Origin of the sequence: Xenorhabdus budapestensis (genome assembly GCF_002632465.1) — a bacterium.
GTDB lineage: Bacteria > Pseudomonadota > Gammaproteobacteria > Enterobacterales > Enterobacteriaceae > Xenorhabdus > Xenorhabdus budapestensis.
This window is the reverse complement of sequence record NZ_NIBS01000002.1, coordinates 57,672-288,357: the sequence shown is the minus strand read 5'-3', so window position 1 is coordinate 288,357 and position 230,686 is coordinate 57,672. Positions and strand designations below refer to the sequence as shown.

197 protein-coding genes, 1 tRNA gene, 4 pseudogenes and 2 riboswitches (1 of these 204 running past the window's edge) are annotated in these 230,686 nt (G+C 41.7%); of the genes and pseudogenes, 110 read left to right on the top strand and 92 right to left on the bottom strand.

What is annotated here, in order from left to right; all coding sequences use genetic code 11:
- The first annotated feature begins 149 nt into the window (after positions 1-149).
- The 9 genes and pseudogenes from Xbud_RS03975 to Xbud_RS03935 form a co-directional block, all read left to right on the top strand.
- Positions 150-974 carry an ATP-grasp domain-containing protein gene (locus Xbud_RS03975; protein WP_145956610.1) on the top strand — a complete coding sequence of 275 codons (825 nt, stop codon included), beginning with the start codon at positions 150-152 and terminating at the stop codon, positions 972-974.
- A gap of 98 nt (positions 975-1,072) precedes the next feature.
- Complete coding sequence (locus tag Xbud_RS20350) at positions 1,073-1,231, top strand: hypothetical protein (RefSeq protein ID WP_244589844.1); 159 nt, start codon at positions 1,073-1,075, stop codon at positions 1,229-1,231.
- Positions 1,232-1,444: 213 nt separating this feature from the next.
- Positions 1,445-2,596 carry a flagellar biosynthesis protein FlhB gene (gene flhB / locus Xbud_RS03965; RefSeq protein WP_099134848.1) on the top strand — a complete coding sequence of 384 codons (1,152 nt, stop codon included), beginning with the start codon at positions 1,445-1,447 and terminating at the stop codon, positions 2,594-2,596.
- Positions 2,526-4,676, top strand: a pseudogene (gene flhA / locus Xbud_RS03960) (flagellar biosynthesis protein FlhA); the annotation flags it as partial. The gene flhB and the pseudogene flhA, both read left to right, overlap by 71 nt.
- A 651-nt stretch (positions 4,677-5,327) precedes the next feature.
- The gene (locus Xbud_RS03955) at positions 5,328-6,971 is read left to right on the top strand and encodes a glycosyl hydrolase family 18 protein (protein ID WP_099134846.1); all 1,644 of its coding nucleotides are present in this window, start codon (positions 5,328-5,330) and stop codon (positions 6,969-6,971) included.
- An 82-nt stretch (positions 6,972-7,053) separates the two neighbouring features.
- On the top strand, positions 7,054-10,650 hold the full coding sequence (locus Xbud_RS03950) for a Tc toxin subunit A (RefSeq protein ID WP_099134845.1): 3,597 nt from the start codon (positions 7,054-7,056) through the stop codon (positions 10,648-10,650).
- Positions 10,643-14,740: a Tc toxin subunit A-related protein gene (locus Xbud_RS03945; RefSeq protein ID WP_099134844.1), complete on the top strand. Its 4,098-nt coding sequence runs from the start codon at positions 10,643-10,645 to the stop codon at positions 14,738-14,740. The genes Xbud_RS03950 and Xbud_RS03945 overlap by 8 nt, the downstream gene beginning before the upstream one ends.
- Positions 14,741-14,830: 90 nt before the next feature.
- Complete coding sequence (locus Xbud_RS03940; protein WP_099134843.1) at positions 14,831-16,717, top strand: glycosyl hydrolase family 18 protein; 1,887 nt, start codon at positions 14,831-14,833, stop codon at positions 16,715-16,717.
- A 149-nt stretch (positions 16,718-16,866) separates the two neighbouring features.
- A pseudogene (locus tag Xbud_RS03935) lies at positions 16,867-17,128 on the top strand (IS1 family transposase); the annotation flags it as partial.
- Between the two features lie 116 nt (positions 17,129-17,244).
- Here the strand turns inward: Xbud_RS03935 and Xbud_RS03930 are convergent.
- From Xbud_RS03930 to flgA, 3 genes are all read right to left on the bottom strand, one after another.
- Entirely contained in the window at positions 17,245-17,685 is a 441-nt protein-coding gene (locus Xbud_RS03930; RefSeq protein ID WP_099134842.1) for a flagella synthesis protein FlgN, read from the bottom strand.
- Positions 17,686-17,755: 70 nt separating this feature from the next.
- Entirely contained in the window at positions 17,756-18,040 is a 285-nt protein-coding gene (gene flgM / locus Xbud_RS03925) for a flagellar biosynthesis anti-sigma factor FlgM (RefSeq protein ID WP_038259987.1), read from the bottom strand.
- A gap of 138 nt (positions 18,041-18,178) precedes the next feature.
- A complete protein-coding gene (gene flgA, locus Xbud_RS03920) occupies positions 18,179-18,859 on the bottom strand; it encodes a flagellar basal body P-ring formation chaperone FlgA (protein ID WP_244589843.1) in 681 nt (226 codons plus the stop codon).
- A gap of 276 nt (positions 18,860-19,135) precedes the next feature.
- On the opposite strand from flgA, the gene flgB reads away from it, so the two are divergent.
- The 12 genes from flgB to Xbud_RS03860 all read left to right on the top strand — a co-directional run bounded on the left by flgB (position 19,136) and on the right by Xbud_RS03860 (position 29,979).
- Positions 19,136-19,552, top strand: coding sequence for a flagellar basal body rod protein FlgB (flgB, locus tag Xbud_RS03915; RefSeq protein ID WP_099134841.1), 417 nt, complete (start codon positions 19,136-19,138; stop codon positions 19,550-19,552).
- 5 nt (positions 19,553-19,557) lie between these two features.
- Positions 19,558-19,962, top strand: a complete 405-nt coding sequence (gene flgC, locus Xbud_RS03910; RefSeq protein ID WP_099134840.1) for a flagellar basal body rod protein FlgC — start codon at positions 19,558-19,560, stop codon at positions 19,960-19,962.
- Between the two features lie 13 nt (positions 19,963-19,975).
- Positions 19,976-20,665 carry a flagellar hook assembly protein FlgD gene (flgD, locus tag Xbud_RS03905; protein WP_099134839.1) on the top strand — a complete coding sequence of 230 codons (690 nt, stop codon included), beginning with the start codon at positions 19,976-19,978 and terminating at the stop codon, positions 20,663-20,665.
- Positions 20,666-20,680: 15 nt separating this feature from the next.
- Entirely contained in the window at positions 20,681-21,892 is a 1,212-nt protein-coding gene (gene flgE / locus Xbud_RS03900) for a flagellar hook protein FlgE (protein ID WP_099134838.1), read from the top strand.
- Positions 21,893-21,913: 21 nt separating this feature from the next.
- Positions 21,914-22,669 (top strand): flagellar basal body rod protein FlgF, encoded by a 756-nt coding sequence (locus Xbud_RS03895; protein WP_099134837.1) that lies wholly within the window; start codon positions 21,914-21,916, stop codon positions 22,667-22,669.
- A gap of 16 nt (positions 22,670-22,685) precedes the next feature.
- Positions 22,686-23,468, top strand: a complete 783-nt coding sequence (gene flgG, locus Xbud_RS03890) for a flagellar basal-body rod protein FlgG (RefSeq protein ID WP_099134836.1) — start codon at positions 22,686-22,688, stop codon at positions 23,466-23,468.
- A gap of 66 nt (positions 23,469-23,534) precedes the next feature.
- Positions 23,535-24,314 (top strand): flagellar basal body L-ring protein FlgH, encoded by a 780-nt coding sequence (locus Xbud_RS03885; RefSeq protein ID WP_099134835.1) that lies wholly within the window; start codon positions 23,535-23,537, stop codon positions 24,312-24,314.
- 15 nt (positions 24,315-24,329) lie between these two features.
- On the top strand, positions 24,330-25,448 hold the full coding sequence (locus Xbud_RS03880) for a flagellar basal body P-ring protein FlgI (protein WP_099134834.1): 1,119 nt from the start codon (positions 24,330-24,332) through the stop codon (positions 25,446-25,448).
- Positions 25,448-26,431 (top strand): flagellar assembly peptidoglycan hydrolase FlgJ, encoded by a 984-nt coding sequence (gene flgJ, locus Xbud_RS03875; RefSeq protein ID WP_099134833.1) that lies wholly within the window; start codon positions 25,448-25,450, stop codon positions 26,429-26,431. Before Xbud_RS03880 ends, flgJ begins: the two co-directional genes overlap by 1 nt.
- 178 nt (positions 26,432-26,609) lie before the next feature.
- Entirely contained in the window at positions 26,610-28,250 is a 1,641-nt protein-coding gene (gene flgK / locus Xbud_RS03870; protein ID WP_099134832.1) for a flagellar hook-associated protein FlgK, read from the top strand.
- A gap of 67 nt (positions 28,251-28,317) precedes the next feature.
- Positions 28,318-29,280, top strand: a complete 963-nt coding sequence (flgL, locus tag Xbud_RS03865) for a flagellar hook-associated protein FlgL (protein WP_099134831.1) — start codon at positions 28,318-28,320, stop codon at positions 29,278-29,280.
- Between the two features lie 342 nt (positions 29,281-29,622).
- A complete protein-coding gene (locus Xbud_RS03860; RefSeq protein ID WP_099134830.1) occupies positions 29,623-29,979 on the top strand; it encodes a DUF2645 family protein in 357 nt (118 codons plus the stop codon).
- A gap of 285 nt (positions 29,980-30,264) precedes the next feature.
- On the opposite strand, the gene Xbud_RS03855 is transcribed toward Xbud_RS03860, so the two are convergent.
- Complete coding sequence (locus Xbud_RS03855) at positions 30,265-31,095, bottom strand: thioesterase domain-containing protein (RefSeq protein ID WP_099134829.1); 831 nt, start codon at positions 31,093-31,095, stop codon at positions 30,265-30,267.
- Positions 31,096-31,159: 64 nt separating this feature from the next.
- Positions 31,160-31,912, bottom strand: coding sequence for a 2OG-Fe dioxygenase family protein (locus tag Xbud_RS03850; RefSeq protein ID WP_169923021.1), 753 nt, complete (start codon positions 31,910-31,912; stop codon positions 31,160-31,162).
- A 219-nt stretch (positions 31,913-32,131) separates the two neighbouring features.
- Here Xbud_RS03850 and Xbud_RS03845 point away from each other — a divergent pair, with 219 nt between their 5' ends.
- Positions 32,132-32,374, top strand: a complete 243-nt coding sequence (locus Xbud_RS03845; RefSeq protein WP_099134827.1) for a hypothetical protein — start codon at positions 32,132-32,134, stop codon at positions 32,372-32,374.
- Positions 32,375-32,587: 213 nt separating this feature from the next.
- Here Xbud_RS03845 and Xbud_RS03840 read toward each other — a convergent pair whose 3' ends face one another.
- Both Xbud_RS03840 and Xbud_RS03835 read right to left on the bottom strand, forming a co-directional pair.
- A complete protein-coding gene (locus Xbud_RS03840; protein WP_099134909.1) occupies positions 32,588-33,127 on the bottom strand; it encodes a DUF5384 family protein in 540 nt (179 codons plus the stop codon).
- Between the two features lie 14 nt (positions 33,128-33,141).
- Positions 33,142-33,651, bottom strand: a complete 510-nt coding sequence (locus Xbud_RS03835; protein ID WP_099134908.1) for a hypothetical protein — start codon at positions 33,649-33,651, stop codon at positions 33,142-33,144.
- A gap of 619 nt (positions 33,652-34,270) precedes the next feature.
- Between Xbud_RS03835 and budC the strand changes: the two genes are divergently transcribed.
- Complete coding sequence (gene budC / locus Xbud_RS03830) at positions 34,271-35,029, top strand: meso-2,3-butanediol dehydrogenase (RefSeq protein WP_211283484.1); 759 nt, start codon at positions 34,271-34,273, stop codon at positions 35,027-35,029.
- Positions 35,030-35,096: 67 nt separating this feature from the next.
- Here the strand turns inward: budC and Xbud_RS03825 are convergent, their stop codons facing one another.
- A complete protein-coding gene (locus tag Xbud_RS03825) occupies positions 35,097-46,904 on the bottom strand; it encodes an amino acid adenylation domain-containing protein (protein ID WP_422645754.1) in 11,808 nt (3,935 codons plus the stop codon).
- Positions 46,905-47,097: 193 nt separating this feature from the next.
- Between Xbud_RS03825 and Xbud_RS19740 the strand changes: the two genes are divergently transcribed.
- A complete protein-coding gene (locus tag Xbud_RS19740) occupies positions 47,098-47,247 on the top strand; it encodes a hypothetical protein (RefSeq protein ID WP_169923020.1) in 150 nt (49 codons plus the stop codon).
- A 3-nt stretch (positions 47,248-47,250) separates the two neighbouring features.
- On the opposite strand, the gene fliR is transcribed toward Xbud_RS19740, so the two are convergent.
- From fliR to fliF, 13 genes are all read right to left on the bottom strand, one after another.
- Complete coding sequence (gene fliR / locus Xbud_RS03820) at positions 47,251-48,033, bottom strand: flagellar biosynthetic protein FliR (RefSeq protein WP_099134825.1); 783 nt, start codon at positions 48,031-48,033, stop codon at positions 47,251-47,253.
- 2 nt (positions 48,034-48,035) lie between these two features.
- Positions 48,036-48,305: a flagellar biosynthesis protein FliQ gene (gene fliQ / locus Xbud_RS03815; protein WP_099134824.1), complete on the bottom strand. Its 270-nt coding sequence runs from the start codon at positions 48,303-48,305 to the stop codon at positions 48,036-48,038.
- Between the two features lie 69 nt (positions 48,306-48,374).
- Complete coding sequence (fliP, locus tag Xbud_RS03810) at positions 48,375-49,091, bottom strand: flagellar type III secretion system pore protein FliP (RefSeq protein ID WP_099134906.1); 717 nt, start codon at positions 49,089-49,091, stop codon at positions 48,375-48,377.
- An 81-nt stretch (positions 49,092-49,172) separates the two neighbouring features.
- Positions 49,173-49,634: a flagellar biosynthetic protein FliO gene (gene fliO, locus Xbud_RS03805; protein ID WP_099134823.1), complete on the bottom strand. Its 462-nt coding sequence runs from the start codon at positions 49,632-49,634 to the stop codon at positions 49,173-49,175.
- Between the two features lie 2 nt (positions 49,635-49,636).
- Positions 49,637-50,044 carry a flagellar motor switch protein FliN gene (gene fliN, locus Xbud_RS03800; protein WP_099134822.1) on the bottom strand — a complete coding sequence of 136 codons (408 nt, stop codon included), beginning with the start codon at positions 50,042-50,044 and terminating at the stop codon, positions 49,637-49,639.
- Positions 50,037-51,047, bottom strand: a complete 1,011-nt coding sequence (gene fliM / locus Xbud_RS03795; RefSeq protein WP_099134821.1) for a flagellar motor switch protein FliM — start codon at positions 51,045-51,047, stop codon at positions 50,037-50,039. Before fliM ends, fliN begins: the two co-directional genes overlap by 8 nt.
- A 5-nt stretch (positions 51,048-51,052) precedes the next feature.
- Positions 51,053-51,529, bottom strand: a complete 477-nt coding sequence (gene fliL / locus Xbud_RS03790; protein WP_099134820.1) for a flagellar basal body-associated protein FliL — start codon at positions 51,527-51,529, stop codon at positions 51,053-51,055.
- Positions 51,530-51,744: 215 nt separating this feature from the next.
- Complete coding sequence (locus tag Xbud_RS03785; protein ID WP_099134819.1) at positions 51,745-53,163, bottom strand: flagellar hook-length control protein FliK; 1,419 nt, start codon at positions 53,161-53,163, stop codon at positions 51,745-51,747.
- A complete protein-coding gene (gene fliJ / locus Xbud_RS03780; RefSeq protein WP_099134818.1) occupies positions 53,160-53,606 on the bottom strand; it encodes a flagellar export protein FliJ in 447 nt (148 codons plus the stop codon). The genes Xbud_RS03785 and fliJ overlap by 4 nt, the downstream gene beginning before the upstream one ends.
- 16 nt (positions 53,607-53,622) lie before the next feature.
- A complete protein-coding gene (fliI, locus tag Xbud_RS03775) occupies positions 53,623-54,987 on the bottom strand; it encodes a flagellar protein export ATPase FliI (protein WP_099134817.1) in 1,365 nt (454 codons plus the stop codon).
- Positions 54,987-55,691, bottom strand: a complete 705-nt coding sequence (gene fliH, locus Xbud_RS03770) for a flagellar assembly protein FliH (RefSeq protein ID WP_099134816.1) — start codon at positions 55,689-55,691, stop codon at positions 54,987-54,989. The genes fliI and fliH overlap by 1 nt, the downstream gene beginning before the upstream one ends.
- Positions 55,684-56,676 (bottom strand): flagellar motor switch protein FliG, encoded by a 993-nt coding sequence (gene fliG, locus Xbud_RS03765; protein ID WP_099134815.1) that lies wholly within the window; start codon positions 56,674-56,676, stop codon positions 55,684-55,686. The genes fliH and fliG overlap by 8 nt, the downstream gene beginning before the upstream one ends.
- Positions 56,673-58,370: a flagellar basal-body MS-ring/collar protein FliF gene (gene fliF, locus Xbud_RS03760; RefSeq protein WP_099134814.1), complete on the bottom strand. Its 1,698-nt coding sequence runs from the start codon at positions 58,368-58,370 to the stop codon at positions 56,673-56,675. The genes fliG and fliF overlap by 4 nt, the downstream gene beginning before the upstream one ends.
- A 404-nt stretch (positions 58,371-58,774) precedes the next feature.
- Between fliF and fliE the strand changes: the two genes are divergently transcribed.
- A complete protein-coding gene (fliE, locus tag Xbud_RS03755; RefSeq protein WP_099134813.1) occupies positions 58,775-59,086 on the top strand; it encodes a flagellar hook-basal body complex protein FliE in 312 nt (103 codons plus the stop codon).
- A 354-nt stretch (positions 59,087-59,440) separates the two neighbouring features.
- On the opposite strand, the gene Xbud_RS03750 is transcribed toward fliE, so the two are convergent.
- From Xbud_RS03750 to Xbud_RS03740, 3 genes are all read right to left on the bottom strand, one after another.
- Positions 59,441-59,517: transfer RNA gene (locus Xbud_RS03750), tRNA-Pro, on the bottom strand.
- Between the two features lie 75 nt (positions 59,518-59,592).
- Positions 59,593-61,335 (bottom strand): LPS biosynthesis-modulating metalloenzyme YejM, encoded by a 1,743-nt coding sequence (gene yejM, locus Xbud_RS03745; RefSeq protein ID WP_099134812.1) that lies wholly within the window; start codon positions 61,333-61,335, stop codon positions 59,593-59,595.
- A gap of 31 nt (positions 61,336-61,366) precedes the next feature.
- Positions 61,367-61,594, bottom strand: a complete 228-nt coding sequence (locus tag Xbud_RS03740) for a YejL family protein (protein WP_099134811.1) — start codon at positions 61,592-61,594, stop codon at positions 61,367-61,369.
- 277 nt (positions 61,595-61,871) lie between these two features.
- Between Xbud_RS03740 and yejK the strand changes: the two genes are divergently transcribed.
- Positions 61,872-62,879, top strand: coding sequence for a nucleoid-associated protein YejK (gene yejK / locus Xbud_RS03735; RefSeq protein ID WP_099134810.1), 1,008 nt, complete (start codon positions 61,872-61,874; stop codon positions 62,877-62,879).
- 112 nt (positions 62,880-62,991) lie between these two features.
- Here the strand turns inward: yejK and rplY are convergent, their stop codons facing one another.
- Both rplY and radD read right to left on the bottom strand, forming a co-directional pair.
- Positions 62,992-63,273 carry a 50S ribosomal protein L25 gene (gene rplY, locus Xbud_RS03730; RefSeq protein ID WP_047679702.1) on the bottom strand — a complete coding sequence of 94 codons (282 nt, stop codon included), beginning with the start codon at positions 63,271-63,273 and terminating at the stop codon, positions 62,992-62,994.
- Positions 63,274-63,437: 164 nt separating this feature from the next.
- Positions 63,438-65,195 carry a DNA repair helicase RadD gene (gene radD / locus Xbud_RS03725; protein WP_099134809.1) on the bottom strand — a complete coding sequence of 586 codons (1,758 nt, stop codon included), beginning with the start codon at positions 65,193-65,195 and terminating at the stop codon, positions 63,438-63,440.
- A 266-nt stretch (positions 65,196-65,461) separates the two neighbouring features.
- Between radD and rsuA the strand changes: the two genes are divergently transcribed.
- The 3 genes from rsuA to Xbud_RS03710 all read left to right on the top strand — a co-directional run bounded on the left by rsuA (position 65,462) and on the right by Xbud_RS03710 (position 68,411).
- Complete coding sequence (gene rsuA, locus Xbud_RS03720) at positions 65,462-66,169, top strand: 16S rRNA pseudouridine(516) synthase RsuA (RefSeq protein ID WP_099134808.1); 708 nt, start codon at positions 65,462-65,464, stop codon at positions 66,167-66,169.
- A 44-nt stretch (positions 66,170-66,213) separates the two neighbouring features.
- Positions 66,214-67,401 (top strand): Bcr/CflA family multidrug efflux MFS transporter, encoded by a 1,188-nt coding sequence (locus Xbud_RS03715; protein WP_099134807.1) that lies wholly within the window; start codon positions 66,214-66,216, stop codon positions 67,399-67,401.
- A 659-nt stretch (positions 67,402-68,060) separates the two neighbouring features.
- The gene (locus tag Xbud_RS03710) at positions 68,061-68,411 is read left to right on the top strand and encodes a YejG family protein (protein WP_099134806.1); all 351 of its coding nucleotides are present in this window, start codon (positions 68,061-68,063) and stop codon (positions 68,409-68,411) included.
- An 88-nt stretch (positions 68,412-68,499) separates the two neighbouring features.
- On the opposite strand, the gene mepS is transcribed toward Xbud_RS03710, so the two are convergent.
- Together mepS and Xbud_RS03700 are read right to left on the bottom strand one after the other, a co-directional pair.
- Positions 68,500-69,096: a bifunctional murein DD-endopeptidase/murein LD-carboxypeptidase gene (gene mepS / locus Xbud_RS03705; protein ID WP_099134805.1), complete on the bottom strand. Its 597-nt coding sequence runs from the start codon at positions 69,094-69,096 to the stop codon at positions 68,500-68,502.
- Between the two features lie 341 nt (positions 69,097-69,437).
- Positions 69,438-70,142, bottom strand: a complete 705-nt coding sequence (locus Xbud_RS03700; RefSeq protein ID WP_099134804.1) for a phosphatase PAP2 family protein — start codon at positions 70,140-70,142, stop codon at positions 69,438-69,440.
- A gap of 926 nt (positions 70,143-71,068) precedes the next feature.
- Here Xbud_RS03700 and Xbud_RS03690 point away from each other — a divergent pair.
- Positions 71,069-71,386, top strand: coding sequence for a type 1 fimbrial protein (locus tag Xbud_RS03690; protein ID WP_099134802.1), 318 nt, complete (start codon positions 71,069-71,071; stop codon positions 71,384-71,386).
- 78 nt (positions 71,387-71,464) lie between these two features.
- Here Xbud_RS03690 and yeiP read toward each other — a convergent pair whose 3' ends face one another.
- The 3 genes from yeiP to Xbud_RS03675 form a co-directional block, all read right to left on the bottom strand.
- Positions 71,465-72,037, bottom strand: a complete 573-nt coding sequence (yeiP, locus tag Xbud_RS03685) for an elongation factor P-like protein YeiP (RefSeq protein WP_099134801.1) — start codon at positions 72,035-72,037, stop codon at positions 71,465-71,467.
- Between the two features lie 134 nt (positions 72,038-72,171).
- Complete coding sequence (gene mtr, locus Xbud_RS03680) at positions 72,172-73,416, bottom strand: tryptophan permease (protein ID WP_099134800.1); 1,245 nt, start codon at positions 73,414-73,416, stop codon at positions 72,172-72,174.
- 137 nt (positions 73,417-73,553) lie between these two features.
- Positions 73,554-73,973, bottom strand: coding sequence for a nucleotide triphosphate diphosphatase NUDT15 (locus Xbud_RS03675; protein ID WP_099134799.1), 420 nt, complete (start codon positions 73,971-73,973; stop codon positions 73,554-73,556).
- 242 nt (positions 73,974-74,215) lie between these two features.
- On the opposite strand from Xbud_RS03675, the gene fruK reads away from it, so the two are divergent.
- Positions 74,216-75,154, top strand: coding sequence for a 1-phosphofructokinase (gene fruK / locus Xbud_RS03670; RefSeq protein ID WP_099134798.1), 939 nt, complete (start codon positions 74,216-74,218; stop codon positions 75,152-75,154).
- Here the strand turns inward: fruK and nfo are convergent, their stop codons facing one another.
- Complete coding sequence (nfo, locus tag Xbud_RS03665; protein ID WP_099134797.1) at positions 75,155-75,997, bottom strand: deoxyribonuclease IV; 843 nt, start codon at positions 75,995-75,997, stop codon at positions 75,155-75,157. It abuts the gene before it with no gap.
- A gap of 125 nt (positions 75,998-76,122) precedes the next feature.
- A complete protein-coding gene (locus tag Xbud_RS03660; RefSeq protein ID WP_099134796.1) occupies positions 76,123-77,205 on the bottom strand; it encodes a YeiH family protein in 1,083 nt (360 codons plus the stop codon).
- Positions 77,206-77,396: 191 nt separating this feature from the next.
- On the opposite strand from Xbud_RS03660, the gene yieE reads away from it, so the two are divergent.
- The 9 genes from yieE to dld all read left to right on the top strand — a co-directional run bounded on the left by yieE (position 77,397) and on the right by dld (position 89,290).
- Entirely contained in the window at positions 77,397-78,260 is an 864-nt protein-coding gene (yieE, locus tag Xbud_RS03655) for a DNA-binding transcriptional regulator YeiE (protein WP_099134795.1), read from the top strand.
- Positions 78,261-78,418: 158 nt separating this feature from the next.
- A complete protein-coding gene (locus Xbud_RS03650; protein ID WP_099134794.1) occupies positions 78,419-79,906 on the top strand; it encodes an amino acid permease in 1,488 nt (495 codons plus the stop codon).
- A 229-nt stretch (positions 79,907-80,135) separates the two neighbouring features.
- Positions 80,136-81,269 carry an ABC transporter substrate-binding protein gene (locus tag Xbud_RS03645; RefSeq protein ID WP_099134793.1) on the top strand — a complete coding sequence of 378 codons (1,134 nt, stop codon included), beginning with the start codon at positions 80,136-80,138 and terminating at the stop codon, positions 81,267-81,269.
- 19 nt (positions 81,270-81,288) lie between these two features.
- The gene (locus Xbud_RS03640; RefSeq protein WP_099134792.1) at positions 81,289-82,371 is read left to right on the top strand and encodes a FecCD family ABC transporter permease; all 1,083 of its coding nucleotides are present in this window, start codon (positions 81,289-81,291) and stop codon (positions 82,369-82,371) included.
- Positions 82,368-83,156 (top strand): ABC transporter ATP-binding protein, encoded by a 789-nt coding sequence (locus Xbud_RS03635; protein ID WP_099134791.1) that lies wholly within the window; start codon positions 82,368-82,370, stop codon positions 83,154-83,156. The genes Xbud_RS03640 and Xbud_RS03635 overlap by 4 nt, the downstream gene beginning before the upstream one ends.
- A gap of 146 nt (positions 83,157-83,302) precedes the next feature.
- The gene (locus Xbud_RS03630) at positions 83,303-85,306 is read left to right on the top strand and encodes a ligand-gated channel protein (protein WP_099134790.1); all 2,004 of its coding nucleotides are present in this window, start codon (positions 83,303-83,305) and stop codon (positions 85,304-85,306) included.
- Between the two features lie 460 nt (positions 85,307-85,766).
- Positions 85,767-85,979 carry a hypothetical protein gene (locus Xbud_RS03625; protein ID WP_099134789.1) on the top strand — a complete coding sequence of 71 codons (213 nt, stop codon included), beginning with the start codon at positions 85,767-85,769 and terminating at the stop codon, positions 85,977-85,979.
- Positions 85,969-87,351 carry an APC family permease gene (locus Xbud_RS03620; protein WP_099134788.1) on the top strand — a complete coding sequence of 461 codons (1,383 nt, stop codon included), beginning with the start codon at positions 85,969-85,971 and terminating at the stop codon, positions 87,349-87,351. The genes Xbud_RS03625 and Xbud_RS03620 overlap by 11 nt, the downstream gene beginning before the upstream one ends.
- A 181-nt stretch (positions 87,352-87,532) precedes the next feature.
- A complete protein-coding gene (dld, locus tag Xbud_RS03615; protein ID WP_099134787.1) occupies positions 87,533-89,290 on the top strand; it encodes a D-lactate dehydrogenase in 1,758 nt (585 codons plus the stop codon).
- Positions 89,291-89,355: 65 nt separating this feature from the next.
- Here dld and sbcB read toward each other — a convergent pair whose 3' ends face one another.
- Positions 89,356-90,783: an exodeoxyribonuclease I gene (gene sbcB / locus Xbud_RS03610; protein ID WP_099134786.1), complete on the bottom strand. Its 1,428-nt coding sequence runs from the start codon at positions 90,781-90,783 to the stop codon at positions 89,356-89,358.
- 259 nt (positions 90,784-91,042) lie between these two features.
- Here sbcB and tmaR point away from each other — a divergent pair, with 259 nt between their 5' ends.
- A complete protein-coding gene (gene tmaR / locus Xbud_RS03605; protein ID WP_038260346.1) occupies positions 91,043-91,363 on the top strand; it encodes a PTS system regulator TmaR in 321 nt (106 codons plus the stop codon).
- A gap of 34 nt (positions 91,364-91,397) precedes the next feature.
- Here the strand turns inward: tmaR and Xbud_RS03600 are convergent, their stop codons facing one another.
- Positions 91,398-92,042 carry an SDR family oxidoreductase gene (locus Xbud_RS03600; RefSeq protein ID WP_099134785.1) on the bottom strand — a complete coding sequence of 215 codons (645 nt, stop codon included), beginning with the start codon at positions 92,040-92,042 and terminating at the stop codon, positions 91,398-91,400.
- Between the two features lie 148 nt (positions 92,043-92,190).
- Positions 92,191-95,307, bottom strand: a complete 3,117-nt coding sequence (gene rne / locus Xbud_RS03595) for a ribonuclease E (protein WP_099134784.1) — start codon at positions 95,305-95,307, stop codon at positions 92,191-92,193.
- A 569-nt stretch (positions 95,308-95,876) separates the two neighbouring features.
- On the opposite strand from rne, the gene rluC reads away from it, so the two are divergent.
- Complete coding sequence (gene rluC / locus Xbud_RS03590; RefSeq protein WP_099134783.1) at positions 95,877-96,827, top strand: 23S rRNA pseudouridine(955/2504/2580) synthase RluC; 951 nt, start codon at positions 95,877-95,879, stop codon at positions 96,825-96,827.
- Between the two features lie 19 nt (positions 96,828-96,846).
- On the opposite strand, the gene Xbud_RS03585 is transcribed toward rluC, so the two are convergent.
- Complete coding sequence (locus Xbud_RS03585; RefSeq protein ID WP_099134782.1) at positions 96,847-97,440, bottom strand: Maf family protein; 594 nt, start codon at positions 97,438-97,440, stop codon at positions 96,847-96,849.
- Between the two features lie 144 nt (positions 97,441-97,584).
- Between Xbud_RS03585 and yceD the strand changes: the two genes are divergently transcribed.
- From yceD to umoD, 19 genes are all read left to right on the top strand, one after another.
- Complete coding sequence (gene yceD / locus Xbud_RS03580) at positions 97,585-98,109, top strand: 23S rRNA accumulation protein YceD (RefSeq protein ID WP_099134781.1); 525 nt, start codon at positions 97,585-97,587, stop codon at positions 98,107-98,109.
- A 12-nt stretch (positions 98,110-98,121) separates the two neighbouring features.
- Complete coding sequence (rpmF, locus tag Xbud_RS03575) at positions 98,122-98,292, top strand: 50S ribosomal protein L32 (RefSeq protein ID WP_038260337.1); 171 nt, start codon at positions 98,122-98,124, stop codon at positions 98,290-98,292.
- Between the two features lie 29 nt (positions 98,293-98,321).
- Positions 98,322-99,359, top strand: coding sequence for a phosphate acyltransferase PlsX (plsX, locus tag Xbud_RS03570; RefSeq protein WP_099134780.1), 1,038 nt, complete (start codon positions 98,322-98,324; stop codon positions 99,357-99,359).
- Between the two features lie 6 nt (positions 99,360-99,365).
- Positions 99,366-100,319 (top strand): beta-ketoacyl-ACP synthase III, encoded by a 954-nt coding sequence (locus Xbud_RS03565; protein WP_099134779.1) that lies wholly within the window; start codon positions 99,366-99,368, stop codon positions 100,317-100,319.
- A gap of 18 nt (positions 100,320-100,337) precedes the next feature.
- The gene (gene fabD / locus Xbud_RS03560; RefSeq protein ID WP_099134778.1) at positions 100,338-101,267 is read left to right on the top strand and encodes an ACP S-malonyltransferase; all 930 of its coding nucleotides are present in this window, start codon (positions 100,338-100,340) and stop codon (positions 101,265-101,267) included.
- Positions 101,268-101,278: 11 nt separating this feature from the next.
- Positions 101,279-102,013 carry a 3-oxoacyl-ACP reductase FabG gene (gene fabG, locus Xbud_RS03555; protein WP_099134777.1) on the top strand — a complete coding sequence of 245 codons (735 nt, stop codon included), beginning with the start codon at positions 101,279-101,281 and terminating at the stop codon, positions 102,011-102,013.
- A gap of 150 nt (positions 102,014-102,163) precedes the next feature.
- On the top strand, positions 102,164-102,400 hold the full coding sequence (acpP, locus tag Xbud_RS03550) for an acyl carrier protein (RefSeq protein WP_012989255.1): 237 nt from the start codon (positions 102,164-102,166) through the stop codon (positions 102,398-102,400).
- A 74-nt stretch (positions 102,401-102,474) separates the two neighbouring features.
- Positions 102,475-103,716 (top strand): beta-ketoacyl-ACP synthase II, encoded by a 1,242-nt coding sequence (fabF, locus tag Xbud_RS03545; protein WP_099134776.1) that lies wholly within the window; start codon positions 102,475-102,477, stop codon positions 103,714-103,716.
- 173 nt (positions 103,717-103,889) lie between these two features.
- Positions 103,890-104,714 (top strand): aminodeoxychorismate lyase, encoded by an 825-nt coding sequence (pabC, locus tag Xbud_RS03540; protein ID WP_209028742.1) that lies wholly within the window; start codon positions 103,890-103,892, stop codon positions 104,712-104,714.
- A gap of 79 nt (positions 104,715-104,793) precedes the next feature.
- A complete protein-coding gene (gene mltG, locus Xbud_RS03535; protein WP_099134774.1) occupies positions 104,794-105,819 on the top strand; it encodes an endolytic transglycosylase MltG in 1,026 nt (341 codons plus the stop codon).
- Positions 105,816-106,457, top strand: a complete 642-nt coding sequence (tmk, locus tag Xbud_RS03530) for a dTMP kinase (RefSeq protein ID WP_099134773.1) — start codon at positions 105,816-105,818, stop codon at positions 106,455-106,457. The genes mltG and tmk overlap by 4 nt, the downstream gene beginning before the upstream one ends.
- A complete protein-coding gene (holB, locus tag Xbud_RS03525; protein ID WP_099134772.1) occupies positions 106,454-107,443 on the top strand; it encodes a DNA polymerase III subunit delta' in 990 nt (329 codons plus the stop codon). Before tmk ends, holB begins: the two co-directional genes overlap by 4 nt.
- Before the next feature lie 22 nt (positions 107,444-107,465).
- Positions 107,466-108,242, top strand: a complete 777-nt coding sequence (locus Xbud_RS03520) for a metal-dependent hydrolase (RefSeq protein WP_099134771.1) — start codon at positions 107,466-107,468, stop codon at positions 108,240-108,242.
- A gap of 31 nt (positions 108,243-108,273) precedes the next feature.
- On the top strand, positions 108,274-108,624 hold the full coding sequence (hinT, locus tag Xbud_RS03515; RefSeq protein WP_099134770.1) for a purine nucleoside phosphoramidase: 351 nt from the start codon (positions 108,274-108,276) through the stop codon (positions 108,622-108,624).
- A 130-nt stretch (positions 108,625-108,754) separates the two neighbouring features.
- Entirely contained in the window at positions 108,755-109,324 is a 570-nt protein-coding gene (gene lpoB / locus Xbud_RS03510; protein WP_099134769.1) for a penicillin-binding protein activator LpoB, read from the top strand.
- A complete protein-coding gene (locus tag Xbud_RS03505; RefSeq protein ID WP_099134768.1) occupies positions 109,311-110,174 on the top strand; it encodes a phosphotransferase in 864 nt (287 codons plus the stop codon). Before lpoB ends, Xbud_RS03505 begins: the two co-directional genes overlap by 14 nt.
- Positions 110,175-110,242: 68 nt before the next feature.
- Complete coding sequence (gene nagZ / locus Xbud_RS03500) at positions 110,243-111,262, top strand: beta-N-acetylhexosaminidase (RefSeq protein WP_099134767.1); 1,020 nt, start codon at positions 110,243-110,245, stop codon at positions 111,260-111,262.
- 409 nt (positions 111,263-111,671) lie between these two features.
- A complete protein-coding gene (locus tag Xbud_RS03495; protein WP_099134766.1) occupies positions 111,672-112,976 on the top strand; it encodes an NAD(P)/FAD-dependent oxidoreductase in 1,305 nt (434 codons plus the stop codon).
- 471 nt (positions 112,977-113,447) lie between these two features.
- Positions 113,448-113,915 (top strand): UmoD family flagellar biogenesis regulator, encoded by a 468-nt coding sequence (gene umoD, locus Xbud_RS03490; RefSeq protein ID WP_099134765.1) that lies wholly within the window; start codon positions 113,448-113,450, stop codon positions 113,913-113,915.
- A 114-nt stretch (positions 113,916-114,029) separates the two neighbouring features.
- Here the strand turns inward: umoD and mfd are convergent, their stop codons facing one another.
- Positions 114,030-117,470, bottom strand: coding sequence for a transcription-repair coupling factor (mfd, locus tag Xbud_RS03480; protein WP_099134763.1), 3,441 nt, complete (start codon positions 117,468-117,470; stop codon positions 114,030-114,032).
- 564 nt (positions 117,471-118,034) lie between these two features.
- On the opposite strand from mfd, the gene lolC reads away from it, so the two are divergent.
- The 4 genes from lolC to cobB all read left to right on the top strand — a co-directional run bounded on the left by lolC (position 118,035) and on the right by cobB (position 122,105).
- Positions 118,035-119,237, top strand: a complete 1,203-nt coding sequence (lolC, locus tag Xbud_RS03475; protein WP_099134762.1) for a lipoprotein-releasing ABC transporter permease subunit LolC — start codon at positions 118,035-118,037, stop codon at positions 119,235-119,237.
- Complete coding sequence (gene lolD, locus Xbud_RS03470) at positions 119,230-119,931, top strand: lipoprotein-releasing ABC transporter ATP-binding protein LolD (protein ID WP_099134761.1); 702 nt, start codon at positions 119,230-119,232, stop codon at positions 119,929-119,931. Before lolC ends, lolD begins: the two co-directional genes overlap by 8 nt.
- A complete protein-coding gene (gene lolE, locus Xbud_RS03465; protein WP_099134760.1) occupies positions 119,931-121,178 on the top strand; it encodes a lipoprotein-releasing ABC transporter permease subunit LolE in 1,248 nt (415 codons plus the stop codon). The genes lolD and lolE overlap by 1 nt, the downstream gene beginning before the upstream one ends.
- A 108-nt stretch (positions 121,179-121,286) precedes the next feature.
- A complete protein-coding gene (gene cobB / locus Xbud_RS03460; RefSeq protein WP_099134759.1) occupies positions 121,287-122,105 on the top strand; it encodes a Sir2 family NAD+-dependent deacetylase in 819 nt (272 codons plus the stop codon).
- 136 nt (positions 122,106-122,241) lie between these two features.
- On the opposite strand, the gene Xbud_RS03455 is transcribed toward cobB, so the two are convergent.
- The 8 genes from Xbud_RS03455 to rluE all read right to left on the bottom strand — a co-directional run bounded on the left by Xbud_RS03455 (position 122,242) and on the right by rluE (position 130,306).
- On the bottom strand, positions 122,242-123,363 hold the full coding sequence (locus Xbud_RS03455) for a ribosomal protein uL16 3-hydroxylase (RefSeq protein WP_099134758.1): 1,122 nt from the start codon (positions 123,361-123,363) through the stop codon (positions 122,242-122,244).
- A gap of 122 nt (positions 123,364-123,485) precedes the next feature.
- Complete coding sequence (gene phoQ, locus Xbud_RS03450; protein ID WP_099134757.1) at positions 123,486-125,015, bottom strand: two-component system sensor histidine kinase PhoQ; 1,530 nt, start codon at positions 125,013-125,015, stop codon at positions 123,486-123,488.
- Between the two features lie 4 nt (positions 125,016-125,019).
- Entirely contained in the window at positions 125,020-125,691 is a 672-nt protein-coding gene (gene phoP, locus Xbud_RS03445; RefSeq protein ID WP_047679600.1) for a two-component system response regulator PhoP, read from the bottom strand.
- 291 nt (positions 125,692-125,982) lie between these two features.
- Positions 125,983-127,353 (bottom strand): adenylosuccinate lyase, encoded by a 1,371-nt coding sequence (purB, locus tag Xbud_RS03440; RefSeq protein WP_099134756.1) that lies wholly within the window; start codon positions 127,351-127,353, stop codon positions 125,983-125,985.
- A gap of 35 nt (positions 127,354-127,388) precedes the next feature.
- Positions 127,389-128,015 carry a high frequency lysogenization protein HflD gene (gene hflD / locus Xbud_RS03435; protein ID WP_099134755.1) on the bottom strand — a complete coding sequence of 209 codons (627 nt, stop codon included), beginning with the start codon at positions 128,013-128,015 and terminating at the stop codon, positions 127,389-127,391.
- 2 nt (positions 128,016-128,017) lie between these two features.
- Complete coding sequence (gene mnmA, locus Xbud_RS03430; protein WP_099134754.1) at positions 128,018-129,121, bottom strand: tRNA 2-thiouridine(34) synthase MnmA; 1,104 nt, start codon at positions 129,119-129,121, stop codon at positions 128,018-128,020.
- Between the two features lie 110 nt (positions 129,122-129,231).
- Positions 129,232-129,684, bottom strand: coding sequence for an NUDIX domain-containing protein (locus Xbud_RS03425; protein ID WP_099134905.1), 453 nt, complete (start codon positions 129,682-129,684; stop codon positions 129,232-129,234).
- Positions 129,677-130,306, bottom strand: a complete 630-nt coding sequence (gene rluE / locus Xbud_RS03420) for a 23S rRNA pseudouridine(2457) synthase RluE (RefSeq protein WP_099134753.1) — start codon at positions 130,304-130,306, stop codon at positions 129,677-129,679. Before rluE ends, Xbud_RS03425 begins: the two co-directional genes overlap by 8 nt.
- 141 nt (positions 130,307-130,447) lie before the next feature.
- Between rluE and icd the strand changes: the two genes are divergently transcribed.
- Together icd and Xbud_RS03410 are read left to right on the top strand one after the other, a co-directional pair.
- Entirely contained in the window at positions 130,448-131,701 is a 1,254-nt protein-coding gene (gene icd / locus Xbud_RS03415) for an NADP-dependent isocitrate dehydrogenase (protein ID WP_099134752.1), read from the top strand.
- 308 nt (positions 131,702-132,009) lie between these two features.
- Complete coding sequence (locus tag Xbud_RS03410) at positions 132,010-132,408, top strand: glyoxalase (RefSeq protein WP_099134751.1); 399 nt, start codon at positions 132,010-132,012, stop codon at positions 132,406-132,408.
- Positions 132,409-132,527: 119 nt separating this feature from the next.
- Here Xbud_RS03410 and Xbud_RS03405 read toward each other — a convergent pair whose 3' ends face one another.
- From Xbud_RS03405 to Xbud_RS20100, 3 genes are all read right to left on the bottom strand, one after another.
- Entirely contained in the window at positions 132,528-132,905 is a 378-nt protein-coding gene (locus Xbud_RS03405) for a hypothetical protein (RefSeq protein WP_099134750.1), read from the bottom strand.
- Positions 132,906-133,018: 113 nt separating this feature from the next.
- Positions 133,019-133,498 (bottom strand): PliI family lysozyme inhibitor of I-type lysozyme, encoded by a 480-nt coding sequence (locus tag Xbud_RS03400; protein WP_099134749.1) that lies wholly within the window; start codon positions 133,496-133,498, stop codon positions 133,019-133,021.
- A gap of 408 nt (positions 133,499-133,906) precedes the next feature.
- A complete protein-coding gene (locus Xbud_RS20100; RefSeq protein WP_156115326.1) occupies positions 133,907-134,098 on the bottom strand; it encodes a hypothetical protein in 192 nt (63 codons plus the stop codon).
- A gap of 776 nt (positions 134,099-134,874) precedes the next feature.
- Between Xbud_RS20100 and Xbud_RS03390 the strand changes: the two genes are divergently transcribed.
- A complete protein-coding gene (locus tag Xbud_RS03390; protein WP_099134748.1) occupies positions 134,875-136,335 on the top strand; it encodes an alanine/glycine:cation symporter family protein in 1,461 nt (486 codons plus the stop codon).
- Positions 136,336-136,518: 183 nt separating this feature from the next.
- Positions 136,519-137,349, top strand: coding sequence for an N-acetylmuramoyl-L-alanine amidase (locus Xbud_RS03385; RefSeq protein WP_211283488.1), 831 nt, complete (start codon positions 136,519-136,521; stop codon positions 137,347-137,349).
- A 108-nt stretch (positions 137,350-137,457) separates the two neighbouring features.
- Here the strand turns inward: Xbud_RS03385 and Xbud_RS03380 are convergent, their stop codons facing one another.
- Positions 137,458-137,844, bottom strand: a complete 387-nt coding sequence (locus Xbud_RS03380; protein ID WP_099134904.1) for a helix-turn-helix domain-containing protein — start codon at positions 137,842-137,844, stop codon at positions 137,458-137,460.
- 464 nt (positions 137,845-138,308) lie between these two features.
- Here Xbud_RS03380 and Xbud_RS03375 point away from each other — a divergent pair, with 464 nt between their 5' ends.
- The 3 genes from Xbud_RS03375 to thiD all read left to right on the top strand — a co-directional run bounded on the left by Xbud_RS03375 (position 138,309) and on the right by thiD (position 141,730).
- Positions 138,309-139,670: an amino acid permease gene (locus Xbud_RS03375; protein ID WP_099134746.1), complete on the top strand. Its 1,362-nt coding sequence runs from the start codon at positions 138,309-138,311 to the stop codon at positions 139,668-139,670.
- Between the two features lie 782 nt (positions 139,671-140,452).
- The gene (gene cspE, locus Xbud_RS03370) at positions 140,453-140,662 is read left to right on the top strand and encodes a transcription antiterminator/RNA stability regulator CspE (protein ID WP_038269841.1); all 210 of its coding nucleotides are present in this window, start codon (positions 140,453-140,455) and stop codon (positions 140,660-140,662) included.
- Between the two features lie 134 nt (positions 140,663-140,796).
- Positions 140,797-140,889: riboswitch (TPP riboswitch) on the top strand.
- Between the two features lie 40 nt (positions 140,890-140,929).
- Positions 140,930-141,730 (top strand): bifunctional hydroxymethylpyrimidine kinase/phosphomethylpyrimidine kinase, encoded by an 801-nt coding sequence (gene thiD / locus Xbud_RS03365; protein ID WP_211283487.1) that lies wholly within the window; start codon positions 140,930-140,932, stop codon positions 141,728-141,730.
- Positions 141,731-141,843: 113 nt separating this feature from the next.
- Here the strand turns inward: thiD and fbaB are convergent, their stop codons facing one another.
- The 8 genes from fbaB to Xbud_RS03325 form a co-directional block, all read right to left on the bottom strand.
- Positions 141,844-142,893, bottom strand: a complete 1,050-nt coding sequence (fbaB, locus tag Xbud_RS03360; RefSeq protein WP_099134744.1) for a class I fructose-bisphosphate aldolase — start codon at positions 142,891-142,893, stop codon at positions 141,844-141,846.
- A 610-nt stretch (positions 142,894-143,503) separates the two neighbouring features.
- A complete protein-coding gene (gene trhP / locus Xbud_RS03355) occupies positions 143,504-144,895 on the bottom strand; it encodes a prephenate-dependent tRNA uridine(34) hydroxylase TrhP (RefSeq protein ID WP_099134743.1) in 1,392 nt (463 codons plus the stop codon).
- 183 nt (positions 144,896-145,078) lie between these two features.
- Positions 145,079-145,423: a YegP family protein gene (locus Xbud_RS03350; RefSeq protein ID WP_099134742.1), complete on the bottom strand. Its 345-nt coding sequence runs from the start codon at positions 145,421-145,423 to the stop codon at positions 145,079-145,081.
- Positions 145,424-145,507: 84 nt separating this feature from the next.
- Positions 145,508-146,206: an envelope stress response regulator BaeR gene (gene baeR / locus Xbud_RS03345; RefSeq protein ID WP_099134741.1), complete on the bottom strand. Its 699-nt coding sequence runs from the start codon at positions 146,204-146,206 to the stop codon at positions 145,508-145,510.
- Between the two features lie 11 nt (positions 146,207-146,217).
- The gene (gene baeS / locus Xbud_RS03340; protein ID WP_099134740.1) at positions 146,218-147,618 is read right to left on the bottom strand and encodes an envelope stress sensor histidine kinase BaeS; all 1,401 of its coding nucleotides are present in this window, start codon (positions 147,616-147,618) and stop codon (positions 146,218-146,220) included.
- Between the two features lie 8 nt (positions 147,619-147,626).
- On the bottom strand, positions 147,627-150,722 hold the full coding sequence (gene mdtC / locus Xbud_RS03335) for a multidrug efflux RND transporter permease subunit MdtC (protein WP_099134739.1): 3,096 nt from the start codon (positions 150,720-150,722) through the stop codon (positions 147,627-147,629).
- Positions 150,719-153,901, bottom strand: a complete 3,183-nt coding sequence (locus tag Xbud_RS03330; protein ID WP_099134738.1) for an MdtB/MuxB family multidrug efflux RND transporter permease subunit — start codon at positions 153,899-153,901, stop codon at positions 150,719-150,721. The genes mdtC and Xbud_RS03330 overlap by 4 nt, the downstream gene beginning before the upstream one ends.
- Complete coding sequence (locus Xbud_RS03325) at positions 153,901-155,136, bottom strand: MdtA/MuxA family multidrug efflux RND transporter periplasmic adaptor subunit (protein ID WP_099134737.1); 1,236 nt, start codon at positions 155,134-155,136, stop codon at positions 153,901-153,903. The genes Xbud_RS03330 and Xbud_RS03325 overlap by 1 nt, the downstream gene beginning before the upstream one ends.
- Positions 155,137-155,881: 745 nt before the next feature.
- On the opposite strand from Xbud_RS03325, the gene Xbud_RS03320 reads away from it, so the two are divergent.
- Entirely contained in the window at positions 155,882-156,361 is a 480-nt protein-coding gene (locus Xbud_RS03320; protein WP_099134736.1) for an Hcp family type VI secretion system effector, read from the top strand.
- A gap of 72 nt (positions 156,362-156,433) precedes the next feature.
- Here the strand turns inward: Xbud_RS03320 and mgtE are convergent, their stop codons facing one another.
- The 6 genes from mgtE to purM all read right to left on the bottom strand — a co-directional run bounded on the left by mgtE (position 156,434) and on the right by purM (position 164,283).
- Positions 156,434-157,897, bottom strand: a complete 1,464-nt coding sequence (gene mgtE / locus Xbud_RS03315; protein WP_099134735.1) for a magnesium transporter — start codon at positions 157,895-157,897, stop codon at positions 156,434-156,436.
- A gap of 73 nt (positions 157,898-157,970) precedes the next feature.
- Positions 157,971-159,575, bottom strand: a complete 1,605-nt coding sequence (ppx, locus tag Xbud_RS03310) for an exopolyphosphatase (RefSeq protein ID WP_099134734.1) — start codon at positions 159,573-159,575, stop codon at positions 157,971-157,973.
- 3 nt (positions 159,576-159,578) lie between these two features.
- Entirely contained in the window at positions 159,579-161,648 is a 2,070-nt protein-coding gene (ppk1, locus tag Xbud_RS03305; protein WP_099134733.1) for a polyphosphate kinase 1, read from the bottom strand.
- A 28-nt stretch (positions 161,649-161,676) separates the two neighbouring features.
- The gene (speG, locus tag Xbud_RS03300; RefSeq protein ID WP_099134732.1) at positions 161,677-162,240 is read right to left on the bottom strand and encodes a spermidine N1-acetyltransferase; all 564 of its coding nucleotides are present in this window, start codon (positions 162,238-162,240) and stop codon (positions 161,677-161,679) included.
- Between the two features lie 334 nt (positions 162,241-162,574).
- The gene (gene purN, locus Xbud_RS03295) at positions 162,575-163,213 is read right to left on the bottom strand and encodes a phosphoribosylglycinamide formyltransferase (protein ID WP_099134731.1); all 639 of its coding nucleotides are present in this window, start codon (positions 163,211-163,213) and stop codon (positions 162,575-162,577) included.
- Positions 163,214-163,242: 29 nt separating this feature from the next.
- On the bottom strand, positions 163,243-164,283 hold the full coding sequence (purM, locus tag Xbud_RS03290; RefSeq protein WP_099134730.1) for a phosphoribosylformylglycinamidine cyclo-ligase: 1,041 nt from the start codon (positions 164,281-164,283) through the stop codon (positions 163,243-163,245).
- A 231-nt stretch (positions 164,284-164,514) separates the two neighbouring features.
- On the opposite strand from purM, the gene upp reads away from it, so the two are divergent.
- From upp to hda, 3 genes are all read left to right on the top strand, one after another.
- The gene (upp, locus tag Xbud_RS03285; protein ID WP_038269806.1) at positions 164,515-165,141 is read left to right on the top strand and encodes a uracil phosphoribosyltransferase; all 627 of its coding nucleotides are present in this window, start codon (positions 164,515-164,517) and stop codon (positions 165,139-165,141) included.
- 162 nt (positions 165,142-165,303) lie between these two features.
- Positions 165,304-165,651, top strand: a complete 348-nt coding sequence (locus Xbud_RS03280; protein ID WP_099134729.1) for a hypothetical protein — start codon at positions 165,304-165,306, stop codon at positions 165,649-165,651.
- Between the two features lie 262 nt (positions 165,652-165,913).
- On the top strand, positions 165,914-166,621 hold the full coding sequence (gene hda, locus Xbud_RS03275; protein WP_169923019.1) for a DnaA inactivator Hda: 708 nt from the start codon (positions 165,914-165,916) through the stop codon (positions 166,619-166,621).
- Positions 166,622-166,698: 77 nt separating this feature from the next.
- On the opposite strand, the gene arsC is transcribed toward hda, so the two are convergent.
- The gene (arsC, locus tag Xbud_RS03270) at positions 166,699-167,058 is read right to left on the bottom strand and encodes an arsenate reductase (glutaredoxin) (RefSeq protein ID WP_099134727.1); all 360 of its coding nucleotides are present in this window, start codon (positions 167,056-167,058) and stop codon (positions 166,699-166,701) included.
- An 11-nt stretch (positions 167,059-167,069) separates the two neighbouring features.
- Positions 167,070-168,548 carry a beta-barrel assembly-enhancing protease gene (bepA, locus tag Xbud_RS03265; protein ID WP_099134726.1) on the bottom strand — a complete coding sequence of 493 codons (1,479 nt, stop codon included), beginning with the start codon at positions 168,546-168,548 and terminating at the stop codon, positions 167,070-167,072.
- Between the two features lie 160 nt (positions 168,549-168,708).
- Between bepA and Xbud_RS03260 the strand changes: the two genes are divergently transcribed.
- Positions 168,709-169,767, top strand: a complete 1,059-nt coding sequence (locus Xbud_RS03260; protein WP_099134725.1) for an AI-2E family transporter — start codon at positions 168,709-168,711, stop codon at positions 169,765-169,767.
- 78 nt (positions 169,768-169,845) lie between these two features.
- Here Xbud_RS03260 and bcp read toward each other — a convergent pair whose 3' ends face one another.
- The gene (bcp, locus tag Xbud_RS03255; protein WP_099134724.1) at positions 169,846-170,319 is read right to left on the bottom strand and encodes a thioredoxin-dependent thiol peroxidase; all 474 of its coding nucleotides are present in this window, start codon (positions 170,317-170,319) and stop codon (positions 169,846-169,848) included.
- Between the two features lie 284 nt (positions 170,320-170,603).
- On the bottom strand, positions 170,604-171,164 hold the full coding sequence (locus Xbud_RS03250; protein WP_099134723.1) for a glycine cleavage system transcriptional repressor: 561 nt from the start codon (positions 171,162-171,164) through the stop codon (positions 170,604-170,606).
- Between the two features lie 246 nt (positions 171,165-171,410).
- On the opposite strand from Xbud_RS03250, the gene dapA reads away from it, so the two are divergent.
- From dapA to purC, 3 genes are all read left to right on the top strand, one after another.
- On the top strand, positions 171,411-172,310 hold the full coding sequence (dapA, locus tag Xbud_RS03245) for a 4-hydroxy-tetrahydrodipicolinate synthase (RefSeq protein WP_099134722.1): 900 nt from the start codon (positions 171,411-171,413) through the stop codon (positions 172,308-172,310).
- A 16-nt stretch (positions 172,311-172,326) separates the two neighbouring features.
- Positions 172,327-173,373 (top strand): outer membrane protein assembly factor BamC, encoded by a 1,047-nt coding sequence (gene bamC, locus Xbud_RS03240; protein WP_099134721.1) that lies wholly within the window; start codon positions 172,327-172,329, stop codon positions 173,371-173,373.
- 104 nt (positions 173,374-173,477) lie between these two features.
- A complete protein-coding gene (gene purC, locus Xbud_RS03235; RefSeq protein ID WP_099134720.1) occupies positions 173,478-174,191 on the top strand; it encodes a phosphoribosylaminoimidazolesuccinocarboxamide synthase in 714 nt (237 codons plus the stop codon).
- Between the two features lie 134 nt (positions 174,192-174,325).
- On the opposite strand, the gene Xbud_RS03230 is transcribed toward purC, so the two are convergent.
- Positions 174,326-174,661 carry a hypothetical protein gene (locus tag Xbud_RS03230; protein WP_099134719.1) on the bottom strand — a complete coding sequence of 112 codons (336 nt, stop codon included), beginning with the start codon at positions 174,659-174,661 and terminating at the stop codon, positions 174,326-174,328.
- Between the two features lie 286 nt (positions 174,662-174,947).
- Between Xbud_RS03230 and Xbud_RS03225 the strand changes: the two genes are divergently transcribed.
- Positions 174,948-175,400: a DUF441 domain-containing protein gene (locus tag Xbud_RS03225; protein WP_099134718.1), complete on the top strand. Its 453-nt coding sequence runs from the start codon at positions 174,948-174,950 to the stop codon at positions 175,398-175,400.
- Entirely contained in the window at positions 175,397-177,643 is a 2,247-nt protein-coding gene (locus Xbud_RS03220) for a tRNA(Met) cytidine acetyltransferase TmcA (protein WP_099134717.1), read from the top strand. The genes Xbud_RS03225 and Xbud_RS03220 overlap by 4 nt, the downstream gene beginning before the upstream one ends.
- Here Xbud_RS03220 and Xbud_RS03215 read toward each other — a convergent pair.
- The 5 genes from Xbud_RS03215 to Xbud_RS03185 form a co-directional block, all read right to left on the bottom strand.
- Complete coding sequence (locus tag Xbud_RS03215; protein WP_099134716.1) at positions 177,573-177,782, bottom strand: YpfN family protein; 210 nt, start codon at positions 177,780-177,782, stop codon at positions 177,573-177,575. The genes Xbud_RS03220 and Xbud_RS03215 overlap by 71 nt on opposite strands.
- A 29-nt stretch (positions 177,783-177,811) precedes the next feature.
- Positions 177,812-178,489 carry a M15 family metallopeptidase gene (locus tag Xbud_RS03210; RefSeq protein WP_099134715.1) on the bottom strand — a complete coding sequence of 226 codons (678 nt, stop codon included), beginning with the start codon at positions 178,487-178,489 and terminating at the stop codon, positions 177,812-177,814.
- Positions 178,486-179,613: a succinyl-diaminopimelate desuccinylase gene (gene dapE, locus Xbud_RS03205; protein WP_099134714.1), complete on the bottom strand. Its 1,128-nt coding sequence runs from the start codon at positions 179,611-179,613 to the stop codon at positions 178,486-178,488. The genes Xbud_RS03210 and dapE overlap by 4 nt, the downstream gene beginning before the upstream one ends.
- Positions 179,614-179,624: 11 nt before the next feature.
- On the bottom strand, positions 179,625-180,068 hold the full coding sequence (locus tag Xbud_RS03200) for an ArsC family reductase (RefSeq protein ID WP_099134713.1): 444 nt from the start codon (positions 180,066-180,068) through the stop codon (positions 179,625-179,627).
- Between the two features lie 656 nt (positions 180,069-180,724).
- Positions 180,725-181,360, bottom strand: a complete 636-nt coding sequence (locus Xbud_RS03185; RefSeq protein ID WP_099134710.1) for a response regulator — start codon at positions 181,358-181,360, stop codon at positions 180,725-180,727.
- Positions 181,361-181,918: 558 nt separating this feature from the next.
- Between Xbud_RS03185 and maeB the strand changes: the two genes are divergently transcribed.
- The 4 genes and pseudogenes from maeB to Xbud_RS03165 all read left to right on the top strand — a co-directional run.
- A complete protein-coding gene (gene maeB, locus Xbud_RS03180; protein WP_099134709.1) occupies positions 181,919-184,198 on the top strand; it encodes an NADP-dependent oxaloacetate-decarboxylating malate dehydrogenase in 2,280 nt (759 codons plus the stop codon).
- A 153-nt stretch (positions 184,199-184,351) separates the two neighbouring features.
- Positions 184,352-185,242 carry a ChaN family lipoprotein gene (locus Xbud_RS03175; protein WP_099134708.1) on the top strand — a complete coding sequence of 297 codons (891 nt, stop codon included), beginning with the start codon at positions 184,352-184,354 and terminating at the stop codon, positions 185,240-185,242.
- 124 nt (positions 185,243-185,366) lie between these two features.
- Positions 185,367-186,170 (top strand): energy transducer TonB family protein, encoded by an 804-nt coding sequence (locus Xbud_RS03170; RefSeq protein ID WP_099134707.1) that lies wholly within the window; start codon positions 185,367-185,369, stop codon positions 186,168-186,170.
- A gap of 73 nt (positions 186,171-186,243) precedes the next feature.
- Positions 186,244-186,723 (top strand): annotated as a pseudogene (locus Xbud_RS03165) (prolyl oligopeptidase family serine peptidase); the annotation flags it as partial.
- Positions 186,724-186,752: 29 nt separating this feature from the next.
- Here the strand turns inward: Xbud_RS03165 and Xbud_RS03160 are convergent.
- Positions 186,753-186,914, bottom strand: a pseudogene (locus tag Xbud_RS03160) (IS1 family transposase); the annotation flags it as partial.
- A gap of 185 nt (positions 186,915-187,099) precedes the next feature.
- Positions 187,100-188,461 carry an exodeoxyribonuclease VII large subunit gene (gene xseA, locus Xbud_RS03155; protein ID WP_099134706.1) on the bottom strand — a complete coding sequence of 454 codons (1,362 nt, stop codon included), beginning with the start codon at positions 188,459-188,461 and terminating at the stop codon, positions 187,100-187,102.
- A 171-nt stretch (positions 188,462-188,632) separates the two neighbouring features.
- Between xseA and guaB the strand changes: the two genes are divergently transcribed.
- The 11 genes from guaB (at position 188,633) to Xbud_RS03095 (ending at position 202,582) form a co-directional block, all read left to right on the top strand.
- Positions 188,633-190,099, top strand: a complete 1,467-nt coding sequence (guaB, locus tag Xbud_RS03145; protein ID WP_099134705.1) for an IMP dehydrogenase — start codon at positions 188,633-188,635, stop codon at positions 190,097-190,099.
- 82 nt (positions 190,100-190,181) lie between these two features.
- The gene (guaA, locus tag Xbud_RS03140) at positions 190,182-191,759 is read left to right on the top strand and encodes a glutamine-hydrolyzing GMP synthase (RefSeq protein ID WP_099134704.1); all 1,578 of its coding nucleotides are present in this window, start codon (positions 190,182-190,184) and stop codon (positions 191,757-191,759) included.
- Positions 191,760-192,105: 346 nt separating this feature from the next.
- Positions 192,106-192,861: an OB-fold protein gene (locus tag Xbud_RS03135; RefSeq protein ID WP_099134703.1), complete on the top strand. Its 756-nt coding sequence runs from the start codon at positions 192,106-192,108 to the stop codon at positions 192,859-192,861.
- Between the two features lie 144 nt (positions 192,862-193,005).
- Positions 193,006-194,169, top strand: a complete 1,164-nt coding sequence (locus Xbud_RS03130; RefSeq protein ID WP_099134702.1) for an AAA family ATPase — start codon at positions 193,006-193,008, stop codon at positions 194,167-194,169.
- A gap of 275 nt (positions 194,170-194,444) precedes the next feature.
- Positions 194,445-195,821, top strand: coding sequence for a hexose-6-phosphate:phosphate antiporter (gene uhpT / locus Xbud_RS03125; protein WP_099134701.1), 1,377 nt, complete (start codon positions 194,445-194,447; stop codon positions 195,819-195,821).
- Positions 195,822-195,960: 139 nt separating this feature from the next.
- The gene (gene uhpA, locus Xbud_RS03120; protein ID WP_099134700.1) at positions 195,961-196,569 is read left to right on the top strand and encodes a response regulator transcription factor UhpA; all 609 of its coding nucleotides are present in this window, start codon (positions 195,961-195,963) and stop codon (positions 196,567-196,569) included.
- On the top strand, positions 196,569-198,092 hold the full coding sequence (uhpB, locus tag Xbud_RS03115; RefSeq protein ID WP_099134699.1) for a signal transduction histidine-protein kinase/phosphatase UhpB: 1,524 nt from the start codon (positions 196,569-196,571) through the stop codon (positions 198,090-198,092). The genes uhpA and uhpB overlap by 1 nt, the downstream gene beginning before the upstream one ends.
- 9 nt (positions 198,093-198,101) lie before the next feature.
- The gene (gene uhpC, locus Xbud_RS03110; RefSeq protein WP_099134698.1) at positions 198,102-199,430 is read left to right on the top strand and encodes an MFS transporter; all 1,329 of its coding nucleotides are present in this window, start codon (positions 198,102-198,104) and stop codon (positions 199,428-199,430) included.
- A 237-nt stretch (positions 199,431-199,667) separates the two neighbouring features.
- Positions 199,668-200,483 (top strand): 23S rRNA (guanine(745)-N(1))-methyltransferase, encoded by an 816-nt coding sequence (rlmA, locus tag Xbud_RS03105; protein ID WP_099134697.1) that lies wholly within the window; start codon positions 199,668-199,670, stop codon positions 200,481-200,483.
- Between the two features lie 98 nt (positions 200,484-200,581).
- A protein-coding gene (locus Xbud_RS03100) for an IS1 family transposase (RefSeq protein ID WP_099134696.1) occupies positions 200,582-201,276 on the top strand; the annotation gives its coding sequence in 2 pieces (ribosomal slippage) (positions 200,582-200,837 and positions 200,837-201,276; 696 coding nt in all).
- A gap of 568 nt (positions 201,277-201,844) precedes the next feature.
- Entirely contained in the window at positions 201,845-202,582 is a 738-nt protein-coding gene (locus tag Xbud_RS03095; RefSeq protein WP_099134695.1) for a class I SAM-dependent DNA methyltransferase, read from the top strand.
- A gap of 830 nt (positions 202,583-203,412) precedes the next feature.
- Here the strand turns inward: Xbud_RS03095 and mntP are convergent.
- From mntP to pabB, 8 genes are all read right to left on the bottom strand, one after another.
- Positions 203,413-204,000, bottom strand: coding sequence for a manganese efflux pump MntP (gene mntP, locus Xbud_RS03090; protein ID WP_145956609.1), 588 nt, complete (start codon positions 203,998-204,000; stop codon positions 203,413-203,415).
- 47 nt (positions 204,001-204,047) lie between these two features.
- Positions 204,048-204,181: riboswitch (yybP-ykoY riboswitch) on the bottom strand.
- A gap of 149 nt (positions 204,182-204,330) precedes the next feature.
- Positions 204,331-204,789 (bottom strand): DUF986 family protein, encoded by a 459-nt coding sequence (locus tag Xbud_RS03085; protein WP_099134693.1) that lies wholly within the window; start codon positions 204,787-204,789, stop codon positions 204,331-204,333.
- A 97-nt stretch (positions 204,790-204,886) separates the two neighbouring features.
- The gene (locus Xbud_RS03080) at positions 204,887-205,744 is read right to left on the bottom strand and encodes a PTS mannose transporter subunit IID (RefSeq protein WP_099134692.1); all 858 of its coding nucleotides are present in this window, start codon (positions 205,742-205,744) and stop codon (positions 204,887-204,889) included.
- A 13-nt stretch (positions 205,745-205,757) separates the two neighbouring features.
- A complete protein-coding gene (locus tag Xbud_RS03075; protein ID WP_099134691.1) occupies positions 205,758-206,555 on the bottom strand; it encodes a PTS mannose/fructose/sorbose transporter subunit IIC in 798 nt (265 codons plus the stop codon).
- Positions 206,556-206,638: 83 nt separating this feature from the next.
- Positions 206,639-207,589: a PTS mannose transporter subunit IIAB gene (manX, locus tag Xbud_RS03070; protein WP_416778690.1), complete on the bottom strand. Its 951-nt coding sequence runs from the start codon at positions 207,587-207,589 to the stop codon at positions 206,639-206,641.
- 615 nt (positions 207,590-208,204) lie between these two features.
- On the bottom strand, positions 208,205-209,569 hold the full coding sequence (locus Xbud_RS03065; protein WP_099134689.1) for an L-serine ammonia-lyase: 1,365 nt from the start codon (positions 209,567-209,569) through the stop codon (positions 208,205-208,207).
- Between the two features lie 172 nt (positions 209,570-209,741).
- The gene (locus Xbud_RS03060; RefSeq protein ID WP_099134688.1) at positions 209,742-210,311 is read right to left on the bottom strand and encodes a CoA pyrophosphatase; all 570 of its coding nucleotides are present in this window, start codon (positions 210,309-210,311) and stop codon (positions 209,742-209,744) included.
- Positions 210,308-211,678, bottom strand: a complete 1,371-nt coding sequence (gene pabB, locus Xbud_RS03055) for an aminodeoxychorismate synthase component 1 (protein ID WP_099134687.1) — start codon at positions 211,676-211,678, stop codon at positions 210,308-210,310. Before pabB ends, Xbud_RS03060 begins: the two co-directional genes overlap by 4 nt.
- Before the next feature lie 171 nt (positions 211,679-211,849).
- Here pabB and Xbud_RS03050 point away from each other — a divergent pair, with 171 nt between their 5' ends.
- From Xbud_RS03050 to pip, 3 genes are all read left to right on the top strand, one after another.
- Positions 211,850-212,032 carry a YoaH family protein gene (locus tag Xbud_RS03050; protein WP_099134686.1) on the top strand — a complete coding sequence of 61 codons (183 nt, stop codon included), beginning with the start codon at positions 211,850-211,852 and terminating at the stop codon, positions 212,030-212,032.
- A gap of 102 nt (positions 212,033-212,134) precedes the next feature.
- The gene (gene yebF / locus Xbud_RS03045) at positions 212,135-212,506 is read left to right on the top strand and encodes a protein YebF (protein ID WP_099134685.1); all 372 of its coding nucleotides are present in this window, start codon (positions 212,135-212,137) and stop codon (positions 212,504-212,506) included.
- A gap of 79 nt (positions 212,507-212,585) precedes the next feature.
- Positions 212,586-213,539 (top strand): prolyl aminopeptidase, encoded by a 954-nt coding sequence (pip, locus tag Xbud_RS03040; RefSeq protein ID WP_099134684.1) that lies wholly within the window; start codon positions 212,586-212,588, stop codon positions 213,537-213,539.
- 47 nt (positions 213,540-213,586) lie between these two features.
- On the opposite strand, the gene Xbud_RS03035 is transcribed toward pip, so the two are convergent.
- Positions 213,587-213,817, bottom strand: coding sequence for a DNA polymerase III subunit theta (locus Xbud_RS03035; protein WP_099134903.1), 231 nt, complete (start codon positions 213,815-213,817; stop codon positions 213,587-213,589).
- A 311-nt stretch (positions 213,818-214,128) separates the two neighbouring features.
- Between Xbud_RS03035 and ftnA the strand changes: the two genes are divergently transcribed.
- From ftnA to htpX, 8 genes are all read left to right on the top strand, one after another.
- Positions 214,129-214,632, top strand: coding sequence for a non-heme ferritin (gene ftnA, locus Xbud_RS03030; protein ID WP_099134683.1), 504 nt, complete (start codon positions 214,129-214,131; stop codon positions 214,630-214,632).
- 218 nt (positions 214,633-214,850) lie between these two features.
- A complete protein-coding gene (yobA, locus tag Xbud_RS03025; protein ID WP_047680240.1) occupies positions 214,851-215,237 on the top strand; it encodes a CopC domain-containing protein YobA in 387 nt (128 codons plus the stop codon).
- Positions 215,237-216,196: a copper homeostasis membrane protein CopD gene (gene copD / locus Xbud_RS03020; RefSeq protein WP_099134682.1), complete on the top strand. Its 960-nt coding sequence runs from the start codon at positions 215,237-215,239 to the stop codon at positions 216,194-216,196. Before yobA ends, copD begins: the two co-directional genes overlap by 1 nt.
- Positions 216,197-216,338: 142 nt before the next feature.
- Entirely contained in the window at positions 216,339-216,710 is a 372-nt protein-coding gene (locus Xbud_RS03015; RefSeq protein WP_099134681.1) for a YebY family protein, read from the top strand.
- Between the two features lie 625 nt (positions 216,711-217,335).
- Positions 217,336-217,833: a GAF domain-containing protein gene (locus Xbud_RS03010; RefSeq protein WP_099134680.1), complete on the top strand. Its 498-nt coding sequence runs from the start codon at positions 217,336-217,338 to the stop codon at positions 217,831-217,833.
- Between the two features lie 95 nt (positions 217,834-217,928).
- A complete protein-coding gene (proQ, locus tag Xbud_RS03005; RefSeq protein ID WP_099134679.1) occupies positions 217,929-218,642 on the top strand; it encodes an RNA chaperone ProQ in 714 nt (237 codons plus the stop codon).
- Between the two features lie 19 nt (positions 218,643-218,661).
- Entirely contained in the window at positions 218,662-220,773 is a 2,112-nt protein-coding gene (gene prc, locus Xbud_RS03000; RefSeq protein WP_099134678.1) for a carboxy terminal-processing peptidase, read from the top strand.
- Positions 220,774-220,969: 196 nt separating this feature from the next.
- Positions 220,970-221,854, top strand: a complete 885-nt coding sequence (gene htpX, locus Xbud_RS02995) for a protease HtpX (RefSeq protein WP_099134677.1) — start codon at positions 220,970-220,972, stop codon at positions 221,852-221,854.
- 218 nt (positions 221,855-222,072) lie between these two features.
- Here the strand turns inward: htpX and Xbud_RS02990 are convergent, their stop codons facing one another.
- Positions 222,073-223,461, bottom strand: coding sequence for an L-cystine transporter (locus Xbud_RS02990; protein WP_099134676.1), 1,389 nt, complete (start codon positions 223,459-223,461; stop codon positions 222,073-222,075).
- Positions 223,462-223,899: 438 nt separating this feature from the next.
- Entirely contained in the window at positions 223,900-224,493 is a 594-nt protein-coding gene (locus Xbud_RS02985) for a metal-dependent hydrolase (RefSeq protein ID WP_099134675.1), read from the bottom strand.
- 250 nt (positions 224,494-224,743) lie between these two features.
- On the opposite strand from Xbud_RS02985, the gene Xbud_RS02980 reads away from it, so the two are divergent.
- Positions 224,744-225,283 carry a YniB family protein gene (locus Xbud_RS02980; protein WP_099134674.1) on the top strand — a complete coding sequence of 180 codons (540 nt, stop codon included), beginning with the start codon at positions 224,744-224,746 and terminating at the stop codon, positions 225,281-225,283.
- 286 nt (positions 225,284-225,569) lie between these two features.
- On the opposite strand, the gene Xbud_RS02975 is transcribed toward Xbud_RS02980, so the two are convergent.
- The 5 genes from Xbud_RS02975 to Xbud_RS02955 all read right to left on the bottom strand — a co-directional run bounded on the left by Xbud_RS02975 (position 225,570) and on the right by Xbud_RS02955 (position 230,131).
- Positions 225,570-226,433: a fructosamine kinase family protein gene (locus Xbud_RS02975; protein ID WP_099134673.1), complete on the bottom strand. Its 864-nt coding sequence runs from the start codon at positions 226,431-226,433 to the stop codon at positions 225,570-225,572.
- 143 nt (positions 226,434-226,576) lie between these two features.
- Positions 226,577-227,452, bottom strand: coding sequence for a metal ABC transporter permease (locus Xbud_RS02970; protein WP_099134672.1), 876 nt, complete (start codon positions 227,450-227,452; stop codon positions 226,577-226,579).
- Positions 227,449-228,324 carry a metal ABC transporter permease gene (locus tag Xbud_RS02965; protein WP_099134671.1) on the bottom strand — a complete coding sequence of 292 codons (876 nt, stop codon included), beginning with the start codon at positions 228,322-228,324 and terminating at the stop codon, positions 227,449-227,451. Before Xbud_RS02965 ends, Xbud_RS02970 begins: the two co-directional genes overlap by 4 nt.
- Positions 228,321-229,220 (bottom strand): manganese/iron ABC transporter ATP-binding protein, encoded by a 900-nt coding sequence (locus tag Xbud_RS02960; protein WP_099134670.1) that lies wholly within the window; start codon positions 229,218-229,220, stop codon positions 228,321-228,323. The genes Xbud_RS02965 and Xbud_RS02960 overlap by 4 nt, the downstream gene beginning before the upstream one ends.
- Positions 229,217-230,131 (bottom strand): metal ABC transporter substrate-binding protein, encoded by a 915-nt coding sequence (locus tag Xbud_RS02955; protein WP_099134669.1) that lies wholly within the window; start codon positions 230,129-230,131, stop codon positions 229,217-229,219. Before Xbud_RS02955 ends, Xbud_RS02960 begins: the two co-directional genes overlap by 4 nt.
- A gap of 293 nt (positions 230,132-230,424) precedes the next feature.
- Between Xbud_RS02955 and Xbud_RS02950 the strand changes: the two genes are divergently transcribed.
- Positions 230,425-230,686 carry the start of a transglycosylase SLT domain-containing protein gene (locus Xbud_RS02950; RefSeq protein ID WP_244589842.1) on the top strand. 413 nt of this gene lie beyond the right edge of the window, so 262 of the gene's 675 nt are visible here — the first part of the coding sequence; it begins with the start codon at positions 230,425-230,427; the stop codon falls past the right edge of the window.

The window sequence follows — 230,686 nt, the reverse complement described above, 5'->3', positions numbered from 1 at the left end:
GGATTGGGATATGGGAACATGTTATTTATGAAGGGGTATATATTATTAGTAAAATAATAATTATGAGGAACGACAATGAATAATAGCGATGTAGTACCTCATTTACAGCAGATTCTGGTTGATTCTACTGAAAATTGGGTTGATTGGCGTTGGCAGCAAAAAAGATGGGATTTTTTTGTCTGACTGTAGCGCGTAAAAGACGCCAGAATACAGAACGACTTTTTACTGATAGTGATGAAGTTTTCTTATTGGAATCATTATCGTTTGAATCTTTGCAAGATTGCGTTACCGGTTTGCAGCAATCTTATAATTTGTGCGCTATTTTTTGTCACGCAGGGCATGCTTCTGCCAGCGGGCAAATGGGTTGTATTGTTGCCGAAATATGTCAAAAAATTGGATTGCCTTATACTTCTCCCGCCTCCATTGCTACCTGCAACAACAAATTCCTTATGCGTCAGGCAATACAAACGCATGGAATTAGAACAATACGCCATGCACTATGTAATAGTGAAAAGGAGTTATATAAGCAAGCCAATAGAATTGGTCATCCGGTGATGGCAAAACTGCCTTTTGGGGCATGCTCAGCTTTTATTAAAAAGTGTTATAACTGGTTTGAATTGCAAGCTCATTACCAAACATTCACAGCTCACTATAAGCACTCAGCCGTAGTGGATTTTCTTGGAAATATTCAAACATATTCTACTCCTGAAGGCACAGAATACCTGAACCAGCCGGGGCAACGTATGTTACTGGAAGAATATATCCAAAGTATTGAAGATACTGTCGAATGTCTAATTACCCAGGATACTGTCCATCCGGTATTAATAAATGAAAAACTTATTCTGACAGAAAAAGATAATACGGTATTAGAAAATCTGCTCATTGCTCCTCCGGTTTCATTATTCGGAGGAAACTTTTATTACTCATCTTATAATGCAACATATTATTGCTACAGATATTGCCATTTTAGGTGAACGTTTAATAAAAGTTTGCAGTATGGGCAGGAATTGGTGATGGAATTGCGGAAGTTAGTCTGATATCCCGTGCGCAAAGTGAACCGGAAAGTCTGCGATTGCCCATTTTCAGTTTGCTGACTCTATTACAGATGACCGGTTTTGGAATAGGAATGCTGTTGGTTGCCGCCGTCCAGCGTTATCATTTTTTTCCACGGCTTGCCGCTAACAGTATTGGTCATCATTCTGGTATGGGGGCGGCGTTATACTTCCAGTAAGGCATAAATCTCATATATCCGTTGTTTTTCAAGTTGCGGTATCTTGAAACCCATCGGGTATAATGCCGCAAATATCCCCGCAAATTTTGCAGTGTTCCTGCCATTGAATTTCCTGGCTTTTGTCATGCTTAGCACAATTTTATTTGTCCTTTGCTGAGGTTTGTTGAGGGCAAATTTCCTGCGTGTAATAACAAATGCTCACCAAGGAAAGCCGTGGCTGAAGATAGCGATCTCGAAAAAACTGAAGAACCCACGTCCCATAAACGGGAAAAAGCGCGTAAAGAGGGACAGATAGCGCGTTCAAAGGAACTCACCTCTATCCTGATGTTAACGGGAGGCGTCAGTCTACTTTGGATGAGCGGACAGTCGATCACTCACGAACTTTCATTGATGGTATTCGAAGGATTCAACTTTGACCATAACATGGTCAGTAATGATAAGCAGATAGTACAGCAGGTTGGCCGTTTATTAAAACAGGCAGTCTGGGCGTTGTTACCTGTGTTTATTGGCTTGGTTCTGATTGCCTTGAGTGCGCCGACATTGATGGGGGGGCTGATATTCAGCTCAAAATCCATCAAATTTGATCTGGCGAAACTGGATCCGGTTGCTGGCCTGAAGAAAATTTTCTCTATGAACGCATTGGCGGAACTGTTCAAGGCCATCTTGAAAGCATCAATGGTAGGAGGGGGAGCAGCCCTGTTTATCTGGGAGAATTGGCCTGCCATGCTAAACCTGACTACCCAAACACCCTTGGTGGCATTGAGTGATGCCATGCTGATGTTGATTTTTGCAGGCTACGTTGTCTTGTTTATGTTAATACCGATGGTGGCGTTTGATGTGTTTTATCAGATCCGCAGCCATCTGAAAAAATTGAAAATGACCCGTCAGGAGATCAAGGATGAATTTAAGGAACAAGAAGGAGATCCACATGTAAAGGCGCGAATTCGCCAACAACAGCGTGCGGCTGCACGTAAGCGGATGATAGCGGATGTGCCAAAAGCGGATGTTATTGTCACTAACCCGACCCACTATGCCGTTGCTTTACAGTATGACAGTAAAAAAATGAGTGCACCTAAAGTATTGGCGAAAGGAGCGGGACTCATTGCTTTACGTATTAAAGAAATTGGTGCGGAAAATCGCATTCCACTGTTGGAAGCCCCTCCATTAGCACGAGCGTTGTTTCGCCATGCTGAAGTGGGCGGCTTTATTCCGGCGGCACTTTATGCTGCCGTTGCTGAAGTGCTTGCCTGGGTTTACCAATTGAAACGTTGGAAACGGGAAGGTGGCCTGAAACCAAAATCACCTGAAAATCTGCCAGTGCCGCCAGCACTGGATTTTGCTGGAGAGAATAATCGTCATGGCTAATCTGGCCTCATTGTTCCGTTTACCGGGGAATATAAAAGGCTCCCAGTGGCAAATGCTTGCGGGGCCTGTACTCATCCTCATGATCTTGTCAATGATGGTACTGCCGTTACCACCATTCCTGCTTGATCTACTGTTCACTTTTAATATCGCACTTTCCATCATGGTTTTGCTGGTGGCGATGTTCACTCGTCGGACGCTGGATTTTGCGGCCTTTCCGACGATTTTGCTGTTTTCAACATTGCTGCGTCTGTCACTGAATGTCGCATCTACGCGTATCATTCTGATGGAAGGGCATACAGGAACGGCAGCGGCAGGACAAGTCGTAGAAGCTTTCGGTCACTTCCTTGTCGGTGGTAATTTTGCCATTGGTATCGTTGTCTTTGTTATCTTGATTCTGATTAACTTTATGGTGATCACCAAAGGTGCAGGACGTATCGCTGAAGTCGGCGCACGCTTTGTACTGGATGGGATGCCCGGTAAACAGATGGCAATTGATGCCGATTTGAATGCCGGATTGATAGGCGAAGATGAAGCCAAGAAACGGCGCGCTGAAGTCACACAAGAAGCAGACTTCTACGGTTCGATGGATGGGGCGAGTAAATTCGTGCGCGGCGATGCCATTGCCGGCTTGATGATCCTGGTGATCAACATCGTTGGAGGTTTGATTGTCGGTGTTGTCCAACATGGGTTGAGTTTGGATGATGCGGCAGAAGCCTATACATTGCTGACCATCGGTGATGGTTTGGTTGCTCAGTTACCGGCGTTGATTATCTCTACGGCAGCGGGTGTTATCGTAACCCGTGTCGCAACCGATGAAGATGTCGGCCAGCAAATGGTGACCCAGCTTTTTAACAACCCTAAGGTTATGATGTTGAGTGCTGGTGTATTGGGTCTGCTTGGTTTAGTGCCGGGAATGCCTAACTTTGTTTTTCTGTTGTTTACCGTGGCATTGGCGGGAGTAGGGTACTTCCTGCTTCGTAAGGATAAAGATCCATTTACGGTACAACACGAAGAGATGAAAGCGGTAGAAGAACAACAACAAACCGCAGAAGCTTCATGGTCTGATGTGCAACTGGAAGATCTATTGGGCATGGAAGTCGGTTATCGGTTAATCCCGATGGTAGATTTTCGTCAGAATGGCGAGCTGCTTGGGCGTATTAGCGGTATTCGTAAAAAATTCGCACAGGAAGTGGGCTATTTGCCACCCGTTGTTCATATCCGTGACAACCTTGAATTGGCACCAGCCAGCTACCGTATCATGATGAAAGGAGTAGAGATTGGCCGTGGTGAAGCTCATCCCGGACGTTGGCTGGCGATTAATCCGGGCGGTGCAGTAGGTGAATTGCAGGGTGATCTGACTCAAGATCCGGCTTTCGGACTGCCGGCTGTCTGGATTGATGACAGTTTAAGGGAACAGGCACAGGTACAGGGTTATACCGTTGTAGCGGCAAGTACTGTTGTGGCAACTCATCTGAACCATTTGTTGTCTCAGCACTCTAGTGAACTATTTGGCAGACAGGAAGCACAGCAACTGTTTGAGCGCGTCAGTCAGGAAATGCCGAAGCTGACAGAAGACTTTATTCCTGATGTCGTCAGCTTGACCACATTACATAAAGTTCTGCAAAGCCTGTTGGCGGAGCAAGTACCGATCCGTGACATGCGTACCATTATTGAAACACTGGCTGAACATGCACCGGTACAGACAGATCCTTATGAACTGACTGCCATTATCCGTATTGCTCTTGGTCGGGCGATTGCTCAACAATGGTTCCCCGGTGCGGATGAAATTAAAGTGATTGGTTTAGATGCGAACCTTGAACGTATTCTGCTTCAGGCATTGCAGGGTGGTGGTGGACTGGAGCCGGGACTGGCTGAAAGTCTGGAACGTCAGGCGGCAGAAGCACTGGAGCGTCAGGAAATGCTCGGTGCACCGCCAGTGCTGTTGGTCAACCACGCACTGCGTCCATTACTGTCTCGTTTTCTGCGCCGTGTGCTGCCCAGATTGGTTGTACTTTCTAATCTTGAAATTACCGATAACCGTCAGATAAGAATGACAGCGACGATTGGTGGTACAAGATAGTACTGGCAGTGAAGTTTTCTGCATAATAATAAATATAAGTGATCACTACGGTGATCACCTTATTATAGAAATAATCAATTCTCAGACTTTTTACATTAAAGCTGTTTTTTCATTTCATCTGGAACTAACTCAAAATCGCATTTTAATTCTCTCTTTATAAAATTGTTAATTCGGACATATCCTGTTATTGGTATCTTCTAAATAATATCTGACCTGGTTATTTAAAAAATATATCTCTTTCAATATTTATATAGTACATACAAAAATAGTAATTAATTTTGATATGAACTACCTCTGGATGGGGATATATTATTAAATATAATTTACTTCCTCTTATTAGATATATCCACAAACTTGCAATGCGGCAATTTTAAAATGAAGGATATCCTTGTATACCAATAATGCGATATTACATTAAGAAAATTAAGAACCTAATGAAATATACTGTAAATATTGCAAAAATAATTTAATATTAATAATGATATTAAATTTGAAAGCTAGACAGGCGTCTTTCATTTGTAGTACGGTTGATAAGTATATTTTTTAGCAAGAATATTCTTAATCTGGATTCAGGTTAATTATTTTTAATATTCAAATTACATAAAGGATCTTCTGTTTATTAGCAGCAATGTAATAATAATGAGGTATAAAATGGATAAAACTGAAAAGAATACAGAAAGTAATCTTGTGTATAGTGTTGATCCTGGATATCAACATGAAGGTGCTCTTAAAGGTTATGGCAAAGAGGCAACGCAAAAAACCTATGCCCTCAACAATTATGATCCCGCCGCGAGCACGGATATCTTGACCTACACTTCTACTCGTATGGCCAAGACCGTGTTTAATACTTATGAGGATAACGATGATTTCAGTATCGCGTGTTATTTTACTGATTGGGCGCAATACGATGCCAGAGCGGTAGAACCATTGCCTCCAGATGAGGTATTAAAAAATCAGGGCGGTCGTGGCGCTGATTTAACTCGCGTTAAAGGTGATGCAACCAATGGTAGCCCCTTTAAAAAACTGATATTCAGCTTTGTTGGCATCATTGGTGATAAAGGGCCAAAAAAGGATACTATTTTATCGGCTGCTGCAATTTGGGGATTTGGTTCAGATAAGGATAATATTCCCGAAAGTTACACGGGTTGGCCGATCCCAATCGACCCGTGGGCAGATGTCAGTTCATTTTTCAACTGTGGTTTTAAAGAAGGGGCCGGAGGCGTCGTCGCGAAGGATCTCTATGACCAGGAAAAAGCCAAAGGATTACTGGGTGGCTTCCGTGAACTGAAAAAAGCTGACCCTAATCTGGAGATTTCCGTCAGTATTGGTGGCTGGTCAATGAGTGGTGCTTTTTATGATATCTGCCGCGATGATATCCACCGTAAACAGTTTGTTGAGGGGCTGAAAGATCTATTCAATCGTTTCCCGATGTTCAATCATATCGATATTGACTGGGAATATCCCGGCTCTGCGGGAATGGGAAATCAGTTTGATAAAGATGATTATATTTATTATAAAAAACTAATTGAAGAAATAAAGGCTGCCAATATTTCTAATTTAAAAGGGATTAGTATTGCGGCTTCCGGCGATCCGGAAAAAATTGATGATGCCCATATTCCTGAATTAATAGCCGCAGGAGTCACTGGTATTAATTTGATGACTTATGACTTTTTTACTTTAGGTGATGGTCAACTTTCTCACCATACCAACCTGTATCGAAATAAAGATGATAAGTATTCCAAATATTCCGTTGATGATGCTGTCCAGCATTTAATTAAACTTGGTATTGATGAGGAAAAGATTTTTATCGGTTATTCGGGTTATACACGTAATGCGAAAGGTGCAACTATTAACAATCAAAGTCCACTGCAAGGCACTTATACCGGAAGCGGTAATGTTGTAGGCAGTTTCGAATCCGCAGTTATTGAGTGGACAGACGTTATTTATAACTATGTTGATTTCGAAAATGGCATAGGCCGTAATGGCTATGAAATTATCCACGATGAAATAGCACAGGCAGATTACCTTTATAACGAAAAGCTGCAAGTCTTTATGTCATTGGACACGCCCCGCTCTGTCAGAGAAAAAGCCCGTTATGTCAAAGAAAAAGGATTAGGTGGCTTATTTATTTGGTCTGGTGATCAGGATAATGGCTTATTAACCAACGCAGCTCACGAAGGTTTGGGACGTAAAGTTAAGCATCAGATTATTGATATGTCACCATTTTATTTTGATGACGATAATCTCCCTTCTTACGATAAACCCAAAGAGCCACAATGCAAGGATTGTGTTTAATTCTCAATATCATGTTCAGATGGTTATTTAATTGATAACTGTTTGCTGAGTATGACCGAATCACTGAAATGGGATAATAAAAATGAGTAAGAATCGTGATTATTCTGACGGGCCGCAGAATATGAAAAAAGTTTCACCATTATTAGCGGTGGCGGCAGAAATACCTTTATCTAATTCAGCACTAACAAAGAAGAGCACATTTCCACAAGAAGAATATTCATCCACGACATTTTCATTGGTTGATGCACTTAAAAATTTAGGCTATCACTCTATTTTCGATATTGTCAGTGTGTCAAAGCAGCGTTTTGTTAAACGACATAACCAGTCTTTGACCGGTCATGCTGAGATTATCTTTGACAAAGCGGTGAGTATGGCTAACCAATTGGTTCAGCATTATCGGCAAAATTCACTCAGGCAACATGATAGGGAAAAAGCATCATTCCGAATTTCAGGCGCAGAGTATCAGGATGCTGGCGGACAAGTTGGAAAACTACCAGACTATAGCAGCCTGTTCCCGGAACCGTGGGATAATTTTTGTCAGCCAGATGCTATTGAATCCCTTGATAGTCCAGCGAATTACTTACTTGATCTTTATAAATTTGTTCAGCAAATCGAAGTCGATGGCACTAATCAGGCAAGAGTACTGGCAACAAGACGGGAAGATATCTCGCAGTTGATGTTGGACAGTGAGGCACTTTATAAAGAGGTGCGCGCCCTGACTATCGTGAATAATGTGTTGTCTGAAAGTGCCAGAAAATATATTGACCAGACTGGAGAAGCCACTAAGCCCGTTAATCAGGTGTTGGGAGAAACCCGCTTCCCCTTTACGTTGCCCTATAATTTAGCCACTCAACAAATCAATAGAGGATTAGCAGAAAATAACACTGAATTAGGCGCCGTGATCCAGCAAGTAGACACACAATTTCCGTGGAGTACAGGAACTGCAAAAAACCATCAGACTTTGCTGGCCTATACACAATTGAGTAATGAACAAATTGAGATATTAACTGAACCTGCTAATTTTTCTGAAAATTTACTGTCACGTGACCAATTGATGAAGTCTTACTACAGTGGCAGTACTACAGAGCTGGTGCCTGAAAAAGATATTTCACGGCACGCTTATATTGTTGCTCAAGAGGAAGGTATAAACGGGCCAACGAAATTAGTTGAAAATTCTCCCAATGCTTATGACACCATTTCCATCACCTGCAAAAATCAGGCAGGTAAAACCATCACAATTAAACTGCGGGCAGAAAACGTTTTAACTTACTATCGCATCAAGGCAAGAATGGTGCCGTTTGATAACTCTCCACCTTTCAGCCGACAGTTAAAACTGACCTATCTGGAAAGTGATAACCCTGATATCGGTAATCTGGATGAAGGGCCATATTTTGCCAATATGACCATTTACGCAGCTATGCCAGCAGAAAATAATCAACGAATTGGACAAGTTGTCGATCAAATAGATGGCGTCGTATTTCGGGCTATGAGCTATCGGTTAGCGATTGCTAAGTCTGGTACACCATCTTCCGAATTATCACCACAATCCAATGATTTTTTTGAAAATAATTATGGCCTGTCGGAAGGGCAAAGTGTCCAGCTCAAGCAATTGACTGTTTTTGGTGATCAAACTAATACCAAAGTTACTGAACTTGAAAATCTGTTTAGCAGTGGCAAATATCGGCCAATTGTTTCCCCGCATGTTCACTTCTCTAATACGATTTTCAGTAGTGAACAAACTTCGGCGACTTTTCCCGCACCTTATCATTATGGTGGTGTTTATATCAATGCCGGGCAGCGTGATGCGCTGGAAATTATCCGAACAGATGATGGGCGAGAAATTAAGGCAGTATCACAATTCCGTTATGACAGGTTAAATCGTTTTATCCGTTTACAGCGTTGGTTTGACTTACCTTACCATCAGCTTGATCTCTTGCTGGCTTCTGGCATAAAAGCTGAAACCAATAATCTGGACATGAGAATTACGGATAATATATTGAAATCATTAGGACTATTCCGGCATCTGAACGTTCAATATAAAGTGACAGCGGAAATGTTTGCCAGTTGGCTATATCAGGTGACACCATTTTCAATCAGCGATAACGTGCCATTCTTTGACCAGCTCTTCAATCAGACAAAACTGTTTGATCAACCGTTAGTACTGGATAATACAGAATTCAATTATATGGCAACTCAAGGAGATGATGCCAAAACGATCAAACAACTTTGTGCAGGGTTGGGCATTTCTTCGGTGACGTTCCAACTGATTGCCCCGCTTGTTGAAAATGTGTATACGCCAATACAGTCTGCGATGCCTGGAAGATTAAAGCGTAATCTTGATGTTGTCTCAAGCCTCTACCGTTTAGTTAGTATTCCTCGCACCTTTGGTCTTTCCACAGAAGATGGGTTGATTCTTGCTGATATTCTGACGAATGACCACGGTTATCTGGCTAAGCCACCTGTTTTCCCTCTGACTAATACTTCTGCCAACAGTGCGGAACAGAACAATCTTCTTATCTTCATCATGAAAATGGAGATTATGAGTGCCTGGTTGGTGAAAAGCAAAATGACGGCGGCAAAACTTTCCCTGATGCTGGGTAAAACAGTATTGCCTGTTGTGCCTACTGATAGCATGGTCACTTTCTTTAAAGGTATTGCTGCCGGGTTATCTGAAAACGTACTTTTATCATCGTCAGATTTTATCCGTCCAGAGCTGGTTGGAATCGACTGGTGGACATTACTGACAGGGGAGCATGGACTACTTAATCAGCAAGGGTTGGTATTAGATATTCCACCAGAGTGGAACAAAACAGAGGAAAATCAAATCAGGGAAAAGGTCAAAGCATTGTTTACTGAAGAGGGAGCGGTTTCAGATAATGCTATTAATATTGTGGCCCAACTCTTGATTCAGGCCAAAAATGCACAGGATAATCTGCTATCCAGTGCGATTGCAGCGGAATATGGCGTGGAAAAGAGCCTGGTTCCCTTACAGCTTCTCTGGTTAGGCAGTAATGTTTATCAAGTTTTGAACATGATCCTGACGGGAGTACCGGAAACCGCAGCGGATCTCAGTAGCCAATTTACCGATTTAACCTATAGCCTGCTTATTTATACTCAAATCATCAACACGTTAAAAATCAATAAAAACTTGCTGTTACTGCGCCTGACAAAACCAGAATGGCTTGGTGTGTTAAATAACAAAACCTCAAACTCATTGTCATTGGATGAAATATATTCTTTGACTCGTTATCAAGATTTGGTGAGCAGCGCCAATCAGAACGAAGACAAGTTGTATGATTATTTCACTTATGCGAATGAGGATCATACCAATCAGCTACAATCCAATCAGTCACAACCCAATAGAAAAACAGCCAGAAATGGCATTGATGATCACAGTGAAACATGTGCAGATATTCTTGCCGATATTTTGGGATGGGATGCCAATGAAATCTATCTGGCTTGTACTTTGCGAGCATTAACTCCCCCACAGGCACAAAATCTACTCCATATCGACTGGTTACGCAGATTGCAGCAACTTGCAACCAGTACAAACCTGTCAGTGAAAACCTTATGGGATGCCAGCGAATTAACAATCAGCACTGATTTCAACCTCTACCAGAGCGTTGGTGAAGCGGTTATGGCGGCCTTAAAAGCGCAAGGAGATATTGAGAATGTCTAATTCCATTGAAGCAAAATTACAAGAAGATTTGCGTGATGCTCTGGTCGATTATTATCTTGGGCAAATTGTTCCCAAAGGGGCAGATTTCCAGCGTGATCGTGAGAAAATCAAGAATGTTGATGATCTTTATGATTATCTGTTGTTGGATACACAAGTTTCTTCAAAAGTGACCACTTCACGTTTGTCCTATGTTACTCAATCGGTACAACAATATATTAATCGCATTATGCTCAATTTGGAGTCGGGCCTTGCCATGACTCAGGAAGAGATCGCCGATTGGCAGGAGTTTGCCAACCGTTATGGTTATTGGTCAGCCAACCAGCAACTCAGGCTATATCCTGAAATTTATGTTGATCCGACTCTGCGCCTGACAAAAACAGAATTTTTCTTTCAACTGGAAAGTGCATTAAATCAGGGAAAATTGACTGATGATGCGGCACAAAAAGCAGTTCTTGGTTATCTGAATCAGTTTGAAGAAGTGAGTAATCTGGAAGTCCTTTCCGGTTATGAAGATGGCGTAGACGTTGCCAACGATAAAACCTATTTCATTGCCAGAACCCGCACCCAACCTTATCGTTACTTCTGGCGCTCACTGGATATGATGCAGCGTAACACTGCGACCAATGAGCTGTATCCGACAGCCTGGAGTGAGTGGAAACCTATCAGTGTGCCATTGGAAAATGCCCGCAACGGTATTGTTCGTCCGGTGATTATGAATAATCGCCTCTATATTGGCTGGTTTGAGGTTTCAGAAGAGAAAGATGATAAAGAGAGCACAGCAATTCGTTACCGCACCAAGCTCAATATAGCGCATCTGGGGTTCGATGGTACATGGAGCAGCGGCACAACAGTTCGCGAAGAAGTGTTGGCTCACGCTATGGATAAAATGATCGCTGTGCTTGACCGGACAGGAAAAGAAGAGCGTTTGGCGCTGGTAGCCTTTACCCGTCTTCATGGTGAAGATAAGAACGGGCCTTATGATTATGACGAAGTATTCAGTTATATCTGTGACAATATGCTGATGGCTTCTTCAGATCTTCCTCCTTCAACAACGCATCTCTCTGACCAGGATGATTATGGTAATAAGCTGGTTTGGTTTTTCTTCCGTGAACCCGATAATGGGGGAATGGAAGAATTCAATCAGCTCATCCTCTATCCCGTTAACATCAATAGAAAATGGCCAATTGAGGGAGAAACGACATTTGAGGGCAAACTGGGCAATAAGGAAAATTTCAAGCTCAGTGCAGATTATGTGGAAGATACACTGGATATGTATCTGACCTCTACTTCAACCTACAAATACGATTTCAGTAAGAGTAAAAATATTTTGTATTGCATCTGGTTGCAGGATAAAAACGGTAACCGATGTTGGCTTGAATATAAGTCCCTGACCAAAGAAGACTTTGAAAAAGGTAACATCGAGCTTCATGCCCGCGTGAAACGGTGTAACAGTGATGACCTGAAAGATATCATTGTTGTTACTGGTTTCAGCTTGCCGAAAGAAAATGGTGACGATATTGGTGGCAGAATTAAGGTCACGCTAAGTGTTGGTAAATTGTTGCGGGAAAAATTCCAGATCAAACAGAGTAAACAGACTCAATATTTGCAATTCCCTGACAATCAATCAAAACCCGTTTGGTATTCCGGTAAGCAGACTCGCTTAAATACGTTGTTTGCTAAGGAACTCATTAGTAAAGCAAGCAAAAAGCTGGAACTAGTATTGAGTTGGGAAACTCAAAACCTGCATGAAGAATCCATCTCTGGCGGCGGTTCAGTACCGATTGATCTGGAAGGAGCGAACGGTATCTATTTCTGGGAATTGTTCTTCCATATGCCGTTTCTGGTGGCATGGCGATTTAATGTTGAACAGCGTTTTGAAGAAGCCAGTCGCTGGATTAAATACCTCTTTGATCCATATGAAAATGAAGATGAACCTGCATTGAAACAGGGAAAACCACGTTACTGGAACAGTCGTCCATTGCTTGATGATCCCAAAGAGACTTACAGTTTGATGCAACCCAGTGATCCTGATGCTATTGCCTCTGGCGAACCGATCCACTACCGCAAGGCGATTTTCTATTTCCTGGTCAGAAACCTCATTGATCAAGGTGATATGGAGTATCGAAAACTCCAGCCTACGGCAAGAACCATTGCCCGTCTGAGTTATGCCACGGCCAGTTCGCTGCTTGGCCGGCGCCCTGATGTGCAATTAGCCAGTTATTGGCAGCCACTGACATTGGAAGATGCGCTTTACCAATACGATAACAGTGAACTACGCCAATTGGAGATGCAAAGCCAGCCGTTGCCGTACATTCCGGTTGTTCACGACAACACTATCCGTGCCATTGACAATGATCTGTTTATGAAACCGATCAACAGCGATCTGACCGCGCTTTGGGATCGCCTTGAAAACCGGATTTACAATTTGCGGCATAACCTTACGTTGGATGGTAAAGAGATTAATATGGCGTTGTATGATGAAAAAATCTCTCCACGGGGCCTGATGAATCTGCGTTACCAACGTGTCGTGACAGCGCGTAATGCCAGCCGAATGAATTTCAATCCTCCCAATTACCGTTTTGAACCAATGCTGGCTCGTGCCAAAGGTGGGGTTGATACATTGATCCAGTTTGGCAGCACCTTATTGAGTCTGCTGGAACGCAAGGAAAGCCTGAGTTTTGAAAAATACCAAATGCTCCAGAACAGTGATCTGTACCGCTTTTCAATAGATCTGCAACAGCAGGAAATCAATATTAATCAGGCTAGCCTGGAAGCGTTGCAAATCAGTAAGAAAGCCGCACAGGATCGATATGAACATTTCAAATCACTGCATGACGAAAATATTTCACCAACAGAACAACAGATAATTGAACTTCAATCCCAATCGGCTTCTGCTTTACTGGCCGCTCAAACATTGCGTACTGGTGCAGCGGCATTGGATATGTTGCCTAACATTTATGGGTTGGCAGTAGGGGGATCGCGCTGGGGGGCAGCATTAAATGCCGCAGCCGAAATCATTATGATCAAACATCAGTCTGACAGTATCAAAGCTGACAGTTTGAGTGTATCGGAATCATATCGCCGTCGCCGTCAAGAGTGGGAAATACAGTACAAACAGGCGGAATGGGAAGTGAACTCTATTGATCAACAAATTAATGTGCAAAACTTGCAAGTGGAGGCTGCGAATAAACGGTTGGTACAGATTGCAGCTGAACAACAAAAGTCATTGGAATTGTTGGATTATTTCTCCAGTCGTTTTACTAATGAAAGCCTGTACACATGGATGATAAGCCAACTGTCAAACTTATATCTGCAAGCTTATGATGCCGTTTCATCACTGTGTCTTTCCGCGGAAGCCTCATTGCAGTATGAACTGGATTCAGAGCAAACCTTTATTGAAGGCAGCAGTTGGAATGATTTTTATCAGGGGCTGATGTCTGGTGAAACCCTGAAATTGGCTTTGCAGAGAATGGAACGTACCTACATTGAACAGAATTCACGCTTGCAAGAAATTACTAAGACCATCTCCCTGAAAGAACTTCGAAAAGAGATGTGGGATAAAGACCTGGAGACGCTGAAACAACATTCAGCAATCACTTTCAACTTACAAGAAGCCGATTTTGCAAAGGATTATCCCAATCTTTCTCATCGTCGAATTAAATCTGTCTCAGTTTCCCTTCCTATGCTGGTGGGGCCTTATGAAGATATTTGTGCGCAGTTATCGTTGGGCGTCAATGCCCGCATGGTAAAAGCCGATGTTCAGGTCATGGAAAAAGTCCTGAAAAATGGTCTTAATGCTGATTCTCCCTATTGGGTACGTAGCATCCATCCTAACCAGCAGATCTCTCTGTCCAGTGGTATGAATGACAGCGGCATGTTCACACTGAATTTTGATGATGAACGTTTCTTACCATTTGAAGGATCTGGCGTCGAATCAAGCTGGACATTCGCCTTCACTAACCAGACACAAAATCTTGACAGCTTGACCGATGTCATTCTGCACGTCAGATATACGGCTAAAGCAGGTTCTTCTGCGTTTGGCAAAGCCGTCCAGAAACTACTGGCAGAATCCAAAACGGCGGACTCATAACCGCATGGTTTTGGTTTGTTACAGGTGATTTCATGATGAACCAGCCTTCTGAAAAGGAGGCTGAACAGGAAAAACGATTGGAGTTTCTCAATGGCTAATAAATACATTTATACATCATCAAAAGCAATGTCCGATATCAGTGATGCTATTGGTGAACCATTAACTGCCTGGAACCAGCAGGAAGGCGGGCAAGTTTATAATGTCATTTTTGATGGTAACGTTTATACCAATACTTATTGGGTTGAACGCTGGCATGTTCCCGGTCAATCCGGCAAAGAAAGTTCACCGCATAATGCCTGGAAATATGTACGTGCAGCAACGGCAGATGAAATGAAACAGCATGGCAATCCAACGGATGGCACGGTATTGCCAACAGAAAATATTCCATTCCCTATTCTGCAATTTGATGAATATACGGAAGACAGTTACCAACAAGTTGGATACAAACCCGATGGCTCAGGTTCATATTTATCTTATACCGCTACCCGTGTCTGTAAACCCATGTATAACCAGTATGAAAGCGATCTAACAAAGCCCAAACTTTCTGCTTATATTACAGATTGGTCCCAATATGATGTTCGTCTTGATAAAGATGATGAAGAGAATAAAGATCCAAACCAATGGGGCAGGGGATTTGATTTAGCGACCATTGATCCAACTATTTATGACAAATTGATTTTCAGTTTTTTAGGTGTTTGTGGTGATGTTGGTGTTAAGAAAGACAAAGTGAACGAAGTGTGGGCTGGCTGGAATTCCCAGACTGATCAGAAAATCAGTGAAGGTCATATTGTGCCACTGGATCCTTACGGTGATTTAGGAACAGCGCGTAACGTGGGATTGCCAGAAACAAATCAGAACACGGCAATTAATCCGGGAACGTTTCTGCCCTATTACAACCAGAGTAAAGCGGCTGGTTTGTTGGGAGGATTGCGGGAACTCCAAAAGCGTGCACGTGCGGCCGGCCATAAACTGGAGCTGGCATTCAGTATTGGTGGCTGGAGCCTGTCGAGTTATTTTTCCGTGATGGCGGCTGATGAAAATCAGCGTAGTGTTTTCATTGGTAGTGTGGTCGATTTTTTTGAGCGTTTCCCGATGTTCAGTTGTGTGGATATTGACTGGGAATATCCGGGAGCCGCGGGGGATGAACACAATCACATTAGTGAAGATGATGGTAAAAATTATGCCCTTTTGGTTAAAGAGTTACGAACAGCACTGGATAATCGGTTTGGTATCGGCAGCAAGGAAATTTCCATTGCCTGTAGCGGGGTAAAAGCGAAATTGGAGAAATCCAATATTGCTGAACTAGTGAAAAATGGACTGGACAACATCTTCCTGATGAGTTACGACTTTTTTGGTACAGGATGGGCGAGTTATATTGGTCACCACACTAATCTTTATTCCCCCAACGATCCCGATCCCAAGGGAGAATATGATCTTTCCGCTGAGGCAGCGATTCAATATCTGCATCAAGAATTGGGCATTCCCTTGAACATGATTAACTTAGGTTATGCCAACTATGGGCGTGCAGGTAAAGGTGCCAATCTTGAAACACGCCGGTATGATATGCCCGCTGATGCGTTAGGAACAATGGAAAAGGGGGCACCGGAATTTTTCGATATCGTCAATAATTACCTGGATAATGAACACACACTCAGCACCGGAAAGAATGGATTTGTATTGATGACGGACACCAACGCGGATGCCGATTTTCTGTTCAGTGAAAAGCAGGGGCATTTCATTTCATTGGATACGCCGCGTACGGTGAAACAAAAAGGAGAATACGTCAGCGAACATCAATTAGGAGGGATCTTTTCTTGGTCTGGTGATCAGGATTGCGGGCTGTTAGCGAATGCAGCCAGAGAAGGAATGGGATATGTTGCCAAATCTAACCGTGAAACTATTGATATGGGGCCGTTGTATAATCCCGGAAAGGCTTACTATTTAAAATCGCTTCGTGAATTAAAGTCTTCTCGTTAAAACTATAGATTCAGATCTCTGACAAACCTCGTTGAAAATAACGGGGTTTGTTACTTTCATCTCGAATAATAATCTTGCCTGTTTCCCCTCATCTTAATTGAAATATGAAGGGCATATATAAATTTTTAATTATTCATTAGGTGAAAAAGACCTTGATGCGTTTGATGGTGTTACTGGCTCCTTTCAACATAGTGGTCTGTATGACCGATGGCTGGAAAAGCGATGAAAAAAACACTGATGGGGAAATTGCATGTGGTCAGCAAGCGTTATACACAACGCATAGAGAGACATAACCTGAATCTTCGTCAGCATTTGGCAAGACTGACTCGCAAAACCTTATCTTTTTCAAAATCCGTGGAAATGCATGACAGAGTCATGGGGGATTATTTAAATATTCATCACTATCAATAAATTGGAATCATGGCCTACATCCAAAGGAAAATATAACTACACAGAAACAGACCTCTTATTATTACGGATATACCAAGAGGTCTGTAAAGATTGTTGCTTAAGCAGCATGAGAATAATCAAACACTGATCTTATGACCCGATAATGCAGAATTATGACGGGCCTGACCATCAGCGCCATAAAGAGAAGGGCTGTGATGGCTTTTCAAAAAAGCAATTGCCTGACTATTTAACTCAATATGTTGATCCAACAAAAATCCATTATGCGTATTTAAATCACGAATTCGTTCAACCGACTGACTGATTTGATCCCACAACACAGCTAATATTTCATGGTCAGCATAAGGTGCACTCACTTTCAGCGTTCCATTTAATTGCTGACGCTTTCTTTCCGCATGATCGAGTGCCGAAAGCAAAAATGTTTTTTGCTCTGTGACACGATGCAAATGATTCGCTTCAATAAAGCCTTCGTTCAGGATACGTTGTTCTTCTGCCATCGTTGTCGAAAGCGAATGTAAGTGTGCACTTTGCTGCTCAAGCAAGAGTTGAAGTTCTTCCATTTATGGCCTTTATGATTTTGCTGGTTTATTTCTTATAATTCTTGTTATTAAGGTAATAAGTTTTAAGTAATCAGTTTTCAAGGGCTTCTCTGAGCAGGGCATCAGCAATTTTACCACTGTCCATAGTTAGGGTTCCCTTCGCAATAGCTTCTTTCAGTTGTTGTACTTTCTGGATATTAATGTCTTGACTACTTGGCTGAACCAGTTTTTTCTGCGCCTCACTCAGTCTAACTTGCGTATCGGCGCTTTTTTCTGCAACAGCCACAGTCCTGCGAGTGCTTTGGGCACTTTCATTGGCATTGCGTTGCTGTAAAGCAGCAATAGCCAGTAGAGGTTGAGTGCGTTCAATACTCATAATTGTAATCCTTTAATCAGGCATTATTTATTTATCTTATACTCTATTGGGTAGAGGTAGCAGGCGATATACCGCTGGCATGCCTGTAAATCATGGTCTGATGGTTATATCGGCGTAGAAACATAAAACTTTAGCCATTCATAACATCATTTTTACACTACCATTTTCCTGAGCTTCTCCGGTAATAACCTGCCCGGAAACCAAGCGGACACGGATATTATCAAAACTTGCAGCATTGTTAATTGCTTTTCCTTTATAACGTACCCGGAAATTTTGTCCATCTACAGTAATGACAACATTTTGTCCGGCTTTAATCACCCAGGGACGCCGGAGCATATTACGAGTGATGAATTGCCCGGCAGGTATGTTGCGAATGGCAATACCATTAAGTGTAACCTTTTTGTTATGGATGATGTCGTTTGGTAGTTTGTCTAAAGCGCCTGTTTTGACCTGAAAATCTTTTTCTCTCAGTACCGAATTACGTTGAATTGCACGATTTGAAACTAAATATGGGCCAGTAACACTGACGTGGATTTGCATAAAACGACGTTGCTGACCACAGTTAACCGGCAGCGAAATATTTCCCCAATTTTTATTGCCCATTGGTGGATGTATTTCAGGAGATTCACATGTTGGCCATTGTTGTTCCGGTGTTTTGATGTCTACGGAAACCTTATAATTCGTGCCGTAATGAATCTGCTTGAAATAATCATTGATTGAACGGGGTAAATCATTTCCCCATGCCAAAGAACCACCAAAAAACAGGTTAAGAAAAAAGGTAAGGGATCCGATAAATTTTACTACAGGTATTTTAATCATTTTTATCTCTCTTACTCTTACCTTCTATTACCTGACACTAGTGAGGTAAACCATGATTCCAAAAATATTCAGTATCTGCTGGATGTTAATAGTGTAACGCGCTTGATTATTAGTTAATGGGATAAATAGCAAATCAATTTGTGTCTATTCTTCGAATCGGCTTTTTCTTCTGAGTTTATGCTGTTAGCACTCTTAATGCGTTACGGGGCTTGGTTCTGCGGGACTTACCCTAAACTGGCCTATAAAAGCCGGCTATAAAACAGGCGAGGGAGGAATATGCTCGATAAATTAGATACCGCCTTTCATTTTCGACAAGAAGCCCTGGTACTCCGCAACCAGCGGCAGGAAATTCTGTCGGCGAACATTGCCAATGCGGATACCCCTGGCTATCAGGCTCGTGATATCGATTTTGCCGCCCAATTAAGAAAGGTGATGGAACATGGTCGTGTGACGGGGAATGGAATTGGGCTGACTCTGACTTCCAATCGACATATTCCCATTCAGCCTCAGAAACGTTTGGAGATGGATCTATTGTACCGGGTGCCTCACCAGACGGCGATGGATGGAAATACCGTTGACATGGATATGGAACGTAGCAATTTCGCAGATAACAGTCTGAAATATCAGGCTGAACTTACCATGACGCATGCTCAGATCAAAAGCATGATGTCAGTTCTACAGTCACAAGGATAATGGGAATGTCTTTACTCAGTATTTTTGATATTGCCGGCTCCGCGCTTTCTGCTCAGTCTCAGCGGCTGAATGTCAGCGCCAGTAATATGGCGAATGCCGATAGTATCGTTGGGCCGGATGGCGAGCCTTATCGTGCCAAACAAGTCGTATTTCGTGTCGCTGCGCCAGCAGGACAGGAGATCGGCGGTGTGCACGTCAGTGAAGTGGTGGATGATCCCACACCTTTCCGTCTTGAATATCAGCCGGGCAGCCCGTTGGCGGATGAAAAAGGTTATGTTCGTATGCCAAATGTCGATGTCGTCGGGGAAATGGTCAATACCATCTCTGCTTCCCGCAGTTATCAGGCAAATATTGAAGTTCTCAACACCACTAAGTCCATCATGCTGAAAACCCTGACTCTGGGTCAGTAACAGGAATTCCATTATGGCAGTTACCGCTTCAATCAATGACTCTTTGGATAATTCAACGGTCGGTGAATTAGCCAGCATCACCAAAACACAGCCGCAGAAAAGTGGCGATATCAAAGATAACTTCTTGAATTTACTGGTTACACAGCTTAAGAATCAGGACCCAACCAATCCAATGCAAAATAATGAACTGACTGCGCAGCTTGCGCAGATCAGTACTGTTGAAGGCATTGAAAAACTCAATAAATCGTTGGGTGCCATTGTTGGACAAATGGAAGGCAATCAAACAATGCAAACGACCATGTTAATTGGTCGTAAAGTCATGATCCCTGGCGATAAAATTTTAGTAGGTTCCAATGAAAAGAAAGAAATCAGTACATTTGGGTTTGAACTGAACCGGCCTGCCGACAGTGTCAAAGTAACCATCAAAGATAAGAGTGGTGCGGTAGTCCGGGAATTGGATATCGGTAAGTTAAATACAGGTGTTCATAACCTCGTATGGGATGGTAAAGACGCGGATGGCAAGGAAGTTGCAGACGGAGCATATAGCTTCACTGTTTCTGCAAGCTATCAAGATCAAGCGTTAGTGACACTTCCGCTGACACAGGGTGTGGTAAACGGTGTCACGCGGGGTGAGGACGGCACTAAATTAGATTTAGGGCTGGCGGGTACGGTAACCATGGATAAAGTTCGTCAGATTCTTTAATTAAACGGAGGACATATGTCTTTTTCACAAGCGGTTAGTGGCTTGAATGCCGCAGCGAGTAATCTGGATGTTATTGGTAATAACATCTCAAACTCAGCGACATTTGGCTTTAAATCTAGCTCAGCCGCGTTTGCGGATGTTTTCAGTGGTTCAGACGTGGGTTTGGGGGTTAAGGTTTCTGGTATGTTTCAGAACTTTAAAGATGGCTCAACCACTAAGACTAATCGCCAGTTGGATATGGCAATTACACAAGGCGGTTTTTTCCGCATGCAGGATTCCAGCGGTAATATTTTCTATTCCCGTAACGGTCAGTTCCAAATGGATAAAGAGCGTAATCTGATCAATATGCAGGGCATGAAGTTGACGGGTTATCCGGCGGTAAACGGAGAAATTCAGCAAGGCGGAGCTGTAGAGCCGCTTTCAATTCCAACGGATATGTTGAATGCAAAAGCGAGCACAGAAGTTAAGTTGAAAGCTACCCTAAATTCAATGCATCCAGCGATTGATCAGGTAAAAAACGCCTTTGATCCGAATAATAAAGATAGCTTTAGCTACAGCACAACTCTGCAAGTCTATGACAGTTTGGGAAATCAACATGATCTCAATATATTCTTCGTGAAAACAGCCAATAATAAGTGGGAGTTTCATGCTAAGGATATCTCTGTAGCAGGTTCTACCGCTCATCATAAATTGGGTGATGTGGAATTTGACGGCAATGGTCAAATGGTCGGCATCAATAATGCATTTACATTCAATGTAGAATCTTTGAATGGGTCAATTACTGCACCAATCACCATCGATTTTTCGGGTAGTAAACAGCAGAACATTGCACAAGATTCTATCTCTAATCCAATACAAGATGGCTATGCTGCGGGTAGTTTCATTGACTATCGTGTGGATAATGACGGCAAGATTTACGCTACCTATTCCAACAACCAGAAACAAGTATTAGGTCAGGTAGTACTGGCAAACTTTTCTAATCCTGAAGGCTTGGCTGCGCAAGGTGATAACGTTTGGGTAGAATCCGGCGCATCCGGTAGTCCGGTAGTGGGTCTTGCGGATTCTGGTAACTTCGGCAAGCTGATCAGCGGTGCGCTGGAAGCGTCTAACGTGGATATGAGTCAGGAGCTAGTCAATATGATCGTCGCTCAGCGTAACTATCAATCTAACGCCCAGACTATCAAGACACAGGATCAAATCCTGCAAACTTTGGTCAGCATGCGTTAATAAGCTCAGGCGGATAGCTTTATGGATCACGTTATATATACCGCTATGGGCGCCGCGCGCCAGACACTGGAGCATCAGGCCGTTACTGCTAACAATCTGGCGAACGCTTCGACGCCGGGCTTTAAAGCTCAGCTTGCTGCATTGCGTGCTGTTCCAATTGAAGGTGAAACCCTGCCAACCCGTACTTTGGTTGTTGCCTCCACTCCCGGCATGGATAGCCGTCAGGGGCCAATGAATTATACTGCTCGTCCATTGGATGTTGCTGTCGGACAAAGTGGCTATCTGGCTGTTCAACTTGAAGATGGGACGGAAGCCTATACCCGCAACGGCAGCATCCAGATTTCACCAGAAGGGCAACTGATGATACAGGGGCGTATGTTGATGGGTGAAAACGGGCCAATTGATGTTCCACCACAAGCTGAACTGACCATTGCAGCAGATGGTGCCATTTCTGCCCTGATTGCCAGCGATCCTCCGACTTTATTGGGGCAGATTGGCAAACTGAAAATCGTCAAACCGGAAGCGGGTCAAGTAGTGCGCGGTGATGATGGTTTGTTCCATTTAACGCCACAGGCGCGGGAACAACAAGGTGATGAACTGGCGGCGAGCACTGAAGTGAAAATCATGCCGGGTGTACTGGAAGGCAGCAATGTTAACCCAGTGGAAAGCATGGTGAACATGATCGCCAACGCGCGTCGTTTTGAGATGCAGATGAAAGTTATACACAGTTCTGATGAAAATGCTCAGCGGGCTAACCAGCTTCTCACTATGAGCTAATCGGGGGGATAAATTCATGATCCGATCTTTATGGATTGCCAAGACTGGGCTGGATGCTCAGCAAACAAATATGGATGTAATTGCCAACAACCTGGCAAACGTCAGCACTAATGGTTTTAAACGTCAGCGTGCGGTGTTTGAAGATTTACTTTATCAAACTGAACGCCAGCCCGGTGCAATGTCATCTGAACAGACTAACCTGCCATCCGGTTTACAGATTGGTACAGGGGTTCGTCCGGTAGCGACTGAGCGATTGCACAGTCAGGGTAACCTAGCACAGACCAACAATAGTAAAGATGTGGCAATCAAGGGACAGGGTTTTTTCCAGATCCAGTTACCTGATGGCACAACTGGCTATACCCGTGATGGTTCATTTCAGGTGGATCAGAATGGTCAGTTAGTGACTGCCGGCGGTTTTCAGGTCGTGCCTGCCATCATCATTCCAGACAATGCCACCAAAATTAACATTGCTCGTGATGGTATCGTCAGCGTAAACGTGCAGGGGCAAAACGCGCCGCAGCAGGTTGGACAATTGACACTGACTACCTTTATCAATGAAAGCGGTCTGGAAAGTATCGGTGAGAACCTGTATCTGGAAACCAACAGTTCCGGTGTTCCGGTAGAAAATGCACCGGGCATCAATGGTGCCGGATTGCTCTACAAGGGGTATGTTGAAACCTCTAACGTCAATGTGGCGGAAGAACTGGTCAGTATGATTCAGGTTCAACGAGCCTACGAAATTAACAGTAAAGCAGTATCGACTTCAGATCAGATGCTGCAAAAGCTGACTCAGTTATAACCTAATCATTAATCAGTGGGGAATAAATTCCCCACGATTTCTACGATAAACTTAAGAGCATCGAAGATGGATACAATGCCCGTTGCTGAAAGACAGGCTGAAAAACATGTAGCTTATAGCTCTGCCGGTTTACGGAAAAACCGGGGGAATAAGCGGCATATCAGCAGAACTGTGGCGGTAATCGCATTGTCGGTACTGACATTAGGGGGATGTGCTTATATGCCGCACAAACCACTGGTGAAAGGGGTGACAACTGCCAAACCCGCCGAAGCACCTGCCCCAGCGCCGAATGGTTCTATTTTTCAGACTGTCCAGCCAGTCTATTACGGTTATCAGCCACTGTTTGAAGACCGTCGTCCACGCAATATCGGCGATACACTGATGATTATCCTGCAAGAAAATGTCAGTGCCAGCAAAAACTCCTCAGCGAATGCCAGCCGGAATGGTAAAACCAGTTTCGCAGCTGCCCTGACTCCCCGTTTTTTACAGGGATTGATCGGTGGTGATAAAACTGATTTGGGCATGGAAGGTAATAATGAGTTTGGCGGTAAAGGCGGAGCGAATGCGAACAATACTTTCAGGGGTACAATTACTGTGACCGTGGATCAATTGTTGGCAAACGGCAACCTGCATGTTATCGGTGAAAAACAGATTGCTATCAATCAGGGAACGGAATTTATCCGCTTCTCCGGCGTTGTGAACCCGCGCACCATCACCGGCAACAATACAGTCAGCTCCAATCAGGTTGCAGATGCCCGCATTGAATATGTTGGCGATGGTTATATCAATGAAGCGCAGCACATGGGGTGGTTACAGCGTTTCTTTATAAATATCTCACCGTTTTAAAAGAGGATGGTCAGGATGAAAAAATTAGTCGCCAGCCTTTTTACGTTTTTGCTGGTATTGTTCAACACGTTTGCGCTGACCAACGCTTTTGCTGAGCGTATTCGTGATTTGACGACCATTGAGGGTATCAGGGATAACGCGCTGATTGGTTATGGCTTAGTGGTCGGGCTGGATGGCACGGGTGACCAGACCATGCAAACGCCTTTCACTACCCAAAGTTTAAGTAATATGTTGTCACAGTTGGGGATCACTGTGCCGTCCGGTACAAATATGCAGCTTAAGAACGTTGCTGCCGTTATGGTGACAGCCAAACTGCCACCATTTGCGCGTTCAGGGCAAAGCATTGACGTGGTCGTTTCCTCACTGGGTAATGCCAAAAGTCTGCGTGGCGGTACATTGCTGATGACACCACTGAAAGGTGTTGATAATCAGGTATATGCACTGGCACAAGGTAATATTCTGGTCGGTGGTGCGGGAGTTAGTGCCGGTGGCAACAGCCTTAAAATTAATCAACTTGCAGGCGGACGAATTTCCAATGGTGCTGTCATTGAGCAGGAGTTGCCAACAAAATTTGGTCAGAAAGGTATTTTGAATCTGCAATTGAATGAGGATGACTTTAGTCTGGCTCAGCAAATCAGTGATGCTGTCAACCGCCTGAAGGGGGTAGGCACAGCAACAGCGCTGGATTCCCGTACGGTACAGTTACGTTTGCCGATAGAGAGCAGCGAACAGGTGAAATTCTTGTCACAGGTTCAGAACCTGAATATTCGTGTCGGTGCCGGCGACGCCAAAGTGATTTTCAACTCCCGTACAGGATCGGTGGTGATGAACCGTAATGTCACATTGGATAGCTGTGCAATTGCTCATGGCAGCCTGTCTGTGATTGTTGAACGTCAGACGGTAGTCAATCAGCCGAATACACCACTGGCAGGGGGAAATACGGTTGTAACACGCAATACCGGGGTTGGTATTCAGGAGCAGGGCGGTGTGCTACAGAAAGTTGATGCCAGTGCAAACCTGACTCAGGTTATTCGTGCGTTGAACGTTTTGGGAGCAACACCGACAGACTTGATGTCTATTTTGCAGGCGATGGAAAGTGCAGGTTGCTTGCGGGCGAAGTTGGAGATTATTTGATGAATGATTTTCTGACGATGCCGAATGTCGCTTACGATGTGAATTCACTCCATTCACTGAAAGCTAAATTGTCACAGGAACCACAACAAGGGCTACGGCAGGTAGCCCAACAACTGGAAGGCGTATTTGTTCAGATGATGCTGAAAAGTATGCGTTCCTCGTTGCCACAGGATGGCATATTGAGTAGTGATCAGACGCGTTTTTATACTTCAATGTACGATCAGCAGATTGCCCAGGATCTTTCTCAAAAAGGACTGGGATTTGCCGATATGATCGTCAAACAGTTTTCCAATGCTATTCCTAATACTAACAGCGCTCCCAGTGAACTGGCCGGAATTGTGCCGATGCCATTGGATAATGAAATCCTGCATACCCTGCCAAAACAGGCTTTGGAACAGTTTCTGCGTCGGACACTACCTGATAAATCGCCCAATCGTGCAGCACAGTCGAAATCATTGTCAATGACCAGGTCTGTGCCAATGAGCAGTGCCAGCTTTGTTTCTATGCTTTCCGTGCCTGCGCAGATAGCCAGTCAGCAAAGTGGTATCCCCCATTTACTGCTCATTGCGCAGGCGGCGCTGGAATCTGGTTGGGGGCAGCGGGAAATTCTGACCGAAGAGGGTAAACCGAGTCATAACCTGTTTGGCATCAAAGCAGGTAAGAGTTGGCAAGGGCCTGTCACTCAGATTACGACAACCGAATACATTGATGGTGAACCGAAGAAAATACGTGACAGTTTCCGGGTTTATGGCTCTTATCTGGAAGCCGTCACAGATTACGTCAAATTACTGGCGGAAAACCCGCGCTATGCCAAAGTCGCTCGGTCAACGACCGCAGAGCAGGGAGCATACTCCTTACAAGATGCCGGGTATGCCACAGACCCCGGTTATGCCGGGAAACTGGTATCACTGATCCAGCAATTAAAGAGTAGCGGCAATCAGATGGTAAAAGCCTATAACTATGATTTCGATAACTTGTTCTGACCGAACAGCCCAAATCATTTTTGTTCAAGGATCAGAATATCCTGCCGATAACTTTTACAGATAATTTATCCCCTTCGTCTTTCAAGTCGTCTCTTGAAATCCATTGGGTATATACCGATAACGACAGCAGTTGGCCTCCCATGATGGAGGCATAACGGAAACGTAAAAGGATCTACACATGTCCAACAGTCTTATGAATACTGCCATGAGTGGTATTAATGCCGCACAGGTGGCAATGAGTGTAGTGGGTAATAACATTGCCAACTCCAGAAGCGAAGGTTATAACCGACAGACCACCGTAATGACACAAAATAATGGAACTATGTCACCCGCTGGTTTTGTGGGTAACGGTGTGACGGTGACTACCATTAACCGTGAATATAGCGAGTTTATCAATCAGCAATACAGCTCTGCGCAAACCAAACAATCTGCTTTAAAGGCTTATAACGAGCAGATTACCAAAATCAACAACTTGTTGGCAGATAAAGACACCAGCCTGTCGAACTCCATTGAAGACTTTTTCAAAAGTCTGGGGACGGTTGAAAGCAATGCGGAAGACAGCGCGGCAAGAACTACGGTGTTAGGCAAAGCGGGAGGTTTAGTCAGTCGATTTAAAGAATCGGACGAATTTCTGCGTCAGGTTGATAGCAGCATCAATTCTCAGATTGAGCAGAATGTTAAAGAAATCAACAAATACGCAGAAGAAATTGCCAAACTGAATAATGAAATCACCCGTATGCGTGGTGTTGGTACAGGTGAACCGCTGGCATTGCTGGATAAACGTGATCTGGCGGTCAGTAAATTAAATGAGCTGGTGGAAGTGAATGTCACTCAGCAGGATGGCGACGTTTATAACGTTTCATTCGGTGGTGGTATGTCACTGGTATCGGGTAGTAAATCCTACCGGATGGAAGCTATTCCAGCCAGCACCGACAGTAGCCGTATTACGCTGGGTTATAACAATGGCACAGTGGGTACGAGAGAAATTGATGAGCGTTTCATTTCAGGCGGTAAGTTGGGTGGTGCATTGCGTGTGCGCAGCGGAGTTGGCGATTCAACCCGCAATGAACTGAACCAACTGGCGCTGGTCATGGCTGACCAATTTAATCAGGTACAACATGGCGGTTTTGACCTGAAAGGTAAACCAGGCGTTGATTTTTTCAACTTCACTAAACCGGATGTTGTTTCTAACAGCGATAACAAAGGTACGGCTGACATCAAGGTGGCGTACACCGATACCACTAAAGTGAAAGCCAGTGATTACACTCTCAAATATGAAAGTGGAGATTGGAAAGTACAGCGTTTTTTTGATCGCGAAATGGTTGCTGTGACCAAAAATGGCAATACGCTGGAATTCGATGGGCTGAAAGTAGAAATCGATGCTACTAACGCACAGGATCACGACAAATACACACTGAAAACGGTCAGTAACGTCGTGGCAACGTTGGAAGTGAATCTGAAGGATTCATCCCAATTGGCAACGGCGGGAGCCAAAGATGCTGGTCAGAGTGATAACCGCAACGCGAAGAAATTCCTCGAATTACAGGATAAACGTTTGGTGGATGGCAAGGCTTCCTTTGCCGGAGCGTATGCTTCACTGGTAAGTACAGTGGGCAGCAAAGCCAATAGCGCAAATATCAGCGTTGAAACACAAGGCCACATCGTTGATAAACTGAAATCGATCCGTGAATCAATTTCCGGCGTTAATATGGACGAAGAATACGGCGAACTGCAACGTATGCAACAGTACTATCTGGCAAACGCCCGTGTGATCCAGACGGCGACGACTTTATTTGATGCTATTTTGGGCATTCGCTGATAGCTGTTTTTTATGGTAATTATTCTTGCTAGTAACTATTCGCCGATAACAAAAAGGAAATGATATTGTGCGTGTAAGTACGAATCTATTATACAGCCAAAAAATGAATGGGATTTTTGGCGCCCAATCCAAGTGGATGAAATATGGTGAACAACTATCTAGTGGCCGCCGGGTAATTAATCCATCCGATGATCCTTTGGCTGCATCACAAAGCATCATGGTTTCTCAATCTGAATCGAAAAACCAGCAGTTTATGACTGCTCGTATTTTTGCCAAAAATGCAATGTCATCCCAACTGAGCATTACTTCTAATGTCGTTAAGGTGGCAGCTAATGTGTTTGAGACTTTAGTTGCGGCTGCGGATGAACAGAGTGAGCAGGATCGTGAATCCTATGCGCAGCAATTGGAAGGTCTTAAACAAGAGCTGTTAAACCTCGGCAATAAAACTGATGGTAATGGCCGATATATTTTTGCTGGTTATAAAACGGATAAGCCTCCTTTTGTCGCAGATAAAGATGGTAAAGTCAGTTACGCCGGAGGTTACGAAGAAATCACCCAGAAAGTGGATGATAACCGCACAATGGTGATTGCTCATACTGGACAGCAGGTCTTCTTATCAGCGACATCCAGCCCGATTAAAGAGCCTGATGGCAGTTCGAGTGAATCTGATGTTTTTGCCACCATTGATATGGCAATCAAAGCGTTGAGAACGTCATACAGTTCGGCGACTGAAGAACAGAAAAACGAAGCTACGGAGCTGATGAATAAAGCTAACCGTGGTATTCGTAACAGCCTGAATAATTTATCTTCTGTGGAAGCCGTACTTGGTTTACAACTTCAGGAATTGGAGCAACTCGATTCTTTGGGTAGTGAACATAGTATTGCCAATAAAGTTCGCACTGGGGAATTGGTAGATGTGGATTGGACTGCGGCTATTTCCAGCTATTACCAGCAACAGGCTGCTTTGCAGGCTTCTTTTAAAGCGTTTACAGACTTAAAAGGAATGTCTCTGTTTGAGATGTATCGATAATTAAGTTTAATGTGAGCTTGTGACTTTCAGGTTCTTGGCTCTTATCTGTTTGCTAATTAAACGGATAAGGGCTTATTCCTTCCCTCTGCTGTTTTTATAACGCATTGTTATTAATAGCCTGAATTTATTATACCTCTTAGTGTGTATTGAATTTTTCGCCTCCGACAAATCCTGGTTTTTCTGTTCATTATATTATTTTATCTTGTGATCAAGATCTGATCTTTGGCAGGCCAAGAGAATGCCGTATTAAGTTTTTTGATATAAACGTTTCAGATTTAATTTAATGAGCTTAAGAAAGGATTAAATCTCGTCTTATGCCTTATAAACAGATGAGAAAAATAAATGAGCATGAAAATTATAAATATACTCGCCTGTATCACCTTTATTTTATTCAGTATTATATTGATAGGATGTTTGTCAACCGTTGATTTTGAGTGGGCGATCGGGGAAGAAGGGATCAATACCGTTTGTGATGTGGTCAGTTCTTTTGTTATTAATGATGACAGAATATTGACAGCACCATTATGTCTCTTTTTTCTTTTGCCATTTATGTTGGTATTTGCAGTGAAAGGCATCAAAACATTTTCACTGTGTAAATTAAAATCGATCAGTTATGTACTGGTTGCAGGATTTTCAATGGGATATTGGTATTGGATGTTCTTTGGTCGATTTATGGGTTGTTCGTTCGCGACATACTAGTCTCTGATATGTCCTTTAATAAGTCTCATTGCCTAAAAATGGTTATTTATTGGGAGATGACAGCAATTTATCTCCCAATAGATAACAACCAAAATATTTTTTAAGTAAGTAAAGTGCGGTTGCGGCATCAAAGTAACGTTCACCTTGGTTTTCTGCGATTTCGACTTCAAATATGACAGCTAATATTATTGTTCCTCTGAAGGATAGAAAACGCCATGATATCTTGCAGGTTTTGTGGTCACTTCGGTGATTATCGAAATATGATGAGATAGTTTTACTCTGACTTTACCCCTGCTTTGACCATAACGCATCAATAAATGTTTTAACATTCGGCATAGACAACATGGTCATATGATTGCCGGGTGCCAGCATTGTATTTAACTGAGTGACATGTGTTTTCCAGCGGGTGATATGGCCTTGTGTTTCTTGCATATCTTCTTCTTTGGCATTAATCAAATGCACTAAGCCGTTATAGTGAGTATGAGGCGTATAGCACGTATTCAGGTTGGCCTGCATAACCTGAACAATACCTTGTAACAAGGATATTGATGAATGGGTAGTGAATAGCCCAGAGCGTATCAGTTCCTGATACAGGTACTGGAGTTGTTCGCTTTCCGACTGCTCCTCAAAATCTTTTCTCGTAAGCGGCAGTGGCTGGTTGAGTATCATGTTGTAGATTTTAATTAATTCCATCAATGTTTCGATACGGCCGAAAGACTTGGATTTGCAACCTTGTGGGTCAGGTGCTTCGGTATCGATGAGAATAAGATCAGTAATTTGTTCTCCCTGTTCCAGTAGCTGTAATGCAATTTCGAAGGCAACCCAGCCACCAAAGGAGTGCCCTAATAAGTGATAGGGACCTGTAGGCTGTATTTGGCGGATAGCCTGAATGTAATCACGAGCCATCACATTGACACTGGAATGAGGCGGCAGTTTGGGATCTGCTAACCCACGTGATTGTAAAGCATAAACAGGCAAGGATGGCGGGAATGACAAAGCAAGCTCAAGGAGGCTGAAAGCGCTGGCTCCCGCACCCGGAATACAAAAGAAAGGTGAACCAGTTCGAGAGCCGCTTTTGATAGTGACGAGAGGGTTATAATCGTAAAGTTTAGTCATAGAGTCAGTTGTTTGATTAATAAGGTGTATTTATTGTGATGCGATTTAGAACTTATTGATAGTGCTATACGCTAAGATCAATGTCAAAATCGATAGTAGAGTGATAGCCTCTTTCTGTAGGATCTATCAATTTTACCGGGGTGACTTCATGCCACAAATCAGTGCCTTTATCGGGCTGAAATATTCCTTGCCCACTTTGTAGCTGAGTGGTCAGAATGTGATTATTTTTATCACTAATATAGATCTTACTGTCGCCACCTGAAATGTTAACTCGCTCCAGAACAAAAGCGGATACGATATAATCCACTCCATCCTGATGAATCCCCTCCGGTGAATTAGAGGTTTCCATTCCATCATTGGAAAAGCAATCTATTAAGGTATAATGGGTGATAACCTTAAATTGAGAAATTTTTTCATACTGAAAAACGCGATCGGCTATAAAGAATATTAACTTAAATAAATCATCTGATTCCATTTCTTCAGGCGCTTCTTTAAATAATCTGGGGATTATTCTGAAATCAAAGGTGTTATTTTTGGTTCCTGCTCCGGCCTGATTAAAACTGCCACTTTTTATCCGTTTTATCCTACTGTCTTTGTTAAAAATAAAAGTTGATATTAATCGTTTTCTATACGATTTAATATTGGATAATGTATCAAAGAAACAGGAAGCCTCAAAATTCAGCTTTTCTCTGAATTCATGCTCGCAAATAATATTAGAATAATAATTAGTCAGGAGAGCACTATCTTTCTCAAAAGAAATTAGTGATTTTTTGACTAAGGCTTTATGTGAGATTGACAGGGTGATCCTGATTACCACGTGGCAGACCGCTGGGAGCACCGATATTGGCATGACCAAAACTGGTTAACCCCGTCCAGTTTGAAATCTATTGGATATAAAATCAGATAACAAACTAATTGGATGGTGTTATTTTTACTATGTTTAAAAATTGATGAAATATAATATACTTGGAATCGTAAATATTCTATCAAATAACAGTGTGTCTGATAAATGAACTAAAGTTGGCAATAAAAATCATTGCAAAAAGATTTGGTGGATAAAGACATATTTGTTATCAAGCTAAAATACCTGAATGAAGTTAGTGATATAAATGGAATATCATTGAATCCTTCAGAAGAGATACCTGCTTTTGCTAAAGCACTTACTGAAGCCGGTTGCCGATGCATATCAGATAAAAGTGATGGTACAGAAATTTTGGGTGGTTGCGGGCAACTCAAATCTCAGGTCAGAGATATTCGCAGTAAGTATCGAATTATGTAAAGTGTAATTGCAATATACCCTATGGATTTCAAGATGTAACTTGAAAGACGACGGGTATATCACAAATTTATAGAAAAGATCCAATGGCTTGGAATAATAACATACCAAACCATTGATTGATTTATTTGAAATGATGCGAAATTATGGACATCTATTTAAGGTGTCCGTCTGATGAATTTTGAGCCAATACAAGTCAGAAAACTTACAGATAGATTACTTAAACCAACCACTGGATTTTTTCTCTCTGGCTTTGCCTTCGCTTTCTAACAGAGACTTAGCTCCCGATGATAAATTACGGTTGGCATCAGCTTCTGACTGGATAACATCCGTTTTTGCTGCCTGAGTTTTTAGTTCTTGATCAATGAACTCATTTTCACGCTTCGTTCTGGCTGAACGTTTCTCTAGTTCAAGTTTTTTCATCTCTATTTCGAGTTTGCGTAGTTCATCTTCATAAGTCTGATCCCGTTTCTTATCTGCCGCTGCTTCAGTCAGCACTCTTTGTTTTTCAGCTTTGCGGGTAGCTTCTTGCTTTCTGATTTTTTCTGCTCTGACAGCAGTTTCTCTTTGCTTTCTTTCTCTTTCCGCTCTGGCTGCTCTTTCTAACAGCGCTTTCTTTTCGGCCTGCTGTTTTTGCTCTTCTGCTTTACCTTCACTTTCTGCCTGAGCAATGGCAGAAAGCTGGCTTTGAAGAGGTGAAGCAAGTACAGGAGTGGATAGAACGATCAGTAAAGATGTAATAAGAATTTTTTTAATCATGGTTCACCTGCTTATTTTTTATCCTGGCACGTAGCATTAGGCTGAACGCGCGTTTCGTTTGCTCTGGTTGAAATGACTACCGCTAGCCCTGGAGTGAATTGGCATGTGCGCCCAACTTGAGTTGAGGTGTAAATTTTAGTGTTTTCTTTATAGGTAAGAGAGACACCTTCAACGATGACTTTATCATCTACTATTGATCCTGCTGCTGCACCAAGTGCGCCACCACCGACTGCACCTGCCGCAATACCTGCTCTGGAACCGGGACCTGCGTTATAACCCACAACACCACCAGCCACAGCACCAAGAATGGCACCAAATGTTTGAGCAGCTTGTCTATTGGAGTTGTTTTCTACAACGATTTTGGCAGGAAGGACAGAAATGATATTGATTGTCTTTGTTTCTTGTTTTTCGTTTAACTGAGTTGTGTCATAAACATCTGCTGCAAATGAATCAGCATTGGATTGGCATCCACTGATGATAATTGCAGAGGCTGCGATTGCTGAGATGCAAAATGATTTCATTTTCACTTTTTATTACCTGCTAAACTGCAAAAAGGAGAATAATGCATTATTTTATGAGAAAAAACAATATCATATCTGAATTATGTTAAATTAGCTCAGCCGACAAAGAGGGAATTTGAAAGACGAAGGATATAGCACCAGCTCTCTAATAATCATTGCTAATCCAGGGATTTTGTTGTTGCACATTAGCCAATTTTTCTACTTTATTTGGGGAAAACTATTTTTGTTGTATAAAGCTATTTTTGTTTTATAAAACTATTAGCCTGAAATTACTGGAAGAAGGGTTATTATATTTTTTACTGAGAAAACATTAATTAATCCTTTATTGAATAATTAATGGTTAATCAGGTATAAAAAAAGAAATAGCAAGGTAATTAACAAATTATATTCTGGAGGATATGATAGTTAAACATTTCCTGTTTTTTATAAATTTTAAAATACATTATCTGACGATAAGATAACATCTATCTTGAATAAATCAGTTTCCATATCTCAATCAATATCTGAAATACGCAATGCTCACTGGCATATAAATTCCAGTCAGGAAGAACGGGATCAAGAATATTGCTATTTCTGGATTTATAACGGGCATTGAAAATACATCAATGAGGGTAATAACATGATTCGATTTGAGGATAAGGTTGTCATTATTACTGGCGCAGGAAGCGGTATTGGGGAGGCTACAGCGAAACGTTTTTCGCAAGAGGGGGCCATTGTTGTATTAGCAGGACGGGATACTGATAAGCTTCATTGTGTTTTCAGTGAACTGCCATCGGAAAAAGCGTTGGTGATCCAGACTGATGTTACAGATCGGGAATCAGTTAAAAATATGGTTGATGAAACGGTCAGGCATTTTGGCCGGATCGATATTCTGGTGAACAATGCAGGATTGTATGCAGTCGGCGATTTATTGAATATCTCAGAAGAAGAGGCTAATGCGGTATTAGCGACGAATTTCAATGGCGTGCTTAATTGTAGTTATTTTGCTTTACCTCATTTGCTGAAAAGTAAAGGATGTATTGTCAATAATGCCTCTATATCTGGTTTAGGGGGAGATTGGGGTGGCGCTCACTATTGCGCGTCAAAAGGCGCTGTCGTTAATCTCACCCGTGCTATGGCTCTGGATTATGGTTCACAAGGTGTTCGTGTCAATGCCGTTTGTCCAGGTTTAGTATTGACCCCGATGGTCGCACGTCTTGACGAGGAAACTCTTGAGTCTTTCGATAGTCGTATTTCGTTGAAACGGCCAGGGCAGCCTTCTGAAGTGGCCGCTGCTATTGCATTTTTGGCGAGTGAGGATGCCAGTTTCATTAATGGTGTGAACTTGCCAGTAGATGGCGGGCTAACGGCATCCAATGGTCAACCTAATTTTAATTAAAGGTGTCCGTTAGGTAACTGATTGAAAAGTGGCTCCACAGTCTACAGATTGTGGAGCCGTTTAATTTTTATTTCAGTTCATAATTGCAGTTTGAGCGATTAAATTCGGTTGAGTGATTTTGGTTTATGGCCTTAGCCAGTTCACATAATGTGGGATGAGTAAACAACGTTGCTAATGGGATCTCCATGTTTTGTTCACGCATACGGGCTAACAATTGTATCGCTATCAATGAATGACCTCCTAACGCGAAGAAATTATCATGGCGGCTTACTTGTTCCAGTTTCAGCAACTTTTGCCATATTTCAGCCAGTGCAATCTCTACTTCACCGAGCGGTGCTTTATAGTCGGAATGGCCGGAAGTTACAACGGCAGATTGGTCTGGTATCAGCAAATCTTGCGCTAAGCCAGCCTGAACAGCACTAAAATCCGCCAGTAATTGCTGGCGTTCTTTATCGGGCAAAGTAGAAATATCCATGATTGGTTTATGAGGTTCGTTTGCCAATGTTTTTACCAGATCCGTTAGGGCCGTCGTCATGCAGGCAATCAGGCGCGCCGGATCGATTCCCGATACAGTCTGGGCTGTCAACAGGAAACCTCTAGCCAAATCATCTACTGCCAAGTAGAGAGGGTAATTGGTTCTTTCCTGTCCTGTCACCAGGCGTATGCCTTCCCATAGGGTGTTAGTCACGTTTGATTGACTATGGCGATAGTTAAGCAGTGTATTAAACAGTGGCAGAGGCGGTGTTACACCACTACAGCGCTGAGCCAGTGCCAGTGGTGCCTGTTCGTGCTCAAGTAACTGCGTCAGACTGCGGTAGGCCGCTTGCACAGTTTCTTGTGCGCTGTTCTCTGCAAGTTGGATGCGCACAGGCAGAGTATTGATAAACAGCCCCAGAATCTGCTCAATGTCAGCATTTCCCTGCATGCGTCCGAGCAAGACTGTCCCGAAGACGACATCATCTCGTCTGCTTATTTTTGCCAGAACTTGTGCTAGCGCGACATGGAACAATACTCCGGGACTGACTCCCTGACGACGCGCCTGTTTGCGGATAGCTCTGGATAGGGCGGCGTTAAGTGGCTTGACGACCTCGGTTATCTGTCTATTTTCACTGTAGATATCCACTATTCCGAAAGGCGCGGTTGGTGCATCCACATCGGCGAGCATTTCACGGAAAAAAGTTTCGTGATCTGATATCGGTACGCATAAAGACTGAGCGATAAAGTGACGATAAGGCAGTGCAGGAGGTAACAGTTTGATATGCGGGTGCAAAAGTTCTTTGATTTCAGTGATGATAATATCCAACGATATATGGTCATTAAGTATATGGTGGCAGCAGAAAGCCAGCAACCATTCATCTTGATGCGGATCATAGGCAATATCAGCAGAGAATAGCGGTGCCTGACTTATATCAAGACGGCGCTGGTGTGGGGCGGTATGCGCCAGCAACTGGGAAGAAATATCGTTATCACCGTCCGGCACAAAGTTGTTGATATGCAAGGAAGCCTGACGCCAGACAACTTGCACTGGTTGTGTTAAGCCCTCCCAGCAAATAGCTGTGCGCAGAATATCATGGCGATTAATGAGCTGTTGTAAGGCTGCCAGAAAAGCATCAAGACGTTCGCGGGTGTCGAACGTAAACAAGGTATGTAACAGATAAACGTCTCCTTGTGTTTGCATCAGATGGTGGAACAACATACCTGCCTGTAATGATGCGAGTGGGTAGATATCCTGAATATTGGTGATGCCATCAGGAACGGCGGCGGCGATAGTATCAATTTCGGGTTGTGTCAGAGAAACCAGTGGCAGCATATCAGGAGTAATGGCGGTGCAGTCATCAGGGATCAGATTAGGCGGTATAGCGGACATGGTGGATGTGGCCGCGTTATTTTCAATGTCCTGCATTACTTTTGCCATTTCAGCCAATATCGGAGTGACAAAAACGGTTCGTATATCAAGGCTCCAACCCCGGCTGCGCAGTCGTTCGATCAGATGGATAACCATCAGAGAATGACCACCCAGTTCAAAGAAATGGTCATAGCGGCCAACTTTTTCCAACCCTAATAATGTTTGCCAGATCTCCATCAGAACTCTTTCTTTTTCACCGAGCGGTGTTTCATAAGCTTGAGTCACGATTGATGACTGATCCGGCATCGGCAGGGCTTGGCGGTTGAGTTTGCCATTGGGAGCCAACGGAAAAGCACTCAGTATCACAAATGCACTGGGCAGCATATAGTCAGCAAGGTATTGTGCGAGTTGCTGGCGTAGTTCTGCGGGCACAAGTTTTGTATTGGGTTCGGCGGTCAGATAAGCAACAAGGCGTTTATCACCCCTTGTTTTTTCATAAGAAGCATCTTCGCGAGCAAGTACAATAGCTTCACGTACGCCCTGACATTGTAGCAATCTGGTTTCGATTTCTCCCGGTTCAATACGGAATCCGCGGATCTTGACCTGAAAATCATTGCGACCGAGGTACTCGATATTGCCGTCAGATCGCCAGCGAGCCAGATCGCCAGTTTTATACATACGCGCGTTGGGGTGCTCGCTAAAGGGATCAACAACAAATTTTTCTGCTGTTAGCTCTGGTTGATTTGAATAACCACGGGCGACGCCCATGCCTCCGATATAAATTTCGCCACTTACGCCGATAGGAACTGGCTGACCGAGTGTGTCCAGAATATAGACACGGGTATTAGACAGTGGGCGCCCAATCGGAATGTTGTTGGTGATAACGTTGTTGGTAATAGAGGGAGTATTTTTATTATCTGACACTGTTCCTTTGTCTACTGTCATGTCCTTGTTTATCGGCATAGTAGTTGCAGTAACGGTGATCTCTGTAGGACCATAGGCATTGATCCAACGGCAGGATTGTGTTTCCGGGTACGATAGCCAGTCCATTAAATAGCGGTGCTCTACTTTATCACCTCCAACAATAATGGTACGCAGGTAGGGGCTGAAACCACTGCGTCTGACTATCATTTCTTGTACCCAATGGTGCCAGAAGGCGGTCGGTATATTGATAATGGTTATTTTCTGTTCACGCAAAAAATCGACAAAGGTGACATCCGGTATTTTGATATAGGATGGGCGCAGAACCAGTGTGGCACCTGAAGCCAGAGTAGGAAAAATATCTGACACTGAAATGTCAAACGCGAAGGTCACAAATTGCAAAACCCGATCGCCCAAGTGAGGTTCACTCACCTGACATTGAGCATGAATAAGGCTAACGATATTGTGGTGTTCCAACATAACGCCTTTTGGATTTCCGGTTGAACCAGAGGTGTAGATGATATAAGCCAAGTGGTGCGGCTTGATCCCCATTTGCGGGCTATCAGGATTATAGGCAGGCAGTTTTTGCATGTTACCTTGGTGAATTTCGTCGTCCAGCAGCCAGATGGGAATATCCTGTATTGGTAAACGTGTCTTTAATTGTTTCTGGGTCAACAATAATACCGGTTTGCAGTCCGATAACTGATAAATCAGCCGTTCGGTAGGGTATTCTGGATCAAGTGGAATATAACCGGCCCCGGCTTTTAAGATCCCGAATAGGCCGATAATCATGTCTAAACCCCGTTCAACATGAATGGCGACACGATCATCAGGATGAACACCAAAGGCAATTAGTCCATGTGCCAGTTGATTGGCGCGACAGTTCAGTTCGTGGTAACTCAAAGATTGGCCTTCAAATATCACCGCTGTCGCGTTTGGTGTGCGTTGTACTTGTGCTTCGAACAGTTGATGAATCAACGTACTGTCCGGCAAGTTAACTCCGGTATTTTGACAGGATTGAGGGGTATTGAAATCCACCAGTAATTGTTGGCGCTCCTCAGCAGATAACATCAGCAGGCGGCCAATGGCTTGGGTTTCATCGGTTGCCATGGCAGTTAGCACATTGATGAGATATCCAACCATGCGTTCAACTGTTGTGTGCTTGAAGAGATCCGAAGCGTATTCCAGATAACCATTGAGGTCATCCAAAGTTTCGGACAGTGACAGCGTCAGGTCAAAGTACGCGCTGGGATGTGGCTGTTCTATCGGTGAGACAGATAAACCCGGCAATTCAAGAGACTGAGTGGAAGTGTTGTTTAGGGCCAGCATAACCTGAAAAATTGGGTTGTAGCTCAGGCTGCGTTCAGGTTGCAGAATTTCCACTAATTGTTCAAAAGGCAAGTCTTGATGTGCATAAGCTGCCAGCGCACGTTCACGAACGTGGGTGAGCAGATTTGCCACAGAATCGCACGGTTTCAGCTCAATGCGCAAAGGCAGGGTATTGACGAAAAAGCCAATCAATCCTTCAAGTTCACTCAGTGGACGGTTAGCGACAGGCGTGCCGATGACAATATCATCCTGCCCGCTTAAACGGGTAAGTATGATCCCCCAGGCTGCAAGCAGGATCATAAATAACGTCGTGTCTTGACGCTGTCCGAGTGTTTTGAGAGCAGACAGTAAGTCAGCATTCAGGTGAACAGGGACGTGACTGCCAGTGTATCGTTGTTCCGGCGGGCGTGGATAATCTGTAGGAAGATCGAGCAATACCGGTGCACCCTGAAGTTGTTTTTGCCAGAAATCCCGTTGTGTAGTGAGAACCACACCTTGTAACCATTTCTGTTGCCAGACGGCATAATCCGGGTACTGGATGGGGAGGTGAGGTAAAGGATCGCTATATTTTCCCAGTGCGGTACGGTAAAGAGCACTTAGTTCCCGGAGCAGTATCCCCACCGACCAGCCATCGGTAATGATGTGATGCTGGGTCAGGAGCAATACATGTTCTTCATCAGATAGTTGCAGTAATTGGCCCCGAATCATTGGCTCATTAGCAAAGTCAAATGGCGTTTGTGTTTCGAGTTCTGCCAATTCGTTAATATGGGTCATGCGAGATGTTTCGTCTAAACTGCGCAGATCTTGATAGGCCAGAGAAAAACCAGTATCTGCACTATCAATATATTGGTGAGGCTGTTCATCAATCAGGACAAAACGGGTACGTAAACTTTCATGTCGGCTGACGAGATGGTTAAGCGCAGTCGCAAGAGCAGTATGATCGAGATGTCCGCTGAGATGCAGGGCCATCGGGATATGATAGGCCAGATTGGTTTTGGTATTGAGATGGATGATAAACCACAAGCGTTGTTGAGAGAAAGAGAGTGGTAAGGGTTGGCTACGATCAGTCGCAGAAATAATGATTTGGTTTGTCACAGGGGTGTCGATAAGCACGGTTGCTAAATCGGTCAGGACAGGGTGGGAAAAGAGTTGCTGTAAGTGCAATTCCCGCGCCAGTTTCTGGCGTATTCGGGCAGCAAGTTGGATAGCCAGCAGGGAGTGACCACCGAGTTCAAAGAAATGATCGTGACGACTAACTTGTTCCAATTTCAGCAGTTCTTGCCAAATCTCGGCCAATCCTGTTTCCATGCTTCCGATGGGCGCTTCATAATTGCGGGTCACCAGTGCCGTCTGCGCTGGTATTGGCAGTGCCTGACGATTGAGTTTGCCATTAGGTGTCAATGGAAAGGCATCAAGCGTCACAAAAGCGCTGGGTAGCATATACTCGGCAAGGTGTTGCGCAAGTTGCTGGCGTAATTCTGCCGGCACCAGTATCGCATTTGGTTGAGCGAGTAGATAAGCAACCAGACGTTTTCCATTCCCTGTTTTTTCACCCTCTGTTTTTTCATAAGAAGTATCTTCTTGAGCAAGCACAACGGCTTCGCGCACATCGTGACATTGCGCCAGTCTGGTCTCAATCTCGCCAAGTTCGACACGGAAACCGCGTATTTTGACCTGAAAATCATTCCGGCCAAGGTATTCAATATTACCGTCAGGTAACCAGCGAGCCAGATCGCCACTTTTGTATAGACGAGCATCAGGGGCTGAAGAAAAAGGATCAGCAATAAAGTGTTCGGTTGTGAGTTCTGGGCGGTTCAGATAACCGCGGGCAACACCGACTCCACCGATATAAATTTCACCTGTAACACCGATTGGAACCAGCTCCCCATGGCGATCAAGAAGATAGATTTGAATATTGGTAATAGGCCGTCCAATGGGAACCTGCCCGATATAACGATTCGGAACACATCTCCAGGCGGTAACATCAATTGCTGCTTCAGTTGGACCATATAAGTTGTGTAATTCACAGTGAGGAAAACGGGACAGGCATTGCTGCTGCAAGGCATAAGAAAGCACTTCGCCACTACACAGAATATGGCGCAGAGAACAGCAACTTCCGGCTGGCGTATCATGCAGAAAATGTTGCAGCATGGAAGGGACAAAATGAAGCACGGTAATGCTGCGTTTTTCGATTTCACTCAGTAAATAGCTGGGATCTTTATGACCGTCAGGACGAGCCATAATTAACTGCGCACCAAACATCAAAGGCAGGAAGAACTCCCAGACGGAAACATCAAAACTGAATGGTGTCTTCTGCAAAACCCGATCCTGCGGGGTTAGCCGATAGGTCTCCTGCGCCCAGAGCAAGCGGTTCATGACACCACGATGCTCATTCATCACGCCTTTGGGTAAGCCCGTCGAACCAGAGGTATAAATAACATAAACCAGATGATGTGAGGTGAGGCTAAGAGTTTGTCGGTCCGGGTTGCTGGTTGGCATATCTTCAATAAAGGACACTGTATCATCAAGATTTACAATGGGTATGGAGCGGATGAATTGTTCAATAAACGCCGTCTGGGTGAGTAAGACAACAGGGGACGCATCCTCAAGTATATAGGCCAGTCTTTCGGCAGGATAGCTTGGGTCAAGCGGAACATAGGCACCACCGGCCTTAAGGATAGCGAGCAATCCCACTACCATTTCCAGACTGCGTTCAGTACAAATCGCCACCCTATCATCAGGGCGGACACCTAAAGTAATCAGATAATGGGCTAGACGATTGGCTTGGTGGTTCAATTCAGCATAACTTAACGACTGTTCTCCAAAAATGACAGCAATTGCATCAGGATTGCATTGCACCTGTTTTTCAAATAATTCGTGAATAAACGCATCATGTTGTGGGAAATCTGCCGCTGTATCTTGAGAAAATGAAAAGTCTTGACGGGATTGAACTATGTTGAAATCCACCAGCAACTGTTGACGCTCGCTAGCGGGCAAAATCGAAATCTCCAAAATTGGCTGGTGAGGTGAGGTTTCCAGCGCCTCGACCAAGCCTGTCAGGGCTGTGGTCATATAGCCAATCAGACGAACCGAATCGATGTTCGATACAGTTTGGGCAACCAGGCTAAACTCATCACCCCAATCATCAACAAACAAACCGATGGGATAATTAATCCTCTCTTCTTGCATCAACAGACGTGTACCTTCCAATTTAGCAAAGGTGGTATCCGATTGACTATGACGATAGTTAAGCAGGGTGTTGAAAAGTGGTAAAGGTGGTATTACGCCGCTACAGCGCTGGGCCAGTGTCAGTGTTGCCTGCTCGTGTTCTAACAATCTCATCAGGCTGAGGTAGGTCTCTTGAACGGTTGTCTGTACGCTATTCTCCGTAAGCCTAATCCGAATAGGTAAAGTATTAATAAGCAGTCCCATAACTTGATCGATGCCGGAACTGCCTTGCATACGCCCTAACAATACCGTGCCAAAGACCACATCATCACGCCCGCTGGTTTTTGCCAGCACCAGAGCTAAAGCAACATGAAACAAGATACTGGGACTGACACCCTGACGTCGGGCCTGTGTGCGGATAGCTCTGGACAGTGCAGTATCAAGTGGCTGTTTGGTTTCAGATATTTGCTGCTCGCCACTATTTTGTTGCTCACCGCTATGAAGATCCAGTATTTCGAAAGAGGCTGTTGGCGCATCTACATCAGAAAATACTTTGTGGAAATAGGCTTCGTGAGTTGAAGTCGATACATGCAGGGATTGAGCAACAAAGTTACGATAAGGTAATACGGGTGGCAATGTTTCGGCATGGCTATGCAGTAATGTACCGATTTCATCAATGATACGCTCCAGTGTGATATGGTCACAGACTAAATGGTGGATGCACAGTGCCAGTAACCACTCATTCTGAGCTGGATCATAGGCAATGTCGGCAGAGACTAACGGAGCCTGACTTATATCAAAACGGTGTTGGTGGGGATCAGTGTGTGTCAGTAATTGAGAGGAGATCTCCTGCTCGCTATTTGCCAAAAACGTATTAATGTTCAAAGAGGCCTGCCGCCAAACGACCTGTACCGGCTGTGCTAATTCCTGCCAATAGATTGAAGTACGCAGAATATCGTGACGGTTAATCACCAGTTGTAAGGCTGCCAGAAAGGTATCGAGCCGTTCGCGGGTGTTAAAGGACAGTAAATTGCGTAATAGATAAATATCCCCCTGTTTCTGCAACAGATAATAGAAAAGAATGCCTTCCTGTAGTGGTGCGAGTGGATAGATATCTTGAATATTGGCAGCTCCTCTGGGAATAGCTGCGGCGATAGCATCAATTTCTTGTTGAGACAGAGAAACTAGAGTCAGTATGTCGGGTGTAATGGTAGTACAGCCGTCAGGGATGAGATTAGGCGGAACGGTGAATACAGCCGCATTTTCTTGTTCTATATTTCCTTGAATTGTCTTTTTCTGAGCCGACAGTATTGCGTTTGCCATCTCGTGCAGTACTGGTCTGGTAAATATGATCTGGATATCAAGAACCCATCCCATATTGCGCAGTTGTTCTATCAGACTAACGGCTATCAATGAGTGGCCGCCAAGCTCAAAAAAGTGGTCGTAGCGGCTGACATGTTTCACTCCGAGCAATGTTTGCCAAATTTGGCTCAGAGTGGTTTCGATGTCTCCTATAGGCGCTTGGTAACTGCGAGTGACGATTGCGCTGTGATCTGGTTTTGGGAGAGCCTGGCGGTTGAGTTTGCCATTGGGAGTCAGAGGAAAGGTGTCGAGCGTCACAAAGGCACTGGGTATCATGTATTCTGCAAGATGTTGTGAGAGTTGTTGCCGTAAGGCCATTGGCTCCAATTCAACATCTGCCTCTGGTAGTAAGTAGGCGACCAGATGTTTTGAAGCTGACCTATTGTCATCAGACGTATTTTGATGAGAAAGATTCTCATGGGAAAAATCTTCATAAGGTAGCACTATAGCTTCATGTACACCGTGGCATTGCCGTAATCTTGCTTCGATCTCTCCCAGTTCAATGCGTAAGCCACGTAGTTTGATTTGAAAATCATTGCGGCCTAGATATTCAATCTTGCCATCGGGTAGCCAACGCCCCAGATCACCAGTTTTGTACATACGTGCGTCGGGTTCAGAAGAGAACGGATTGGTAAGGAAACGTTCAGCAGTGAGTTCTGGGCGGTTCAGGTAGCCGCGGGCAACGCCGACACCAGCGATATGAATCTCTCCTACAATCCCTAACGGAACGGGTTGACCATAAATATCAAGAATATAGATTTGGGTATTAGCAATGGGATAACCAATCGGCGGCGCTTTGTCTTCCTGACTGTCACATTGGTAAAAAGTGGCACAAATGGTGGTTTCAGTCGGGCCATATACATTGAGCATCCGTCGTCCTTGTGCCCAGCGTTTCACCAGCGTAGGCGGACACGCTTCCCCTCCCAGGATTAAGGTTTGTAGTGTTGCCGGAATAGTATCCATTGTTGCCAGAACCGTGGGGGATAAGATGCAGAGAGTAATAGCATGTGTCTCTAAATAGTCAGACAGCGTTGTACCCGGCAGAAGGTTGTCCCGTTTGGCAAGATAAAGGCGGGCGCCTGCCATGAGGGTCATAAAACATTCCCACATACAGGCATCAAAACTGTTTGAGGCAAATTGCAGGATTCGATGATCTGGTGTGATGGTTAGTACGTCTTTCCGGGTGACAATATAATTACACAAACTGCGATGTTCTATCATGACGCCTTTGGGCTGCCCTGTAGAGCCGGAGGTATAAATGACATAAGCCAGATGGCGGGAAGTCATCCCCAGTGCCCGGGCTTTTGGGTTTTCTTCTGATCCTTCATCCAAAACAGAATATTCTGGTGTATCAAGCAATGGTGTATCAAGCAATATAGTTGGCAGGTTACTGTTCCACGTTTCTGCCATTGTTTTCTGGGTAAATGCTTTTTGAGTAATCAGAGCCACGGGGTCTGAATCATTGAACATATATGCCAGCCGCTTGGCCGGATAAGTCGGATCGAGTGGCACAAAGGCGCCACCAGCCTTGAGAATACCTAATAAACCGACCACCATTTCCAGACCGCGTTCAACACAAATTGCCACCCGGTCGTCAGGACGCACGCCGAACGCAATCAGATGATGTGCCAGACGATTGGCTCGTTTATTCAGCTCTTCGTAGCTTAATGATTGCTCTTCAAAGAGCACGGCTATGGCATCTGGTGTGCGCTGCACTTGTGCTTCGAACAGTTGATGAATTAGTGCCTCCTGTGGAAACTCAGTTTGGGTGGCGTTGAAATCCACCAAAACTTGTTGGCGTTCAATGTCGGTCAGGATAGGCAGATTGACTATTTTCGTATTCGTAAGAGATGGTGTTTCCAGAGAAGTGAGAGCGGCATCAAGCAAGACCGCAAGGCGGGACTGAAGCGTTATAACTTCCGTAGTGCTCAGGTAATCAGGAGAAAAATAGAACTCAATGGAAAGTGGGGAATCAATATCTTCATGACAGGTGTTTGTGTATTGTTTGATTCTGATAGCGAGAGGATAAGGAGCACCAGAATGTAGGTCGAAGAGTTTGACGTTGGTGCTTTCTCCTTCCATATGCAGATTAACTCTGAACGGTTCGAAAGATAAGGTCACGTCAAATAATCGAGGAGCCGAGAATTTTTGTCGGGTATGTATTTGTCGGTTTAGTTCTACGATGGGAAAGCTTCGGTGCTTATAGCAAAGATTCATTTCGGTTACGACTTTGTGTATGACATCACGAAATGTATCCTCTGGTGAAAGGGTGATGCGAATAGGGAGCACGGATGCGAACATTCCCATCGTGTGCTTCTGTTGTATATTTTGGCGATTGTGTAAGGGAATACCGATAACGATTTCATCCACATCTGCTGTTCGAACGAAATAGCAGGCCAGAAGGGCATACATGAAATGCAGAAGGGGGAATCCCTGTTTGCCACCGGCCTTTTTAATACGTTCAAAAAGTGTCTGGTCGACTGACCAAATAACAGGCTTGGAAGTGATAGGTTTAGCTTGTTTGTGGCTCTTGATATTATTGGCATCAGTGTTATTGAAATTAGGGAGCTGGAGTAAGGGAGGAGGCAGGTTTTCATAACGCTTCAACCAAAATTGCATATCTTGTAAGTAATGTTCAGAAGCAAGGTAATTGAGGTTATCCGTAATAAAATCCAGATAAGAGTGAGCTGAGTTACTCAGTGTTTCTCCTCTCATCAGAAGGTTATAGTGATCAATAACCTTGTCAAGCAGTATGCACAGGCCAGTTCCATCAATAATTAAATGATGACTGCAAAACTGCCAGTACCGACAGGTATTGCTTACTCGCAATAACTTGGAACGCCATAATTCATCATTCAGTTGAAATGGACGTATAAACTCGGCATCCATGTATTGTTGTACTCTGATTTCAGCATCTTGATACGATGAAAAATCGACTATATCCATAGCTACAGACAGAGAATGAACAATCTCTTGGGTGGGCAAAGCGTGGGTGTTGGTAAATCGTAAACGTAGAGTGTCATGACTATAAACAATATTTTCAAAGGCACGGATAAATAATTCTTCATTCAGCTCTCCTTCAATACAGACAAAAATGTTGAGATTGTAGTGAGAAGAATTGGGGTGAATGGCCTGATCAAACCAGACGGCTTGCTGAGGAGAACTAAGTGGGTATGTATGCGGGGGGAGAGGATTATTATTACGAACTGCTGAGGAAGTTTGTGAAGAGTTGTTATGTAACATTCTCATTTCTCCTTGATAATAGTTCGGTTTTGGTTTGTTTCATCCACTTGAAAATAAATAAAATATTTCTTTTAACTGTCCTTCGATAAGAATGAACTGGGTATGGTTGGTAGGGAAATCCTACATTAAATACATGTATTACTATAACAATTAGAAATTAAATTAACTGAAATAAATACCGTATGTCGATAGTTTTGTAATGGAAATGTTAATCGTGAATGCGGATGCTATGGTGGATGGTGTTTGGATGAAGAGAAGACAGGGCGAAGTGGGATTTATCGGGACATTAGCAGGAATGGAGAATACGAGGAAATTATCCCGCCAAATGACGGGGTTATCAGATAAATAATATCTACAGCACCATAATATTAATGATTAATGCCAGACGATCGAACATCTCGCTAAATAATCGCTCAGTAAATGGCACCAGCATTGGGAACAACAGGGAAAGCGTGAAAATACCGACTGTCAGAGTCAGGGGAAAACCGACCACAAACACAGAAAGTTGAGGTGTCATGCGATTCAGCATACCTAAAGAAAAGTTCAATACCAGAAGCAGAGTAATCATTGGCATTGCCAGCATCATACCGTTAATAAATATCAGGCTGGCACTTTGTGCTAACAATAGAAAACCTCTGGGGTTCAATTGGGTAGATTGAATCGGGATGGAATAAAAGGTATCTGCCAGAATAGACAATATCCATAAATGACCATCAAAAGCCAGAAACAACAGTAGCATCAGCATATTCAGAATACGCGCTAAGATCGGCATATTCGGGCCACCGGTAGGGTCAAAAAATGTGGCGAAAGAGAGTCCCATCTGCAAGCCAAGCACTTCACCCGCATAACGCACTACAGCAAACGCAATCTGTATGGTTAATCCCAGGGCAACACCAATCAGCATCTGCTGTATCAAAACCCAAATCCCGGCAACGGAAAAAATCGGGATTTGAGGAGAAGGAATGTTTGGAACCAATAAGGCAGTGATCACTAATGCCAGGCCAATTTTGACTTTTATCGGCATCTGTTTTTCACTGAAAATCGGGGCAATACTGAATAATGCCAAAAGACGCACCATTGGCCAGAAAAAATCACTGACGAGGCGGGAAAGTGTTTCGCTATCAAACGGGATCATGATTAACCAATAATGGTTGGAATACTGCTAAAAAGTGTACGCATGTAATCCAACAGCAGATTCAGCATCCACGGTCCGGCAACAATAATAGTGACAACAACGGCCAGAATTTTAGGGATAAACGATAAGGTCATTTCGTTTACCTGTGTTGCGGCCTGTAACAAGCTGATCACTAAACCACATATCAGCGCTGATAAAAGCAGCGGGGCAGCCAGCGCCAATGCGACTTTCATTGCTTCAACACCGAGGGCCATTACTGATTCAGGAGTCATAATTTTTCAAACCGTTCTTGAGCTTTTCCAATGATATTTAGCGCCGAATATTTTTGTCTGACACTTTCATCAGACATAAAAACTTTGTGCCAACGAGCCAAGCAATAATTGCCAGCCATCTACCAGAACAAACAACATCAGTTTGAATGGCAATGAGATTGTGGCAGGTGGAACCATCATCATCCCTAGAGCCATCAGGACGCTGGCTACAACCAAATCGATGATCAGGAAAGGGATAAAAAGCGTAAAACCAATCTGAAACGCCGTTTTCAATTCGCTGGTAATGAAGGCCGGCACCAGAACACGCATCGGGACAGAATCTGCCGTTTCAAATGCCTTTTGATCGGCAAGGCGGGCAAACAGTGCCAAATCATTTTCCCGTGTCTGACGCAGCATAAACTGGCGTACAGGTTGAGAGCCTTTATCCAGTGCAACTTCCAGCGTGATTTTATCTTCGCTAAAAGGCAGATAAGCATCCTGATAAACTTTATCGAATACCGGGGCCATAATGAAAAAGGTCATAAATAGCGCTAATCCCAGCATGACCTGATTCGGGGGGGCAGAAGGTGTTCCCAGTGCGTTGCGCAGCAAACCTAGCACAATAATGATGCGGGTAAAGCTGGTCATCATCAGTAAGGCCGCAGGAATAAACCCCAGTGCGGTGATGAAAATCAGGGTCTGAACCGGCAGTGACCAACTTTGTCCACCATTGACCAGTGGCTGGCTAATGATACCGGGTAGTTTCGCGGCAGCATTCATGGGAAACAGTGGTAGCAAAAATGCCATAAATACAGTTGCCAGACGCACCAGATGAATGCGCGAGACAAATTTTCGGCCTGTCTTTTGATTGCCTGTCATAAAAAAACTCTATTTTTCATCGTTATCCTTGCCGTTTTTGCTTTTTCGCTGGAGCGTATTTTTTAATAACTGACCGAAAGGAAGTGTTTTAAGTACGGTTTCCTTTTCCGTGTTATCGGGGGGGACAGGGAGCTGATGTAATACATTGATTTGTTGGGATGTTACCCCCAACACCAGCCAGCTATCTTCGATTTCAACCACCACAACCCGTTCTTTTGGTCCAAGTGAGCAGCTTGCTTTGACATTAAGCAGTCGGTGATTTTTGTTCTTGGCAGGCGAAAGACCCAGACGACGGATCAGCCATGTCATGAAAAAAATCAACAATAAGATCCCACCCAGCGCACTGCTGACCTGCATAAACGTTTGTCCCGCAGAGAGGGAAGGGGCATTAGTCATTGGAATAGTCGGTGCGGCATTTGATGCCGCACCATTTTGAAAAGAAGCATGAAAGGCAGGCTGATTCGCTATCATGGTTAACGACTCAAGCGACGCATACGTTCAGAAGGCGTGATGATATCCGTGATACGGATACCGTATTTGTCAGAGACGACAACCACTTCTCCTTGAGCAATTAAATAGCCGTTGATCAGGATATCCAGCGGTTCACCGGCAAGGCCATCAAGTGATACTACTGAACCCTGAGACAGTTTCAGCAGTTGTTTGATGGTCATTTTGGTGCGCCCTAACTCAACGGAGAGCTTAACGGGAATATCCATAATCAGATCAATATCGGAGAGCTGAGAGAGCGCATCCTGCGGCTCAAGGCTCTCAAAGATTGACGTGCCGCTGTCAGAGGTCTGCTGTGCGGCCTGTTGTTCCAGCGCTTCTGCCCACAAGTCTTCAGTCGATCTGGTATCTGCGGGTTGTTTAGCATCACTCATTGGGCTTTTCCTCATCCAGAGCATTTAAAACAGGGTTAATCAGGTGTTCAACACGCAGGGCATACTGCCCGTTGAGTGTTCCATATTGGCTGGTGAGCACTGGCACACCATCAACGTGAACGATGAGACGTTCAGGTTTTTCAATCGGTAAAACATCGCCACTTTTCAGTTGGAGAATTTTTGACAACCGCAGGGGGATATCAACAAAATTCGCCACCAGTTCCAGCTCTGAGTTCTGAACTTGTTTCACCAGACTTTCACGCCACTGCCCATCTTCCTGACGCACATTTTCCACCGGAGGATTGGTCAGGAGTTCACGCAGAGGTTCGATCATGGCGAATGGAATACAGATGTTGAATTCCCCGCACAGGTCGCCAATCTCCACCTGGAACGGCGTAGTTACCACGATATCGTTGGGTGAAGTCGTGATATTGGTGAATTTTACCTGCATCTCGGAACGCACATATTCCACTTCAAGTTTAAAGATAGAATCCCAGGCGTCGCGATAGGCATCCAGCGCCAGTTTCAGCATCCGGTTGATAATACGCTGCTCGGTATAGGTGAATTCACGGCCTTCTACTTTAGTCGGGAAACGGCCATCACCACCAAACAGGTTATCAACAGCGATATAAACCAGATTAGGTTCAAAAGCGAATAGTGCAGTTCCTCTCAATGGTTTCAGGTGAACCAGATTGAGGTTAGTCGGCACGGCCAAATTGCGGGCAAACTGATGATAAGGCTGGATCTTAATGGCACCGACAGTAATATCCGGACTGCGGCGCAGCATGTTAAACAACCCCATCCTGAATTGGCGGGCAAAGCGTGCATTGATGATTTCCAGTGACTGCAAACGCTCACGTACAACACGGCGTTGTGTATTGGGATCGTAAGGACGAACCTCACTCTCCACTGATGACGCGATTTGTTCTACGTCATCCGCAGCAGCACTGTCACCATTGAGCAGAGCATCGATCTCTGCCTGTGAAAGAATATTGTCACTCATCGTGATTATCGCAGAATAAACGTAGTAAACAATACATCGGTGATTACCTGATCAGGTTCACCGGGTATCAGTGTCGGGCTCAGTGTCTGTTTAATGTCTTCCACTAAACGTACTTTGCCGTCATCTTTCGCCAGATCAGTCGATTTCTGGCGGGATAGTAACAGCAGCATACGGCTACGAACTTCTGGCAGATAATCATGGAAGCGCTGACGAGTTGTTTCATCGGACAGACGCAATGTCACTCCGACATACAAAACACGATCAAAATGATCTTCTCTGTCGATCAGATTGACGGTGAAAGGCTCCAATGTCATGAATACCGGAGTATGAATGACTTTGGCTTTTTCTGAACTGTTATTGCTGGATTGCTTCATTGTCCACCAGCTATATCCCCCTATGGCGGTACTAAGAACAGCAATCAGTATTAACAGTATCATCCAAATTGGATTTGTGCGTTTACGCTCGTAGCTATAATCAGACATGGACAGACGAATTCCTGTTTTCTGTAACGAATAAGATACCGCGCATTCCGTGGCGGAGCTCCTTATTCATCAAATTCAATATCAATTATCCCGCGTCTTTGTTCCGGCAATAGCAGGAACAAACGTGGAAAAAACTATTAACTCACGCGTTTGTTATCGGCCTTGTTTCCTTTTTTTACAGTTTATTGCCGTAAATTATGAAATCAGGCAGATAATCAGGCGAAAATATCAACGCCCCCCCGACTTGAAGCGAGTTGTTGAGGCGTAATTCGGATCGTTGATTCATGAGTTGTTGGTACTGGTGCTGCTGCTAGTGTTCCATTACTTTCAGCATAGGTTCTGGTATTGGCATGTTGCTGTGGATCTGCTGACTGTTCCTGTTGCCAATTCCCTGATGTATCACTACCTACACTGCTTTGAGCTAATTGGATGCCATTTTCTGCCAGCGCATGGCGAAGATTAGGCAGAGCTGCTTCTAAAGTGGCACGGACATGTTGATGGGCAGAGACAAAATGTAATTGTGCCTGATTGTCTTCAACATTCATGCGGATATGCAATGCCCCCAGCTCTTGCGGGTGTAAGCGCAATTCAGCTTGTTGTAATCCATTACGGTTAAAAAACAACACGTGTTGGTTTAGTTGCTGCTGCCACTCTTCGCTGCCAAGATGGGCGCTCAGTAAAGGCGCAGGTGTACCATTTAACTGGAATTGTCCGTTTGTTTGATGGCCCGCGGAAATTTGGGCAGAAGCAAACAAGGTGTGTAGTGCTCCAGAAGAGAAAGTCTCCGTAGAAGCCGTTGCTAATGTTGATGCCCCTTGTATGAGCGAGAACTCTTTCCCGCTATTCTCCTTTCCACTCGCTGATGGAATTGAATTTTGGTCAGTATTGTTAGCAGTTGATTTCACTTTTCCGCTAGTTGATGCCAATACGGATCGGTTTTTGACAGAAGTTTGTCCATTGTTGATTGAGGCAGCATCTTGTCTGATAAAAGAGCGGATATCGTCATCCAAACCCTTATCTTCGGTATGCTCTGCCGGATCTGTAATCGTCAGTACTATATCTCCCTTGGCTTTTTTACCAAGTTTGTCAGCTAACGTGCCATCAATGCTGTTGTCAACGTCTGACAAGTCATCTGGATTTTCTGAACATCCCTCGGTTGACTGGCGATTGATTAATCCGGCTAGCTGAATAGGCATAGCGTTGATCAACGTTTCAGCAGACAAAAGGTCTTCATCATCCAGCAAGGTAAGTTCTGCATCACTATTTGATGCTGATGCTGATGCTGATGTTGAAGTTAAGGTCGAAAACTTATCCTGTATGGTTGTTTGGCTGGCTACAACTGATGAAGGGGTTAATTCACTTTCTATTTTGTTATCAGTGGAACGTTTCTCACCATTCTGCAACAAATTTCCGCGGACTTTATAGCTTTGAACAGAATTAGTTTTAGCAGAATTGCTTTGAGCAGAACGGGTCTGAACAGAGGTTTTCTGTAAAGTGTCCGTCTCTGCATTGAGAAACTGTCCAAATTCAGGTGTCTTGTCTTTAGACACGTTACTGTCCAATAGGGTCTGCTGACTTTTTCCTGTCGCTTTTTCCGTTGATGTTAAATCAGTAGGCAAAAGAGTGAGATTCATTGTTTCATTCTCCGTTGTGCACCACGTTGTGCGTACTCGTCCATTTGTTTTTGCTCCATGCGATTTTGGTGTAACTTCAAATTGTGTTCTGCCCGCTGTTGCAGAGTGTCGAAGGCATTCAGACGCTGCTGTTTTTCCTGCCACTGTGATATGGCTTGCTCAAGCCGTTTTTTCCATTGGTTGAGCTGTAATTTGTGTTGCTCAATTGCCATTTCCAGCGTTTTCATGAACTGCTGATAGTTTTGCCACATTGAGCTGGATATGCCGCCGCTGAGTGTGGTGTTTAAACGTGTACGGTATTCATCCTGATAATCCATTAACGCTGCGAGTTGCTGCTCCATTTGCTGATGACTCTGTCGTATCTGTGCAAGCTGTACTGCGGCTTTTTTTGCTGCGTCCTGAGCAAGGTCACGCAAAGTCATAAGAGGGGAGTGTCGTTGCATTTATTTCCTCAGCATCTTAGATCGGTAATAGCTGTTGCAGTTGGGTACATGCTGCATCGTACTCACTACGTTCCTCAATATCTTGACGCAGGAACTGAGCCATATGCGGATACAGTTCAATCGCCCTGTCCAACAAAGGATCACTACCGGCAGCGTAAGCACCGACATTAATGAGATCCCGGTTACGCTGGTAACTGGAAAGTAGCTGTTTGAACTGCTGTACCCGTCGATAATGGGTATTATCAATCAGTGCAGTCATGGCACGACTGATTGATGCTTCAATATCAATGGCAGGATAATGCCCGGATTCTGCCAATGTCCGCGATAGCACGATATGGCCGTCCAGAATGGCACGAGCAGAATCGGCAATCGGATCTTGTTGGTCATCACCTTCTGTCAGAACGGTATAAAAGGCTGTAATTGAGCCACCATCACTGACGCCATTACCCGCTCGCTCTACCAGTGTCGGCAATTTGGCAAATACAGAAGGGGGGTAACCTTTGGTTGCCGGAGGTTCACCGATAGCCAGTGCAATTTCACGTTGCGCCATGCTGTAACGGGTAAGGGAATCCATAATCAGTAAAACGTGCTTGCCGCGATCGCGAAAATCTTCAGCTATGCGAGTAGCATAGGAAGCCCCACGCATTCGCAGTAACGGAGAAATATCAGCAGGTGCTGCGACAACGACTGAACGGGACAAGCCTTCTTCACCCAAAATATTTTCGATGAAATCTTTAACTTCCCGGCCACGTTCACCAATCAGGCCAACAACGATAATGTCAGCCTGGGTGTAACGAGCCATCATGCCAAGGAGCACACTTTTACCGACGCCTGAACCGGCAAATAATCCCATGCGCTGCCCACGGCCAACGGTTAGTAAGGAGTTGATAGCACGAACACCAACATCCAGCACATCACTGATAGGAGTGCGTTGCAGGGGATTGAGTGGTGGTGTAGTCAGAGGAGCGCGGTAGCCTGTATCAGGGGCAGGTTGTCCATCAAGGGGACGGCCTGCACCATCCAATACCCTGCCGAGTAACTCTGGCCCTAGTGGCAAACGGTGTCCACCACCAGCGTCTGTACCGTAAGAACGGGCATAAACACGGGCTCCCGGGACAATACCTTCCAATTCTTCCAAAGGCATCAATAACAATTTTTCGCCATTAAAACCCACGACTTCACTTTCAACTTCTTCAATGGCATTACCATTTTGCCGTTCGATAAGACAGGTTGCCCCCAGAGGCAGATGTAAACCCGTTGCTTCGAGTACCAAACCCGTGGCGCGGGTCAAACGCCCATAACGACGCACTTTCGGCGTTTTATCCAGACGTTTTTCCATTGAATCTAATGTGGCCAGCCAGCGCCCAAGTCTTGTCGTCATCACAATTCTCCTGATACCGCCAGACGGCACATTTCATGCCAGCGTGTCGCCAGACTGGCATCCAGATCGCCATCATCAGTGCTGACTTTGCAGCCTCCCGGATGCAGTTTATTGTCAGCAATCAAGCGCCAGCCATGCAGTTTCAGGATCTCACCCAACTGTTGTTCAACCAGTGGAATATTTTGTGGATGAACGCGCAATTGTGGTTTACCACTGAGCAGTGGCTCTTGCTGGATAAATTCACGGATCTGATTTAGTAAGGCAGTGCCATCACAAACTGCTGGTTGCCCGAGAATGTGCTGAGCAGCAGTCAGGGAAAGCTGCATCAGACGTGAAGCAATAACGGTATCCAATCCATCCAGCGAATGGTTAAAATCAGTTAATAGTGCTTCCCACTGTCCGATTATCGCTTGTTGTTGCTCTCTGACTTCCTGCAATCCCTGTTCAAACCCGGCTTGTCGTCCTTCCTCAACGCCTTGCTCGTATCCACGGGATAGCCCTTCAGCAAAACCTTGCTCATGGCCAGTTTGACGAGCTTGTTCTTTCAATTCGTCCAGTATTCTGGCCTGTTCTTGCAGCCGCTCCTGTTCACTGGGTTCCTGTTCATCGTCCAGCGATTCCAGTTTTGCCTGTAATGTTTCCCACTGTGTCAATTCACCTGGCAGCCAGCGCTGCCAGTTTCCATTATTCGAATTATCAGACATAGGTATCGTCACCGCCATTCAGGATCATTTCCCCGCTTTCTGCCAGACGACGAACCACAAGCAAAATGGCTTTCTGTTCAGCTTCCACTTGAGACATGCGAACTGGGCCACGGGTTGCTAAATCATCACGCATAATTTCAGCAGCACGCTGCGACATATTGTTGAGGAAGTGATCGCGCAGTGCTTGATCGCAGCCTTTCAATGCAATCAACAGCGAATCGGTTGTAATTTCCTGTAATAGACGCTGGATACTGCGATCGTCCACACCAATGAGGTTTTCGAACAGGAACATTTCATCAATGATTTTCTGTGCCAGTTCACCGTCATAGGTACGAACCGCTTCGATAACGCTTTCTTCCTGCTGACTTTTCATCAGGTTGATGATTTCAGCCGCAGTACGAATACCACCCATTTTGCTGCGTTTCAGGTTCTGACCATCCAACAGATTATTCAGTACTTCGGTTAATTCAGCCAATGCGGCTGGCTGAACACCGCCAAAGGTAGCAATACGCAGCATGACGTCATTACGCAGGCGATCATCAAACATGGCGAGAATATCTGCTGCCTGACCACGGTTCAGGTGAACCAGAATAGTGGCAATGATCTGCGGATGTTCATCACGGATCATATCGGCTGCTGTCTGAGGTTCCATAAAGTTGAGGGTTTCGATACCCGTTGTGGTATCGCGGGACTCAAGAATATCCTCAAGCAGGCTGGAAGCACGTTCTTCACCCAACGCTTTCACCAATACGCTGCGCAGGTAATCGTTGGCATTGATACTGAGAGCAGCGTATTGTCCGGCATCTTCCTCAAATTCCGCCAGTACTTCTGCCAGTTGTTGATTGGAGATTTGTCTCATCCCCGCCATCGCAATACTTAATTGCTGAACTTCCCGGGAGTTCAGGTGCTTAAACACCTCGGCTGCCTGATCTTCTCCCAGGGTCATTAACATGATGGCGCTTTTTTCTGTTCCGGTCAGGCTCATTGTTCGTTACTCATCCATTGACGGATCACCAGCGCAACTACGCGAGGATCTTTTTCTGCAAGTTCACGGATACGCTGGCTTTGGATCTCAGCACTAACACGTTGGCGAGCCAGCTGACGGCGCATTTTTTCATCCAGCTCAGCATTGGATTCAGTTTTTTGCTTACTCTGTTTTTTCTGCGCTTCCAGTGCTGCTTTTTCCGTTGTACGTTTCTTAGCAATTTGTGGCACGATCATCTTGCGCCATAGCAACCATGCAACCAACGCTAACAGTAACCAACGACCCAACTCTAATGATTTCTCCAACAGGACAGGGTGTTGCCAGAATGGCAGCGTTTCTATCACTTCGGATGTGTCATTAAACGGTGTGTTAACGACGTTCAGACTATCGCCGCGTTCGGCAGAGAAACCCATTGCTTCACGGGTCAATGCCTGAATCTGGGATAACTGTTCTGGCGTCAGAGCTTGAGTTTCCGGGCCATTTTTTCCCTGAACGGTAGCGTAATTAACTACAACCGCAACGGAGAGACGCTCCACACCGCCAGCCTGTAACTGGGTATGGCGAATGGTGCGATCCACTTCATAGTTAATGGTTTCGTCATGACGGTTATTGCGATTGTTGCTAATCATACGCTCATAGCGGTTATTACTATTGCGTCCTTGATCAGATTTTTCGTCACCTTTAGTGTTCGTTTTAGGCTTCTCAATCGGCGCACTTGGTGCAGCACTCGGTTGATTTGACAAAGCCCCCGGAACACCACCAACCAGTGGCCCACCACTTTGTTCGCTTGAACTGGTCTGTTTTGAACGAACGGCAGCCTGATTAGGTGGCTGGTTAGGTTTATACTCTTCTGCGGTTTCTTCGCGGCGAGAAAAATCAATTTGCGCTGTCACTTGAGCATGTACATTGCCACGACCGACGACAGGCGCCAGAATAGTTTCAATGCGATGCTGGAAGCGATTCTCGATTTCTTGTATGTACTTTAACTGGGTCGTGTTCAGATCACGTCCGTTAGCATCGGACTGTGTCAGCAGACGCCCGGCCTGATCCACAATGGTGACATTTCCTGGCGGTAAACCAGCAACACTACTTGAAACCATATGGACAATGGCATTGATTTGTCCTTCATCCAGAATACGGCCTTGCAGTAACCCCACTGTTACGGAAGCAGATGGTGATTTCTGCTCACGCACGAACAGGGATGGTTTTGGCAATGCCAGATGGATCCGGGCGCTCTGAACAGGGCCGAGTGATTCAATGGTACGTGCTAACTCTCCTTCCAGTGCACGTTGGTAATTAACTTGTTCACTGAACTGGCTGATGCCGAACTTCTCTTTATCCAATAACTCAAAGCCTGCAGCCCCCCCTTTCGGTAACCCTTGTTGTGCCAGTTTCAGTCTGATTTCATGAACCTTGTCAGTCGGTATCATGATGGCAGAGCCGTTTTCGGCAAAACGGTAAGGGACATTCATTTGAGTTAATTGTGTAACGATCTCGCCGCCATCTTTATCACTCAGATTGCTGTAGAGCACCCGATAATCAGGGCTGCGCAACCAGAGAAAAAGAGCGACGATAATAGCGATGGCAGCAGAACCAGCAACTAATAATGGAACTTTTGGATCAGCTTTTATCCTGTTGATAATAGCGCTGAAACCCTTCTGTGGATTCTCAGCGTCGGTTGTTGCTGCACTCATAGACGATCCTTGCCTTGCTGGTCAACATGAATACTAAAAGCGTGGCGTAACAAAACAGACTCCCCATACGCAAGCGAAAAAACTCTTCTTATATACCCATCGTCTTTCAAGTTGCCTCTTGGTTGGCGGTGTTCGCTCCTGTGACATGGTTGATTATGCCGCTGAGAACTCATCCTCTTGCCGTTGCGAAGCAACTTGAAAACGATTGATATAATTAATCTCGTCATTATTCGCTGTTCACATATCTTTTAATGGCACAATAAGCTTCGAATTTTTACTTCAATTACCCGCTTTAGATTGAAAGGGCTATGTTACGGTGGCAGCCTGGAAAAACTGCCAACCAGCCTACGGCTAATATGGCATTTAATCACGTAATCAATAGGGTGATTTAACACGAGGTTTTTATGTCAATTCAGGCAATTGAAGGTGTACTACAACAAATGCAGACGCAGGCATTACAAGCAGGCAATATTGCTAAACCTATGCCTGTAAAGGGAGGATTTGCCAGTCAGCTTACCGCCGCGGTAGAAAAAATAAACCAAAACCGTGTGAATGCGGCTAAACAGGCACAAAACTTCACTCTGGGTGTACCAGGTGTGGAACTGAATGACGTGATGGTCAATATGCAGAAAGCGAGCATCTCGTTGCAAATCGGTATTCAGGTCAAGAATAAGCTGGATAGTGCGTATCGTGAAGTGATGAATATGCAGTTTTAGAATACCCAATTACATTCCATTTACATTGATGATTAAAATTTTTCAATGAGTTATGGATACTCAAGTAAGGATGGTTGAAATCGTGACCGAAAGCATCATAGAAACATAAAGTAACCCATCATAATAAATTAGCTCTGCTGATCCGTTGATCAGGGATGGTTTACATTTATGAAGTGGAAAGAGAGCTAGTTTATAGGAACGCAATAAAAAAGCGTATTTGAGTTAATGGATTGTATTGGTGGGGGAATGTTTGGGGGGATGTCGTTTTGGGAGAGAGTTTTACACCCATTTTACACCAAGCAAATTTCCCATAAAAAAACCAACCGTAATAGGTTGGTTTTTTTATGGGAAATTTGGTCGGCATGATAGGATTTGAACCTACGACCCCCGACACCCCATGACGGTGCGCTACCAAGCTGCGCTACATGCCGATGACTTCGCTTATAGTACCTTTTTTTATTCGCAAAGCAAGCCCCTTGTTTAGTGAGTGATTGATTTTTCAACAATTAGTTTGCTAAAAATCGTTTAATTTCAGTTAGTATTTGTAACAACTGAGTCAAATTGGGTTTGGCATCTTGGATCTCATTGCCATTTAGGTCATACAGGTGATATTCACCATTCTTGGAAAGGTAGATTGTGTTTTGAGCTGTTGTCACAATTAATGAACCATTTTCACCAGTGATCAGCCAAGGAGTATTTCTTTGAGTTCTGAAAAGGTCTTCTCCCTGCGAGTAATCACAGGGGGTATTACTGACATGCAATAAACGTTGCATTAATGTCGTCATAACATCCTGATGGCTAGTCAGTTTGTTAATAGTTTGTGCTGGTGTACCTGGCCAATGGATAATCAGTGGAACGTGCATCTGTTGACGATTGAATTTATCGCCTATAAACCATTTTGGTGGATAGTTTGTAATGGTGCTGCCATGTTTAGCAGTAACAACAACAATGGTATTGTTTAGGACACCTTTATTTGTTAAAGCTTCCAGAACATGGTTGATTTCAACATCCAGTGTTTTCTTGTCAACTTTATCTGATGAAGGTGGAATACCATTCAGGTTTAAGAATGAAAACCATGGTGTTGTGTTATTACGTAAATTTAGCCACTGTTGCCATTGTTCCAAGGTTAAGCGGTCATTTGGTTTGTCAACATTGGGGAGTGAATAGTCAGTTAAAATAGCTTGGCGGTAAAGTGGAGTTTTGAATCCATCTGATGAGTATAAACCAAACTGATACCCTTGATGAGTCAAGGCATCTATAAGTGCCGAAGATTTTCTGCTGTAAAGAATACCATCCAGATAGCCAGATGATATGCCGTAGAATACTCCGAATAACGCAGTATCGTTTTGCATACCAGTGCTGAAGTGTTGGGTGAACTGGATGTTATTCTTTGTAAAGCGTTCAAGGAATGGCATCTCATTAGCGGTAATGTCATCATTATCTAAACCATTCACAACCAGTAACAATAAATTATAACCGCGCCCGCTATCACGGTAAGACAACGTATTCAATGGATATTCAACTGTCAGGGCAGCAGGATTGCCTTGTTGGCTTATACGACGCTGGTACTCTTGCTTATCCAGCAGGCCATGTTTTTCAAGAAACTTACGTGCTGTCATTGGATATGAAAGTGGTAAGTTCGAGCGTTGCATGGTAATAGGCCGATAGAAATTGGCATCTGCCCAGATATACATCATATGGGAAGCGACAAAAGCTGTGATAAATACAGCGGCTAATGGTTTGCCGAACCGTTGTCGATTCAGGCTGCGTAATTTTTGCCAACTCCACGTACTGTATAGCATCTGTACCAGAAAAATAACTGGTATGCAGATGAACATCAGTTGCCATTCTCTTGCCCGTTCACCTTGTTCCGGGTTGGTTACCAGATCCCAAACTAATGGTGTCAGGTGTAGGTGAAAACGCACATAGATGGAGGAATCAAGTATCAGTAGTGTTAACCCTGCCGTTGCCACGGTGGCAGAAAGAAATCGTAGCAACCTTTGTGACATAACAATAAATGTCAGCGGGAATAGCACCAATAAATAAATGGTAAAAACAATGAAGCTGAAATGACCGAGCCAACTGACCAGCGCATAGATGCGTCCAAACAGTGAACCCGGCCAATCCGATGCGAATAAATAGCGACTGCCCAGCACAAGACTGAACACAATATTGAACAGAGCGAACCAGTGTCCCCAACTGATCATCTGAGAAACTTTTTCGCGGTAATGCTGGCGGCTAGTCACCATATTTTCTTACGTTAATGTCTTAATGGAAAAATCAATGCGCTTTATCTTCATTGATTGAAGATTGTAACGCGTGTGCAAACGAGTTTGCGATATGTCTGCGTTGGGCAGGAGCAATACTCGTGTTGATCAAATTCGTAACCATGTTACCTAAAACCATCAATGAAAGATCGGTAGGAATATGGTTTTTCTCGAAAACATTTACCAGTTCAGCGAGTAAATGTTCAACTTTTTCATCGCTGTAGCGAGATGACTGTGGCATGACTCAAATATCCTGAATATACAAAGCTTCATATATTACCGTATAGAGGGGGTATTTTCTGCTTTTTTATAACAATTTAATTTCATTATTGTGCAAATTGTTGCCATTCTTTTAGCTGTTGCATTATTTTAATCTTTGAAATAATTAACGTTAATAATTAAATTGTGAGCGCTTTTCCACCATTGGGATTTTTGGTTGCAGCAGAGAGGTAACAGTGTTTGAATACGCCGCTAATTGCAAGGCCCTGAAGGTCAAAGCTGTAAAAGGAGTATAAATAATGAGTCTGGAAATTACCCAGATCGCGTTACATCAGTTGATTAAACGTGATGAACAAACACTGGAAGTGATTTTGCGGGATTCTCTGCTGGATACCAATGAGGTAGTGGAAGAGATGATGGCAGAATTACATCGTGTGTATAGCGCCAAAAGCAAAGCTTATGGTGTGTTCGATGATGAAAGTGAACTTGCGGAGTCACTTCGTCATCAACGTAAGGGGAATGAAGATTTTTTAGGTTTTAGCCGAGCTGCAACCGTTCGTCTGAAAGATGAACTGACAAAATACCCGTTTGCAGAAGGTGGCACTGTGTTGTTTTGTCAGTACCGATATCTGGCTGTGGAGTATTTGTTAATTGCAGTTCTTAACAGTTGTAGTAGCACTTCTGTCAATGAAAAACTAGATGTAAATACAACACAGTATCTTGATATTCCTCATGCTGATATTGTTGCCAGAATTGACTTAACTGAGTGGGAAACTAACCCTGGATCCTGTCGCTATTTGACTTTCCTGAAAGGGCGAGTAGGGCGTAAAGTCTCTGACTTTTTCATGGATTTTCTGGCTGCTAGTGAAGGAATGAATGCTAAAGTACAGAATAAAGGGTTATTGCAGGCAGTAGATGATTATTGCGAATCTGCTCAGCTGGATAAAAATGAGCGACAAGCCTATCGCCAACAAGTTTACAGTTATTGTAATGAGCAGCTACAGGCGGGTGAGGAGATTAGATTGCAGGAGCTGTCTCAAGAATTATCACCATTGGGTGAACAGAATTTCCAGCAATTTTCACAGGATAAGGGATACGAGTTGGAAGAAAGTTTCCCGGCAGATCGCAGTACATTGCGTCAGTTAACTAAGTTTGCTGGCAGCGGTGGCGGATTGACAATTAATTTTGATGCTATGTTACTCGGAGAAAGGATTTTCTGGGATCCGGCAACAGATACATTAACGATTAAGGGAACTCCTCCAAATCTGCGTGATCAACTGCAACGTCGTGGCTCTGGTAATCACTAATATTTTTCGATTCTGAGATTGAAATATTCAGTTACGAAATGACAAAAATAAATAACGCCGCAAATGCGGCGTTATTTACTCGGCGTCCCGATAAAAGCTCGATTGTGGCTAATTAAGCACGCAGGAAATCAATGTGCGTCAGTTTAGGTTTAAACGGATGACGCTGTACTGCCTGCACTTTAACTTTAGTTTCTTTACCATCAACAACCAGAGTCAGAACTTCGTAGAATTCTGGCTTGCTTTCGTGGTTGATAACTGCATCGTGATCCAGCTCAATAGAAACTGGCTCTTGGTTACCACCATAAATGATTGCTGGAAACTTGTTAGCTCTACGCAGGCGGCGGCTCGCACCCTTGCCCTGCTCTTTACGTACTTCTGCATTAATAGTTAACATTATTTTTTCTCTATAAAAGAAGAAAATAAATCCGGCTACAGGCGACCCAGCAGCAGGTTCGATACTTGGCTAAACATTATGGATTACGCTAAGCGGGCGGCATTTTAACGAAAAACCTATATGACAGCAAATAGAAAGTACTTTGCCATAAGTAATGACATAGCTTAATACAGGTCATCAGCCCGTCGGAAGCGGCCTTGATAATCAAAAATTTTTTCCCGGATCTGCCAGAACTGCCCTTTTTTCCGTGCAACAACAAAATCAGGATGTCGTAGTAAAGGAAGTTGATGAGCAATATCTCCAGCTGTTTTCCAATGTAAAGGAATGCCTGGTGCTCGTTGGTGATGGCGCATGAATTGCAGTTCAAATACTTTTTTTTGACCGGACGTTGTCAAACGGAATAATTCAGATACGTTTGCTCCATATTCATCGTAATAAGTGATTTTGAGCCATTCGCCTTTATTGTCATTACCCGGAGTTAATTGCATACCACCACAACGCAGTACAAGAGCATCTTTGAGTTTAAGAGCTGCTTTTAGCATATCATCAGGGTCCACCAGCACTTTTTGACAGCGATGGCAACGTCGGGCTGCAATATCGTTTTCTGCTCCGCAATGCGGGCATGATTTGAAGCGAAAGCGAAAATCACATTGATGTCTTTTTCCTGTTTCGTCTTCTTCCCATCCTTGGCAACGGCGTCCAAAGTGTTCAATGATATTACCTTCTGCGGTGCATTTTCCCCAGAAGGTATTGGCAAACTGACAGACTGGGCAGAATACTTGTACAGGCTGATTTTGTGAACTGGGTTTGTGGCTGCCGACTTCTGGCGTATAAAGGTCGTGAGGGTTGCCCGCATAGTCTAAAATTAGGCACTCTTTCTTATCAGGAAATAGGCGTAATCCACGGCCAACAATCTGTTGATAGAGGCTCACGGACTCTGTTGGGCGCAATATCGCAATGAGATCGACATGAGGTGCATCAAAACCTGTTGTCAGAACAGCGACATTAACCATATAGCGTAGTTGCTGTTTTTTGAAGGCGCTGATCAGAAGATCCCGTTCAGTGCTCGGTGTATCGGCGCTGACTAATGCTGCCTGTCCTGCGGGAAGTAACAGGAAAACTTCTTTTGCATGTTCAACTGTGGCAGCAAAAATCATTACACCTTTTCGATCTTCTGCATATTCAACGATCTGCTTGACAATATGTGGCGTAATACGTTTCTGTCGTTTAATTTCCCGACTCAAATCAGCTTCATTGAAAATGCCTTGTTGGCTGGTACGTACTTGACTGAAATCATATTGTATTACGGGCATATCTAACCTTTCTGGAGAAACCAGAAAGTGGTGTTTGATCATATAACGTAATGGAAGTTCATAAATACAGTCACGAAAAAAGCAATTTTCGTCACCACGTATCATGCCATGATAGTGATATTGATAAATCCAGCCAACGCCTAAACGGTAGGGGGTCGCGGTTAAACCTAGGATCCGGATATGGGGATTGTTTTTCTGGAGTTGCAGAATAATTTGGTGATATTGACAGTTTTCATCATCACTAATTCGGTGGCATTCATCAATGATTAGCAGTGAGAAGTTATGGTCAAAACGGTCTGAATTGCGGGCTACAGATTGAATGCTGCCAAAGACAACTTTTCCGTCACTCTTCTTTTGATGCAGCCCGGCAGAAAAGATATCTGCTTTCAGGTTATAAGAACAATATTTACTATGGTTTTGTGCAACCAGTTCTTTAACATGTGCCAGTACTAAAACCCGGCCGTGAGCCAGTTTAGCCAGTTCAGCAATGACAAGGCTTTTTCCTGCACCAGTAGGTAAAACAATAACTGCGGGTTCTTTATGTTTGCGGAAATGACGAATGGTCGCATCTACCGCTTCTTGTTGATATGGGCGTAAAGTAAAAGCCATGGTTATGTTACTGTCACGAAGATCGAGTAAAAGGTTGTTGATGGAGAGGATAACATTTTTCCTTCAACCTGCCGACGAGAAAATATTATCAGGATCAGTGTGCTATAACAGATAGTTTATGGTTATTATAGTTATTTGATCTACTATTATTCTGCAAATTATCTGCTTAATCTTGTATTCAAAGTGGTTTTGAAATTGCCTGTAATATCAAAGGCGTTTTCATATTTATTTTCTGTTAGATTATTTTTTGTTAGGTATAACTATTCATGCGATTGGATAAATTTTTATCACAACAATTGGGTATTAGCCGTAATGATATCGGGCGTGAATTACGTGCTGAGCGAGTTACTGTTGATGGCGAAATCATCAAAACAGGGGCATATAAGTTGAAACCTGAGCAGGTAATTGCCTACGAAGGAACAATATTGGAGCAATTGGACGGCCCACGTTATTTTATGTTGAATAAGCCACAAGGGTATGTGTGTTCGACTGATGATCCATCAAATCCAACTATTTTGTATTTTATTGATGAGCCTGTTGCCCATAAACTGCATTCAGCAGGGCGATTAGATATCGATACTACAGGCTTAGTGTTATTGACGGATGATGGTCAGTGGTCACATCGTATTACTTCACCCAAGCATCATTGTGAAAAAACCTACCTTGTAACACTGGAACACCCAATATCAGAGGATACTGAGGAAAAATTTCTTGTAGGTGTTCAACTGAATGGAGAAAAAACACTGACAAAGCCGGCAAAATTAGAGATCATCGAACATCAGCTCGTTCGTCTGACTATTAGCGAAGGACGATATCACCAGGTAAAACGGATGTTTGCTGCCGTGGGGAATCATGTTATTGAGCTTCATCGTGAACGTATTGGCGAAATTTATTTGGATCCCAAATTAGAGCCAGGGGAATATCGAGCGTTGACGAAAAACGAAATTAAGAGCATACAAATGCCAGTAGCTTAATTTTTTATCTATTCATAGTTTCATAGTTGTTTTGGGAAAAAAGCGTGCAACAACAACGATTATCCTATTTGGGGTTAGTCCTTATTCTTGGGCTGCTCTCTATGTTAATGCCATTGGCAATTGATATGTATTTGCCAAGCATGCCAACAATAGCCATTGATTTCGGTGTCAGCGATGGCAAAGTTCAAATGACATTGAACAGTTACATGCTGGGGTTTGCCATTGGTCAAATAGTTTATGGGCCAATGTCTGATAGCCTGGGACGTAAGCCCGTTATTCTAGGTGGTGTGATTGTTTTTGCAATATCATCTGCTGCATGTGCTTTGGCACAAAATATAGGCACCTTTATTTCTATGCGGTTTTTGCATGGTTTTGCTGCTGCGTCGGCCAGTGTTGTGATTAATGCTTTGATGCGTGATATGTTCACAAAAGATGAGTTTTCACGCAGTATGTCGTTTGTGACACTGGTAATGATCATAGCTCCGCTATTAGCTCCCATGTTAGGTGGGATGGTGATGGTATGGTTCAACTGGCATGCTATTTTTTGGTCTATCACGATTGCTGCTGTAATAGCTGCATTTTTATTTGCTGTTTTTATCAGGGAAACACTACCTAAAGAGAAAAGGTTGCGCTTCAATCCAAAAGTCACTTTAGGGCAGTTTGTTATGCTGTTCAGGCAGCGCCAAGTGCTGTGTTATATTTTGGCAAGCGGTTTTTCTTTTGCTGGAATGTTTTCTTTTCTGAATGCCGGGGCATTTGTTTATATTCAATTGAATGGTGTTCCTGCACAGCATTTCGGTTATTACTTCGGATTGAACATTATCTTTATGTTCATTATGACAACCATCAATAGTCAGTTTGTTCGCAAATATGGCGCATTGAATATGTTGAATTTTGGCATATTTGTTCAATTCGTCATGGGATTATGGTTGTTATTCAGCACCATGCTTGATTTAGGTTTTATTTCTTTAGTGTTGGGTGTTGCAATTTATATCAGCAGCATTTCTTTGATTACCTCCAACGCTATGGCCGTTGTGTTGGATGATTACCCTCATATGGCTGGAACAGTAGCTTCATTATCTGGAACCATACGTTTCAGTATTGCTGCCTTGGTTGGGGCAATTTTATCTTCTGCTCCTGAAAAAAGTGCTTGGCCAATGGTTGGTTCGATGGCCTTGTGCGTAATATTAGCGATGATATTGATTGTCTATGCACGCAAGGCCAAAACATAAAATAATCAAAGAAGCCACCTGTACTTTCAAGTGGCTTCTTACTTTTCTTTCTCATGTCTATATCGTTGCTGGAGTTTATAGCGATTTTAAGTTTATCAACGCCTCAGTTTCCTTTTCTCAGGAAACATAGTTTCCATTCGTAAAAACTCAGAAGAATATTTATATAAATTAAGAACAGTTTGTTTATTAGATAAACAGGAAATATCGAACGATCAGTAGGAAAATATTAATGATTGTTAATTTGATGATATCAGCTGAATCTTCTGTGTTGGTTTTTTGTTAATTTCAAAATGTTAAATATATTAACTCAGATGGTTAATACTGTGTTGATGATTAACTTTTTGTAAAACAAGGATATTATGAGAACGCTATCATGTAGCACAATTCATGAAAACATAAATTTGTAAATAAAATTTGAATATAAAGTTGCTGTTTTGCATAAAAATAAGTTGAATTTTTTACTAAAACAGTATAAATATATATAAAGTGCGAGTTTGATCCCATTTTTTTCCAAATAGAAGATGAAAAGAGTGTGATATTGTAATTTTTATTTTAACTTTTTATTTACTTTTTTGTTGGGTGGTTATTCGGTTTTGACGAATCGATAGCCTACAGTTGGTGGTTAGATGTATTAATGTTGTTTCTGATAGGAATAATACGTGAATAATATCCAACTTTCGGTAGTACACAGACTGCCGCAAAGTTATCGGTGGTCATCTGGCTTTGTTGGTACAAGAGTTGAAATCTTGCCAGAGGAAGATACAGAGACAGATACAGGGAATAGCCTGATGGGGCTGAAATTGTTAAGCCATGAAGGCGAACATGCATGGAATATTTTGCATGATATAAATCAGTCTATTTCTGATATGCAGATAGTAAGTGCGGTGATTGAGTGGGAAGGTGAGCCATGTTTGTTTTTTGCTCGAGAGGATGAAAGTGCTGTGATATGTCGGCTCAAGACATTAGGTGCTGCAATTGCGGAAAATATCACCGCATTTTACCCGCTTTAATAAATAATAACCGGATAAAAAATGCTTCCTAATGGAAGCGTTTTTATATCTGCAAGGGAAAAGCAGGAAAAGGAAGTCAGGTTAAAGATTATATCGAGGCGTTAATGCTGTCTGATAAAATACGTCTGGCACCGTAATAACGCTTGCTCCAGTAGGTGTCATTTAATCTCGAAACAATGACTCCACTGCTGGTTGATGCATGTACAAATTGGTTATTCCCGATATAAATGCCAACGTGACGCCTATAAACACCTGTTTTGAAGAGAACCAAATCACCCGCTTTTAATTTTGAACGGCTGACTGTTTGGCCTATTTTCTGTTGCTCCGAGGTAGAGCGTGGTAATTCCATACTAAATTGATCATGAAAGGTGCGCTGGACAAAAGCTGAACAATCAATGCCACGTTTTGTACTTCCTCCAAGGCGATAGGCAACGCCTTTCCAATCCGCATATTGGTTCAGGAGCTTGGATTTAATATCCAAATTTTTAACCAAAGTTTCAAATTCATCCTGAGATGTTTGCAGTAGGAAATGCTTTTGGCCGTTCTGGCTATTTACTGCATGAGTTTCAGTTTTTTTGCCACGTATTTGGGAGTCTGGAGAACTACATGCGGTCAATGCCACTGCCGCGATAATTGCGGGGATTAACCGCAATATATATCTCACTATTGGTTGAGATTTGACCATTATATTGATTTTCCCTTGCAGTCCTTAATGTGACTTATCGCCATCATTAAAACATTAAACGTCTTAAAGACTAGTAGAATATGGCGAATTGACAAACTTTCTGTCCCTAAAGTGTGTGAAGTCACACATTTTATTAATATCTTTACAAAGCGATTATTTTAATAAAAGGACTCGCGGAAGAGTACAGAAGTTATGAGAAAAAAGCGAGAGATAAAAAGAGTTATTTACAAAAAATTAGATTATAAACTAAGAGGTTAGAATGATCTTGGTGATTTTACTCCTATTCGAGAAAAGTTGTGTGGTAATAGGGAGATAGATCACATCTCCCCACTAATATTATTTTAATGAGTACGGCCGATATGAGGTAATTTTTTATCTAGCCATGCAACCATAATGTCACTGAGTGGGGTCAATAACACCCAGCTCATTCCAATTAATGTGAGTGATAATGAACCGACAGCAATGTCTGTAAACCAATGAGCACCTGCCATGATACGGGGGAGGGCAAAAATGATCATAATCAGTAAAGCAATGAAGAACGCTCCGCGAGAAATATAGCGAAGAATAAAGCAACTAAAAATGAGTAGCATCAAACCATGATCCCCCGGAAAACTATCGCCGGAAGCATCTTTGGTATGCAAACTTGTCATTTCATTTACGCGGTTGACGTTTTCAAATGTTAATGTCGGGCTTGGACGGCTGACGGGGATCTGATGGCCGATCTGATTTATGATTACTGCTGTTATTAACATGACCAGACCAAGCATAAAAAGACGGCGTTTTCCTACATAGTCTTGTTTGCGAAATGCGCTGTAGTAAAGCAATCCCATACATAAGAGCGATATAACATCAAATGCCCTTACATTGACGATAGCAACAAATAATGCAAATTTTGAATTTGGCAGTAATTTTTCATTAAAATAATGAAAAATTGCAGAATCAATGTGAAACCAAAAGCCGTGATTCTCAGGTAAATACCATGAGAGAAACAAGGCGATACCGAGCAAATTGAGTATAAGTATAGCGAGTGGATGGCTACGGGTCATGGGTTACCTATCTTAACGCGAAAATGGATTTTTGTAGTCAAATTGGTTGATGATGCACTATAGCAAAATTTACAGAAAAGGGTAATCGCCCAACGGTAGAGTATGTAATCAGCAGAAGTATCTATTCATCATCTTTCAAGTTGTAACTTTGTTGCTCTTTACAGCTATTTTTATGGCTATATGCATTCATATTATTTATTAGTTATCATCAATGTTATTATCATATAAATAATTATGAGCTATCGTAAAAATAGCTAAATCATTAATGCAGTACTGATAATATATATTTGGTACAATTATTGGGCACTGACTATTATTAAATAGATAAAGGTTGATTTTTTCATATCCTAATTTGATAGTATATTATGTCGAATTGTGGTTGTGATAAATAAAATATATAAAGAAATTGTTTCATTTTCCGTTATATCGTTATATAGATAGCTGGTCGTTAAACCATTATCTGGTTTTGAGATTGGCATGGGGTTAAAACCGAAAAAAGGTAATGATACCTGTCGTGGAGGTTAACTGCTTATGTTACGAAATATGATCGTTTTTCTGTTTATATTTTTATTTTATCCTGCGATGGCCCATTACCCTCTGGATTTTAAATCTGGCATTCTTCAATCTTATAATGCTATTGCTGATCCCTCTTGTCAGCGAACATTTTCTTGCATATCTAATTTAAAGATTATAATGATTAATTTTAAACTTTATTTATGATTTAACTCAAATAATGGTTTTTTATAACAGAATTTTAGATTAATTAATAAAATTAGCATCAATTTTTGGCTGTAAATTCACCTTTGATATAAATCAATAAAAGGTATTAATGTCGTATTCTTTTTACATGAAATATTTATTATGGAGTTTGAAGGAGTAAAAGGTAACTGAGTTTTGGTTAATGGAAAAACGAAAGTGAGGTGACCATGCAAGATTATTTTAAACTATTAATTAGCTGTTTGTTGTTTTCATGGATTTCTTATGGATATGCACAATCTACAAGTGGGCAGATACAATTTTCAGGCTCTATTGTTGATCCGGGATGTCAAGTTGTTGTATCAAACACTCAGGCTAATATTTCCTGCTATCGATTAGGAAAAAACATCACCATAAAGCAAATTGTTTCAATGTACAAAACAAAAAAAACAGGAGATGTCATACTTCCCGGAAATATAGGTGTTTCCAGAGTGAAGTGGGCAGATAATAAAAAACGTTTGGCGATCATTCATGTGGATTACTTTTAATTTAAATTGGTAAGAAGTTGCTCTTTTATCGAATAAGAAAAGAGCAACTTATATATAGAGGGTATAGAAACTACAGAATTAATCGCAACGTCCCATATAGCGGCGTTCTGCAATATGAATACGAATTTTTTCTCCTGAACTGAGATATTCAGGAACTTGGATCGTGAGCCCTGTACTCATTCTGGCCGGTTTTGTACGGGCACTTGCTGATGCACCTTTAATGCCCGGTGCGGTTTCTTCAATAATCATATCGACAGTTTGTGGTAATTCCAGAGCCAGTAATTGGCCATCCATCGTCATAACTTGCATTCCCGGCAGACCTTCATCTGGGATGAACAAAAGTTCTTCTTCAATTTGCTCTTTCTTAAAGTGATAAGGGGTGAAGTCCTCGTCATCCATGAAGATATATTCGTCACCATCAATATATGAGAAGCTGACACTGCGGCGGATTAATGTAATTGTTTCAAGAATATCATCACCTTTGAAACGTTCTTCCACTTTCTGACCAGTGCGAATATCAGTAAAACGCATCTTATACAGTGTGCTGGCACCACGTGCGCTGGGTGATTGAATATCGATTTCTTTGACTAATAATAACTTTCCGTTGTGGCTGATTGCGGCTCCGCGTTTAATTTCATTGGCTTTAGCCATAAATACCGTCCGTAAAAACAGGATAATAGTGGAATGAATGTTAAGGTGGCGACAAAATTACTCGCAGTCAGTGGATTAGGCAAGAGATGAATGAAAACCCCGGTTAAAATACCAGGGCAGAGGGAAACTAAAAGTTAGCGGTAGGCAGGTAACAGATCAAATAAAGAGAGAATATGAACTACCGCATTTATTAAACCAAACAGGATAATAAATGCTATCAGGAAGTTACCACCGGGGGTACGATAGCTGGCTTGTGGATAACGCTGGCGGCTGGCCCGGGCCATAAGTGCTGGTACGATAACAGCCCAAATAGTTGCTGCCAACCCTGCAAAACCAATCGCATACAGGAAACCATTTGGATAGAGTAATGCCAGTACAGTAGGTGGAATAAATGTTACTAAAGCAGTTTTTAAACGGCCTGTATTACTGTCATTGAATCCGAAAAAGTCAGCCAGATAATCAAATAAACCGAGAGATACACCTAAAAATGAGCTGGATAATGCCATATATGAAAAGGCATTCAATAGTTGATTTATTGTTGCATTGTCGGATGTACTATCCATTTGGTTCAGTAAGTCACTTACGTTACCGCCATCAGCAATAATCTGTTTGAATGCTACACGGGGAATATTTCCCTGAATGGCATACTGCCACAAAATGTAGATAGTCAGTGCAATCAAAGAGCCATAGAACAAACTGCGTGCGATGGCTTTGACATCTTTATTATAGTATTTCACTAATCCTGGAACGTTGCCATGATAACCAAATGACGTCAGCAAATATGGCAGAGCCATTAAAGCATAAGGTAAGTAACTGGTTTCAGTATTCGCATGATCAAACAAAATAGCAGATTTAACTTCCGTAAACATACTTCCCACTGACATGATAAATGTGATTATCATGCCACCAATCAAAATAGTGCTTAAGCGATCGACTGCTTTGGTTGATAACCAAACAATAAAGGCAACAATAAATGAGAAAATAAGACCTGTCCCTGTTTGTGACAAGGGAATGATGTCTTTCATGTTACGCAGAATAATTGAGCCACCGGCTGAAATATAGGCGTAAGTCAGAATATATAAAACAAAGGTAATAGATAACCCAGTGAGTATATTCCAGCCTTTCCCCAGTAAATCTTTTGTAATGGTGTGGAAGCTGGCTCCACTGGGGTAATTCATGTTGGCTTCCAAAATCATCAGACTGGAGAAATAGATACAAACCCAGGTGTATACCAGCAAAATTATCGATCCTGCAAACCATACGCCAGAGGTGACAATGGGAATGGAGAACATACCTGCACCGACGGCAGTGCCAGCAATGATCATAGCTCCACCTAATATGGAGGGGCGTTTTAAATTTTGCGTTACCTCAATGGTCATATAGACTCCTGATGAATCAGTGTTACCTTGTACTAGCTCGACGATACATTAATGAATGATGTGTGTAAACAGTTAATTATGAGACTGTACAAGTAGCTGTTGTCTTATTCTGTATACATTGATAGAGAATCAATTTATTAAACAGATAAATAGAATTTTTTCGCTTGCCACAGTTTAATGGCGGTACGACTGGCTTCGAAATGGGGTTCAGGAAGATTATTGGGGTCGCACCAAATTAATTGGTCACATTTTTCCGGCTCTATTAAATGAGGCTCTCCACCGGAATGATGAGCCAGTAAACAGACAGAAACCGTATGTTTTCCTTCATCATGATAGGTCTGGATATTATTGCAAATCCCATAAACCTGAGGATTTTGAATTGTTAGCCCGATTTCTTCTTGAATTTCCCGAATAGCACACTCTTCAAAAGTTTCACCAGGATCAACATGGCCACCGAATATTGACCAGAATGGGGCGTGTTTTCCTATCCGTTTTCCCAGTAAAACTTCCCCTTTATTATTAATGATGATGACACCAACTCCTACAACAACTGACATGCGTTATTCCTTTGTTTGTGAACTATCCACGTTGTGGAAGAGAAATTTCAAATTAGTTGTGGTGGTTTTCTTCGTCATTTGCCAAAAAATTTTCTGTCGGGCGTATTTTTACTCTTGGATCGAGATAACACAATGATCCATCTAATAGCAATTTTAACTGAAACGATTCAATTTTGATGTTATAAATAATAGAGGAATTTTAATATGACTTATGATTATTTATTCAGGAGAAACTAGGCAAGATGAGCCGTCGAGTTGCCACAATAACTTTAAATCCAGCTTATGATTTAGTTGGCCTGTGTCCAGATATTGTTAAGGGAACCGTTAATCGCGTCAAGACAGCAGGGCTGCATGCTGCCGGTAAAGGGAATAACGTTGCGAAGGTACTGCGCGATTTAGGTATTGATGTCACAGTCAGCGGTTTTCTGGGAAAAGAAAATCAGGAAGGTTTTCAACATTTTTTCAATGAAAACCAAATGAACAACCGTTTCCACTTAGTTTCTGGCAGAACACGTATCAATGTGAAACTGACAGAAAAATATGGTGATGTAACGGATTTTAATTTTTCTGGTTTCCATGTAACAGAAGAGGAGTGGAATCAATTCATTGATGATTCTCTTTCATGGCTGGGGCAGTTTGATATGGTTGTGGTTAGTGGCAGCTTGCCGGAAGGTGTTTCTCCAGAGTCTTTTACGGACTGGATGAAACGATTACAGCAATGTTGCCCTTGTATTATCTTTGACAGCAGCCGGGAAGCATTTGTGGCTGGGCTTAAGGCAACTCCCTGGTTGGTAAAACCCAATCGTCATGAATTAGAAATTTGGGCGGGTAAACCTCTGCCTGATTTAGATAGCATAATTGATGCGGCTCATGCATTGCGTCATAAAGGGATTGCGCATGTTGTTATTTCATTAGGAGAGCAGGGAGCATTATGGGTTAATGCTTCTGGTGCATGGCTGGCAAAACCACCATATTGTGAAGTGATCAGTACGGTTGGTGCGGGAGATTCTATGGTTGGTGGGTTGGTTTATGGTTTATTGATGCGTGAATCCAGTGAACATACATTGCGTTTGGCGACCGCTGTCTCTGCACTGACGGTTAGCCAGCCGAATGTAGGGATCAGAAGCCGAACTGAATTGGCATCAATGATGTCAAGGATCCAGCTGACTTCTGTCAGGTAATCAAATTTGCTGTGATTTTAACCAGGCAATTTCTTGATCCCAAATATCTGGATTGATCGTTTCAAGTACCATCGGAATGTCATTGAAACGGTTATCTTTCATAATATAGCTGAAAGGTGTTTTACCAATGTTACCTTCACCAAGGCTGTGATGGCGGTCAACACGGCTGGAGAATTCGCTTTTGGCATCATTAAGGTGCATAGCTCGCAGATATTTGAATCCCACAATTTCATCGAATGCTTTAAATATGGAATTACAATCTTTCTCTGTACGCAAATCATAACCTGCTGCAAAAGCGTGGCAGGTATCAATGCAAACACCGACCCGGCTTTTATCTTCGACACCCTCAATAATGGCAGCTAACTGCTCAAATTTAAAACCAAGATTGGTTCCTTGCCCGGCAGTATTTTCAATCACAGCCGTCACACCTTGTGTTTTGTCTAACACAATATTGATAGATTCCGCAATGCGGGCAAGGCACTTATCAATATCAATTTTATTAAGATGACTGCCGGGGTGAAAATTAAGTAAATCAATACCTAACAGTTCACAACGCTTCATTTCATCAAGAAATGCAGCGCGGGATTTTTCCAGCCCTTCTGCTTCAGGGTGTCCCAGATTAATTAGATAACTGTCATGAGGAAGAATTTGTCGGCTGCCGTAGCCGTAGTGCTCACAATTAGCTTTAAATTTATCAATCACTTCTGTTGATAAAGGAGGGGCATTCCATTGGCGTTGATTTTTTGTGAACAGTGCAAAAGCGGTTGCTTTTAATTCATGAGCTCGAATTACAGCTTGATCAACACCACCAGCAGCGCTCACATGGGCTCCAACAAATTTCATATTTTTCTCCTGTTTTGTTTCATTAATTATGCATTGTTCTTGTTGTTAATGAAATTCTGTAAGGCATGAGCCCAAACAGTAACGCAGCACCTGAAATGTAAAGCCGAACGTTTGGGCAAATAATGTTAACCAAATAAATGATGAATGCTTTTATTGATGATTAGTCCTCCAACCATCAACCAGATAAACAAAAGAAAGGCTAACAAAATAGGTTTAGTGCCAGCTTGACGAATTGCACTGACATGGGTTGTTAATCCTAAAGCAACCATAGCCATTGTTAGCATGATAGTATCAACAATAATGATATAGCTGACAATGGACGCAGGTAATAACTGAAGAGAGTTGAAACCTGCTGTAACGATAAAAAATACCGCAAACCATGGGATGGTAATTGACGCTTTTCCATGATCGTTGGCACAGTTTTTAGCCTCTGTACGACTAATATAACCAGAAAGTAGTAACAAAAAGGGAGCCAGCATCATGACGCGGATCATTTTGCTGATAACGGCCGTATTTTCAGCATCATTTCCTTGTGTATGACCAACAGCAACGACTTGGGCAATTTCATGAATGGTAGAGCCGGAAAACATGCCAAATTCTGTTTGAGAAAAAGAGAACCACTGATGTTGGATGTTAATTTGATAAAACCAGGGATAAATAAAGATGGCAAGTGTGCCGAATATCACAACTGTAGAAATGGCAACGGCGACGTTGTCGGAAGAGGCCTTGACGACAGTTTCAGTAGCCATAACCGCAGCGGCACCACAAATGCTGCTTCCTGCGCCAATCAGCATGACTGTCTGACTATCCATTCTGAAAAAAACGTGCCCAAGCCATAACGCAATAAAAAAAGTGGAGGATAGCATAATAACATCAATCAATATGCCTGTTACTCCAACATCGGTGATTTGCTGGAATGTTAATCGAAAGCCATAAAGAATAATACCTGCTCTCAACAGATAGTGTTTGGCGAAATGGATCCCTTTGCCACAAGTTGATTTTAATGAAGGATATAGCGTATTTCCGACAATAATCCCCAGTAGAATTGCGATGGTCAAAACACTGAGTCCCAGATTGGTAAACCATGGGATCTGGCTCAGATAAGCGGCAATTGTTGTCAGTATTACAGTTAATACAAATCCGGGAATGAAATGTAGTGCAAGGTGACGGAGAGCTGTGCCAGTTGCATCAATTTTACTTTCAGACATTATTGCCACTCGTATTACTTATGTATTTTAGAACTAAGCATATAGCAAATAATTTAATTATTAAAATTTATTATTTTTATATATTTAACCAGTAAATTGGATTAATTAAAGGCGACTTTTGTTAAGTTGCGTAATAGTGTCTAAAATCAAGATTATCTTATCATTTTATTTTTTGCTTCCCGCGAGGCCATATGCGTATCACTCTGAGACAGCTGGAGATTTTTGCAGAAGTTCTGAAAAGTGGTTCAACGACACAGGCTTCTCAACAATTAGCGTTATCACAATCTGCGGTAAGTGCTTCATTAACAGATCTTGAAGGGCAGTTGGGTGTACAGCTTTTTGACAGAGTAGGAAAACGACTGGTTACTAATGAACATGGTCGTTTGCTCTACCCTAAAGCATTGGCACTGCTTGAACAGGCTGGTGAGGTGGAGCAGCTTTTCAAATTGGATTTGGGAGCACTGCGACTGGCAGCCAGTAGCACGATTGGTAACTATATGTTGCCTGAAATGCTGGCGAAATACCGTCGGGATTATCCTGATACACCATTGGAGTTGAATATCAGCAACACTGAAGATGTTATAAAGTCGGTTGTGGAATTCCGGGTCGATTTGGGCTTGATTGAAGGATTGTGTCACAATCCTGAATTAATTAGTCAACCGTGGATGAAAGATGAACTGATTATTTTCGCTTCACCAGGAAGCCCACTGGCGAACGCTAATTTGACGGTGGAAGATCTGATTAAGGCCCCCTGGATATTAAGAGAGAAAGGTTCAGGAACAAGGGAAGTTCTCGACCATCTTTTGTTCTCACAGATGCCTCGGTTCAATATTGCAATGGAATTAGGCAATTCGGAAGCCATCAAACATGCCGTTCAGTATGGAATGGGAATTAGCTGTTTGTCGCGTCGGGTTATTCGGGAACAGGTACAGAATGGCACATTGATTGAATTAATGATACCGGGGCTACAACTTTATCGTACGCTTTATCTGATTTATCACCGACAGAAACACATGTCTAATGCATTACAAAAATTATTGAGCTACTGTCATTAGCATCAATTTAATGCCATATGGAATGACATATAATCGTGTAGCTTATAATTGGCGGCTGATCATGAAGGTATCTTATAACCGCCAATCGCCGCTATTCTGGAGACGAAGATTTGTTACAATCCTGCACTAAAAATTATTCTCGATGATATAGGAATAGAATGTCTCAAGAACAAAGCACGCCACGGGATCAGGCTCCAAAAACCTTGCGCCGTGAATTAAAAGCACGACATATGGCGATGATTGCCATTGGTGGATCAATTGGCACAGGATTGTTTGTTGCTTCTGGAGCGACCATTTCGAAAGCTGGCCCAGGTGGAGCCTTGCTTTCATATGCACTGATCGGCCTGATGGTCTATTTTCTGATGACCAGCTTGGGCGAATTGGCTGCTTACATGCCGGTATCAGGGTCGTTTTCTACCTATGGTTCCAATTATGTTGATGAAGGCTTTGGTTTCGCATTAGGGTGGAACTATTGGTACAACTGGGCTGTTACGATAGCAGTTGACCTTGTTGCCGCTCAATTGGTGATGGGATATTGGTTCCCGGATGCACCGGGCTGGATATGGAGTGCTTTATTCCTTAGCTTGATTTTCCTGTTGAACTTTATTTCAGTTAAAGGGTTCGGAGAATCGGAATATTGGTTCTCCCTAATCAAAGTTTCTACAGTTATTGTTTTCATTGTTGTCGGCATTCTGATGATTGTCGGTATCATGAAAGGCGCCGAAGGAGCTGGCTGGCATAACTGGGCTATTGGTGATGCACCGTTTGCTGGTGGATTTGCGGCCATGATTGGGGTGGCAATGATTGTTGGTTTCTCGTTTCAGGGGACTGAACTTATTGGTATCACAGCAGGGGAATCAAAAGATCCCGCGAAAAACATTCCCCGTGCTGTACGTAAAGTATTCTGGCGTATCTTATTATTTTATGTGTTTGCCATTTTAATTATCAGCTTAATTATTCCTTATACAGATCCGAGTTTGTTACGTAATGGTGTGAAGGACATTAGTGTCAGCCCATTCACATTGGTATTTGAAAATGCGGGGTTATTATCAGCAGCAGCCGTGATGAACGCAGTAATCTTAACCGCTGTACTATCTGCGGGAAACTCGGGAATGTACGCTTCTACCCGCATGTTGTTCACATTAGCACGAGAAGGTAAGGCACCTAAGGTTTTTGGTCATCTGTCAAAAGGCGGTGTTCCACGTAACGCGCTTTATGCTACAACCGTGGTGGCGGGATTATGTTTTCTCAGCTCAATGTTTGGCAACCAGACGGTATATTTGTGGTTGTTGAATACCTCGGGTATGACAGGTTTTATTGCATGGCTTGGTATTGCGATTAGTCACTATCGTTTCCGTAAGGGTTATATTGCTCAAGGGCGAGATCTCAATGAACTGCCATATCGCTCCGGCTTTTTCCCTATCGGGCCGATTTTTGCATTTATCCTGTGTCTGTTGATCACATTGGGCCAGAACTATCAGGCATTCCTGCAAGATACTATAGACTGGTATGGTGTTACGGCGACTTATATCGGTATGCCATTATTCTTAATTATTTGGTTTAGTTACAAGCTGAAAAAGAAAACGCGTTTTGTCAAATACAGCGAGATGGAATTTCCATCATTAAAGAATACAAATTATGAATAAATTGTTAATGGAAAATCGATAGAATGATGCTTTTTTATTAATATATTATTATTTGTATTTTATAAAAAACTGCCTGTTCTGTGATGGAATTTGCAGTTTTTATTTTTTATAGAATTAAAGCAAAATTATAACAATTAAATTTCGGTTATATCGATTCAATTGAATTGATAATTATTCTTATTTGCTTTATTGTTAACAGCAAAATTATTGCATGAAGAGGCTAACTAAAGTGAAGTTTGGATTTCAAACAATCGTGAAAGGCGTGAGTATCAGTCTATTGGCAAGCTCTGCGATGATGACAAGTTTTGCATCTTGGGCTGAAACAGTCACGGATGTTGCTGGACGTACTGTAGAAGTGCCTGAAAAAGTCAATCGTATCTTGTTGGGTGAAGGTCGTTTATTCCACGCAATCGCATTATTAGAAGGAGATAAACCTCTGGCTCGTATCGCGGGTTGGCAGGGGGATTTCCGTAAACTTGACCCACAAACTTACTCTATCTATAAAGCCAAATTCCCTGAAATTGACAATATTCCTCTGATAGGTAACACCAGTGCTGATAGTGTCAGTTCTGAAAAAGTGCTGACGTTGAATCCTGATGTGGCTATCTTCGGTTTGTCTGGTCATGGCCTAGGCAAAAACAGTGAATTGGTTAAACAATTAGAAAAAGCAGGTACTCCTGTTGTTTTTGTTGATTTTCGCAACAATCCACTGAAAAACACACTACCGAGTATTCGTATGTTAGGTAAGGTGCTGCACCGCGAGGAACAAGCGAATGCTTACGCTGATTTTTATGAAAAAAATCAGAAACTGGTAACTGATATTACTGACCGTATACCAGCAGAGCAAAAACCTTCTGTATTTATTGATCTGAAAGCAGGTTCTATCGAAGATTGCTGTGGTACGGCAGGCAATGGCAACATGGGGAACTTTATTGATCTGGCTGGCGGTAAAAATATCGCTAAAGATGTTCTGCCAACTCCGCTGGGTACAATGAATCTGGAAAAAGTGATTGCTGTTGATCCTTATATTTACATCGCCAGTGGTGCGCAAGATCCCGGTGAGAAGGGCGAAGGTATCCAGATGGGCGCTCAAACTTCCGTAGATATTGCCCGCGCTGGTTTGAAATCCATCACTGAACGCAGAGGCATTAATAACCTGACCGCAGTGAAAGAAGGTCGTACCCATGCTATCTGGCACCATTACTATAATTCGCCTTATAACGTTGTAGTTACCCAAGTTTTTGCTAAGTGGTTCTATCCTGAAAAATTTGCTGATTTAGATCCACATCAAACATTAAAAGAACTTCATTCTAAATTCTTAGCTATTGAACCAGCAGGCACATATTGGGTCAGTGAGAAATAAGCAGTAACAGGTAATAAAAATGAGCGTCACTACCGAGCCTATGCCAATGGTGAAACAACAAGGTGAGTATGATATCAAAGCACACTATCGTCACATTCTGCATCGACGTATTGCATGGATTTTGTTGATAGTTTTGGTTATCTGCATCTCTTTAGTATTGGACTTTACAATGGGGCCATCAGGGTTATCTTTATCTGCTCTCTGGCAGACACTGATTTCGCCGGAGAGTATGGATGCAGGAACCCGGGTAATTGTCTGGGATATCCGATTACCTTATGCCTTGATGGCGGTAGTGGTTGGCTTGTCTCTGGGGCTGGCGGGAGCTGAAATGCAGACCATTCTGAATAATCCGTTGGCCAGCCCATTTACATTGGGCGTTTCCAATGCCGCTTCTTTTGGTGCGGCATTGGCAATCGTATTGGGTATTGGTATTCCGGGAATACCTGATCAGTGGCTTATCTCTGCAAATGCTTTTATTTTTGCTCTGTTGGCTGCTTTGATGCTTGATGGTATTACACGTTGGACAAAAGTTGCCACTTCTGGCGTGGTGCTATTTGGTATTGCAATGGTATTTACCTTCGATGCGCTGGTTTCTATGATGCAGTTTATTGCGACGGAAGATACCTTGCAGGGGCTGGTTTTCTGGACAATGGGCAGTCTTTCAAAGGCAACATGGGGCAAACTGGGTATTTTGCTGCTGGTATTCCTGATGCTTATGCCTGTTTCTATGATGAATTCCTGGAAACTGACCGCTTTGCGTCTAGGGGAAGATCGGGCAATTAGTTTTGGTATTAATATCCGCCGTCTCCGGTTGGGAACTTTATTGCGTATTAGTATACTGACCGCACTGGCGGTGGCGTTTGTCGGGCCGATTGCGTTTATTGGCCTGATTGCTCCCCATATTGCCAAACTGATGTTTGGTGAAGATCACCGCTTCTATTTGCCAGCGAGTGCTCTGATTGGTGCACTGGTACTATCAATGGCGTCTATTGCGTCCAAGAATTTGATCCCAGGTGTCATCATACCCGTGGGAATTGTGACGTCTTTGGTTGGTGTTCCTTTCTTCTTGAGCATCGTGTTACGCCATAGGGGGAGTGTATGAATCAGGGATTGAAAATCAGTCGCTTCACGGCGGGTTACCCAAAGCATCCTGTTATTGAAAATTTGGATGTAAACCCACTACCGCGTGGGAAAATTACGGTATTACTCGGGCCTAATGGTAGCGGAAAATCAACGTTATTGCGTTCACTGGCGGGTTTAAATAAAGCCAATGGTGCTCTGCTGCTGGATGGGCAGGATTTAATGCAGATGGATTTTTCCCAACGTGCCCAGAACGTAGTTTATTTGCCTCAATCATTGCCTGCGGGGGTCCATCTGCATGTGCTGGAATCTGTGATTGTTGCTCAACGGGCATCAGGTGATGTCAGCAGTGATCAGTGTGAACAAGAAGTCATGGAATTGCTACGTCAACTTGGAATTGAGCATTTGGCTTTAAGTTATTTGGATCAATTATCCGGTGGACAAAAACAACTGGTTGGTTTAGCTCAATCATTGATAAGAAAGCCGACACTATTATTATTAGATGAACCATTAAGTGCGCTGGATTTAAATTACCAGTATCACGTTATGGATTTAGTCGCACGTGAAACGCGTCGCCGTAATATTATTACAGTCATTGTTGTGCACGATATTAATATTGCTCTGCGTCATGGTGACCATATATTAATGTTGAAAAAAGGTGAATTAATTTCTGAAGGTTCACCTGAACAGGTAATAACACCGGACAGTCTGGCTCAAGTATATGGTGTTAAAGGCCGGATAGAACGTTGTTCTCAGGGAATACCTCAAGTATTAATTGATGGCCTCGTAATGGATTTGGCTGGTTAGAATAATAAAAAGAATAAGTTGTTTTATTTAAATTGAAGAGTAAATAAAAAATAACACTGGTGGGGATAAATTCTTATCCCTGCACGTTGAGTTTATGTCGATTATCCAAATTAAATAGTTTTATTCTACAACTTGGAGAATCGGGAATGGTTGTTTTTGCAAAGAAAAAAATCGTCTTGGGCATTATTGTTACTGTTTCATCTGTTTCAGCCAGCGCTGTTTTGACTGCTAATGCGGCTAATAATGGCGAAGATAAAATTATTGTTACCACTGCTGCGGGTTTTCAGCAAAAAATTGAAGATGCGCCAGCCTCTATTTCAGTGGTTAGTCGTAAACAGTTGGAAACTAAAGCTTACCGTGACGTGACGGATGCATTGAAAGATGTTCCGGGAGTAGTAGTTACGGGTGGTGGTGGTAGCAGTGATATCAGTATTCGTGGTATGTCGTCACAATATACAATGATTCTGATTGATGGTAAGCGTGTTGACACCCGCAGCACTCGTCCAAACAGTGATGGGTCAGGTATTGAACAGGGATGGCTACCACCGTTGGCATCAATTGAACGTGTTGAAGTTGTACGTGGGCCAATGTCTTCCCTTTATGGCTCCGATGCAATGGGCGGGGTTATCAATATTATTACTCGGAAGGTTCATAAAGAGTGGAATGGCAGCCTACATGCAGATACTACCCTGACTGAACGTACAAAATCAGGTAATAGCTACCAAACCAGCGCTTATGTTGCAGGACCGTTAATTGATGGTTTACTGGGATTAAAGGTTACTGGCCTGTTTTCTCACCGTAATGAAGACAAATTTATTGATGGTTATAGAAAACAAGAAATGCGTAATGGTGCGGCAACTTTCTCTTTAACACCGGATGAGCAAAATAGTTTTGATTTTGAAGTCGGGCGTTATGAGCAAGATCGTGATGCAACAATTGGTAAGAGCCGAGTATGTACGATAAGATCTTGTGAAGATAATACCAGCCGTTATGCACGCAATAATTACTCGATAACACATAATGGTGTTTATAACTTTGGTACAATGACATCTTATATTCAGCGGGATGAATCGAAGAACCCTGAACGTGAGATGAAATTCGCAGATACTATTTTTAATAATCAAACCACATTTACCTTAGATGATCATACAGTAAGCGTAGGAGGGCAATATCGTTATGAAGACCTGCGCGATAATGGAAATAAATCGACGTCTGAAAAAAGTACAAATACAAATAAGCTAACTCGCTGGAGTTGGGCGTTGTTTGCTGAGGATGAATGGCAAATCATCAATGACTTCGCTCTGACGGGAGGTATTCGTCTAGATAAAGATCAACTTTTTGGTGCCCATATAACCCCTCGCTTATATGGAGTCTGGCGTGCTGATGAGCAATGGACAATTAAAGGTGGTGTCACTACAGGATATCGCTCACCTAATTTGCGACATGTTGCGCCTAATTGGTTGCAAGTGACGGGAGGGGGACGTAGCAATGGCGTGATCGAGAGTGATCCAAAACTGAAACCAGAAAAAAGCGTTAATGAAGAAATTAGCGTGATCTGGAACAACCAAAAAAACTTTAATGTAGGTGTCACAATCTTTAATACAAACTTTAAAGATAAAATCACTGAATTTAACATTTGTAGCAAAAAAGACAAATCACTTGTATCTTGTGAGTCAATTGGCAAGGGTGATTATGATTTTGTTAATGGAAGAATGAACGTTGGTAAAGCCAACATTCGTGGTATAGAGACGACCATAAATTGGGATATCATAGAAAATCTATCATTGGCAGCAAACTATACTTATTCCTATTCTAAGCAGAAAACGGGTAAGTTTAAGGGCCAACCATTGAATAAGATGCCAACACATATGGCTAATGCAACCCTAAACTGGCAAACATTGCCAGAAATGGAAACATGGGCTCGTATTAATTTCCGTGGGAAAACAAAGAATTTCCAGTACCGTTCATCAATAAGAAGTGGCACACCTTCTTATTCCTTTGTTGATCTGGGTATGACTTATAGTCTAACGAAAAATTTGAGAGTACTAAGTGGTGTTTATAACGTCTTTGATAAACGTGTGACGGATGAAATCCACGGTGCGACTCTTGACGGTCGCCGTTACAATATCGGCATTAATTATGACTTTTAATTAATATTTCGGTTTTGATTAATTAAAGTCATTATTATTAACGATTAAATGTAATATTAAATCTGTTCTTTATCGTAATTATGACTAAGAGCAGATTTTTTTGATATCATGCTTGTCATAATTAAATAGCAAATAATTTACTTCTGTGCTAAAAAATTATTAATCGCCAATCAAAGGATATGATGGCATTGAGTTTCTGAACTCCTTCAGTAAGAAGAGATTCCTGCGTACTCTTTTGTATTGTAAAAAATAATGAATTTTTAGTGTGATAGCCCTTGCTATTTCTGGACTTGAAGTGCAAAATGCGTCCACTAAAAATAACTGGTGTGTAATTATGCATCAGTTATTTTTTTTGCATTGAGTTATTTTTTACAACACCAAGAGGCCGGATATTCTCCGGATCGATACTGACCATAAGCAGCTACTAATGAAAAGAGCTGCTGTATTGAGGAACGCAAATATGGAGCAATTATTCGCTTTTGCACTTGTGCCAATTGGCGCTCGCTGCTGCAATGATGATTATGGGGCACGGCCCTCTGTCAGTTCGCTATCTTCCAACTCTTCTTTCTTTTCTGTTTATAGACAGATGCGAAGTCTACCCAGTAACTATCGATTAAGTCGTTGTAGTGATACCCAGATCGAAGTTATGGGAGGTTTCGCTCATGTCGCATAATACTACAGCCACTCTCGCTACTGTTCAGGCAAGTACCAACAATCGGGTTCAACTGAGAAGAACACTGACTTTATTTCAAGTAGTCATGATGGGGCTTGCCTATATGCAGCCGATGACTATCTTTGATACCTTTGGTATTGTTTCCAAATTGACGGATGGGCATGTCGCGACATCTTATGCTATCGCGCTGATTGCAATTTTATTTACAGCTTTGAGTTACGGGAAACTGGTAAAAAGATTCCCGTCAGCAGGTTCTGCCTACACTTACGTACAAAAATCAATGAATCCCCATCTTGGGTTTATGGTAGGTTGGTCATCTTTGCTAGATTATCTGCTTATGCCGATGATCAACATCCTGCTGGCAAAAATTTATCTTCAGGCTATTTTTCCTGGTATTGATCCTTGGGTCTTCGTGGTTGGTCTGTCGGTGTTAATGACCGTTTTCAACCTGAGTGGTATTAATGTTGTTGCTAATCTCAACGGTCTTATTGTCGTTGTTCAGATTGCCGTTATGGTTGTGTTTGTCGGCTTATTAATACACGGCATACATAGCGGTGAGGGTGCAGGAACACTATTTAGTGCCCGACCATTTACATCAGAAGAAGCGAAATTGATTCCAATGATTACCGGGGCAACGATACTTTGCTTCTCATTTCTTGGTTTTGATGGCATCACTTCTCTGTCTGAAGAAACACCTAATGCAGGCAAAGTGATCCCGAAAGCGATCTTCCTCACTGCGTTGATCGGTGGTGTTATCTTTATTGCTGTCTCCTATTTCTTACAGCTCTATTTCCCGGATGTTTCTCGGTTTAAAAACCCGAATGAATCTCAGCCAGAAATTATACTGTATGTTGCTGGTGCACTGTTCCAGGCCATTATCCTGGTATTCTCTTGTGTCACTGTAATGGCTTCTGGTATGGCAGCACATGCGGGTGTGGCTCGTTTACTTTATGTTATGGGGCGCGATGGTGTATTGCCAGAGAAAATATTTGCCTATATTCATCCGAAATGGCGCACACCTTCAATCAACGTTATCTTGGTTGGGATAGTTGCCTTATCAAGTGGATTTTTGAATTTGGTGGCGGCAACTGCGTTGATCAACTTCGGGGCATTGGTTGCATTTACTTTCGTAAACTTAGCAGTAATTTCGCAATTTTACGTTCGGGAGCGTCGTAACAATACTTTGAAAGACACTATCAACTTCCTTTTGTTGCCATTATGTGGTGCAGCCACAGTAGGGGTATTGTGGACAAATCTGGAAGCAAGCTCTATGGAGTTGGGCCTGATTTGGGCAGGGATCGGTCTGCTTTATATGTTCTTCCTGACTCGCAGCTTCCGGCAACCTATGCCACAATTCAGTGAATATGTATAAAATTCATTGCCATATTATTTTTACAAAACAGCACCTTTGAGTGCTGTTTTTTTTATCAATAACAAATTAATTTTAATTAAAAAATAATCAATATACGTCATATAATATGATTAAACTTTGTCCTTAATAATTTCATTAAAGGTATTTTCGTTTGATTCTACATTAAGGTAAGAAAATCATTATGAATAATGTTAATACTCCTCAAAATCAGCAAATCATTGCAATTCTTACTCATATTGTGGGCTCCTCTCATATTCTCACTGAACCTCAAAAAACAGAACGCTATTGCAAAGGCTTTCGTTCTGGGCAAGGAAACGCCCTTGCTGTTATTTTTCCCGGCTCATTGTTGGAGCAATGGAAAGTTTTCAAGGCATGTATAGAAGCGGGCAAAATTATTTTAATGCAGGCTGCTAATACGGGGTTAACGGAAGGTTCTACACCCAATGGTAATGACTATGATCGCGATATTATCATTATCAGTACACTGAGAATGGATAAGATACAGGTTCTCAAATCTGTCAATCAGATCATTGCATTCCCTGGTAGCACATTGTGGAATCTGGAAAAAGTATTAAAACCGCTTGGCCGTGAACCGCATTCAGTAATTGGCTCTTCCTGTATTGGTGCATCGGTTATTGGTGGCGTTTGTAATAATTCTGGTGGTTCCTTAGTTCAGCGCGGGCCTGCTTATACAGAAATGGCTTTGTATGGACGTGTGAATGAAAAAGGCGAAGCCAAGCTTATCAATGAATTAGGTATAGAATTGGGGAACTCGCCAGAAGAAATCCTGACCTGTTTAGAAGAACAACGTTACCGTATTGAAGATATTCAGCAAAATAAAAGAGTAGCTTCTGATCATGAATATACCCAGCGTGTTCGTGATATTGATGCGGACACTCCATCACGCTTTAATGCTGATGAACGCAGGTTGTTTGAAGCCTCAGGCTGCGCAGGTAAATTGATTGTTTTCGCCGTTCGTTTAGATACCTTCCCGGCAGAACCTTCTGCACAAGTATTCTATATCGGTACTAATCAACCGGAAGTGCTGACAGAATTACGCCGACATATCTTATCGAGTTTTCAACACTTGCCGGTTGCTGGTGAGTATATGCATAGGGATATTTTTGATATCGCTGAAGTTTATGGCAAAGATACCTTCGTTATGATTGATAAACTTGGCACAGATAAAATGCCAAAGTTCTTCAGCTTAAAAGGGCGAGTGGATGCCATTTTCGGCAAAATTCCTTTTTTGCCAGCACATTTAATAGATCGGGTAATGCAGGGACTAAGCCGTTTGTTGCCTTCACACTTACCCACGCGCCTGAAAGTGTATAGGAATCGTTTTGAACATTATTTGTTATTAAAAATGTCTGGTGAAGGTATAAAAGAAGCGAATGAATGGTTAGAGAGCTATTTCAAACAGGCAGAGGGTGAATATTTCGTCTGTACCCCAGAAGAAGGTGCTAAGGCTTTTTTACATCGCTTTGTAGCAGCAGGAGCAGCTATTCGGTATCAGGCAGTGCATAGCAACGAAGTAGAAGATATTTTGCCGTTGGATATTGCCCTCAGGCGTAACGATCGTGAGTGGTTTGAACATCTGCCGCCAGAAATCAATGACGCACTGGTACATCGTTTATATTACGGTCACTTTATATGTCATGTATTTCATCAGGATTACATTGTCAAAAAAGGTAAAAATATTAATGCATTGAAAGATAAGATGCTGGAAATTTTAGATCAGAGAGGAGCAGAATATCCTGCTGAGCATAACGTAGGTCATTTGTATAAGGCTAAGCCCCAGCTTAAGCAGTTTTATCAAAAGAATGATCCGACTAATAGTTTGAATCCAGGGATTGGTAAAACATCTAAGTTGAAAAATTGGGGAGGAGAGTGCGGAGGTCAATGTTTTGATAAATGTTCTGATCATCAGCATGACTAGAGTAATTGAACAAAGATTGAAAAAGACAAAACCTGAGTTCTGTCTTTTTCTGTCTTGACTGAAATTTATTCAGCTAGCTGAACTGCATAATCTATCAATGCCTTTAATTGACGGCATTTCTCTTCATCAGATTGGTGTTCAATAAAAAGTTGTTCAATAGTTGCAAAATATTGGGTGATATTTTCTTGTGTCAGTATCTCCCGGCGATGCTGCAACCAACGCTGCTGTTCATCATAATCCAAAGTTGCCGAATAGTTTCTGGCGCGGTAACGGAACAGAAGTGCTTTAATGCGTGTATCTTGAAACGTTAAATCCAACGCAGGCAGATTTTGAGGAATGGTTCCACGAATAATTTCCATCGCAGTTTTATCAGCGTCACTGAAAAAGCCACTATATATCTTAGCATCAACATTATCGGATTCTGGAAATTCCTCTGGATGAGAAAACAATTCGACCACTTTTTCCCTGATTTGTGGATTGCTATGTAAGATAGCCAGATTTTGTGCACATTGGTTGCGATCTAATCCAACCCGTTCTGCATCTTGGGAGCGCAATGTATTTTCAGGCGCAATAATCGGGCATTTATTGATATGCACCAGTTTGATGGGAACAGGCGCTTGCTCTGATTGTAATTCATCTCGTCGGGTATACAGGCGTTCACGTAATTCATCCGCATTAAGCTCCAGCAAAGGTGTGATATCACCTGCCAAATCACACATGATAACGGCATTACGGTTTGTTGGATGCCAGGCCAAAGGTGCAATCAGGCTAATATTACTACGTAAAGTGCCAAACATGCCTGATACATGTACCAGCGGTTTCATTTGTGGAATATCAATTTGATTGCTGATTTTTTGTTTATTTCTTAACTGGAAAAAATAATCGAACAGCTTAGGTTGTGCTTGTTTAATCAGCTTCGCCATAGCAATAGTGGCGTAAACATCTGACATGGCGTCATGGGCTTGAGTATGTTCAACGCCATTGGCTTTTGTCAGATGTTCCAGTTTAAAGCTGGGTAGACCATCATCATTTTCTGGCCAGATGATCCCTTCTGGGCGCAGGGCATAGCAGGCACGTAACACATCAAGCAAGTCCCAACGAGAATTACCTTTTTGCCAACTATAAGCATAAGGATCGTAGAAATTGCGATAAAAAATATTACGGCTGACTTCATCGTCAAAACGGATATTGTTATATCCGAGAATACAGGTATTGGGTTTACTGAATGCAGTATGGATCAGGCGTGCAAGTTCTGCTTCATTAACCCCTTTCTTCAGTGCTAATTGGGGAGTAATTCCCGTAATCATGATAGCTTCAGGATCAGGGAGGTAATCATCAGCAGGGGCACAGTACACCACTAACGGCTCTTCAATGATATTAAAATCACTGTCAGTACGAACTCCCGCAAACTGTGCAGGACGATCTAAGGCAGGATGTTTACCGAAGGTCTCATAGTCATGAAAGTAGAAAGTGGGGGTTTTATCGTTATTCAAGGCAATTCTGCATCCATTGGTTTTTGGTTTAATTAATTAGATTTCAATGTATTATTCTTGTCTATCAGTCATGCTCATATAATTTGAGTTGTCTTACCCGTGGTAAGTTAGTTTGTCATGTGGCTAGATTAAAGATATGGTAACCCATAGGCCTATTACGTCAATAAATTATCGAAACTGGCTTGTCTATGTGTTGCCTGAAATTGTATTGTGTAGTCAGCATAAAAATTATCGGTCTAATTAAAGAAAGGTGTAAAAAATGGACAACGCGAATAAGCCGACATTCCATAATGTATTAGAGTTTGTGCGTATCTTTCGTCGCAAAAATAAATTACAACGAGAAATCGTAGACAATGAGAAAAAGATCCGAGACAACCAAAAACGTGTACTGTTACTGGATAATTTGAGTGATTACATTAAACCGGGAATGTCAGTTGAAGATATTCAAGGAATTATCGCCCATATGCGTAGCGATTATGAAGAGCGAGTTGACGAATATATTATCAAAAATGCTGAGTTGTCTAAAGAACGCCGCGAATTATCCAAAAAGCTTAAGGCAATGGATGGCGGAGTGAAATAAGATATTGACCACGCCGAAAGGCGTGGTTACTTTATCAACTCCAGTGAGGTTTTAGTTCAGGATCGACCAAAGCGTAAATCTGGTAATAAGCCTCTTTATCCTCAGCCATATGTGCCAATTGCAAAGCGACATCCTTACGACTCACTATACCGTGAATTTCCCCCTGATAACGTTGGCAATGCCCTGTACCTGCTTGATTAGTCAGACCACCGGGACGAACAATTGTAAAGTCTAATGTACTGGTTTGCAGATAACTTTCTGCCAGTGATTTGAGTCTGACTGATTGACCGAATAATGATTTGGCACGTGGTGATAAGGTGTGCCAACTATCACCACATCCTATGGATGTAACCAAGAGCATGCGTGAAATTTGAGCCTTTTCCAAAGCATCTATGATAGCAATATTGCCGTAGTGATCTGAGTCACCTCCTCCGATGGTTGAAAAAACAATGGGATTTTCTCCGGCATGTTCAATTGCTTTTTCTATACTTCGGCTGTCACAGGCATCACCTTGTATCACATTCACACCTATTGAGCTTAGTTCAATAGCTTGTTGCTCATTACGGATTAATGCCGTAATCGGGCGATTTTGTTTCAGTGCGATATCGGTCAGATAGTGTCCGATCCCTTTGCCCGCGCCAAAAATCAACCAAGGTCTAGTAGACGAAATTTTATCCATAATAATTCACCGCTTTAAATAATAACTATCTGAGTTTATTGGAATCGGAGCTCAAAGGAAATGAAACAGACGGCTTTGTAGCGTAGGTGATAAGAAATGGCTCCTAAAAAAGGGGCCATTTGATTTTATAGGCGATTATGTTATTCGATTATTCGAATGACTGTGGCTTTGACATTACTGATGTTGCGACGCTCGTTGCAGAATGCCCGCCTGCACTTCCTTTTCCTTTAAATGGATAAGCAGGGCGTTGCCATTCAGTAATAATGACTGGTTGCGCCGCCATATCCGGTGCCGGAGCTTTAGTCATTGGGGAATAAGCGTGATGATTTTTTGCCACGATGATCGGTTCTGCCATGTGACGTGCTTCTTCCTCAGATTTATGTAATACCGTGTTATGCACAGTTTCAACCTGATATGCAATATCATTGCTGATAGCTGATCCTACAGGTTCCTGTGTTGGCGTTGCAGTCAGTTCAGAGGCAGGCTCTGTAACTGATGTCACAGGAGAATGGATCACTGACTCAGTTTTAACATCTTCGTAATTGATTGTGGTTTTCTCTGCCTCTGTTGCTTCAGTAACAGCAAAGATTGAGATTGGTTCAGCAATTTTTGTAATCGCAGGAATTTGTGTGATATCAACGGATTGCTCTGATGCTATTTCTTCAATAGCAAAAATTTCAGTTGAAATCTCTATTTCAGAAATTGTTACTACAGGTGTGACAGGGTAACGAACCCAAACTTTACCTGATGCCAATTCAGGTGAAACTACCGCCATTGCAAGAGGTACAGGTGATTGTGTCAGATTACGTTCATCACGATAACGACGACGACGTTGCCCGCTGACACGCAAATGGCGTGGTGAACGTCGGGAACGACGTGGCATGATGTTATCTTGTTGCTCATTACCTTGCAGAGAACTTTGTACAGATGAGGTTTGCACACTTGTATTTTGCGCAATGGATTCGTCTGAAGCAGAAGGCGGAGTCGTTACTTCCATTTCTGTATTGATAACAGCTGGTACAGAAACTTTTTTCTCTTCTTCTACGATTACTGGAGCAGATTCAGATGTGACTGCTGGTAAGGTAGCAATAACAGCTTTTTCTTTCACGCTATCTGTAATACGGATTTTCTGCTCAAGCTGACGACGTTGGCGTCTCGGCATAACAGGTTGACGTTCTTCGATTTCTTCCTCTGGAACTTCAGTTTTGCTTACTTGTTGCGCTTTGATTTCCAACTGTTGCTGGCGTTTTTCTTCCTGACGGCGGCGTTGACGCTCTGCACGCTGTTCACGGCGCTGTTGCTGCTGAGTTTCACGAGCCTCGTTATCTATTACAGTATCATCCTGCACATTATTTTTAGGCTGAACATTACGTCCTTTACGTTGTTCATCACGCTCACGATTATTACGAGTTTCGTTCTCGCTGCGCTCACGACGTTGGTTTTGGCGGCGTGAATTATGGCGATCTGATGAACGGCGATTATCGTTACCGGAAGATTTTTTGCTCTTTTCCCGTGGTTGTTTCTCTTCCTCGCCACTGAATGTTTTTTTCAGGGCTTTTAAGAGGCGGCTGAACAAACCGGGTTTGTCTGCTTTTTGCTGATTGTTCGCTGCTGTTTTTTTCTCTTTTATTTTTGCCGTTACAGGTACAGGAGTTTCTGTAGGCAAATCGAAAGTTGAAATAGCAGGTTGTTCAGGACGTTTGCGTTCATGCTGTGCATCTTCCTGAACATTTGCCATTTCCGTTTCATGAAGTTGTGGAAGCTGATAACTCAGGGCAGAAATTTCCTCACCTTTACGAACACGTAAAACAGAGAAGTGTGGGGTCTGCATTTGGTCGTTTGGAACGATAACCACTCCGACACCACCCTGACGATGTTCAATCGCACTGACAGCTTTACGTTTCTCATTCAACAGGTAGGAAGCGATCTGAACAGGAACAATAGAATGAACCTGATGAGTATTTTCTTTCAGGGCCTCTTCTTCTATCAGACGAAGAATGGACAGGGAAAGTGATTCATTATCGCGAATGGTTCCTGTACCGCTACAGCGTGGGCAGACATGATGACTGGATTCACCCAGTGATGGGCTTAAGCGCTGACGTGACATCTCTAGCAAGCCAAAGCGGGAAATACGGCCTATTTGAATACGGGCACGATCTTGGCGAACTGCATCACGCAGGCGATTTTCAACCTCGCGCTGATGGCGTACTGGTGTCATATCAATGAAATCGATAACGATAAGGCCACCGAGATCTCGCAGGCGTAATTGACGGGCAATCTCATCTGCGGCTTCCAGATTCGTATTAAAAGCGGTTTCTTCAATATCTCCCCCACGGGTTGCGCGGGATGAGTTGATATCAATTGCGGTCAACGCTTCAGTGGTATCAATGACGACTGAACCACCGGAGGGTAGTCTCACTTCACGTTGGAAAGCGGATTCGATCTGGGACTCTATCTGGTAATGGCTGAATAGGGGGACTTCACCACTATACAGTTTGATTTTGCTGGCAAAATCAGGGCGGCCGAGAGCTGTGATATGCTGACGTGCCAAATCGAGGATTTTAGGGTTATCGATCAAGATTTCCCCAATATCCGGACGCAGGTAATCACGGAAAGCTCGTACGATAACGTTACTTTCTTGGTGAATCAAAAAAGGCGCTGGATGATTGTTTGCAGCTTTCTTAATCGCTTCCCAGTGTTTCAGGCGGAAGTTCAGATCTCCTTGTAAGGATTCTGCGGATTTGCCGACACCGGCTGTACGGACGATAAGCCCCATACCTTCAGGGACTTCAAGAGAAGAGAGTGCTTCTTTTAATTCGATGCGGTCATCACCTTCGATACGACGGGAAATACCGCCTGCTCTTGGATTATTTGGCATCAGAACCAGATAGCTGCCAGCCAGACTGATAAAGGTTGTTAAGGCTGCACCTTTATTGCCTCGTTCTTCTTTATCGACCTGAACGATAACTTCCTGGCCTTCTTTAAGTATGTCCTTAATGTTGGGGCGGCCGTGGGCATGATAATTACTTGGAAAATATTCACGAGCAATTTCTTTTATAGGTAGGAAGCCATGTCGTTCTGCACCATAATCAACAAAAGCGGCCTCAAGGCTAGGCTCAATCCGTGTAATTTTACCTTTGTAGATATTTGCCTTTTTTTGCTCGTGCCCAGGACTTTCAATATCCAGATCATATAGACGTTGCCCATCAACAAGGGCGACACGCAACTCTTCCTGTTGGGTTGCGTTGATTAACATTCTTTTCATTCTAACTTACTCATTATTTTTTACATTAGTATAGAGCTGCGAGTAAAAAGAGAAGCACTACTGGTAACCGATGACCTCGTGTCTTTTACAAAACCGCCAGCCTCACGGCTATCGTTTGTATAGAGGTGCCTAATTGTCGGCGAGCCTGAATTTCATTTCTTTCATTGGAAGAAACGCAGCGCTCTTTATTGGGGGATACTGTAATAAATTAGTACAGGTTCTACCCAGTCCAGTAAGTTGCAACCCACAGCCCATAAATTGTTTGATTAAACATTACGTCTTACGCCATTGCTGCGTTTTTGTTCAAACAAACAGATAACAAACAATTTCAATCTGCCATTCATAGTTTAGTAAACTGTGGCCGGAAAGCATTATTCCATTGCTGTTGGGGTGATAGCAAGGTGACTTTATCGCTTTAAGAGTTTTTTATCATGAAATAGTGATAAGTTGTTAATCTTTAGCCTTTATTCTAAGACAATTTAATAATAAAGAATGAAGATATGGATATTATTTATACATAATTAAAAAATGAGTAGCACTCTGTTTGCTGGATAATTAAAATTGCGTTCATGAAAACAAATAATCAAATTGTACAGTTTGTCACTATTGATGACGATGAAGCAGGCCAGAGAATTGATAACTATTTGCTGGCTCGCTTAAAAGGTGTACCTAAGAGTATGGTCTATCGGATCTTGCGCAAAGGTGAAGTTAGAGTCAATAAAGGAAGAGTTAAGCCTGAATATAAATTGACAGCCAATGATATTGTCAGAATTCCGCCTGTCAGAGTGGCAGAAAAACAGAATGTTCCTGTTTCTGTGAAGCTGGATAAAGTAGCGGCTTTGGCAGAATGTATTCTTTATGAAGATGATTATATTTTAGTTATCAATAAACCATCAGGAACAGCCGTACATGGTGGAAGCGGGCTAAGCTTTGGTGTGATTGAAGGATTGCGTGCATTACGGCCTGAAGCGCGTTTTCTTGAACTGGTACATCGCCTTGATCGTGATACCTCCGGGGTTTTACTGATTGCGAAGAAACGTTCAGCTTTACGTTCACTACATGAGCAATTACGTTTAAAGCAAATGCAGAAAGATTATTTGGCATTGGTGCGCGGCCAATGGCAATCCCATTGTAAAGTAGTGCAGGCACCTTTATTAAAAAATATTCTACAAAGCGGCGAGAGGGTTGTTAAGGTTAGCAGTGAGGGTAAACCATCTGAGACGCGTTTCAAGGTTGAAGAGCGGTATGCATTTGCCACACTGGTGCGAGCCAGCCCTGTAACGGGACGTACTCACCAGATCCGTGTGCATACCTTATATGCAGGGCATCCAATTGCATTTGATGATCGCTACGGTGACAAAAAATTTGATGAACAGCTTGCAGAAACAGAGATAAATCGGCTATTTCTGCATGCCAGTTCATTAAAGTTTACCCATCCATCAACAGGAGAGACTTTGCGTTTTGAAGCGCCAATGGATATCGGGTTACGGCAATGTTTAAAAAAATTGCGTCAAATGTAATTAAATAGTCATAGGTTAGTTATGAATATTGTGCCGTCAGAGGGTTTATCCCCTGGCGGATAAACATTTCTGTCAGTGTAATCAATGGCAGCCCAATTAATGTATTGGGATCTTTACCGTCAAGTTTTTCAAATAACGTAATTCCCAAACCTTCACTTTTAAAACTGCCCGCACAATTGAAAGGCTGTTCTTTTTTTAGATAGTTGATGATTTCAGCTTCAGTCAGTGTCCTGAAGTGAACATGAAATGGTTCACAGCGCGTATCGGTATTTCCTGTTTTGCTATTGAATAATGTGATGCCAGTGTAAAAAGTGACGCGTTGTCCACTGGCTTTTTTTAGTTGTGAGAGAGCATTCTCAAAATTATGGGGTTTTCCTGTAATTTTACCGTTTAAAACACATACCTGATCGGAACCTATAATAAGGTGACTGGAATAATGTTTTTGTAATGTGGTAGCCTTTGCTTGTGAAAGGCGTATGACTAATTGCTCAGGAGTTTCATTCTCCTGCGAACTTTCATCAATATGTGGTGCTGCACAGGTAAAAGGTAAACCTATTTTTTCTAACAATAAGCGGCGATATATCGAAGTTGACGATAAAACAATCGGAAGCATCATTTTTCCATAAAATACGTAGAGAAATATTTGCAGGCATTTTAAACTATACACCGCTTATTAAGCGAATATTTGGCGAAAAGGTGCAGATGTGTGGCCTTTTTCTTTGACTATGTCTCATTACAAAGATAATATGCGCGCCTTATGCAGAAGGTAAAATTACCCCTGACCATTGATGTACTTCGTACAGCCCAGAAAAGATTAGACTACGAAGGTAGTTATTCTGCTGAACAAGTATCTCGTCTCGTAGAGTCTGTGGTCAGTGTGGATAGTGATGTAGATAGCTCATTATCATTTCAGATTGATAATCAGCGTTTGGCAGTTGTAAAAGGGCATTCAGATGTGGATGTTACGTTTGCCTGTCAGCGCTGTGGCAGTAATTTCAGTCATCATGTTCACACAACGTATTGTTTTAGCCCGGTCGTCAATGATGAGCAGGCTGACGCATTACCGGAAGAGTATGAGCCAATTGACATTAATGAATTTGGTGAAATAGATTTACTGGCTATGATTGAAGATGAAATAATTCTCTCTCTGCCAGTAGTTCCGGTACATGATTCTGAACACTGTGAAGTGTCCGACGCGGACAGGGTGTTTGGTGTTCTGCCTCCTGAAGCAGAAAAGCCAAACCCATTTGCCGCATTAGCCAGTTTAAAGAAAAGTACTTAAGGAGTAAGGTCAATGGCCGTACAACAGAATAAACCAACTCGTTCTAAACGTGGTATGCGTCGTTCTCATGACGCACTGACTACAGCACAAGTTTCTGTAGACAAAACTTCTGGTGAAACTCACCTGCGTCACCATGTGACTGCTGATGGTTACTACCGTGGCCGCAAGGTAATCAACAAGTAATTTCAGCTAATTATTAGCAAGTTGATATCTTGGCTAATCTAACCTTAGCGTTAGATGCTATGGGCGGGGATTTTGGTCCTCGCATCACGGTGCCTGCTGCATTGCAGGCACTGGCATCTAATCCGCGATTAAAACTACTGTTGGTCGGTGATCCCGAAACCATTTCTCCTTTGCTTGCAAATAAAAATGCTGAGCTGCTCGGCCGTTTGCAAATTATTCCTGCGGAACATGTTGTTGCCAATGATGTAAGGCCTTCTCAGGCAATTCGTTCTAGTCACGGCACTTCAATGCGTATTGCACTAAATTTAGTGAAATTAGGTGAAGCGCAAGCATGTGTCAGTGCGGGGAATACCGGAGTGTTAATGGGGCTGGCTAAATTGATGTTGAAATCGATAGAGGGGATTGAACGGCCTGCTTTAGTGACAGTTATACCCAATTTGAAACAACAGAAAACAGTTGTATTAGATTTGGGCGCTAATATTAATTGTAATAGTCGTATGTTAGTGCAATTTGCCATTATGGGCGCTGTGATGGCAGAAGATGTTGCAGGTGCAAACAATCCGCGTGTGGCATTACTTAATATCGGGGAAGAAGAATCCAAGGGGCTAGATAATATCCGCGAAGCCGCCATGATATTACGGAATAGTAATTTAATTAATTACATAGGTTATGTGGAAGGTAATGAGTTATTAACGGGGAAAACAGATGTCCTCGTGTGTGACGGCTTCGCAGGTAATGTTACGCTGAAGACAATGGAAGGCGCAATCAGAGTGATTCTGTCTCTGGTTAAATCACCAGGTGGACAGAAGAAAAAATCGTCATGGTTGGTGAAAATATTCAGGAAGTTTTTGCTCAAACAAATAGCAAAACGCTTTGGTCATCTAAACCCTGATCAGTATAACGGCGCAACACTATTAGGATTGCGTGGTATTGTCATAAAAAGTCATGGTGCCGCGAATGAATACGCATTCAAAGCTGCTATCGAGCAAGCCGTTAAGGCGGTAGAGAAGCAGGTTCCGGAAAGGATCGCAGCCCGACTAGATGCAGTATTACCCAAGAGTGAATAAGCATAAATGTATACAAAGATCTTAGGCACGGGCAGTTATTTGCCTTCTCAGGTGCGTACTAACGCAGATTTAGAAAAAATGGTGGATACAACTGATGAGTGGATCGTGACTCGTACAGGTATCCGTGAACGCCGTATAGCTGCTGAAGGTGAAACAGTTGCTATCATGGGATTCAGGGCAGCTGAAAAAGCCATTGAAATGGCCGGTATCAATAAAACGCAAATCGATTTGATTGTTGTTGCAACAACAACGGGAAGCCATGCTTTTCCCAGCAGCGCTTGTCAGATCCAGAAGTTGTTAGGTATTAACAGTATTCCGGCTTTTGATATTGCGGCTGCTTGTGCCGGGTTTGCATATGCATTGAGTATTGTTGATCAATTTATTAAAACTGGTGCCGCTAAACATGCACTGGTTATTGGATCTGATATTGTCTCTAAAATTGTAAATCCTGAAGATCGCAGTACAGTTATCCTCTTTGGCGATGCCGCAGGTGCGATGGTTGTCGGCGCTTCTGAAGCGCCGGGTGTTCTGTCAACTCACCTGCATGCAGATGGTCATTATGGTGAATTACTGTCAGTCCCTCATCAAGATCGCCAAAAATTGGGTTCACCAGCATACGTCACAATGGTTGGCAATGAAGTATTTAAGGTTGCTGTGCGAGAATTAGCGAATATCGTTGATGAGACTTTAAAAGCTAACGATTTAGATCATTCGCAGCTTGACTGGCTGGTTCCTCATCAGGCGAACTTACGTATTATTTCTGCGACAGCTAAAAAACTGAATATGACTATGGATAAAGTTGTCGTGACACTGGATCGTCATGGCAATACCTCAGCGGCATCTGTTCCGACTGCATTTGACGAAGCGGTACGTGATGGAAGAATTCAACGTGGCCAACTTGTTTTACTTGAAGCATTTGGCGGTGGCTTTACCTGGGGCTCAGCGCTAGTACGTTTTTAACTTAACAGGAAGATAAACATGTCTGATTTTGCAATGGTATTCCCTGGCCAAGGTTCTCAATCCCTTGGCATGCTAGCTGATTTAGCTACAGAATTTCCGCTTGTAGAACAAACCTTCGCAGAGGCTTCTGAGGTTCTGGGATACGATTTATGGGAATTAGTTCAGCAGGGGCCAGCGGAAGAACTGAATAAAACGTGGAAAACACAGCCTGCATTGCTGGCGGCTTCCTTTGCCATTTGGCGGATATGGCAGGAGCGGGGTGGTCAAGCTCCTTCTATGATGGCTGGTCATAGCCTTGGTGAATATTCTGCACTGGTTTGTGCTGGTGTAATTGAATTCCAACAAGCTATCAAGTTGGTTGAATTACGCGGGAAACTGATGCAGGAGGCAGTATCTGAAGGGCAAGGTGCTATGTATGCCATTATTGGCCTGGATAATGAGTCCATTGCAAAAGCATGCCAAGAATCAGCACAGGGACAGATTGTTTCGCCTGTTAACTTTAACTCTCCTGGACAGGTCGTAATTGCTGGCGAGAAAGAAGCAGTAGAGCGTGCAGGGGCTGCATGTAAAGCGGCTGGGGCTAAGCGAGCTCTGCCTTTGGCAGTCAGTGTTCCTTCACATTGTGCCCTGATGAAATCTGCGGCAGACCAGTTGGCAACGGCACTGCAATCTGTTGTGTTTAATCAACCGCAGTTCCCTGTTGTCAATAATGTGGATGTTAAAGTAGAAGAATCTGCTGATGCAATTCGGAATGCTCTGGTTCGTCAGTTGTATCATCCTGTACGCTGGGCAGAATCTGTTGAATATATTGCAACGCAAAGTATTGATAAAATTTTAGAAATAGGACCAGGTAAGGTATTAACTGGTTTAACAAAACGAATTGTTGATACTTTAAGTGCTGTAGCAGTAAATGATGTATCATCATTCACAATTGCTCTGAATAAATGACTGAGGAAAACATGGGCTTTGATGGAAAAATTGCACTAGTTACTGGTGCTAGCCGTGGCATAGGTCGAGCGATTGCAGAATTATTGGCTGAACGTGGCGCACGTGTAATTGGCACTGCGACCAGTGAAAAGGGAGCCGAGGCAATCAGTGCCTATCTTGGTAATAAAGGCAAAGGTTTTGTACTGAATGTCACAGATTCAGCATCCATTGAACAAGCACTATCGAATATTCGTGCTGAATTTGGTGAAATAGACATTCTAGTGAATAATGCGGGCATCACACGTGATAACTTGTTGATGCGTATGAAAGATGATGAGTGGCAAAATATTGTTAACACTAATCTTTCTTCGATTTTTCGTCTGTCAAAAGCAGTAATGCGTTCTATGATGAAAAAACGTTATGGGCGTATTATTTCCATTGGATCTGTTGTTGGAACAATGGGAAATGCGGGGCAGGCGAATTACGCGGCAGCGAAAGCAGGGGTCATTGGTTTTAGCAAATCACTGGCCCGTGAAGTCGCTTCTCGTGGCATTACCGTCAATGTTATTGCACCTGGCTTTATCGAAACGGATATGACCAGAGCGTTGACAGACGACCAACGGGCAGGCATTTTATCTCAAGTTCCTGCTAATCGTCTCGGTGATGCAAAGGAAATTGCCAGTGCTGTAGCGTTTCTTGCTTCTGATGAGGCCGCTTACATTACGGGTGAAACATTGCATGTCAATGGTGGCATGTACATGATTTAAAAATGAGCGAACCCACTATTTTTGATGTATTTTTTGTACAAAAAAAGCAGTTGGTGGTTCGACCAGCCGGGATTTGGTTGCATCTTTTCCTGTATTTTATAAACTACGAAAACCATCGCGAAAGCGAGTTTTGATAGGAAATTTAATAGTATGAGCACTATCGACGAACGCGTTAAGAAAATCATCGTTGAACAACTGGGTGTTAAAGAGGAAGAAGTTGTAAACACAGCTTCATTTGTTGATGACTTGGGCGCTGATTCTCTTGACACAGTTGAACTGGTAATGGCTCTGGAAGAAGAGTTCGATATTGAGATCCCAGACGAAGAAGCTGAAAAAATCACTACAGTTCAGGCTGCTATTGACTACGTTGAAAACGCAGGTAAATAAGCACATATACCTAGGCGGTCGTCCGACCGCCTATGTTTTTTGTCTTACATTTTTTCCCTCCCTGGAGGATAACCGTGTCTAAGCGTCGAGTAGTCGTGACCGGACTAGGCATGGTATCTCCTGTCGGCAATACAGTAGAGTCTTCTTGGAACGCTGTTTGTATCGGACAGAGTGGTATCGGCCTTATCGAACATTTTGACACCGCTAACCATGCAACTAAGTTTGCTGGTGTGGTGAAGAATTTTAATCATGAAGATTTCAATCTTTCGCGTAAAGATGCACGAAAGATGGATTTGTTCATTCAGTATGGTATTGCTGCTGGCATTCAAGCCATTGAGGATGCAGGAATCGAAGTAACAGAAGCCAATGCTGGCCGCTTTGGTGCTGCGATTGGTTCTGGTATTGGTGGTTTGGGCTTGATTGAAGAAAACCACAGTACATTGCTTTCGGCCGGGCCTCGTAAGGTCAGCCCATTCTTTGTACCTTCAACCATTATTAATATGGTAGCAGGCCATTTGAGCATTCTATATGGTCTTCGTGGTCCTAGTATTTCTATTGCAACTGCTTGTACTTCTGGCGTACACAACATCGGCCATGCGGCGCGTATCATTGCATATAATGATGCCGATATCATGTTGGCGGGTGGTGCTGAGAAGGCAAGTACAGAATTTGGTGTTGCAGGGTTTGGCGCTGCCCGTGCACTATCGACCCGTAATGATGATCCTCAAGGTGCGAGCCGCCCCTGGGATAAAGATCGTGATGGATTTGTTCTGGGTGATGGTGCTGGTGTTATTGTTCTTGAAGAATATGAACACGCCAAAAAAAGGGGCGCGAAAATTTATGCTGAAGTAGTTGGCTTCGGTATGAGTAGTGATGCGTATCACATGACATCTCCACCGGAAAATGGAGCAGGTGCAGCACTTGCTATGGAAAATGCTTTGAGAGATGCAGATATTTCTCCGGATCAGGTGGGCTACATTAATGCTCATGGTACTTCAACGCCAGCAGGTGATCTTGCTGAAGCTGTGGCAGTGGAGTCTGTATTTGGTAAAGGCACTAAAGTATTAGTGAGTTCAACTAAATCTATGACAGGTCACTTGCTGGGCGCGGCAGGAGCGGTGGAATCTATTTTTACCATTCTTTCCCTGCGTGATCAGATTGTTCCTCCAACCATTAACCTGGTTAATCAGGATGAAAATTGCCGTTTGGATTTTGTCCCTGGTCAGGCGCGCAACGTTGGAAGAATGGAATATGCGTTGTGTAACTCTTTCGGCTTCGGTGGAACTAACGGTTCACTGATTTTCCGTAAGATGTAAAACACTCAATTTCCTAGAAAAAGCCTCAACTCTTATGTTGGGGTTTTTTTATGTTTTATTTCTGTGCTTTTCAGATGCACATTTTTGCACTGCCACGACTCATATACTATTATAACGCCCCTTATAAGCTGAGGTTTCCACACCTTTTTATTTAAGAATCAAAAAATAAGATGATGTATTGGATTAACGGCAAATTATACGATCAACTTTCTGCTAATGATCGTTCGGTACAATTTGGGGATGGCTGCTTTACCACAATAAGAGTTGAGCAAGGTCAGGCGGCTTTGTTGCCTTTGCATATAAAACGGTTACAAAAAGGCGTTGAAAAACTGTTTATGCCTGTGCTGGATTGGATGCAATTGGAAAGCCATATTAAACAAGTTGCTGCGGAGTGTGAATCAGGTGTTTTGAAAGTGATCCTCTCCAGAGGGAATGGTGGCCGTGGGTACAGCTTTGATAGCATTAGTGAGCCAAATCAAATTCTTTCATTAAGTTCATATCCAGAACAATACCATACCTTACGTGAAAGAGGTGTTTCGTTGGGCCTCAGTCCTGTTGCAATGGGGATTAATCCTCATTTGGCAGGCATCAAGCATCTGAACCGTTTGGAGCAGGTTTTGATAAAACGGTTTATTGAACAAGCAAAAATTGATGAAGCGTTGGTACTTGATAGCGATGGGTTATTGGTTGAATGTTGTACCGCAAATATTTTTTGGCGTAGAGGTAAAAACGTTTATACACCGGATTTAAGCCAGTGTGGTGTAGAAGGAGTAATGCGACAGAAGATTATCCAGGTATTGGAAGACAGTGACTATAACTTGTCGTGTGTCATGCGTTATCCTGAAGCATTGGCACATGCCGATGAGGTGATTATTTGTAATTCCCTGATGCCTGTGATGGCTGTCAATCAGATCCTGGCACATAAAAATCAACCTGCGTGGAAATATCAAACCAGAGAATTACATGAATATTTATTACCTGAGTGTTTAAGACTGTAGTTGTAATTCGAGGGTATGAAACAGCGGTTATTCCGTATTCCGTCTCTATCATTGAAGAACAGATAAAAATGGTAATCGAATGAAACTTAAAAAGAACATTCTTGTTTTACCTGGATTGATTATTATTGTTGCAGCAATAGCATTTTTCTTTTTTGTAAAAAAAATAGAAAATTTTTCTGCTCAAAAGGTTAACCTGGCTCAAGATCTTATATTCACAGTACCTGCCGGCACAGGACGTTCCGGGCTGGAAACACTATTAATTCAGCATAAACTCATCGAAGATAACCAATTATTGCCGTGGTTGTTTCGTTTAGAACCAGAATTGGCCAAGTTTAAGGCAGGTACTTTTTGTCTACAAAAAAATATGACGTTAAAAGAAATACTGCAATTATTCTCTAGTGGTAAAGAAATTCAATTTTCTATCCGCTTTATTGAAGGTAGTCGTCTCTCTGACTGGTCAAAGATATTGCAGAATGCGCCATACTTGAAGCATGAGACAGAAGGTAAAACGTCACAAGATCTAACAAAATTGTTGGATATGAAAGCAGGTGAATCACTGGAAGGGTGGTTTTACCCTGATACTTACCTCTATACAGCAGGTACACGTGATATAGAATTACTCAGGCGTGCTTACCAAAAAATGGTCATGGTAATAGAGCAGGAATGGAAAAATCGTGCAGAGAATTTACCGTATAAGAGTGCTTATGAGATGTTAATTATGGCATCTATTATCGAAAAAGAGACTGCGGTAGATTCTGAACGCGCTAAAATCGCATCAGTATTTGTTAATCGTCTGCGGTTAAAGATGCGATTACAAACAGATCCGACAGTCATATATGGGTTGGGCGATAAGTATACCGGAACCATTTTTCGTAGCAGCTTGACCACATTTACACCATACAATACTTATATGATCGAGGGGCTGCCACCGACGCCTATTGCCATGCCAAGTCTTGCATCGATCAAGGCAGCGGCGCATCCGGCCGTGACTGATTATCTATATTTCGTTGCAGATGGTAATGGCGGTCATATATTTACTACGAATTTGGTAGCACATAATAAAGCGGTAAATCTTTATCGTCAGAGATTAAAGCAGGATAAATGAACAGTAAATTTATTGTTATTGAAGGGCTTGAAGGCGCAGGAAAAACTACGGCAATCCAAACTGTGGCTGATACACTGAAACAGCATGGTATTTCTGATCTTGTTTTTACCCGTGAACCGGGTGGAACTCCCTTAGCGGAAAAATTACGTCAATTGATCAAAGAAGGAATTGAAGGAGAGATATTGACGGATAAAGCAGAAGTATTAATGCTTTACGCTGCCAGAGTTCAGTTAGTGGAGAATGTGATCAAGCCTGCTCTGGCAAAAGGCAGTTGGGTTGTCGGAGATCGCCATGATCTGTCTTCTCAGGCATATCAGGGCGGTGGTCGTGGTATTGACCGGAGCTTATTGTCTTCATTGCGTGAAGCAGCGCTCGGTGATTTTTACCCTGATTTGACCATTTATCTTGATTTACCGCCAGAGGTTGGTTTACAGCGTGCCCGCGAGCGTGGTGAATTGGATCGTATTGAAAAAGAATCGCTGGATTTTTTCTATCGTACCCGTACAAGGTATCTCGAACTCGTAGAACAAGATAAGGCCATCAAAAAAGTAGATGCAACACAGCCATTGGAAAAAGTACAGGATGATATTCGTCAGATTTTGTTCCATTGGCTGAAACAACGGGAAATGCAGGAATGAATTGGTATCCGTGGCTTAACCATGCGTATCGCCAGTTGATTGAATCTCATCAACAAGGTCGTGGACATCATGCTCTTTTGCTTCATGCGCATGAAGGAACAGGAGCAGATGCATTACTTTATGGGTTAAGCCGCTGGTTGATGTGTCAGAATAAACAAGGCACAAAAAGTTGTGGTAAGTGTCACGGCTGTCATTTGATGCTGGCAGAAACCCATTCTGACTGGCATGTTCTTGCTCCAGAAAAGGGGAAAAGTGTCATTGGTGTGGATGCAATACGCCAGCTTAGTGAAAAACTTTACGAATATTCTCAACAGGGCGGCGCTAAAATTGTGTGGTTATCATCAACAGAAGCGCTCACTGATGCAGCTTCCAACGCCTTGTTGAAAACGTTAGAAGAACCGCCCGGAAATACCTATTTCTTATTGAGGTGCCAACGTCCGGCGAGCTTGCTGGCAACATTGCGAAGCCGCTGTTTCTATTATTTTCTGCCTGTCCCTGAAAATCAAACAGGGTTGTACTGGCTACAAAATCAACTTCCGGCAATATCATTGCAGGATATCCAGACGGCATTAAAATTGTCACAGGGAGCGCCACTGGCTGCAAAACAGTTACTCCAAACTGAAAAATGGCAGCAGAGAACGGCATTTTGTCAGGCTATTACACAGGCATTATATGACTATGATACCTTATCACTTTTGCCATTATTGAATCGTGATGATGCACAACAATCGTTATATTGGCTGATTTGCTTGCTATCTGATGCAGTGAAATGGCAGCAAAAGGCGCAAAATTACTGTATTAATCAAGATCAGCAGGCGTTGATCCACCATTTGGCTTCCAGCCAAGGTGTGGAAAAATTATTAAATATGGTTGATGATTGGACGCGTTGTCGTCATCAATTAATATCCGTAGTGGGCATCAATCGGGAATTGTTACTGACTGAACAATTACTCAATTGGGAAAGGCAACTTTGCTCCACTCGCTAACACATTTAGATACGGGCATATTATGTTTTTAGTGGATTCACATTGTCATCTCGACTGTTTAGATTATGAAACACTGCACAAAAGTGTAGATGATGTAGTTGCTAAAGCCGCAGAAAGGGATGTGAAGTATATGCTGGCGGTAGCAACTACGTTGCCCGGTTTCCAGCAAATGAAAAATATGATTGGTAAACGTGAAAATGTCGCGTATTCCTGTGGTATTCATCCATTGAATCTGGATGAAGGTTACGATTTTGATGAACTTGCCCGATTAGCTGTGGACAATGATGTAATCGCACTGGGGGAAACAGGGCTGGATTATTATTATCAGAAAGAAAATGCAGAATTACAGAGAACTTCATTTCGCCAGCATATCCGTATCGGTCGTGAATTAAATAAGCCCGTGATTGTTCATACCCGTGAAGCAAGAGATGATACCCTGATGGTTTTGCGAGAAGAAAACGTACAGGATTGTGGTGGGGTGCTGCACTGTTTTACAGAAGATAAAGATACAGCACGGGATTTACTGGATCTCGGTTTTTATATTTCTTTCTCAGGTATTGTTACATTTCGTAATGCAGAACAAATTCGTGAAGCTGCAAGGTTTGTCCCTCTCGACCGTATTTTGGTAGAAACTGATTCACCTTATCTGGCCCCGGTTCCTTATCGTGGCAAGCAGAATCAGCCCGCTTATGTACGTGATGTTGCTGAGTATATGGCAGTACTGAAAGGGGTCAGTATTGAGAAGTTGGCAGAAGTAACGACCAGAAACTTTTGTGACTTGTTCCATATTAATATTTAAGAAAATTAAATGATAAGAAAGGAGAAGTGAGATGGCAGAAGAAACTATTTTCAGCAAAATCATTCGTCGTGAAATTCCATCTGATATCGTATATCAAGATGATTTGGTGACGGCATTTCGGGATATTTCACCTCAAGCCTCAACTCATATTCTGATTGTCCCTAATGTACTTATTCCAACAGTTAATGATGTTACTCCAGAGCATGAACCTGCATTGGGGCGTTTGTTCACTGTTGCAGCGAAAATCGCCAAACAAGAAGGAATTGCAGAAGATGGTTATCGCCTTATCATGAATTGTAACCGTCATTCGGGACAGGAAGTGTTTCATATCCATATGCATTTGGTAGGTGGACATCCATTAGGCCCACTATTGGTAAGGTAATATTATCCATCACTATTTTTGCTAATAAGTTTTCGTTAATGGATTTACGTTAATGAAACTATGTATAACAGATTCGTATGATAGTTGTGCATGATTCTGTACACGATAGTGTTGTAACTGGAGTAGATTAATGAAAAGAGTTCTTTTAGTTATATTATCAGCAATATTGCTGGCGAGTTGTTCATTAATACCGCCACAGCCGCCTGCTCCTGTTACTCCTGCTGAACCAGAGCAAAAAACAGAACCTCCGGCAAAGCCACTGGAGAAAGTTCCTCAACCTCCAAGGATCCAGTCGATTAGCTGGAATAGCATCGTTCAGCCATTAATTGAACAGCTGGTCAAAGCTCAGGGCGTAGAGGCAGGAAAAGTATTGCTTGTTGATACAGTTAAAAACAACACAAATGGCTCACTGAGAACACTTCAGGCAACTGATGCGATTACAGATGTGGTCAGTAAAAAACAGATTTTTCAGATAGTACCGAAAAAACAGGTGTATTACGCTAGGCAGGCGTTAGGGTTGTCATCAGAAGATAGCCTGGCATTACGCAGTAAATCTATCGGTTTAGCGCGCTATCTAAATGCTGATTATGTGCTCTATTCTGTCGTATCTGGTAATAATGAACAGCGTAAGATAGAGATGCAGCTTATGCTGGTCAAAACGGGTGAGATACTTTGGTCAGGTAGTGGTGATATTGACTAATAATAAAGCCTTACTTGAGGTATTGCGTCAGAAATGGCCTGACATTCCTGCAAGAAATTGGGAAATCAGGCTATTAGCAGGATTGACCCAGGGAAGCCACTATATTACGGATGGCGTACATCAGATGGTGGGACGCAGGCAAATGTGGCATGGTGGAGCTTTGGGGATAAATCGCCAACGGGAAAATCGGATCTTACGCAGGCTCTCTTTTGTCGGTATTGCGCCTAAAGTCATTGCCATGCATAGTGATTGGTTGTTATTGGAATGGCTGAGCGGAACAAAAGTTACGGCTGAAGCATTTGGTTTACCGTCATTTCAACAGTCGTTGGCGCAAATAGTTGCTAACCTCCATCACCATTCGCCATTGGGTTATTCTCTCCAGCTTAAACAACAAATCGCATCCCAGTGGCAGCAGATTGATAATCGACGGCTTTCACCGGATTGGTTGCGGCTACATAAATTATTTATGACAGCAAAGATGCCTGTTCCTTTGAAAATAGCACCTGCTCACATGGATATTCATCCTGATAACCTGCTTATGACTTCAGAAGGCCTAAAGTTGATTGATTGGGAATATGCAACGGATGTCGATATCGGTTTCTCATTGGCAACCTTATTTAAAGGTAATCAATGGGATGAAATACAGCAGAAGACTTTTTTGAATTATTATTGTACCTACGCATCAGGCTACATTGATATCGTCTTATTGGAGCAAAAAATTAAGCAGTGGGAGCCGTGGGTGAGATACATGATGCTGATGTGGTATGAAGTACGTTGGCAGCAGACAAAAGAGCTGCAATTTTCAGCATTGGCTCATTCCTTGCGCCTAAGCTTTAATCTGGCGTTTTAGTCCGCTGGATGGCGATTAATAAGATGATATTTAATAGATAACTAATACAAATAGAAGTGAGGAATGTTATGGGTCCAGTAATGTTAGATGTTGTTGGTTATGAGCTGGATAGTGAAGAACGTGAAATTCTGCAACATCCATTAGTGGGCGGTTTGATCCTGTTTACCCGCAATTTTCACGATACTCAGCAGTTACATGATTTAGTTTGTCAAATCCGCGAAGCCTCCCGCCATCGTTTAGTTATCGCTGTTGATCAGGAAGGGGGACGTGTACAGCGTTTTCATGAAGGTTTTACTCGCTTACCTGCCGCACAATCTTTTGCCTGTTTGAATGATGAACTGATGGGGGGACATTTGGCAGAAGAGTCCGGTTGGCTGATGGCATCAGAAATGATTTCAATGGATATTGATATCAGTTTTGCTCCTGTACTGGACTTGGGACATAAGTGCACTGCGATTGGTGAACGTTCGTTTCATGAAGAGCCTGAACAGGCGATGGTAATGGCTGAACGATTTATCAGAGGTATGTATTCGGCAGGAATGAAATCAACGGGTAAACATTTTCCCGGACACGGAGCAGTAACAGCAGATTCTCATAAAGAAACTCCACTGGATGATCGTTCAATGGATATGATTAGCTGTCACGATATGTTGATCTTCCGTGATTTCATTCAACGAAATTTGCTTGATGCAATTATGCCGGCTCATGTGATCTACTCTCAGGTAGATCATCGTCCGGCAAGTGCTTCTCCTTACTGGCTTAAAAACGTTTTACGCCAGCAACTAGGCTTTGATGGCGTTATTTTTTCTGATGATCTGTCAATGGAAGGTGCGGCAGTTATGGGCGGGTATGCTGAACGTGCGAAAGCCTCACTAGAAGCGGGATGCGACATGATTTTGGTGTGCAATAACCGTCAAGGGGCAACGGATGTTTTGGATAACTTACCAATGATTAATTCGAATAAAGTAACACGGTTATATCATCAGGGAGGTCAGTTCAGTCTGGAAGAGCTGAAAAAATCAGAACGTTGGCAGCAGGCAAACACAAAATTGAATAATTTGTGTGAACAGTGGCTAAGCTGCGGCTGATCATTGAATTTGTCTGATTGGTTGCTATCAAATCTGGGATAAAGTTACTGCCTGATGATCCTATCTCTTTTGCCGCTTTTAATTTATTTCTCCCTGAAATTGGTTTCAGAATATCGTTTTGTCAAAAAATCCCATAAATCACATAATGTTAACATTGTAAATTACAAATTTTCATAAACCAGATTTAAGTCGGATTAATTAAAACTAAGTACACAAATTTTGTGATTGGCGTCTAATTAATCAAAAGAATTTGATAGGGGCTATTTTTGGTATGACCTACTGACTAGCCATGATATTCTGAAGATATTTTCAGTGAGAAATTTATTATGCCTGATATTATTTAAGAACGTTATCCAAAAATTGTTTTAGCGCTTTACATAACATTAGTTGTATTTTCAGTGGGGTAGTCATGACAACGCCAAAGACAAGAATTGTCATCATTGGTGGGGGTGCTGGTGGTTTAGAGCTGGCAACACGTTTGGGGCATAAATTAGGGCGTAAGCAAAAAGCCGAAATTACTTTGGTGGATCGCAATAATAGCCACTTATGGAAGCCATTATTGCATGAAGTCGCAACAGGCTCTCTTGATGATGGTGTTGATGCATTGAGTTATCTGGCCCATGCCAGCAACCATTACTTTAACTTCCAATTAGGTACACTTACAAATATCGATCGTGAAGGAAGAAAAGTCACACTAGCTGAGATCCGCGATGAAGGTAATGATTTACTGGTAGCAGAGCGTGAGTTGGCTTACGACATTCTTGTCATGGCATTGGGTAGCCAATCGAATGATTTCGGTACGGCAGGTGTAAGAGAAAACTGTATTTTCCTTGATAACCCACAACAAGCACATCGTTTCCACAATGAGATGTTAAACCTGTTTCTGAAATATTCTGCAAATCAATGTGCGGAAGAGAAAGTTAACATTGCGATTGTTGGTGGTGGCGCAACAGGTGTTGAGCTTTCAGCAGAGCTGTATAACGCAGTTAAACAGTTGAACAGTTACGGATTCGAAAGCCTGAATTCAGACGCATTGAACGTTACTCTGGTTGAGGCCGGTGAGCGAATTCTGCCGGCATTGCCGCCACGTATTTCCAGTGCTGCGCATCAGGAATTAACCAAACTTGGTGTTAAAGTCTTAACCAAAACTATGGTAACCAGTGCAGATGGACATGGACTGAATACCAAAGATGGTGAACAAATCAAGGCTTCTTTGATGGTTTGGGCTGCGGGAATTAAGGCGCCTGATTTTATGAAAGAGATTGGGGGACTGGAAACAAACCGCATAAATCAGTTGGTTGTGAAACCTACTTTGCAGTCAACATTGGATAATAATATTTTTGCTATCGGTGATTGTGCATCATGCCCGAAAAAAGAGGGGGGGTTTGTTCCTCCGCGCGCTCAGTCTGCTCACCAAATGGCAAACCGTTGTTATAACAATATTTTGGCTCTATTGAATGAGAAACCACTGAAGGAATATGTGTACAAAGATCACGGTTCACTGGTATCTTTATCTAAATTTAGTACAGTGGGTAGTCTGATGGGTAACTTGATGCGTGGCTCTATGATGGTAGAAGGCCGTATTGCACGTATGGTTTATATCTCTTTATACCGCATGCATCAGGTCGCATTACATGGATATATTAAAACAGGCTTAATGATGCTGGTTGGTGGAATTAACCGTGTTATTCGCCCACGCTTGAAATTGCACTAATTGAGTTAAAGTGGTTCATCTGGATTTAAGATATCCAAAATATTTCAGATGAACCATTAAACATTTTTTTATTTTTTCTTGATTATTTATCATATTTTTTGTTATACCTTTCATAATTATTTCTCTATTATTTTTTAGACCTGTTTAATCCTTGTAATAAGGCTAATTTTAATTAGGTAACTATGTCATAACAATGTATGTCAATATGTTAAAATTGAAAATATTTAGTAAAAACATTCAATTTAATGATGTATAAAGAATAGGGGATATAAATTGAATGAAAAAACTCTATTCAATAGATTTTAAATCCTAATAAAAATCAAAAGACTGAAAGATGGATAACATTTATTTTAGTAGCTTCATAGGATTTTTCTTAATAATGAATTGAACGCATTTTTGGTTTCTACAAATAGTTAATGAACATGTTTAAATCCAGGAGTATATCAAATTATTAATATAACAAGGTGCTATGTGAGTAAACTAAAGACAAGGCAGTGTGGGATTTACTCTCTGATTGTTATGATTGCCGTTGGTATTGCTGCAATATTTTATTTTAAAAACCCGCAGCCTAAAGTTGCACAGGTGCTCTCTTCAGAGCCTATCAAAACAATGGCTTCTGCTCCTCAATATTATTGTAATGGGGCTCTGCTACCATTTCGAATCGGATTGGGAAATATTGAGAATAACCATCTGTCTGTATATAAAAATAGTATGTTTACTCTTATTGAAATGTTAAATATAAAAAGAGAATATCACGTATTGAACTATTCTCAATTAAAAAATTGTGTCATGGTTCATGTCAAGGAAAAACGTATTATTGGGTATGATGTTATTTATATGATCGGTGATAAACCTGGTAAGGTGAGAGTGACATATAAACCAGAACAAACCATTCCTCTGGATGAAAAAGGAAGATTAATTCTCACACCATATTTGTAGAGCCGGGCTGTTTTAAAAAGGGATTGTACCCCAGTCACATAGTTATCTATGCTCCTGGGGATTGGCTTCCTTGCCTCCGCGACAAAACTGGAAATTTATTGGGTATAGTCGCTGTTATATCTGATGTTGTTCGAATGTTTCCAATAATGTTTGGATGAACGATGAACGTGTTGCCCTTTCGGTTAAATCAGTCATAAATTTTAATTTAGAAGGCCCATCCAGCCGGTAAATGTTGGGCTGAGTTTGTAATAAGTCGATGAGGTAATTGGGGTCCACTTTGTTGTTTTGGCTAAATTCAATAAAGCCACCTTTTTCATGGGATTCTATACGCCTAATTCCCAATTCTTGGGCTGTCAGGCGGATAGAAGCAGATTGTAATAACTGTCGGCCCGGATCAGGTAATGTACCGAATCGGTCAATTAATTCAACCTTCAATTCTGCCAGCTCATCGTCATTTTGAGCACTTGCAATACGTTTATAGAAAGAAAGGCGCATATTCACATCAGGAATATAATCATCGGGCAAAAGTACCGGCATGCGCAGTTCTACTTCGGTTTGGTTCGTGGCGAGATCTTCAAGTGATGGCTCTCGTCCATTTTTGAGTGCATCAACTGCACTTTCCAGTAACTCCATATAGAGAGTGAAACCGATACTCGCCATTTGACCACTTTGGTCTTCGCCCAGAAGTTCACCGGCTCCCCTGATTTCCAGATCATGAGTTGCCAGCGCAAATCCAGCCCCCAGATCTTCAAGAGAGGCAATTGCTTCCAGTCGTTTTTGGGCGTCTGTGGTCATCGCTTTTGGATGAGGAGTCAATAAATAAGCATAAGCCTGGTGGTGAGAGCGGCCAACACGTCCCCGCAATTGATGTAATTGAGCCAGACCAAAATGGTCTGCCCGTTCAATAATAATGGTATTGGCGGTAGGAATATCAATACCTGTTTCAATAATCGTAGTGCATATCAGCACATTAAAACGCTGATGATGAAAATCTGCCATGACTCGTTCCAGATCACGTTCGCGCATTTGCCCATGGCCGACAACGACTCTGGCTTCAGGAACTAACTCTTCCAATCGATTTTTTGCTTTCTCAATATTCTCAACGTCGTTATAAAGATAGTAAACCTGACCACCACGTAAAATTTCACGCAGGATAGATTCTCGGACCACTAAGCTATCATATTCACGCACAAAAGTTTTCACTGCCAGACGACGCGCTGGTGGTGTGGCAATAATTGATAAATCGCGCATACCACTCATTGCCATATTGAGCGTTCGGGGAATGGGGGTTGCTGTCATGGTCAGAACATCAACATTTGCACGGATAGCTTTAATGCGCTCTTTGTGACGAACACCAAACCGATGCTCTTCATCAACAACTAATAATCCCAGATCTTTCCAACGGAGATCATTCTGTAACAGTTTATGAGTGCCGATGATAATATCGACTTTTCCCTCTGCCGCCATATCTATAACTTGTTGCTGTTCTTTAGCACTGCGGAATCGGGACATAACTTCAATATGTACAGGCCAATTCGCAAAACGATCGCGGAAATTGTCATAATGCTGTTGAGCCAGTAGGGTAGTCGGAACTAAAACGGCGACTTGTTTATTATTATTGATAGCGGTAAAAGCAGCGCGCATTGCCACTTCTGTCTTACCGAAACCAACGTCACCACATACCAGCCTGTCCATGGCGATGGGCTGACACATATCACTCAATACGGCATTGATGGTTTGTTCTTGATCCGGTGTTGTATCGAACGGGAAACTCTGACAGAACAGTTGATACTGCTCCCGATCGTGCTTAAACGCAAAACCAGGTTTAATGGCACGCCGTGCATATACATCCAGTAATTTAGCCGCGACATCACGGACTTTTTCTGCTGCTTTCTGGCGCGCTTTATTCCAGGCATCACCACCAAGTTTGTGCAGAGGCGCATTTTCCTCTGCGCCTCCAGCGTAACGACTGATTAAGTGTAGGGAGGAGACGGGGACATACAATTTGTCCTCTCCGGCGTAGGTCAGGATCAGGTATTCAGCCTTAATTCCGCCTGCTTCTAGTGTCGTTAGCCCTTGGTAGCGTCCAACACCATGTTCAAGGTGTACAACGGGTTGACCATGACGCAATTCTGCGAGGTTACGGATCAAGGTATCAGTGTTGATTGTGCGTCGGTTATCCTGACGGCGACGACTCACACGCTCACCAAGCATGTCGCTTTCACAGATCAGGGCTAGTTTTTTCTCTTCATCAATGAAGCCTTGTTCTGCTGCACCGATCATTAAAAAACAGCCCGGCTCCTTAGCATCCGTCAACTGTTGTATTTTGATTGGATGAATTTTGATCCGCGATAGTAATTCGGTTAAAGACTCCCGGCGTCCTTCACTTTCCACTGAAAAAATGATCTTACCGCTAAACTGTTCTATAAAACGGCGTCCTTTATCCAAAGGGGCTTTTTGATGCGCAGCAACGGATACATCGGGTAAAGGCTGGTAAGTGAGATTGATACTCCCGGCCTTTTGTGGCAGTTCTTCGTTTCTGATTTGGAGGCGGGGCCAGTTTTTCAATTCAGCGAATAGTTTATCGACAGGAAGCCAAATGCGTTCAGGTGGCAGTAATGGCCGCATTGGGTCAACTTTACGGCTCTCAAAACGTTGTTCTGTGTCCTGCCAAAAATGTTCGGCTGTTGCTATTAGGTCTTGTGTAATAAGCAAGGTGTTTTCTGGCAAGTAATCAAAGAGTGTGGATAAAGGCTGCTCAAAGAACAATGGTTGCCAGTATTCAATACCTGCCGGTAGCGTTTTTTTACTGACTTGCTGATAAATATGTTCAGCATCACGGCGAACTTCAAACTGCTCACGCCATTGGCTGCGAAATAATTCGATAGCTTCTTTATCTGTTGGGAATTCATGGGCAGGCAGTAAACTGATTTTTTCCACTTCCGCGAGTGTACGTTGGCTGTCCACGTCAAAAGTACGCAGGCTATCGATTTCATCATCAAAAAAATCGATACGGTAAGGGTGTTCACTCCCCATAGGGAAGAGGTCAAACAGAGCGCCGCGTGTAGCAAATTCACCATGCTCAAGCACTTGATCCACACTGCGATAACCGGCTTGCTCCAGATCGGCACGTAATTTGTCACGGGAAAGTCGTTGCCCTTTACTCATGATCAAAGCATGCCCTCTGAGGTATTCATGCGGGCAAACCCGTTGCATCAATGTATTAACAGGCAAGATAAGAACGCCTTTCATCATGAAAGGTAATTGATACAGCGTAGATAAACGGGTTGAAATGATTTCTTGATGGGGCGAAAAACTATCGTAAGGCAATGTTTCCCAATCTGACAGCATGTTTATTGGAGCGTGGGTGAATTGTGGAATTTCATCACGCAACCGTAAGGCATTCTGCATATCTTTTGTTACTAGCAGAACAGGCCCTGGGTGACGTTCAATGATCTCGGCGCATTCGATGGCGCAAGCAGCGCCGATCAGGTGGCCTAATTGGCGGATATCACCGCGACGTTCAGGAAGTTGATAACGATATTTTGCGGACATAAGCGTTTAATGTGTTCTCTAAGATTCAGTCCATTCCCAACACATTTTAACCCAGTAGCCTTTACAATAAATACGCTGGCAGGTTGAGAGGCAGGTTGAGAGAAAGTGAAAAACACAGAACCGAAGTATGAATGGCTCCATGAAGGTACAACTACTCTTTATTATCACCGAACACTTTGCTTTGGCAACAGGGGAATAACAGATTTAATGTTTGTATTGAGGCGATATATTAATTCACTGAATGTGGGAATTTTGTTACCAAAGGTAATATTTTTTCAGAAAATTAAAATAATTAAGGTGATCGATGGTTGATAATTAACTGATAAGAAATTTGAGCCGGAAAGGAAAGCCACGATTTTTATCTTCAACCTGGAAGGGTGATAAGCAAATCTCAGTTAAACGATGATAATATGTAATCAGTAAACTATGTGGATTGAGTTTTGTACAGAATATGTGTGTAAAAAATACATATGTAAAAATAAATACGCAAAATATAGAGATAAGATATGATTTTTCCTATTAATCTATTGTTTTTAAATAACTCCCTTTGATACGGCGGATTCCATGTTTCAGTCTGTCTCATTATTTATCGGATTGCGCTATATGCGCGGACGAGCGGTCGATAAGTTTGGCCGCTTTGTTTCTTGGTTATCAGCCATTGGCATCACATTGGGAGTGGCTGCATTGATTATTGTGTTATCAGTGATGAACGGTTTTGAACGTTCATTGGAAGCCAGTATTCTGGGTTTTATGCCTCAGGTGATCATTACTTCAGAAAAAGGTTCTATTAATCCTGTTGAACATCCTGATAGCCAGCTTTCAGGGTTAATAGGTGTTACCCGTATCGAGCCGATTGTTCAGGGGGATGTTGTACTGCAAAGTGCCAGTAATGTAGGTGTCGGAGTCATGTTGGGCATTACGCCAGGTGAATATACCCCATTAGCAGAATATATGGTCAATGTTGATCCGAGCCAATTACAGCCAGGTCGCTATTTCGTGATCTTAGGGGAAAAATTGGCGGCAAGATTGGGAGTCAAACGGGGTGATCAAATTCGTGTTATTGTGCCGAGTGCCAGTCAACTTACCCCAATGGGGAGGATCCCCAGTCAACGTTTATTTACGGTAGCCGGAACATTCTTTGCTAACAGCGAAGTTGATGACACGGAAATGTTGGTTAATCAGCAAGATGCAGCACGTCTTTTACGTTATCCCATTAATAATATTACAGGCTGGCGTTTGTTCCTCAATGAGCCATTGAAAGTGGATGAATTGAGTCAACAGCCACTGCCAAAAGATTTAATCTGGAAAGATTGGCGTGAACGCAAAGGGGAGTTTTTTCAGGCTGTGCGAATGGAAAAAAATATGATGGGATTATTGCTTAGCCTGATCATTGCGGTAGCTGCTTTCAATATTATTACTTCCCTCTCTTTGTTGGTGATGGAAAAGCAGGGAGAGATTGCTATTTTGCAGACACAAGGGCTGAACCGTCGTCAGATAATGACTATTTTTATGATCCAGGGAGCAGGGGCGGGCATCATTGGTGCTTTATTGGGAACGGGATTGGGAATACTGCTTTCCAGTCAGTTAAATAATTTAATGCCGATTATAGGCCTGCTGACTGAAGGTATGCAGTTACCTGTCGCTATTGAACCTGTTCAAGTGGTGATAATCGCCATTATTGCCATGCTGATCTCATTGTTATCAACTTTATACCCTTCCTGGCGCGCGGCTGCCATTCAACCTGCTGAGGCTTTACGTTATGAGTAACCAACCTTTATTGTTATGTCATCATTTGTGCAAAAAATATCAGGAAGGGCAGGTTTCTACAGAGGTATTAAAAAATGTCACTTTCTCTATGCAACAAGGAGAAATGATGGCGATTGTCGGAAGCTCTGGCTCTGGCAAAAGTACTCTGTTGCACTTACTTGGCGGATTGGATTCACCGACTGCTGGTGAAGTTCTTTTCAAAGGAAAATCTCTTAATAAGATGTCTGCTTCCGGACGAGCGGAATTACGTAACAGTGAAATCGGTTTTATTTATCAATTTCACCATTTGCTACCTGATTTCAATGCACTAGAAAATGTCGCTATGCCATTACTTATCGGAGGTAAAAAACGTCAGGCTCAACAAAAGGCTCTGGATATGCTGGCGGCAGTTGGATTGGAAAATCGGGCACACCATCGACCTTCTGAATTATCAGGAGGAGAGCGTCAAAGAGTTGCCATTGCCCGTGCGTTAGTCAATGAGCCGTCATTAGTACTGGCAGATGAACCGACAGGCAACCTTGATCAACGTAATGCTGATAGTATCTTTGAGCTTTTGAAAGAACTGAATCAACGGCAAGGTACGGCATTTTTGGTAGTAACTCATGATCTGAAATTGGCTGATCGATTGGCTCGTCAGGTAGAAATGCGCGATGGATATTTACAGGATGAATTAACCCTAATGGGGGAAATGTAATGGCAAATCTGCCTTTTGCATTGTTTACTGCATTACGCTTTAGCCGAGGTCGTCGTCGTGCGGGAGTGGTTTCTCTCATCTCAATCATTTCGACAATGGGGATTATGCTTGGTGTTGCGGTATTGATTATCGGTTTGAGCGCCATGAATGGTTTTGAACGTGAATTGAAAAACCGGGTACTTTCTGTTGTACCACATGGGCAAATTTTTGCAGTGGAACAACCTTTTCAGCATTGGGAACACGCACTTGAACAAGTAAAACGAACGCCGGGTATTGTAGGAGCGTCACCTTATATCGAATTGACCGGGTTGATGGAGCGAGGTGATAAACTCCATGCTGTTCAAGTACGTGGTGTAGATCCTGCCACTGAGTCCGATGTCAGTGCTCTACCTCAGTTTATTCGCCATGGGTCATGGGAGACATTTCAGGCGGGGAAACATCAGGTGATATTAGGACAAGGAGTGGCAAATTCACTAAATGTGAAGAAAGGTGATTGGCTGACAGTCATGATACCTAATAGCGATCCGAGTCTGAAATTATTACAACCTAAACGGATCCGTTTACAGGTTGCTGAAATTTTTCAGTTGAGTGGTTTGCTGGATCACCGTTTGGCTTTGGTTCCATTATCTGATGCACAACAATATTTGGATTATGGTGATGCTGTTACTGGCATTGCCATCAAAGCTGACAATGTTTTTGCCGCAGATCAGCGAGTTTTGGACGCAGGTAAAGCAACAGGAAGATATGTCTATATCAGTACATGGATTAAAGATTACGGTTATATGTACAACGATATCCAGATGATACGTGGAATCATGTATCTGGCTATGATTCTGGTGATTGGGGTGGCTTGTTTTAATATCGTTTCAACGCTGATTATGGCTGTCAAAGATAAAAGCAGTGATATCGCTATCCTGCGTACATTGGGTGCCAAAGATGGGCATATCAGGGCGATCTTTTTGTGGTATGGATTACTGACTGGCATGGTTGGTAGTATCATTGGCGCTATTGCCGGAATTTTCACATCGCTTAATTTGACGGCTATCATTAAATGGGTGGAGAAACTGTTCGGGCATCAATTCCTTTCCGGGGATATCTATTTTATTGATTTTCTGCCGTCAGAGTTACATATCATGGATGTTTTCTATGTGCTGTTAACAGCTCTGATATTGAGCTTATTGGCCAGTTGGTATCCAGCTCGTCGGGCCAGTAAACTTGATCCAGCGCGGATTTTGAGTGGTCAATAATATTCCATAGTATTAACTATTACCTAAGCGCGCTATCTTACGGAGTTAACTGGGCAGAAAAGACAACTTAAACATGTCCCGATAGGAATAGTTTAAGGAAATGGTCATATGCGTGTCATTCATCGGCTCAGTAAATTCTGCAAGATTAGACGACTGAGGCGTCAGCGATTTCATAGGCAAATTTTTTACAGGGATATTCGCTTGGCAAATAAAATAAAAAATCCCCATGTGGTGATACTGACCGGGGCGGGCATTTCCGCTGAGTCAGGGATCAGAACTTTTCGCTCTTCCGATGGCTTATGGGAAGAGCACCGTGTTGAAGATATTGCTACACCTGAAGGGTTTAAGCGTGATCCTGGGTTAGTTCAGGAATTTTACAATGCACGTCGGGAGCAGCTACAACAGCCGGAAATCCAGCCCAATGCTGCGCATTACGCTTTGGCAAGGCTCGAACAAGAACTCGGTGATAACTTTCTGTTAGTGACACAAAATATCGACAACCTGCACGAACAAGCGGGAAGTCAGCGTATTATTCATATGCATGGTGAACTTCTGAAAGTCCGTTGTTGTCAATCTGGGCAGGTTATTGAGTGGACACCGAAACTGTCTATGGAAGATCGCTGTCATTGTTGTCAATTTCCCTCGTTACTGCGTCCCCATGTTGTGTGGTTCGGGGAAATGCCACTAGGGATGGAACAAATTTATTCTGCTTTGGCTAAGGCAGATATTTTTATTGCTATCGGTACTTCTGGTCACGTTTATCCCGCGGCGGGTTTTGTGCATGAAGCGAAGTTATCTGGCGCTCATACAGTTGAGCTGAATTTGGAGCCTAGTCAGGTTGAAAGTATGTTTGATGAAAAACATTATGGTAATGCCAGCCAAATAGTCACTCAATATATTCAATCACTACTCCAGCGGATGGCTTGATATTTTCTCAGTTACACATCTTAGCTACATTCACCAGCCATATTCCCCCAGCCACATTGTTAGCTATGTGACTGGGACTACTTTTTCACCGGTACTGCTTTAATAAAACTTAAAATTCAATTTGGTCATTGTTCAGTTAATCATCAAAGTACCAGTACCCGCTATTAACTAAGGTGGTGAGCAAGCTGATAAAGCATACATCATCAATGGCATCGCCCAGAATATCAGCATTGACGCTATCATATTGGCAAAGCGCATCAGCTGCTTGCAAATGAGGTGTATCCATCAGTTCGCCATTAACGAAACACTTATCACCGACACGCAGAGCACGTAATCCGCTCAAACGAGTCAGTCTTTCACCCTGTTTGAGTAATTCATAGATTTCGTCACTTTCATAGGGTGGCTCTGGCGGAGCAATATCCAATTCATGACGTGACTGAGAGATAAACTCCCCAAACCAGTTTTGGAATGTTTCAGGTTGCTCCAGTAGATCCCGCATCATGGCACGCAAGGTGGTTAGTTCATTTTCCTGAATTAGTGCAGGATTATCACGGAATGTCAGTTCGGGATCACTATAACGATGGCTTCCTAACTCATGCGCCAGAATATAGTCGGCAAAACCACTAAATAATTCACGGGCATTCGGTGCGCGGAAGCCTACAGAATAATTTAGTGAATCTTCAATTGAATAACCTTCGTGTGGATAACCAGGTGGAATATAAAGGATATCTCCCGGCAGCATTTCTTCATCAATAATGGCTTCAAACGGTTCAACTTGTAATAAGTCGGGATGAGGACAATGCTGTTTCATCGGGATCTTGTCACCAACACGCCAGCGTCTGCGACCTTGCCCTTGGATGATAAATACATCATATTGATCAAGATGAGGGCCGACACCACCGCCCGGAACGGAGAAAGAAACCATCAAGTCATCCATCCGCCAGTCAGAAAGTACACGGAATGGTTTCATCAGTGCAGAGGAGGGGTGATGCCAATGATTAACGGCTTGTACGAGTAGTGACCAATTTTTATCGCCCAGATGGTCATAGCTTTCAAATGGCCCATGAGAAACTTCCCAGCGACTGTTCTTCTGGCTGACTAAACGGCTATCGATTTCGTTCTCCATTGCCAATCCAGCCAATTCATCGGGAGAAAGTGGGTCGGTAAATTGCTGGAAACCCTGTTTGATCAGCAGTGGTCGTTTTTGCCAATGGTTCTGCAAAAACGCCTGCCAGTCCAGATTCAGCTGATAATTCATGGTGATATCCTGAGTGACAAGAAAATTTCTGGCTATTATAACGGATAGTCAATGGAGTTATCAGATTTGGATGAAATATTTCGAGCCTGCTCCCATTAAACATTAGTTGTTAATGAGCGCTGTCAAGGCGTGTTGGTCGTTATCCGTTGGTTTCGGAAGGTTACACTCACTCTGGCACCTCCCAGATGGCTATTGCCAATGCTAATATCACCATCATATTGTTCCACAATTTCTGAGGCGATCGATAACCCCAATCCTTGTCCCGGACGTAATGTATCTGCTCTTAGTCCACGTTCGAAAACGATACTGCGTTTATCGGGAGGAACACCTGGCCCATCATCATCAATAATAATGGTAATGAAATTTTCACCTGTCAGAGCAGTCACTTCAACAAACTCCAGACAATATTTACAGGCATTCTCCAAAATATTTCCAATGACTTCCAAAAAATCATTTTTTTCACCTAACCAAGTCAGTTCAGGGGAAATATCTAAAGTGATGTTGACCCCTTTGTGTTGATAGACTTTTGTCAATGCATTGATAAGGCTATCGAGTAAAGTTGGAACTGAAAAAACTTTTTTTAGAATGAGATTGTGATCGTTGTATATATTGGCCCGATGTAAATAATAACCAATTTGTTGGGAAATTCGGTCAATTTGTTCAAGCATGACTGGCTCAGCTTGTTCAATGGTCATCTGTTCACTTGAGCGAAGGGAACGGAGTGTGGATTGCAGCACCGCCAGAGGTGTTTTCAGGCTATGTGTCAAATCAGATAAGGTTGTTCGATACTTTATATAACGCTGGCGCTCATTGTCCAATAATGCATTCAAGTTTTTAATCAAACCTTTTAATTCGGATGGAGGGTTTTCGTCTAATTCTTCACGTTCACCTTTTTCCAAAGAACTTATTTGAACAATTAACGATTTAATCGGACGTAAGCTCCAGTCAGCCGCAAGCCAGATCAATGGGGCAACTAAAATCAGATTGGCAATCAATACATAACCGAACCATTCCCAGATTTTTTCTGACGGCAGTAGACTCTGCGGAATGGTATTGATAACAGCAATGGTCATTGCAGGAAGAGTATCAGTTGCCGGATAAATATTGATGGCAACAGAAAAAGTTAACAGCTCTTGCTCACCTATGTTATCACTATTGGTAATAACCTTGTTGTTAGTGCCGCTCTTGTTGTTGATATCGGTCTTCTTATTGGCGTCAGTATGGTTATTTGTTGTGTGTTTATTATCTGATTCAGAATATAGCTTAGAATTTATATCTGTATAATAAGCCTCTAATTCATATAGGCCATTTTTTTTCAGCCAGCTAGAGGGGATTTTTTTTTCAAGTTCTGGTGCGTAATGCTGACGCCAGAGGATTTTATTTTTATCGTCATAAATCAGGGTTAATGAGCGATTACCTGTGTGGAAATTTTCTGGGAAAATAATATCCAACTTATTTTCTTTCCATCTGGCAAGGGAATAAAATAGATTACTCTGGTTATTGAGTATAGCGTAAGTATCGTTATCAAAACGCATTAAATACCCGACAATGGCGACAATCCCATATGGCAAAGTCAATGCGAGAATAATAACTGTTGTCACCATGAGAAATCGTGTTCTCAGAGAGGCATGCTTGCTCGGTAATTTAAACATTACGCTATTTCACATCAAAGCGGTAACCTTGGCCACGGACAGTAACAATAACTTCATCCGGCCATTCGTTCAGTATTTTTTTTCTTAAGCGCCCCATTAATACATCAATTGTATGGCTTTCACGCAATTCAGCGTCAGGATACAACTGCCTCATCAATAATTCCTTACTGACAACTTTACCATTATTACGCATCAAGGTTTCAATAATTGTATATTCGAAGGCGGTCAATTTTATCTTTTTACCATTAACAGAAAACTCCTTACGTGAGAGATCGATTAGAAACGGTGGTAATTCGGCAACTTGAGATGCTAATCCGCTATTACGACGCATCAGGGCTTGTATACGTGCATTAATTTCCTCTAGTTGGAAAGGCTTGGTAACGTAATCATCTGCCCCGGCATTCAGCACAGTCACTTTTTCTTGCCAGCTTTCACGGGCAGTGAGAATGAGAATAGGGATATTAATATGATCGCTACGCCAGCGCTTAATTAAACTCAAACCATCTTCTCCTGGTAAACCTAGATCAATGATTGCGACATCAGGATGATTTTCTTTCAGGTAATAATCTGCCTCCTTTGTATCTTCGGCAGCATCAACCTGATGACCAATATCCCGGAGCTGTACTTTTAGGTGATGGCGAAGTAACGCATTATCTTCAACTATTAATATTCGCATAATGATTCCTTATGCTAACTAGTAAAATTTATCAAATAAATCTTAAATAGCCAGATAGTCAAATTAATCAGTGGATTTAAATAGATTATAGATATACTGTTATGATTAAACCAAGTATAGTAACTATTCAGTCTATTGTTGGTATGTTAATGAATGAATTGTCAAAAACAATAAGTTGATTCAATAATAGCTTATAACTTTACAACTTATTTATATTTCATATAAGATTTGACTATTTTGCAATACGTGAACGGGAATTTTCCCGTTCACGATTATATAAATAAAAGAGCTTTATTTTAATTTATTGACCAGTAATTCAGCATAGCCGATATAATTTGCAGGGGTCATAGATTTAAGACGAATTTTTTCTTCTTCAGGAAGTTCAAGGTTATCAATAAAACTTTTCATTCCCTCAGCATCAACACGTTTACCACGTGTTAGTTCTTTTAATTTTTCATAAGGCTTCTCAATACCATAACGACGCATGACAGTCTGAATCGGCTCTGCCAGGACTTCCCAGTTCTGATCCAGTTCATCCAATAGACGCTGCTCGTTGACTTCCAACTTATTCAGACCCTTCATGGTAGATTGATATGCGATTAATGTATATCCCAAACCAACTCCCAGATTACGTAACACCGTGGAATCAGTTAGATCACGTTGCCAGCGGGAAACTGGGAGCTTGCTGGCAAGATGACCAAATACGGCATTTGCTAACCCCAGATTTCCTTCCGAATTTTCAAAATCGATTGGATTGACTTTGTGTGGCATGGTGGAGGAGCCAATTTCGCCAGCAACTGTTTTTTGCTTGAAATGGTTAAGGGCAATATAGCCCCAGATATCGCGATCAAAATCAATCAGGATGGTATTGAAACGCGCGATACAATCAAACAGTTCGGCAATGTAATCATGTGGTTCGATCTGAGTAGTATATGGATTCCATTGAATACCCAGAGAAGTTACGAATGATTCACTAAACTGGAGCCAATTAACCTCAGGATAGGCTGACAGATGGGCATTATAGTTGCCAACAGCGCCGTTGATTTTACCCAGAATTTCAATTTGACTGAGTTGGCGGAACTGACGTTCCATGCGGTAAGCTACATTCGCAAATTCTTTACCAACAGTGGAAGGTGTCGCAGGTTGCCCGTGTGTACGTGACAACAAAGGTAATTCACGGTAATCATGAGCCATGTGCTTAATAGTATCGATCAACTGACGCCATTGTGGCAGCAATACTTCCTCACGGGCAGTTTTGAGCATCAATGCATATGACAAGTTATTGATATCTTCTGAGGTGCAGGCAAAGTGAATAAATTCAGCAACCTGATGTAAAGCAGGAATGTGAGCTACTTTTTCTTTCAGAAAGTATTCAACGGCTTTAACATCATGGTTAGTGGTACGTTCAATTTCCTTGATGCGTAATGCGTCCTGTTCATTAAAATTGACAATGATTTCATCAAGGTAAGCGTTTGCGTTTGCATCAAAAGCAGGGACTTCTGCGATTTCTGTTGTGGCAGCTAGTTTTTGTAGCCAACGTACTTCAACCTGCACGCGGAATTTCAGTAAGCCGAACTCACTAAAAATAGCGCGCAGTGCGCTAACTTTATCGCCGTAACGGCCATCAATAGGAGAAACAGCGGTCAGTGAGGATAATTCCATTAGTAGAAACTCCCGGATCTTATTTAACGATTTATTTAACAACGAGCAAGAATGTCTTTTGCCTGTCGGATCAGGCGCTGACGTGAAAACATAAATTGCAGACGGCTTCCGCCTACTTGTTGCCATAATACGGCGCTACGAATACCAGCCAGTAATGCAGCACGGACTTTTGCCTGAACTAACGTATTGCGCAAGACATCAGGAGAACCCATCACCTGAATACGTGGCCCCAATGGGCTGATAACATCGATATAAATGCCCGCGAGAGCATTGAGCATTCCTTCGGACATAGGCTCAAAGTATGCCTGTTGGCGTTCCAGCTGAGAGATACGCTTAGCCAGTTCATTGGTTGCTGATGAATTTTTGCTTAGGCGACGTTCCAGTGCCATTATGCTCAAAACGTAGCGGGTAAGTTCAGCTGAAACTCCGCTGTTTGTGCCATTGAGCATTCCCATAACAGCATCAAGGCCAACGCTCAGATTGCGCATTTCATTGCCAAAGACATCCAATGTGGAGGTCGGACTCATGTTCAGGATACTGTTGAGTGTTATTTCAAAGGCACTGGCATCACATTGCCCTTCGTGAGCCAGTTGCTGTACCAGACGAGCTGACTGGCAGATACCTGCCAGAGCTAATGTAATGTCGTAATAATTTTTGGCCACGATTACTCCTGTATACGTTGTTCGATCACACCACCGCCGAGACAAATGTCTCCCTGATAAAACACTGCTGATTGGCCGGGGGTGACTGCGGCAACGGGGCTATCAAAATGAACCTCAATTTTATCTTCACTCAAAGGAATGACGGTACAAGGGATATCCTGCTGACGATAGCGTGTTTTTACCACACAGCGGATTTCTGTTTTTAATGGCTGGCGATCAACCCAATGAAGTTGTTGTGCAATTAAGCCGACAGACATCAGGCGGGGATGCTCATGCCCCTGAGCGACAATCAGCGTATTATTTTCAACATTTTTATCAACAACGTACCAGGGGTCTTCATTGCCATCTTTAGTTCCTCCGATACCTAACCCTTTGCGCTGACCAAGTGTATGGTACATCAGGCCGGTATGTTGCCCGATAGTTTGTCCATCAACGGTAACAATCGGACCAGGTTGGGCTGGCAGATAACGCCCTAGAAAATCACGGAACTTACGTTCACCAATAAAACAGATACCTGTGGAATCTTTTTTCTTCGCTGTGATTAGCCCGATTTCTTCGGCAATACGGCGAACTTCAGGTTTTTCAAGTTCCCCGACTGGAAATAAACTTTTTGCAACCTGCTGGTGACTCAGGGTATATAAGAAATAGCTTTGATCTTTATTGCCATCAAGGCCACGAAGTAATTGGCTGACACCAGCCACATCCCGACGGCGGACGTAATGACCAGTTGCAATGTAATCAGCACCTAAGTCTTCTGCGGCAAATTCTAAAAATGCCTTGAACTTAATCTCTTTGTTGCAGAGAATATCTGGGTTTGGAGTTCTGCCTGCTTTGTATTCGGCAAGAAAATGTTCAAATACATTATCCCAATACTCGGCTGCAAAATTGATGGTGTGTAGTTCAATGCCCAGTTTATCACACACTGCCTGAGCATCGTTAAGGTCAGCGGCGGCTGAGCAATATTCTTCATCGTCATCTTCTTCCCAGTTTTTCATAAACAGGCCAGCTACCTGATAACCCTGCTGTTGCAGTAGGTAAGCGGAAACGGATGAATCAACACCACCGGACATCCCGACGATGACTTTTTTCTGGCTGTTATCTGACATGGATATATCTCACTGCGGAAAAAAATAAACGTAATACTGTAACACGTTGGCAGGTAAGGTGCACCAAACGTCTTTACGCTCTTGTGATTTGCTTTCCATTTAATAAGAAACTATTTGGCAAAAGGTGGCCCATAGCTACCCAATATTGTTAATTGATAAGCCTTATTTTCTAAATAACTCCGCACACTTTCAGCAACCAGCGGTGAACGTAGTTGTGAACTATTGATGATTTCTTCTGCGCTGAGCCAATGACAGCAATGAATATCACTATCTAGGGGAGCCGTATTCACGGTTTTTTCCAGTTCAACCAGAAACAGAAAACGGATAAAAGGTGTTCCATCAGGAGCGACCCATTGATGTAATTTCAGTAATGCCTGTGGCTTGGCACGAATACCGGTTTCTTCCCATAATTCGCGTTCAGCAGCTTCCAGTAATGTTTCATCAGCTTCAAGATGACCGGCAGGCTGATTCCAGAGAGGTTTGCCATTGATAAGCTCTTCAACAACTAAGAATTGATTTTTTGCATGTACTATGCAGGCAACAGTAATATGTGGACTAAACAAAATCAATTTTCCTCCATTCTCCAGGGGACAGATCCCCTAACTGTAGTGAACCCATACTGAAACGAATAAGACGTAATGTTGGAAAACCTATATGAGCTGTCATTCTACGTACCTGGCGATTACGACCTTCAAAAAGCGTAATTTTCAGCCAGCTCACTGGAATGTTTTTCCTTTCCCGAATTGGCGGTGTTCGTTCCCAAAGCCAGACGGGTTCCTCTATTAATTCCGCTCCGGCAGGGAGTGTTGAACCATCTTTCAGAATAATACCGTTACGCAGCTTGTTAAGTGCGGCTTCATCGGGTATTCCTTCTACTTGAACATAATAAACTTTGGCAGTTTTTCTCTTGGGCTGCGTTAAATTAGCCTGTAATTTTCCATCATTAGTTAAAACCAACAACCCTTCACTATCACGATCCAGACGACCTGCTGCATAAACGTCATTAAAAGGAATAAAATTTTTTAACGTTGTTCTTCCCGTCTCGTCTGTGAATTGGGGGAGAACATCATAAGGTTTATTAAATATCAACACCTGGCGGGGACCAGTAATGTTTTTTGAGGGAGCGCTATTTTTTCTTTGACTGAATCGATTAAGTTTGCGTTTTTTAATAGAGAAATTTGTCATGATAATTTATTGCTCAAAATGAGGGGGAAATATTATACCTGAAATCTGTGCCCATTGGCGTTTGCAGAATATTCAAGTAATATTGACACGTCCCTTACAAAAAATTAACAAGGCATTGCGCTTACTTGAAAGGAGAGGTTAATGGAAAGCAAAGTAGTTGTTCCGGCGGAAGGTGAAAAAATTACTATTGATACCAAAGGTAAATTAAATGTTCCGAATAACCCGGTAATCCCTTATATCGAAGGGGATGGTATTGGTGTTGATGTAACGCCGGTTATGCTGAAAGTTGTTGATGCTGCGGTTCAGAAAGCGTATAGCGGTGAGCGCAAAATTTCTTGGATGGAAATCTATACAGGAGAAAAATCTACACATGTTTACGGTAAAGATGTTTGGTTACCGGATGAAACACTGGATCTGATCCGTGAATATCGTGTTGCAATCAAAGGCCCTCTGACAACTCCGGTTGGTGGCGGCATCCGTTCTCTGAATGTTGCATTGCGTCAACAGTTAGATTTGTACGTCTGCCTGCGCCCGGTTCGTTACTATCAAGGTACGCCAAGCCCTGTTAAGCAACCTGAATTAACTGACATGGTTATTTTCCGTGAGAATGCGGAAGATATTTATGCTGGTATTGAATGGAAAGCGGGATCTGCGGAAGCTGATAAAGTCATCAAATTCTTGCAGAATGAAATGAGTGTTTCCAAAATCCGCTTCCCTCAGCAGTGTGGTATTGGTGTGAAACCATGCTCAGAAGAAGGCACTAAACGTTTGGTGCGTTCTGCGATCGAATATGCGATTGATAATGACCGTGAATCAGTGACTTTGGTTCATAAAGGCAACATCATGAAATTTACTGAAGGTGCCTTTAAGGATTGGGGTTATGAATTAGCGCGTACTGAATTTGGTGGTGAACTGCTGGATGGTGGCCCGTGGGTGAAGATCAAGAACCCTAAAAGCGGTAAGGATATTATTATCAAGGACGTAATTGCAGACGCATTCCTGCAACAGATCCTGCTGCGTCCTGCTGAGTATGACGTTATTGCTTGTATGAACCTAAATGGTGACTACATTTCTGATGCGCTGGCGGCACAAGTAGGCGGTATAGGTATTGCTCCTGGTGCAAACATTGGTGATGAGTGTGCTCTGTTCGAAGCAACACACGGCACAGCACCTAAATATGCAGGTCAGGATAAAGTAAACCCAGGCTCAGTCATCCTTTCTGCTGAGATGATGCTGCGTCATATGGGATGGTTCGAAGCTGCTGATTTAATCGTTAAAGGAATGGAGGGTGCGATTGCCGCCAAGACTGTGACTTACGACTTCGAACGCCTGATGGAAGATGCTAGGCTGCTGAAATGTAGCGAATTCGGTGATGCTATTATTTCTCATATGTAATTGATTACTTAATAAAATAGATAACGGGGGCTTAATAGTTCCCGTTTTTTATTACTACCTGAACTCCCCGCCTACAGGACGTGGTTTTCAGGTAGTAATAAATTAATTATGAAATGTATGGAAATATGACTTGACCTCAAGCTAACTTGAGGTTTTAGAATGTGCACATTCGTTAACGAAAATAAGTAGAGAATATATTTTAATTTATTGGTGAGTTATTTATTTATATATAATTTCAAAATAAAAATGATCATCAGGTTGAAAATAAAATATATAAATATTTTAAGTCAAGTCATAAGGAGAATGTAATGATCCCAGAATTAGCGGTATTAAGAGTTGCCAGGCCTACTGATAATCTTAAAGTTATTACTGATATGTATGTTAATGGTTTAGGCTGTAAATTATTAGGTGAATTTCAGGGACATAATGATTTTGATGGTTCAATAATTGGACACGAAAAACATAACTATCATTTAGAGTTTACTCATCATCATGGAACTACTGTTGGGTGCGCACCAACAAAAGATAATCTGCTGGTTTTTTATTTAAGTGAAAATAGTGTTTGGGAGCAATGTTGTCAACGCATGATAGACGCAGGTTTTAAGGAAGTACCATCGTACAATAATTATTGGGATGTAGTTGGAAAAACTTTTGAAGATATAGATGGCTATAGGGTTGTTCTTCAAAACAGTGAATGGACTGCCTAAGAATTTTCTTTCACTAATGTAATTATTATTAAATTCACCGTTTAATTTACTTCATCCCCGATTGATATTCCAAAAGTAAATACTCAAAGAGCGACGAATTCTCGTCGCTCCAGAACTAATTACCGGGAATGTTGAGATAAGGCATGTTTTGTTTGGATCTTACAGTTTTCGACGGATTTAACGAGTGATTCGTCAAAGTGGCGGCTACTTGGAAATGTTTGCTTATTCTTTCTGACGCCAATAACTGTTTGTTTGATTGATGCAACGAATTCATCTTTACTGGAATGAATTTCTTTAAGGTTTAATCCCTTTTTGTGTAGTAGATTAAGGCTTTTCTGGGCTATCACATCTGGTGAATCATTAGTTTTGAATGCCTCGACAGAAGCTTTGCCAAATAAATCACAATAAGTTTCTGCGATCTTATCTACATTTACCTGTGTGGCATAAGAGAAGAATGAGAATGGGATCAAAAAAAGTGGTAATAAAAGATGTTTCATAAATTCCCCTTTATCAACTATACCGTGATAGTAGTGATAACATTAACAATAGTACATTATCTATCGTTTGCCTTACATCTTTATGGTGAAAGTGCGTATTGATTCGAACATGATCAGCGTTTCTGCTTTGTACATTGTTCTTTCTTACAATGGGTGCGAAGTAATTTGATGAGATCATTTTTGCTATCAGTATTGATGCGAGTGAGTAATTTGACATTTTTATCAGTAATCTTGAGTGCATCAACTTCAAGATAGTTTCCTGAACCTGCGGTGAGCTTGGAGACGATTAGCTCTTTGGCTCCATCATCATCAATGTCTGCAAACATCACTCTTGGTTTACCATTATCTTCGAATAGCGAACCATCACGGGAAAAAATTGCGCCAGTACTAAAATCTGTCAGCTTCTGATCTTTGAAAACGGCAATGGAATAACTACCAATTGATGCACTTTCTAAGTCACCGACTGAAATAACCGCAAATTTTTTATCAGGTAAATTAATCAACGTCCCATCTTTCGCAAAGGTAGTATGTGATAAAAATAGAGTGAGCAGAGTTGAGAGCACGGAAAATTTTATTCTCTTATCTATAAGCATAGACAATACCTCATTGATTCGTGTTTTGCTTCAACGTTTAGATAGCAGAAGTTGAGAGTAGAAATTTATATCGTAGCATGGATTTCAAAAGCCGATAGTGTTGATGAAGAAAAGAGAAATCATGCTGAAGAAATAGAGGCAGGGGGATAGATGCTTAATATTAATTATTATTTTTACTTATGTTTTATTGGGTTTTAAAAGATGTGTTTATTAGCATAAACTGGCGAAAAATATTTCATAATATAGGTGGATTTTATTATAATTAATAAAATTTATTCTAGTGAAGATAGACTGTTATTTTATAAATGATTACCTGAATATTATACTTTGATTATTTTAAATTTGAAAATAGACTGAGTTAACGGGAGTAGAAACTCCCGTCTTATTAATTTCGACATATATCAAACTCTATGTACTATTTTTTTCAATTTTTTCTACAATTTTGTTGTATTCTTTCCAGATAACGGATAATGGTGAATTTAGGCAGCAAATAGATATAGAACCGCCTGTTGCTGGATGATACTCATATTTCGATTTCCCTCTATATACCCGTTTTGGAAGTATGTTGTCCGCTGGATTTTTTCTTTTTCTTTCTAACATCAATCATAACCTCACTAGCAGATTATCTGATGGCCAGATAGTGGAATATTAATATCTTACTAACCTGTTATTTTTGTTTCCAATGTAAAAATAACAACTGAAAATCTTAATATGTAATGGTGGCTTTTTCCAATTATCACAGCATTAAAATTTAATAATCTCATTTGAAGAAAAATATTGCTATATGTTTTCGTAAATTCAAGAGATTTCAACATTAAATTTTGTAATTATTTTAGTTTTTTTAATGAATGTTGTTATAAATACGCAGGTAGAATGGAAGTATAGAATGAGTGAGGAATAAACAGCTAACTTTGCGGTGGGATGGGAGTAACAAGCATCAACAAGAATGTATTATTACGGGAGTCTTGTATTGCATTACGTTTTAAAAGTTTTGCCTTTGTTTGTAATTTGTTATCTTTTTGTATACATAATGTTTCTTATTATGTGGTTATTAAATGTATTTGAGAGTAATGTAATAGGTAGTTTATCAATCGGGAATTGTGATTAAGAGGCTTAAAATTGGGCTCCGGGAACTAATGTAACTTAATGTAAATATTCATAAATGCTGAAGTAAATGTAAAAAATTCATTAAAAGTTACCCATTGAAATAGATATTGTGTTACATTCTTTCCGTTTTACTGGCTAGTATCTCTGTGTTTCATGCACAGAATTGTGTTACTTGTTAATTATAAAGAATATTACGCACAATAAATTCTCTATGGATACTACATTATGGTCAGCTAATGTTTGCTAACGACTAAGGGGAAAATATCTTGATGGATCTGATTAACAGCATTCTTTGGGACTACGTATTAATATACCTGCTTTTGGGGGTTGGTCTTTACTTCACACTACGTTCTGGCTTCATACAGCTTCGTCATTTTGGTCACATGTTTTCAGTTCTGAAACATAGTAATAAATCAGATAGTTCAGGCATCTCATCTTTTCAGGCTTTGTGTACCAGCCTTGCGGCACGTGTAGGAACAGGTAATCTTGCTGGGGTTGCAATTGCAATAACTGCTGGTGGCCCGGGGGCTATTTTTTGGATGTGGGTTGTTGCATTTATTGGTATGGCAACTTCTTTTGTGGAAAGCACGCTTGCCCAGTTGTACAAGACGAAAGACGATCAAGGAAATTATCGTGGTGGCCCGGCCTATTATATGGAGAAAGGGTTGAAACAGCGATGGATGGGAATATTGTTTTCTATTTTCCTTATTATCGCGTTTGGTCTTGTATTCAATGCTGTTCAGGCAAATTCAATTGCGGAAGCGGCTTCCTTTGCCTTCGATATCAAACCATTGTATGTCGGTATTGTCTTAGTCATTATTAGTGGCATGATTATTTTCGGCGGATTGCGTTCAATCGCACGAGTTGCTGAATTAGTTGTGCCATTTATGGCGGGGGCTTATTTAATATTGGCATTTTGGGTTGTTGGTCACAATATTGAACGTATTCCTGATGTATTTGCATTAATTATTAAGAGTGCCTTTGGTCTTCAGGAAGCGATAGCAGGAACATTGGGTTATGGTGTTTCCCAAGCTATGCTTCAAGGGGTTCAAAGGGGGCTGTTCTCGAATGAAGCGGGAATGGGTTCTGCACCAAATGCAGCGGCTTCTGCTTCTCCATATCCGCCACATCCTGCTTCTCAGGGATATGTGCAGATGTTGGGGGTATTTATGGATACGATTGTTATCTGTAGTGCTACAGCAATCATTATCCTTTCTTCAGGTATCCTTAATGAAAATGTCACGTCTATCAGTGGAATTGAATTGACTCAACGCGCATTATCATCTGCAGTTGGGCATTGGGGAACAACATTCGTTGCCATTGCTATTTTCTTCTTTGCCTTTACATCTATTATTGCTAACTACGCTTATGCTGAAAGTAACATGATATTCCTGGAGCGTAACCACACTGCAGGTTTGTTCATTTTACGTCTGGCTGCATTAGGTATGGTGATGTTTGGTACAATGGCAGATGTGCCATTGGTTTGGAATATGGCGAACATATCCATGGCTTGTATGGCTATTGTGAACCTGGTTGCTATTCTCTTGTTATCAGGCATTGCGATGAAATTGGCGAAGGATTATAACCAGCAAAGGAGAGCGGGTCAGTTGCCAACCTTCGATATCAATATGTATCCGGAAATTCAAAAGCAAGTTGAAGAAGGTATCTGGAATAACGACTCAGTTCAGAATAACCAGAAGCAAGTTGAGATTAAGGCAGATATTCATTAGTCAGTGTTGCTTACAATAACGAAGATAGTGGATATCGTAAAAGCAGTAATTTATAAAATTAAGAAATAAATGTATTAGCCGGATATTCTGTATTCAATCGATATCCGGCTTTTATTTTTATTGTAACTTCATCTACTATGTAGCACATCCTCCAATTTTTTCGGTTATTATTGTTTTAATATGATGAGAAAAGTCTTAATAGGTGTATTCCTTACACTATTGATTGGTTGCAGTTATCAAACTCCATTAGAAGAAAGAAATAATTATCTTATTGATCATTCTTATTCGTATTCAACCAAGCAGAACCTTGAAGCGGTCAAATTTCTTGTGTTGCACTATACAGCACTGAATGATCGAAACTCTCTACGAGTTTTGACAAATGGTAATGTTAGTGTTCAATATCTGATCCCATCTCAGCCTAAATATAAGAATAATGAACCGATTATCTTTCAATTATCCTCTGAGAAAGAAAAAGCCTGGCATGCAGGTAGAAGTGAGTGGAGAGGATATAAGAATTTAAATAGCTATTCTATTGGCATAGAAATTGTTAATTGTGGCTTTAAGCAATATTTTATTAAAAAAGAGTGGTGCGTCTATCACTCATCACAAATTGATGCCTTGATCCGGTTGGCAAAAGATATCATTCGCAGGCATAAAATCGAGGCAGTGAATGTGGTTGGTCATTCTGATATCGCACCACTTCGGAAAGAAGATCCCGGTCTTGTTTTTCCGTGGCGAGAGCTTTATGAGCAAGGTATTGGTGCCTGGCCTAATCTTACTACAGTAAATAGATATTTAGCCAACAGGCTGCCAGATACTCTGGTTCCTGTTATTGGAATACAAAAGGCCTTGGCTGCTTACGGCTATTCCATTCCCCAGACAGGCTTTCTGGATGATGATACTCGAAAGACAATTCAGGTGTTTCAGATGCATTTTCGTCCGTCAGATATTCGGGGTAATCCTGATGCAGAAACTGAAGCAATAGCTTTGGCATTAGTCGAAAAGTACAAATGAAAAGATAATGAATGTAGTAAGCAGTACCGTGCTGTCTTACGACTAAGAGAGATTAGGGCAGGTGAGGTTGCGGCCTGATGTCAATATCTGGCCGCGGAATAGGATGCTTTATGATTGGCAATTGTAAGTCAGATGCAGAGGCAGTTTAACTTCGAGTTCTATATCTGCACTTTGACGAAAATCGTAAGGTGTAATGCCATATTCTTTACGGAACATATAAGTAAAGTGAGATTGAGAGCCGAAGCCAAAATCCAGGGCGATATCAAAAATGGGTAGGGAACTGTTCTTTAGAAGGTGCACAGCACCCGCTAATCGACGTTGGCGTATATATTTACCAAGCGAGATCCCGGTAACTTCCTTGAATATTTTCTGCATGTGCCAAAGCGAATAGCCAGAATAAGCAGCAAGTTCTTCGAGATGGATGACTCTCCCAAGGTGATTTTCTATCCATTTACTTAGTGCGCATACAAGTGCTAAGTGATTATCCTGTGGCATTACAATTATAAATTGGTTGAAGGTGAGAGGAAGTATACACAACTTCTTTTCAAGATTTTAGTTTTATGCTTAATAGATAATAGTACGCCTAATTTTATGCTTATTGGATCTGGATATGCATTACAAGCACTGTGATAGAAGATTTGAATTGGGAAGCTGCACTATTATCCAATATTTGCTTTTTTGATATACATCCCAATAATTCTCTTGCAAGTATGTGTGTTAACATTCATTTTTGGTATTCATTCTTCGTGGATGATGCTTTAATATTCACTTGATTTGAATTAGCAAATTAAATATCGGACTAAAATCAGAATCTGTCTTGATAGCAACCACACCAGGGTAGTTTGGCAACGACAGATCACGCAATGATAGAGGAAATATAAGGTTTCTTCGGCCTGTTCAGGTCCACAACGACAAATAAAACAGTTTAAACCGGTTCCAAGCATCGTAAAGAGGACTAGATGATAGAACAAATAGAACAATCTACGCTTAAGCGTGGTTTAAAGAACAGGCATATCCAGCTTATTGCTCTCGGCGGCTCAGTAGGAACAGGGTTATTTTTGGGCATTGCTCAAACGATAAAAATGGCTGGGCCTTCGGTTCTTCTTGGGTATGGCATTAGTGGATTTATTGCATTTTTGATAATGCGTCAATTAGGTGAAATGGTTGTTGAAGAGCCTGTAGCGGGTTCGTTTAGCCACTTTGCTTATAAATATTGGGGTAATTTTGCGGGTTTTCTATCCGGTTGGAATTATTGGGCAATGTTTATACTTGTCGGGATGGCGGAACTCACTGCGGTCGGTATGTATATCCAATATTGGTGGCCTGAAATTCCAACATGGGTTTCTGCTGCAATATTCTTTGTGCTGATTAATACCGTAAATTTGATTAATGTCAGGTTATATGGGGAAGCTGAGTTCTGGTTCTCTATGATCAAAGTTGCAGCTATCATTGGGATGATCCTTTTTGGCTCTTATCTGCTCATTTCTGGCACGGGAGGGCCACAGGCCAGTGTAACTAATTTATGGCAGCAGGGCGGTTTTATGCCTAATGGCGCTGTCGGCCTGATTATGGCAATGGCCGTTATTATGTTTTCATTTGGTGGCTTGGAAACTGTCGGGATCACTGCGGCAGAAGCTGAAAACCCGGAAGTTAATATTCCAAAGGCAACTAATCAGGTTGTTTATCGTATTCTGCTGTTTTATATCGGTTCGTTGTTCATTTTGCTTTCTCTCTATCCGTGGAAAGATGTTGTGGAGGGTGGCAGTCCATTTGTTTTAATTTTCCATAATCTGAATAGTTTTTGGGTTGCAAATGTCCTGAATATCGTTGTATTGACTGCGGCGTTATCTGTTTATAACAGTGGCGTTTATTGTAATAGTCGAATGCTGTATGGCCTGGCGAAACAAGGTAATGCACCGCGTATTTTGACTAAAGTGAACAAGCGTAGTGTTCCTGTTTTGTCAATTGGATTGTCGGCGTTGGCTACATCAATAGGTGTATTGATTAACTATATTATGCCGGGTAAAGCATTTGAGCTTTTGATGGCATTGGTAGTTACAACGCTGGTGATTAACTGGATTATGATCTGTATGTCACACTTGAAATTTCGCGCTGCAAAAAATGCAGAAGGTGTTAAGACAAAATTCCAGGCATTTTGGTATCCATTTGGTAATTTTCTCTGTTTGATTTTCTTGGCTTTCATTCTTGTTATTATTCTGATGATGCCTGATATACGTATATCAGTTATTCTGATGCCGTTTTGGATCGGAATATTATGGGTAGGTTACTTATCTTCTAAATCAAATAAGGTCAGAGTATAAATTGTCTTGCTGAAAATGCGTACACTTTTCCAGCCGGGCATTATGCCCGGCTGATTTTTATAATGAATCCAATTTTATTAGATCGTTATGGCAGAGTGCTATTTCGGCAAAAGAAAATTGGTTAAAAAACCTACCTACAAAAATTGCATATAAAATAAATGTTATCCTGAAATGATATTTATTGTAGGTTGATATCTGGACAATTTGTTATTTAAAGCCCAGTCACTTTAGTGCTATAAAAATTATGTCATCATCTGACATATTGCCAGAATAGCAAGAGTTCAAAAGTTAAAGTATGAGTGTTTTGATTGAACAATATTTAATAAAGGTTAAACAAAACGTAAACTAATCAAATTTGGAGTAATCATATTTTACTTTCAAACATTAACATAAAATTAGCTATTATTTTGTTGCTTATTCAATTTATTTTGAAAGTTATAACTCTCTAGAATACCTCTTAATAGGTGTGAAAAACAGAATTATATATTAAATAAGTAAAAATGATTTCATTAAGTTAATGTTTTATTTTTCTGTTAATTCATGTGGTTATGTAATATAAATGCTTCCGATCAATATCAAATCGGAATAGATATTAAGAATTTAAAATATGTGCGTTAGCTCGTGCACCTGAAAAAAATGGCTTGCGATTATATAAAGAGTATGTGATAAAAACACCTGGGTAAACGAAGTACTGTTTCTGTTAATGAATAGCAGCAACGAATACTGGTTTGTTTCTTTTTATGCCAATCGGCGAATAAAGTGATTCAAAGGAAATTTTTGAAATGGCAAAAATCACTGGTACTGTGAAGTGGTTCAATGAGTCTAAAGGTTTTGGTTTTATTACTCCAGCTGATGGCAGCAAAGATGTATTTGTACATTTTTCTGCAATTATGAAAGATGGATTTAAAACATTGTCTGAAGGCCAACAAGTTGAGTTTGAAATTCAGGATGGCCCTAAAGGTCCAGCCGCTGCAAATGTCACTACTTTATAGTAAGAAGCAGTAATAAATTTATTTTAGCTGGTATGTTGGTGGCTGGCTGAATATATTTATCGTTAATATTTTCCATTAATTAACGATAACGCATTGCAAATATCACTCTATTGGGATACTAATAGAGTGATTTTTATTTTGGCTCGGGGCGTTCTTAAATGAACTGAGAAGTACCCGTATTACCTGATCTGGATAATGCCAGCGTAGGGAAGTCTTGGTATCTCTTGTTTGATACCCGCTTTTCTTGGGCTGGTGGTAGGAACTACCATCATGAGAATTAATTCATTGACTATTGCAGGAACCGATCCTAGCGGTGGTGCCGGCATTCAAGCCGATCTAAAAACATTTTCTGCCCTTGGCGTATATGGAACAACTGTAATAACAGCTCTCGTTGCGCAAAATACAACAGGAGTGCAGACAGTTTACAATATTGAACCCAGTTTTATTTCTGCTCAACTTGAATCGGTACTTTCAGATGTCAGAATAGATAGTGTTAAGATTGGAATGTTATCTAATTCTGCTAACGTTCATGTCGTTTCAGAAGCTTTCCACCGTTATCCGGTTCCTTATATCGTGTTAGATACCGTTATGCTGGCAAAGAGTGGTGATCCTTTATTATCGCAGGAAGCGGTAAAAGTTATGACGGAATTATTATTGCCAATCGTTTCTTTGATTACACCAAATTTACCCGAAGCCGCAACGCTATTGAAATGCTCTCTTGCGGAAACGGAAGATGAAATGTTGCGGCAAGGACGTGAACTGTTATCGATGGGGTGTCAGGCCGTTTTATTGAAAGGAGGGCATTTGAAGCATGGAGAAAGCCCAGATTGGCTGTTTACGTCTGAAGGGGAATGGCGTTTTACAGCCCCCAGAATTAATACACGCCATACACATGGAACAGGTTGCACTTTATCGTCTGCCCTTGCAGCGCTGCGGCCGCGTTATTCCGATTGGAAGAGTACAATACCCGTGGCAAAGGCCTATTTGCAGAATGCTTTAATGCAGGCAGATACGCTAGATGTAGGGAAAGGGATAGGGCCGGTACATCATTTTCATCAGTGGTGGTAGGAAATAGTAGTAGGAATTATCACCATAATGTCGTGGTATTGTGATTCGAAAATGGGGATATAATATCCCCATTTCTAATACAGTGAATAACACAACAAATGAAGTAGGTTTTATCAGGCAATAGTGACGCTTTTGTCGAGATACACATCCTGAACAGAATGGATCAGTGCAACGCCTTCTTTCATTGATTTCTTAAATGCCTTGCGTCCCAGGATCAGTCCCATACCTCCGGCACGTTTGTTAATGACTGCGGTACGGACAGAATCACTCAGATCATTCACTCCGGAAGCTCCGCCAGAATTGATCAGGCCTGCACGTCCCATATAGCAGTTGGCGAGTTGATAGCGAACCAAGTCGATAGGGTGATTTGTTGTCAAATCAGTGTAGACACGTTTATCTGTGTGTCCGAAACTGATTGCAGTATATCCGCCATTGGTTTCTGCCATTTTTTGTTTAACGATATCTGCGCCGATAGTGGCTGCCAGATGGTTTGCCTGACCAGTTAAGTCGGCACTTGTATGGTAATCAACGCCATCTTTTTTGAAAGCTGAATTGCGTAAATAAGCCCACAATACAGTTACCATACCTAATTCATGCGCTCGTTCGAAAGCGGCAGAAATTTCTTCTATCTGGCGGCGCGATTCGGGAGAGCCGTAATAAATCGTGGCACCAACTGCAACTGCCCCCATATTAAACGCTTGCTCAACGCTGGCATACAAGGTTTGGTCATATTGAACTGGATAGGTCAATGTTTCGTTGTGATTAAGTTTCACCAGAAACGGAATTTTATGAGCATAGCGGCGAGAGACGGATGCCAGAACACCATAAGTTGAGGCAACACAGTTACATCCTGCTTCGATTGCTAATTCAACAATATTTTTAGGATCAAAATAGAGTGGGTTGGTTGCAAAAGAAGCACTTGCCGAGTGTTCAACACCTTGATCGACCGGCAAAATTGAAAGATAGCCAGTTCCAGCCAGGCGCCCGTGATTAAACAAAGTTTGCATTGAGCGCAACACAGAGTTTGGCCGATTATTTTCAATCATTACACGATCGACAAAATCTGTGCCTGGGAGGTAAATATTTTTACGTGAAATGGTATTGCATTGATGTTGCAATAAACTTTCTGCGTCTTTTCCTAACAACTTCACGATATCAGTCATGTTTAACTCCAGTTTGCAAAAGGCGCTACTGATTGTTGTTTATATTTGTACTGAATACAAGATAAGCAGAGAGGGAAGCTGTAGTGGATCGCTTCAGTCGAAGCTATTTTTTATAGTTAATGCTATGTTTATTAAAATTTCATTGTTCCATACCTGTTATGTAGTTATGTGCAATGAAATAGTGTTGCTGGAATGTGTTGTGAATAAGTATTTCAGAGCGTTTTTTGATCTGCCAATCGAAAATATATTTCTCTAAAAATTCCTTCAGTAATCTGAATAATATTTATTCGAAATGGCTTTTTTATTTACAATTAATTTTGCTATTAAATTGTGAGTCAATTTTTGGCAAAAAAAATCTAATAATTATTAATTTAATCAATGATGACCTGATGTTTGATGTTATGGTTAATTGTTTGAATTAAACTTATTTTCTATAAAAGAAAAAGGCTAGCCCAAGGGAGATTGAGCTAGCCAAGGAGGTGGTTCCTAGTCTTACAGTGAAACTTTTTTAGTTCTTCATTTTTCAGAGCTGATAATACGAGAAATAAAATAGTATTGATGTGATCTGTTTCTAAAAAAATAGAACTATTTCTTTAAAATCCATGCCAGATTATTTTAAAGGATCCGTTTTCACATGCGGTGCTCTGGTATTACCTCCTTTTAGATTGCGGATCAACAGAGCATAATTTAGTTCAATTTCTACAGGAACAGGCAGATAAACGATGTGACCATCCCCCGGCGCGACTTCAACGGACTGGCCTTTTTTGTTTGTCATTGATGTCAGCATAAAGTTGATATTGCCCGCTGGGGTCATAACCTCAAGGCTGTCACCAACGATGAATTTGTTTTTTACTACCACCTCTGCCAGGTCATTGACCCGGTTGCCAGTGAATTCTCCGACAAATTGTTGTGTGTCTGATACTGAATAACCATATTCATAAGTCTGGTAAGTATCATGAGTATGACGGCGCAAAAAGCCTTCCGTATAACCTCGATGCGCTAAACCTTCCAGTGTGCTCATCAATGTAGGATCGAAAGGTTTGCCAGCCACTGCATCATCAATGGCACGGCGATATACCTGAGCAGTACGGGCACAATAGTAGAAAGATTTTGTGCGGCCTTCTATTTTTAATGAATGAACGCCCATTTTGGTCAGTCGTTCTACATGCGCAATTGCGCGTAAATCCTTAGAGTTCATAATATAGGTGCCATGTTCATCTTCAAATGCACTCATATACTCACCGGGACGCTTGGCTTCTTCGATCATAAATACTTTGTCTGTCGGGGCACCTTCCCCCAGAGTTGGCTCAACATTTTTAACCGGAATATTTTTGACCGGAATAGGGTCATGGGTATGGACGATATTTCCGACTTCATCTTCTTTTCCTTCCTGCACATGATATTCCCAGCGGCAGGCATTGGTGCAGGTGCCCTGATTGGGGTCACGTTTGTTGATATAGCCTGATAACAGGCAACGTCCAGAGTAGGCCATACAGAGCGCACCATGAACGAAAACTTCAAGCTCCATTTCAGGAACCTGTTGACGGATTTCGGCAATTTCTTCCAGTGAAAGCTCACGGGAGAGAATGACTCGTGTTAATCCCATTTGTTTCCAGAATTTAACCGTTGCCCAGTTAACGGCATTTGCTTGTACGGAAAGGTGAATATCTATCTCAGGAAAGGCTTCACGTACCATCATAATTAAGCCGGGATCGGACATAATTAGTGCATCAGGCTCCATTGCAATGACAGGTTTTAAATCGCGAATAAAGGTTTTTAGTTTTGCATTATGCGGTGCGATATTAACTACGACATAAAAACGCTTGCCTAATGTATGTGCCTCTTTAATTCCTTGAGCCAGTGTTTCATGATTAAATTCGTTGTTTCGAACACGAAGGCTGTAACGGGGCTGACCAGCATAAATGGCATCCGCACCATAGGCAAAGGCATAGCGCATGTTTTTCAAGGAGCCGGCAGGAGAAAGTAATTCTGGAGTAAACATATTATTAACGTTCTCAGTCTGAGTTCAAATCAGACCTTACCCTATCTGTTTATCATTACTAAGAGTAAGGTTAAAGAAGAAGAATTTTAGCGCTTATTCTGCTGATGACACAAATTTATTGTGGAGAAGGAGAACAGAAATGGGAAAAGAAGCAGAAACGCGCCGCTAATGCGGCGCAGTTAATTAATTACGTTTGGTCAAATCCCGCACTTTATCTGTTACCCCGATCTTTATGACAGACTGTATGCCTTTCTTCATCGCGGTTTCATTACCATAAGATTCACTGATACCAATAATCTGATGATTTCTTGCCTTTAAGACAAAATAGCTTTTGCCAGACTTATTCTTTCTTACTTCATGACGAGTTTTGTCCAGAGAGTTGACCTGTACCGAATGGATACCTTTATTAGCAGCCGCTTTGGTGGTGTACATTTCACTGCTGAGAATGATGTCACCGTTGGCCGCGACCAGATTGAAATAAAATTGCCCGTTCTTTGCTTTCTTAAGATCAAAATGCCCAGTAGCCATAAGAAATTCTCCTGATTGGGTAATTATCAGCTTAAGTTTAGCTTGAAATTTACTCAGGTGAATTTTTTAACAAAAATTAGGCAGTCATATCAGACGGCAAATTTCGGCTTCCCAGCGGTATCCCAAGCCATAAATCGAGCGAATAAAAGATTTATCTTCGTCTAATTGTTCTAATTTCCTGCGTAAGTTTTTGATATGGCTATCGATAGTGCGATCATTAACAATACGATGATCGTTATAGAGATTATTTAGTAGCTGATCACGGGAAAAAACCCGCCCGGGCTGGCTGGAAATTATCTTAAGTAACCGGAATTCAACTGGTGTCAGATCCAGAACCCGTTCAAGATAGCGAGCTTGAAAATGATTTTCATCAATTGTCAGTGCCCCTTGTTCGCTAACGATATCTTGTGGGCGATAACAGCGACGTAAAATCGTTTTCACTCTGGCAACTATTTCTCGTGGGCTATAAGGCTTACAAACATAATCATCCGCACCGATTTCCAGCCCTAACAGGCGGTCAATCTCCTCTGTTTTGGCTGTCATTATGATAATGGGAATATTAGAAAATTTGCGGATTTCCCTACAAACTGACAAACCATCAAGCCCGGGCAGCATAAGATCGAGCAGGATAATATCGGGTTGCTGTTGCTGGACATGAGCAATCACTTCATCACCACGTACCAACCATTGTGTTTGATAATTTGCAGTTTGTAGATAATCAACAAGTAACTGTCCCAGTTTGGGTTCATCTTCCACGATCAGAACGGTATATTGTGCACTCATTATTCTTATATTCAGTGTGTTATATTCAGCGTTTTATGTTCGGAAAATTTGGTCAGAGGTAATTCTACGTGAATTTTAAGACCACCTAAAGGTGATATTTCTGCTTGAATAAGACCATTGTGTGCTTCAATGATGTTATAACAGATCGCCAAACCTAAACCCGAACCACCGCTGGCACGGTTGCGGGAAGATTCGCAGCGATAGAACCGTTCAAAAATACGTTGGCATTGCTCAGTAGTTAAGCCGGGAGCACTATCTTGCCAGCTAAGTACCCATTTCTGCTGATCTATATGTCCGCAAATAACTACTTTTCCGTAATCAGCGGTATAACGTAAGTTATTTTCCAGTAAATTCTGAAATAACTGTGTTAATCGCTTGGGATCGGCAAACAACATGGTGTTTTTTGGTAAATGTAGTTCCAGAGTAATCTGTTTATCAGCAAAGCGTCCCTGATAAGCAGCCACAGCTATTTTCAGTAGCTCATCGACGTTCATTAGCTCTTTCCGGTAAGCCAGAGAGCCCCGATCTGATAGGGACAACAGATGCAAATCATCCACCAGTTTTGTCAGGATAGTAACTTCGGTCAGTAAGGAATGAATAGTTGCTTGTGTTGGTTGCCGAACACCATCTTGCAGAGCTTCCAGTTCACCACGCAGAATAGAGAGTGGAGTGCGTAATTCGTGGGAGATATCTGCCATGTGATCCTGACGCATCTGTTCATTTTTTTCTAATGTACAAGCGAGAAGATTAAAATCCGATGCCAGTTGACCAATCTCATCCTTGCTGGACACTGCTACACGAATACTAAAATCACCGGAAGCCAGTTTATGTGTTCCTTCTACCAGTCGTTTAATCGGTTTCAGAAATCCGCGGGATAAGAAGAAAGTTGCTATCAAGGCCAACATAGTGGAAAAGCCGGCGATAATCCAACTGGTTAATTGTTGTTGGCTGGCGAAACTGATATCGGCCTGACGGGTAATTTTGTCAGAGGCACTGACAATGACCCAACCAACAACTTCATTTTGATAAATCACAGGCTTGCGATAGGTTTCTTCAGACATATTATCCGCATGGCCTACCAAACGATTCATATGGCGATCAACAACCCAGAACTGAGTACGCCAGACGTGGGAGGATGGCCCCTGACGGTTGTTACTGCTCTGCTCAATGTTACGGATAATCTGAAAGATGACGCGATCATTTTTGGTCAGGAAATCCCAATTACCGTATTGCTGGTACTGCTCTGTCAATGCTTCTGCCAGCATGTTGGCACGTATTTGGCTATTTTGTTTGATATAACCAATGAATTCATGTTGGAAACTGAGGCGAGCCCCCCAGTGCATTGTTACTAGTACCAGCATACAGGTGGCAAAAATTGCCAGAAATAATTTTCCGCTGATCCCGGTTTTCATCCTGAATTTCACGATGGCTTGATTCTCTGAAATTTTGCTACTCTGCGTTGATGCCATTTTTCACGTAGTCGGTCAAAAAACAGATAGACCACAGGTGTAGTATATAACGTGAGAAGTTGGCTCATTACCAGACCACCAACAATGGTAATTCCCAGAGGATGACGTAATTCAGCACCATCACCGTTATTCAGTACCAAAGGCAGGGCCCCGAACAAGGCTGAAAGCGTGGTCATCATGATCGGCCGGAATCTTAACAAACTGGCCTGAAATATTGCTTCTTGGGCACTTAACCGACCATTTCGCTGAGCTTCAAGAGCAAAGTCCACCATAATAATGGCATTTTTCTTCACAATCCCAATCAGCAGCATAATCCCAATCATGGCGATCAGACTAAACGGAGTATTGAAGATCTCCAATGCCAGCAAGGCTCCAACTCCCGCAGAAGGCAGCGTGGAAAGAATTGTCAGAGGATGAATATAGCTTTCATAAAGTACGCCCAGCACCAGATAAACAGTAATAATCGCCGCAAGGATCACCAGTAACTGAGAACGCTGACTTTCTTCAAAATTTTGCACTGCACCAGTAAAAGAAAGACGTACTGTTGATGGAACACCGAGTTCTGTCATCGTGCGTTCTATTGCTCTGGTTGCATCAGACATCGTATAACCTGCTGCGATATCGAAAGAGATCATAGAAGCGGCTGAAAGCCCTTGGTGATAGACATCTAATGGGGCATTGGTTGGTCGCCAGCTTGCAAAATAAGAGAGTGGGATACGCTTTCCCTCTTTATTGATAACAAAAATTTTCTCTAATGAGCTGGCATCCTGATTATATTCAGGCGCGACTTCCATCACTACTTTGTATTGGTTCAGTGGTTGATAAATGGTTGAAATCGGTTGTTGACCGAAAGCGTTGCCGAGCAAACTATTGGCTTGGGCGACACTAATGCCGAGGCGAGCCATCAGATCACGATCATAGGTGATTGTGAGTTCAGAACCTTTACTGTCATCGTCCGAATTTATTCCTGTCAGTTGCGGTACTTTCTTCAAGGCTTTTTCGATAATAGGTGTCCATTTGCGAAGTTCAGAAAAATCATCTGACAGCAAAGTAAATTGATAAATGGATTTGGCGTTACCTCCGCCTCCACCAGAGCTGAGGTCCTGAACAGGTATCAAATAGAGTTCCGCACCCGGCTCGTGGGATAATTTTTTCCTTAAACGGGTCATGACTTGTTCGATATTTTCTGTTCGTTCACTCAATGGTTTTAAACCCATAAAAATAAAACCGACATTGATGCTGTTCCCACCTGTAAATCCTGTAATATTTTCAACAGTTGGGTCTGCATTGATAACCCCCATGAAATATTCCATTTTTTTACGCATGGCCTGAAATGAAATGCTTTGATCAGCAACAACGAAGCCTATTAATTGGCCTGTATCCTGTCTGGGGAAAAAAGTTTTCGGAATACTGATATAAAGCCAGACATTCAGCGCAATAACCCCAACCAGTGTCAATAAAACCCAACGAGTATGGTTGAGTATCCATTTTAATGAGCGCCCATAGTATTGCTGGAGTCTCAGTAAAACTTTGCCGAAACCGCGGGTTTTCTTCAGTGATTTTTCTGGTGAAGACTTCAATAAATGAGCGCACATCATCGGCGTTAAAGTTAGGGAAACCAGCAGTGAAATACCTATCGCGGTTGCGAGCGTAACGGCAAAATCAAGGAATAGTCTGCCAAGTAACTCATCTATCAGTATAAGGGGTATAAAGACAGCAACGAGTGAAAGGCTCATAGCAAGAACAGTAAAACCAACTTCTCTCACTCCCTTAAGAGCGGCTTGTGCTGGTTTCAACCCGGCTTCCAGATGGCGGGAAATATTTTCCAGTACCACAATGGCATCATCAACAACGAAACCCGTAGCAATGGTCAGTGCCATCAATGAGAGGTTATTCAGACTGAAACCACATAAGTACATAGCCGTAAACGTACCAATTAATGATACTGGAACTGTAATTGCTGGGATAAGGGTGGCACGTCCTGAACGCAGGAATAGAAAAACAACCAGGATCACCAGAGCAACGGCAACGGCAAGTGCTTGTTCCACTTCATACAGGGACGCTCGAATAGGGGGAGAGCGATCCTGTACAACATTCAGCTGAATATTAGCGGGTATTGATGCTCGCAGAGCCGGGAGTTCAGCACGAATTTTCTTGATGGTTTCAATGATATTTGCACTTGATTCCCGCCGGATAATCAGCGCAATAGCGGGGCCATTGCCGGACATTCCCGCTGCCCGGGTATCTTCGACGGAATCTTTGACAGTTGCGACATCTTTTAAACGAACAGGTGAGCCATTACGATAGTGCACAATAATGGAGGCATAATTGTCCGCTTGCTTGATTTCATCGTTAGTTTGTATTTGCCAGCTTTGTTTATCTGTATCAACGTGTCCTGTTGGGCGTCTGACATTAGCCTTGTTGATAGCTTCGCGAACATCATCAAGAGATACTCCCTGATTGAATAGGGCATTAGGATTCAGTTCGACCCGTATTGCGGGTAGTGAACTACCTGCAACGTTAACTTGGCTGACACCTTCTATTTGTGAAATTTTTTGGGCAAGGTGTGTTGAGGCGATATCATACAATTGCCCTTCGTCATAGCTATCTGATGTCAAAGTCAGAATCATGATTGGGGCAGAAGAAAGATTTGCCTTATGGTAGGTTGGGCGGCTTGGCATCCCCGAAGGTAACAGGCTTTCTGCTGCATTTATAGCTGCCTGTACATCTCGTGCTGCTCCATTAATATCCCGGTTCAGCTCAAATTCCAGAAAAATTTCACTGAAACCTAATGAACTACTGGAACTCATCTCTTTAATACCAGCAATTCTACCGAGTGAACGTTCTAATGGGGTAGTGACGGAAGAAGCCATGGTTTCCGGTGATGCTCCGGGCATTGAAGCAGAAACTGTAATCACCGGAAAATCAACCTGCGGTAATGGTGATACTGGCAACAGGGTAAAGCTAACAGCCCCAAATAGCGTAATGGCTACGCTTAATAGTGTAGTTGCGACAGGCCGCTGGATAAATAAGGCGAAAAATTTCACAGCGGCTCCTGATGGTCAGTAGAAGAATGAGCTAATTTTGTTTGGGCGTCGTTCTGTTGTTCATGATTACTCTTATACTTGTATTTGCTCTTGTAATAGTGCCCCAGCCGATCAAATAGCAGGTAAATAACAGGTGTTGTAAACAAGGTCAGGATCTGGCTCATAATCAACCCGCCTACCATACTAACCCCCAGTGGACGGCGTAGTTCAGCTCCAATTCCGTTGCTGAGCATTAATGGTAATGCCCCCAATAGTGCAGCCATTGTTGTCATTAATATTGGCCTGAAACGCAAGAGGCAGGCTTGAAAAATGGCATCATAGGGTGACATTCCGTTTTCCCGTTCTGCTACCAAGGCAAAATCGATCATCATGATGGCGTTTTTTTTCACAATACCAATCAGCAAAATAATCCCAATGATGGCAATAACATCCAGTTCATAGCCACCCAGCATTAAAGCCAATAATGCTCCGACGCCAGCAGTGGGGAGTGTTGACAGGATAGTTACCGGATGAATAAAGCTTTCATACAGTATGCCAAGCACAATGTACATCGCAACGACAGCAGCCAGTATCAGCAATAAGGTATTATTCAGTGAATTCTGGAATGCCAGCGTCGCTCCTTGAAATTGTGTGTTGATATCTTTTGGTATATTAATTGCGCGTTCTGTTTCTTTTACTGCATCAACTGCTGCTTCTAGAGAAGTATTTGGTGCAACATTGAATGAAAAAGTGGTAGCAGGAAACTGTTGTAGGTGATTGATGGATAAATAACCTAATTGTTGTTTCACTGTAGCGATAGTGGTTAGGGGCACTATCTTGCCGTCAGTGCTAATAAGACGGATATCATTGAGCGCATCAAGACCGGGTGAATTAGTTGTATCCTGTTCCAGCACGACGCGGTATTGATTCGCTTGTGTGTAAATGGTCGAAATCAACCTTTGGCCGAAAGCGCTATACAGTGTGTTATCAATATCAGCCATGGAAATACCCAACCGACTGGCCATATCGCGATTCACATCAATATAAGAGACTAATCCCCTGTTTTGCCAATCATTACTGATATCAACCAATTCAGGACGTTTTTTTAGTGCTTCCTGTAATTTTGGAACCCAGACATTAAGTTCATCAAGAGAAGCAGCCTGTAAAGTAAATTGATATTGGGTACGGGAAACCTGAGTATCAATTGTCAGATCTTGAATTGGTTGTAGATACAAGGTTACATCGGGTACTTTGGCTAATCGAGCTTGCAGACGAGGAATAATTTCTTCAATTTTATCGTCACGCTGATCAAAAGGTTTAAGCGTAATTTGCAGACGCCCATTATTCAATGTTGGGTTACTACCATCAACGCCAATAAACGTAGTGACATTCTTCACAGCCGGATCTTCTAGTAACAATGAAGTTACCTGACGCTGCTTGTCTGCCATAGCGCTGAAAGAGATGGATTGTGGTGCTTCCAGTGTTCCCTGAATTAATCCATTATCCTGCAATGGGAAAAATCCTTTTGGGATCATGATGTAGAGCAGGGTAGTTAAAGCCAGAGTGCTGAGTGTAACACCGAGTGTTATCCAGGGATGGTTCAGAACGCGTTTCAGCCATGTGCCATATATCGCAATCATCCACTCAAAGAAACGTTCACAGGCTTGCTCAAAGCGGTTGTATTTAATATCCGTTTCTGCTTTCAGCATTCTTGCGCACATCATTGGTGTCAATGTCAGTGAAACTACGGCTGAAATTAAAATCGCCACCGCCAGCGTAATTGCAAACTCCCGGAATAAACGACCGACAATATCTCCCATAAACAGCAGAGGGATCAGAACGGCAATCAAAGAAAAAGTCAGTGAAATAATGGTAAAACCGATTTCACCAGCGCCCTTCAAGGCGGCAGCCAGCGGTTTTTCTCCTCGCTCAATATGGCGGGAAATATTTTCGATAACCACAATGGCATCATCGACTACAAAGCCTGTTGCGATGGTTAATGCCATCAAAGTGAGGTTATTGACGGAAAAACCACAAAAGTACATCACCGCAAATGTGCCGATCAGGGAAAGTGGCACTGAAATGCTTGGGATCAGGGTGGCAATTGTATTGCGTAAAAACAGGTAAATCACCATCACAACCAATGCAATTGCCAGCAACAACTCAAATTGCACATCCTTGACTGAAGAGCGGATCGTAACAGTTCGGTCAGTCAGAACATCTACATTAACTGACTTGGGCAGGTTGTTGATCAACTCTGGCAGCATGGAACGAATATTATCAGTAGTTTCAATAACATTAGCACCCGGCTGACGTTGGACATTGATGACAATAGCGGGTTTTTCATTTGCCCATGCGCCCAGTTTGGTGTTCTCCGCACCTCGTTCAATTGTTGCAACATCCCGCAGGCGAATCGGAGCTCCATTTTTATAGGCCACAATTAAATTGCGGTATTCGTCAATGGACGTCATTTGATCGTTGGCAGACAAAGTGACCGAACGGGTCGGGCCATCAAAACTGCCTTTTGGTGAATTTACATTCGCACTTACAATTGCATTGCTAATGGTACGACTGTCTAACCCTTGTGCAGCGGTAGCCTGCGCATTTAACTTCACACGCACAGCAGGGCGCTGTCCTCCAGCCAGAGTGACCAAACCTACACCACCGATTTGAGAAATGCGTTGAGCAACGCGAGTTTCCACCATATCCTGAACCTCTGTCATCGGCAGGGAATCAGAGGTTACGGCCAGTGTTAAGATAGGCGGATCAGCCGGATTGACTTTACTGTAAATTGGCGGATAGGGCAGGTCATCGGGTAATAAATTAATGATTGAATTAATAGCGGCCTGTACATCCTGTTCTGCTACATCCAATGGCAAGGAGAGCTGGAATACCAGTGTAATAACAGAAGCGCCCCCGGAACTTTGTGATGTCATCTGCTTCAAACCGGATATTTGCCCGAATTTGCGTTCTAATGGTGCAGTTATAGCAGAAGTCATTACGTCAGGGTTGGCACCGGGGTAGAGCGTAACAACCTGAATAGTAGGATAATCTACTTGAGGCAATGCAGAAACTGGTAACATTCGGTAGCCGATGATGCCAGAAAGCAATATTGCAATCATAAACAGTGTAGTAGCTACCGGACGCAAGATAAATAAGCGGGACGGGCCGCCCCCTGTTATTGGAGAATCAGAAAGCATTAAGTATTCTCCACTTTACTGTTTGACTGGTCAGACTTATCGCTATTGCTGTTATTTGACTCTGGTTTCAGGGGTTTAACAACCTCGACAGTAGCACCTTCTGTCAATTGATCAGTACCATCTGTAACAACCCGGTCACCGACGGACACACTGTTGTTAATGACAACTAGTTCGGTGTTTTGCAACCCGATAGTCACCTTACGTTTGCTGACTTTATTATCTTTATCCACCATCCAGACAAAATAACCTTCACTACTCATCTGTAATGCGGCGCTTGGGATCACAATGGCATTGTTGAGCGTATTCACTTTGATCTGAATATTGACAAATTGATTGGGAAATAGCGCGTTATCTTGATTATTGAATTGTGCTTTCATCTTGATGGTGCCAGTAGCAACATCAATCTGGTTGTCAATACTGAGTAGTTTGCCTTGTGCCAATTGTAGCTGGTTATTGCGATCCCAAGCGATAACAGCAAGCTCTTTATTGCTCTTTTGTGCCTTCAGTATAGTGCTGAGATCGTTTTCAGGCAGGGAAAACACCACATCAATAGGGTCAACACGTGTAATGACCACAATCGGATTTTCTCCTCCAGAAGAGACATAATTACCAACATCTATCCGTTTCAGACCGACACGACCTGAAATAGGAGCAGTAATGCGACTATAGGTTAATTGCAGTTTCTGTTCATCAATATCTGCCTGATCAGTTTTTAGGGCAGCTTGATACTGGCGCACTAAGGAAAACTGCTTATCCAAATCTTGTTGAGTAATTAATTTGTTTTTCGCCAATTGCTGATAGCGAGCCAAATTCTGTTTAGCATCAACCAGTATCGTTTGATCTTTGACATATTGCCCTTGTGCTTTTGCCAGCCTGACCTGAAAAGGACGGGGATCAATTTCTGCCAGTAAATCGCCTTTTTTGACATGTTGGCCTTCATTAAAATGCAGGGCAATTAATTGCCCATTCACAAGGCTGGTAATATTTACGGTATCAGTAGCCTGAACTGTTCCCAACCCTCCCAGATAATGGGGGACAGATTCTGTTTTAACGGTAGCTACCTGAACGGGTTGAGGGGGAATAAGGTGCAAATTTTTTTGCGATTCTGATACTTGAGCTGATTTTTCTCCCGATGTGGCTGATTTTTTAAAATAGCTCCATGTAAAAAAAACAGCCGCGATGAAAACGGCTAACACAGCAAACCCGAAAAAGTAGGTACGACGTTTATTGCTCATATATTCGATATTCTCTTCATATTGTGCCGATAATCAGTCACGCGCATCTTATGCTAAATCAGTGTAAATATATATTTAATTAGTGTACTCGGAGAGAAATAGCCAATCATGGAGAAAATGTGGAAATTATGTCAATGAAATAAATACGATTGTTAGCTGAATGTAAAAGTTGAATTTTAAAGTTTCCATGAGAAGCGCTAAAGGGGTTAACGTGACCTGTTTTCATAAGGGAGTCTTGTCAGCATTTAGCTGGTGAATGGCACAGTCATTAACCCGACGATCGAAAAAAGAAAATAGAGGATGGTATTGAAAAATATCGTATAAAAGCAAAAACGTCACAGAAAAAACTAAAAGATAAATACAAATATGACATTCAGAAAACAAAAATAATCGATGAATACGATATTTTATCAGAGGTGATAGAGGTGGATAATGGAAACAAAAACTGAACGAAATGTATTTAAAATGTTGATCAATGAAATAGTACTACAAATTATGGATATTAACGAAATCCTTAGTAAATTATTAAGTAAAGTGCGTATCTTGTCTTGTTTTTCGTTGATATAATATTCCATAATCGCTGATAAAATGAATGGTTAAAGTTAACAGCAATAAATATGGTTTGGTGGTAAACGTTATTGTTTAGTGACTTTAATCACATTTTTTCTTGGAAAACAATAGTTTTTCAAAATATGCTAGACGCGATTAATAGTACTTTCAAACTTAACCAAAACAGGAAGTTATTATGGCGAATATGATCTATTTAACCTTGCAGGGAAACAAACAAGGGTTGATTTCACAAGGTTGTTCTTCGATTGAGTCCATCGGCAATAAATATCAGGCTGGTCATGAAGATGAAATCTTTGTATTGAATCTGCATCATTCTATTCATAGAGAACAAAATGTTAACCATAGTCCAATTGTATTTGTAAAGCCACAAGATAAATCATCGCCGTTATTAATGATGGCAATTTCAAATAATGAAAGTTTGAATCTGAAATTTGATTTTTATCGCACTTCACAATTAGGATCTCAGGAACTCTATTATTCAATTGAATGTCGTGATGCAACAATCATTGAATTGTCACCAAACTATCCGCACAGTATTAACCATTCGGAATCACAACCAGAAGAAATTGTTTCTATTAAATATAAAGATATTATCTGCCGTCATCATATGGCAGGAACATCTGGATATAGTGTCTGGGAAGAAAGAGTGTATTGATAATTTGCAAAAACGCCGATTATTTAATCGGCGTTTCCTGAATACAGAGCTGCTTAAATATCGGTGAACTCATTAAACCAAAAACAGCGTTGCCAATCCCAAAAAGATAAAGAAACCGCCAGTATCAGTAATTGCAGTAATCATAACACTGGAACCAATCGCAGGATCTCTGCCTAACTTCATCATAATAAAAGGTATCAATACCCCCATTAATGCAGCCATCAGCAGGTTTAGTATCATTGCCATTGTCATTACGCCCCCCATTGCAAGGTCATCATAGAGCACATAAGTGACAATACCCATAATACCTCCCCAAATAACACCATTTATCAGAGCAACACCAAGCTCCCTCAATAAAAGATAAGAGAAACTCCCTGTTTGGATCTGGTGTAGAGCCAGTGCTCGTACGATCATGGTAATAGTCTGGTTACCGGTATTGCCCCCGATGCCCGCCACAATAGGCATTAAAGTGGCAAGAGCGACGAGTTGGGAAATAGTATGTTCAAACAGGCCGATAACACGTGAAGCGACAAACGCTGTGCACAGATTAATAGCGAGCCAAGTCCAGCGGGTTTTTACTGCCTGTCCAACTGGCGCGAAGACATCTTCTTCACGGCTCAAGCCGCCCATACGTCGGATATTGGTATCCGTCTCTTCGCTTAAAGTATCAACGATATCTTCGACAGTCAGGCGCCCCATCAAACGCCCGTTACTGTCCACTACCGCAGCAGAAATCAAGTCGTAACGTTCGAACGCACTGGCAGCATCTTCGCCTTTTTGCTCAGGCAGAAAAGTGACGGTATCTATGTTCATCACCTCAGCTACAAGTTTATCCGGTGCATTGGTTAGCAAAGTCGTAAGTAGAAGTTCTCCCTGAAGGCGATTTTTGCGATCAATGACAAAGATTTTATCCGTTGTTTCCGGAATAGAGCCGCGGGAACGTAGGAAACGCTGAACAGTACCGAGTGTGACATTGCCTCGTACTGTCACAAATTCGAAATCCATCATCTGGCCGATACTGTCCTTATGGTACTGCAATACTTCCCGGATGCGGTTACGCTGGCTGGGTTCCAGATAGGTCAGTAAACGGCGTGTTGTATCCCGGGGAAGGTGTTCAGCAATATAAGCCTGTTCATCTACGTGCAGTGTTCCGATTGCTCTGAGCAGTTCCAGATCAGACATGTCTTTGATTAAGTTATCCCAGACTGGAATCGAGGTTTCCACCAGCACTTCACCACGCTGGTTATTATCAATGAGCCGCCATAAAGCAAGACGTTCATCATAAGGTAATGCTTCCAGAATATCGGCAATATCTGCTGCATGCAGATTGGTCAGAAGGGATTTGACTTTTTCAATCTTCCCTAATAATTGGTCATCGCTAATTTTTGCATGTGCATCAGCTTGTCCCAATAACGAATCAACGAATAGCTTATCGTCAATGAGCAGCGAAAACAGGTTCTGGCGAATTAGAGCCAGCTTTTGGGAATGTTGACTGGTGACATTCCCATTATCAGATTTAAAGGCTGGTTGTAACATAGTCTACCTTGAATTTGTGCAAATAGTTTTGCAAAAATCTGTACAAAGCTACTCGGTTTGGGGGGATATAGTGCTATTTTGTCTTAGAATTGCCATTTTGTTCCATCATATTTTGCTGTTTTTGCTGATGATGTTTCAACGCCGCAATAGATGATTCCTCTTGGATATGTAAGTGCCAACCCGTCACATCACCCCAGTAAACCTGTTCTTTCTCTAAGTCTAACTGAATCAGTACATTCTGAACTAGATAGTTTTTGGGAAGGTAAAGTGTCCAGTGACCATGATCTGTTTCCAGCTTTAAAGATTCAGGTGTCGTCGTGGATTGGCGTTGATTATTCAGCAAGGTTGCTAATCTCAATATCTGGAGCATCGGAAGATATTGCTTTTTCTTGAACAGATAGAAACGGGGATGTTCATGAACTTTAATTGCTTTGCGGTGATAGCGAACCAATGTTGCCAACAATAATTGCTGTTCTTGATTAAAGCCGGGTAAGTCAGTGTGTTGCAGGATATAGGCAGAATGCCGCTGTAAACCATTCAGGTTGATGCTTAAGCCAACTTCATGAAGCATCGCTGCCCAGAGCAGAATGGCTTCCAATTGTGGTTGTACTCGTTTCGGATTTTGTGCCGCCCATTGGTCATAAAGTGTTTTGGCTGTGTCCCAGACGCGACTGGCTTGTTCCCTGTCAATGTTGTAGTGTTCAGCGAGGCTTTTGGCTGTTCTTTGACGAATATCCTGATGGCGGAAGCGATCTTCCATTTCGTAAAGAACACCTTCACGTAATGCTCCGTCAGACAAACGTAATTCCTGAATATGCAGGGCATCAAATATGCCGCACAGAATAGCCAGACCCGGAACAAAAGTTTGTTTGCGATCTTCGGATAAACCGGGTAAATCCAGAGAGTTGAAGTTTTTGTATTTTAATACCTGTTTCACCAGCATATGGAGGCGCTCTGGTGTAATCAGGCCATCTTTTTCACCAAATTCGATCAGTGATTCATGAACTGCTTTGATAGTCCCCGATGCTCCCAAAGCAAAATCCCAACCTTTTGTGCGGAATTGCCAGATGAGATTTTCTAGTTTTTGTTCTGCCTGAAGTCTTGCTCTATGGAAATTATGCTCATTTACTACGCCACTAGGAAAAAACTGACGGGAAAAACTTACACATCCCATACGGCGGCTTTCAATTAATAGAGGTTCGAAGTCCTCACCAATGACCAACTCGGTGGAACCACCACCAATATCAATCACCAGCTTACGCCCTTTTTCAGGTTGAGTATGTTCTACCCCCATGAAGATCAAACGGGCTTCTTCATGACCGGAAATAATTTCAATTGGATAAGGAATAACTTCTTTGGCTCGTTTCAGAAACTCTTCCGCATTAATTGCTTCCCGTAGACTATGAGTACCTACAAGGCAGACATTTTCCGCAGAGAAACCCTGCAACCGCTCAGCAAATAATGACAGGCAGTCAAGACCGCGACTGATAGCTTCTTCACTTAACTCATTTTTATTATTCAGTCCATCAGCAAGGTAAACCCGTTTTTTTAGACGCCCTATAACTTGTAATGCGCCATTTACAATACGGGCGATAACCATATGAAAACTGTTAGAGCCAAGGTCAATGGTTGCAATTTCCAGCGGCTTAGGCGTTGGTTTATCGTGTTTCAACGGCATAAATTAGGCTCTTGGTTCCGGTTGTTCCAGGTTTTTCAGATAATCATAAATGGCAGTTTGTGCGCGGATTTTACGCTTATTTCCCCGTGGCACATAGCGGTTGCTCAGTTCTTTATCAATATAGCGTGCCTTAACCGTATCGTTAAACTGGAGTTCTAAGATATCCAACACTCGTTGTTTTAACAGGGGATCTAACAAACAAACCGCGACTTCAATACGATAATCAATATTCCGGGTCATCCAGTCTGCGGAAGAGAGGAAAACTTTTTCATCCCCTTTATTGGTGAAAACATAAACCCGATCATGCTCAAGGAAACGATCTACAATACTGGTGACCTGAATATTCTCACTAAAACTGGGTTGATTGGGAACCAGAGAACACATGCCGCGGATCAGAAGACGCACTTTGACGCCCGCTTCGGAGGCATCATACAGGCGATCCACCAATTCTCTATCTACCAGGTTGTTTATTTTTAAGGTAATGCCTGCAATTTCTCCCTCTTTGGCATTTTCGATTTCTTGAGTAATTAACTTATTGAGCATTGCACGTGAATTTTGGGGCGATACCATTAAATTCTCAAATGTTACAGGGCGATAAGGGTTTTCAATAAAGTTAAATACACGACGTACTTCATTGGTGACTTCTGGCTTGGCTGTTAGCAGGGAATAGTCGGTATATAAGCGAGCCGTTTTTTCATTGAAATTTCCTGTACCGATATGGGCATAGCGGATAATTTCATCGCCTTCAAGGCGTGAAATGATAAACAGCTTAGCGTGAATTTTCAGACCCGGAGCAGAGAAAATCACATGCACGCCTGCTTCAGTCAAGCGTTTTGCCCAGTGGATGTTGGCCTCTTCATCAAATCGTGCCTGTAACTCGACTACTACCGTCACTTTTTTACCGTTGTGAGCAGCATGGATCATAGAATCAATAATGCGTGAGTCTTTAGCTACACGATAGATATTGATTTTTATCGATAATACACTTGGATCGAATGATGCCTGCCGCAGTAATTCCAGTACATGCTCGAAAGTGTGATAAGGGTAATAGAGCAAAACATCTTGTTCACGGATAGCATCAAAACCGTTGCGGAAATGATCGAACCAGGTATGGCGTAAGCGTGGCATGGGTTTATTCAGAAGGGTTCGGTTTCCTTCATTGGGAAATTTGATGAAATCTTTGAAGTTGTGATAACGGCCACCAGCAATGACAGAGTCATCATTAGACAACCCTAACTTACTGCGTAATAGTTCTACCATTTCATCCGGCATATCTCGCTGATAAACAAAGCGGACAGGCTCGGCTGTTAACCGTTGCTTCAGGGTTGAAGACATCAATTCCAACAAACTGGACTCCATTTCCGTTGCCAAATCGTATTCAGAATCACGGGTCATTTTCATGGAGTAAACGTTCAGTGTATCGTAATCAAAAAAACCTTTGAAAATTTCATCCAGTGTGTAACGTAAAATGTTATCAAGTAAAATCATTGATTTGCGTTTTTTTGGCATTTCTGGTGGCAGATTAACAAAACGGGGAACTTTGTCTGCTGGAATTTCCAACAGGGCATATTTTGTTTCTTGTCCCCGAATAATTTCCACGGCCAAATAGGTGTAATCATCTTTCAAAAATTCAACCAGATTCGTCTCTGGATTGATAACGATAGGTGTAATATGCGGACGCAAATGTTGCCGGAAATATTGCCGCAACCAGATTTGTTGATTGGGAGATATCTGCCGTTCATTGATCAAGAAAATCTGGTTGCGTGCCATTTCCAATAGTAAATCGTTATAGAGTTCATCAAACTCCTGATCGATTTTGGCTACTTTAGACTGGATCTTTTTGAATAATTGCCGGGCGCTGGTTGCAGAACCCCGTTCTTCGCTAATAAGAATACGACGTTTTACATCAGCGAAACGAACTTTATAAAACTCATCCAGATTATTGGAGTAGATCCCTAGAAACCTCATTCTTTCAATAAGTGGATTGCTTTTGTCAGCCGCTTCCTGAAGTACACGTTCATTGAAAGAGAGCCAACTGAGTTCTTTTTCTGTATAGAGGCGGTCGTGGGACATTACTACTCCATTTGGTCCATTTATTGGGTTAACAATTTTGCTTTTTACTCTGAGAATGACGAATTTTGTTAGCAAAATAGTGATGTTGGAAAGTGCACATCCGAATAGCAGTATGATAAGAGCCGTTTACGAAAAATTCATCGATTAATTCACCTTCTGTATAAAACCCTAACTTATTGTATATATGAATTGCTTTTTCGTTCTCTTTATCAACGATTAAATAGAGTTTGTAGAGATTGAGTACAGAAAATGCGTACTCCATCGCAAGTTTAACTGTCTCAGTTGCATAGCCTTGCCCTTGATAAGCCGGTGCAATAATAATCTGAAATTCGGCACGGCGATGGATATAATCAATTTCCACCAACTCAACCAAGCCGACTTTAGCGTTCATGCTCTCTATAATAAAACGGCGTTCACTTTGGTCATGAATATGTTTGTCATAGAGATCGCATAATTCAACAAAAGCCTCATAAGGCTCTTCAAACCAATAGCGCATGACACTGGCATTGTTATCAAGCTGGTGGACGAAAGGGAGATCTTCCCGTTCGAGGGGGCGTAAGTTTACGGGTGGATTTTCAGAACCACTGGACATTGGATACCTCAGTGTTTTTACGATAAGGGCCGATTTTGTTTTGGTCTATACGAAATGATATACGGATAGTTAATTAATACTAGATATCCGCGTCGCCTTTTTAAGTTGCAGCTTGTGGGTTAGCACTATAAATATAGAAAAGAACGAAATATAGAAAAAGAACTTTCCGAAATAATAACTTACAGCAAAGTGTCTGGTTAATTTTCATTATTTTAACATGATTAACTTTAATACATTAGCCTTAAAACGTATTAATCTTAATGCATTGACTTTACATGCTAACCTGAACACATTAATTCTGAACACAATGCTGTAATCGTTCCAATAATATTGGTTATTCTGAAGCATAACCTTGTGGCGGCAATATCTTGCCATCCATAATGGCGATATTGTCATCCATTCTCAGACGCTCATTCAGGAACCAGCCGATGACCAGCGGATAGATATTATGCTCCTGAGTTTGAACACGTCTGATAACATCTTCTTCCTGATCACCTGCAAAAATTGGTACTTTAGCCTGCAAGACAATGGGACCACCATCAAGTTCTTCAGTCACAAAGTGGACAGAAGTACCGTGCTCCTGATCCCCATTTTCTATTGCTTTACGATGGGTATGCAAACCGGGATATTTCGGTAGCAGGGAAGGGTGAATATTAATCAGGCGTCCGCGATAATGCTGTACAAAACCAGGTGATAATATTCTCATATAACCCGCTAAAACGACCAAATCGGGCTGGTATCGATCAAGAGCTGTGAGCAGGGCTAAATCATAATCCGCACGATTTGAATACTCTTTCGGATTGAGAAAATGCGTGGGAATACCCGCGTATTCTGCCCGTTGCAGGCCATAAGCATTGGCATTATTGCTGAATACTGCACAGACTTGCCCATTAATCCGGTTTTGTTGGCAGGCATCAATAATAGATTGTAGGTTACTGCCATTACCAGAAATTAATACCACAATTTTTTTCATAGGATGACTTTCTATTGACTGGCTTTCTGTTAACTAATAACGACTTGCTGTTCGCTGTGACCAAGTTCAGCAATGCTGCCGATTTGCCACGCATTTTCACCCGCTGCGTTTAGCCACTCAATTGCCTGTTTTGCCTGAGATTGTGGTAAAGCAATTATCATACCGACTCCACAGTTGAATGTACGGTACATTTCGTGATCGCTGACATTACCTGCCTGTTGCAACCATTTGAAAATCGCAGGCCACTGCCAGCTAGTACCCTCGATTCTTGCTTGCATATTTTCTGGCAGAACACGGGGAATATTTTCCCAGAAGCCGCCACCTGTCAGATGAGAAATCGCGTGGATCTCAACATTCTCAATTAATTCAAGTAATGGTTTGACATAAATACGGGTCGGGGCAAGTAAATGATCAGCTAATGGCTTATCATCCAGTTTGGTTGTCTCAGGATTGGTCTGACTGACTTCAAGGATTTTGCGAATTAATGAATAGCCATTAGAATGTGGCCCGCTGGATGCTAATGCAATTAGTGCATCGCCGACCTGAACTTGACTACCATCAATGATTTCTGATTTTTCAACTACGCCGACACAAAAACCAGCAACGTCGTAATCTTCTCCATGATACATGCCGGGCATTTCGGCTGTTTCTCCACCGACCAGTGCACAACCAGCTTGTTTACAGCCTTCTGCAATGCCGGTGATGACACTGGATGCTGTGTCAACATCCAATTTACCTGTCGCATAATAATCAAGGAAGAACAGAGGTTCAGCACCTTGAACAACCAGATCATTAACACACATGGCGACCAAATCAATTCCGATAGTATCGTGACGTTTCAGATCCATTGCCAGACGCAGTTTAGTACCAACGCCATCTGTACCGGAAACTAAAATAGGTTCACGATATTTTTGTGGCAGGGCACATAATGCGCCGAATCCTCCCAATCCCCCCATCACTTCAGGGCGTCGAGTCTGTTTCACAACCCCTTTGATACGATTGACTAAGGCATTACCAGCATCAATGTCGACACCAGCATCTTTATAGCTAAGAGAGGTTTTATTGGTCACTGCGTAGCTCCCAGGCGATTGCATTTGAATGAATAAAACAGAACGGCGATAATTCTAACAGTCTAGGCAAACGTTTGCGATAGCTTTCTGTAGGTTATTACGGATAAAAAAGATAGAAGAAAAATACTTGTGGTTGCTAAAAATCAATAGATGGATAGTGGCACGATATCAAAAAGGAGGTATAATCCCGCGATTTTTTTATCTGCCAGCTATATACAGTAGGAGAAACCCATGAAGATCGTTGAGGTTAAACACCCACTCGTTAAACATAAACTGGGCCTGATGCGCGACCATGATATAAGCACTAAGCGTTTTCGTGAACTGGCCTCAGAAGTGGGAAACCTTCTGACATATGAAGCAACTGCTGATTTAGAAACTGAGAAAGTGACCATTGATGGATGGTGTGGTCCGGTAGAAATAGATCAGATCAAAGGAAAAAAAATCACAGTAGTGCCTATCTTGCGTGCAGGTTTGGGAATGATGGATGGCGTTTTGGAAAATATTCCAAGTGCCCGTATCAGTGTTGTCGGTGTTTATCGTGATGAGAAAACATTTGAGCCTGTGCCTTATTTCCAAAAACTGGTTTCTGACATTAATGAGCGTATGGCGCTGGTTGTTGATCCGATGTTGGCAACAGGCGGTTCTATGATTGCTACGATTGATCTGCTGAAAAAAGCAGGTTGCCCTGTTATTAAGGTATTGGTTTTGGTTGCTGCACCAGAAGGCGTTGCAGCGCTGGAGAAGGCTCATCCTGATGTTGAGTTATATACCGCGTCTATTGATGAACGTCTTAATGAACATGGGTATATTGTTCCTGGCCTGGGGGATGCAGGCGATAAGATATTTGGTACAAAATAATATTTATAGAATAATAAAATTATAAGCTAATTTATATCTGCTTCTCATATTTTAAGTTTTGTGTCATAAAAACTGACTATACTAAAGATATCAGATGTTTTTTCTATATGATTCAATTTCACTTATTTATTTAGTATCAATAAAGATAAAGTAGAGAATAAAATGAAAAATACCAATATTATTACTTTATATATAGATGAACCTTTGATTACAGCGTTTTATACTGAACTTGCTAAATTTCATATAGAAGTTGATCCAGTAACATCTCATTCAGAGACATTCAACATTATTAAACCTACTCTCACTTTTCTTAAAGATAATTTAAGCTACCTTGATAGTATAAGAAGAGCACTCATTGCACTTTTGGGTGGTCGTAACCTAAAAATATCTATAGTTAAAAGTGATGGCAGCTCTATATTTATTGAGGGTGATTTAGATAAAAATGAAGTCACTGAACTTTTGAAAGAAACTAATGCTTTGATAATTTCTACATCCAATAAAGAAAAGTAAATCATTAGAGAAAACAGTTCAGTGAAACTCATATTCATTAGGGAAAGAGCTATTTTTGCTATCATCCAAATGTCAATAAAGATCCTAACTAAAAAATAAAACATTACCAGCGTATGTTGTCAACCGGGTTTTACCCGGAAAAGTCAAGATTAACAATAATTCTCATTCTAAGAAGAGTATTCATTTCATTTGCTATCGTTTTTTGTGATAGACTTGGTTTTTATGGTAGGCTTAGTGCTGTTCGTTATCCATTCCGTTTGAGGTGCTTCTGAATACATCGGCGCAGCTTTCATTGCCCTTATATTTGCCTGATGATGAAACATTTGCCAGTTTTTTTGCAGGTGAGAATACGTCTTTATTAGCAGCCATAAAATTGGCTATTAGTCAGTCACATGGCAGTTATATCTATTTTTGGTCCCGCGATGGTGGGGGCAAGAGTCATTTACTCCATGCAGCTTGTGCCGAATTATCCCAACAAGGAGAGGCTGTAGGGTATGTACCATTAGATAAACGTGCTTATTTTGTTCCGGAAGTTCTTGATGGAATGGAGCATTTATCATTGGTGTGTATTGACAATGTGGAATTTATCGCAGGTGATCAGGTATGGGAAATGGCTATTTTTAATCTCTATAACCGCATTGTAGAGATTGGCCGAACCTGTCTTTTGATCACCGGAGATCGTCCTCCCCGGCAAATTAACTTAACGTTACCAGATTTGGCATCTCGTTTGGATTGGGGGCAGATCTACAAATTGCAGCCGTTGTCTGATGATGAAAAAATTCAGGCATTGCAATTGCGGGCGAAGCTACGGGGATTTGAATTACCTGAAGATGTGGGCCGTTTTGTGTTAAAACGACTTGATAGGGAAATGCAAACACTATTTAGGACGTTAGATGAGCTTGACCGTGCTTCTATTGTGGCTCAACGTAAACTCACGATCCCGTTTGTAAAAGATATTCTTGACCTTTAACAAGTCGGGTCAGGAAGTAAAGAATGAAAAAGTGATAGAGGTATTTCCCTATCACTTTTTTGTATATGCCAAAATAATTAATTGCCTAAAATTTCTTTAACTTGTTCTGGCGGGCGTCCTAAGCGTGCCTTATTTCCTACCACAACAATTGGTCGCTCTATGAGTTTAGGGTTCTCGGACATTGCCTGAAGTAAGGCTTCCTGTGATAGTTCATTATTATCAAGCCTCAGTTCTTTATAGAGTGCTTCTTTAGTTCGCATTAACTGACGGGCATCGTTGAAACCCAGCTTTTTTAATAAAATAGCAAGTTGTTCTGCTGTTGGAGGTGTATCGAGATAATGAATGATTTCTGGTGTATTCCCGAGGTCTTCAATTAACTTAAGCGTTTCCCTACTTTTTGAACAGCGGGGATTATGGTAAAAAATAATATCTTGCATGTAAAAAAACCTCATTTCTCATATTGGCTATAACGTTGTTGCAGTTGGCGTAACTGATCAATGCGGGCATCGTAGCGGGCTTGATCATAACTATTTAATTTTACCAATGCACTGGCCTGGCTGAGATAATTTATAGCCATATCAAACTGTCCTTTTAATGCCATGGTTTCTGCATAAGCTGCCAGTTCAGTACTGCGTTTTCCTTGTTTACCTGCCGCTTCTGCCATTAATGACCAACCCGTTAAATCATCAGGATGATTGAAGGTATATTGGAATAGCTGTTGTGAAGCCTTTGGATATTGTTTAGCTTGAATATAGACATTAGCGAGCTTGATTTGTAGTACCGGATCATTTTTATGTTTTTGAAGAGCTTGTTGTAAGCGGGTAATAGCTTGCGCATACTGTGATTGTTCAATATCAATATTTGTCATGGCGCCGATAAACCATATATTATCTGGTTGCTCATTCAGTAATGGAGTCAGTATTGTTCTGGCTTCAGTATACTTTTTATTTTGGATTAGTAAGAGAACTCGTCCGTAAGAAGCGGCAATTTTTTCTTTTGGTGTTCCTTGGCTATATTTGTTCAGAAACTCTTCTGTATAGGGATATTGTGCAGAAGATAGTGTTGTAGACTTTATTGTCAGAATACGTACGCGAGCAAGCAGATAATCCTGTGATTCTGGGATAGATTTTTTGGGGTATTGATTGGCTCTATTGCGGGCATCAGCTAAGCGGTTGTCAGGCAGTGGATGGGTATATAACATTTCTGGTAGCTTAGAGCTGTACCGGGATTGATCTCCTAGAGTTTGCATGAAATTGGGCATTCCATAAGGATCAAATCCGGCTTGGCTTAATATTCGCATACCTATACGGTCTGCTTCCTGTTCGTTTTCACGAGTAAAGCTGATTATGCCTTGTGTAAAACCAGCCAGAGTACCACTTAATGCCGCCATTCCTGCTTGTGGATTAGCCATTAGCAGTAAGATAGAACCTAATGTTCCAGCCCATGCCAGCGGTGATTTTCGTTGGATATCTTCCATCCGGCGGGCTAAATGACGCTGAGTGACATGGGCGATTTCATGAGCCATGACAGACGCTAATTCGCTTTCATTTCGGCTATAACGGAACAGGGCTGAGTGTAGTACAACATTGCCACCGAAAATAGCATACGCATTAATGTTAGGGTTATTGACGATATAAAAATGAAAAGGCGTTTTGACCGCATCTGCGTGATTTACTAACCGCTGGCCTAGCTTATTGATGTATTTTGTTAATAGTGGATCATAAATCAGCGGGGTTTCAGCACGTATTTGGCGGATATAGAAATCCCCTAGTTCTATTTCTTGATTGATACTGAGTGTAGATCCTGCTGTTGTACCAATATCTGGTAATGAATCTGCAACAGGTGCGGAAAGAGCCGGAGTATTACCAAATAGTGTCAGACTAACCAATATCGCTATCAGAGATCTTTTAGTAGACGTTTTTTTCATAAAGCGATTCTCATAAAAGCACTTCTAATAAAAACACTATGTCCAGTTAGCTATCATTTTCGGGATACGTGTATGATAGGAAAGGGTAACTTAAAATCGGTCAGTTGTAAGCAATTTCGGTAAAATAATTGTTAAGTATTGTTATCAGGGAGTTTTGTTTATGTTGGATATGATCATGCAATGGTATCGTCGCCGTTTTGCTGATCCACAAATTGCTGCATTATCATTCATTTTGTTAGCAGGGTTTGGCATCATTTATTTTTTTAATGGTATTTTGGCACCAGTTCTTGCCGCAATTGTACTGGCGTATTTACTGGAATGGCCAACGGTAAAACTGGAAAAATTAGGGTGTAGCCGTTCACTTTCTGTGACTATTGTATTAACCATTTTTATGGGGATTAGCGCCCTGATTATCCTAATTGTTGCCCCAACAGTTTGGCAACAGGGTGTGAATCTGTTTTCTGATTTGCCAAATATGATTAACCATTTTAATGAGTATGCCCATACTTTGCCCTCCCGTTATCCCGCTCTGGTTGATGCTGGTATCATTGAAATGTTTGCAGAAAATCTGCGTGGCAAGCTTTCCTTAGCGGGAGAATCTGTGGTTAAGTTTTCCGTGGCATCCTTGATTGGGCTGTTAACTCTTTCTATTTACCTGATTATTGTTCCTTTTATGGTGTTTTTCCTGTTGAAAGATAAAAATAAGATGGTTGCAGCACTACAAAGTATATTGCCGCGTAATCACGGTTTAGCCGGGAAGGTATGGCGTGAAATGAATCAACAGATTACGAATTATATCCGTGGAAAAGTGATGGAAATGGTTATCCTGACCATTTGTACTTACGCGGTATTTGCTTTCTTTAAATTGCATTATTCGATGCTACTTGCTGTACTTGTTGGTTTGTCCGTGTTAATTCCCTATGTAGGTACAGTGATCGTCACTATTCCTGTCATTATAGTTGCGTTATTCCAATGGGGTTTCGGAACAGATTTTTGGACACTATTTATCGCTTACTTGGTTGTACAAGGGTTAGACGGAAACCTGCTTGTACCTATTCTGTTTTCGGAAGCAGTAAACCTCCATCCACTGGTTATTATCCTTTCTGTCATTATTTTTGGTGGGTTATGGGGATTCTGGGGCGTTTTTTTTGCTATCCCATTGGCGACTCTGATCAAAGCGGTCATTAATGTTTGGCCAGAAGAAAAAGCAGAAGAATAGCCATAGCGAACCGCGATAGTGCTGAAAAAAATCCCCCATCTGTCTGATGGGGGATTGTGTTATTAGCTCGTAAGTTTATCAAGATGAATGCTGCTTTAGATAATCCAGAACAATTTGGTGGTGGTCGCTGGTTTTGAATCTATCAAAAACGTGTTCAATATTACCTTTTGAATCAATTAAAAAACTGATGCGATGAATACCATCATAGGTTTTTCCCATAAACTGCTTTTTACCCCAAACACCAAATTGCCCGGCAACCTGATGATCAACATCAGAAAGCAGGGTGAAATTCAGCATCTCTTTCTCGGCAAAGCGGGATAATTTTTCGGGAGTATCTGTACTGATGCCTAATACTGTGACATTAATTTTTTCCAGTTCGTCCATCGTGTCGCGTAAACCACACGCCTGAACGGTACAGCCCGGGGTCATTGCTTTGGGATAGAAATAAACTAAAACACGCTGACCTTTGAAGTCAGATAAGTTAATGTTTTCGCCATCTTGGTCAGGAAGGCTGAATTGTGGGGCCTTGTCTCCGGCTTTCAATGGACTCATCACGCATTCTCCCTTTAATTGTTTTTATTCAAATGGATTTTATACACTAATACTACTATATGTTCATTCATTAATACGTATCCTGCCTTCTTTCAAGTTGCGATGTTAGTAGTTGTGTGACTTAAGCAGTGTGGGATTCTAATTATTTGTATGAATAGTAAGTTATTTCTTCTTGTTTAATGGTATTCAACATTATTCGTCTATACTCATCTTGTTAATTTATAGAACGTATGAGTGGCTGCTTAGGCCAGATTTAAAGCTGTATCTTATTTTTTTTCATCTGGTCAACAAGCCTTACCATCCAACGTTTCCTGCACACTAATACTGCCTTGCGCATTCAATTCAGTGCACAGGCGATAAAAGGTTTCTTTAAATACAATTCCATTATCATCCAGTGGATTATGGCCTGTGATTTGGATCTGCAAACGAGCGGGCATATTTTCATCAGTTGGATGGGTTTTTGATACCAGTTCAGCAATATTGAAATTCTGGGTTGTGAACAGGTTAGTGAAACGTTCAACAATACCGGGAGAATCATCTACATCTACCCGGACTGAAACCGTTGAAGGAAATTTTGTTTGAGCGCCGCTGCGAGTCCGTTTCATCACAACGAGTAATTCAAGTTCAGCCGCCCTTTGGGGCAGAGTGGATTCAATCAAGGTAATCGAATTCCAGCTACCAGATAGCAGCATGATAAAGGTAAATTCTTCGCCAAACATTGCCAAACGGCTGTCTTCAATATTACAGCCGCATGTATTAACAAGGCGGGTGATGGTATTGACGATACCGGGGCGATCTGCACCGAGAGCAGTGATCACTAAAAAATGTTGTTTTGATTTTGGCAAAGCGATTTCCCTTATCTATGATAGATGTCTGCTATATATATCGTTATTAAACATAAAAAATGATCAGCAGAAGGTCAATGGCATTTATGGCAGAAAGGGCACGATTATAATCTCTGTTTAATCGTCTACACTTGATATTAACAAAATTCATTGAAATCGTAAGGTTAAAGAGTTTCCTTCCTTATAACAAGAAAGTACCATGATTTTCTTGTTTGCAGTGTAAGATTTAGTTGAGGGGAAATGGTAATGGAGAGTGGTCACTTCGATTTTACGGGTAGTATGGTTGCAATAATCACACCAATGGATCTAACTGGTCAGGTTGACAAGGCCAGTTTGAAAAAATTGATTGATTATCATGTCGCCAGTGGTACATCATCAATTGTTTCTGTTGGGACAACCGGGGAGTGTGCCACACTTACTCATGATGAGCATGTAGATGTTGTACTGACAACCCTTGAATTAGCTGATGGTCGTATTCCGATTATTGCCGGAACAGGCGCAAATGCCACTGCGGAAGCGATTTCGTTGACCCGATGCTTTGAAAATACGGGAGTTGTTGGTTGCCTGTCTGTGACACCTTATTATAATAAGCCATCGCAGGAAGGTTTATACCAGCACTATAAAGCGATAGCTGAGAATACCGACTTACCACAAATTCTGTATAATGTACCATCTCGTACTGGATGTGATTTGCTGCCATCGACTGTTGCACGCTTGGCGAAATTGAAAAATATTGTCGCAATTAAGGAAGCAACAGGGAATTTAAGTCGTGTCAGTCAGATCCGAGAATTAGTTAATGATGAGAATTTCATTCTGTTGAGTGGTGATGATGCAAGTTTTCTTGATTTCATGCATCTTGGTGGAAAAGGAGTTATTTCTGTAACAACGAATGTGGCAGCAGCAGAAATGGCACAAATTTGTGAGTTGGCTCGTCGTGGTGAATTTGCGAAAGCGCGTAGCCTGAACAGCCGACTGATGGAATTGCATCATAAATTATTTATTGAACCTAGCCCGGCGCCAGCTAAATGGGCTTGTCATAAACTGGGATTAATTGCCGATGACACATTGCGTCTGCCAATAATTGCATTGACGCAAGAAGGGCAAATTTCAGTTGAGAATGCCTTGAAAGTGGCTGCATTACTGTAAAATTTAGGGAATTTTAATGGCAACATTATTGCAAAAATCGAAGGTCATGAAGGTTGCTGGCCTGTCATTTGTCGTTTTGCTGGCAGCCTGCTCCAGCGATCAGAGCTATAAACGTCAGGTAAGTGGGGATGAGTCTTATCTTGAAACTCCTCCTCTGAAAATATTGAATATTCCCGCTGGGATGAACTTACCACTACAAAATGGTGAATATGATATTCCGCCAGTGGCTTTACAAGGGGCAACTGGAAAGGCTGTTGATATACGTCCACCACTGCAGGCATTGGCGTTATTGACAGGGTCTCGTGTTGAAAATAGCGCACAAAGCAGTAAGCTGTTGCTTGAAAATACTCCTGAATACAGCAAATTGTGGTCACAAGTGAATAGTTTCTTGGCTAAGAAAGGTTATCAGGTCAGTCAACGAAATGATGCTACCAAAACGTTGACAACTGACTGGATTTTGTGGCCACGGTCAGATGAAAATGTTCCTTATAAGGGACGTTACCACATTTCGGTTGCTCAGCAGGGTTATCAAATAGTCTTGACTGTTTCAAATGCAGGTTTGGAACATAGCGGTAAGGTTGTCAACAATCCACTGGAAATCCAGCATTACAACGCATTAATGCTTAACGAACTGGTCAGGGGTTTGAGTGAACAACAAGAATTGTTGGCTCAGAGCGGAACCCCAGATACTGGTGCTTTGGTGGTACAGAGCGGTAGTGATAACACAGGGCTGCCACAAATTATTGTCCGTGCACCATACAATACAGTCTGGAACAGGCTGCCATATGCATTGGAAAGCATCGGCATGCAAGTTACCGATCGCACCCGTTCGACTGGCGCTATAGCGCTAACGTATAAGGAACTATCTTCTTCAGGTTGGGAAGCATTAAGTGTTGAGGCACCGACTATCAGTGCAGGAAACTACAAGTTACAGGTAGGTGATCTGGATAACCGAAGCAGTTTGCAATTTATTAGCGAAAAAGGTAAGCCGCTGACTCAATCCGAAAATGATCAAATGGTCGCGGTGCTGCAAGCAGCATTTAGCAAGACCACAAACAAATAACATATAAAGGGGCTTAAGCCCCTTTATATATTTGAGTGAAATGTTTTAGGTTAGATGTTTTGTTTAATTTTCCGTTTAAAGATGTCGCATCTCTGGAGTGTAATATGCAGAAAAAAGCTGAGTTGTATCGTGGAAAGGCAAAAACAGTGTACACTACTGATAATCCTGATCTGCTTGTGCTGGAATTCCGTAATGATACATCAGCATTGGATGGTGAACGCATTGAACAGTTTGATCGTAAAGGAATGGTGAATAATAAATTCAACTATTTCATTATGCGTAAATTGGAAGAAGCAGGTATTCCGACCCAGATGGAGCAGTTGTTATCAGAGAATGAATCTCTGGTCAAAAAACTGAATATGGTGCCTGTTGAATGTGTTATTCGTAACCGTGCGGCAGGTTCACTTGTGAAACGCCTCGGTGTGGAAGAAGGGATGGTTCTGAATCCACCTTTGTTTGACTTGTTCCTGAAAGATGATGCCAGACATGACCCGATGGTTAATGAATCGTATTGCGAAACATTCGGCTGGGTCAGCAAGGAACACTTAGCTGAGATGAAGTGTCTGAGTTACAAAGCCAATGAAGTTTTAAGTCAGGTATTTGATGATGCGGGCTTAATTTTGGTGGACTTTAAACTGGAATTTGGTCTGTTCAAAGGGAAAATCGTATTGGGTGATGAGTTTTCACCAGATGGTAGTCGTTTATGGGATAAACAAACGATGGATAAAATGGATAAAGATCGTTTTCGCCAAAGTCTTGGTGGCTTAGTTGAAGCGTATGAAGAGGTAGCTCACCGTATTGGCGTTATTTTAGATTGATGACGCAAACGATTACTTAAATGGATGTAGCTAATTGGCAATATCTATATCCAATAAATTTCAAGTTGCAGCTTTGTTAGCTGCAACTTGAAAAATGAAATGCATGAAATCAATTATGTATTAGTTTCCATGGGTTACAGCAGGTATTTTGTTTGTTGCTGCCAGCCTTTTTGCTGCATACAAAAGCGATAAACCTGATTTCTGGAACGTTCATTGGCGTCAATGATGTAACTCTCGGTTATCGGTACTCTTTGTTCATAAGAACAATCTTTACCACAGTAATTTTTGACTGTTTGGAGGCGAGACGTTTGAGCCACTTCGTTTTTCACTGGAAATTGTTGCATAGCGCTTATATTACACTCTGCATTTGCTTCGTGAAAAGGTGTGGGATTACTCCTTGCGGGTACCCATTGAGTGGTACAACCGGTTAATAGCATACTTATAGTGATTAAAAGCGCTGATTTTTTCATATTTCCTGTACGAACGCATCCTGTTTGCGAGGTATTCCCCACAACCTTTCCGCATTCACCTTAATAAAAGAATTAATATCTATCATAGAGATAACTTGAAAGATTAAGAATATCTTAGCAACTATTTTATTATGAAAATATAGTTATTCGTTGGTATATTTTTACCGAACATCAATAGGTTTGCTTACATGTCGGACAATTAAGTTATTATTCTGCTCTGCGTCAGATAATACATTGGTTACTGTCAGAAGCATTTTCTTCTATTTTTGTAGAAAACAGGAAATTTATGAGTCAGATTGATCCCACTTTACTTATCTTATTAGTACTGGCTGGGCTTGGTATTATTAGCCATAACATGACGGTAACATTGGCCATGTTGTTTTTGCTGGTCGTCCGCATTACCTCATTGAATCAATTTTTCCCTTGGGTCGAAAAATATGGTTTAACACTGGGTATTTTGATTCTCACAGTAGGAGTCATGGCTCCTATCGCCAGTGGGAAAATTTCTGCACAAGAAATTTTCAGTTCATTCCTGAATTGGAAATCGTTGCTCGCTATTGTCGTCGGTGTTCTTGTGTCGTGGCTAGGTAGTCGGGGTGTATCCCTGATGTCAAATCAACCCTCTACAGTCGCGGGGTTATTGGTCGGTACGGTGTTAGGTGTAGCATTGTTTAAAGGGGTTCCGGTCGGCCCATTGATTGCGGCAGGCATATTGTCCATTGTAATTGGCAAATCATGACAGAATTGGATTTGAAATGGAGAGCGTTGCAGGAACAAATGCAACGACAAGGACAGCGCCGTTTGCTGGTATTAAGCGGTGAGAGTCAGTGGAGTGAACAGATCGTCACTTATTTGAAAGGGGTGTTTCAGGGAGATTGGATCACGATTACTTCCAACGCTCATGATGTTATCAACACTTCCTATACGATTAAAACTCATGGTGTTGTTGAACCTACAAGTGCTATTGAGCCCACAAAATCGGTTGGTTTACTGGGAAGAGAATTTTTACATGGGGTTTTTGATGCAACCTGTGGCTTTAATGCTGAAGCGTTAGCGATACTGGCGGGGACGCTGAAAGCAGGAAGCTGGCTGGTGATGCGTGTCCCTGTCTGGAAACAATGGGCTAATTTGCCAGATGAAGATAGCTCTCGCTGGAATGAGTCTGTTGGTGTAATCCCCACTCCGCGTTTTATTCAGCATATTCAATGGCAGCTCCTTACTTCTCCGAATTGTTTATTATGGCGGCAAGAAACGTCTTTTCATCCGGAGTTATTGCCTCAAACTCAGCCGTGGAACATGCCGGATGGTAATCCGACAATCAGTCAGCAGTTGATACTTGAACAGTTGTTACAAGTTTCACAAGGTGTTTGGGTGATTACTGCACCACGTGGGCGAGGAAAGTCTGCGCTTGCCGGGATGTTAGTGCGTCAGTGGCAAGGAAAATGTTGGTTATGTGCACCAGCAAAAGTAACGACAGAAGTTATTCGTTGTTATTCCAGGGGTTTTGATCATTCGGATACTGGCTCTAGTGAACGGGGGCCGCAATTCTGGTCGGTCGATAACTTACTGAAATTTCTTCGACTGAAAGAATATCAGAGCACAGACAACAAGAGTGCAGAACGGAAGATAGCGGCAGACTGGCTTTTAATTGATGAGGCGGCTGCAATTCCAATTCCACAGTTAGCGGAACTTATTCGGCATTTTCCACGTGTGCTATTAACCACGACTGTACAGGGTTATGAAGGAACCGGACGAGGATTTTTATTGAAATTCTGTTCTGCTTTACCCGATTGTCATATCAGAGAGCTGAAAACACCAATGCGTTGGGCCGAAAATGATCCATTAGAAACATGGCTGGATAGCGCATTGTTATTTGATAACGGTATTGATGATAGTCGATTATTTTCTCAACAAGCGCCTCATTTTGATATTGAAAAAAACTTATCCTTCAATTTCATTGAACAAGCAACGTGGTTACAACAACCTTGGTTATTGCGCCAGTTCTATGGGTTATTAACAAGTGCCCATTATCGAACTTCTCCTCTTGATTTGCGCCGTTTGCTGGATGGCAATGGAATGACATTTCTGGCTGCTATGTCTTCTTGTGTTGTGCATGATAACCCACAGCTGATTGGTGCACTATGGATGGTGAATGAAGGAGGGTTGTCACCGGCACTGGCGCATGAAATATGGGCTGGCCGCCGTCGCCCAAGGGGAAATCTGGTGGCTCAATCGCTGGCAGCGCACAGTGGTTTTCCTCAGGCTACTACAATGCGATCACAAAGAGTCAGCCGCATTGCGGTACAAGCACAATATCGTCGTCTTGGTATCGCGCAGTGTTTGATTGCCCAACAATGTCAGGCAGCACACGAGAAAAATCTGGACTTCTTGTCGGTCAGCTTTGGTTACACTGCTGAACTTTGGGCACTTTGGCAAAAATGCGGTTTTCGGTTGGTACGGATGGGAACACATCTTGAAGCGAGCAGTGGTTGCTATACCGCGATGGCTATTTTGCCGTTGAGTGAACAAGGGATATGGCTTGCTCAGTCTGCACAGCAACAATTATCCCGTGATGCGAATGGGTTGGAGTCATTGATTGGGTTTGTTTTACCTATTGCTCATCAAGATGATGATCAACTTAATGAGAATGACTGGCAAGAGCTGGCTGGTTTTGCATTTGCGCATCGTCCCTTATCCGCTTCTTATTTTGCATTGCAACGCTTATTGTTAGCGAATGATCTGGCTCTGCCTGCATTGAGAAAACATCTCCAACAGAAGATGGAGATTGAGCAATGTGTGCGTGATTTGTCTCTGAATGGACGTAAAGCGTTGTTAAAACGCTGGCGAGAAGAGGCAGTAAGTGCATTGGCAAGTATTGATAAAATACTTGCCAGGCAATGGAAAGATCGAGTTATTTCTTGTGATCTACCTTCTTACCACTTGCCTGAGGCCAATCGTCCTCATCATCCCATGCAGCGTTAAGATCCCGGTGAGGAGGGAGTTCAGGCTTGTTATCCAAAAAACGCTTTGTGTTGATGCGGCTCAGTTCTTTTATCGCATTGATAATAATGCCTGCGAGTAACAACAGAACTACCCACCAATAATCCATTAGCCAGTGCATAACAGGCTCCTCTAATATTGTGATTGACCTTAAACCTCTTCTGTTATTTTGATATATTTTTCAAAAATATAGGAGAGGTTTGCAGTCAACCAATGAATGCCGGCAATGTCACGATCCTGCCAGACGTCTAATAAGACTGGTTCATTGAATAAACATTCTGCTTCATGAGATAGCGGCCAGTAACTGATATGCCAGGGTTCATAAGCTACACCTCGCACCGTGGCGCGGGTAAATGGCCGATAGAAATCATAACAGGACATATTTTCTGTTAACCAATCTGATAGTGGTTCAAAGTAACCACCATCTTCATATTCCCACGGTTCCAATAATAACTGTTTGCCTTGTGGCAACAGAAAAGGATCATAAATATCCAGCTCAGTTCCCCAATGATGTCGGCTGGCTCCCGGTAAGGCAGACCAACGGAGAATGGCTTCGCAAATTTCTCCTTCAGTCATTTGAATAATATCAAGAAGCTGGTTGTTGATATCTAAGACTGGTCGTTGTCCCCGAAATTTTTCATTCCAGATAGTTTGTTGGCGTGTGAAATCACGAAAAGAGCTGGCAGGCTGTAACTTAAAGCCTGCTTTGGCAGCGTCTCGTTGCATGGCAAGGAATGCTTTGGTGGCGTCAAATTGTAAACGGTGATTACCAGAAAGTGTCACCAAATGATCTGTTGATACACCAGTCAGCATTTCAGGCGTCATCATTTGATTAATTGCTCCATGATGCGTTGATAGATCAGACTCAACTCCTGTAAATCAGACACGCTGACACATTCATTTGTTTTGTGAATAGTTGCATTAATAGGCCCCAATTCCACGACCTGCCCGCCCATTTTGGCAATAAAGCGCCCATCAGATGTGCCGCCGCTTGTCGATAATTCTGATTGATATCCACAATAATGTTTGATGGCTTCAACCGTCGCATCAACAAGTTCCCCTTTACAGGTCAGGAAAGGCTGACCGGATAACCACCATTCGATTTCATGCTTTATTTCATGTTTTTTCAGCATATCTTCGACTCGCTGGCAGATATCAGTGTCTGTCAGTTCGGTACTGAAACGGAAATTAAACTGAACCTGCAATTTACCCGGTATGACATTATTGCTTCCCGTACCTGCCAGAATATTGACGATTTGCATACTGGTGGCAGGGAAGAATTCATTACCGTCGTCCCATTTAGTATTAACTAACTCCTGTAGGAAGGGGAGTGAGTGGTGAATAGGATTATCAGCGAATTGAGGATATGCAACATGCCCTTGAATACCGTGAATGGTTACATTGGCGGTCAGGGAGCCCCGGCGTCCATTTTTGATCGTATCACCGAGACGCTTCTGGCTGGAAGGTTCGCCCACTAGGCAATAATCCAATTGTTCATGGCGTGACATTAATGTTTCAACAACTTTGACAGTGCCATTTACTGCATTAGCTTCTTCATCTGAAGTAATCAAAAAAGCAAGGCGGCCCCGATGATTAGGGTTATCAGCAACAAAGCGTTCTGCTGCAACTATCATTGCAGCCAGGGAACCTTTCATATCTGCTGCACCACGACCATACAACATACCGTCACGGATAATTGGCTCGAATGGTGGGCTTTGCCATTCTGAGGTATCACCAGCAGGGACAACGTCAGTATGCCCAGCGAGAGCAAAGGTTACCCCTGTTCCACGATAGGCCCAGAAATTCAGAGTATCACCGAAAGGCATCCTTTCTATTGTAAAACCCGCATTTTGCAGACGTTGGATCAGAATTTCCTGACAGCCCTGATCATCGGGGCTGACTGAAGGCCGCTTAATTAATTCCTGAGTCAGTTCAGTTACTGGACAAGTCATCATGTAAACCCTTATTTAGCCGTAAGAGAACAGTCATGAGAAAAAAACTGTTGGTATTGTTCAGCCTTGAAGCCCAGTAAGTAGCTTTCTGCTGCTGATGCTATTGTTTCCGATGTTGATGGTTTTGAGATTACTGGTTTTGAAACTAACAGTGGGCGTTTAATGATAGCGGGTTGTTCCAGCATCAGTTCTTTAGCGGCTTCGGCGTTGTTGATAGTAGCTCTTTGCTCATCAGGCAATTTGCGCCAGGTTGTGCCACGGGTATTCAGTAAAGTTTCCCAACCTACTTGTTCAATGAATATTTGCAGTAGTTCAGGGGATAAGCCATCAACACGGTAGTCATGAAATTGATATGGGATCTCTTGATCTTCTAACCAACGACGTGCTTTTTTCACAGTATCGCAATTTTTGATACCGTACAGAGTGAATGTTTTTTGAGGAGTGGTATCTGACATTATGAGAGCCTTAGTCTTGTTTACACATCCGGCATATACCTGCCATCTTCCAGGTTGCCGCTTTGTTGGTCGCATCTTGACGTCTATTGGGTATAATGCGGGAAATTTGTCATTTTATCCAGATAACACGAACCTTTCATATTCCCTGGCAGAACCGAACTGTGTATTTTACCTATGTTGCCTGTCAATAGTGTTCGCTGCTTATATTCATTCAACAACATATGGTAATTACGGTAAATTTGAGATCCATTAGGTATAATTTTCATATATACCCGTCGTCTTTCAAGTTGCATCTTTGTTGGCTTCACTTGCTCACCCCAGTCACACAGTTATCTATATTCTTGAGATTAGTGAGAGGCTTCTGCCTCTCACCGGAGGCCAGCCTTTGGCTGGGCAAATTCGTTTCCGAAGAATTTGTCACTCTTTTGCCGTCGCGATACATCTTGAAATCCATAGGGTATATATATTTCATGAATAAATTAATTCTTAAATATTAGTTTCAAATAAATACAATAATTACATTTATTATAATGAAATTAACTATAAATTAAATTGAATTAATTATAATTAACTTTTATCTGATTTAATTCACAATTTCCCTGTTGATAAAAATCAGGGAAATTGTGTCTCTCTTTATAGAGATTGCATGTCAAGTGTTATATTAAATCTGCTCTTCTATGTTTCAGATAGATGATGGTAGCTTCGAGACGGGAGCGGGATTTAAGTTTTTTCAATAAGTTACGTGTATGGACTTTCACAGTTTCTTCTGAGATAAAAAGAAAATCAGCAATTTCTTTATTCGTCATTCCTTCTGAGATTTCTTTTAAAACGTCTAATTCACGTTTAGTTAATTTTGATAAAGGATCAACATAAAGATGACGAGTAGATAAATATTGGTAAACTTTTTCACTGTATACAGCTTGCCCATTTACAGCTTTTTTTATGTTAATCAGCAGAGGGGTTAGTTCAATATCTTTTAATAAATAACCATTCGCACCCGCATCAACAGCATCATAAACGTCGCTTCGGTTAGCTGAATCAGAAAGTACCAGAACATAGGAATCAAGCCCTTTACGGCGGAGCGACTTAATCGTATCAATTCCTGAAAGGCCGTTGGTTTTCAAACCCATTAGAATAATATCTGGTTTTATTTGGCAAGCGATATTAATGGCATCTTCGCCGTTATCTGTCTCAGCAGTCACAATGAGTTCGCGCTCTGATTCAATCAACCCTTTTAAACCATGACGAATGATAGGATGATCATCGACTATCATGACTGTATGATTATGCATGTTCCTTCTCCCATAATAGAAATGCAGATCTTATGTTTTGATAAAACATAAAAAAACAGAATTCTGCTTTATGTTAAATAGCTGTGTGATTTTTATGGAGTATATTGAATCATCTATAATAGAGATTCTGAAAATATATCCTGATATAAAAAAAGAAATATCGCAAACAGGTTTATCCATTTAGGTGAAATAAAATTCACAAGCGTGAGAAAATGAGTTTCCCTAATTGCTAATAATTTTCTAAATCAAATTTCTACGATTATTTTATAGATTAAGTTTTGTTTTTGTAAACTCATTTTAAAGTTGTTTCTTAGATAGATACCTCTCTTAATTAATGTAGTGAGTGATTAGTGAATAGAAAATATAAATACCTCTCTATGAGTATAATTGAGGTATTTATATATGGAGTTGTTTAAAATGAAATCATTAATAGATCATTTTGCGAACGATTATTTCAGTGGCTATTAATAAAAATATTGCTAGTATCATGATTTAACCTTCCTTGACTATTATACTGAACAGATTTTTACTTAGACATGACTCACAAAGGATCAGACGATGGACGAAAAATTAAAACAAAGTGCCCTTGATTTTCATGAATTCCCGCAACCGGGGAAAATCACTGTTACTCCGACTAAGCCGTTGACTACACAGCGTGACTTAGCCTTAGCATATTCGCCGGGTGTCGCAGCTCCTTGTCTTGAAATAGCAGAAAATCCATTGGCAGCTTATAAATATACTGCACGTGGTAATTTGGTGGCTGTTATCTCCAATGGTAGTGCCGTATTGGGACTGGGCAATATCGGAGCATTGGCGGGTAAACCCGTCATGGAAGGGAAGGGAGTACTATTCAAAAAATTTTCTGGTATTGATGTTTTTGACATTGAAATTGATGAGTCCAATCCTGATAAATTAATCGATATCATTGCGGCATTGGAGCCGACTTTTGGTGGTATCAACCTTGAAGACATCAAAGCGCCAGAATGTTTCTACATTGAACAGAAACTTCGTGAGCGGATGAAAATTCCTGTGTTCCATGATGACCAGCATGGTACGGCAATCATTTGTACTGCGGCAGTGCTTAATGGATTGCGCGTTGTTAATAAAGACATCGGTAAAGTACGTATGGTGGTGTCTGGTGCGGGTGCGGCCTCCATTGCCTGTATGAACCTGCTGGTGGCTTTGGGCTTAAAGAGTGAAAATATTGTCGTTTGTGACTCGAAAGGTGTTATCTATCGTGGTCGCGAAGAAAACATGGAAAAAACCAAAGCTAATTATGCTATTGAAGATAACGGTAGCCGCACACTCACTGACGTAATTCCTGATACTGATATTTTCCTCGGATGTTCCGGGCCAGGTGTCCTGACGCCAGAGATGGTCAAAACCATGGCGAAAGATCCACTCATTATGGCTTTGGCAAATCCGGAACCTGAGATCTTGCCACCACTAGCAAAAGCGGTACGTCCCGACGCAATTCTCTGTACTGGCCGTTCTGATTATCCTAATCAGGTTAACAATGTGCTCTGCTTCCCATTCATCTTCCGTGGCGCACTGGATGTTGGTGCAACAACCATTAATGAAGAGATGAAACTGGCCTGTGTGCATGCAATTGCAGATCTGGCATTGGCTGAACAGAGTCAGGAAGTTGCTTCTGCATATGGCGATCAGGATCTGTTCTTTGGCCCTGAATACATCATACCAAAGCCGTTTGATCCACGGTTGATTGTAAAAATTGCGCCTGCTGTAGCGAAAGCGGCGATGGACTCCGGTGTTGCAACACGTCCTATTACTGATTTTGGCGCTTATATTGAAAAACTGAATGAGTTTGTCTACAAAACCAACTTATTTATGAAGCCGATTTTCGCTCAGGCGAAAAAAGAGAAAAAACGCATTGTATTGGCGGAAGGGGAAGATATTCGGGTGCTGCATGCAACTCAGGAACTCGTGTCTCTCGGATTGGCATTCCCTATTCTGATTGGTCGCCCAAGTGTCATTGAGATGCGTATCAAAAAGCAAGGGCTTCATATTGAAGCCGGTAAAGATTTTGAAGTGGTCAACAACGAAAATGATCCACGCTTCAAAGAATACTGGCAAGAATATTACCAACTGATGAAACGCCGTGGTGTTTCTCAGGAACAGGCTCGCCGCGCTGTTATTGGTAATCCGACATTGATCGGAGCCATCATGGTACATCGTGGTGAAGCGGATGGTCTGATTTGTGGTACGGTTGGCAGTTATGGTGAACACTATCAAGTTATAAAAGATGTCTTTGGCTTCCGTCAGGGGGCGTGCACAGCCGGTGCAATGAATGCTTTATTGTTGCCAATGGGGAATACCTTTATTGCTGACACTTATGTCAATGAAGATCCGACTCCAGAGGAACTGGCTGAAATCACGTTGATGGCGGCTGAAACTGTACGTCGCTTCGGTATTGAACCAAAGGTTGCTTTATTATCGCGTTCGAGTTTTGGTTCTTTTGATTGTGCTTCTGCACAAAAAATGCGTAAGACGCTGGAACTGGTACAGCAAATGGCTCCGTCACTGGAAATTGACGGTGAAATGCATGGTGATGCAGCCTTAGTAGAAAGTATTCGCCGTGACATCATGCCGGACAGTCCATTAAAAGGTTCTGCTAACCTGTTGATTATGCCAAATATGGAAGCTGCACGTATCAGTTATAACCTATTACGTGTTACCGGTTCGGATGGCGTAACTGTTGGCCCGGTACTGATGGGAGTCTCAAAGCCAGTACATGTACTGACCCCAATCGCTTCTGTTCGTCGCATTGTTAATATGGTGGCATTGGCTGCGGTTGAAGCACAAACTGATCCTCTATAACTCATTCGTATTAGCATCCTAATTTAAGTAATAAACAGGGATGAATAAATAAGCAACTCTGCCGGGTCTTTGCCTGGCAGGGTATTTTTATTTGTAAATGATTCTCATTATCTATAATATGCAGGGAAATTTTTAATGTGATAATGAATATCAATGAAAACATCTACCTGTATAAAAACAACTTTTTTAGTATGTGCTTTCCTGCTTGGTAGTTGTACAACATCACCGACTACCACTCAAAATAACTCTCAAGAAGTAAAACAATCTCTTCCCGGTGAATTAACCCAATCAGGGGTTTTGCTTGATATGAACACAGGCAAATCTATCACTTCTGATGAATTGCTCGAACAATTGGCAACCTATTCCAGAGTCATTGTGGGTGAAAAACACGATAATCCTTATCACCATCAAATTGAGTTATGGCTGGTTCAGCAACTTGAGCAAAAACGTCCTCATGGCTCTGTATTACTGGAAATGATTAACCCAGACCAGCAAGAGAAAGTGAACAAAGTTAAAAGCTGGTTGCAGGGAAATCCAACGGTCAGAGACGAGCGCATTAAAAATCTATTAGCGTGGCAGCAAGGTTGGCCTTGGGAGTTATATGGAAAGCTGGTTGTGGAGCTGATGAAAGCACCTTATCCATTGTTAGCAGCAAACTTGGATCGTAGTGAAATCGATCAGGCATACAAAAATTACAGGGCTGGAGATAGAGCTTCACTAGTCTCTGATGATGTTAAAAAACGTATTGACGAAACTATTAAAAATTCCCATGGTGGAAATATAGATGAACTACATCTCTCTGCCATAAGCAAAATTCAGCAATTACGTGATCAGCGAATGGCAGAACAATTGATTAAAGCACCATCACCAGCGTTGTTATTTGCGGGAGGGTATCACGCCGTAAAAGCGATGGGAGTACCTCAGCATGTGAAAAAAATAGCGTCCAATGAACGGATTGTTGTGCTTGTTATTGCTGAACAAGGCGTCTCTTTGAACAACGAATATGCTGATTTTGTCTGGTTTACCCCCCAAAGTTCCCAGTAATGTAACTAATTAGTTGTATCTATCACAAGGATGTGATGATTTTAATAAATAAAAATAGTTTTCATTTATATATTCAATTAATTATCATTCTCTAAATTTATCTTTGACATAATGTGCTATAAAAATGTTGACGTATACAACGTATCAAACCACTCACGTTGGTCACGTGACAAAATCCTTTCTCGCTGCTATCACACTTCATGCCTTATTGGTCGGATGGTTGATTTATAAACCGAAGAATCTTGATCTTGAGGAATTTTTGCCTCCACCTGCGGTTATGATGGAAGTATCGCTACAGACAGAAGCGATACATAAGGTCGAAAAACAGCCGATTGGTATTGAACAATTATTATCTGTTGCCAGCCATCAGCAGGAAAGCAAGGTTGATGAAATCAATATGCCCAAATTGGCGGTGAATGAAGAAGCACAGATTTTAGTTCATAAGCCAAAGAAGAAACAAAAAGAGCAGGATGTACCTAAAAAAGCCCAATCTGTTAAGCGAGTGAAAGCAAAAGAGCAGGAAAGTGAAAAATCCCAGAGTAGTTCAGCGCCAACAACCAGTAGCACCACAGCGGATAATGTTACTTCCCGAACAGCCGCCTCTTATGAAAGTAACTCGGATGCAGTTGCTGATGCAAAAGCAGTCTGGCAGGCTGAGGTTAGTGGTCATTTAAACCGTTATAAAAGATATCCGGCGGATGCCCAGAGAAGAAAACGGACAGGGCGTCCAATGGTGAAATTCACAGTTAATCAATTTGGTGCAGTGATAGACAGTGAATTAGTAAGACGTTCTGGGACGAACTCACTTGACAGGGAAGCAAGGCTTGTATTGGAAAGGGCACAGCCTTTACCGGCTCCGCCTGATGTTATTTTAACCAATGGCAGTGTTACAGTTGAATTGCCAATTGATTTCACTTTATCTCAATAACAATAAAAAATAGGATGAATGGCATGTCACAGTATAAAACGGTGTTTTCACCAAGAACCAAAAAAGCCGTGCTAACAAAAAGGATCGTGGTTTTGTTTATGCTTTGGTGCACATACGTGGTGGTGGCGATTTAGGCCGGAACTGGTATCTGCAAGGTAAGCTCGAAAATAAAATGAACAGTTTCCACGATTTTATTGATGCGACTAAGACATTAATTGCTGATGGATATGGTGACAGTAAGCGTGTTTATGCGGAAGGTGGCAGTGCAGGCGGCTTACTGATGGGTGCGGTGATTAATCAGGCACCGGAGTTATACCGTGGTGTGATCGCTAAAGTTCCTTTTGTTGATGCTGCGACTACCATGCTTGATCCATCTATTCCTTTAACGACAGGTGAATATGACGAGAGGGATAATCCAAATAATAAGGAAGTTTATTTCCGTATTAAAGCTTATAGCCCTTACGATAATATTAAACACCAGCGTTACCCTCATTTATTAGTGACAACGGGTTTACATGATTCTCAGGTACAATATTGGGAGCCTGCAAAGTGGGGTCATGTATTAAATAGTTAGATTGAATATCAAAAATGGTACTCACGCTCAATAAAAGTCTCTATCACCTTATCGTGCATTTCTTCGGATTTTGAATAACTGATAGTTTTTCTATTCAGTCTTTTTACTCGAGTACGCTGAGTAAATGTCTTTCCAGTCAGGTGATCTTCCTCGGGAAGCATATCACAATAACTAACTATTTAATACATGACCAAATTGTGCTTGTTCCAACTAATATAGTTATTACCTATTTGAATAATTACATTATGTAATTAAGTGTAGAATAAGAATATCATTCATCAAGTGATAAAGTAAAAAAACAAACAGGGGCTTATTATTAACAATAAGCCCCTCATTAGATTAAAATTATCCGAATTTATTTTTTTCTTTTGCTGGTTTTTTTCACCAACGTCACCTGACTCTCAACCCAGCCATCCTGCAACCGGGTTTTCAGCGAATCCCCAACTTTGACCTGTTTAACCTGCTTCAACAACTTCCCATCTGGGGTTTCACTGATACTATAACCACGACTCAACGTTGCTAACGGGCTTACGGCCTCCATGTGTGAACAGGAAACCGCAAATCTCTCTTTATAACGAGATAATTGTCGTTCTATTGCCTGTCTTAGCCGAAAATCATATTGTTGAATATGTTGGCTATAATGCCGGATCTCTTGCTCAGGGCTATTTTGTAACAGTCTTTTATTTAATTTTTCATAGGAAATTGAATTCTGTTTCAGGCAACGTAATAAACCATCGACCAATTTTTGACGTAATTCAGATAAACGATTCTGTTGACGTGCCAACCGCAAATCAGGCCGTTGTTGTTGGAGCCGATGTTGTAATCCATTAAAAATCCGCTGCTTTTGGGCAAAAAAGTAATCCATCGCCATTTCGAGACGTTGTTGCAGGGACTGAACTTGCCTCAACAATTCAATTTGATTACGGCTAACCAATTCTGCCGCCGCAGAAGGAGTGGGGGCACGCAAATCAGCCACAAAATCTGCAATTGTGACATCGATTTCATGTCCAACCGCACTGACGATAGGAATTTGGCTCTGAAATATCGCACGTGCTACCTGTTCGTCATTGAAACACCACAAATCCTCCAACGAACCGCCACCACGCCCGACAATCAAAACATCACATTCTTGTCGGGTATTTGCCAGCTCAATAGCCCGAATAATCTGCAATGGAGCTTCTGCCCCCTGAACCGCAGTCGGATAAATAATAATGGGCAAAGAAGGATCACGACGTTTCAGAATATTCAGAATATCGTGCAATGCTGCGCCACTGGCTGAAGTGATCACTCCAAGGCGTTTAGCTGGCGAGGGTAGTGGTTTTTTATAGATCTGCTCGAACAATCCTTCTGTGGAGAGTTTTTGTTTCAATACTTCAAATTGCTGTTGCAGTAACCCGTCACCAGCAGGTTGGATGCTTTCTACTATCAACTGATAATCACCACGTGGCTCATACAGGGTGATTTGTGCTCTGACTAATACTTGCTGACCATTTTGTGGTCGGAATGCCGCCCGTAGATTGTAACTACGGAACATAGCTGCCCGGATTTGCGCCCGCTCATCTTTCAGCGTGAAATACCAGTGCCCGGATGAAGGTTGGGAAAAGTTAGAAATTTCAGCACTTAGCCAAATTCTACCCATTTCCAGCTCCAATAGCTGACGGACCGTCTGATTCAGACGACTAACAGAAAAAATTCCAGTGTTGGTTGGCAGTGACATGTGAGCTAGATCAAATTTTAAAACAAGGACTTAATTGACTGATAATAACTACTCATAATCACTAATCAAGAAATTTTTTCAGAAAATGCTGGAGGCGGCCGATTACGGCCTGTATAATGCCGCGGCAATATTTTATCCCTTATTGCCACATAGTTTGGTGAGATATTGCCCATGTTACGAATTAAAAAAGAAGCATTAACTTTTGACGACGTTTTGTTGGTTCCTGCCCACTCTACAATTCTGCCTAATACAGCAGATCTATCCACACAATTAACATCTACTATTCGCCTGAACGTGCCTATGCTCTCTGCGGCAATGGATACCGTGACGGAATCTGCTCTGGCTATTGCACTTGCACAGGAAGGGGGAATTGGCTTCATTCATAAAAACATGTCTATCGAGCGTCAGGCTGAAGAAGTCAGTCGCGTGAAAAAGCATGAAAGTGGTGTTGTAACCAATCCTGTAGCTGTAACACCACAAACGACATTACGTGCAGTCAATGAACTGACTGAACGTAATGGTTTCGCAGGTTACCCGGTAGTGACAGAAGCGAATGAGTTGGTGGGTATCATTACTGGTCGTGATGTCCGTTTTGTGACTGACTTGGATCTGCCTGTTACAGCAGTTATGACGCCAAAAGAGCGTTTGGTGACTGTAAAAGAAGGTGAAGCTCGCGAAGTAGTATTGCAGAAAATGCACGAAAAGCGTGTTGAAAAAGCGTTGGTTGTTGATGACAGCTTCCATTTGCTCGGCATGATTACTGTGAAAGATTTCCAGAAAGCAGAACGTAAACCGAATGCCTGTAAAGATGAACAAGGTCGTCTGCGGGTTGGTGCTGCGGTTGGTGCCGGTGCGGGCAACGAAGAGCGTGTTGATGCACTGGTTGCTGCGGGTGTAGACGTGCTGTTGATTGACTCATCCCATGGTCATTCAGAAGGTGTTTTGCAACGTATCCGCGAAACTCGTGCCAAGTATCCTAATCTGCAAATTATTGGTGGTAACGTAGCGACTGGTGAAGGTGCCAAAGCGCTGGTGGAAGCAGGTGTGAACGCAGTTAAAGTAGGTATTGGCCCAGGCTCTATCTGTACTACTCGTATCGTTACTGGTGTTGGTGTTCCGCAAATTACTGCAATCGCTGATGCAGTGGAAGCACTGGAAGGAATTGGAATTCCAGTAATTGCTGACGGTGGTATCCGTTTCTCAGGTGACATTGCCAAAGCCATTGCTGCGGGTGCATCTTGTGTGATGGTAGGTTCAATGCTGGCTGGTACAGAAGAATCTCCGGGTGAAATCGAACTTTACCAGGGCCGTTCATTCAAATCTTATCGCGGAATGGGTTCTTTGGGTGCGATGTCCAAAGGCTCTTCTGATCGTTACTTTCAGACCGATAATGCGGCTGACAAATTGGTGCCAGAAGGTATCGAAGGCCGTGTTGCTTATAAAGGACTGCTGAAGAATATCGTTCACCAGCAAATGGGTGGTTTGCGATCCTGCATGGGATTGACGGGTTGTGCCACGATTGGTGAACTGAGAACTAAAGCAGAATTCGTTCGCATCAGTGGTGCCGGTATTCAGGAAAGCCACGTCCATGACGTGACTATTATCAAAGAATCACCGAACTATCGTTTAGGTTTGTAATTTATTTATTAAGGTGACCCGCAATTGCGGGTCACTGACTTTTATTTTTTTAATTGCCACTTGTTTTGGGAATTCACCTCGAATGACAACTAATATCCATCAACATCGCATTCTGATCCTTGATTTTGGCTCGCAATATACGCAGCTAATTGCCCGCCGTATTCGTGAACTTGGTGTTTATTGTGAACTTTGGACATGGAATGTCACTGAAGAACAAATCCGCGCATTTAACCCGGACGGTATTATCCTTTCTGGTGGCCCGGAAAGCACAACTGAAAATGACAGTCCACGTGCACCAGAGTATGTCTTCAACGCAGGCGTGCCAGTATTGGGGATTTGCTATGGTATGCAAACCATGTCCATGCAACTGGGTGGAGAAGTTTCTGATTCTAATGAGCGTGAGTTCGGTTATGCTCAGGTTGAGATCAACGGTGACAGTGAGCTGTTCCGTGGTATTCAGGATGCACTGAATGAATCAGGTACGCCAGTACTGGATGTGTGGATGAGCCATGGTGATAAAGTAACAGCTATTCCCGAAGGTTTCACAACTGTAGCCAGCACGGATAGCTGCCCATTTGCTATCATAGCAAATGATAAAAAACGTTTTTATGGTGTGCAATTCCATCCGGAAGTGACTCATACTCATCAAGGTTTGAATATCCTGAAACGTTTTGTGCTGGATATTTGTCAATGTGAAGCGCTGTGGACGCCCGCTTCCATTATTAATGATATCGTAGAACGTCTGCGTGCACAGATTGGCGATGATCACGTTATTCTGGCGCTGTCTGGTGGTGTTGATTCTTCTGTAACTGCACTGTTGCTGAACCGCGCAATTGGTAAGCGTCTGACTTGTGTATTTGTAGACAACGGACTGCTGCGTCTGAATGAAGCAGATCAGGTTATGGAAATGTTTGCGGGTAAATTTGACCTGAACATTGTCCATGTTAAAGCGGAAGATCGCTTCCTTTCTGCGCTGGCGGGCATTGATGATCCTGAAGCTAAACGTAAAACTATTGGTCACGTGTTTATTGATGTATTTGACGAAGAAGCTGCAAAACAAACTCAGGTCAAGTGGCTGGCACAAGGCACGATTTATCCAGACGTTATTGAATCTGCGGCTTCTGCGACGGGTAACGCGCATGTGATCAAATCTCACCACAATGTAGGTGGTTTGCCGGAAGATATGACACTGGGTCTGGTTGAGCCACTGAAAGAGCTATTTAAAGACGAAGTTCGTCGCATTGGCTTGGAACTGGGCCTGCCATATGACATGCTGTATCGCCACCCATTCCCAGGGCCAGGTCTTGGTGTTCGCGTATTGGGTGAAGTAAAAAAAGAATACTGTGACTTGCTGCGTCGTGCTGATGCTATCTTTATTGAAGAACTGCATAAGGCGGACCTGTATAATAAAGTCAGTCAGGCATTCACCGTATTCCTGCCAGTTCGTTCTGTTGGCGTAATGGGAGATGGCCGTAAATATGACTGGGTTGTATCTCTGCGTGCAGTAGAAACCATTGACTTTATGACCGCGCATTGGGCACATCTACCATATGATTTCCTGGGTCGCGTATCAAACCGTATCATTAATGAGGTCAATGGCATATCGCGAGTTGTTTATGATATCAGCGGTAAACCACCAGCAACAATCGAGTGGGAATAATCACCAAACCACCATGATTCTCTAATTAAGACCCTGATTTCAGGGTCTTTTCATCTCCATGTCTCACCAAATCACACCATACCAGCATGTTATTTTTGTCGGTATCGTAAAATGCTTTATAGCAGGGTAGCAAAATATCGTTATAGTCAGAGGCTATGTGAGACGTTAAAAAAGACCTCATTATTGATTCATGCATTTTTTCTATGTGCTTTGTTAGTTAACAATAACGTATATAGTGATAATAATAATTAAATATTATATTTTACAGCGACTATCATTCAATGTAATGTGAATTAAATCCCACCCAAAAAATGGACTTTATCATATTCACATTAGGTCGTTGATTATGAATAAAAAAGTGATGTTAACAGGTATTGTTATTGCCTCTTTGTTATTTTGGCAAATGGCTTTGGCAAGCAGTAAAATTATTCCTTTTACTGAGAATGAAGCGAAGTTTGCGAAATCTTTGGTTGATAATGATGTCAATAAGTTATTTTCTGGCGGTAAGGTATCCGGTAATTATGAATATAAATACATAACTGTAAGAGACTTATACAAAAAATATTATGAGAATGAAGTAAGAGCAAACAGAGAATTAAAATATAAAAAAGTCATTATTTCTGGAAAGATTAAAAGTATAAATAATTATCCTTCTGATGGTAAGTCATTTATTGCATTAAGTGCTGGCAGTTTCTTAGATACTGTGCACGCAGCATTAGGTAATAACTTTCAAGATTATGCCCTTGAATTACACAAAGGGCAAAAGATCACCCTAGCATGTGAAGTGGTTGGGACGGTCGTTGGTGAGCCTGTTGTAGAGGATTGTATACCAGAACGCAGCGCGAAAGAGCAAGTAACCCAATCTCTGGTATTCCAAATTAATAAGGCAATTAATGGTGATAGGGATGAATCTAATAAAAAAGGTGTTGCTATAGTAGCGTTAACAAAATTAGTTAGTTTATCAACTAACAACTTCTCTATTTGTAAGAAAATTGATATATATTGCTTGCAACAAGCAAATAATCCAAAGTGGAAAAAGTTTGCAGCAGAAAACAAAGATCAAATAGAACAGTATAGAAAAATGTTGGATAATCAAAAATAAACGAACCTCGATTAGAGCGATCAGGATCATTATGGATATTATGCCTTCAACTGATTATCGTAAACTTATATTGACTGGCTCTCATACACAGCGGTTGAAATCTGATATGGTGAATTTCCCCCAATAATTTGCATTTGGAACACTATGATTTCAACACTAGCTATCAATAATTATCGTTCTATTCGCGATCTTCGCATCGCACTTGGTCCCCTTAATGTGATTACAGGAGCAAACGGTAGCGGTAAATCTAATTTATACCGTGCGCTGCGCTTACTATCTGAGACAGCACAAGGCGGTGTTGTTAATTCTCTGGCACTTGAAGGTGGGCTGGATTCTGCATTTTGGGCAGGGCCGGAAATTTTTTCGAGAATAGCACGTGCGGGAGGAGCAATGCAGGGAGGAGTGAGAAAAGAGGTAAAGCGATTACGCCTCGGGTTTGCGACAGATTTATTTGGTTATTCTATTTCCCTCGGTTTGCCTGAACCGTCACAGTCTGCTTTTGCGTTAGATCCTGAAATTAAACAAGAGGGCATTTGGGGTGGAGAATGCTATCACCCGGCTGGTTTACTGGTCGAGCGCAAAGGTTCGATCATCCGGGTTCGGGAAGGGCGAAGATGGCAAATCGCTTCAGAACACATTAACAATTTTACCAGTATGTTTGATCAACTGGCTGATCCTTTAACTGCCCCGGAAGTTTTTCACATGCGCGAATTTATTCGTGGTTGGCGTTTCTATGATCATTTCCGTACTGATAGCGATGCTCCGGCTCGTAAAGCACAGGTTGGAACACGAACTCCTGTATTGCATCATGATGGACGTGATCTGGCTGCTGCGTTGCAAACAATTCGTGAAATTGGTGACACACAATTACTGGATGAGTCCGTTGATGATGCTTTCCCAGGCGCTTCGGTAGCAATTTCTCGTTCCACAGAAGGACTGTTTACTATACAGTTTCAGCAACATGGTTTAATGCGTCCTCTTTCTGGTGCGGAATTGTCAGACGGAACATTGCGTTATTTATTGTGGATCGCGGCATTACTGACTCCACGTCCACCGTCAATGATGGTATTGAACGAACCAGAAACCAGTCTCCATCCAGAACTTTTGCCTTCATTAGCTAAATTGATTATAAAGGCATCCAGTCAAACACAGGTATGGGTTATTTCACATTCACCAGTTTTGATTGCAGCACTAAAGCAATCTTCACACTGTCAATCTATTCAACTCAAAAAGCAACTTGGTGAAACCCATGTTACTGATATAAATATTCTGGAAGAACCTTTATGGCGTTGGTCAGATAAGAATTAATAACTTGTTTTCTGGACCGCACTTTTCAGTATTTACCATCACTCCTTACCTGGCAGAGATTGTGACTTTTTTCACGCTTTACAGTAGAAAAACCTAAAACTAGGAAATATTCCTAGTTCAACCAAGACTATAGCTCAATCCAACTTTTTATCACTTCCCTACACTGTCGGTAATAACAATTCCTACGAAGAATTTCGCGTTTCAGCGATCCACCTTTTTGAATTTCTACTTGCATTAAAAAGGCTCTTTTTATCGTGGTTATCTGAGGATTTCACATGCTTAAAATTCTTGAACAAGTCCGTCAACCGACGTTGGATTTACCAATCGAAGTACGCCGCAAAATGTGGTTTAAGCCCTTTATACAGTCGTATTTGGTGGTTTTTATTGGTTATATGGCTATGTACCTGGTGCGAAAGAACTTTAATATTGCCCAGAATGATATGGTTTCCACTTATGGTTTGTCGATGACACAGCTTGGTCTGATAGGGTTGGGTTTTTCTATTACATATGGTGTTGGTAAAACCTTAGTCGCTTACTATGCTGATGGAAAGAATACCAAGCAATTCTTGCCATTTATGTTGATCTTGTCTGGTCTTGCTATGCTTGGTTTCAGTATGAGTATGGGCAGTTCAGGCATCAGTGTTTTCTTGATGGTAGCATTCTATGCTTTGAGTGGTTTTTTTCAGAGTATAGGAGGTCCGGCAAGCTATTCCACCATTACCAAATGGACACCCCGCAGTAAGCGCGGAACTTATCTTGGGCTGTGGAATATGTCACATAATGTTGGTGGTGCAGGCGCTGCGGGGGTTGCATTGTTTGGGGCTAACTATTTGTTTGACGGTCACGTGATAGGGATGTTTATTTTCCCTTCTATCATTGCGTTGATCATCGGTTTTATTGGCTTACGTTACGGTAGCGACTCACCGGAAAGTTACGGTTTGGGTAAAGTTGAAGAATTGTTTGGTGAGAAGGTCAGCGAAGAAGATATTGCGGCAGAAGAAAACAAAATGACCAAGCGTGAGATCTTTGTTGAATATGTCCTGAAAAACCAGGTGATTTGGCTTCTCTGCTTTGCCAATATTTTTCTTTATATCGTGCGGATTGGTATTGACCAATGGTCAACGGTATATGCATATCAGGAGTTAGGGCACTCAAAAGAGATTGCGATTTCTGGTTTTACCATGTTTGAAGTCGGCGCGTTAGTGGGAACGCTAATGTGGGGTTATTTATCAGATTTAGCAAATGGTCGTCGTGCTCTGGTCGCATGTATCTCATTAGGCTTAATCATTGTCAGTCTTGAATTCTATCAACATGCAACCAGTGAATTTATGTATTTAGGCTCCCTGTTTGTACTTGGTTTTTTGGTATTTGGCCCACAATTGTTGATTGGTGTGGCAGCCGTTGGTTTTGTACCGAAAAAGGCAATCAGTGTTGCAGATGGTGTTAAAGGTACTTTTGCATATTTAATCGGTGACAGCTTTGCTAAATTGGGCCTGGGGATGATTGCTGATGGTGTGCCTATTTTTGGTTTAACGGGATGGAAAGGCACTTTTGCCGCACTTGATATTTCTGCATTTATTTGTATCGGTTTACTTGTTTTTGTTGCCATAGCTGAAGAGCGAAAAATCCGAAGTAGCAGAAAATTACAGTAAATTCTATAGAAGATGTTCTGACGCTACTGTTTCATCCACAGTAGCGTCTTTGGGCGAACCGTATCCGTTCCCAGTTTATTGCACAGCTATATTAATGAGAGTAATTTATGTGGTTTTTCTGATCTGATAATAAATAACGATGATTAAAGTAGCATTAGTCGATGACCATGTAGTGGTACGTTCTGGTTTTGCCCAGTTATTGAGTTTAGAACCTGATATCAAGGTTGTTGGTGAATTCAGTTCATGTGCCGAAGCAAGGCATGGGCTTCCTGGATCGGGAGCAATGGTCTGTATTCTTGATATCTCAATGGCAGAGGAAAGTGGGCTTTCATTATTGCGAGATGTTCCTTCCGGTATTGGCTGCATAATGCTGAGTGTCCACGATTCAGTCACAATGGTGGAAAGTGCGTTAAAGGCGGGAGCTCGTAGTTATCTCAGTAAACGTTGTAGCCCGGATGAATTGGTACAGGCTGTACGTACCATTGCGAATAATGGTTGCTATTTCACACCGGATATTGTGCTTAAATTGACCTCATCAAAAAACAATCCCGCTTCGCGGCAACATTTAACTAAGAGGGAAAGGCAAGTAGCTGAAATGCTTGCCAGAGGGATGGACGTTAAAGAGGTGGCGATTGAGTTAGGCTTGAGTCATAAAACGATCCATGTTCATCGGGCGAATGCGATGAGTAAATTGGGTGTGACAAATAACGTGGGTTTAGCGAATTATTTTGCTTCTAATGATCTCTAATGTATCGATACCTGATCAATTCGTTTTGCGGCGGGTTATTGTTTTCTTGCTGGTGGTTCTGTTTGTGGGTGATAGCCTACTATTTTGTTCATGATTTAGAGCTGGCTATTTTATTTTTTCCATTTGCTCTGCGTCTTGGCATCGCTTTGCATATTCCCAAACGGTATTTACCGGCATTATATGGTACAGAATGGCTACTTACTATTGGTTTGGCTCTGTTAATTGGGCAGCCTCACTGGCTTACCGTGTTAACTGCCAGCGTAGTGAGCCTTCCTATTGTTTGGATTGCCGGCCGTTATTACCGGGGTAATCAATGGCAACGATTGGCTGTTATGGCACTTGTGATTGTAGTGACTTCAATCATTAATGTTATGTCCGTTATTAGCCATAATCCGGCTTTAACTATCGCACTTCTGGTGAGCTTAACTGGAGGTGTCATGTTGGTTCCTTTGTGTTACCTAGTCTGGCACTATTTATTCCAGAATGTCTGGTTACCGTTGACTGCCAATATCCTTGCTTATCCAATTCGTTTTCATTGGAATCAGATAGTTTTTTATAGTCTGCTATTTATATTGAACATCTTTCTTCAAATCTGGATACCCAGTGAGTTACATTACTTTGCGCCGTTTTGTCTCGCAATTCCGATTATTTTGCTGGCCTTTCGGTATGGTTGGCAGGGGGCTTTGCTCGGTACTTTACTTAACAGTGTTGCGTTAATTGCCGCCCGTGGTGATGTTTCCAATATGGAAATTACCGATTTGCTGTTATCACTTTTGGCGCAAACTTTGACAGGAATACTGCTTGGTATGGCGGTTCAGCGTCAGCGTGATCTCAATACACAGTTAAAGAGAGAGTTGCATCGTAATCACAGTTTGTCACGCCAATTGGTGAAAGCAGAGGAATCGGTGAGACGAGAGATTGCCAGAGAGCTGCATGATGAAATAGGTCAAAATATTACAGCTATTCGCACACAAGCAAATATTATTCAACGTGTTGAGGTAACTTCAACTATTGTTAATTGTGCCAAGACCATCGAATTATTATCCCTTAATATTTATGATACCACTAAAATGTTATTGAGCCGCTTACGTCCTAAGATACTTGATGATTTAGGACTGAAAGAAGCTATTGAACAATTGTTACGGGATATGGAATTTGAAGCTCTGGGAATATCAGTCGAAATTCAATGGGAGGTTGATTCCGATACCGTTATAGAACAATTAAGTGATGCGACGAAAGCTACGTTATATCGTCTTTGTCAGGAAGCATTGAATAATGCGCTAAAGTATTCCCAAGCCGACAGTATTAAATTGCATTTCTCCATTAAAGAAATGATCCGTTTATTGATCAAAGACAATGGTATTGGCTGTAAAATAGAAGATCATACGAAGGGATTTGGCTTACGCGGTATGCGTGAACGTGTACAGGCACTCGGTGGTAATTTCTCAATTCATAGCGAAAAACAGCAGGATGATTCGACTCGCACTGGTACGGATTTATCGATCATTTTGCCCAAACTTTAAGAAATGGTCATGATAGTTTTTTCTCAACCTAAGCCAATAAATCCAAATAATTTGTCTGCTGTAGAAATCCGGGAACAATATTGTTACTGGCGTTTTCATATTATGTTGAGCCTGTATGTGGGTTATGCACTGTTTTACTTCACCCGCAAAAGTTTCAATTATGCCATGCCTGCCATGATTAGTGATTTGGGTCTTGATAAAGGTGAGATCGGCTTGATTGGCACGTTGTTTTATATTACCTACGGCTGTTCTAAGTTTATTTCTGGTATTCTCTCTGATTGTTCTAATACGCGTTACTTTATGGGAATTGGACTTATTGCGACAGGAATTATTAATATTTTTTTCGGTCTGTCTAGCTCCATAGTTATGTTTACCTGTCTATGGATATTGAATGCCTGGTTTCAGGGATGGGCTTCTCCCTCATGTGTTAAATTACTCACTACTTGGTATTCACGTTCAGAACGCGGGTTTTGGTGGGCACTATGGAATACTTCGCATCATGTTGGAAGCGCATTAGTTGCACTTTTTGTTGGTTATTTGACCTGGAATTTTAGTTGGCGGGAAGGGTTTATTGTGCCGGGTTGTCTGGGGATCTTGGGTGGAATATTACTGTGCTGGCGATTACGTGATAAACCGACTTCAATGGGATTGCCGACTATTGGTCAGTATCGTAATGATTTTTTGGAAAAAAAGCATGAGAATCAGGGGAAAGGGTTAAGTACCAGAGAAATATTGAGGACCTACGTTTTCCGCAATAAATACATTTGGTTACTTTCCTGTAGCTATGTGTTGGTTTACATCGTTCGCACGGTTATCAACGATTGGGGAAATCTTTATCTGACTGAATATCATCATTATGATTTAGTGAGTGCAAATTTTGTCGTGTCACTTTTTGAGGTTGGAGGATTTATGGGTTCATTGGTTGCTGGTTGGGGTTCCGATAAGTTGTTCGGCGGCAATCGTAGTCCTATTAATTTAATGTTTTCAATAGGGATTTTTTTATCAGTGGCAGCTTTATGGTTGATGCCCGTGACCGATTTAGTGTTCCAATCGTTCGGTTTTTTTGCCATTGGTTTTTTTGTTTTTGGTCCACAATTATTGATTGGTATGGCAGCAGCAGAGTGTTCGCATAAAAATTCTGCCGGTACAGCAACAGGATTTGTTGGCCTTTTTGCTTATACTGGTGCAGCACTTGGTGGCTATCCTTTTGCGATTATTTTAGAAAATTACCATTGGACAGGCTTATTTATTACTATTTCTGTTTGTGCTGTCATGATTGGCTTATTATTACTGCCTTTTTTGCAAGCCCAATTTCCTCAGCAAAGGGAGCAGAGTTAACTGCTCTCACTGAGGTGTGATCTCTTGTCGGTTACACCAATCTTCCTTGGTTAATTCCCATATTTCACAATCGTATTTACCCGATACATATTCTTTTCTCTCTGTTTTAATTACCTTCATTCCTTCAGCTAATGAAATCTTAGCAGTCAATCCGATATCACCCCGGTTTTAAAAAACATGCTAAACGAAACATGGTATAGTAGGTTCTTGTTCTGTCTTTTATCCCATCGGAATGTTATGTCTTATCAATGCCCGTTATGTCATTTGCCACTGTTGTTTTCTCATCACCAATGGCGCTGTGAAAAGAATCATCAGTTTGATTGTGCAAAAGAAGGTTATGTTAACTTGCTACCAGTTCAGCATAAACGTTCAAAAGAACCGGGTGATAGTGTTGAGATGATGCAGGCGAGAAGGGCGTTTTTACAAGCAGGTTATTATCAGACACTACAACAAAAAGTCATTGAATTATTTGATCGTTTTTTACCTGAACGAGCTGAGGCATTGCTGGATATTGGTTGCGGAGAAGGTTATTACACTGCATCGGTACAAAAGGCGTTGAACCTTAAATGGCATATTACTGTGTATGGCTTGGATGTGGCGAAAATCGCCGTTCGTTATGGTGCTAAACGTTACCCGGATGTCAGCTTTTGTGTGGCATCCAGCCATCAATTACCGTTTGCGGATAGCTCCCTTGATGGGATTTTGCGAATTTATGCTCCTTGCAAAGCGGCGGAATTATCCAGAGTAGTAAAATCAGAAGGAATTGTCCTGACTGTTACACCTGGCCCGCGTCATTTATATCAATTGAAAGAATTAATCTATCAGGAAGTTCATCTGCATCCTGAGAATACTGAACAACTGGAAGGTTTCGAGTTAGTTTCGGCGGAAACTCTGGCGTATGAAATGCGATTGGATGGGGAGCAATCCTATCATTTATTACAGATGACGCCGTTTGCCTGGCGGGCTTCTGAAGAGGTCAAATGCAATTTGATGGCTAAGCAATCATTTAAGTGTGAAGTTGATTTTACACTGAAAGTTTATCGTCATATTTAATTTATTTTCCTTCAACAGTTCGTTTTTTTGATTGATATATGGTCATGTATTAAATAGTTAGTTGTTGTGATATGCTTCCCGCCTTTTAAGGGTAAAGCATGGTCAAAGTTGACGTCTATTGCCGTTATTGTCACAAATCAGAACAGGTCAAAGGACATGGAAAAGGGAATGGCGGACATCCTCGTTATCGTTGCTATACCTGCTGTAAGGTTTTTCAGTTGGAATACACTTATCAAGCCTGCAAACCCGGCGTTAAAGAGCAGATTGTCGACATAGCGATGAATAACGGGGGAATTCGTGACACCGCTCGAATCCTGAAAGTCGCAACAGCCACCGTCATGAAAACGTTAAAAACCTCACGCCCCGAAACGTAACGACGCTGCCCCTTGATGGAAATAACATTCAGCTTATCGGTGAAATAGACGAGCAATGGTCATTTGTGGGGAACAAGAAAAATCAACGCTGGCTTTGGTATGCTTGGAAGCCCCGCCTAAAACGGATAGTGGCCCATGTTTTTGGCGATCGCAGTAGAAAAACATTAGACAAGCTACTTGCTCTCTTATCGCCCTTTAATATTCGGTTTTACTGCACAGATGATTATGTTGTTTATGATAACCTTCCCGAGGAAGATCACCTGACTGGAAAGACGTTTACTCAGCGTATAGAGAGAACGAATTTAACTCAGCGTACTCGAGTAAAAAGACTGAATAGAAAAACTATCAGTTATTCAAAATCCGAAGAAATGCACGATAAGGTGATAGGGACTTTTATTGAGCGTGAGTACTATTTTTGATATTCAATCTAACTATTTAATACATGACCATGAAAAGGATTCATACGCCGCTCCTTCGGAAAAATGGGAGCCTATTTTACTACCATCGGCTATTTGCAACAGTGCCTATAAGTATTGCTATCATCTGTTCAATACCAGGTGGGATAATAGTCACTAAAGTGAATTACACTTCTCTCTTTGTTTTGGCGTCACTCTTCACCCTAGTGGGCCTGCTCTGGACATTATGCAAGTGTCACGATTTCCAAAAGAAAAACACATATGCTCAATCAGTTTTGTAAACATTCTGGCATTCATATTCAGGGTCTGCATTTACCAGCTTATTAAAAGAAGCATTTTACTTAATCATTACAGGAATGATAGTTTCCACAAAACATATCATAGGCGTTTTATATTTATTGACTTCTTCATATTTATCCGAAAATTAACCAACATAAAAAATAATATCTAATTCATCATTGACATATTAATATATAAAAGAGAAAGACTTTCAGTAATTATTAAATTCATACTAAATAATATACCTCTTCAATAAATAAAATACTTTGGCCTTTAGCTAAGGATAAAAAACATGAAAGATGACACTTTATATGACCCTATTGCACATCTTTACGAGAGCTTTTCAGATACTGCCGCCCATATCAAAGTAGAAATCAGAACCATCTTCAATCTGGCGGGGGATATACAAGGGAAATCCGTGTTAGATTTAGCCTGTGGATATGGTCTCTTTAGTCGAGAATACAGGAATCGTGGCGCTTCAAAAGTCATTGGAGTCGATATATCAGATAACATGATAGCCATTGCGAAAAGCAAATCACAACAATACGGTGACGATATCGAATTTCACGTAAGTGATGTCTGCAAGATGGAGTCATTTGGCAAATTTGATATAGTCAACGCAGCCTGGCTATTCTGCCATGCAGAATCTATTGAAGATCTTGAAACTATGTTCCGTGTTATTGCCGCTCACCTCAAGCCTTCCGGTAAATTGATTGCTTATACCGTTGAACCTGATTATCGATTAGAAAAAGGGAATTATGAAAATTATTGTATAAAAATTCTGAGTGAAGAGCCCGTGAAAGACACAACTCTGCTGAGAGCTGAATTTCTTACCACACCACCCAGCCCTTGTACTGTGTATTGTTGGAGCCGTGAACAATATCAAGCAGCGATCCAAAAGGCAGGGTTCAAACAATTTATATGGCAAAAACCAATGCTGTTAAAAAGCGATATTGAGAATTATCCTCCGGGTTTTTGGGATGATTATCAACGAAATTGCCTTGATACAGCTCTTGTTTGTCAGTTTTAACAAAATAATCCCCCGTGATCCGGGGGATTATCCTTAAGCCCCTACCATCTCCCTCAGCCCACCATTTACCTGCCAGTGCCTTGCAACGCACTGATAATCTAATCTTTCTCATCAATTTCACACACTCATAGGCTACGAACCCGAATCAATATAATGCTATCTCAATTCGAGCGGATGGAATGCATCTCTGTAGGACTAATATCCGATAGCTATATATTGCACCTGTGCATATGACCAATGTCCAGCCGAGTCGTGAACAACAATTAAAAACTCTTCTTTTGATCTAATTTCAACCGATATACCTCGAGCCCACGCATCTCCTTTAACATAACTACCCGTTACAACAAAGCACTTGTACCCGCACCAATGACAATCGATGTAACATGATCGACATTATCCCAAGGATTATCACTGGTGGTTATGTTGGTTACTTCTGTCGCTGATTCTGATTTATGCATAATAACTCCTGAGCTATTTTGTATTATGTAAAGGCGATTTCTGATAATGAAAATATTTCTTAGTAATAAATTATGCTCTTGGGAATAATTAGTTTGGCTACTTTGGATCGAAATTATAATATGATGAGTCAAAGTGAAATATTATATTCAATGAATGTGAGTGTTAGAGATATATAATGACTAAGTATTGCAACCCGATAGCGAAGTAATCTGTGGAAGGTATTTGGGCACTGTGTAAACGGATATGACAGAAAGTCTCTGTCACTTGATTACATCTGTAATATAGAAGCGAACGTCGATGTCAACGACGTCCGTAGCATTTATCTGCAGTGCAGACTTGCACTTGCCAGTGGGGAATGATGCAGGGAGGAATCAAGAGGCATACATAAATAATTTTAGATGCTCAAATAATATATTAAAACCAATCGCAATTAATACTAATCCACCTATAAGCTCTGCACGTTTACCTAATAATGGCCCGATATAGCGTCCAATCAGCATTCCCAGAGTAGCCATAATCATTGTCATCATTCCGATGACCATTGCAGTATGTAATATATTTACCTGTAAGAAGGCGAGACCAACACCAATTGCCATTGCATCCAGACTGGTTGCAATGGCAGTAAATATTAATGTTAATGAACTATAACGACGGGGGAGAGTAGATTTAACCGTGGTTTCCGGCTCACGTTTGAAACTTTCGATAATCATCCGACAACCAAGGATAAACAATAATGAGAATGCCACCCAATGATCCCATTCCATAATATATTGGCTGGTATAAAGCCCCAAAGACCAGCCAATTAAAGGAGTACAGGCTTCAACCAGACCAAAAATAAGACCAGTACGGATTGCTTCACGTAGATGTGGGCGACGCAGAGCTGCTCCTTTACTTACGGCAGCAGCGAAGGCATCCATGGATAGAGCTAATGCGAGAATAAGAGTTGTATAGAGATTCATTAAAATAACCTTGGCTGGGTGATTCCACATACACATAAATCACCCCCAACCAATGGTGATGTTATGTGTCTATGGTCTTGCCAACCGATTTGGCATTCGTACCACGTTTTATGCAAACGAGTATGTTGATACGAATTTTCCAGAAGTCTTCTGGAACAGGCTACTCCCCAATGACTGGGGTGGACAATATCATATTTGGCATAAAAGGCAAAAATATTTTACTATATGTTAAATAATGAATTGAAAATAATTATCATTATATTTTTTGTGGAAAATAAGGCTGATATAGTGTTGCAGCCTTATTTAATATTAATATGAATCAGGGAAGGGTTATTTGTTATTCAGCAGGAATTGATAAATTTTTTCTAAGTCATCTGGTTTTGTTACAGCAATATATATTTTATTTGACTCAAAATCTATCATTAAAATACCATCTTCAGATAAATTCATTGCTTTAATCTGGTCATAATTAAAGAATCGGTTGGAATAATAAAAGCCTTTTTCTTTGAATATGAGTTTAGGTGAGCGAATATAACCAAGGTATATTGTTACTAAAATGATAAAAGATAATAGATAAGTCGTTAGTGGAGTACCTTGAGCTACCACGTTATTGTAAATAATGATAGTAATTAAGACGATAAATATTAAAGCATCAATTCGATGTTTTCTTTTTAATTTTATGTTTAACAGAGTCTTGCCTTTGAGATGGTTGATGATAATTTCATCATAAACAGCAAAAGCGAGCGTTAATAAAATTGAAATCATCAATATGATGTCATTCAGGCTCATTGTCACCTCTGATTTTCTAACTGATAACTCTTGTTTTTATAAACGGGGGAGAAAATTTCCTCCCCCATATTTTTAATAAATCAATTTTCTAACAAAACTATTTAACTAAGCTCAGAAAACCGAAATGATAACCAATGATGCCGATTACGAAGAAACCAATAATGATCCATAGAGGGTTTACTTTTTTCCGTAATAGCCACATACAGCCAAAGGTCAGCAATAGCGGGGCAATACCGGGTAGCAACTGGTCAAGAATAGTTTGAACCGTTGTTACTTTCTCTACTCCTGTTACGGGATCAGGTACTTTGGAAATAACAAGTGGGATATTGACTTTCGTCCAGCTATTAACCAACGCTCCCATCACGAATAGTCCCAGGATTGACGCTCCTTCTGTCATCTTTTGCAGGAAACCGCCACCCATATCTTTAACGATATCCATTCCTTTTTTATAGCCATATGCGACACCATAGTAGCGGGTCAATAAACGCACTAGGTTGAACAAAAAGAAAAACAGAATAGGGCCAAGCAAGCTGCCACTCATAGCAATTCCTGCTCCAAGTGCGGCAAAAACAGGACGGACAGTTCCCCAGAAAATAGGATCACCTACACCCGCCAATGGCCCCATTAAACCGACTTTAATACCGTTGATTGCACCATCATCGATATTAGCTCCGTTGGCTCGTTGTTCTTCCATCGCCATTGTAACGCCCAGAATTGGGGCAGCGACATAAGGATGTGTATTGAAAAACTCCAGATGGCGTTTGATAGCCAGTTTGCGTTCTTCGGTATTTTCGGGATAGAGACGACGAATGGCTGGGACCATTGAGAAACAGAAACCCAATGCCTGCATACGTTCGAAGTTCCATGAACCCTGTAATAAATTAGAGCGTAGGAAGACACCACGGATATCGCTTTGTGTCAGTTTTTTCTGCCCCATGTTTGTTGAATCTGACATATTGTTCATCCTCTTAATCTAATTCGTTATCAAGGTTATTTGGGGTATTACCAGCAGGAGCAGCGGTTTGTGATTGGTTGTATTTAGGGCTGAGTTGAATATACAGGATTGCCAGAACAGCGCCAACGACACCGAGTATAACGAGGTTTTGGACATATACAGCGGCCACAAAACCGAGATAGAAGAATGGCATCAGGTAGCCAGCACGCATCATGTTAATTACCATTGCATAACCAACAACGACGATCATACCGCCAGCAATATTGAGGCCAGTGGTGACAACTTCTGGAATAGAGCTCAGCATGTTCTGAACTTCAGAGGTTCCGACAGACAATGCAACAACCAGTGCAGGCAAAGCAATCCGCATTGCTTGCAGTACTAAAGCAGTAATGTGAATGATAGTGATAGCGCGCAGGTTGCCATTTTCAGCAGCCTTATCCGCTGCGTGTTGGAAACCGACGGTCATAGTACGGACGATAATGGTAAGAACCTGGCCCGCAGCAGCCAATGGAATTGCCAGCGCGATACCTGCACCAACATCTTGCCCACCGGCGATAACCAGAATGGTTGAAATGATGGATGCCAGAGCTGCATCAGGAGCAATCGCTGCACCGATGTTCATCCAGCCCAGGGCGATCATTTCCAGTGTACCGCCGATGATAATGCCGGTTTTCATATCACCAAGTACTAAACCAATCAATGTACAAGCAACTAATGGACGGTGGAATTGAAATTCATCAAGAATGGAGCCCATGCCCGCAATACAGGCGACGATGAATATCAATAAAAGTTGAACAACGGTAATTTCCATTGTTTTCTCCTGTAACCAAATGTAATTTGGTAAGAATTTTGTTATTGAGTAATGGTTAATAAAAAAATATCTGTTTTTGTTTTTTAAGCTTTTTTGAGCAAATCCATCATATTTAAGCGCGCATCGCTGGCAACTTTGCGTGCCTCAAGCTCGATACCGTGAGAATTCAGCTTTTCGAAAGCATTAATATCTGTTGCATCAACAGAGATAGCATTGTTGATTTGGGTTTTACCTTGTTTGAAAGCCATACCGCCAATATTGACAGATTCCAGTGAAACACCGCCTTCTACAATACGTAGTACATCAGTAGGGTTGGTGAATAACAGCATAACGCGTTCACCGGCATATTTAGGGTTATTGTAAACACGGATACACTTGGCAATATCAATCACATGTGCACTGACACCAGGAGGTGCAACCTGCTTTAATAACGTAGAACGTACAGTATCTTGTGCTACTTCATCACTGACTACAATGATACGTTTAACATTAGTTTCTTTTGTCCAGCGAGTTGCAACCTGACCATGAATAAGACGATCGTCAATGCGAGCAAGGGCAATTTTCATGTGACCACCAGCAACAGGTGCTGTAATCTGGGAAGTCATGGAGGTTGCAGATTGGGTCGGTTCAGATTTATCAGCTTCTTTGGCTGGCTCTGTTTTAAGGGCTCGAATACCTTCTTTCCCTGTTTCCAATGCAACAGAAACCAATTCTTCCATTGATGGATCATCATCACGGCACATAAAGGCTTCAACCAGCATTGGTATGTTCACGCCAGTGATGATTTCGTAGTTTTCTTTGTCCATTACGATACGGTTCGCCGCATTAAATGGACTGCCACCCCAAGTATCGACAAAAAATAGGACCCCTTGTGTTGTATCAAGCAACTCCAGTTTCTTGTTGTATTTCTCGAATAACGTATCGGCATTTTCACCGGGCACAAAGTCGATATAAGAAACGTTTTCTTGTTCCCCAATCAACATCTCTGTGGTGCGAAGCAGTTGCTCCGCAGCAGCCCCGTGTGTGCCAATCATAATGGCTATACTCACTTGTTTTCCCCTTCTGTAACAATTGAACTCGGATTTATTGCAAGCTCATACTCAATACTTCCAATATGTTGCACTATCCCCGTCGCCTTTCAAGATGCAGCTTTGAAATCCATAGGGTATATCTATTAATAATCATGACAGCTACTAACGAATATGATAGTTACAAGCATCGTGTTTTATCGAGGATCCATCTCAAATATTCCATTTCTCATGGCTTGTATTTAATTACATAAGAAAATGTGTCATTAGATTATCATTGGAAGCATTTAAGAAAATTGCTATCAGTCAGAAAATTCAAGATAGGCTATTTTGAGAGGTTAAAATAAGATTTTTATTTTACTTATCACGAATAGGTAACTTATTTTCCTTTAAATTTTTGTTTTAATGATTTTTGCAACTGTTTTCGGTAACATTTTATTAATTTTTAGATAAAAAAATTTGATACTTTAGATTGGAAAGAAGAAAAAATGTACTCAATTGATCCGTTTCAGCCAAAAAAAATCCCTACTGTGTAGCAGGGATCTTTTTAGATAAGTAAGATTTTACCTAAAATAGGTAACAGTTTAACTTATGAACATATTAATTAAGTTACAGGTTTGATCAGTCACACTGTACTTTTATTGCCAAACCACCACGTGATGTTTCACGGTATTTCGCGTTCATGTCTTTACCAGTTTCGTACATAGTTTCAATAACTTTATCAAGTGAAACCCGTGGTTCGCTGGTGCGGCGCAATGCCATACGAGCAGCATTGATCGCTTTAACTGAAGCAATGGCATTACGTTCAATACATGGAACCTGTACCTGTCCGGCAACAGGGTCACAAGTCAAACCAAGATTATGCTCCATGCCTATTTCGGCTGCGATGCACACTTGTTCAGGACTTGCTCCAAGTAATTCTGCAAGACCTGCCGCAGCCATTGAACAGGCAACCCCCACTTCTCCCTGACAGCCGACTTCTGCTCCAGAAATGGAAGCATTCATCTTATACAGAATGCCGATTGCGCCTGATGCCAGGAAGTAGCGCGTGTACAGCTCAGGAGTAACAGGCTCGATACAATAGTTGTAATAAGCCAATACTGCCGGCACGATCCCACATGCGCCATTGGTTGGTGCGGTAACAACACGCCCACCAGCAGCATTTTCTTCATTGACCGCCAAAGCGAACATATTGACTAAATCAACGACATTCATTGGGTCATTAGACAGTTGATTTGATGATGTCAGCATACGGTGCAGAGCAGCTGCACGACGAGGTACACGCAGAGGGCCAGGTAAAATGCCTTCTGTATTCAAACCACGTTCAATACAAGCCTGCATGGTGTCCCATACATCCGCAAAATATTCAGCAATTTCTTCTTTGTTATGCAAATCCAGCTCGTTTTTCATCATCAAGCCAGAAATAGATAGCCCTGTTTTGCTACAATTCATCAACAGATCAGCAGCAGAGCTGAATGGGTAAGACACAGGTTTGGTATCCTGAGATGGCTTACCGAAATGTTCTTCATCAACAATAAAACCACCACCGATGGAGTAGTAAGTTTTGCTGTAAACTTTTTTTTCACCTGCAAATGCATGAATCTGCATACCATTTTCATGCAATGAAAGGTTATCGCTACGGAAATTCATACCTCCGTCACGAGGAAAATCGACTTCATGTAAACCATTTGCCAGCGGCAAACGTTGAGTTTGCTCAACATCACGAATAAAACCAGGGATTGAATCAATATCAACAGTGGCGGGCATATTACCGGCCAACCCCATGATAATGGCGATATCCGTATGATGACCTTTCCCGGTTAATGAAAGTGAGCCGTACACATCAACAGCTACACGCGTGATAGAGGACATCAGCCCCTGGTTTACAAGATCATCGACAAATTGTTTTCCTGCTTTCATAGGGCCAACAGTATGAGAGCTGGATGGGCCGATACCCACCTTAAACATGTCGAAAACGCTAATCACGCCAGACTCCTTAGAGAAGAAAGATATATAGTATATTTATAATTAAAGCGCGTTACTTTACTGTTATTTAGTGGTGTTGATAAAGGAGTTTACAGTTTTTTTTTAATTATAATAGCTATTGATATGATTTTGGATAATAAACAAGCAAATCTATAGCTCTTCGCAAGCATTCCTAGAGTGATTTTTGAACTTGTTGTGCCAGTTGGTAAATAATGGTAGCGGTTAATCCCCAAATCATCTGATCACGATACCAGTAAAAATAGATCCGATGTTGTCGATTCCGTCGTTTAACATCTAAATATCGATAGCAAGGAAGAGAGAGTGCATCAAAAAGTGGAATTTCAAAAACTCTGTCTACTTCTGTTGGATTGACCTGAAAAGAAAAGGGAGGAGAAACCAACCCGACGACAGGTGTAACACGATACCCGCCACTACTGTCCAATGGAGTCAGTTGCCCCAGAACTTGTACCTGATGATGTGGAATGTTGACTTCTTCTTCTGCTTCACGCAAAGCCGTAGCGATCAATGAATGATCTTCCGGCTCAGCTGCACCACCGGGAAAAGCAACTTGCCCCGCATGTGAACGTAAGCTTTTAGCTCGTTGAGTCAATAAAAGTGTTGGCTCTGGCTTACAAATAATTGGCAATAATACAGCGGCACTCCGCTGATTATTGCTTAGATACTTTGGTTGTACAGGAAGTTGCAATTGAAACCGATGAATAAAATCAGAAAGAGATGTCATGATAGCTGGAGTTCCCTTAATTTAGGCAAGATATGTCCAAGTTTATCGAATGTTTCCTGATACTCTTTTTCCGCAATACTATCTGCAACAATACCACCACCAGCCCAGCAGTATATTTTTCCTTTTTCTGTCAGCAGAGTACGTATAGTGATATTGCTGTCCATTGTACCGCAGAAACTAATATAGCCAATAGAGCCACAATATCCATGTCTGCGATGTGGCTCTAATTCTTCGATAATTTCCATAGCCCGAATTTTTGGGGCACCAGTAATGGAACCACCGGGAAAACAAGCTCGTAGTAAATCGGTCGCGTGATATTCATCTGGCAGTGTGGCTGTAATGGTACTGACGAGATGATGCACTGCCGGGAAAGGTTCCACGACAAATAATTCTGGAACTTTGACGGATCCTGGAATTGCAACACGCCCGATATCATTTCTCAGGAGATCAACGATCATCAGATTCTCAGCACGGTCTTTTCGGGAATTGGATAATTTTTTAGCTTGTAATTGATCTTTTTCCGGATCTTGAGCGCGCGGTAATGTTCCTTTAATTGGTCTGGTCTGGATTTTCTTGTCTTCCAGTAATAAAAATCGTTCAGGTGAAACACTAATGATGCAATTTTCGGGCAAGCGGATAAAAGCCGAAAAAGGGGCACGGTTACATTCATTCAGTTGCTCGAATGCCTGCCACTCATCACCTTGGTAGTCGGCATGAAAACGTTGGGCCAGATTGACTTGATAGCAATCTCCATCACGCAGATAACGGTGGATCTGGGCGATTTTTTCATGATACTGCTGTTCACTCATATTTGATTGCCATGAATTGATGAGAGCAAAATCGGTTTCTTGATTTTTTGTGTGTGATTTTAGCCATGCCAGACGGTTATCAATATCGTGGTAGCTGAGTAAAGTCGTTTTTTGCTGATGATGGTCAATAATAAGACACCAATCGTAGATCCCAATCGCCATATCTGGAAAATTCAGTTTATTAATGGCCATAGTGGGTAATTTTTCAATTTTTCGTCCGAGATCATATCCCCAGATTCCCAGTGCTCCTCCCTGAAATGGCAAGTCGGGATCAAATTGTGGGGTAAAATTACAGGCATGAAGATGCTTTTTCAGTAATAGAAAGGGATCATCTTGCGAATAAGAAACTGCATTATGACTTTTGATTTCTGTTGATTCCCCTTGTGTTACAAGAGTCACAATAGGTTCAGCCACAAGAATGTCAAAACGATTATGTGGATGTTGGGCTGCACCTGAGTGTAACAACATTGCCCAGGGCGAGGCAGAGAGTGGAGCAAAATAATAGGTAGCAAGATTAGGAGAATAAGGTAACTGACGTTTTTGTAATGCAATCTTCATGGTGGAACCCGTATTGGCTGGGCAATAAAAAAATAACTGATTAAATTAATGTGCGGAGAGTACCATAGAATGGTATACCTGTTCACTGGTTGCCACACTGCAACTTAAAATTGATTGGGTATATAATCACAGCTTGTCGCTAATTATTGTTGTATATTTGAGGTTAAAGGTATGTTTTCAGGTATGCCAGCGTTGTCCCATGAAGAGCAGCAGGTCGCAGTAGAGAGGATCCATCAACTTATTTCTGAAGGGATGGGAAGTGGAGAAGCCATTGCTATTGTTGCTCAGGAGCTGCGGGAAAAGTATCAGGATAAAGAACAGACCCATGTTTTATTTGAGGATGATGTAAAATAGCAGCAAAGCATTTTAAACAAAACTCACATAATTACTTTCTATTACATGTTAGTTTAACCCAACATTTAATCCATATGAATTGGATGGTAATAGGAGGTAAGTATGAAGACAAATCAATTTGCTCATCGTACTGGGTTATTGAGTGTAGCTGCTGCGTTTTTCCTTTCGTTTGCTGTGTCAGCCGCTGAAAATGATCATGTGGCTAAATTTGTTTCCTGTAAAAACCTGACTAAAGATCAAATCGCAGCACAAGTTAAGCGAGATTTTTTACAAAATCGACTTAATCATTGGGATAAAGACAGACAACAACTGGGCACAGGAAAAACCGTCGCATGGGTAAATGTCAATGATATTATTGATGATAAAGATGCGTTACAAGTTCCACTTATTGTTCGGGGTTCTAAAAAAGACAAAAGTTACAATGTCACAATTGATTGTCAAAAAGAGACTATCAGTTATAGTGAAGTTAAGTAAACAAATTGCCATGCCAGATTCAAATATATTCGGGATACTGAAAATGTATCCCGTTTTATTTAATGAGTGAGGGCTTTTTATGACGGAACCACGAAAACTTTATCCAGCTTATGACGCATATAAAACCGGATATCTGGATACTGGGGACGGACACCAAATTTACTGGGAGCTTTGCGGTAATCCTGAAGGTAAACCTGCGATATTTATCCACGGAGGGCCCGGAGGAGGAATAGCAAATTATCATCGGCAGTTATTCGATCCGGAGCATTATCATGTCATCTTATTTGATCAACGTGGCTGTGGCCGTTCCAAACCTCATGCAAGTCTTGAAAATAATACAACATGGCACCTGATTGATGATATTGAACGCTTACGTAAGCTGATGAGGGTTGATAAGTGGCTGGTTTTTGGTGGCTCATGGGGGTCAACTTTATCCCTGGCTTATGCGCAAAAACATCCGAGTTCTGTATCAGAATTGGTATTAAGGGGAATATTTTTACTCCGGCCTCAAGAGTTGCAATGGTATTATCAGGGAGGTGCTGCCCGGTTTTTTCCGGAAAAGTGGGAGCGTACACTTTCTCTTCTTTCTGAAGAAGAACGTACTGATATGATAAAGGCTTACAACAAACGTCTCACGAGTAATGACCCCGCAGTGCAGTTGGAAGCTGCCCGTTTATGGAGTATTTGGGAAGGGGAAACTGTCACACTATTACCTTCTGTGCATGCAGATTCATTCGCAGAAGAACAGTTTGCGTTGGCGTTTGCACGTATTGAAAACCATTATTTTATCAATAACGGTTTTATGGATGAGACACAGCAGTTATTAGATCATATTGACGTTATCAGGCATATTCCAGCAGTCATCATTCATGGGCGTTATGATATGGCATGCCAGTTACAGAATGCCTGGGATCTGGCGAAATCGTGGCCGGAGGCAGAATTTTATATTGTAGAAGGTGCAGGTCATTCTTTTGATGAACCGGGAATTTTGCATCAATTAATTGAAGCAACTGATAAATTTATTGGGAAATAGGTAGGATAACCACTCGCTTATGCGGTGGTTACCTTTTTTATTCATATTTAACGGTTTTTGGGCTCATAAGGTAAGCGAGAAAAATATCTCGATTGTTGGCGATAGTAGTTCAATCGTTGTTGAAAATATTCCCGCAGGTGTTGTGGTTGGGTGTGTTCAACAGTGTCTGGAACGACAGGCATATTATAGCGCTCTTTAAATGCAACCCCTGATGCCGCCAGATCAACATTGACCTTATCCATCTCATCTTTAGATAACTTGGCTAAGTTATGCTCCATCATTTCCTCTCCAAAAGTACTATGTGTCTTCAGAAGATAAAATTAATTGAGTCTTCTTTATTTGGCAAGTCATTATTTGCATAATAAAACACCTCTTAAATATTAATAATATCAATTCTCATTTTGATTAAATATTTAATCAAATAAAATTGATTCTTATTTTCTTATATTTAATGAGATTTATTCTTTCTATAAAATAAAAATAATTCCTTAAATATCAATATATTATTTTTTTAAAATTTATCTTTGTTTTATTGGTTTTTAATAGGCATAATATGCAGCAATTAATAAAATGTTAGGAGGGTGGGCTAATGTTAAAACAAGAAATGATTACGAAATTAAATGAGCAATTAAATCTGGAGTTTTATTCTGCCAATTTGTACCTACAAATGAGTGCATGGTGTAGTGAGAAAGGTTACGAAGGTGCGGCTGCATTTCTGAAAACCCATTCAGGAGAAGAAATGCAACATATGCAGCGTTTATTTGATTATCTGGGCGATACAGGAGCAATGCCTGTACTGGGTGCTATTCAGGCTCCACCTGTTGAATTTAATTCTATTTCTGATGTGTTCAATCAAACCTATGAACACGAAAAACTGATCACAGAAGAGATCAATAAACTGGCTCACTTAGCGATGACAACCCAGGATTACTCTACTTTTAACTTCTTACAGTGGTATGTGGCTGAACAACACGAAGAAGAAAAATTATTCAAATCTATCTTAGATAAACTGGATATGGTGGGTGAGAGTGGTAAGTCTTTATTTTTACTGGATAAAGATTTAAAAGGATTATCGGTCCCAGCTCATGCTTAAGAGAGCACTAAAATAAATTAATCTGCATTATTTTTACCGTAATTCCTGTTTTTTGCTTATTTTTAAGCAGGAGTTACGGTTTTTTGTTTTATCTCCTATTTTTGTTTTTTGCGCAGTGTTTCACAGGTCAGGATTTTCACCACGGATTAAATTTATCGTTTGTTATAAAATCCCCTTTAAGCATAAAAATTCATCTGTATATTAAAGGGTTATTTATCATGTCTATTTTTAACATCCGTTCATTCTGGAGCAATCTGTCTGCTTTGGTTGTTCTATTTGTCGGTATGTCCTGCCAACAGGCTTTAGCTCATGCTCACTTGAAAGATCAGACTCCGGCAGAAAATACAACGGTGGAAGCTGCACCACAAGCTATAACTCTGAGTTTCTCAGAGCGCATTGAACTTGGATTCAGCAAAGTAAAATTAATTGGCCCAGAAAAAAAAGAGATTAAAACAGGTAAGCTAGCACTTGATCCTGCGACTAAAACGAAACTAATCCTGCCTGTAGAGGATAAACTGGCAGCAGGGGAATATCGTGTTGACTGGAGTGTTCTTTCTGTCGACGGTCATAAGACGAAGGGTGTTTACAACTTTACTGTAAAATAATGATTTCACTTGAGGCGTTATACGTACTCTGCCGTTTCTTGCATTTTGTGGTAGTTATGCTGATGTTTGGGTTCAGCTTGTTTACTACCATACTTGCTTCAGGCCATTTTTTAGTTTTGATTAAAAAACGGTTGAGAGTCGGCCTGGCGATTAGCACGGTATTGGCTTTTATTACCTCAATGATCTGGTTTATTGTACAGGCAGGGTTGATGGGGGATGGCTGGCACGACGTTTATCAACTTGAAATATGGCAGGCAGTGTTAACAACTTCTTTTGGTAAAGTATGGCAATGGCAATTATTGGTTGCTGCACTTGCTGTTGGGGGAATATTCTTTTTACGTACTAATGTTGGAGATTCTAAAACAAAGAATTTCTTATTATTAGGCTGTTCTGTCGTTTTGCTTTCAAGTCATGCTTTCATTGGTCATGTCACTATGTATGAAGGGAAGCTTGGTTTGCTGCTTCAGGTAAATCAGATTGTTCATTTGCTTAGTGCAGGCTATTGGTTCGGAGGGCTATGGCCTTTTTTACTATGTCTGCAATTCTTGCGGCTAAAAGATATTTCCAAACCAAACTCAGCCTTTCACCAGATAGATAGCTGCAATATGGAGAATAGCTTGTATGATGAAAGTGTAGTTGCAATGAGGCGATTTTCTGACTATGGGCACGTAGCCGTTTTTTTGGTGATCGTTACAGGAATTGTAAGCAGTGCCATTTTAATTCCTGGTTGGCTAACTTTTGATGCTCCTGCTTCCGAATATCAATCAATGCTATGGCTGAAAATCATACTCGTTACAGCTATGGTTCTTTTGGCCTTAATCAATCGCTACATTCTGGTGCCCAAATTAAAGCAGAAAGGGCGTTATGAATTACTGATGATGAACAGTTGGTTGGAAATCATTCTTGGAACTGCTGCTCTATTGTGTGTTGCTATCTTTGCGACAGAGTCTCCTGTGTGACCCTTGAATAGTTGGTATGAGCTTAGATACGTCTATGGTTTTTAAGTTATGACCAATAAGGCTGCAATTTGTAAGACGATGGGTATATAAACAAGAAAAAGGGCGGTAGAATTCAGCTTGTATGTTTATCAGGAGGATGATGATGAAACGAGTATTTTGGTTTTTATCTTTTTTATTTTTCTCTTTCCAGGGGATTGCTGCTCCAATACAAACCATCAGTAAATTACAGTTCGGGAAACAATGGGCTTTTTCTCGCGAAGAGGTTATGCTTGATTGCCGCTCAGGAGGTGCGCTGTTTGTGATCAATCCTAGTACGCTTATGCAATATCCGCTCAATGATCGCGCAGTAGAACTGATGAAAAATAGCCGAGTTATTGCAACTCCACTAAGTACAATACTCTTAGATGATCCTGAACATCACAATCAAAAAATGAGTATTGAACCATTTCAGAAAGCAGCTATGGTGCTATGCAATGATCAAACAAGTAACGGTAAATCGAGCGGTAAAAAATAACCGTAATTTTTACTGCTAATATGCATGTCAATTAACAAGCTAACTAATTAACAAAACTTGGTAATTTACGATGTGTCAACTACTCTTTAAGAGGTAAGTTGTTCTACGTCTCAATGGCATTTTAGTGCACGGCTCTTTAAACAGAGTCATTTTCCCTAGGCTGAGTAGAGGAGTATGCTCGGCCTTTTTTGTTATGTTTATCATGAGAACTGAATAACTTTACTCTTTTTTCGCAAAATCACCTCTTTTTCTTAACTTGTATAATCTATTCAATATACCTTATGAATTTCAAGACACAGTGTGGCGGCAGATAAATGCTCAAATAGCGAGTGACTAATGCTCTTTTTTTAACGAAGTTTTGATAATAATATGAGCAGGGACACGATCTTGGCTGCAAATTAGGTAATTTTCTAATATAAGCTGTGATAACTAACTGAATTTCATAAGTGAATACTGGTAAAAATATTAAAAGAAAATTTTAATTCTGAGGTTCAAGCGGTATTCTGGGACAGGGATATAAGGATAGTAGAAGATTTACCAGAATGGTTTGATGTCCTTGGAAAAACCTATGTTGTTGTTTTATTGTTATTAAATTGTTATTTTTCTGACTCTTGTGTAGGTGTATATGGACAAACGTGAATTCTATCAGGAACTATCAGATGGCTTGGTAGCTTTATTATCAGGCGAATATAACTTGATCGCATCTCTTGCAAATACAAGTTCATTGTTATATGAACGTTTGGGTGATGTTAATTGGGTTGGCTTTTACTTGGTAGATGGTGATACCCTAGTTTTAGGGCCATTCCAAGGTAAAATTGCTTGTGTTCGTATTCCTATAGGGAAAGGTGTATGTGGAACCGCTGTAGCAAAGAATCATATCCAGCGTATTTCTGACGTACATGCTTTTCCGGGTCATATAGCTTGTGATTCTGCCAGTAATGCTGAAATTGTTCTTCCTTTGGAAATTAATGGACAAGTTATTGGAGTTCTGGATATTGACAGCACGGTTTTTGATCGGTTTGACGAACATGATGAACATGGCTTAAAAGCGCTTGTCAGCAGGCTTTGTGAGCATTTGGGGCAATGTGTTGTGCCAAAATATCTGCAACAGAATGTAACTTAACCTATGTATGACGTGGCATTTATCAGCAACATTATTATAATGTCGCCTGTTCATGCCTGCGCTGGTTGGCAAAACCGTTGTAATCAGGAAATTTCATGGAAAATCAACCTAAGTTGAACAGTAGTAAAGAAATCATTGCTTTTTTGGCTGAGCGATTCCCGCTTTGTTTCGCCGCAGAAGGCGAAGCACGTCCTTTGAAAATCGGGATCTTTCAGGATATCGTTGAACGTATTCAGGGCGAAGAGTGTTTAAGTAAAACACAGCTCCGTTCTGCTCTGCGCTTGTATACTTCCAGTTGGCGCTACCTCTATGGAGTTAAAGAAGGAGCCCGGCGTGTTGATCTTGATGGTAATACGTGTGGTGAACTGGAAGCTGAGCATATTGAACATGCGCGTCAGCAATTAGCGGAAGCTAAAGCTCGAGTACAAGCTCAACGAGCTGAACAACGTGCCAAAAAACGTGAAACAGAAAACGTATCTGACAAGAAAAGCGAACGTCCTGTGAGTAAAAAGGCAGCGCCTCGTCGTCGCCCATCAGCAGGTAAAAAAGATGACAAGCGTCCATTTCGTTCGCAAGATCGTTTGCAACAATCATGTAAGCCAGCAGATAAAACTACCAAAAAAATTGCACAGCCTGAGTTAACCTCAGTAACGGATGTATCCTCTCTGAAAGTCGGTCAGACAATCAAAGTGAATGTAGGGAAAAGCCTCATGGATGCTTCTGTGCTGGAAATTGCAAAAGATGGTGTAAGAGTGCAATTACCTACTGGTTTGGCAATGATTGTACGCGCAGAACACTTAAAGTTCTGATACGGAGGCCAACTTGGGCATGAACAAACTCATTACTTTGGCTTTCGTTTTAGTGCTGTCATTTTCTGATATAGGGCACGCAAATACTGTTAATGGTAGTGTAAGCCGTAATAGTAATGTCACTAATTCTGATGTAGCTGGTGTTGGTACAACAGGAGGAAATAATCCCCTTACTGTTACTATTAATCAGTTACCCGATCTAAAACCAGAACTACAACATCCGACAGTGAGTAAACGAATTGTTTCCCGTTTTCTCCGCTCTCATTATCGCCATTTTAGTCTGGATGCTGATTTTTCAGGTAAGGTTTTTGATCGTTACCTAAATATGCTGGATTATGGGCACAATGTTTTTCTTGCAGCAGATATTGCACAATTTGCTGCGCAAAAAGGGCTCTTAGGCAAAGAGCTTGAAAATGGTGATCTACATCTTCCATACGCATTATTTAATTTGCAGCAGAAACGCCGTTTTGAGCGCTATCAATACGCTCTTTCCCGATTGGAAAAGCCTATCAGTTTAGATGACAACGATACGCTTGAAACTGAACGTGATAAAGCACCTTGGCCTACGAGTATTGAAGAATTAAATAATCTTTGGGATGCCAAGATTAAATCGGATTGGATAAATCTCAAACTGTCAGGTAAAAATGACAAAGAGATCAAGGAAGTACTGAAAAAACGCTATCGGACTTTATTGAAACACCTAACTCAGAGTAAAAGTGAAGACGTTTTTCGAACAATTATGATGGCTTTTGCTCGTGAAATAGATCCGCATACCAGCTATCTCTCGCCTCGCGATACGGAACAGTTCAATTCAGAGATGAGCCTTTCTCTTGAAGGTATTGGAGCTGTTTTGCAGTATGATGATGAATATGTATCTGTCCGCTCATTGGTTGCAGGAGGGCCTGCAGCCAAAAGTAATTTACTCAAAGTCGGAGATAAAATTATTGGAGTGGGGCAAGCTGGTAAACCAATTGTAGATGTTGTTGGTTGGCGTCTGGAAGATGTTGTTGTTCTGATTAAGGGGCCAAAAGGTAGTAAAGTCCGTCTTGAAGTTATTCCAAGCACAAAAGGTGCTAAAAATCACATTATCACTTTAACGCGTGAAAATATCCGTCTTGAAGATAACGCAGTTAAGATGTCAGTTAAAACTGCTAGTAAAGAGAAGGTAGGGATCCTTGATATACCAAGTTTTTATGTTGGTCTGACTAATGATGTAAAAGTACAACTGCAAAAACTAGCGAAACAAAATGTTTCTGCAATTGTCATTGATTTACGTGGTAATGGTGGTGGTGCGCTAACAGAAGCTGTCTCACTTTCTGGCTTGTTTATCTCAACGGGGCCGATTGTGCAGATTAGAGATAATACAGGTCGGATTAAAGAAGATTCGGATACTGATGAGGCAATCTATTATAAAGGGCCTTTGGTTGTTTTAGTTGATAACCGAAGTGCTTCAGCATCTGAAATTTTTGCTGCTGCTATGCAAGATTATGGGCGTGGATTGGTTGTTGGTGAGCCTACTTTTGGTAAAGGGACTGTCCAACAATATCGTTCTTTGAATCGCATTTATGATCAGATGTTAAGTCCTGATTGGCCAGAGATTGGCTCAGTACAGTATACTATTCAGAAATTTTATCGGGTGAATGGTGGTAGTACTCAACTTAAAGGTGTAACGCCTGATATTCTGATGCCAACAGGGGAAGAACCCTCTGACATAAGTGAAAGCCAGGAAGATAATGCCCTGCCATGGGATAGTATTCAACCGGCAAGTTATAATTTTTCAAAGAAAATTTCAGAGTTAGTACCACTATTGACCAAATTGCATCGTCAGCGTATCACCAATGACCCTGAGTTCAGATATATCAATCAGGATATTGCTTATTATAAGGTGCTAAAAGCGCGTCATGGTGTTTATTCGTTAAACTATGCAGAGCGAGATAAAGAAAATAAAGAGTATGAGGCGATTAAATTAAATCGCATTAATGAGCGTTTTAAACGTGAAGGGAAGAAACCACTCACATCACTTGATGATTTGCCAAAAGATTATAAAGGTCCAGATCCCTATTTAGATGAATCGGTACAGATTGCTCTAGATTTAGCTCATCAGCCTGCTGAAATGACTCAAGCGAAGTGATTTCAAACTGTGTTATGGATAAAAAGTCGGCTTGATAGTCGGCTTTTCTATTACCGACTGGATCTTATGTAATATTGTAAAGTTATGTCGATTCTGTCGCTTAACATCTTAAAAAAATTGAATAATATGAGTTCAGCCCCCATCTTATGATTTACTTTTAGTTGAACTGTTTGATTATTAAAGGAAGCCAATTTATATGATGCGAATTGCTTTGTTCCTGCTCACTAACCTGGCTGTTATGGTTGTGTTTGGGATAATACTTTCACTCACAGGAGTTCAGCGAAGTAGTGTAGCTGGTCTCATGATAATGGCTGGGTTGTTTGGTTTTGGTGGTGCATTTATTTCTCTGTTAATGTCGAAATGGATGGCATTACGTTCTGTTGGTGGTCAGGTTATTGAAAAGCCGTCTAACGAAATGGAATTTTGGCTGATGGAAACTGTCCGTCGCCAGTCTGATCAGGTTGGTATTACCATGCCACAGGTTGCCATTTATGATGCACCTGATATTAACGCATTTGCGACAGGAGCTCGTCGTAATGCTTCTTTGGTTGCTGTTAGTACTGGATTACTGAATAACATGAGTCGTGATGAAGCGGAAGCTGTAATTGCTCATGAGATCAGCCACATTGCTAATGGTGACATGGTAACAATGACGTTATTGCAAGGGATTGTAAACACATTCGTTATCTTTATTTCACGTATCATTGCACAAGCGGCTGCAAGTTTCCTGTCCAGCAGTGATGATGAGAGCGAAAGCAGCAGTAACGGTAACCCTATTGTTTATATGATCCTTTCCATGGTCCTGGAGATTGTATTTGGTATTCTGGCAAGCATTATTACCATGTGGTTTTCCCGTTACCGTGAATTTCACGCGGATGCAGGGTCAGCGAAACTTGTCGGACGTGAAAAGATGATTGCTGCATTACAACGCCTCAAAACCAGTTATGAGCCTCAGGAAGAAGGCAGCATGATGGCGTTTTGTATTAATGGTAAGTCTAAAAGCTTCAGCGAGCTATTCTTATCTCACCCTCCATTAGATAAACGTATTGAAGCTCTGCGTAGTGGTGAGTATATAAAGTAACATTCTTCTCTGATTTTTAGATGAAAGATTAAAAAAGTAATTAAAGTAAAAGCCGGGATTCAGATGAACTCCGGCTTTTTTGATACTGTTTGTCAGATAAGAAATGGAACTGAACTGAGAAAGTTTGGATAGAGGAAAAGGAAGGGGATAAGACCTTGAACCCCACCTTTGCTACTGAGATACAAAGGTGAGGGAAGGGAGTAATGAGTTTATCTTGATTAAGGTTGACGCAATGTTACTTTATCTTGTTCGAATGTTTTTTTATCAGTCTTACCCATTAATTGGCTGGTAATTGTGCCAGCTACCATTGATCCGTTGACGTTTAACGCTGTGCGGCCCATATCAATAAGAGGTTCAACAGAGATCAACAGGGCGACTAAAGTGACAGGTAATCCCATTGCAGGCAGAACAATAAGCGCAGCAAATGTAGCTCCACCGCCAACACCAGCTACACCAGCAGAGCCGACTGTCACGATGCCAATGAGAGTGGCTATCCATAGGGGGTCAAGAGGATCAATTCCAACAGTTGGAGCAACCATTACTGCTAACATGGCAGGATAAATGCCTGCACAGCCATTTTGACCGATAGTTGCCCCGAATGAGGCGGAAAAGCTGGCTATAGATTCCGGGACACCGAGATGACGGCTTTGTGTCTCAACATTTAACGGAATGCTGGCAGCGCTTGAACGGCTGGTAAAGGCAAATGTCAGTACAGGGCCTGCTTTTTTGAAGAACTTTAGTGGATTAATGCCTGTCAATGCTAGAAGGACGCCGTGTACAACAAACATCAGACCTAAAGCGACGTAGGAAGCAACAACAAAGTTACCTAATTGTGCGATATCGTGAATATTGGAGCTGGCAACAACTTTAGTCATTAAAGCCATTACACCGTATGGAGTGAGGCGCATAACCAGTCTGACAAGTTTCATTGCCCATGCCTGCATAGTATCGATGGCAACAAGTGCTTGCTCACCACGCTCGCGGTCATCTTTTATCATTTGTAATGCAGCAATTCCCAGGAATGTTGCAAAAATGACTACACTGATAATTGAAGTTGGGCTTGCTCCTGTGAGATCTGCAAATGGATTTTTAGGAATAAAAGAGAGGATTAATTGCGGCACACTCAGCTCTGAAACCCGATGAATATAGTTTGCTTCAATCGTCGACAGACGCGCAGTTTCTTGCGTACCTTGAATTAACCCAGCAGAGGTCAAGCCAAACATACTGGCGATAAAAATAGCAATTAAAGCGGAAATGGCGGTAGTGAGCAGTAAAGTACCGATAGTCAGGAAGCTGATTTTACCTAAAGAAGACGCCTTATGCAGATGTGCAACTGCACTCAGTATAGAGGCAAAAACCAATGGCATAACAACCATCTGTAACAATTGTACATAACCATTACCGACAATGTTGAACCATTTAATTGATTCTTTCACAATAGGATCGTGTGCACCATAAATCACATTTAATGCCAATCCAAAAAAAACGCCTACAATCAGGGCAATAAGAACTTTCTTGGATAGGCTCCATTGATCTGAACTCGTTTTAGCTAATAATATGAGTAACGCTGCGAAAATCAGCACATTAATAACGAGTGGTAAATTCATCCCCAGTCTCCAATATTCTGACTAATATGACTTTTTTGTATGGAATATGCTTACTTCAAGTTATAACAAGAAGTTGCACCATATATTCTATTAACTATGCATGGTATCAATATAAGAATTAGCTTTCTTATAATTAAAAAGAATAAAATATAATTATTTATCACTGGCTAGTGCAATTAGTTATATGTCCTTATGTAATTTATTTTCACCTTGTTTAGATTTGGTAACAATATGCAGAGATTTACCGCGTGATATATGGGCTTTCTGGTGTTATATAATTAATAAATTTCAGATTGTTACATCAAAATAGGGGACATAACTAACAAAGTAGTGACGTTGAAGATAAAAATGATAAGTAAAAATTAAAAAGTAATACTTATGTTGTGAGTTAACCCCATCTTTTAAATGGGGTTATGGTTTGATTAAAAATAAACTCAGTTATTTATATAGATTTTGTAATTTATCGATATTTAACTTATCAAGTGACAGCTTATCGAATGGTAGTTTGTCTAAATAGTGCATAAACGAAAAATCGATGTACTGTGGAATGAGAATAGCAATTGCTACAATCAAAACGGCTATAAATCGTTCCGCTTTTTTGCGCTCTTTTCCCCTTAATATAGGGATCCGGAAACGCACTTTTAATGGCCATAAGAGAGGGATACCTGCTGGCGTAAGCATATCTGCAACCAAATGGCTGATATAGCCTACGATCATGGCGTGGAAAAAGTCAGTTGGTATGGGCCAGTCAGCTGGTATTTTGGTCTGAAAGAGAATAATGCCAACAACTAGTGCTAATAGGCTATGTGTAAAACCACGATGCCCACAAAGTCGTGCAATAGGAATGGAAATAAAACGGAATAACCTGCCTAATGTTGAATGTGGATGATCAATATCAGGTAGTAAAGAAGCCAAAAGCACACCAGGAAGCATATGCAACCAATCTCCCTGTGCTATTTCTGGAGTAATTTCTAGCTGATGAGCCAATACAAGGCTGGCAACCGAAAAGAGAAGATGCCCTTCTGCTGTCATAATTATTTATACTGAGTTGTTTGTTATATTGATATTTATTGCTGTTTATACATACAGTTCTCGCTAGTATAGAGGGTTTTGTATAAGTTGAATAGGGGGTAAACAAGAAAAACCTTTTATTTATTAACATATGACACTAATATTTAACTGATTTTTGTCTAGAATAACTGTCTATGCTTCTGGAGATTCGTTCACTTACTGTCGCGTTATAACTTGAAATCTATTGGGTATATGCTCATGAGGAGTATTAATGACGTATCAACAAGCAAGATATGTTGCTATTGCGAAGCGGCTGTTGGGGTGGATTATTTTTGTACCCACTTTTTTGTCAACTTTAGTTTCAGTGATTAACCTAGTGTGGCAACATAAGGTTAAAGGTGAGGGGATTAATGCAGTATTGAATGATTTTTTGAGAATGATGGCTGAAATGATCAAATTCAATACATCATTCTTGGATTTTTTTTGGAAGCATTCTCCAACTCCAGACTACATAGCGACGATCACAGGAGCAAATGTCAGTTTTTTGATTATTTATTTTCTGATGTTTGTTGGTTTGGCAATGAGTGCATCTGGTTTGAGGATATACCGCCAATTCAAATTCGTTAAGGAACAGATTGAAGACCATATGATCCTTGAGAAAGCTAAAGAGAGCGGTGTAACTAAGAAACAGTTGGAAGCTAAAATCAAATTTCCACGCCATTCATTATTCAGCCAAATATTCACTCTTTATATATCACCCATTATTATCGGCGCAATTGCCTATTTTTTATTGAAATTATTAGGTTGGTAATATATAAGATAGCTGCGAGAGTGGTTAGCTCCGCAGCTTACTGATATATCTAAGAATAGAACTGAAAACTGACTAAAATAGCACTCTGATATTGGGTAGACATATTACTCGTAAACTGAAGGTAATATAATGTAATTAATTTTTATTATGTATTGAATTGCTTTATTTCTATTTGCATTTTTATAAAGATTAAATAATAACTGAATAAAATCTAGTTATTAACTTTAACTATTGGATTAGATTTGAAAGAAAAAATTTTACTTTATTCTGTAAATAGTCAGAATGATTATTCAGATAATATATTATCGATTATGGTTTGTGCAGCAATAAAACTATCGCCACCAAAAAGATTACAGCGATTCAGTAAATAATAGAGTTGATAAAGTGGTTGTCGTTCAATAAAGTCTGATGGTAATGGCCAGACACTTTGATAACCGTCAAGAACTTGCAGAGGCAATTCAGGATAGAAAGGGAGCATAGCAAGGTCACATTCACGATCTCCCCAATAACATGCCGGATCAAACGCTACGGCACAATTGTTGTTTAATGATGCACAATTTGTTGGCCATAAATCACCATGCAATAAAGATGGCTCAGGTTGATGAGAATGCAGTTTGTCACCGATTTTTTGGACAATAGAATCGATATTTCCGAATACCATTCCCTTGTCTGCTGCAAGTTGTAATTGCCAGCCAATACGCTTTTCTGCGTAAAATTGATTCCAGCGTTTTTGCCACCCATTAGGCTGTATCGTAGTGCCAAGCATATTATCAAAATCAAAACCGAATTTCGGTTGCTCATTCCATTGGTGCAGCTTAGCAAGTTGTTGACCAAAGCAATACGCGTTGTGGGCGTCAAATGGTTTTATGGGAAGGTATTCCAGTATAAGAAAACTATGACTACGATCATGCCCAACACCGTAAACTTCAGGTACGCGCGTTGTTTTACTACGCGCTAATAATTCCAGCTGTTCTGCCTCTGTTTTAAAAACAGTCAACATCTCTTTTGTGTTGGATTTAACAAAGATATGTTGTCCGCCATACTCAATAGACCACGAGTGGTGAATATCTCCTCCTGATAATTCCGTTTGATTGCGGATTTCTGCCTCACCAAAATGTTCACTTAATAGATGGCTAACAGTTTGCCACATGACTCACCTCATTAAGTTGACAATTACTATGCTCATAGTACATACAGAACCGACGATTGAACAGATTAAAAAGGAATTTAAATGAAATTGACAGGGCTATATCTAAATCAGATATAGCCCTTTAATTTGATTTTATTGAAGACTCATAATGATGGAGAGAATATGTCCTTGGTCAACTTTCTATGCATTTTCTTTCTAGCTAATTTTATTTGGTCATAAATAACGGCAAATGTGAAGAAAATAGCCTGAATGATAACAATACATGGACCTGTTTCACCATCGATATGGAAGCTGATTATTGTGCCTAAAACACTTGATAAAACAGATGCTATTATGGCAACAATCAACATTCGATCAAAACTCCGGCAGAGAATAAAAGCAATAATGCCGGGGGATATCAGCATAGCAATGACCAGAATAATACCGACGGCCTGTAATGAAGCGACAATGGTTAGAGCCAAAAGGGACAATAAGCCATAGTGGAGCAATTTTACTGGCAGGCCAACCACTTTTGCTTGATTGGGGTCGAAGCAGTAAAGCATGAAATCTTTGCGTTTCAGCAGTACAACTGCCAGCGTGAACCCTGCAATGCAGAATGTTTGGATCAATTCATTTTCGGTAATTCCGAGTATACTGCCGAACAGAATATGGGTCAGATGTTGTTCCGTATCTATACGGGTAAAAAGTACTAAACCAAATGCAAACATACCAGAAAACACAACACCCATTACGGTATCTTCTTTAATCCTACTGTGTTCTTTCAGATATCCAGTGGCGAATGCACAGAATATTCCTGACAGGAAAGCACCGATCGCAAGTGGTATACCTGCGACAAATGCCAGAACGATACCCGGTAAAACGGCGTGAGAGATGGCATCTCCCATCAATGACCAGCCCTTTAACACTAAATAACATGATAGTACTGCGCAGACCGTACCCACAACGATAGCCGCCAAAATAGCACGTTGCATGAAATCATGCAGAAAGGGTTCCGTGATGAGTTCAATTAGTGTACTCATGGGTGTCCTCCTTGAGTTAATGCCTGGGATTCTTTTCTGGCTCGTCTGCGAGAAGCCAACATGCCATGCTTAGGTGCAAAGAAGAAAGCCAATAGGAAAATCAAAGTTTGTATTGTGACAATCACACCGCCGGTTGCACCATTGAGGAAATAGCTGATGTAAGCGCCTACACAACTTGTTAGTGTGCCAATAGCAACTGAAATGATAAGTAGGTGTTTAAAACGATCTGTCAGCAAATAGGCCGTTGCTCCGGGAGTAACTACCATAGCGATAACCAGAATGGCTCCTACTGTTTGTAAAGCAGCAACAGTACAGGCACTTAATAAGGTGAAGAAAATAATTTTCAGGCGTAGTGGTGATAACCCGATAGATCGGGCATGGACTTCATCAAAGAAAACGACCAGCAGATCTTTCCAGAGCAGCATCAGGATCACGAAGGATACAGCAATAATAATTTCTACTTGTAAAACATCTTCATCAGCGATACCCAGAATATTGCCGAGAATAATCGTCTGCACATTGACAGAAGTCGGATTTAAAGAAACGATTAATAACCCGGCGGCAAAAAAAGTGGAAAAGATAAAACCGATCACTGCATCTTCACGTAATCGTGTGATGTGACGAACGAGTGTCATTGATAATGCTGCAAGCATACCGGTAAAGAAAGCGCCTCCGGCATAAGGTAAACCAAGAGCATATGCACCGGCAACGCCGGGTACAACAGAGTGGGAGAGAGCATCCCCCATCAACGACCAACCTTTCAACATCAAATAGGCTGATAAAAAAGCACAGACAGCACCGACAATAGCACTCACCCACATGGCTTTAACCATGTAGTTATAATTAAATGGTTGTAACAACAATTCCATCATGGCTGGTCGTCCTTCTGTTTTTGATTTTGTCGTGGAGGAACATGATGGTCATGACCATAAAATACGGCGGCACGTTCGTCATCGGTAATGACAGTGAGGGAGCGTGGGTCATCATCATCATGGAGTTCAGGCCCAGAAAGATTGATATGGCGTAAGACACCGTCAAATGTCATTTCCAGATTCTTCTGAGTGAATGTTGTTTCAGTTGGGCCGCTGGCCAGGACTGTTCGATTAATCAAAATAACGTGGTCGCAAAATTCGGGAACACTACCGAGGTTATGTGTTGATACTAAGATTAAGTGTCCTTCATCACGTAAATCACGGAGTAAATCGATAATGGCATTTTCTGTCTTAACATCTACTCCGGTAAAAGGTTCATCCAGTAACAGAACCTTTCCTTCTTGAGCGAGTGCTCGTGCCAGAAATGCACGTTTTTTCTGTCCGCCGGAAAGCTCACCAATTTGCCTGTCGCGTAGTTCAATCAGCCCGACACGCTCAAGTGAGTTGTTCACGATTTGATGGTCGATTTTACTCGGTCTGCGTAAGAACCCCATTTTTCCATAGCGTCCCATCATCACAACATCAGAAACCAGAACCGGAAAATTCCAGTCAACATCTTCAGTTTGTGGAACGTATGCGATGATATTTTGTTTTAATGCTGTTTTAATGGATTGGGCATTGAGAGTCACTTTTCCTTGAGAAGGTGTCACTAATCCCATAATGGTTTTAAACAATGTGGATTTTCCACTACCGTTCATACCGACTAACGCACAAATTGTGCCGCCTTTAATGTCAAAACAGGCATCGTAGATTGCAGTGTGCCCATTGTTGTAAGTAACAGTAGCGTTATTAACCAATAAATGCGGATGTTCAAATAGTGACGATGTGTTTCTCATTGATTAAATCCTTTTGCGATGGTGTCTACTGTCGTATTCAGCAGGTCAATATATGTCGGCACCGGGCCTTTTGATGTAGAAAGAGAGTCAACATAAAGCACCCCACCGTAACGAGCTCCAGTCTCTTTACTGACTTGTTTTGCTGGCTTATCTGAAACAGTACTTTCACTGAAGATGACGGGGATCTTATGTTTCACCATAATATCAATAACACGGCGAACCTGCTGTGGTGTGCCCTGAGCTTCAGCATTAATCGGCCATAAATAGGCTTCTTTGAAACCATAATCCTGTGTGAGATAGCTAAAAGCGCCTTCACTAGTTACTAACCAACGCTCATTTTCGGGAATACGAGAAAGGCGCTCTCTGAGTGGTGCATCCAGTTTGGCTATCTTATCGGCATAGATTTTGGCATTGCGATTGTAAGTATCTGCATTCGCCGGATCGTGTTTGACCAAGGCCTTGCGAATATTTTCAATATAGATTAACGCATTATTCGGAGACATCCAGGCATGTGGATTGGGATTTTGATTGTAAGGTCCTTCACGGATTGGAAGCGGTGTAATGTTTTCGGTAATGACTGCAACAGGAATATCCTGCATATTTTCGAAAAAGCGTTCAAACCAACGTTCAAGATTCAGGCCATTCCAGAGGATTAGGTCTGCTCGCTTTGCTTTGATAATATCTTTTGGGGTGGGTTGATAATCGTGAATTTCTGCACCGGGTTTTGTGATTGACTCTACAATCGCTGCATCTCCTGCGATATTTTGAGCCATGTCTTGAATAATGGTAAATGTAGTAACGACCCTGAATTTTTCATCGGCATGAGCCTGTTGGTTGAATAGAATGATCGAGAAGAGAGTAATGGCTATACTGAGTATCGGGAATGTAGAGAGTGAATGTTTTTTGTTCATTAGTGTAAACCTTATTTTTTATGTCTGTAATTTTTGATAATGATTATCAGTATCATCTTTATAAAGTCAAGGTGACACTGTCATATGGATGATAATTTTGCAGGTTTTCCTGAATTTTCTTCCTGTTCCTGAAATTACTATGCGAACAAAAAAACAGCGCATTGTCTAGTGTTTTGAAGTTTATTGAATATAACTACTTCAATTTATTTTGATGAGATATATAAAAATATTTTTATTTTATTTATAAAATTATATATGCTTTATAAGGTTAATTTTAGTTCAGGAGAATTTTCGTGAGATTAAATTTTATTCATGCTTATATTTTTCTGGCAATATTGTTAACGGGGTGTGCCAGTCAGGAATCTCATCAAATAAAGAATCACAATCCATCTCCTAAAGGAATATTCAGTGGCAATAATGTTGTTTTGGGTTCTGGTAAATTGACAAGTCGAACCAGAACAACGCCATTTGATGGGTTTATTGAGCAAGCTGCAAAGCGTTATGGTGTTGATGAAATTTTGATCAAGTCAATTATCCAGGTGGAATCCGGTTTCC

Excerpts from the sequence above, each read along its gene's own strand:
- Xbud_RS03955 (WP_099134846.1), top strand. The coding sequence starts at position 5,328 with ATGGATAAAACTGAAAAGAATACAGAAAGTAATCTTGTGTATAGTGTT.
- Xbud_RS03950 (WP_099134845.1), top strand. The coding sequence starts at position 7,054 with ATGAGTAAGAATCGTGATTATTCTGACGGGCCGCAGAATATGAAAAAA.
- Xbud_RS03945 (WP_099134844.1), top strand. The coding sequence starts at position 10,643 with ATGTCTAATTCCATTGAAGCAAAATTACAAGAAGATTTGCGTGATGCT.
- Xbud_RS03940 (WP_099134843.1), top strand. The coding sequence starts at position 14,831 with ATGGCTAATAAATACATTTATACATCATCAAAAGCAATGTCCGATATC.
- Xbud_RS03930 (WP_099134842.1), bottom strand. The coding sequence starts at position 17,685 with ATGGAAGAACTTCAACTCTTGCTTGAGCAGCAAAGTGCACACTTACAT.
- flgM (WP_038259987.1), bottom strand. The coding sequence starts at position 18,040 with ATGAGTATTGAACGCACTCAACCTCTACTGGCTATTGCTGCTTTACAG.
- flgA (WP_244589843.1), bottom strand. The coding sequence starts at position 18,859 with ATGATTAAAATACCTGTAGTAAAATTTATCGGATCCCTTACCTTTTTT.
- flgB (WP_099134841.1), top strand. The coding sequence starts at position 19,136 with ATGCTCGATAAATTAGATACCGCCTTTCATTTTCGACAAGAAGCCCTG.
- flgC (WP_099134840.1), top strand. The coding sequence starts at position 19,558 with ATGTCTTTACTCAGTATTTTTGATATTGCCGGCTCCGCGCTTTCTGCT.
- flgD (WP_099134839.1), top strand. The coding sequence starts at position 19,976 with ATGGCAGTTACCGCTTCAATCAATGACTCTTTGGATAATTCAACGGTC.
- flgE (WP_099134838.1), top strand. The coding sequence starts at position 20,681 with ATGTCTTTTTCACAAGCGGTTAGTGGCTTGAATGCCGCAGCGAGTAAT.
- Xbud_RS03895 (WP_099134837.1), top strand. The coding sequence starts at position 21,914 with ATGGATCACGTTATATATACCGCTATGGGCGCCGCGCGCCAGACACTG.
- flgG (WP_099134836.1), top strand. The coding sequence starts at position 22,686 with ATGATCCGATCTTTATGGATTGCCAAGACTGGGCTGGATGCTCAGCAA.
- Xbud_RS03885 (WP_099134835.1), top strand. The coding sequence starts at position 23,535 with ATGGATACAATGCCCGTTGCTGAAAGACAGGCTGAAAAACATGTAGCT.
- Xbud_RS03880 (WP_099134834.1), top strand. The coding sequence starts at position 24,330 with ATGAAAAAATTAGTCGCCAGCCTTTTTACGTTTTTGCTGGTATTGTTC.
- flgJ (WP_099134833.1), top strand. The coding sequence starts at position 25,448 with ATGAATGATTTTCTGACGATGCCGAATGTCGCTTACGATGTGAATTCA.
- flgK (WP_099134832.1), top strand. The coding sequence starts at position 26,610 with ATGTCCAACAGTCTTATGAATACTGCCATGAGTGGTATTAATGCCGCA.
- Xbud_RS03860 (WP_099134830.1), top strand. The coding sequence starts at position 29,623 with ATGAGCATGAAAATTATAAATATACTCGCCTGTATCACCTTTATTTTA.
- Xbud_RS03855 (WP_099134829.1), bottom strand. The coding sequence starts at position 31,095 with ATGACTAAACTTTACGATTATAACCCTCTCGTCACTATCAAAAGCGGC.
- Xbud_RS03835 (WP_099134908.1), bottom strand. The coding sequence starts at position 33,651 with ATGAAATCATTTTGCATCTCAGCAATCGCAGCCTCTGCAATTATCATC.
- budC (WP_211283484.1), top strand. The coding sequence starts at position 34,271 with ATGATTCGATTTGAGGATAAGGTTGTCATTATTACTGGCGCAGGAAGC.
- Xbud_RS03825 (WP_422645754.1), bottom strand. The coding sequence starts at position 46,904 with ATGAGAATGTTACATAACAACTCTTCACAAACTTCCTCAGCAGTTCGT.
- Xbud_RS19740 (WP_169923020.1), top strand. The coding sequence starts at position 47,098 with ATGGAAATGTTAATCGTGAATGCGGATGCTATGGTGGATGGTGTTTGG.
- fliR (WP_099134825.1), bottom strand. The coding sequence starts at position 48,033 with ATGATCCCGTTTGATAGCGAAACACTTTCCCGCCTCGTCAGTGATTTT.
- fliQ (WP_099134824.1), bottom strand. The coding sequence starts at position 48,305 with ATGACTCCTGAATCAGTAATGGCCCTCGGTGTTGAAGCAATGAAAGTC.
- fliP (WP_099134906.1), bottom strand. The coding sequence starts at position 49,091 with ATGGCATTTTTGCTACCACTGTTTCCCATGAATGCTGCCGCGAAACTA.
- fliO (WP_099134823.1), bottom strand. The coding sequence starts at position 49,634 with ATGATAGCGAATCAGCCTGCCTTTCATGCTTCTTTTCAAAATGGTGCG.
- fliN (WP_099134822.1), bottom strand. The coding sequence starts at position 50,044 with ATGAGTGATGCTAAACAACCCGCAGATACCAGATCGACTGAAGACTTG.
- fliM (WP_099134821.1), bottom strand. The coding sequence starts at position 51,047 with ATGAGTGACAATATTCTTTCACAGGCAGAGATCGATGCTCTGCTCAAT.
- fliL (WP_099134820.1), bottom strand. The coding sequence starts at position 51,529 with ATGTCTGATTATAGCTACGAGCGTAAACGCACAAATCCAATTTGGATG.
- Xbud_RS03785 (WP_099134819.1), bottom strand. The coding sequence starts at position 53,163 with ATGAATCTCACTCTTTTGCCTACTGATTTAACATCAACGGAAAAAGCG.
- fliJ (WP_099134818.1), bottom strand. The coding sequence starts at position 53,606 with ATGCAACGACACTCCCCTCTTATGACTTTGCGTGACCTTGCTCAGGAC.
- fliI (WP_099134817.1), bottom strand. The coding sequence starts at position 54,987 with ATGACGACAAGACTTGGGCGCTGGCTGGCCACATTAGATTCAATGGAA.
- fliH (WP_099134816.1), bottom strand. The coding sequence starts at position 55,691 with ATGTCTGATAATTCGAATAATGGAAACTGGCAGCGCTGGCTGCCAGGT.
- fliG (WP_099134815.1), bottom strand. The coding sequence starts at position 56,676 with ATGAGCCTGACCGGAACAGAAAAAAGCGCCATCATGTTAATGACCCTG.
- fliF (WP_099134814.1), bottom strand. The coding sequence starts at position 58,370 with ATGAGTGCAGCAACAACCGACGCTGAGAATCCACAGAAGGGTTTCAGC.
- fliE (WP_099134813.1), top strand. The coding sequence starts at position 58,775 with ATGTCAATTCAGGCAATTGAAGGTGTACTACAACAAATGCAGACGCAG.
- yejM (WP_099134812.1), bottom strand. The coding sequence starts at position 61,335 with ATGGTGACTAGCCGCCAGCATTACCGCGAAAAAGTTTCTCAGATGATC.
- Xbud_RS03740 (WP_099134811.1), bottom strand. The coding sequence starts at position 61,594 with ATGCCACAGTCATCTCGCTACAGCGATGAAAAAGTTGAACATTTACTC.
- yejK (WP_099134810.1), top strand. The coding sequence starts at position 61,872 with ATGAGTCTGGAAATTACCCAGATCGCGTTACATCAGTTGATTAAACGT.
- rplY (WP_047679702.1), bottom strand. The coding sequence starts at position 63,273 with ATGTTAACTATTAATGCAGAAGTACGTAAAGAGCAGGGCAAGGGTGCG.
- radD (WP_099134809.1), bottom strand. The coding sequence starts at position 65,195 with ATGGCTTTTACTTTACGCCCATATCAACAAGAAGCGGTAGATGCGACC.
- rsuA (WP_099134808.1), top strand. The coding sequence starts at position 65,462 with ATGCGATTGGATAAATTTTTATCACAACAATTGGGTATTAGCCGTAAT.
- mepS (WP_099134805.1), bottom strand. The coding sequence starts at position 69,096 with ATGGTCAAATCTCAACCAATAGTGAGATATATATTGCGGTTAATCCCC.
- Xbud_RS03700 (WP_099134804.1), bottom strand. The coding sequence starts at position 70,142 with ATGACCCGTAGCCATCCACTCGCTATACTTATACTCAATTTGCTCGGT.
- Xbud_RS03690 (WP_099134802.1), top strand. The coding sequence starts at position 71,069 with ATGCAAGATTATTTTAAACTATTAATTAGCTGTTTGTTGTTTTCATGG.
- yeiP (WP_099134801.1), bottom strand. The coding sequence starts at position 72,037 with ATGGCTAAAGCCAATGAAATTAAACGCGGAGCCGCAATCAGCCACAAC.
- mtr (WP_099134800.1), bottom strand. The coding sequence starts at position 73,416 with ATGACCATTGAGGTAACGCAAAATTTAAAACGCCCCTCCATATTAGGT.
- Xbud_RS03675 (WP_099134799.1), bottom strand. The coding sequence starts at position 73,973 with ATGTCAGTTGTTGTAGGAGTTGGTGTCATCATCATTAATAATAAAGGG.
- fruK (WP_099134798.1), top strand. The coding sequence starts at position 74,216 with ATGAGCCGTCGAGTTGCCACAATAACTTTAAATCCAGCTTATGATTTA.
- nfo (WP_099134797.1), bottom strand. The coding sequence starts at position 75,997 with ATGAAATTTGTTGGAGCCCATGTGAGCGCTGCTGGTGGTGTTGATCAA.
- Xbud_RS03660 (WP_099134796.1), bottom strand. The coding sequence starts at position 77,205 with ATGTCTGAAAGTAAAATTGATGCAACTGGCACAGCTCTCCGTCACCTT.
- yieE (WP_099134795.1), top strand. The coding sequence starts at position 77,397 with ATGCGTATCACTCTGAGACAGCTGGAGATTTTTGCAGAAGTTCTGAAA.
- Xbud_RS03650 (WP_099134794.1), top strand. The coding sequence starts at position 78,419 with ATGTCTCAAGAACAAAGCACGCCACGGGATCAGGCTCCAAAAACCTTG.
- Xbud_RS03640 (WP_099134792.1), top strand. The coding sequence starts at position 81,289 with ATGAGCGTCACTACCGAGCCTATGCCAATGGTGAAACAACAAGGTGAG.
- Xbud_RS03635 (WP_099134791.1), top strand. The coding sequence starts at position 82,368 with ATGAATCAGGGATTGAAAATCAGTCGCTTCACGGCGGGTTACCCAAAG.
- Xbud_RS03630 (WP_099134790.1), top strand. The coding sequence starts at position 83,303 with ATGGTTGTTTTTGCAAAGAAAAAAATCGTCTTGGGCATTATTGTTACT.
- Xbud_RS03625 (WP_099134789.1), top strand. The coding sequence starts at position 85,767 with ATGGAGCAATTATTCGCTTTTGCACTTGTGCCAATTGGCGCTCGCTGC.
- Xbud_RS03620 (WP_099134788.1), top strand. The coding sequence starts at position 85,969 with ATGTCGCATAATACTACAGCCACTCTCGCTACTGTTCAGGCAAGTACC.
- dld (WP_099134787.1), top strand. The coding sequence starts at position 87,533 with ATGAATAATGTTAATACTCCTCAAAATCAGCAAATCATTGCAATTCTT.
- tmaR (WP_038260346.1), top strand. The coding sequence starts at position 91,043 with ATGGACAACGCGAATAAGCCGACATTCCATAATGTATTAGAGTTTGTG.
- Xbud_RS03600 (WP_099134785.1), bottom strand. The coding sequence starts at position 92,042 with ATGGATAAAATTTCGTCTACTAGACCTTGGTTGATTTTTGGCGCGGGC.
- rne (WP_099134784.1), bottom strand. The coding sequence starts at position 95,307 with ATGAAAAGAATGTTAATCAACGCAACCCAACAGGAAGAGTTGCGTGTC.
- rluC (WP_099134783.1), top strand. The coding sequence starts at position 95,877 with ATGAAAACAAATAATCAAATTGTACAGTTTGTCACTATTGATGACGAT.
- Xbud_RS03585 (WP_099134782.1), bottom strand. The coding sequence starts at position 97,440 with ATGCTTCCGATTGTTTTATCGTCAACTTCGATATATCGCCGCTTATTG.
- yceD (WP_099134781.1), top strand. The coding sequence starts at position 97,585 with ATGCAGAAGGTAAAATTACCCCTGACCATTGATGTACTTCGTACAGCC.
- rpmF (WP_038260337.1), top strand. The coding sequence starts at position 98,122 with ATGGCCGTACAACAGAATAAACCAACTCGTTCTAAACGTGGTATGCGT.
- Xbud_RS03565 (WP_099134779.1), top strand. The coding sequence starts at position 99,366 with ATGTATACAAAGATCTTAGGCACGGGCAGTTATTTGCCTTCTCAGGTG.
- fabD (WP_099134778.1), top strand. The coding sequence starts at position 100,338 with ATGTCTGATTTTGCAATGGTATTCCCTGGCCAAGGTTCTCAATCCCTT.
- fabG (WP_099134777.1), top strand. The coding sequence starts at position 101,279 with ATGGGCTTTGATGGAAAAATTGCACTAGTTACTGGTGCTAGCCGTGGC.
- acpP (WP_012989255.1), top strand. The coding sequence starts at position 102,164 with ATGAGCACTATCGACGAACGCGTTAAGAAAATCATCGTTGAACAACTG.
- pabC (WP_209028742.1), top strand. The coding sequence starts at position 103,890 with ATGTATTGGATTAACGGCAAATTATACGATCAACTTTCTGCTAATGAT.
- mltG (WP_099134774.1), top strand. The coding sequence starts at position 104,794 with ATGAAACTTAAAAAGAACATTCTTGTTTTACCTGGATTGATTATTATT.
- tmk (WP_099134773.1), top strand. The coding sequence starts at position 105,816 with ATGAACAGTAAATTTATTGTTATTGAAGGGCTTGAAGGCGCAGGAAAA.
- holB (WP_099134772.1), top strand. The coding sequence starts at position 106,454 with ATGAATTGGTATCCGTGGCTTAACCATGCGTATCGCCAGTTGATTGAA.
- Xbud_RS03520 (WP_099134771.1), top strand. The coding sequence starts at position 107,466 with ATGTTTTTAGTGGATTCACATTGTCATCTCGACTGTTTAGATTATGAA.
- hinT (WP_099134770.1), top strand. The coding sequence starts at position 108,274 with ATGGCAGAAGAAACTATTTTCAGCAAAATCATTCGTCGTGAAATTCCA.
- lpoB (WP_099134769.1), top strand. The coding sequence starts at position 108,755 with ATGAAAAGAGTTCTTTTAGTTATATTATCAGCAATATTGCTGGCGAGT.
- nagZ (WP_099134767.1), top strand. The coding sequence starts at position 110,243 with ATGGGTCCAGTAATGTTAGATGTTGTTGGTTATGAGCTGGATAGTGAA.
- Xbud_RS03495 (WP_099134766.1), top strand. The coding sequence starts at position 111,672 with ATGACAACGCCAAAGACAAGAATTGTCATCATTGGTGGGGGTGCTGGT.
- mfd (WP_099134763.1), bottom strand. The coding sequence starts at position 117,470 with ATGTCCGCAAAATATCGTTATCAACTTCCTGAACGTCGCGGTGATATC.
- lolC (WP_099134762.1), top strand. The coding sequence starts at position 118,035 with ATGTTTCAGTCTGTCTCATTATTTATCGGATTGCGCTATATGCGCGGA.
- lolD (WP_099134761.1), top strand. The coding sequence starts at position 119,230 with ATGAGTAACCAACCTTTATTGTTATGTCATCATTTGTGCAAAAAATAT.
- lolE (WP_099134760.1), top strand. The coding sequence starts at position 119,931 with ATGGCAAATCTGCCTTTTGCATTGTTTACTGCATTACGCTTTAGCCGA.
- cobB (WP_099134759.1), top strand. The coding sequence starts at position 121,287 with ATGCGTGTCATTCATCGGCTCAGTAAATTCTGCAAGATTAGACGACTG.
- Xbud_RS03455 (WP_099134758.1), bottom strand. The coding sequence starts at position 123,363 with ATGAATTATCAGCTGAATCTGGACTGGCAGGCGTTTTTGCAGAACCAT.
- phoQ (WP_099134757.1), bottom strand. The coding sequence starts at position 125,015 with ATGTTTAAATTACCGAGCAAGCATGCCTCTCTGAGAACACGATTTCTC.
- phoP (WP_047679600.1), bottom strand. The coding sequence starts at position 125,691 with ATGCGAATATTAATAGTTGAAGATAATGCGTTACTTCGCCATCACCTA.
- purB (WP_099134756.1), bottom strand. The coding sequence starts at position 127,353 with ATGGAATTATCCTCACTGACCGCTGTTTCTCCTATTGATGGCCGTTAC.
- mnmA (WP_099134754.1), bottom strand. The coding sequence starts at position 129,121 with ATGTCAGATAACAGCCAGAAAAAAGTCATCGTCGGGATGTCCGGTGGT.
- rluE (WP_099134753.1), bottom strand. The coding sequence starts at position 130,306 with ATGACAAATTTCTCTATTAAAAAACGCAAACTTAATCGATTCAGTCAA.
- icd (WP_099134752.1), top strand. The coding sequence starts at position 130,448 with ATGGAAAGCAAAGTAGTTGTTCCGGCGGAAGGTGAAAAAATTACTATT.
- Xbud_RS03410 (WP_099134751.1), top strand. The coding sequence starts at position 132,010 with ATGATCCCAGAATTAGCGGTATTAAGAGTTGCCAGGCCTACTGATAAT.
- Xbud_RS03405 (WP_099134750.1), bottom strand. The coding sequence starts at position 132,905 with ATGAAACATCTTTTATTACCACTTTTTTTGATCCCATTCTCATTCTTC.
- Xbud_RS03400 (WP_099134749.1), bottom strand. The coding sequence starts at position 133,498 with ATGCTTATAGATAAGAGAATAAAATTTTCCGTGCTCTCAACTCTGCTC.
- Xbud_RS20100 (WP_156115326.1), bottom strand. The coding sequence starts at position 134,098 with ATGTTAGAAAGAAAAAGAAAAAATCCAGCGGACAACATACTTCCAAAA.
- Xbud_RS03390 (WP_099134748.1), top strand. The coding sequence starts at position 134,875 with ATGGATCTGATTAACAGCATTCTTTGGGACTACGTATTAATATACCTG.
- Xbud_RS03385 (WP_211283488.1), top strand. The coding sequence starts at position 136,519 with ATGAGAAAAGTCTTAATAGGTGTATTCCTTACACTATTGATTGGTTGC.
- Xbud_RS03380 (WP_099134904.1), bottom strand. The coding sequence starts at position 137,844 with ATGCCACAGGATAATCACTTAGCACTTGTATGCGCACTAAGTAAATGG.
- Xbud_RS03375 (WP_099134746.1), top strand. The coding sequence starts at position 138,309 with ATGATAGAACAAATAGAACAATCTACGCTTAAGCGTGGTTTAAAGAAC.
- cspE (WP_038269841.1), top strand. The coding sequence starts at position 140,453 with ATGGCAAAAATCACTGGTACTGTGAAGTGGTTCAATGAGTCTAAAGGT.
- fbaB (WP_099134744.1), bottom strand. The coding sequence starts at position 142,893 with ATGACTGATATCGTGAAGTTGTTAGGAAAAGACGCAGAAAGTTTATTG.
- trhP (WP_099134743.1), bottom strand. The coding sequence starts at position 144,895 with ATGTTTACTCCAGAATTACTTTCTCCTGCCGGCTCCTTGAAAAACATG.
- Xbud_RS03350 (WP_099134742.1), bottom strand. The coding sequence starts at position 145,423 with ATGGCTACTGGGCATTTTGATCTTAAGAAAGCAAAGAACGGGCAATTT.
- baeR (WP_099134741.1), bottom strand. The coding sequence starts at position 146,206 with ATGAGTGCACAATATACCGTTCTGATCGTGGAAGATGAACCCAAACTG.
- baeS (WP_099134740.1), bottom strand. The coding sequence starts at position 147,618 with ATGAAAACCGGGATCAGCGGAAAATTATTTCTGGCAATTTTTGCCACC.
- Xbud_RS03330 (WP_099134738.1), bottom strand. The coding sequence starts at position 153,901 with ATGCTTTCTGATTCTCCAATAACAGGGGGCGGCCCGTCCCGCTTATTT.
- Xbud_RS03325 (WP_099134737.1), bottom strand. The coding sequence starts at position 155,136 with ATGAGCAATAAACGTCGTACCTACTTTTTCGGGTTTGCTGTGTTAGCC.
- Xbud_RS03320 (WP_099134736.1), top strand. The coding sequence starts at position 155,882 with ATGGCGAATATGATCTATTTAACCTTGCAGGGAAACAAACAAGGGTTG.
- mgtE (WP_099134735.1), bottom strand. The coding sequence starts at position 157,897 with ATGTTACAACCAGCCTTTAAATCTGATAATGGGAATGTCACCAGTCAA.
- ppx (WP_099134734.1), bottom strand. The coding sequence starts at position 159,575 with ATGCCGTTGAAACACGATAAACCAACGCCTAAGCCGCTGGAAATTGCA.
- ppk1 (WP_099134733.1), bottom strand. The coding sequence starts at position 161,648 with ATGTCCCACGACCGCCTCTATACAGAAAAAGAACTCAGTTGGCTCTCT.
- speG (WP_099134732.1), bottom strand. The coding sequence starts at position 162,240 with ATGTCCAGTGGTTCTGAAAATCCACCCGTAAACTTACGCCCCCTCGAA.
- purN (WP_099134731.1), bottom strand. The coding sequence starts at position 163,213 with ATGAAAAAAATTGTGGTATTAATTTCTGGTAATGGCAGTAACCTACAA.
- upp (WP_038269806.1), top strand. The coding sequence starts at position 164,515 with ATGAAGATCGTTGAGGTTAAACACCCACTCGTTAAACATAAACTGGGC.
- Xbud_RS03280 (WP_099134729.1), top strand. The coding sequence starts at position 165,304 with ATGAAAAATACCAATATTATTACTTTATATATAGATGAACCTTTGATT.
- arsC (WP_099134727.1), bottom strand. The coding sequence starts at position 167,058 with ATGCAAGATATTATTTTTTACCATAATCCCCGCTGTTCAAAAAGTAGG.
- bepA (WP_099134726.1), bottom strand. The coding sequence starts at position 168,548 with ATGAAAAAAACGTCTACTAAAAGATCTCTGATAGCGATATTGGTTAGT.
- Xbud_RS03260 (WP_099134725.1), top strand. The coding sequence starts at position 168,709 with ATGTTGGATATGATCATGCAATGGTATCGTCGCCGTTTTGCTGATCCA.
- bcp (WP_099134724.1), bottom strand. The coding sequence starts at position 170,319 with ATGAGTCCATTGAAAGCCGGAGACAAGGCCCCACAATTCAGCCTTCCT.
- dapA (WP_099134722.1), top strand. The coding sequence starts at position 171,411 with ATGGAGAGTGGTCACTTCGATTTTACGGGTAGTATGGTTGCAATAATC.
- bamC (WP_099134721.1), top strand. The coding sequence starts at position 172,327 with ATGGCAACATTATTGCAAAAATCGAAGGTCATGAAGGTTGCTGGCCTG.
- purC (WP_099134720.1), top strand. The coding sequence starts at position 173,478 with ATGCAGAAAAAAGCTGAGTTGTATCGTGGAAAGGCAAAAACAGTGTAC.
- Xbud_RS03230 (WP_099134719.1), bottom strand. The coding sequence starts at position 174,661 with ATGAAAAAATCAGCGCTTTTAATCACTATAAGTATGCTATTAACCGGT.
- Xbud_RS03225 (WP_099134718.1), top strand. The coding sequence starts at position 174,948 with ATGAGTCAGATTGATCCCACTTTACTTATCTTATTAGTACTGGCTGGG.
- Xbud_RS03220 (WP_099134717.1), top strand. The coding sequence starts at position 175,397 with ATGACAGAATTGGATTTGAAATGGAGAGCGTTGCAGGAACAAATGCAA.
- Xbud_RS03215 (WP_099134716.1), bottom strand. The coding sequence starts at position 177,782 with ATGCACTGGCTAATGGATTATTGGTGGGTAGTTCTGTTGTTACTCGCA.
- Xbud_RS03210 (WP_099134715.1), bottom strand. The coding sequence starts at position 178,489 with ATGATGACGCCTGAAATGCTGACTGGTGTATCAACAGATCATTTGGTG.
- dapE (WP_099134714.1), bottom strand. The coding sequence starts at position 179,613 with ATGACTTGTCCAGTAACTGAACTGACTCAGGAATTAATTAAGCGGCCT.
- Xbud_RS03200 (WP_099134713.1), bottom strand. The coding sequence starts at position 180,068 with ATGTCAGATACCACTCCTCAAAAAACATTCACTCTGTACGGTATCAAA.
- Xbud_RS03185 (WP_099134710.1), bottom strand. The coding sequence starts at position 181,360 with ATGCATAATCATACAGTCATGATAGTCGATGATCATCCTATCATTCGT.
- maeB (WP_099134709.1), top strand. The coding sequence starts at position 181,919 with ATGGACGAAAAATTAAAACAAAGTGCCCTTGATTTTCATGAATTCCCG.
- Xbud_RS03175 (WP_099134708.1), top strand. The coding sequence starts at position 184,352 with ATGAAAACATCTACCTGTATAAAAACAACTTTTTTAGTATGTGCTTTC.
- Xbud_RS03170 (WP_099134707.1), top strand. The coding sequence starts at position 185,367 with ATGTTGACGTATACAACGTATCAAACCACTCACGTTGGTCACGTGACA.
- xseA (WP_099134706.1), bottom strand. The coding sequence starts at position 188,461 with ATGTCACTGCCAACCAACACTGGAATTTTTTCTGTTAGTCGTCTGAAT.
- guaB (WP_099134705.1), top strand. The coding sequence starts at position 188,633 with ATGTTACGAATTAAAAAAGAAGCATTAACTTTTGACGACGTTTTGTTG.
- guaA (WP_099134704.1), top strand. The coding sequence starts at position 190,182 with ATGACAACTAATATCCATCAACATCGCATTCTGATCCTTGATTTTGGC.
- Xbud_RS03135 (WP_099134703.1), top strand. The coding sequence starts at position 192,106 with ATGAATAAAAAAGTGATGTTAACAGGTATTGTTATTGCCTCTTTGTTA.
- Xbud_RS03130 (WP_099134702.1), top strand. The coding sequence starts at position 193,006 with ATGATTTCAACACTAGCTATCAATAATTATCGTTCTATTCGCGATCTT.
- uhpT (WP_099134701.1), top strand. The coding sequence starts at position 194,445 with ATGCTTAAAATTCTTGAACAAGTCCGTCAACCGACGTTGGATTTACCA.
- uhpA (WP_099134700.1), top strand. The coding sequence starts at position 195,961 with ATGATTAAAGTAGCATTAGTCGATGACCATGTAGTGGTACGTTCTGGT.
- uhpB (WP_099134699.1), top strand. The coding sequence starts at position 196,569 with ATGTATCGATACCTGATCAATTCGTTTTGCGGCGGGTTATTGTTTTCT.
- uhpC (WP_099134698.1), top strand. The coding sequence starts at position 198,102 with ATGATAGTTTTTTCTCAACCTAAGCCAATAAATCCAAATAATTTGTCT.
- rlmA (WP_099134697.1), top strand. The coding sequence starts at position 199,668 with ATGTCTTATCAATGCCCGTTATGTCATTTGCCACTGTTGTTTTCTCAT.
- Xbud_RS03095 (WP_099134695.1), top strand. The coding sequence starts at position 201,845 with ATGAAAGATGACACTTTATATGACCCTATTGCACATCTTTACGAGAGC.
- mntP (WP_145956609.1), bottom strand. The coding sequence starts at position 204,000 with ATGAATCTCTATACAACTCTTATTCTCGCATTAGCTCTATCCATGGAT.
- Xbud_RS03085 (WP_099134693.1), bottom strand. The coding sequence starts at position 204,789 with ATGAGCCTGAATGACATCATATTGATGATTTCAATTTTATTAACGCTC.
- Xbud_RS03080 (WP_099134692.1), bottom strand. The coding sequence starts at position 205,744 with ATGTCAGATTCAACAAACATGGGGCAGAAAAAACTGACACAAAGCGAT.
- Xbud_RS03075 (WP_099134691.1), bottom strand. The coding sequence starts at position 206,555 with ATGGAAATTACCGTTGTTCAACTTTTATTGATATTCATCGTCGCCTGT.
- manX (WP_416778690.1), bottom strand. The coding sequence starts at position 207,589 with ATGATTGGCACACACGGGGCTGCTGCGGAGCAACTGCTTCGCACCACA.
- Xbud_RS03060 (WP_099134688.1), bottom strand. The coding sequence starts at position 210,311 with ATGACATCTCTTTCTGATTTTATTCATCGGTTTCAATTGCAACTTCCT.
- pabB (WP_099134687.1), bottom strand. The coding sequence starts at position 211,678 with ATGAAGATTGCATTACAAAAACGTCAGTTACCTTATTCTCCTAATCTT.
- Xbud_RS03050 (WP_099134686.1), top strand. The coding sequence starts at position 211,850 with ATGTTTTCAGGTATGCCAGCGTTGTCCCATGAAGAGCAGCAGGTCGCA.
- yebF (WP_099134685.1), top strand. The coding sequence starts at position 212,135 with ATGAAGACAAATCAATTTGCTCATCGTACTGGGTTATTGAGTGTAGCT.
- pip (WP_099134684.1), top strand. The coding sequence starts at position 212,586 with ATGACGGAACCACGAAAACTTTATCCAGCTTATGACGCATATAAAACC.
- Xbud_RS03035 (WP_099134903.1), bottom strand. The coding sequence starts at position 213,817 with ATGGAGCATAACTTAGCCAAGTTATCTAAAGATGAGATGGATAAGGTC.
- ftnA (WP_099134683.1), top strand. The coding sequence starts at position 214,129 with ATGTTAAAACAAGAAATGATTACGAAATTAAATGAGCAATTAAATCTG.
- yobA (WP_047680240.1), top strand. The coding sequence starts at position 214,851 with ATGTCTATTTTTAACATCCGTTCATTCTGGAGCAATCTGTCTGCTTTG.
- copD (WP_099134682.1), top strand. The coding sequence starts at position 215,237 with ATGATTTCACTTGAGGCGTTATACGTACTCTGCCGTTTCTTGCATTTT.
- Xbud_RS03015 (WP_099134681.1), top strand. The coding sequence starts at position 216,339 with ATGAAACGAGTATTTTGGTTTTTATCTTTTTTATTTTTCTCTTTCCAG.
- Xbud_RS03010 (WP_099134680.1), top strand. The coding sequence starts at position 217,336 with ATGGACAAACGTGAATTCTATCAGGAACTATCAGATGGCTTGGTAGCT.
- proQ (WP_099134679.1), top strand. The coding sequence starts at position 217,929 with ATGGAAAATCAACCTAAGTTGAACAGTAGTAAAGAAATCATTGCTTTT.
- prc (WP_099134678.1), top strand. The coding sequence starts at position 218,662 with ATGAACAAACTCATTACTTTGGCTTTCGTTTTAGTGCTGTCATTTTCT.
- htpX (WP_099134677.1), top strand. The coding sequence starts at position 220,970 with ATGATGCGAATTGCTTTGTTCCTGCTCACTAACCTGGCTGTTATGGTT.
- Xbud_RS02990 (WP_099134676.1), bottom strand. The coding sequence starts at position 223,461 with ATGAATTTACCACTCGTTATTAATGTGCTGATTTTCGCAGCGTTACTC.
- Xbud_RS02985 (WP_099134675.1), bottom strand. The coding sequence starts at position 224,493 with ATGACAGCAGAAGGGCATCTTCTCTTTTCGGTTGCCAGCCTTGTATTG.
- Xbud_RS02980 (WP_099134674.1), top strand. The coding sequence starts at position 224,744 with ATGACGTATCAACAAGCAAGATATGTTGCTATTGCGAAGCGGCTGTTG.
- Xbud_RS02975 (WP_099134673.1), bottom strand. The coding sequence starts at position 226,433 with ATGTGGCAAACTGTTAGCCATCTATTAAGTGAACATTTTGGTGAGGCA.
- Xbud_RS02970 (WP_099134672.1), bottom strand. The coding sequence starts at position 227,452 with ATGAGTACACTAATTGAACTCATCACGGAACCCTTTCTGCATGATTTC.
- Xbud_RS02965 (WP_099134671.1), bottom strand. The coding sequence starts at position 228,324 with ATGATGGAATTGTTGTTACAACCATTTAATTATAACTACATGGTTAAA.
- Xbud_RS02960 (WP_099134670.1), bottom strand. The coding sequence starts at position 229,220 with ATGAGAAACACATCGTCACTATTTGAACATCCGCATTTATTGGTTAAT.
- Xbud_RS02955 (WP_099134669.1), bottom strand. The coding sequence starts at position 230,131 with ATGAACAAAAAACATTCACTCTCTACATTCCCGATACTCAGTATAGCC.